Here is a 230,686-nt window from a genome sequence, read left to right as displayed (position 1 = left end):
CCTTTCGCAATCGGATCCGGCACGTTGAGGTCGGCGTAGGGCACGAGGCCGGTCAGCACACCCGCGACGAGGATGTACAGCACCGTGCAGATGACGAGCGAGCCGAGAATGCCGATAGGCATGTCCCGCTGCGGCTTCTTCGCTTCCTGCGCGGCGGTGGACACCGCATCAAAGCCGATGAACGCAAAGAACACCACGGCTGAGCCACGCAGAATGCCGCTCATGCCGAAGTTGCCGAACGCACCGGTGTTGGCCGGAATGAACGGGTGCCAGTTGGCCGGCTTGATGAAGAACACGCCGAGCGCGATGAAGGCCACCACCACGACCAGCTTGACCGCCACCATGATGTTGTTCAGGCGTGCTGATTCTTTGGTTCCCATCACGAGCATGGTGGTGAGTATGGCAATGATCACGATGGCCGGCAGGTTGACGATGCCGGTGACGGTACTGCCGTCGGCCATCTTGATGACGGTGCCGGGCGCCGCGGAAAACGCCGGTGGAATCGTGATGCCTACGTTGCGCAACAGACTCACGATATAGCCGGACCATCCCACGGCGACGGTCGCCGCGCCCATTGCGTATTCGAGAATCAGGTCCCAGCCGATGATCCACGCAAAGATTTCACCGAGCGTGGCGTACGTGTAGGTGTAGCTGCTGCCGCACACCGGCAGCATGGCGGCGAGTTCGGAGTAGCAAAGCCCCACGAACGCGCATGCAATGCCGCCGAGCACGAACGAGAGCGTGATGCTCGGGCCCGCGAATTGCGCGGCCGCGGTGCCGGTCAGCACGAAGATGCCGGCACCGATGATGGCGCCGATGCCCATTGCCGTGATACTGGTGGCGCCGAGCGATTTCGCGAGCGAGTGGCCCTCTTCCGCATCCGCGCTTCCGACGATATCGGCGACGGATTTCCGCGCCATGTAACTCGTATCAGCCATGATGAGTCGTCCCGTTCAAATGGTTTTGGGCACGAACCGATCCGGCTTGCTTCGGCTCGCAGAGCACGACAAAAGCGACGGTTACTGAAGACTGGCAGCAGTGTGAAGTGATGGAGAAGGCAAATTCAGTCTAGTCCGAATCAATTCGAAAGGGAATACGGTGTGCTGGTACGGCTTCCCACTCGCCGGACCGATTCAGCGCATACAGATCTTGCTGCAGTGAGGCACAATAAAAGCGGCGTGGCGTAGACGGCCACGCCGTTTTTTATTGTGCCCACAACGATAATCGGCCGCGACAGGCCCACTGCACGGAGACGCGTTTTGAACGAACCCATCCATTCCGCCACGTCTGCGGCGGCCCGTCCGGCGCGTTTCAACTATCGCTGGCATGTGCTCGTCTGGCTGCTGGTCGGCGGGATCATCAATTACATGGACCGCGCGAGCCTGTCGATTGCCGCGCCGGGCATGATCCACGAACTCGGTTTGACGCGCACGCAGATTGGGCTGCTTGGCAGCGTGTTCGCGTGGACCTATGCAGTGATGCAATTGCCGGCGGGCTGGGTGATCGACCGCTTCGGTGCGAAACGTGCCTACGCACTCGGCATGATCTGGTGGAGCGTCGCGACGTGGCTCACGGGTGTGGTGGGTTCCATCTCTGCGTTGCTCGTGATGCGGGCACTTCTTGCCGTCGGCGAAGCGCCGTGCTGGCCGACATCGGCCAAGATTACCGCTGCATGGTTTCCCGCCAAGGAACGCGGCTTTGCAACCGGCGTATGGGATTCGTCCTCGAAGTGGGGACCGGCGCTTGCGCCCGCCATGCTGGTGGCGTTGATGATCGCCTTCGGCTGGCGCTCGCTGTTCCATGTCACGGGCGCGTTCGGCGTCGCGTTTGCGCTGTTGTTTCTGATGTTTTATCGCAATCCCGTCGACAGCAAACGCCTCGCGAAAGAAGAGTTCGCGTATATCGAAGCAGGCGGCGGTGGACATGAACGCTCGCTCGTCAGTAGCGCCATCAAGTGGCGCTCGCTGTTCGCGCGTCGCAGTGTGTGGGGCATGATCCTCGGCTACTTCTGCACCATCTGGCTGTGGAATATCTTCCTCGTGTTCTTGCCGTTGTATCTGCTCGACCGCTTTCACATTTCGTTTAGCCAGCTTGGCGTGGTGGCCGGCATTCCTTGGGCGGGCGGCGCGGTGGGCGAAATCGCGATCGGTTATCTGGCGAAGAAAATGGTGGACCGCCAACTGGCCTCGCCCATCGGCGCCAAGCGTCTGCTGATTGCGTGCTGTGCGGCGGGCGCGGCAGTGTGCGCAATTGCCCTGCCATTCACAGGTTCGCTGAACGTGACGCTGGCGCTTTTCACCGTGGGCCTCGCGTTTATCGCCGCGGTGGTCGGCTCGGCGTGGGCGCTGGCAGCGGATATCGCGCCGTCGTCGATGGTGGCGTCGGTGAGTGCGATCCAGAACTTCGGCGGCTATTTTGGCGGGGCGTTTTCACCCGTGGTGGCGGGCTTCATCGTGGACCGCACCGGCTCTTACGCGCTGGCGTTTATCTCCGGTGGCGTGATCGCGGGTTGCGCGGCGCTGTTCTACTGGTTCATGGCCCGTCAGCCCATTCGCGAGGGGGCGGGTGTGGCAGGGAGTTGAGGCGGCTGCGCCTGGGATGGCTAACTGGATCCGCGGGATTCCGGGGACGGCTGGCAGGGTTGAGAGGCCAGCCAAAAAGAAGAGCGCAACGGGTCACCGTCTGCGCTCTTTTTTATCCGCACAAGCTTGTCACCCGCATGAGCCTGGTTCGCTTCGCTGCTCAGGGCGTCGCAAGCGACGTCTGAAAGGGCTATGTGGCGATCGCGGCTAGTGCTGCTATTGGACCCATTGACGATCAATCAGTGACGCCACTCACCCGTTGGCCATCGGGAATCAGGTCAGGATGTTCCTTGAATATCGGAATCAGTGCTTTCTCGAAGACCATATACATGACTTCCCCGACAGCAAGTTTGAATTGCTCGAGTTCCTCGGCCGAGCAATGGTCCTGGACAAAAGAGACAGCTTCGTCCAGTTCCCCGTTTATTTTCAGCATCCTATTGCTTACTTCCGTAGCTGAAGTTTTATCGTGAATCATCTTTTCATGCTCCTTAGCAAGTTAAATAAAGCGCTTCGCGTTCCACTTGTGGCGTGCTACCGAAACGAAGATATGTTACGGGCTAGATTCGCGGGCAACCTGCCCGTTCTGCACAGTCGTTCACGCAATTCCAGAATGTGAATCCCCAATCGCCAGTAGGTAATTTTGTTTTCGAGCATCTTGCGCGGCATGTCTCCCTCACAGCCGCGCAACCGGAGTCCTCGTTGCATTTTATGAAACCGGACGCTTGAACCGACTCCGTGCCAAACAGCTTGGTATAGAGTGCGCGCCGCTGTGACAGATTCGGCGTCAGCACGGGGAACGGCACCTGATTCTGTGCTGCCACCTGAATTTCAACAGGATCGTCAGCAACTGGTTGGCCGGACTGCGCATTTATATATAAGTCGTGCATCAACAATGACCACGCGGGCCGCGTCCGTATAAATCCGCATTCAGTGCAAACCGCGCTGATATTCACTGAATCATCTGCTGCAAGCGATCTCACCCATCCGAGAAGTCCGTTCGAAGGTCCGACTGGGTCGAGGCCAGCTTGGTAATTGTCAAGCCAGATGTCAGTGTCATCGCTGCTAATGGGAGCGGGTGGCTCGCCGGCGGTTGCGACGGTCGCGCTGCGTGATAGCACTTTTCCATCAAGGGAATAACCGTAGTTCACGGTCAGCAAACGGTCTTTCCGGGCTGTCTGCGCTATCGGTTGCTCATCATATGTAAATCTGGTGAGCCTCCCCCGGAGGTCATACGCGATGCGAGCCTCGCGATAATTGCCCGTTTGCCAGGTGACGCGGTGCGCCGCGTCTCGATCTTGATCACCAAAAATCCAGCCCGAGACAAGATCTTGCGCGGTGTTAAGGTTCCCAGTGTTGTCGTAGAAGTACACCCAGTCGGCAACCTTGACCTTGTTCACGTAAGTGATTGCCTCGGTCAGGCGGTTGAACTGGTCGTAGCGAGCCCCAACCGCTCGTTGTCGCTGGCCGTCCCAAGTGGCGTTGAACCCGGCTTCTCCCGTCGAATCGTTGGTCGCCAGTTCGCTATAGCCAGTGATATTGCCGCTAACGTCGTATACAAACGCCAACAGCTTCCCTGGCATGCTCACCATCGAAGGGTGAAGACTCGTCGCGTCAACAAACTGCACGGAAGTTACCGCAATGCCAGAGCTGGTGCTGACGGTTGCTTTCGCGGGGCGACCGGTGCTGTCGTATTCGTAGACCGCCTTGCGGGTGGGCGTAGTGGTGCTCGAAAGACGACCCGCGCCGTCCCAAGTCAAGTCTCTGGACACTGAACCGCTGCTACCGGTTGGAAAGATCTTGCCCGCTATAGCTGCAAAGGTCAGTGATCGAGCACCATTGCTGTCCGTGACTGTTGTCGCTCCTGAACCGTAGACAAATTGAATGTTTTTGGCTGTATCAGGATGACTGACAATGGTCGCCTTACCTTGAGTGTCATAAGTCCAGGATGCGATACGGGAACCTGTTTCGTCGATGATTGCCGTTAAAGCATGTTTCGAACTAACGTCCTCGTATAGATACTGGCGAATACTTCCATCGGGCCACGTGACAGCAGTTAGATTGCCCCAATAATCGTACCGGTATTGGGTGATGCCGCCTGATGGGTCGGTCATTCGTTGAATATGACCATTCTGGTTATATTCAAGCCGGATGGTCAGGTCATACGCGGCTTTTGTTCCGGGACCATGTTGGTTGATCATTGAGAGCCGCCCCGACCCGTCATAGCTCAGAGTGCGAACGAAGCCAGTTTTAGTTATCTCTGATAGCAAGACACCTTGGGCGGAATAGACTTCCACCGAATCGTTCATCAGGTCAGTTAAAGACCAACCTGCGGCAGTGCGGATAAGTGCCAAGCCACTGAATGTGTCAGATCGCCACGCGCCGTTTGTCAACGTGAAAGTTATCGGCTCGCCACCAGACCGATAAGCATTGACCCTTTGAGCACTCACTGGATCGCCAACAATTCCCAGTTTTCGCTGCCAGTTGTGGAACCAGTTTGAACCGATGTCCTTTGCATTCAACGGATACGCAACAGAGCGGTATGTGCGCGCGAAAACGAAGGGAATTTCATCGCCGCTGACAAATTCGTTTTCCGTTGTGGACACAACACCGCTTGCGGCGAATACGGGATCGGCCACGGGACAGGTGGCATCGGGAGGAGCACCGCCTGTCTCGCCGGCACAATAGTCTGCGATGTAGTGCCCGCAGTTGTAGTAGTTAATTTGGTTGTACGGATCTTCTGGACCGTTTGTCAGCGGCATCGTGCCGACTGTTACCGGAACACAAGTCGAGGTACCTGGAACTCCCTCGGATTTGCTGAATAGCTCCATACACTGGTCTTCTGTCGCCGCGTCGGTGTGGGCAACAGAAATCAAGAGGCTTGATGCAAGAATCAGGCGGCTAACGACGCCCGGCGTTCTCAAAGAAAATCTCCGCGGTTTCATTTCTTCTCCTTTGACTCTTCGTTTTGGGTAACACGCGTAGCGACTCTTATTGAGATTGAATAAGCCAGGTATCAGACCGCTCCTAAACTGGTGATTTGTTGAGTTCACACAAGACTCAGGCTAAGAAGCTCGGCAAGTTTTCCTTAGCGACACTTTTAACAATGGTCAGATCACAAATGGAGTTTGCTAGCAAGAATTGAGAGGGTGGACACAACATAAAAGTAGGAATCCTCTGCATTTGGCAAATTGTTTGAGGAAAACGCGTCAGCACGATGGGGATTTCGCATCTTTGAGCGATTGGAAGAAGAGTGATGCCATCCAGCGCGGATTGGTAGAGCTGGCAGTGAAAGGGCTAATGGGGAAATCAGGAAGAAATATCAACACGACCGACTACGGCGTTACCGCCGACCGCCTTGTGGCAGATGAGCGTGGTGGGACGGCGCATCGACATCGATTTTTCCGCGTTGCGGCATCTCACCGCGCGCCCACCCTGCGAGGGAAATCCCTAGATTGAAAGCGTTCGCCCACAAACATATAGTTCCTCCATGAACGAATCACTCGACCCGAAAGCCGGTAGTGATGACGCCTCCGCCAGGCCGGACGACGAGACCGTTTTTGCCTCTAGATCGGCCACAGAATCAGCCACGCAAGCCACCCCGCACGCCGAACCCTTGCCGCTCGAAGGCCTGCGCGTCCTCGACTTCAGCCAGTTCCTCGCCGGTCCTTCGTGCGCGCTGCGTCTCGCGGACCTCGGCGCGGATGTCGTCAAGATCGAGCGCCCTCAAGGGGGCGACCTGTGCCGCCAGTTGTATGTCGCCGACCAGGCGCTCGACGGCGACAGCGTCCTGTTTCACACCATCAACCGCAACAAGCGCAGCTTTGCTGCCGATCTGAAGCAGCCCGCCGATCTGGAGCGCGTGAAGGCGCTGGTCGCCCGCGCCGACGTGCTGATCCACAACTTCCGGCCTGGCGTGATGGAGCGGCTCGGTCTTGGCTACGAGGTGGTGCGCGATCTGAACGCGCGGCTCGTCTATGCCACGGTGACCGGATATGGCGAACTGGGCCCGTGGCGGGACAAGCCGGGTCAGGATCTGCTCGCGCAGTCGCTCTCCGGCCTCACCTGGTTGAGCGGCGATGCCACCCAGGGGCCGGTGCCGGTTGGCGTTTCGATTGCCGACATCGTGACCGGCGCGCATCTCGTGCAAGGCGTGCTGGCCGCGCTGTTACGCAGAGGCGTGACGGGCCGGGGCGGACGCGTCGAAGTAAGTCTGATGGAATCGATTCTGGACTTGCAGTTCGAGCAGATCACCACGTTTCTGTGCGGCGACGGCAGCGTGCCGCGCCGCGCCAGCGTCAACAACGCGAGCGTCTATGGTGCCGCGCCCTATGGTCTCTATGCGACCGCCGACGGTTATCTCGCGCTCGCCATGGCGCCTATCCCCAGGCTCGCGCAGTTGCTGGATTGCGCACCGCTCGCCGCGTTCGACGACGCTTCGCAATGGTTCGCGCGGCGCGACGAGATCAAGGCCATCCTGCGCGATCATCTCGCGACCCAGGCCACCGCACACTGGCTCGCGCGGCTGGAGCCCGCCGACATCTGGTGCGCGCCGGTGCAGGACTACGCCACGCTCACGGCGCACGGCGGCTTTGCGGCGCTGGACATGACGCAGGCCATTACCAACAGCGCGGGTCATTCGCTGACCACGCTGCGCTGTCCGATTCGCATTGACGGCGTGGTGCTGAAGTCGCCACGCGCGGCGCCGGCACTCGGCGAGCACACTGCGCAAGTCGCGGCCGGTTGGCAAATCGATGCGACACCAACGCATCCCACGGAGTGAGCAACGTGATCGCCGAGCAATTCTACGAAGACTACGAGACCGGCTTTTCGCGCACTACGTTCGGCCGCACCATCACGGAAGCCGACATCGTGCTGCACGCGGGTCAAACCGGCGATTTCTTTCCGCATCATATGGATGCCGAATGGTGTGCCACCCAGGACTTCGGCCAGCGCATGGCGCATGGCACGCTCGTGTTCAGCGTCGGCATCGGCATGACGGCCAGCACGATCAATCCGCGCGCCATGTCCACGGGGTATGACCGCGTGCGCTTCGTGAAGCCTGTGTTCATCAACGACACCATCAAGGTCACGGCGACGATCACCGAAAAGCGCGCGCACCCCAAGCGGGCCACGCACGGCATCGTCGTCGAACGGATTGACATCACCAACCAGCATGGCGCGACCGTGCTGGTGTGCGATCACCTTTATCTCGTCGAGCGGCGCGAGCCCGCCGCGCCGTAGTGGCAACCGGGCGGGACGCCAGGCCATGCACGCAGCGTTCCGATGGGCATACGTGAATCACAACAACACGAAGTCACAGGAGACAAGCATGCACCGAATTCTTCAGGCACTCGGCGTAGCCGGGTTAGCCAGCGTCCTCGCCATGTCGGCGCCCTTGGCCGAAGCCAAAGACGTCACCCTCGGCTATTCGAGCGTCGGCCTCAGCTATCCGTTTGCGGCGGCGATCGCCAAGGGCTTCCAGGACGCGGCCACGGCTGCGGGCGTGAAGGCCGTCGTGCTCGATGCGAAGGGCAACGTCGAAAAGCAGGCCAACGATATCGACGATCTGATCGCGCAGAAAGTGGATGGCATCGCCATCATGCCGCTCGATTCCACCGTCGCGCAGGGTTGGGTGGACCGCGCCGCTTCGCATGACATTCCCACGGTCGCGGTCGCATCCGAAATCGGCGATCCGCACAAGCGTCCCATCAAACAGGTCTACGAGAAACTCTCGGCGCTGGTCACGCAGGATGAAGTGACCGCTGGCGAGCAGGCCGGCGCGATGGCCGCGAAAATGCTGCCGCCGGGGAAGACCGCGAAGATCGCGATCATTGAAGGCTCGGCGGGCTACGCCGAAGTCACGCAACGCACGCAGGGCTTCAAGGCCGGCCTCGACAAAGCCGGCGTGAAGTATCAGATCGTCGCGTCGCAGCCGGGTGACTGGACTTCCGAGAAGGCCGAATCGACCTGCCAGAACATCCTGGCTTCGAACCCGGACATCGATCTGTTCTTCAATCAATCGGATGACATGGTGGTGGGCTGCGGACTCGCCGTGCGCGCAGCGGGCTCCAATGCCAAGCTGATCGGCATGGGCGGCTCGCGTCTGGCCATCAACGCCATCAAGACCGGCGACGTGGCCGGTACCGTCTGCTACAAGCCGGAAGAAATTGGTCACCTTGCGTTCAAGGCGTTGTATGGCGCGGTGACGAAGAAGAACACCACGAAGGCCGCATTCGTTGCCTACGACACGCCGCCGGTGACCAAGGCGAACCTGCAAAGCTGCGTGCCGCAATGGTGATATTGCGCCACGACCTGGGCCCGTCTCGCGCGGGCAGGGAATCACGATGAGCGTGACTGCGCAGAGACAGCCCGTGCCACCTGAAACACCGCACATGCCATTGATGCGGCTGGAGCAGGTGGCCAAGACGTTCCCAAACGGCACGGTGGCGTTGCGCGGTGTCGATCTGGATATCGAACGCGGTAAGGTGCACGGCTTGCTTGGCGCCAATGGCGCCGGCAAGTCGACGCTCATCAAGATCCTCTCCGGCGCGTTTCCAGCTTCGGGCGGGCGCATCGTGTGGCGCGGTCAACCGGTGCAATGGTCGAGCCCGCGTGAAGCGAACGAGATGGGTGTGGCGACCATCCATCAACACATTCCGCTGGTGCCGACGCTGTCGGTGCTGGAAAACGTGTTTCTTGGCGATACCGGACGCTGGCGGCGTCAGCAATCGTATCGTCAGCGCTTCGCTGAACTGGGCGAGCGGGTGGGTTATCAACTCGATCCCGACGCGCTCGTCAGCGATCTCTCCATCGGCCAGCGCCAGATGGTCGCGATCTTCCAGGCGCTTGGCACGGGCGCTGAACTGATCGTGATGGACGAGCCCACGGCGTCGCTTGCCACCGGCGAGCGTGAGATTGTCTACGAGACCGTACGGCGGCTCGCACGCATCGAACAGAAGGCGATTCTGTTCGTCTCGCACTTTCTCGACGAAGTGGTGGCGCTCACGGATAACGTGACCATTCTGCGTGACGGCGCTGCCGTGATGCGCGCCGACACCTGCGATCTGGACGAAGCGCGCATTGCGCAAGCCATTGCTGGTCGCGCCATCACCGTGCTGGAAAAGGTCGCGCCACCCGCCGATGACGCCGTCGCGCGGCCCGTCGTGCTGGAATTGCGCGAGCTGGCTTCGCGCGGCAAGCTCGAACCGGTCTCACTGCAGGTGCGTGCCGGCGAGGTGGTTGGCATTGCGGGGCTGCTCGGCTCTGGACGCAGCGAACTGCTGCATGCCATTTTCGGCGCGGACACGGATGCAACCGGTACGGTCAGGCTCAATGGTCAGACGCTCTCGCGTTCCACTATGGCCGCAGTCAAGGCGGGCCTCGCGCTGGTGCCGGAAGACCGCATGAAACAGGGGCTCGTGCCGATCTTCGAAATCTGGCGCAACACGACCTTGCCCGCGCTCGAAGGCGTGTCGCTACATCACTGGCTGCCGGTGCGCGAACGCGAAATCGCCCGTGCCGCAGACGGGATCAGGCGGCTGCAGATCAAGGCGCAATCGCCGGAAGAACTCGTCACCGAACTGAGCGGCGGCAACGCGCAGAAAGTGACTATCGCCAAGTGGCTCTTCAGTGACGCGAAAGTCTTTCTGCTGGACGAGCCCACTGCCGGCATCGACATTGGCGCGAAAACCGACATTCTGCTGCTGGTGCGCGAACTGGCTGCGGCAGGCAAGGCGGTGATCGTGGTGTCGTCGGAATTCGAGGAACTGCTGGCGGTGAGCGAGCGGATTCTCGTGATGCGCGACGGCCGCTGCATTGCGGAACGCGCGGCCCATGCCACCTCCGAACATGAACTCATTCTGCTGGCGGGCGGCCAGAGCGCGGCGCCAGATGCCGCGCACGCCGCTGCGGGCAACGCAGCATCGACCTCAAGCGAGCGAACATGACTTCGTCGACTCATACCGAGCATCCCGTGCCGTCGCGTGACGGTCAGCCCATCGCCAATGCGCGAGCCGCGCCGGAATGGCGGCGTCTGTTCGGACTGCGCGAAATGGGCGTGTATTACGCACTGATCCTGCTGGTGCTCGTGCTCTCTGCGGTGACGGCGTACACGGGGCGCGTGAACTATCTGAGCATCATCAACGTGACCAACGTGCTGTACCAGTCGTCGCTCATCGCCTTCATGGCGGTGGCAATGACGGTGATTCTGATTACGGGCAACTTCGATCTGTCGGTGGCCTCCGTTGCGGCACTCGCGGCAGCGGTGATGATCGGCCTCGCCGATTCGATCGGTTTCTGGCCGGCGGCATTGGTGGCCATGCTGGTGGCGATGGCAGCCGGCGTGCTGAACGGCGCGATCGTGCAACTGCTCGGCATCAACGCATTTATCGTCACACTAGGCACGTTGACCGCGATTCGCGGCATCGTGCTGATCGTGACGGATGGCCGTTCGCTCTCGGTCGAAACGCCGGAAGCCATTGCATCAATGCGCGCGTTCGAATCGGGCCGGGTGCCGGTTGGCGTGCCGCTGATCATCCTTGGCGCAGTGCTCGTGCTCGCCGGTGTGTATTTGTTCATGCGCCGCCAACGTACGGTCTCACCCGCGACGCTCGGCATGATGCTGGGCGGCGTGTGTCTGCTGGTGCTGGGCTGGGTCGGCGGGCCACGGCTCGTGCTGGCCAAGCCGGTCATCTATATGGGGATTTTCACACTCATCGTCTGGTTCGTGCTGACCTTCACGAACACAGGGCGACGGCTCTACGCGGTGGGCGGCAATGCCGAGGCCGCGCGGCTCTCGGGCATCAATGTGAAACGCTATAAAATGGTCGGGTTCATTCTGTGCAGCGCCGCGGCCGGCTTTGGCGGCATTCTGTTCGGCAGCCGGCTGGGTGCAATCAATCCTACGGCGTTGCAAGGCGCGGAATTGACGGTGATCGCTTCGGCCATTCTGGGCGGCACGTCGCTGTACGGCGGCGCGGGGAGTGTGATCAAGACGCTGGTAGGCGCGCTGCTGCTGTTCACGCTGACCAATGGCTTCAACATTCTGAACCTGGGCGCGAACTATCAAGGCGTGATCGAAGGCACCGTCGTGGTGACGGCGGCCGCGATCTACACGGTGGGTGGCTCGCGCCGCGCAAAGGAAAACTGATTCTGCTGAAGGAGACTCATGCCTCGCACGAAAGGCGTCAGCGTCGACGCATCCAGCCCGCTTGCCGTGGCCCTCGAATCCGATCTGGATAGCGGCGGGGAGAATCGCCCTAACTACTCCGTACCGGCGGTCGAAAAGGCGCTCGACATCATCGAATATCTCTCGGCCGAAGCGGTGCCGATGACGCGCGCGCAGCTCGCCCGCGCGCTCAACCGTCAACCGGCCGAACTGTTTCGCATGCTGACGTGCCTCGAATCGCGCGGCTATCTGTGGCGCGACTCCGGCAGCAACGCGTATTCGCTCACACTCAAACTGTTCGAACTCAGCCGCACGCACTCGCCTTATGAGGAACTGCTGAAGGTGGCGATTCCGCATATGCGTTCGCTGGTGGGCGAAGTGCGCGAGTCATGTCATCTGTCCATGCTGCATGAAGACAAAGTGATGGTGCTCGCGCAGGAGGAAAGTCCAAAGCCGTTCCGGCTCTCCGTGGAAGTGGGTTCGCTGCATACCGTATCGGGCACGACCTCGGGACGGGTGCTGCTAGCATATATGGACGACGCCGAAGCGAGCGCCTTGCTCAAGCGCGATCACGCGTATCACCAGCGCAGCGCGAAAGACAAGCAGGCATTGCAGACGCGGCTCGAGCAGATTCGCACGCGCGGCTATGAATGGACCGAAGGCGAATGGTTCGAAGGCGGTATCGACCTGGGCGTGCTGGTCGGCGCACCGGGCTCGCATGTCAAAGCCGCGCTCGTGATGGCGACCTTGCGGCGCAAGGGTCAGGGGCCGACGCTGGAGCAAGTGCTGCCTGCGTTGCAGCAGTGCGCGCGGGATATCGGTTTGTCGGCGGGGATACTCAAGAGTAGCTAAAGGTTCTCGCTGAAAGTGGTGGCGTAAAAAAATTGCAGGAATCCGAAGCAATACTGATGGGAGACTGAGATTGACCACTACGTTGCGCGTGGCCGTGCGCCGCTTCGGTCCATTCGAAACCGGCATCGTCAAACAGTTCGAAGATTTTGCCGCGACCACGGGTGTCGATGCACGCATCGAAATCGAAGCGTTCGACCTGAATCCGCTGCATGAGACGCTGATCGAGCAGCGCGGCCTGGCGGACGGTTCGTGGGACCTCGCCTTTCTCTCGACCGACTGGATTGCCGAGGTGCAGGCGCTCGGACTCGTGGTCGATCTGCTGCCGTTTCAGCAACGCGAGCCGATCGACGATTTTCCGCAGGCGTGGAGCGAGTCCTTGCTCGGCCTGCAACAGTTCGCGGGCGGCCTGTGGGGCATGCCGTATCACGACGGCCCCGAGTGCCTGATGTATCGCAAGGATCTGTTTGAGGCGAAGGGGCTTGCCGTCCCGACTACGTGGGACGAATACGTCGAAGCTGCACGCCAACTCAATGAGCCTGAGCAGGGCCGTTATGGCACGGCGCTCGCCCTCTTTCCGGATGGTCACAACGGCTTCTACGATTTCTGCATTCACGTCTGGACGCGCGGCGGCGAGCCGTTTGCGGCAGATGGCACGCCTACGCTCGTAAGCGATGCGGCCTGCGCCGCGCTCGATTTCATTCGCACACTGGCGCGCGATACATCAGCACTCGCGCCTGAACCACAGACGTATGACAGCGTGCGCGCGGGCCTTGCCTTCTGCGAGGGGAAAGTCGCATTGGCGGTGAACTGGTTCGGCTTCGCGGCGCTCGCGCAAGCGCCGGATAGCGCGGTGACGGGTCTCGTCGACGTGGCACCTATTCCTGCAGCGCTGGGTGCAAAGAGCGTCTCGCTGAACGTGTTCTGGCTGCTGTCGATGGCAGCCGGTTCGCGCCACAAAGACCTCGGATGGCGTTTCATGCGCCACTGTGCGAGCGCGCCGATGGACCGTTTGACGACGCTCGAAGGCGCAATCGGCACGCGCCTTTCGACCTGGCGCGATGCCGAGGTGAACGCGCGCATCCCGTTCTATCACAAGCTGGAAGCGCTGCACGAAAGCGCGCGCGAGATGCCGCGCCATGCGCGTCTCGCGGACATCTCGCATGCGGTCGATACGATGATCGAGCGTGCCGTGAACAGCAACGAAGCGAGCCGCGCACTGCTCGAAGCCACCCAGGTGCGGATCGAGGAGATCGTGCGATGAGCGCCGTTCCTACCCTGACGCAAGCGTGGCCGATGCCCACGCAACCGCGCCCGATCGTGCTGATCGGCACGGGCGGTATCGTCAACGATGCGCACATGCCGGCTTACCGTGCGGCAGGTTTCGACGTGGCCGGCGTGTTCGATATCGACCCAGCGAAGGCGGCGCAGTTCGCGCAGCGCTGGCAGATCGGCACGGTATTCGACACGCTCGACGCCGCGCTCGCCCAACGCGATTGCGTGTTCGATGTCGCCGCGCCCGCCGAGGTCCATGAGAGCATCGTCGCGCGTCTGCCGCACGGCGCGCCGGTGCTACTGCAAAAGCCATTCGGGCTCGATCTGGAACAGGCGAGCCGTTTACTGGCGCTATGTCATGCGCGCGAACTGAAGGCGGCGGTCAACTTCCAGTTGCGCTTCGCGCCGATGATGCTGGCGGTGCGCGATGCCATCGGACAAGGCCTGCTGGGCGAACTGGTGGACGTCGAAGTGCATCTGAATCTGGCCACGCCGTGGCACCTGTTCCCGCATCTGAAGGCGAACCGGCGCGTCGAAATTGTTTCGCATTCCATCCACTACCTGGATCTGATTCGCGGCCTGCTCGGTGAACCGCAGGGCGTGTTCGCACGCAGCTACACGTATCCCGGCAGTGGGCTCGCGGATACGCGCACGAGTGCGATTCTCGACTTCGGCGAGTCGTTGCGCTGCACGCTCTCGCTGAATCATCATCACGATTTTGGACGGCGCTTTCAGGACGCGAGTTTTCGCTTCGAAGGCGAGCGCGGCGTCGCGCTCGTGAAGTTAGGCGTGCTGCTCGACTATCCCGCCGGTGAAGCGGACGAACTGTGGTTCTGCCCGCGCGGCGGCGAGTGGATGCAGATTCCGCTTGCGGGTGCGTGGTTCCCGCACGCCTTCATCGGCACGATGGCGAACCTGCAACGTTTCGTGAGCGGGGAAGATGCACAACTGGTGTCGAGCGTCGACGATGCGTGGCGCACCATGGCATTGGTCGAAGCGTGTTATCGCAGCGCTGCGGGCGCTGCCACGCCGGTGCCGCTCAAGCCGGGCCAGTGAGTCCGAATTCGGCAAGAATCGCCGCCGTGTGCTCACCCACGCGCGGCGCGGCATGCGTGCTCTGCGCGCGCACACCGTTCACCCTTAGCGGACCACGTGTCGTATGAATGGCGGTGCCGTCCTGGCGCGCCACGGTCTGCAGCATGTCGAGTCGCTTGAGCGCTTCGCTTTCCAGCAACGCCGGCCAGTCGAGCACTTCGGCGCACCAGATGTCGGCGGGTTGCAGGCGGCTCAGCCAGTACGCGGTGGGCTCGCGAATCAACGTGGCGGCGATCAGCCGCTTGATGGCATCGCGCTGTTCGAACGCCGCATTGGCATCGTATTGCTGCAACTCGGGCAAGGGCAGCGTCGCGGCAAGTTGCGACAGCGGCATCATGGCGAGCGCGAGGTAGCCGTCCGCGGTCGGATACAAGCCGTACGGTGCGGCGAGATACGCATTGGCGTTGCGAAACTCGGCGCGAGCGGGTGGGCGTCGACCGTCGTTCAGATGGGTGGTCAGCAATTCGAATTGCAGGTCGATCAACGCTTCGAGCAGGCTGGTCTGCACCAAGGATCCCGTACCGACGATGCCACGCCGCACCAGTGCCGCAAGAATGCCTTCGGTCAGCACGTGACCCGCCAGCATATCGGCAATGGAAAGACCCAGCGGCACGGGGCCTTCGCCCTCGTGTCCGTTGAGCCAGGTGACGCCGGAAAGCGATTGCGCGAGCAGATCCTGACCGGGCATGCCGGCCCACGGACCGGACTCGCCATAGCCTGAAATGCTCGCATAGACGAGGCGCGGATTCAGCGCGTGCACGGCGTGATAACCCAACCCGAGCCGTTCGATCACGCCCGGCCGGAAGTTCTGGATCAACACGTCGGCGCGCGCCAGCAGACGCTTGAGAATGGCGAGATCGTCCGGCTGCTTCAGATCGAGCGCGATGCTTTCCTTGCTGCGGTTGATGGCGTGAAAGAGCGTCGAGTCGCCGGCCACATCCGTGTCGGTCAGATACAAGGTGCGGCAGATATCGCCGCTGCCGGGCCGCTCCACCTTGATCACGCGTGCGCCGAGATCGGCGAGCCGCAACGCGGCGGACGGTCCCGAGAGGAACTGGGCGAGGTCCAGCACCAGCAACCCGTGCAACGGTGCGGTCGTCGCATCGGCGCCGTTGCCGTTTTGCTGTTGGAAAAGAGAAGCGCTCATGCGGGCAGGCTTTGCCGGAACATGCGGTTGAGTTCGGCGATCAGCGCAGCGGGCGCCTCGTCGGTGCGCAAGCCCTGCACGAAGCGCTCGGAGGCCGCGTGTTGAAACGGCATGTAGCCATCGTGACGGGGCCGTACCCAGGCGCGATCCAGCGTCTCACGCGTGGCCCGATAAAAGTTATTCGAAGCCGCGTTGACGGTGGCGTCATCCCATGCGGTTGCATGACCCGGCTGACCACCGGCGGCGGCAAACGGTCCGCTTTGCGCGGCAGCACCCGCCACCCAGCGCGCGAAGGCGAACGCCTCATCCGGATGCTCGCTGCGCGCCGACACCGCAATGCCAGTGCCTCCCAATGCCGAGCCCCGCGGGCCGTTGCCCTGCCAGTGCGGAATATCCGCGAACGCCAGTTGAACGGGCCGAAAGCCTTCGTACGCGTAGTTGACGTAGCCGTAGATCAGCGGCACGCAGTCGATGCGCGCGTCGGGCTGCGCCATTGCTTCGTAGACTGCGATGGGGTCCATCTCGTAGCACGCGGGATCGATCCATTGCATGAGCGTGCGCAGATAATCGCAGACCTGCGTGGCGATCTCCGGCTCGAACAGGTCCGGTCCTGTGACGTTGCCCGGCGCGCCAAGCTGCGCGCACAACGTGTACAGACACATCAGCGAATGCGGCGCGCGCATCGGCAACGCGACGCGGCCCGCGCGCGCCAGTTCGAAGACCTGCTCCCAGTTGCGCGGCGCGTCGGGCAGACGGTCAGGGCGCCACGCCATCACTTGCGCGGCGGCGTCGATTGGCAGCGCCCACTGTTGCCCCTGCCAGTGATAGCTCGCGAACGACTCGCCAATCGACCCCTCGGCAATGTCGCGCACGCCGTTGAGATCGAACGGCCGCAGACACGCTTCACGGGTGATCTGGCCAACGTGAGGATGGTCGATGACGATGAGGTCGTAGCGGCGCGCGAGTTCATCCACGGGAAACGATTCGAAGTCCTGTAACGAGCGCCGGTCCCACGTAATCTCGACGCCTTCCCGTTCGCGCCACAGCGCCGCGCAGGCCGCGAGCGGCGCGTAGCCGCGCGGATGGTCCCAGGTCATGCCCCTCAGGGTGATAGTCATGGTCGAGTCACGATGGATGGTGGATTTCGCTCACAGATAAACGCGTCGTTTACCTGAGTAATGATCCGGTGCAAGACCGGATGAGTCGATCCGTACTTTCCATTAAGCGCGGCCGCGTTGACCGGCATGGCCGCGTGGCGCACTTTGACTCGCCGCCGGGGCGGGCGTAATGTCGTTTCGCTCGCCCTGAACCGGGCCTTCGAACCTGCATCACGCCACTACTACAGGAGACACCTCATGCCTCGCACCGTTGCCGAAAAACGCGCGATCTTTCGCGAGCTGCATACGTCGGGTTGTTTCGTGCTGCCCAACCCTTGGGATGTCGGCAGCGCGCGCTATCTCCAGAGCCTCGGTTTCCAGGCGCTCGCCACCACCAGTTCCGGTTTTGCGTGGTCGGTCGGCAAGCCGGACAACCATACGCCGCGCGAGGCGATCCTCGCGCACCTGCGCACGCTCGTCGAGGCGACCGATCTGCCGGTCAATGCGGACTTTGAAAACGGTTTCGGCGCGGACGCGCACGGCGTGGCGGAAAGCGTCGGGCTCGCGGTGGAGACCGGCGTCGCGGGCTTGTCGGTGGAAGATTCGACCGGCGATCCGGATGCGCCGCTGGTTCCTGTCGAGGTTGCCGTGGAGCGCCTCAAAGCCGCGCGCCATGCCATCGACGCGCACGGCGGCGACACATTGCTGGTGGGCCGAGCGGAGAATTTCATCGCCGGTGTGCCCGATCTCGACGACGCCATTGCGCGGCTGAAAGCCTATTCCGCAGCAGGCGCCGACTGCCTGTACGCGCCGGGCATCCAGACCCGCGAGCAGATCGAAGCCGTAGTGGCCGCCGTGACGCCGAAGCCCGTGAACCTGCTTATCGGCTGGACTTCGGATCTCACCGTGCAGGACGTCGCGCGGCTCGGCGTGCGGCGTATCAGCGTGGGCGGCGCGCTGGCGCGGGCCGCGTGGGGCGGCATGATGCACGCGGCGCAGCGGCTCGCCGAAGGGCGCTTCGACGGTTTTGGCAATGCCGCATCCGGCGCGACGCTCAATGGCCTGTTCGGCGACGACGCCTGAACACAGGGCTGGCACAATGGGGTGATCCGTCGCTTCGATCGTTTCCCTCGTCACCCCTCTGGGAATCCCATGTCCGCTGCCGTACCCGCTTCCACGTCCGCGTCACCCTCGTCCCGGTTCGGCCCGTTGTTCGCGCTGCGGCCGTTCATGCGCCCATATGCCGGACGCTGGGCGCTTGCGTTCGTCGCGCTGGTGACGTCGGCAGGGGCGACGCTGGCGCTGCCGGTGGCGTTCCGTTATCTGATCGACCGCGGCTTTGCGAGCGGCGAGCGGGCTCACATAGACCGCTATTTCCTCGCGCTGTTTTTCGTTTCGCTGCTGCTGGCGGGCGCCACGGCGCTGCGCTTTTATCTGGTCTCGTGGCTCGGCGAGCGCGTGACCGCCGACTTGCGACGCGCCGTCTACGACCACGTGCTGGAGATGAGCCCGCAGTTCTTCGAGACCACGCAGACCGGCGAGGTGCTGTCGCGGCTCACTACGGACACCACGCTGATCCAGGCCGTGGTCGGCACCAGCCTGTCATTGGGCTTGCGCAATTTCTTCCTGCTGACGGGCGGCGTGGTGATGCTGGCGATCACCAGTCCGGTGCTGTCGGCCTACATCATCGCGACGCTCGTGGTGGTGGTCTTGCCGATCGTGACGTTTGGGCGGCGCGTGCGGCGTCTGTCGCGCGCGAGTCAGGACAAGGTGGCCAATGCAAGCGCACTGGCCGGCGAAGTGCTGAATGCCATGCCGACCGTGCAGTCGTTCACCCAGGAGCCGTTCGAGTCGCGCCGCTTTGCGTCCGCCGTCGAAGTGGCGTTCGACACGGCGCTCACGCGCATTCGCGCGCGGGCCTGGTTGACGGCGGTGGTGATCGTGCTGGTGTTCGCCGCCATTGTGTTCGTGCTGTGGCTCGGCGCGCAGTCGGTGCTGGCGGGACGGATGACGGCCGGCCAACTGTCGCAGTTCATTCTGTATGCGGTATTCACGGCGGGCGCGGTAGGCGCGGTCGCGGAAGTATGGGGCGATCTGCAACGCGCAGCCGGCGCCACGGAGCGTCTGTTGCAACTGCTGGCGGCGCGCTCGCCGGTGGAGCAGGCCGCCGTCACCGTGCCCTTGCCCACGCGCGGCGTGGGCATCCGGTTCGATAACGTCGGCTTTTCGTATCCGTCGCGTGCTGGCATTGCTGCGTTGTCCGCGCTGTCGCTCGAGGTGCGTGCCGGTGAACACGTGGCGCTGGTCGGCCCGTCGGGGGCCGGCAAGACGACGCTGTTCCAGTTGCTGCTGCGCTTCTACGATCCGCAATCGGGCAGCATCCTGCTCAACGGCGTACCGACACGCCAGGTGCCGCTCGCCGAGTTGCGGCGCGAGATCGGCGTCGTGTTGCAGGAGTCGGTGATCTTTTCGGGCAGCGTGCTCGACAACATCCGCTACGGCGCGCCGGACGCGAGCCTCGCGCAAGTGCAGCAGGCCGCCGCGATGGCCGCGGCGGCGGGCTTCATCGAAGAACTGCCGCAAGGCTACGACACCTTCCTCGGTGAGCGCGGCGTGCGCCTGTCCGGCGGGCAGCGTCAGCGTATCGCCATTGCTCGTGCAATCCTCAAGAATCCGCCCATCCTGCTACTCGACGAGGCCACTAGCGCACTGGATGCCGCCAGCGAGCGGCTGGTGCAAAAGGCACTGGATAACGCCGCGCAAAACCGCACCACGCTCGTGATCGCGCACCGGCTGGCGACTGTCCAGCGCGCCGATCGCATCGTGGTGCTCGAACAGGGGCGCATCGTGGCGCAAGGCGCGCACGCCGACCTGCTGTTGAGTTCGCCGCTGTATGCCCAGCTCGCTGCGTTGCAGTTCGGCGAACCGCACGCGCAGCCGACGCAAGGCGAGCGCGATGGTGCGATGCACGATCCGGTCGGCTCCGCCTGAAAATCCCGCGGGCCCTTGAAAGGTCACGTAGGGGCGTGAAAACCCGCCGTGGCGCGAGCCGGAGCCGCCGCATGCAAGGGGTGCCGTCAGGCGGGGTAGAATTGGCTCAGACCATGCGCGGGCGACAAGACCTGCGCATCACTTTCCACCGTAACGACGAAATACGACAAGCGTGACATGCCAAGCACAGTGACCGACGAGCAGCGCTTCGAATTGCTGGTGACGAGCGTGAGGGACTACGCAATCTATATGCTGGATTGCGACGGCTACGTGGCGAGCTGGAACGCGGGCGCGCAGCGCTTCAAGGGCTATCTGGCCAACGAGATCGTGGGTCGGCATTTCTCCGAGTTCTACACGCCGGAGGACCGCGCCGCCGGTATCCCCGAAAAAGCCTTACGCATGGCCATCGAGCAAGGCAAGTTCGAGGGCGAAGGCTGGCGGGTTCGCAAGGACGGCACGCGCTTCTGGGCGAGCGTGGTGGTGGACCCGATCCGCGACGCCACGGGCGAACTGGTGGGCTTCGCGAAGATCACGCGTGACATCTCCGAGCAAAAACAGGTGCAGGAGGCATTGCGCCGCAGCGAACAGCAGTTTCGTCTGCTCGTGCAGGGCGTGACGGATTACGCCATTTACATGCTGTCGCCAGCGGGCGACGTGACCAGCTGGAACGCTGGCGCCGCGCGCATCAAAGGCTACGAGCATCACGAGATCATCGGCCAGCATTTCTCGCGTTTTTATACGGAAGAGGACCGCGCCAACGGTCTGCCGGCGCTGACGCTCGCCATCGCGGCGCGCGACGGCCGCGTGGAGCGTGAAGGCTGGCGCGTGCGCAAGGACGGCAGCCGGTTCTGGGCCAACGTGGTGGTGGACGCGATCCGCGACGACCGCGGCTCGCTGGTCGGTTTCGCCAAGGTGACGCGCGATATCACCGAGCGCAAAGAGGCGGCCGCCGCGCTGGATCGCGCCAACGCTGCGCTCTTTCAGTCGCAGAAAATGGAAGCGATCGGCCAGTTGACGGGCGGCGTCGCACACGATTTCAATAACCTGCTGGCGGTGTTGTCGAACGGGCTGCAAGTGCTCAATTCGCAGTCGCGCACGCACCTCGACACCAAAATGCTGGAGACGATGCAGCGCGCGGTGGAGCGTGGCGCGTCGCTCACGCAGCAGTTGCTCTCGTTTGCGCGGCAACAGCCGCTCAAGGCCGAACCGCATGACCTGAACAAGGTGATCCGCGCCTTCGAACCCATGCTGCAACGCGCGGGCGATGCGTCGATCCGTCTTCGCATGGCGCTCGACGAGGACCAGACACCGGTGATCGTCGACGCCGGGCGCTTCGAGACCGCCTTGCTGAATCTGGTGGTGAACGCGCGCGATGCGCTGCCCGACGGCGGCAGCATCGAGGTGGGCGCGGAGCGGGTGGACGTCAAGGACAACACGGTGGGCACGCTGCGCGCGGGGCGCTATGTCCGCGTGTGGGTGGCCGATACCGGCACGGGCATGCCGCCCGAAGTGGTAGCGCGCGCCTTCGAGCCGTTCTTCACCACCAAGGAGCCGGGCAAGGGTACGGGGCTCGGCTTGAGCCAGGTGTACGGCTTTATCGTGCAGTCGGGCGGTGATGTGGAGATCCACAGCAAGGAAGGTGAGGGCACCACGATCAGCATCTATCTGCAGGCAGCGGAGGACATGGTCGAAAGCAGCGGCGGCTATCCGGCGCCGGTGGTGGAGACGGTCCTGCTCGTGGAGGATGAACCCGATTTGCTGGCCGCCGCGGCCGAGTTGTTCAGAAGCATCGGCTACGAAGTGGTGACGGCCAGCAATGGCACGGATGCCGTCGACATTCTGAAGCAGCGCGCCGAAATCGACATCGTATTCAGCGACATCGTCATGGCGCACGGCATGAGTGGACTCGAACTCGCGCGGCAGATCCGCGAGCGGCATCCGCATATCAAGATCGTGCTGGCCTCAGGTTATCCACTTGGCGTGCTGCGCCGCGAGCACGGCGATCTGAGCGATTTCACCTTCATCCACAAGCCCTATCGGCTCGCGGATCTCGCCAAGGCGCTGCGCGCCGGGTGAGGTGCGGCGCTTTGGTATCTAGTGCTTCGTCATCCTGCCTTTGTCCCGTATGAAGGCGCGTGAGGCCACATGAGGTCGCATGAGGCCGCGTGAAGCCGCGCTATTTCAGCGGAAACGTGCGCAGATAACTCGTGCCGCTCGCCGAGGCCGCGCGGTCCACGGCAAACAGTTGATGATGCGCGGCGTCGACCACGACGCCGCGCGGTTCCTGGAAGTCGTCGGCGAGCACGCTGATCGAGCCGTCCGGCGCAACCTCACACAGACCATTCTTGTTGCACTTCGTGAACAGACGGCCAGCGGCATCCGCAGCCATCAGATCGGGACTGTCGATATGCACGAACACCGCGCCGGTGCTCGGCGCAGTGGCGCTTAGCAGCGCAGCCAGACTGGCCTTCACGATGACGCCGTTGGCCTGGTCGGAGATGTACACGTTGCCATCGGATACCGCCACGCCGACCGGCTTGCCTAGACCCGTCAGCAGATCGCGTTCGGTCGCGGCATGGGTCGTCGCGTCGTAGGTGACGAGACTCAGCGCGCCTTGCGGCGGATTGCTGCCGTTCTTGATGAACCATGTGGACAGCAACTGGCCCGGTGCAATGGCGAGCAAGCCGAGCCGTCGACGTGCTCCGTCGAGACCCGTGAGGGGCGTTGCCGTGCCCTTGCCATCCACTGCGAAAATTGCGCTGGCCGTGCCGAAGCCGAAGCGTTCGGCGAACAGTTCACCCGAACTGGAAACGCTCAGCTGACTCAGGCTCTTTCCTTGTCCGGCAGCGACGGGAATCGAGGCATACGAAGTGAAAGGTCCGCCGGTGGACGACAGCACGCTGCTGGTGCGATCGTCCGTGATAAAGATCATGCCGTCCGATGGCCTCACCGCAACGCCGTTCGGCTGCGCGCTCACTTCCGTTTTGGCGGGCCACGTGGTGCTTGCCCCCGGCGTGCTGCATGCGCTCAGCGCGGCCAGCACGGCCGCCGCGGAGACGAGGTTCGCGGCATGACGTAGCAGAGCAGGCGAGACAGCCATGTTTCCTCCAGAACGGGTTGAGTGATAGAGCGGATCGCCGACCGATGCCTGCCCGGTGCGGTTCATCAAGCAAGCGCGAGCAGTTTTTCGTCCTATCGCATCCTAATACACACCTCGACCTTACGTCTCGACAGGCCACAGGCCGTGATCATGCGTGGTTGTCCCAGCATGCCGCATGCCCTATGTCGATCCGAACATAGAGTCAATGCCCGGCCGGGGATGGGTGGGCGGCGCGTGTCCCGCTATCGTGGGGTCCATGCCGTGGTCCCGATGTCGTTCAGGACCACGGCGGCAAAACGAACCCCCACCAGGTTTTGGAGACACGTATGACTTCCTCCCACGTCGCCCCGTTGACGTTCCAGCGTTCGCCCGCGTTGCCGCGCAATTGCACGTTCGATAGCCACGACTGGAACATCCTCAGCCAGTATTGGCACCCTGTCGCGTTTGCCGCCGAACTCGGCGAGAAGCCCATCAGCGCGACGCTGCTCGACGAGCCGCTGGTCGTGTTCCGCGCGAACGGCCAGGTCGTGGCTGCGCGCGATATCTGTCCACATCGCGGCGCGCCGCTGAGCCAGGGCTGGGTCGAGAACGGCAACATCGTTTGCCCGTATCACGGTCTGGGTTACGGCGCGGACGGCAAGTGCAAATTCATCCCGTCGCAAGGCGATGGTCCGATTCCCGAGCGTCTGCATCTGACCACGTATGCCGCGCAGGAAGCCTACGGGCTGATCTGGGTATCGCTCGGTGGCGGCACGCAGCCATTGCCGGCATTTCCGGAATGGGACGACCCGACGTATCAACAGATCTTGCCGCCGTCGATCGACATCAAGGCGTCGGCGGGACGGCAGACCGAGGGCTTCATCGACGTCGCGCACTTCGCGTGGATTCATCACGACAGTTTCGCGGATCGCGCTAACCCGGTGGTGCCGCAATATTCCGTGGCGCGCCGCGAACGCGGCCTGCGCGCGGAATACGTGAGCTCCGTCAGCAATTTTCCGAAGTCGATGCAGCACCGTGCGCCCGAGGGATTTCTGTGGCGCCGTGTGTTCGAAGTCGATGCGCCGTTTTTCTCGCGGTTGACCGTGCAGTTTCCAGAGCAGGGACGGCTGTCGATCCTGAATGCCGCGAGTCCCGTATCGGCCCGTATGACGCGCCTGTTCGTGCCGATCGTGCGCAACTTCGACAAGGACCTGCCACTGGAGGACGTGTACGTGTTCAACCGCCAGGTCTTCGAAGAGGACCGGGCGATCGTGGAGCAACAACGTCCCGAGGATTTGCCGATTGATCGCGCCGCCGAGGCGCCGATTCTCGCCGACCGGTCCTCGGGTGCGTATCGGCGTGCGCTGGCGGAGATTGGTCTCGGCCAGGCGTACGTGCGCTGAACGCCCTGGTCGGTCATGTAGCGGTAATCAGGAGAAGCAACATGAAAATCTGGGAATGCGTGATCTGCGGATTTCGTTATGACGAAGCGTTGGGCCTGCCCGAGGCAGGGATTGCGGCGGGCACGCGCTGGGAAGATGTCCCCGACGACTGGTTGTGCCCCGACTGCGCGACCGGCAAACATGACTTCGAGATGCAGGTGGTGTCAGCATGACGGATACGCATGAAGGCCGGTCACAGGAACCCGTGGTCATCATCGGCACGGGCCTCGCGGGATACACCGTGGCGCGCGAACTGCGCAAACTGGACAGCACCGTGCCGATCGTGCTGTTGACGCAGGACGATGGCGCGTTCTACTCGAAGCCCATGCTGTCGAACGCGCTTGCGATGAAAAAGGAAGCGCATGCGCTGGCGAGTTTCGACGCCACGGCGATGGCCGCGCAGTTGCGCGCGGAGATTCGCGTGCATCGGCAGGTCGAGCGCATCTTGCCGGCTGAACATGGCGTGGTCGTCGACGGCGAGCCGTTGCGCTACAGCAAACTGGTGCTCGCAACAGGCGCCGATGTGCGGCGGCTCAACGTGGAAGGCGATGCGCAGATTCTGTCCATCAACGACCTCAACGACTATACGCGGTTCAGGGACGCCCTGACAGGGTGCCAGTCCGTAGCGATTCTCGGAGCGGGGCTGATTGGCTGTGAGTTTGCCAATGACCTGATTGCAGCGGGCTTTGCGGTTCTGCTGATCGACCCGGCGCCGACACCGCTGGCCCGACTGCTACCGCCGTCAGCGGGCGAGGTGTTTGCGAATGCGCTGAGCGGGAGCGGCGTCAGTCTGTATCTGGGACGCAGCGTGTCGCGTGCCGAGCGGCAGCCGAAGGGCTACCGGCTGACGCTCTCAGGCGGTGAACAGATCCATGCCGATCTGCTGGTCTCGGCGGTGGGTCTCGTGCCGCGCACCGCACTGGCTGCGCAGGCGGGTCTCAAGATCGAACACGGTATCTGGACGGACGCCGCGTGCCGTACGAGCGTCGAGGATATCTACGCACTTGGCGATTGCGCGGCGCTGCAGGGTAAGCTGCAACCTTACGTACTGCCGATCATGCACGCCGCCCGGGCACTGGCGCGCACGCTTAGCGGCGAGCCGACCAAGGTCGCATTCCCGGTAATGCCGGTGACCGTCAAGACGCCGGCTGCGCCAGCGGTGGTGGTGTCGCCGGATGCGGCGGGTGAATGGTCGCTCGAACCTGTCGCAGCGGCAGGAACATACGCGGCACGTGCAGTCTGTCATCACGCGGACGATGGCAGAGCCATTGGCTTTGCGCTGGTGGGCGCGGCTATTGAAGGCAAGGCCGCGTTGCTGAAGGAGATGGCCCCGGGAATGAGCCGCGTGGCTGCGGCAGACACTCCCGCACGATAACAACGGCTTCACGCTGACCGACCTCACTTCGCGGTCGGCCGGGCGTCCAGGAGGGCCTGTCACCTCGAAACGTCCGGCCGTTAGATGCGGCGCCGCAAGCTTTGGCTTGCGGCGATTTTTTCACTCCCCCAACTCCTTCGCCACCTTCCCGACCAACCTCCGCAGCCACGCCGCCGCCGCACTACGATGCGTCCTGTCATGCCAGAGCTGGTAATAAGTCAGCGCCTGAGGCTCGCCCGGAATCGGTTCGATCCGCAGCGGCAACAATTGCGTGTAATGCGTCGCCAACGTACGCGTCGTGGTGAACAGCAGATTCGAGCGCACCAGCACGTACGGCGCCATGCCAAAGTACGGCAGAGTCGTGGTCACCGTGCGGGATAGCCCGTTACGTGCGAGTTCCACGTCGATGGTGCCCCACGCGTTCGTGTTGTACGTGGTCACTGCAAGATGTTCGGCCTCCTGATAAACCGGCTTGGTCAACCTGCCCGGCTTGATGGGATGCCCCTCGCGCATCAGACAAACCAGTTCATCCTGACACAGCGGTTGCAGGTGCAAATGCTCCGCCGGTGTACGCCAGTTGCCGATCACCAGATCCAGAAAGCCGCTCTCCAGACCATGCTCATAGCCACCGTCCACCATCATCAGATGTTTGAATTCGATCTTCGCGTGCGGTGCTTCCGTGTGAAACACGTCCACCACCGCCGGCACGAAAAACACGTCGAGATAATCCGGCGAGCCAATCCGGAACGTTCGGTTCGTCGTGGCCGGATTGAACGTCGTCGTGGGATTGAGAATGGCTGAGATGCTGTTCAACGCCTGCGCCGCGGGGTCGATCAAGGTGAGCGCGTGAGCGGTCGGAATCATGCGGCTGCCGCTGCGCACCAGCAACGGGTCGCCTGTCATTTGACGCAGCTTGCGCAAGGCCACGCTGACAGTGGGTTGCGATTGTCCAAGCAGCGTCGCCGTGCGCGAGACGCTCGACTCGATGAGCAGCGTATGCAGCACCTTGAGCAGATGAGAATCGATGACTTCCTTGGACATCACGCGCACAGTCCTCTTCGTTCGGCACGACGCGAACGTCGTTGAAGCGGGTCGAGATAGCGCTCGAAATATATCGGCGGATATAACGAGCGTCAATTCGGAGGAACCATGCGCAATAACGCCGGGCCCTCGCTGGCGCGGGCTTATGGGGGCCGCGATATGTCATCAATAGGAAGGGCGTTATGGTCCTGCGCGCCTGAGCCTGGCTGCGCGCAACCTCAATCCGAGAGCCGCAGCTTTTTGGTCAGCACGGTGCCCGACTGCGGACTCACCAGCCAGATGGCGTGAACGTCCGCGTACAACGTCGAGGTGCGGGTCGTGATGTCGGTGGGATTTTCGTCGGTCGGATCGCTGTGAACGTGCTGATCCTTGAGGTAAGGCGGCAACAGCGTGCAGTGGAGTTCAACCGCGAAATCGCCGTGCGTTTTGGTAAACGCATCTTCGGGCACCGCGTAGCGGCCATGAATCAGTGTCCTGGCGTGCCCGTTGGCTTTGAGTTCGATGAGATCGACGTGCTGGATGTAGCCCTTTGCCTTGGCTTCGGGTGCGATGACCAGGTCGCGGCCACTCGGTCCCTTTACCGATTTCTTGAGCAGGATGGACCCGGGCACGTCGTCGCCGGACAGGTCGGCGTCGACCGTCAACTCGTGGGTCTTGGATTCGTACAGCACGCCGTACGGCACGGCGATCACGAATACCAGTTCGCGGTCGAGGCCGAGCCGGGCCAGGTTGGGATCGTGCGGCGGCGTGTGTCGTGGCAGGTCGACCAGCTTGCGGATACGGTCGGGCAGTGAAGGCGGCGCGGCGTGCAACGGTTGTTTTGCCAGCGTGTCGCGGATCGCCACGGGGTTATCGCCGGAGATGGTTCGCGCTGCCGGCGGCTCGCCGGCAGCGGCTGTCTGGCTGGCTGTCTGGCTGGCGGTAGCCAGCACGTTCGGGCTCGCGGAGGCGATCGCCGACGCGCCGCCCGTCGAGGTCGAAGGGGACGCGGCATGCGCGAGCATCGTCGTGCTCATCAGCAACGCCGCAGTCGCGGAAAAAATCAGGGGTGACATAGTTTTTATCAAGGCCTGGCCTCTGGAACCCCGGAGTCTATCGCAATAAAAACCTGAGTGAGTTGCCGGCGTCCATTCCCTGCTTTTGTCAGCAGGAAAGCGTGCGCTTCGGAAAATTTTCCGCCTGCGGTCAGCGTACGCTTTGCAAAGCGCAAGGCTAGCGTCCGTTCAAACGGGTGACGAAAAAGAGGCGGAGGGATACCTTGTCAGTGCGCGGTTCCGACCCTGACGAAGGCGGGGGCGGTGGCGGCAAGGGTGGAGGGGAGAGCCGCTTTTGCGCTTTTCAATGGCTAGTAGCGGCGAAACACATCACGCAGCCCAGCAGACGAAGTCCGGCCACCGCCGGCTTCGTCCTCCGGCTTACTTGACTGCGCCGAGCGCCAGGCCCTTGACCAGGTAGCGCTGCAGCCACGCGAACACCACCGAAACCGGCAGCGTGGCGCACAGCGTCGCGGCCATCACGAGGTGCCATTCCACGACGTATTTGCCCGCCACCATGTCCGTCACCTGCACGGTGAGGGTTTTGTTTTCCGGCGAGCGGATCAGCGTGTAGACCACGGCGAACTCATTCCACGCGTTGATGAACGTGAAAATCGCGGTGACGACGATCGCGGGCACGGCCAGCGGCAGAAACACCTTGAACACGGCCTTGGCACGTCCGCAGCCTTCGAGCCACGCGGATTCTTCCAAATCGCGCGGCACGGTCTGGAAATACGACGAGAGCATCCACACCGCGAAGGCGATGTTGAACGCCGCGTACGAGACGATCACCGCGAGCTTCGAATCCACGAGGTTGCCGTCGCCATACGGAATCATCGCGGCGAGCCGGAACAGACCGACCACCAGCAGAATCGGCGAGAGCATCTGCGTGACCAGCAGGAACTGGCGATACAGACCGCGGCCGCGAAACGGAAAGCGCGCCAGCGCGTAGGCCGCGGGCAGGCTGACCGCGAGCGCGAGCGCCATCGAAAGCAGGCTGATGATCACGCTGTTGCGCAGCGCGACGCCGAAATTGGCCGCTTCCCACATGTCCACGAAGTTATGCCATTGCCAGTGCACCGGCAGCCAGCGCGCCGGATACACGAACACTTCGTTGGCCGGCTTGAGCGCGGTGAAGAACATGATGGCAAACGGGAACAGCACCAGCACGATCAACGGAGAGAGCGCGAGCCAGCACCACAGCGTGCGTTTCATTTTGAGGCTCATGCGTTATCTCCTTCTTTCGACGGCTGCATGCGCAGATACAGCATCGAGAACACGAACAGCATCACCAGCATGATCAGCGACACGGCCGCCGCCTGCCCTGGCCGGCCGAGACGGAAGCCGATCTCATACAGGTACGTGACGAGAATATGCGTGCTCTCGTCGGGGCCGCCTTGCGTCATCACCCAGATGATCGGGAAGGAGTTGAACACGTAGATCACGTTCAAGAGGATCGCCATGTTCACGAAGGGTTTGAGCAGCGGCAGCGTCAGCTTGCGGAACTGCTGCCAGGCGCTCGCACCGTCGATGCGCGCGGCTTCGTAGATATCGCCCGGCACCGAAGAGAGACCGCCGAGCAGGATCGTCACCGTAAACGGCACCGACACCAGAATGCCCACGGCGATTTCCACGGGGAACGCGAGTTCCGGCGTAGCGAGCCAATGAATCGGACCATTGATGAGACCGAGCCGGTGCAAGGTCACGTTAACCATGCCGTAGTCGTCGTTGAAGGCCCAGCGCCACACCACGGCGGTCATCGTCAGCGAAACGGACCACGGCAGCATGACGATGGTGCGTGCCACGCCACGGCCATAGAAGTCCTGATTGAGGACCAGCGCGACCGGCACGGAAATCAGCACCGTGCCGCCCACCACGAAAAACGTCCAGTAGACCGTGCGGCGCAGCGCGCCAATGAATTCCGGATCGCTGAAGACGGTGTAGAAATTCTGCAGACCCGTGAAGTCGCGAATCGCACCGAAACGCGAGACGTCGTGTAGCGACTGATACACGATGTTGAAAATCGGATAGCTGATGATGAACAGCGCGAGGATCAGACTCGGCGCAATCAGCAACCAGGGCGCCGACAGGCGCGGAGAAGCAGGACGGCTCATGCGTGCTCGATCGTAAGTCGCTTGAGCCTGTGTGAACCCCGCTCGGTGAGCAGGACAGGTTCGCGCGACGGGATGGGCCGGGGAAAAAAACACAGCACGGCGCGCGCCCCACGAGGGATGGCGCGCGCCGTTCTACATCAACGCTTTGCAGCGACTCGCATTACTTGCCGAGCGACTGGTTTGCCTTGTCGGCAGCGGCGTTCAGCGCAGCGGCCGGTTGCGCCTTGCCGAGGTAGATCGACTGCATGGCGTCCGAAACGGCCTTCGCGGTGTCTTCCCAACCCGTGATGGTCGGCGCGAACTTCGCGCTCGGCAGCAGCGCGATGAAGGCCTTCGTATCAGGATTGTCGAATGCCGGGTCGGTGGCTTCGGCCTTGGTGGTCGGCAGGAAGCCTTCCGTGCTCGTGAACTTCACGCGCGGTTCCTTCGTGAACAGATAGTCCAGGAACTTCCAGGCTTCCTTCTTCACCTTCGAGTTCTTGAACATCACGATCGAGTCCGTCACGGCATACGTGGCGTTCTTCGTGCCCATCGGGATCGGATCGATGCCGTACTTCAGGTTCGGCGCTTCCTTCGCGATCTGCTTGGAGAGGAACGGTGCCGAAATGACCATGGCGACGCGGCCCTGCTTGAACAGGTTCTGAACGTCTTCACGGCTGTAGCCCGTCACGCCCGGCTCCGTCAGACCGTCGTCGATCAGCGTCTTGTACAGCGTGGCAGCCTTCACGCCAGCCGGCGAGTTGAACGCGGCCTTGCCGTCCTTGCCCACCACTTCGCCACCGTAGCTCCACAGGGCGTAGTAGAAGTACACGTCCGTTTCGATTTCCTTGCCTTGCAGACCGAAGCCGGCAATGCCTTGCGCCTTCAGCTTCTTCGACGCGTCGATCACGTCGTTCCAGGTCTTCGGACCGTTCGGATAACCGACCTTGGCCAGCAGATCCTTGTTGTAGTACAGCGCGCGGGCGGAAGCGGCGATCGGCAGGCCGTAGACCTTGCCATTGATTTCACCCGGTGCGAGGAACGGACCGATGAAGCGGTTCTTGAAGCTGGCGTCCATGTAGCCGTCGAGCGGCTCGGCCACGTCGTCCTTGACGAAGTCCAGCAACCAGCGCGTACCGACGATGGCCAGGTCGGCGTTGGCGTTACCGGTGATGTCCGTTTGCAGCTTCTGTTGCAGCGTGTCCCAGCTGACGTCCTCGATCTTGATGGTCGTGCCGGGATTGGCCTTTTCGAACTCCGAAGCGACTTGCTGGAAGTACGGGGCGGTGGCGTCGCTGTAGTGCGCGACGGTCACGCGGACCGTGTCGGCGTGCGCCGCGACGGTCAGACCTGCAAACGCGAGCGCAACGGCAATCTTGCCGAGCGTGAAAGAAGCACGGGCTTGCAACGACATTTCCTTCTCCTGGTGGTCCGCTGCCGTCGCCGGCCGCTGGGTTAATAAATTGTTTGAAAAAATCCTACAGGACGTCAAAATTGTTGTCACGTAGGGTCTACGATATTTTTTCTCAACGCCGTTTTTGCATAAGATGCTGTAAAGAAGGGGTATTTTGTGCGCCGCCGCGACCGCCGGGCAGGGTCCCGGAGTAGCCCTGAATCTACGCGAAGTGCTTGACGTGTTGGAAATTTACAAGCGAAACGGCTGCGGAGGGGGTGTCAGGAGCGTCGCAGCGGTGAGCAAGCTGAGACCGCGTTAAGCGCCGCTAAACGGCGTCGGCGTACGGGTTTATCCTGGTGCGATCGTCAAGGCGAATGAGGGCGCTGGGCCAGGTGAAAACCCTTGGAAAGCGTCTTGGCGCTGCATGACAAAGCGAAAAGCGCCGGGCGCGCGTCGCTGAAACATTGGCAGGCAACCTTGTGAGGACGGACATGAGTCGAGTGGTATTGATCACCGGAGCGTGCGGGGGCATTGGCCGCGCACTGTGCCGGCGTTTCGTCGAACAGGGCGACACCGTGCTGGCGCTCGACCTCGAAGCGGCTGCGCTCGACGCGCTCACAGCCGAACTGGGCGCCGCGCAAGTGACGCCCGTGGTCGCCGACCTCGCTGACGCCGCAGCCGTGCAAGAGGCGGTCGCGAAAGCGGTCGCCCTGCGCGGTCCGGTGGACGTGGTGGTTGCCAACGCGGGCGCCGCGAAGGGCCTCACGCTCGCCACCACCGACGCGGCAAGCTGGCAGCGTGACGTCCATCTGAATCTGAACGGCACGTATCACACGGTGGAGGCGGTGCGCGCGTCGATGATCGAGCGGCAGCGCGGCGTGCTGGTGTTGATCGGCTCGGTGAACGGCATGGCGTCGCTGGGTCATCCGGCCTATAGCGCGGCCAAGGCCGGGCTCATCAGCTACACCAAAGCCCTTGCGCTGGAACTGGGCCGCTACGGCATCCGCGCCAACATCGTGTGTCCGGGCACCGTCAAGACGCAGGCGTGGCAGGCGCGCGTGGACAAGAATCCGCAGGTCTTCGAAAACCTGAAGAAGTGGTACCCGTTGCGTGATTTTGCTACGCCGGATGACATCGCCGACGCGGTGCTGTTTCTCGCCTCGCCGATGGCGCGGGTGATTACCGGCGTCGCGTTGCCGGTCGACGGTGGATTGATGGCGGGCAACCGGCTGATGGCCGAAGAATTGACGCTCGAATCGCTTTGAACCAATGAACGTGGTGCAAGGGCCTGGCCGCTGCACCGGACGACGATGAGGACAGCATGGCAGCAGTGCAACTGAGCGGCATTTTCAAGCGGTACGGCGACACGCAAGTCGTGCATGGCATCGATCTGAACATCGACGACGGCGAATTCGTCGTGCTGGTCGGTCCGTCGGGTTGCGGCAAGAGCACGTTGATGCGCATGGTGGCCGGACTCGAAGAAATCAGCGGCGGCGATCTGATGATTGGCGGCACGCGCGCCAACAGCCTTGCGCCGCAGCAGCGCAACATCTCGATGGTGTTTCAGAGCTACGCGCTGTATCCGCATCTGAGCGTCTACGAGAACATCGCCTTTGGCCCGCGCATCCGCAAGGAATCGTCCAGCAGCTTCAAGCCGCGCATCGAAGCGGCGGCCAAAATGCTGAACCTCGGCAGCTACCTCGACCGCTTGCCGCGTGCGCTCTCGGGCGGGCAACGTCAGCGGGTGGCGATGGGCCGCGCGGTGGTGCGCGAACCGTCGCTGTTCCTGTTCGACGAACCGTTGTCGAATCTCGACGCGAAGCTGCGCGTGCAGATGCGCACCGAAATCAAGGCGCTGCATCAGCGTCTGAAGAATACGGTGATCTACGTCACGCACGATCAGATCGAAGCCATGACGATGGCCGACCGCATCGTCGTGATGAACGCGGGGCGTATCGAGCAGATCGGCCGTCCGCTGGATCTGTATGACCGCCCGGCCAATCTGTTCGTGGCGAGCTTTCTCGGCTCGCCGTCCATGAATTTCGCTGAAGGCGTACTGACGAATCACAGCGCCGGTGGCCTCGCGCTCAAACTCGCCGACGGCACCGAAGTGGCGCTGCCGATCGCACCCGCCTCCGCCAAGGTCGGCGCGAAGGCGACGCTCGGCGTGCGGCCCGAGCACGTCGAAACCTTGACGACGGCGGACGGTGTGTCGATGGAGGTCGAGGTCGTCGAGCCGACCGGCGCGGAAACGCATCTGTACGGCAAGATTGGCGGCGCCACGTGGTGCGTGACCACGCGGCAACGCTCGAACGTCCAGCCCGGTCAGCGCGTCTCGCTGCGCCTGCCGGATCACCACATCCACCTGTTCGATACGGAGAGCGGACGCAGGCTCGACTGAAACCGCGTAGCGCCGCCGCTCGCGGCCACGCCCTGGCACCTCTATCGCGCGCAGCGCAATGACGGCGTTAGAGCCGGGCCATGACGGTAAAGGGCGGCAAGACGCGGATTCCAGACCTTTGAACCCATAAGGAACACCCGGGTGTCCGCATCCAACCTGATTCCTCACATTCGCGGTGCGCTGACCGAGCTACGCCCGGCGGAGCGCAAGGTCGCCGACATGGTGCTGAGCGACGTCGACTTCGCGATGCGCGCGAGCATCACCGAACTGGCGCAGCGTGCGGATGTGTCCGAGCCTTCCGTGACGCGCTTCTGCCGCGCCGTGGGCGCGAATGGGCTGCGTGACTTCAAGATGCAGCTTGCGCAGAGCGTGGCGGGCGGCCTGCCGTACGCCTCGACGGCGGTTGCGCGCGACGACGATATCCAGACCTTGCTCGACAAGGTGGGTGAAGCGGCCGTGGACGGCATCGTCCATGCGCGTGGCGATCTCGACCCCGCGGTGGTGGAAACGGCGATTGCCGCGCTGGCGAAAGCGCATCGCGTGTATTTCTTCGGCGTGGGTTCAGGTTCGGGACTGGTCGCGCAGGACGCGGCGCTGCGTTTCCTGCGGCTGGATATCGCGGCGAGCGCCTTCACGGACGGACACCTGCAGCGCCTCTATGCCGGTTTGCTCGAACCCGGCGACGTGGCCTTCGCAATCTCGCACTCCGGGCGCAGTGTCGAAGTCAACGAGAGCATCCAGATTGCCAAGGAGCGTGGCGCCACCACGATCGCGCTGACCAACATGGGCTCGCGGCTCGCCTGGCTGGTCGATATTCCCCTGCTGTTGCGCGTGCCGAGCACGATTGATCCGCATACGCCGGGCGTCTCGCGGCTCGTGCATCTGTGCATCATGGACGCGCTGGTGATCGGCGTGGCGTTGCAGCTCGGCCCGAAGACGCTGGAAAAGATGCGGCATGCGAAGGCGCGCCTCTCGCATGAGCCGGAATCGGCGGGCGGGGACGCGGGTTAGTCCACGGCTGCGGCTGCCGTTCGGGTGCCCCCCTCCGCCATCTCCGGGCGCTCTAGAGGGAGATGGCCTAAAAGGTGGCATATATGGCATTGGAGACATGGCGCTGCGCGCTTAATCTCCTCTCCGTGCAGGCCCGTCACGGCGCCTGCTTCAACGGAGCCAATCAATCATGAGTGAAACGACACACAAGGGCACGGCCGTCATTACCGGCGCGTCGACGGGCATTGGCGCGGTTTACGCCGACCGGCTGGCGCGCCGCGGCTACGACCTGATTCTGGTGGCGCGCAATCGCGAACGTCTGGGCAAGCTGGCGGACCGTCTGAGCACGTCGAGCGGACGCTCCGTGCAGGTGGTCGCGGCGGATCTGGGCCGCAAGGAAGACGTGCGCCGCGTGGAAGACATCCTGCGCACCGACGCGTCCATCACGATGCTGGTCAACAACGCCGGCGTTGGCGGCGCGGCGCCCTTGCTGCAATCCGACGCGGACCAGATGGAAGCCATGATCGACCTGAACGTGACCTCGCTCACGCGTTTGACCTATGCCGTGGCGCCGCGCTTCGTCGAGCGTGCCAACGGCACCATTGTCAACATTGCTTCGATCGTGGCCGTGGCGCCCGAGTTGCTCAACGGCGTGTACGGCGGCACCAAGGCGTTCGTGCTGGCATTCAGCCAGTCGCTGCGACACGAACTGGCGGACAAGGGCGTGCGCGTGCACGCCGTGCTGCCGGGCGCGATCCGCACGGAGTTCTGGGACGTCGCAGGTATGCCGGTCGAAAATCTGCCGCAAGGCATGGTGATGAGCGTGGATCATCTGGTCGACGCGGCGCTTGCCGGGCTCGATCAAGGCGAATTCGCCACGGTTCCCTCGCTGCCTGAGGCGGCGGACTGGAACGCCTTCGAAGCCGCGCGCGTGGCGCTCGGGCCGAATCTGTCGCGCGAGGTGCCGGGCGCGCGTTATGGCGTGAGTGCCTGAAGCAGACCGTGTAACTGCCGAAGGTTTCACCGGGCGGCCGCTGATTCAAACGGCCGCCTTTCATGTTTACCCTGACACACCCTTGTCTGACAAGGCTTGCACGGCGATGTGCGAGCCAATTCAAACGCGCGCCCGTTCTGGGCGAACGCACCGCCCCCTCGCCTGACCACTTTTGTCCCGCGTCAGCCTCGTTATGAAAGAGATTCTTTCCCACATATTGATCTTTTCAGCTATCCCGAATTAAGATGGCTCCCTCGACACGCAAGTCGTATCGAGTCGGCGCAAGAGAGTCAGATTCGCGGTTTTTGCTCAATGAGTCAGGTTCGAGGCACGGGCGGCACGTCGGCGCCTCGTCAACGCAGCACCTAAAACTTAGGAGACAAAAGATGCTGAGCCCTCACGAATTCGCAACGCTGATGCTGGTGATGGACGCCACGGAGCAACTGGAGGTCGACCATGCCGATCTCAATGCGCTGCTGGAACGTCAACTTGTGAGGCTGGAGAGACTGGCTTCCGGTCAGGCGCTGCCGCGTTTGACCCACGAAGGAAGGTTCTTTCTGAAAGCGGCCGGGCGCCACCGCTAAAGCGGCCACTTGATAAACGGGGGTGTGTTGACCGAAAGTGCCTTTCTCTTCTCCTGACCTGTGACCACGCTTCGATAAATCGGACGAGCGTGCCTTTGTATGCGGTACAACCCAGAGCAAGAGCCCGCAATAAAAGTCGTTCAGGTAGTTTGGTGTACTTATTTAAAAATCACAATAACCGAGAGTCTGGCGTAGTGGTGGTCCCCTTGCGGAGCATCACATTCGTCAACCTATCTAGCCATTCCAAAACCCACGAACGTGCGCTCACCCTTGATCGGGGGAGCGCACGCTCTATTCCCTCTCTGGAGAGATGCACGATGAACGAGTGGTTTCCCGAGCAGTACAGCGCTGCGCACAAGGCCAATCTGGCAGCGTTCTATGGGTTGGCGCATCTGGCCTTTGAGAATCTGCACAAGTTGACCGCCTTGAATCTGCAAGCGACCAAAGCCGCGCTGGCGGATACGCAAAACATGCTGCTGAGCACCCACCAGCAGGATCTGTTCGCGCAACAGAGCACCCGTAGTGCCGTGCAGGTTGAACGCCTGCAGTCGTATCACCAGGCGCTGTACGAGATCGCGTTGACCACGCAAGCCGAACTGGCGACGCTCGCCGGCACGCGTTTCGAAGCGTACAACCAGCGCGTCCAGGCCCTCTTCGACGATGCAACGAGGCAGATGCCCGCCAGCTCGGCAGCCGCCGTGGTCGCACTCAAACGCGTGATGGGTTCGAGCCACGCGCTGTACGACAGCGTCAACAAGTCAGTGCGGCAAGCGGTGCATATGGCCGAAAGCAGCGTTGAGGCGGTGCTGCCGTCCAGCACGTCTCAGAGCGTGTAGCCGTTCTTGCGTACGACGCGTGATTATTTCCGCCCGCTCACTTTTTTATTGAAACGATCTATATTGTTGCAATAGCAAGCGGCGGATTCCCGCGCCACCTGCTCGCCGCCCGGCGCCGCCATGCGCCGGGATCCGTCGTCAGACACGGTTGAGAACTGCAGGGGGAGACATGTCGACTTCACCGCTTATCGAAGGTGGCGTTCCGCGCGGGCAGGTGGCACAAAACGACGCGCGCCTATACAACCATGACCTCGCGCCGGTGCCGCTCAACAAGCGCACCTGGACGGGCTACTGCATCTTCGCGATGTGGATGTCCGATGTGCACAGCGTGGGCGGCTACACGTTTGCCGCGAGTCTGTTTCTGCTCGGCATCTCCGGCTGGCAGGTGCTCATTGCGCTGACCGTAGGCATCCTGATCGTCTACCTGCTGATGAATCTGGTCGGCAAACCCAGCTACGTGCACGGCATCCCGTTTCCGGTCATGGCACGCGTCAGCATGGGCGTGATGGGCGCAAATCTCGCTGCAGTGATTCGCGGCGTGGTGGGCATTGTCTGGTACGGCGTGCAAACCTATTTCGCGTCGAAAGCGGTGGCCACGCTCGTGTTGGTGTTTTTCCCTGCGGCCATTTCGCTGCGTGACGTCGGCTTCATGCGGCTGGATGGCCTGGGATGGGCCAGCTTTCTCTTCATGTGGCTGTTTCAGTTGTTTATCTTTCAGCGCGGCATGGAGGCGATCCGCAAGTTCATCGACTTCTGCGGACCGGCCGTGTACGTGGTGATGTTCGCGCTCATGGCGTGGATTCTCTCGCAGGCGGGCCTTGGCAGTTTGAGCCTGACGCTGGGCGGCAAGGTGCTGTCGGGCAGCGAACAATTCGCGAGCATGGGCAACGCGACGCTGCTGGTGGTGAGCTATTTCGCAGCCCTGCTGCTGAATTTCGGCGATTTCTCGCGCTTCGCGAAGAGCGAGCGCCAGATGAAACTCGGCAACTTCCTGGGACTGCCAGTCAATTTCATTGTGTTCGCCATCATCACGGTGATCGTGACCTCGGGCAGTGCGACCGTGTTCGGTTCGATGATCATGGACCCGGTGGCGATTGTCGGCCATATCCAGAACAAGGTGGCCGTCGTGATCGGCAGCCTGACCTTCATCGTGGCGACAATGGGCATCAATATCGTCGCCAATTTTGTTTCGCCGGCCTACGACATCGCCAATCTCTTCCCGCGGCATATCGACTTCAAGAAAGGCGGCCTGGTCGCTTCCATCCTGGCCGTACTGGTGTGTCCGTGGATCTTCGTCGATAGCCCCAAGGCCATCACGATCTTCGTGAGCGTATTCGGCTCCGTGCTGGCGCCACTGTACGGCGTGATGATGGCCGACTTCTACCTCATCAAGAAGCAGCAGCTCGAAACCAGCGAGCTGTACAGCATGTCGCCGCAAGGCCGTTTCTATTACGACGGCGGCTGGAACAAGGTGGGCATTGCTGCGCTGATCATCTCCGGCATCGTTTCAGTGGGATGGGAACTGTGCACGCAACTGCTGCAGATTTTGCCGCCCAACAACTTTGGCTGGCTAATCGGCGCGGCGGTGGGCGCGATCCTGTATGTGGTGATGATGCGGGCGGCGCATCGCACCTGAACGTGTTGCTTTGCGCGACGCTGTGTGTGCCGCTGCGGACTTCTTACGCTGCCAGCGGCACGACCACCCACACCTCCAGACCGCCGCCTTCGCGCGCGTGAAATTGCAGCGCGCCGCTATGCAGCCGCGCAATCCGTTCGACGATGGCAAGCCCGAGGCCCGTACCGCCGGGTTGCGAGCGCGCATTGCGCCCGCGCTGGAAAGGCTGCTTCAGCGCTTCGAGTTCGTCGGGCGCGAGTCCTTTGCCGCGATCGCCCACTGCCACATAAACGCTGCGGTTCTGCACCCACGTGCGGACCGCGAACCCCGTCTGCCCATACACGACGGCGTTCTGCATCAGGTTCATCAGAAGCCGCATCATGGCGATGGGGCGAAAGGCGAACACCGGCACCGCGCCGAGCGAAAGCGCGAATTCGTGACCCAGTCCCGCGAAATCTCCAGCCAGCCGCTCGATGAGCGCATTGATGTCGCCGGTCTGTGGAAGCTCGCGCTCGCCGCTGCCCGCGTAATCCATGAACTGCTGGAGGATCGTTTCGATCTGGTCGAGATACGCTTCGGCGGCGATCACGAAGCTGTCGTCGCCATCATCCGTGATGGCCATTGCCATCGCGAGGCGCAGCTTGGTGAGCGGCGTGCGGATATCGTGCGAGATGCCGGCCAGCATCAGCGCGCGCGTAGCCTCGGCCTGTTGCAGCGTGTGCGTCATCTGGTTGAAGGCGCCGCTGACTTCGGCGATTTCCGTGGGGCCGTCGCCGGGCAACGGCTCGGGCATTTCGCCGGCGCTCACGCGCCGGGCCGCGCGCGCGAGGTTTTGCAGCGGCCGGTTCAGGTGCCGCTGGATCAGATAGCCGGTGAACGCGGCCAATGCGGCGAGGCCGAGCGAAAGCAGGATCGCCGCATCGAGGCCGGCGCCGCGCGCATCCTCGGGGACGGGTAGCGCGAGCCAGTAGTGCTCGCCGTGCGCGTGCATTTGAATCCACAGGTGTTGGCCGCCTTCGGACTGCCAGCGCACAGGCATGTCGGCGGGCAGATTGTGCCGCAGGGTGTCGAGGAAGATGGCGCGTTGATACGCGGTATAGAAATACAGGCCGCCAGGCGGTGGAGCAAAGGACGCGACGTCAGCGGGCGGTTGCAACTGGCCGTTCAAACGCGTGATCAGCGCGCTGCGCTCGCTATCCGGCGCGGCGTTGAACAGCGTGTCGAGAATTTTCACGTAGCTCGCGAACACCTGCGCTGTGCGTTCGACGCGCGGCCTTTGCACGTAGTGCAGCAACACCACGAGTGAACACAGTTGCGAAAGCAGCACCAGCACGATCAAGAGCGCAATATTGCGTGCGAGCAGTGTCTTGGGCAGCGCGACGAGCCTCATGATTCGACGTCGGCGATCAGCATATAGCCCACGCCCCACACCGTTTTGATGAAGCGCGGTTTGGACGGATCGTCTTCCACAATTTGACGCAGCCGCAGCACCTGGACGTCGATACTGCGATCGAGCGCATCGTGATCGCGGCCCCGCGCCCGCGCAATCAGATTGTCGCGACTCACCGGCCGGTTCGGCGATGACGCCAGCGCCACCAGTAACAGCATTTGCGCGGAGTGGATGTCGAGCGTTTCGCCGCCACGCATCAAGGTTTGCTTGCCGATATCCAGCGCGAAGTTGCCAAAGCGCACCGCCTGCGATGTGACGGTGGGATCGCCGGAGGCGATTTTCTGGCGGCGCAGCAATGCGCGAATGCGCGCCACCAGTTCGCGCGGCAGGAAGGGTTTGGCCAGATAATCGTCGGCGCCGGTTTCGAGACCCACCACCTTGTCGAGCGGGTCGCCCTTGGCGGTCAGCATCAAAATGGGCAGCGTCTGGCCTTCCGCACGCAGACGGCTGCATATTTCGAGGCCGTTTTCTTCGCCGATCATCAGATCGAGTACCAGCAGATCGTACGGCTCGCGCTGCAGATAGCGGTCGAGCCGCTTGCTGTCTTCCACTACACGCACTTCAAAGCCTTGCCCGCTGAGAAACCGCTGCAGCATGTTGCGCAGTTCGGCTTCGTCGTCGAGCACGATGATCTTCGCGGGTTTGTCCATGCGTTGCTCCTTAAACGCGCGTTCGCCCTGAGAGGGTGAACGCTGAGCGAAGGGTAACAACCAAGTGGGGCTGACAGGTTTGCCCGGCAAGTTTAACCGCTGTTTGCACGGCTTAGTTGCGAGTCTCAATTGCAACACTTAATGAGCCGACATGTGTTGCTGCATGAAGGCTTCGATTTGCGGCAACGTGACATAACCGGCGCCCGCGCTATCAATCTCATCGAAGTGCCGCGCGACCATCGGCATGCCGAGGGCTGCCTGCTGTTTTGTGAGCTTGCCGTCCTGCGTGGTGTTGGCACTCGCAAAGCGGCTTTGCAACTGCTGCGCCATTTGCGCCATACGTTGCGGATTGGCTTGCTGTGCAGTCTGTGCAGAAGCAGTTTGCATGAATGCACCGGTGGATGCCAGGCACAGCGCCATCATGATCAAGGTCTTTTTCATTGCGTTCTCCGTGGAGTGTGTCGTTGTGCGTCGCTAGCGTTGTGCTGCGATCCGTTCAACGACAGGCCGAATTTTTATCGAAGCCTGCACGCAAGGCAATTTCAGAATCATGTCGCCGTATGTCGTGGAATGTGTGGCGGTCGGATCGTGGTCATATCGTGGTCCGTGAAGCGGGATTTGTCGTGAGAATGGTCGTTAGATTTCGTGCGACGCGCGACATGGAATGAAATACGTTTTCGCTGCTGTTTTTCAGGCGTTTTTTGTATCGTTCGCTGGTCAGCGCCGCGTGCGCTTCACGTCCGCTGCTATAGGCGCACTTCAAGGGTGCACTTCAAGGGTGCGCTTCAGGCCATAGCGGCGATTGCATCGCATTGGGAGTTCCAGTGAAGATTCGTTTTCTTTTTGCGTCGGCAGCCGCCGCGATGGGCTTTGCGTGTTCGGGGAGTGGGTTCGCAAGAACAACGACACCGTGGATGCCGTCCTGCGCGCCGGTAACAGCGCTGTATTTTCCACCGGGTGTTCCGCCGCAATCCACTGGGCAGAATGATCACGCTGCTGACGTGTGTGCCGAGGGAATCAGGGTGTCAGAACGCGACAGACGCGCCGATCCGCTTGAAGCGGACGCTGGCGCGTCGAAAAGCGAAAACGAGGTCGAGGTATCAGTGAAAGATCAGATACAGGATGACCAGAACGAACAGCGGAACGCCGAGTAGCCAGCCAAGGATATAAGGCATGATGGATCTCCTCCGAATGTTGATTGGGTACGCGTATCTCTCAGCACACCCCGTGCCCGACCTCGGAGGATTGATCTGATCAGTTCGCGCTGCGCGTAGTGCGGCGGCGTGCTTTCGCGCCGCGAACCCGGCCCTGCACGCCTGTGTGCAACGTCAGTGCTTCGGGCTCCAGACGAATGCTGTTGCAGCCCACGGCAACTCGCCCAGTATCGCTTCTTCATAGGCTGCGCTCACGCGGGCCACGTCCTGCGCCCGATCGCTTGCCTGAATGTTGCGCAGTGCAGGCAGCGCGAGTGCAAGCGGCCGGCACAACGGGTAATCACGCACGCGCAGCTCGGGCGCGACCGTTGTGAAGAAGGCGGTGGTGGGCACATCGAAGCCGGCGGCGATGTGCACGGCGGCAGTGTCGGACGTCAGCACGTAGCGCGCATGTTTGACCCAGGCAAGGAACTCGGCAGTGTTGCCGGAGAGCGCCGTTACGTCTTCATAGTGAGGATGGTCCAGCGCACCGAAGCCCAGCACCGGCAAACCAAAGCGTTCGTACAGGCGCGTGACGAGGGCGCCCCGCACGGCCGGCGGAATGCTGCGAACCGGCGTGCTCGCGTCTGGACAAAACAGCACGTAGGGACGATCCCGCCAGGCCTCTGGTAATTGCGGCAACAGCAAGGATTGCAACCAGCGGTTGGCCTTGAGCGCATCGGCGATGGTGGCTGTGTCGACCCCCAGAGACGCGAGAAAAAAGTCGATCATCGGTGCCGTCATGAAATCCGGCCAGAACAGATGATTGCCGATATCGATGCGCGCTTCGTCGCGTGGAATGTCGTTCAGCGGCCAGGGCAAGCGGCGTATTTCGATGAAGCGCTCCGAGGCAAGCGCATATAGCGCTTCGACATAGGCCGGCGCGAGGGTGGGGCGATACACCACGAAATGCAGGTGAGGATGAGCGGCCTTGAGCGCGGCGATAGCGGTCAATCCAATGATGGAATCGCCAAGCGTCACGCCCATGCCATTGATCACATGAACCGTTCGCACCGACGCGTAGTCGAGCCGGAACGGACGCAACGCCGCGCTGAGGATGCCGGGTTGAGCGGCGAGTGCGAAGTGCTCGCCAATGGGCGCGTCACGTTGCTCCAGATCGTACGGTGCGATGATGCGACCGTGCGGATCGAGCAGAGACCCTGGATGGGTGAGTGCTGCGTCGGCACTTAGGCTGAGCAATTCGTTCGTTCCGGTGGTTGAGTCAGGCGCGATGGGTTGGCAAGTCGGCAAGCCGGCGCGTGAGCAAGAGGCCGCGCTGCGTGCGCGGCATCAGGATTATGCCCGCTTGCTTGTAGCCGTGCAGGCTACGTGACGGACGTGTTTTAACATGCCGCGTTAGATCATATAGAGAGCCCGCGCTTTCAACGCTTCGGCTGCGCTGCCGCGAGACCCGCACGTAGTTCCTTGCGCATTACTTTGCCGGTCGCGGTCATGGGCAGACTGTCGACAAAGCGAATCTCGCGCGGATATTCATGGGCGGCGAGGCGCGTTTTGACATGCTGCTGAATGTCGCGCACGAGTTTGTCATCGGGTTTGAAGCCCGCGTTGAGCACCACGAACGCCATGACGATTTCGGTGCGCTGCGGGTCGGGTGCACCGACCACCGCGGCCATGCAAACGGCGGGATGGTGCAGCAGGCAGTCTTCGATCGACGCAGGTCCGATGCGGTAGCCCGCACTGGTGATCACGTCGTCGTTGCGTCCCACGAAGCGGATAAAACCTTCTTCATCACATTGGCCGAGATCGCCGGTGAGCAGATAACATCCGCGAAATTTCTCGCGCGTCGCGGCTGCGTTGCGCCAGTAGCCAAGAAACATCACCGGGTCAGGACTCGCAATCGCGATGTTGCCCGGCGTGCCCGCAGGCAGCGGCTGCCCTTCGTCGTCCACGATCACCACATCATGGCCAGGCACGGCCTTGCCGATGGCGCCAATGCGCGGCTCGAACAGCGAGGCGCACGACGACACCACGACGTTGCATTCCGTTTGCCCGTAAAACTCGTTGATGGTCACGCCAAGCGCGGCGCGTCCCCATGCAATCAGTTCTTCGCCAAGCGATTCGCCGCCACTCGCCACCGCCTTGAGCGAAAGGCGCCATTGTTCGGGATGCGCGACGGTGCGCATCATCTTGAGCGCGGTGGGCGGCAGGAAGGTGTGCGTCACTGCGTGGCGCGCCATCAGATCGAAGGCCGCCTCGCCGTCGAATTTTTCAAAGCGGCGAGCCAGCACGGTCACGCCGTGATGCCACGCGGGCAGCAATACGTCGAACAGTCCACCAATCCATGCCCAGTCAGCGGGCGTCCAGATTAGCGTGGCGTGTTGGGGAAAGCGCGCCTGCGACAACTCCACGCCTGGCAAGTGACCCAGCAACACGCGCTGGGCGTGCAACGCGCCCTTCGGTTTGCCGGTGGTGCCCGAGGTATAGATGATGACGGCTGGGTCCTCCGACGAGGTATCGACCGGCGTGAACTGCTCCGATTCTGCGTTGAGCGCATCCCAGAAGCTCATCACCGGATGGCCAGCAGCCGGGTCGGCTTCGAGCGGGTCGATGCAGTACACGGCTTTCAGTTCGGGCAGCGTATGGCGGATTTCGCTGAGCTTCTGCAAGCCGGCTGCGTCGGTGATGAGTGCTGCGGCCGCACTGTCGGCGAGGCGGTACTGGATGGCGTCCACACCGAACAGTGCGAATAGCGGCACCGCAATGCAGCCGGCCTTGTAGGCGGCGATGTGAGCCAGCGCGGTTTCCGGCGATTGCGGCAGGAAGATCGCCACGCGGTCGCCGCGTGTCACGCCGCTGCGGCGCAACGCGTTGGCGAACTGACTGGAGCGGGCTTTCAGGTCGTCGAAGCTGTAACGCGTGGCCGTGCCGTCGCGATGCTCATAGATCAGTGCGGGTCGGCCCGAGCCGTCGGCCCATTTGTCGCATACATCGACGCCAATGTTGTAGCGCTCTGGAATCTGCCATTTGAAGCTGGCAGCGAGTGACTCGAAGGTCGTGGCTTCGGGAAGCATCGCGTTGTCCTTTGTGCGTGGTGCGCCAAACGAGGTGCGCAGCCTGGTGTGATGCGTCGATGGTATATCGAACCGGCGGAGCGGAGCGCAGCGGCGACACGTGGCCACTCCCGCTGCCGACCCCGGCGCGATTGTCCTCAGGACTCCGTGATGGCGAGCGATGCTTCGCACTGCATCATTCGCCGCATTGCAGCAAAAACAGCGTAAAAACAGAGGGAAAACCCGTAATGAATTAAGTGTGCCATCCTCATTGATTTGCGTCACGCGGGGCCCGCTTCATCGGGAAACCCCTAGCATCTTGCGAACAGGGTTCGCGCTAGTCTTCTCGACAGAGGAGGCAAACCATGAGACGCGTATTCAATGTTGCTGTACTAATGCTCCTTGCCTATTTCACGGTAGGTCGCGCGCTAACCCACGCCCAGGCTGGGGAAGCCGGTTCGATCACGTGCGAGAGAGGGGCCGAAATGGTCCGCACGAACGCGTTGACGAAGGGGTTTTCCGACGCGGCGTCTAGCGGGCAAGGGCAGAATTTCCTGTCCAGCTGTCTAGTGACGGGCGAAGCACGCGTCGATAATCTGGTGGCACGCGATTAAGCTTCCGCTTAAGCGGCACGTATTGTGCAGATACACGCTGTTGAAGCGACGCCGCGCTGAGTGAGTGCAATCTGCTGTGGTGCAGCAAAAAGAGACCGTCTAGAAGCGGGCTGCTGATTGACCACGAAGCAAGCCTTAAGGAGCGGCGTTTGATGCCGCTCCGGCATGACGCGCGCTACCCTCGCAACTTCCCTTGTCAAAAGTGGTTCGGCGTCCGTATCAATGATCCGGTTGCGTCATCACGCCGGATAACGTCCTGACAATTTCCCCAAACGCTGGCCTCTGATCAATCTGATCCATCAAGCAAGCGTTTCTCAGCTTCTCGAGCGTGCCCATGACGTCTGCTGCTGACTCCTGCTGTTCGGTGCGCTCGATCAATTCCTCCAGCAAACAACCAAACGCACGGACCTCCACGCGCTGAAGCAAGGACGCGAGTACCGTATCGTCCAGACCGTAAAACGACGCGGCGCCAAAGTCTCCCAGCAGTGCATGTCCTTCGCCGTCGTGCAGGATGTTGTGGGCGTAAAGGTCGCCGTGCATGATGCCGTGCGCGTGCAGGTGGCTCGCCGCCGATGCAATGTCGTGTGCGATGCCAAGCGCCGCCGCTGGTTCAAACCGAGCATCCGCGGCGTAGATGTCCCGGGTGCACGAATTCAGGCTCGGTGGCCCCGCAAGATTCGTGAAGCGCGGATCGATCAACGCCATTACGAGACCTTCCGTTTGCGCGGGATGATCCTGCACGCGGCCGAGCACGCCAATCAGACTCGCATGTCGCCCCGCACCGATGCACGCGGCCATCTCGCAGTGAGGCAGGCCGTCGCTCGTCACCGCGCCTTTGAACAGCTTCACCGCAACGGGTTGCGCAGCGTGTCCCTCCGCGCTTCGATACAGCGCGCGATAAATCACGCCCGAGGCGCCTTCGCCGAGCGTCTCCTGGAGTTGCAGCGCGTGCCAGGGGATAGCGTGGATTGATGTGTCATCCAGCGCGGCGGATTCGAGCGGTGTGTCGAACGGATTGCCCGCATACGCGAGCCACGCGAGCCGGGGCAATTGCATGAGCCACGCGGGCAATTCGGTCAGTCGATTGGCGGCGAGCCTGATCAATTCGAGGCGCGTGCAGTCGGCCAGTTCCGCAGGCAGTCGCTGCAAGCGGTTGCCCGCCAGCATCAACTTTTGCAGCTGCGTGCAGGCGCCGATTTCGGCTGGCAGTGTTTCGATCTCATTGTCGGTGAGGATGAGCCAGCGCAACGCGCGCGGCAACGACTGGCCCGAGACCGTGCGGATCCGGTTTGCCTTGAAGCCCACCATGCTGAGTTGCTCGCATTGTCCCAGCACGTCGGGCAATGCTGTGAAGGGATTGTCGGAGCAAAAGAGAATGCGCAGCTTGCGCAAACGCGGCAAGTCATCAGGCAGGGACGACAACTGGTTGCCCGAGAGATCGAGCACCTCCAGCGTATCGGCGAGATCGAAAATTTCGCGCGGGAATTCAGTCAGACCGCCGGCGATTTTCAGGCTGGTCGCGCCGGCAAGCTGGCCCGAGCGGAGTAAGTCGAGGGTGCGGGTCACGGTAATGAACGAGGCCTGACGGTAGAAGGTTTGCGTGATTCACTGCTAACCGCAAGGATTCTACCGGCAAGCCTCGACTATGGCTTTGCCCACGCACCGCGATTCATCAGAACCAGTCGGCTGCCATCGTGAGCGTCGTATCGTCGAGACTGCGCAGCATCGCCAGTTGATGAGCCGTGCGGGGCAGCTCCCAACGGAAAAACCACTGACAGGTGTGCAGTTTGCCGCGATAGAAGCCTACGTCGTCACCTTGCGCCGCGCTCAATGCCGCCGCTGCAACGCTCGCCTGACGCAGCCACGTCCATGCCATCACGACATGGCCGAAGGCTTCGAGAAATGCGTTGGCGTTCGCCAGTGCGCGTTCGGTGTCGCTGGCGAGCGCGGGAACCAGCGCTTCAACGGTGTTTAGCACATCGGCCCACGCGGTCGCCAGCGCGTCGGCGCAGCCGTGCAGTTCGGCGTGCGCGCGTGCGTCGTCGATACTGCGCTCGATTTCCCGCCCAAGCAGTTTGAGCGCCGCACCCTGTTTCATGGTCACCTTGCGCCCAAGCAGATCCAGCGCCTGAATGCCGTGCGTACCTTCGTGAATCAGGTTGAGGCGATTGTCGCGGTAGTACTGTTCCACCGGATACTCACGCGTATAGCCATAGCCGCCATGAATCTGGATGGCGAGGCTATTCGCTTCGAGGCACCATTGCGACGGCCAGGATTTGACAACGGGCGTCAGCATATCCAGCAACAACCCTGCTTCGGCGCGGGCGCTGTCGGTCTCGCCGGTGTTCTGTTCATCGACGAGACGCGCGGCGTACAGACAGAGCGCGTAGGCGCCTTCTACAGCGGCTTTTTGCGCGAGCAGCATGCGGCGTACGTCGGCATGTTCGATGAGCCGTAGTTGCGGGGCCAACGGATTCTTGTTGTCCGGGCGCCGTCCCTGCGGCCGCTCCCGCGCGTAATCGAGCGAGGCAAGGTAGCCGCGATAGCCGAGCATGACCGCGCCGAGCCCTACACCGATGCGCGCCTCGTTCATCATATGAAACATGCAGGCGAGCCCCTGATGCGGTTCGCCGACCAGTTCGCCGATGCACTGACCGTGCTCGCCAAACGACAGCATGGTGGAGGTGGTGCCGCGCCAGCCCATCTTGTGAATCAGGCCAGCGAGCGCGACATCGTTGCGTTCTCCAAGGCTGCCGTCGTCGCGCACATGAAACTTGGGTACCGTGAAGAGCGAAATGCCTTTGACGCCCGGCGGCCCGCCGGGAATCCGTGCGAGCACGAGGTGCACGATGTTCTCGCTGAGTTCGTGATCGCCGCCCGAAATGAAAATCTTGTTGCCGCGTAGCGAGTAGGTGCCGTCTTCGTTGGGCGTGGCACTGGTGACGAGATCGGACAGGCTGGAACCCGCCTGGGGTTCGGTGAGCGCCATCGTGCCGAACGCGCGGCCATCCAGCAGCGCCTGCAGATATTTGCGCTTCTGGCCCGCGCTGCCAAAACGTTCGATCACATTCGCGTTGGCCATCGTCAACATCGCGTAGGAGGTGGTGGCCATATTCGCGCTCTTGAACAGCGACTGACAGGCGAACGCCACGACGGCCGGCAGTTGCATGCCGCCCGCGTCGTAGTCCTTGGTGGCGGCGAGCAGTCCGGCTGCCCGAAACGCGTCGAGTGCGTCTTTCACTTCGGCGGGCATCGTCACACGCTGACCGTCGAATTGCGGTTCGTGCTCGTCCACCAGCCGGTTGTGGGTGGCAAATTTTTCCGCGGCGATCGAATGCGCGGTTTCCAGCGCGGCGTTGAAGGTCTCGCGCGTGTGATCCGCGTGACGTGCGCGTTGCGTCAGCGCTTCGGCGTCCAATACTTCGAAGAGCTGGAACGTCAGATCGCGCGGATGAATGAGCTGGGCATCTTGCATGTGAAGTGACTCGTTAAAGAAAGAGAGCGTGCCGCGAGCGTGTTGGCGCACACGACGGTGCGTCGCGAATCCAGGGGAAAACGCTTAGTCGAAGCACGCGAAGCAGGTTGCGCGTTTGGACTTCGACAGCCGGGTTAGTCCCGATGACAGGCCATGCGGGTCAGTTTATATCGAAAGCGAATGATCGTGCTTTTATTTACACGGCCGATACTCGCACGTATGATGAACCGAATCTGCCAGAGAAAATCTGCCGCGCAGAACACAACACAATGGAGACGCCGGATGCACGTAAAAGACCTGTTTCAACTCGAAGGCAAAGTAGCGCTGGTAACAGGCGGCTCGCGCGGGTTGGGCCTGCAAATGGCTGAGGCGCTGGGTGAAATGGGTTGCCGCGTCGCCATCACGGCGCGCAAGGCGGACGAACTCGCCGAGGCAAAGGCCCATCTGCACGCACAGGGCATCGAAGTGCATACCGTGGTGAACGATCTCGGCAAATTCGATAGGATTCCCGATCTTGTTGGCGAAGTGCTGGGCCTGCACAACCATATCGACATTCTCGTGAATAACGCGGGCGCCACCTGGGGCGCACCCGCCGAAGATTATCCCGACGAAGCGTGGCACAAGGTGATGAATCTGAACATCAACGCGCCGTTCTTTCTGGCGCGCGAGGTGGGCAAGCGCAGCATGATTCCACGGCGCGCCGGCAAGATCATCAACATCGCTTCCATTGCGGGGCTCAAGGGTGCACCGGCAGGCATGACCACGATTGCCTACAACACCTCGAAGGCCGCCGCCATCAACTTCACACGCGCGCTCGCCTCGGAGTGGGGACGCTACAACATCAACGTGAACGCGATTTGCCCCGGCTTTTTCCCGTCGAAGATGTCGGCCGGTTTGCTCGCCACGATGGCAGACGAGGTCATTGCGCACTCGCCGTTGCATCGCCTGGGTGGTGAAGAGGATCTGAAGGGCGCGGTGGTGTTTCTTGCCAGTGAAGCGTCCCGCCATATCACCGGCCAGCACCTCGCGGTGGATGGCGGCGCCAGCATCGTGTAAAGTCCCGGCGCCCACGCACCCGCTCGCAATTCACACGTGACGGCAGGAGAACACCTTGAACACGCTTCATCACGCCCATTGGCCGCCCGGCATTCCGCATCATTTGAGCTTGCCGCAAACCAACCTCTTCTATAACGCGGAAGTATCGGCGAAGCGCTTTCCGGACAAGCCGTTCATGATTTTCTACGACACGCCGGTGACGTTCGCCGAGTTCGTGGACGAAGCGGAACGTATCGCCGCATTCCTCCAGCAGAAGTGCGATGTCAAGGCTGGGGACCGTGTGCTGCTCTACATGCAGAACAGCCCGCAGTGGGTGCTGGCGTACTACGGCATCTTGCGTGCGAATGCAGTGGTGGTGCCGATCAATCCGATGAACCTGACGGATGAACTGCGCCACTACGTGCGCGATAGCGGCGCAACCACCGCTTTCGTGCCACAGGACCTGTATCCGCAACTGGAGCCATTGATTGGCGACGCAGCGGAGCAGGGCCTCAAACATGTGATCGTCGCGACGTATAGCGATTATCTGAAGCGGCCACCCTGCATCACGCCGCCCGATTCCGTCTGCGCACCACAAAGAGCCATACAGCACAGCGGCGTCACGGCGTGGCGCGACATGCTCGCGCTCGGCCTCGTGCCCGGCCCGCTCACCAGGGGTCCCGACGATCTGGCGGTGATGCCCTATACCTCGGGCACCACCGGCAAGCCGAAGGGCTGCATGCACACGCACCGCAGTGTGATGAGTACGGCGGTGGGCGGTTGCTCGTGGTTCGCGGGCTCGCAGGACAGCACGCATCTGTCGGTGCTGCCGCTCTTCCATGTCACGGGGATGCAGGGCGGCATGAACGGCCCGCTCTATTCGGGCGCCACGATCGTGATTCTGCCGCGCTGGGATCGCGATGCGGCCGCGCAGATCATGCAGCGTTACGGCGTGTCCGCGTGGCAATCCATCTCCACCATGATGGTGGACTTCCTGTCGAATCCGCGGCTCGGCGAATACGACCTGTCCCAACTCAAAGGCACGCGCGGTGGCGGTGCCGCCATGCCCGCAGCGATTGCGCGCAAGCTCAAGACGCTCACCGGCCTCGACTACGTGGAAGGCTACGGGATGACGGAGACCATTGCGGGTACCCACATCAACCCGCCGCATCGTCCGAAGCCGCAGTGCCTCGGCATTCCGGTATTCGATCTCGACTCGCGCATCATCGATCCGACCACGTTGCAGGAACTGCCGCGCGGTGAAACGGGCGAGATCGTCGTGCACGGACCACAGATCATGCAGGGTTACTGGAATGACCCACAGGCCACGGCGCAGGCCTTCATCGAACTGGACGGCAAGCGTTTTCTGCGGACGGGCGACCTCGGCCATATCGACGAAGAAGGTTATTTCTTCATGACCGATCGCCTCAAGCGCATGATCAACGCGTCGGGCTACAAGGTGTGGCCCGCAGAGGTCGAGACGATGATGTATCGCCATCCGGGTATTCACGAGGTGTGCGTGATCGGCGTGCGCGACGAGCGGCGCGGCGAGACCGTCAAGGCGCTGGTGGTGCCGGCGGCGGGCTATGCGGGCAAGCTGAGCGAAGACGACATCGTGAGCTGGGCGCATGAACAGATGGCTTCGTACAAGGCGCCGCGTATCGTCGAATTCGTGACCTAGCTGCCGAAGTCCGGCAGCGGCAAGATTCTCTGGCGCAAGCTACAGGAGGAGGACGCGGCGCGTTGCCATCCGGCAGGCAGCGAGAAAACCTGAGGACGTACCAGGACGTTGCGCGTAGCACTGTCGTGGCGGGTGGGTGTTATTTTGTTGTAACCTTGCTTCCGGGTGCTGCCTGGCATCCATCAAGCGCGTTTCGTCGTTTGAGGCTGGTTGCGTTCACACGCTGCGAGACGGCTCACAATATATAAAGGAGAGGTCCACCATGAAGCGTTTTCGCCTGACAGCAATCGCATTGGGATTCACGGTCGCCGCGTTCGTTGCGGGCACAGCCGTCCCGGCCATCGCACAAACGGACACTGGCGCGACGGATGCAGGTGGCGCTATGGCAGCCTCGGGTGCCACGACCAAAGCCGAACGCAAGGCAGCGCGCAAGCAGGCGCGGGCCAAGAAGAACGCTGAACTGAAGAAGCTCGAAGAGAATGGCTACCAGCCGGGCCGCGCGGATCCGAATTATCCGCAGGACCTGCAAAACGCCCAGAAGAAAGCGGGCATCGGGCAAGGTGCAAGCCAGTAACACGCGGCGCACCATTCGTCCGGTTCGTTCAACGGGATCAGAAGGCGCCGGTTTCTACAGCGGCCGGCGCCGTTTTCCACCCACCGCCTCACGCCCTGCATCTCTCATCTGACCTGATCGGTCGCAGCCTGGTGGCCTCGTCGAGCCTTCACGTGCTGGACGGATTCACACGAAGCACCGCCGCCCTGGTCTGCACTGCATCCCTCATCATCATCGGCTCGACCGCCGCGCCAGCAAAAAAACCGTAATCGGCGCGCCACAATCGTCTCATCCGCAAAACGGGTTGGTAACATGAGTCCGTGCGAAGCATGGTTTCATTTGCCTTTCATCGGTATGTTGCCGGACGGCGCAACGTATAGCAGACTCTACTTTCTGCCAGATCAGATTGATTCTTGAGGCCCTTATGTCGATGGACGTGGACACGATCACAGATGAACGGATCGCAGAGATTGCGGACCGGTTGAGCGAAGAGGGCCGGAAAGTGTCTCCGGTAACCGTGTGGACGGAAGTCCAGAGCGGTTCGATCATGGAAATTGCCGGTGCGTTGCAGCGTTGGCGCGAGGCCCGCGAACCCGAGACACCTCCCGACCAAGGGCACGCGGTTTTGCCGGACGACCTGGCCGAACCGATGATGAGCGCGGCGGCCCGGCTGTGGGCGGCGGCCCGTGACGAGGCAGAGCAGGCGTTCGGGCAGCGGCTCGGCACGGTGAACCGTCATCTGGAAGCTGCCGTGGCGGAGCGCGACGATGCGCTGATCGAATATCAGCGCGCCACTGAAGAAGCCAGCACGCAGCGCGAGCGAATCCTCGCGCTGACCAACGCGCTCAATGCGTCGGAGAGCGCGGCGGCGCGTTTGACTGAGGAAGTGGCACACGCGAAGGGCCGTGCGCAAAACGCGGAGACGCGCGCGGACGAACTCGCGCTGCACGCCTCGGAAGTGGACGCGAAGCTGGAGCAGACACAGACGGCGTTCGAGGAGGAGCGCAAGGCGCGCGACGAGTTGGCCACCATCGTCATGGTCAAGAACGAAGAGATCGCGCAAGCCAATCAGGAGCGCGACGAGGTGCGCCAGGAAGCGACCATCCTGCGCGACGCACTGCAGCAAAAGACCTATGCGCTGGGCGCGGCGGAACAGGAGGTGGCGCGCCTCAAGTCGGAATACACAGCAACGACACAACGTGCCGACGCCGCCGAGACCCGCATTGCGGCTCTCGAGCACGAACTGTCGGAAGGCGAAGCCAATCTGCAGACCATACAGGCCACGTTCGGCGAAGAACGGGCCGCGCGCGAACAACTGGCTGCGGTTGTCGCGAGCAAGGATGGCGAGATCACGCAGCTCGCTCAGGAACGCGAAGAACTGCGCAGCGCGCTTGCAAAGAAAGACGACGAGATCGCGTCGCTCAGCGAGGCGCGTCAAGAACTCCTCGACGTGGTGCAGAGCAAAAACGATGCGCTCGCAACGTCCGTCCAGCAGCAGGACGCATTGCGTAACGCCGCGGTGAGCCACCAGGGCGAAATCTCCCAGCTCGTTCACGAGCGCGAAGAACTGCGCAACGTGGTCGCGAAGAAGGATGACGAGATCGCGGCGCTGGCAGACGCACGTGACGAACTGCTCGAAGCCGTACAGAGCAAAAACGGCGAAATCGCGAAGTCCGCGCAGGAGCATGAAGAACTGCGGCGTGCCGTGGCGAGCAAGACGGATGAAATTGCCCGCGTTGCGCGCGATCGCGATGAACTGATCGATCTCGCCGCGACGAAGAGCGACGAGATTTCCCTGCTCACGCAGAACCACGCGCAGCTCACCGAGGAGCATGAAGCGCTGCATTCGGTCGTCGCCAGCAAGAGCGAACAGATTGACCGCCTCACTCAGCAGCACGCGCAGGCACAGCAGCAAGCGGCCAGTTCAGGCGCACTGCTGGAGGAAAAGGCCCAGGCGCTGAGCGTCGCTGAAAACGAGGCCGCGCGCCTTGCAATGGAGCTGGCGACGACGATTGGGCGCGCCGAAACCGCCGAGACCCGCGTCGAAGAACTCGTGCAGCGCGCCACCGAGGCGGACGCGCAAGTCGCCTTGACGAGCACGACGCTCGAAGAAGAGCGCAGGGCGCGTGATGAACTTGCCGGCGTGGTCGAAAGCAAGACCCAGCAGATCGGCAAGCTCGAGCAGGAGCGCGACACGCTGACTACCACGGTCGCCAGCAAGAACGACGACATCACGCGAGCCGCGCAGGAGCGCGACGAGGCCCGCCGCGAGGCCACGACGTTGGGCGAAACGCTGACGGAGAAAACCTCGGCGCTGAGCGCTTCGGAAGCAACCGTCAGTCGCCTCGAAGAAGAGCTGGCCGCGGCGGCGAGCCGCACGGAAGCGGCCGAGTCACGCGCGCAGGAGCTGGAGCGCCGTGCTTCGGACGAAACCGCTCGCCTCGAATACGCCACGGCCTCGCTGGATGAAGAACGTCGCTCGCGCGAAGAACTGGCGTCCCTGGTGACGAGCCAAAGCGACGAGATTGCGCGCATGGGTCAGGAACGCGATGAAGTGCAGCGTGAGGCCACCAATCTGCGCGATGCGTTCAAGGAGAAGATGAGCGCATTGAGCGCCGCGGAAGAAACGGCGACGGGTCTCACGGCCGAGCTTGCTGCCGCGAAGACACGCGCGGATGCCGCCGAGTCGCGCGCAGAGGAACTCGCGCAACGCGCGCAGGAAGAGGCCGCGCGGCTCGCGCAAACCACGGCGGCGCTGGACGAGGAACGCAAGGCACGTGAAGCATCCGAGGCGGCCGTGGCGAGCCACGGCGAGGAAATCGCGCGGATCACACAGGAGCACGATCAAACCCGTCAGGAGCTGGCCGCGTTGACGGACACGCAGCGGGCCAGCGCGGACGAAGCGAGCCGGCTTGCCGAGGAAGCCAACGCGGCGGTGTCCCGTGCCGAAGCCGCGACCACGAAGGCAAGCGAAAGCGCCACACGCGTTGCAGCGGTGGAAGCGGAACTGAACGAGGCGCGCAAGGCATTCGCCGCCGGGCGTCAGGCGCTCATCGCCAAGGACGACGAAGCCGCGATTCAACGTACTGAACTCGAACGCCTCACGCGGGAACTCGAGGAAACGCGCCGGCAGCTCGCGGCGCTCACCAAGGTCAGAACCACGTCCGACGGCGAACTGGCGCGACTCACCCAGGAAGTGTCCGCGGCCCGTGAGCGCGCCGATGCTGCCGAGAAGCGCGCGGCTGAGTTGGCGCAGCGGATCGCGAAGCTCAATGAGACGCGGGCGGAACACCCGCAGCGCGGCCCGCAACCGGACGCGCCGGTTGCGGATGCGGATCAGGGCGAGGAAGTCGCCGCGTTGCAACGTCAGATGTCCGCACAGGCCAAGGCGCATGCGAAAGCCTTCAGTGAACTGCGCGCCAATGCCGAGCAATGGGTGGCGCACGCCAAGGAACTCAAGCAGCGGCTGGGACATGCCAGCGAAAAAGTGTTGTTCATCGACGCCCGCAGCACGGGCGAGGTGGCGCTGGTGCGGCGGCTATCGTCTGAACTGGAGCGGCTCAAGCCCGACCACGAACTCGTCTCGCGCGAGGTGCAGCAGAAACTCATCAGCACCGCCATGACGCAGCAACTCGCGGCGAAGGGGTACAGGTACGACCCATCGACGGCAGTGATGTCGAAGGTGGAAGGATGAGGGGCGGGGACGCGGGATGACGAAGCCAAGCTTGCGCAAGGGAACGCTGCACGACTGGGACTTCCTGAGCGCGGTTCACGAAGCGTGCATGCGTGAGTATGGCGTGCCGAGCCATCAGCGCCTGGGCATTGGCACGGCGTTGCTCAAGCGGCTCATCGCGCAGGCGCATGCTGACAGAAAGCCAATCCGGTTGCGCGTGCTGCGCGTCAATCCGGCAAGACAGCTCTACGAGCGCAATGGTTTTACGATCGATCGCTCGACCGAGGAGCGGCATTTCATGTCGTATACGGCATCCGTTGCAGACGCTGCGGATCAGCACCAATGACCGCTTACGCCGCGTTGCTGCGGGCCGTGAACGTGGGCGGCACCGGCAAGCTGCCCATGTCCGAATTGCGGGCCATGTGCGAGACCTTGGGCTTTGCGAAGGTGCGGACGTATATCGCCAGCGGCAATGTGGTCTTCGAAAGCCAACTCGCTGAGAAAACGGTCAAAGCGAAGCTCGAAAAGGCGCTTGATGCGTATGTCGGCAAGCCCGTTGGCGTGCTGGTTCGCAGCGGCGCCGAACTCGCCGCGATTCTCGCCGCTAACCCATTCGCGTCGGCCGCTGGTAATCAAACGGTGGTCATCTTTCTCGACGCGCCGCCCCCTTCCAACGTGCTGGCGAAGGTAAGCGGTCAACAGTCCGAAGAAATCGTGGCGGGAACGCGTGAGCTATATGTGCACTACCCCAATGGCATCGGCCAGTCGAAACTGAAAATCCCGGCCGCCAGCACGGGCACCGCGCGCAACATGAATACAGTGGCCAAACTCGCGGAGTGGTCGAGCGAGTAGTGCGTGCTGCGTCATCAATATCGTGCTCGGAGAGGCGCGGTTCACACCGCTGGATACGCCTCCAGAAAGCGGATTTCCTTCTCTTCGCCCATCAACAGTCCCCGGTTCAAATCCGCTGCGGTGCGCAGATAGTCCCACAGAGACGTGATCCTGCGCAGCTTGCGCAATTCTTCGCGGCAGCATAGCCAGAAGTGTCGCGTCACCACCACTTCATCCGGCAGGATGGGCACGAGCAACGGATTCGTTTCCGCCATGAAGCACGGCAGAATCGTCAGCGCATTGCCCTGCAGCGCAGCGTGATATTGCGCAATCACGCTCGTGCTGCTCAGGTTGGCCGTGGCGCCGGGAATGGTGCGGTCCAGATAAAGCAGTTCGCGACTGAACGCCAGATCGGCGACGTAGCTGATGAACGCGTGGTCGCGCAGATCGGCCACTGTTTTCACGGGACCATGCCGCTCCAGATAACTTCGGGTTCCGTAGAGTTTGAGCCGGTAATCACACAGTTTCGTATAGACGTACTGCCCGCGTTCGGGCCGCTCCAGCATGATGGCGAGGTCCGCTTCGCGCTTGGAAAGGCTCACGAAATGCGGCACGGGCAGCAAGTCGATCGAGATGTCCGGATGCTGTCCCATGAAGCGCGCCAGTTGGGGCGCCAGAAAAAAGCAGCCAAATCCCTCCGTCGATCCCACTCGCACATGACCCGACAGCGAATGCGCGCCGCCTGTGAACTGCTCGGCGGCGGACTGCACCGTGGTTTCCACGGCATCTGCGTAGGCGAGGAGGCGCTGGCCGTCCGTGGTCAGCACGAAGCCGTCGGCGCGTGACTTGTCGAACAGCACCGTGCCAAGAGCCGTCTCCAGTTCTCTCACGCGCCGCGCGACGGTGGTGTGATCCACGCCGAGGCGCCTGGCGGCGCCGCTCGCGCGTTGAGTACGCGCCACTTCGAGGAAGTAGCGCAGGTCGTCCCAGTTGACGCTTTGCATCGAGTCTCCGGTCTCATGCCCCTCGGCGGGTGCTTGTGTTTTTTTGCATATCCGATGGGCTTTTTCATGTCTATGCCGTGGATATTCGAATAACTATACTCGGTTGCAAGCTGGCGGAACAACCGCGGCTGCGGACGCCCGCGCAATGCGCCGGGCCCCACGCCTACAAAAACACCGGAGACACAGGATGCAAAAGCAATCGACCCCCAGCGGGGCGGCTGTTGCCGCACCAGTTCCAAAACGCGCCAGGGACTACCTGATTGCGGGTTGGGCCAGCATGGCCGGCACCACGATCGAGTGGTACGACTTCTTCCTGTACGGCACGGCCGCCGCACTCGTCTTCAACAAGATTTTCTTCCCCACGCTCGACCCCATTCTCGGCACGCTCGCCGCCTTCGCCACATATGGTGTGGGCTTTATCGGCCGGCCGATGGGCGGCATCGTGTTCGGCCACTTCGGCGACCGCGTCGGGCGCAAGTCAATGCTGCTCTTTACGCTGCTGCTGATGGGCATTCCGAGCATGGTGATCGGCCTGATCCCGTCGTATCAGAGCATTGGTTACTGGGCTGCGGGCCTGCTGGTTGCCATGCGCTTTCTGCAGGGCATGGCAGTGGGCGGCGAGTGGGGCGGGGCCGTGTTGATGGCCGTGGAGCACGCGCCGCCTGGCCGCAAAGGCTTCTTTGGCAGCCTGCCGCAAACGGGGGTGGGTTTCGGCCTGATCCTGTCGTCGCTGGCCATGGCCGCGGTGACGGCACTGCCCGAAGCGGACCTGCTCGCCTGGGGCTGGCGCATTCCGTTTATCGCCAGCATCGTGCTGGTTGTGATTGGCTATGTGATCCGCGTACGTGTGCCCGAATCGCCGGACTTCGAGCGGGTGAAGGCACTCGGTGAGCCCGTCAAGGCGCCGATACTCGCCGTCATGCGTCGCCATCCGCGTGAGCTGTTGATCATTCTCGGCGCGCGCACGGCGGAGAATACCTGGTTCTATCTGGTCGTGGCGTTCGCGCTGGCCTACGCAGCGAATCAGCTGAAGGTGCCGAAGCCCGATATCCTGCACGCCATCACTGCCGGGGCCGTGCTGTCGCTCTTCACCATGCCGTTTTGCGGTTATCTGAGCGATCGCATCGGTCAACGCCGTCTGTTTCTGATCGGCCTCGTCATCATGTGCGCGTTCGCGGCGCCGTTCTTCGCGATGCTGGCAACGCGCCATCCCGTCACGGTATGGTGGGCAATGGTGCTCGGCGTGGGCGTGGTGTTTCCGATTCTGTATGCGCCGGAGTCGCAGTTGTTCGCTTCGCAGTTTCCCGCTGAGATTCGTTACAGCGGTATTTCGTTGTCCGTACAGATTGCTGGCGTGCTCGGCGGCGGCGTCGCGCCGATCATCGCCACGGCACTACTGGCCGCAGGCGGCGGCAATCCGCATTACGTGGTGGGCTATATGGTGGTGCTGGGCATCGTGGCGTTGTTCTGCACGCTGTTGATGCGCCCCGACGCCTACGCCGACGCGCAAGCCGCACAGCCGGGCCTGTCTCCTTCTTCGATCCAAACCAGGTGAGTGAATCATGAATGCCGTTACAAAAGCATCCCAAGCCTCCCAAGCCAGCGTGAGCACAGTCAAGCTGCTGATCAACGGCGAGTTCGTGGAATCGAATACGCGTGAATGGCGCGATATCGTCAATCCGGCTACCCAGGAAGTGCTGGCGCGTGTGCCGTTTGCGACGCTGGACGAAGTGGACGCCGCTATCCGCTCGGCGCACGCTGCTTTCGCCACCTGGAAAAACACGCCGGTTGGCGCCCGCATGCGCATCATGCTGAAGTTCCAGGCGCTGATTCGCGAGCACATGCCGCGCATTGCAAAGACGCTCACCGCCGAGCAAGGCAAGACCTTGCCGGATGCCGAGGGCGACATCTTCCGCGGTCTGGAAGTGGTCGAGCATGCGTGCTCGATCGGCACGCTGCAACAGGGCGAATTCGCGGAGAACGTGGCGGGCAGCGTGGATACCTACACGTTGCGCCAGCCCATCGGCGTCTGCGCCGGTATCACGCCGTTCAATTTTCCCGCGATGATTCCGCTGTGGATGTTCCCCATGGCCATCGTGTGCGGCAATACGTTCGTGCTGAAACCGTCCGAGCAGGACCCGCTCTCGACCATGCAACTGGTCGAACTGGCACTCGAAGCCGGCGTGCCGAAGGGCGTGCTGAACGTGGTGCACGGCGGCAAGGAAGTGGTGGACGCGCTGTGCACGCACGAACTGGTGAAGGCGATTTCGTTCGTCGGATCGACGGCGGTAGGCACGCACGTCTATCGCCTGGGCAGTGAGCACGGCAAGCGCGTGCAGTCGATGATGGGCGCGAAAAATCACGCCGTCGTGCTGCCGGACGCCAACCGCGAGCAGACGCTCAACGCGCTCGCCGGCGCGGGTTTTGGCGCCGCGGGGCAACGTTGCATGGCGACTTCGGTGGTGGTGCTGGTGGGTGCGTCGCAGCAATGGTTGCCCGATCTGGTCGCCAAGGCGAAGACGCTGAAGGTCAACGCGGGCCACGAAGCCGGCACGGATATCGGCCCGGTGGTTTCGCGTGCCGCGAAACAGCGTATCCTCGGTCTGATCGAAGCCGGTGTGAAAGAAGGTGCGACGCTCGCGCTGGATGGCCGCGACATCGAGGTGCCCAACTACGCAGACGGCAACTTCATTGGCCCGACGGTGTTCACCGACGTCACGACCGATATGGAGATTTACCGCACCGAAATCTTCGGACCGGTGCTGGTGGTGCTGAGCGTGCCTACGCTGGACGAGGCCATCGCCCTGGTGAACCGCAATCCGTTTGGCAACGGCGTGGGGCTGTTCACGCAAAGCGGGGCGGCGGCGCGCAAATTTCAGAGCGAGATCGACATCGGTCAGGTGGGAATCAACATTCCCATTCCCGTGCCGGTGCCGTTTTTCAGCTTTACGGGTTCGCGCGGTTCCAAACTCGGTGACCTCGGCCCATACGGCAAGCAGGTGGTGCAGTTTTATACGCAGACCAAAACAGTCACGGCTCGCTGGTTCGACGACGCCACCGTCAGCGACGGCGTCAACACCACGATCAGCCTGCGCTAGACAAACGGCCTTCAGCCAGGAAGGGGAGACGAATCATGAAGATCGGTTTTATCGGACTCGGCAACATGGGTGCGCCCATGGCGCACAACCTGCTCAAAGCTGGCCACACAGTCAACGTGTTCGATCTGAACGCAGAGGCCCTGAAGGCGCTGGCCGAAGCCGGCGCCAAAACCGCGGCCTCGCCGAAAGCCGCGGTGACGGATGTGGAATGCGTAATCACGATGCTGCCCGCAGCGGCCCATGTGCGTAGCGTGCTGACCGCCGACGATGGCGTGCTGGCCGGTATCGCGAAGGGCGTGACCATCATTGATTCGAGCACCATCGATCCCGCCAGCGTCAAAGCGTTCGCCGAACTCGCCGCGCGCAACGGCAACGCGTTTGTCGACGCGCCGGTTTCGGGCGGCACGGGTGGCGCGGCGGCCGGCACGCTGACCTTCATGGTGGGCGGCAGCGCGAGCGCGTATGAACAGGTCAAGCCGGTGCTCTCGGCAATGGGCAAGAACATCGTCCATTGCGGCGACACCGGCACGGGGCAGGTGGCGAAGATCTGCAACAACCTCGTGCTTGGGATCACGATGGCGGGCGTCGCCGAGGCCATGTCGCTCGGCGCGGCGCTGGGCATCGACCCGAAGGTATTGGGTGGCATCATCAATACCTCGACGGGCCGCTGCTGGAGTTCGGATACCTATAATCCGTTCCCGGGTGTGATCGAAACGGCACCGTCCACGCGGGGTTACACGGGTGGCTTTGGCACGGATCTGATGCTCAAGGACCTTGGACTCGCCACGGACGCGGCGAGGCTGGCGCGCCAACCGGTCTACCTCGGCGCGCTCGCGCAGCAGCTCTATCAGGCCATGAGCGTGAAAGGCGCGGGGCGGCTCGATTTTTCGGCGGTCATCAAGCTGTACCGTACTGAGGAAAGCTGAAGGTTATCGTGTGGAAATGGTTGAACGCAAACGGCCGGGTTGCCCCGGCCGTTTGCGTTTTTGCGTGCAGAAAACGCCGCACGCGTGACCTGCCGCGAAAACTGCCGCGTAACTTAGCGCAGACCACCGCTCGTCAAGAACTGTTCGCCGGTGAGCCAGCCCGCGTCATCCGATGCCAGGAACACGGCCACCTTGGCGATATCTTCCGGTTGACCCAGACGTCCGAGCGGCGTTTGAGCGACGACCTGGGTCGCCATTTCCGACTCGATGATGCCGGCCGTTTCCGTGCCTTCGGTGACGATCATGCCGGGGTTGATCGTGTTGACGCGAATCTTCTTCGCGCCGAGTTCACGGGCGAGCACACCCGTGATGGCATCGACGGCACCCTTGGTGCCCGAGTACACGGCGCTGCCCGGGGGCGTGATACGGCTCACCACCGAACCCACGTTGATGATGCTGGCGCCTTCGCCCAGATGCTTCGCCGCAGCCTGCGTGGTCAACAGCAGACCCAGCACGTTGACGTTGAACTGCTTGTGGAAATGCGCTTCCGTGATTTCCTCGATCGGCGCGAATTCGTAAACGCCTGAGTTATTCACGAGAATGTCGAGGCGGCCATAGGTTTCAATCGCGGCGTCGATGATGCCTTGCGCGTCCGCGGCTTTCGACACATCGCCTTGCACCGCGCTTGCCTTGCCGCCCGCTGCGGTGATCGACGCGACTACCGCGTCGGCGCCTGCCCGGCTGCTTGCGTAGTTCACGACCACCGACGCGCCTTCCGCGGCCAACGCCTTGGCGATAGCTGCGCCAATGCCTTTCGATGCACCCGTAACGACCGCAACCTTGCCTGCGAGCTTGCTCATGATGGTTTCCTTAGACGGTTCAGGTATCGGAGCAGGCGGGGACGATCCCGCGCGCTGCGTGTCCGATGCGACTGGAAGCACTGTAGTGAATCGACGGCGCAAAATAATCGCCTTCGCGACGAATACATTTGCCGTTTTATCTAAACAATCGAGGTCTGGTGTGCGCCGTTATGTGGACGCCCGCAGATCAAGTTCGAGAAACTGGGTACCCTGCACCGGATTGAATACGTAGGCAGGAATGGGCCTGAAGCCAAGTGATGCATACAACGCTTGAGCGGCCTGCATGCTGGGCAGTGTATCAAGCCGCATGCGGGCATAGCCGGCTGCGCGTGCAATCTGGACAATCTGCACGGCGAGGCGCCGGCCGAGTTGCTGCCCACGTCCCTCAGGTCGCACATACAGGCGCTTCATTTCGCAGATTGCGTCGTCATCCAGCGGACGCAGCGCAACGCAACCGAGTGTAACGCCGGCGTCCGAAGCAAGCAGCACGCAGCCGCGTGGCGCGGCGTATTTGCCGGGCAGCGCTGCCAGTTCTGCTTCGAAGTTCTGAAAGCTCAGGTCGATCTCGAGGCTCGCGGCGTACTCGCGGAAGATAGCCTGGACCTCGTCGAGTTGCTGGGGAAATCGTGCTGCGTCGATCTCTGTCATCTTGCGGATTTCCTGCCATGCTGGCAAATCACCTCAACCTCGTTCGCAGCGGCGAACTGCACGAGGTTGCGAGTTTCGTGTTAAAAAACCGGGGTTCGTCCTTCGATGCGGTGCGGGGCGAAGCAGCCGTGCCCTCATCAATCACTCGTATGAGAAGGATTCGATGTCCGATCGTTCACTGCTTTCCACGAACGCGCGCCCGTGGCGCACGTGGCATACGTCGAGAAGCTGGCTCGCCGCCGCGATGGTCGCCGCGCTCGCGGCTTGCGCCTCGGTCCAGCCTGGCGCGAACAACGCCAGTGCGCCCGCTGCCGTTCAATCCGCCGATGGCCCGCTCGCCGTCCCGCCTAACCTCGTTGCGTTGACGCAGCCTGAAGGGCAAACGCGCCTGTTGACGGCCGCCAACAAGCAGTCTTACTGGGCACTTGCACAGTACTTCGAAACGCAGAAAAACCAGGCATATTGTTCCGTGGCGAGTTCGGTGATGGCGCTCAACGCGCTCGGCATCCGCCGGCCTGAATCGACGCTCTATCCCGACTTTCCGTATTTTTCGCAGGAAGACTTCTTTCGCAACGTCGATCCGCAAGTGGCCACGGCAGCGCGCGTTTCGCGTGAAGGCATGACGCTCGATCAACTCAGTACAGTCTTGAGCGGCTTCCCGGTTGACGTCAAGAAATATCATGCCGGCGATCTGAGCATAAGCCAGTTTCGCGACCTGATTCGCTCCACGACGGCGCAAAGCTACCGCTTCGCTCTGCTTAACTTTCATCGCGTGGAAATTGGTGAAGAAGGCGGCGGCCACTGGTCGCCGGTGGCCGCATACGATGCCGCCAGCGACAGCGCCCTCGTGCTCGACGTGGCGCGCTACAAGTATCCCGCGGTATGGGTGCCGATCGCGCAGTTGTATGCCAGCTCGCAGGCGGTGGATAACGTCAGCGGCCTTTCACGCGGCGTGGTGGTGGTGAGCAAGCGGGGCAATTGAGTCACCGGGCCTCTACATTAAAGCCCGCTCACCACGGCCGATAATCCGCTCGTGCCCGCGTTGTTGCGCAAGGTCAGCGTTACGTGATGCCGCTGGGCGATGCGCGTGGCAATGGCGAGCCCGAGACCGCTGCCTTGTCCTTGCGCGCCCTCGCCGCGATAAAAGCGGTCTAGCACCCGCGCGAGTTCGTGTTCGGGAATGCCGGGGCCGCTGTCCACCACTTCGAACGACACGCCGCCCGCCGCGCGCCGCAGGATCACGTCCACTTTGCCTTGATCCGGTGTGTGGCGGATCGCGTTGTCGATCAGATTGCTGAGCAGCACGCTCAAGCTGTGCTGTTCCGCGAGGACGGTATACGTGTCGTCGGGCGAGGCGGGTTCGATGCAGACCAGACCGAGATCAATACACTTGGCCTCGGCGATCATCGAAAAATCGCCGACTGCCTGCTCGCCGAGACGGCGCAAACTGACCGGCTTCATCGAGGTAGCCGGCTGCGCATCTTCACGCGCCAGCGTCAGCAGTTGCTGCACCAGATGGATGATGCGGTTCAGGCGTCCTTCCACCCGCTCCAGCGTTTTGCCTTCGGCCTTCAACGTGCCGTCGCGCGCGGCCGATTGCAATTGCAGCTTCATGGCCGTGAGCGGCGAGCGCAATTCGTGCGCGGCGTCGGCCACGAATGTGCGCTGCGCCTGCGACGCCGCACTCAGGCGCTGCAGCAGATCGTTGAGTGAGTCCACCAGCGGGCGGATTTCCACCGGCACGTTGGCGTCCAGACGCAAGGGTTGGAGTGAATCCACCGAGCGCGTGGAAAGCGCGTGCGACAGGCTGCGAATCGGCGCGAGGCCGCGCCCGACCACCAGCAGGACGAGTGCGATCGTAGCCGGCACCATCAGCCAGAGCGGCCACAGCGTGTGCAGCGCGAGATGCCGCGCCAGATCTTCGCGCACGGAAAACGGCTGCGCGATCTGAATGAAGCGCTCCGCTTGCTGCAAACCGAACACGCGCCATTGATAGTCGCCGCGTTCGATCGTGCGGATACCCGCGGGATAGCGCCCCAACGCAGGCGCATTGAGCGAGTGATAGACGAGCTGGCCGCTGCGGTCCCAGATCTCGATGACGATGCGGTCGTCTGCAATATCGCCGAAGTCAGGATTGGACTGCGACGCGCTATGGGCACTCGCGAGCGTGGCGGGCAACGAGACCGCCACCGTGCGCAGTTCGTAGTCGAACAGCTCGCTGGCCTCGACACGGGCGGTCTGAAAGATGCCGTAGCCGGCAATGGCCGAAGCGGCCGCGAGACCAAAGATCAGCCAGCCAAGCAACCAGCGCCGGATGGACGTCATTCGCACCTCTTCAGCCGATAACCCACGCCACGGATGGTCACGATCTGCTCCGCGCCGATCTTGCGCCGCAAGCTGTGGACGTGGACTTCAATGGTATTGCTGCCCACTTCGTCGCCCCAGCCATACAGTTTCTCTTCGAGTTCAGCCTTCGTAAACACGCGCGTCGGTTCGTCGATCAACACTTGCAGCAGGGCGAATTCGCGTGGCACCAGCGCGAGCGGTTCACCGCCCTTCGTCACTTCATGCGCGACGGGGTTGAGCGTCAGATCGCCGTGGGTGTAGAGCGGTTGTTTCTGGCCGGTGCGGCGGCGCAGCAGCGCACGCACGCGGGCAGCCAGTTCGTCCAGGTCGAATGGTTTGATGAGGTAGTCGTCGGCGCCGGCGTCGAGTCCGCGAATGCGGGCGTCGACTGCATCGCGCGCGGTAAGAATGATGACAGGCGCGGTGCCGCCGCGCTTGCGATAGGTGTGCAGCACTTCGATTCCGTCCTGCCTCGGCAAGCCGAGGTCGAGCAGCACCAGATCATAGACATCGTTGTCCAGCGACAGCTCCGCCGCGCGGCCGTCCTCCGCCCAATCGACCGCGTAGCCGGCGCGCCGCATCGACTCGAGCACCGTCTCCGCGATCATCTCATCGTCTTCCACCAGCAGCAGGCGCATGGTCGCAATCTCCCCGTTTATACGGCGCTATTGTCGTTCGCAGCAGCTTAACGCGTGCTTAAGGTTCCCATCAGCTTGGACCGGTACGATTGTTGCGTCCAGCCCCTAGGCGCACATTCGCGCTGTCGCTGAACGAGCAAGGTAAATGAAAGCACCGTCGATGCAGACTCCCACATGCTTCCATCAGGTTGCGGCCATCAAATCGTCCACCGTGGACATGCTGCGCGCTTATTTGATCACAGCGGCGCTTGCTGCCATGTCAATTCAGGTGGCCGCGCTCGTCGCGATGGACGTGTTCGGAGTTTCCGAGCAGTTTTTCACTTCCTCCCTGTTTCGCATGTGCGCGGCCGTTGTCGTTGCCGCTGCCGTGCTGATCGTGAAGCACGTTGCGAATGTCGTGTATTGCTCGGCCGTGGCGCATCGCTACGCGACGCTCAAGGGGGCCAACGGCCAGCGCGTGGCGGTGTCACTGGCCTGTCCGGTGCGTGCGCTGGTGATTTTGCATTTGCGGTTCGAGCGCCGCCGCTTCGAACTGGCGGGCGCCCACGCGAACACGTAGGCAAAGGCCCGCGCCACGGCTCACGAGGCGCGCAGCGAACAAACGTTAAAAACACCAAAGCGCGTCATGCGCAGGCACATTGGCCTGAACATGACGCGCTTTCATTTTGCTGACGATCGGCTTTAAACCCGGCCTTAAACCGGCCTTAACCTGGCGTTGCCCCGCGCTCAAACCGTCTTGAGCATGCGCGGGCGGGGTTCGCTGACATGCGCAGAATCTGCCGCGCTGCTGGTGGCGGTGGTGCCGGCCGCCTCACGCATGGACAGATACCGCAGACAGCACACGCGCAAGAACGAAGCAAAATTGGTCGGCATTTCGCCGCGCAGCGCGATCAGTTCGTCGTAAAGCTTCACCGCGAACTGGCTGGTGGTCATGCTTTCGCGCCCGGCTATTTCATGTAGCACGTCCCAGAACAGATTTTCCAGCCGCACGGTGGTGATGACACCGTGAATGCGCAGCGAACGCGTACGCGATTCGTAAAGAATCGGATCGGCATTAATGTAAATCCCACACATGGGTTGGTATCCTTTTCACGGTTCAGACCGCGCGTTTGCTCATTTGCGCGGAAATGTAGTCGGCCTGCCGGATCGCCAGCGTCACGATAGTCAGGGTGGGATTTTCAGCCGCGCCGGTGGTGAACTGGCTGCCGTCGGAAATGAACAGGTTCGGCATGTCGTGCGTCTGTCCGAAACTGTTGCATACGCCGTCGTCGGCATCGGCGCTCATCCGGCACGTCCCCAGATTATGCGTGGACGGATAGGGCGGCACGCGGTACACCTTCTTCGCACCCGCCGCCGCATACACAGCGGAACCTTGCTGGAACGCGTGTTCACGCATCGCTTCATCGTTCGGGTGGTCGTCGAAATGCACGTTGGCCACCGGCTCGCCATACTGATCCTTCACGTCGCTATTGAGCGTGATGCGATTGGTGGCGCGCGGCATGTCCTCACCTACGATCCACATGCCGGCGGTGTACGCGTATTCGTCCATTGCCTGGGTGAATTGCGGACCCCATGCGCCGGGGTCGAGAAACGCGGCATAGAACGGCAAGCCGAGCGAAATCGTTTCCATATGGTAGCCACCCGCAAAACCGCGCTGCGGATTGAAAACCGCTTCGTCCTCGATGATCCCGGCCATCGTGGTGCCTTTGAACATCTCGACCTTGTCGTCGAACACTGCGTACACCGAGCCCGTGGTATGGCGCATGTAGTTGCGCCCCACCTGTCCCGACGAATTCGCAAGGCCGTTGCTGAATTTGCCTGAATGCGAGTTGAGCAGGAGGCGCGGCGTTTCGATCGAATTACCTGCCACGGCGACGAGGCGCGCCTTCTGGCGTTGCAGCTTGCCTTCGCTGTCGTAGTAGACCACTTCTTTGGCCCTGCCGCGCGCATCGTGCTCGATGCGTACTACCTGCGCCTGGGTGCGCAGTTCCATATGACCGGTAGCCTGAGCACGCGGCAATTCGGTGTAGAGCGTCGACCATTTTGCGCCGGTGCGGCAGCCCTGGAAGCAGAAGCCGCGCTGGAAGCAGTGGCTGCGATCGTCGCGCACGACGCTGTTGATCGCCATATGGCCGGTGTTGCATTCCTTGTAACCCACCTTCGTCGCGCCCGCGGACATCACCTTGAAGTTGTTGTTGCCAGGCAGACCCGGCAAACCATTGGTGCGCGTCACGCCCATTTTCTTTTCGGCGCGGTCGTAATACGGGTCGAGGTCCTCGCGCGTGAGCGGCCAGTCCATCAAGGAGGCGTCCTTGATGTCGCCGTAGGTGGTTTTGGCTTTGAATTCATGGGGCTGAATACGCAGACTCGCCCCGGCCCAATGCGTCGTCGTGCCGCCCACGGTCTTGCAGATCCATGCAGGAAGATTGGGAAAGTCCTGCGCGACGCGCCAGGTGCCAGAGGTAGTGCGCTTGTCCGTCCATGAAAGCAGCTGGAACGAGCCCCATTCGTCCGTGACGTAATCACCCTGGGTATGCAGGGCGCCTGCTTCCAGCACGACGACGTTGATGCCCTTTTGCGCCAGTTCGTTCGCCAGCGTGCCACCGCCTGCACCCGAACCGATAATTACGACCACGTGATCATCATTGTGGGAAAACCGCACTTTGTTGTTGTCCTGTTCCATCATTCGTCTCCTGTCCCATGCAACTTAGTGTCTGAGTGTGCTTAGCTATCCGAAGGAATGGGGCCGCTATCGACGGCAGGTGGATTGGGCAACCATGACAGGCTGTTGAATCCCTTGTACAGGTAGCCGCCGTCGCCTTCCGAAGCACCGTAGCCAAAGTGCGTATAGGCAAGCGTGTTGCTGTACAGCGAGACCACGGCGGTACTGCGCACGATATTGAAGAACGGCGTCTTTGCCATCGCAGCCACGTCACGCGCCTGGGCCGCGCTGTCGCGCTTCGCCCAGTTCGAGCCCGCGAGCGCATCCAGTTGCTGTACGCCGCTCGCCAACTGCTGCTGCACGGCGGGGTCTTTGCGCGCTTTGGCATCCAGGTCTTTGACGACGAGTGCGTACACCGCATCATCCAGATTCGGATGTGGATAGACCTGACGCGTGAAGGCGAGAATCACCTCGCCCTGATGGCTGTCGAGACCCTGCAGTTCGACCGCCCACACGCGGCTGGGGGCAAGCGCTGCGAAGATCGACGAGAACGCCAGCGTGCCGGTGAGGATGCCGGTGCCCTTCAGCAACTCGCGGCGGGTCAGCGGTATTTTCATGGCGGCTGAGACGCCGGGATGATCGTGCCCGTGCTCATGGTCATGCTCGTGGTGGTCGTGCATGATGGGGATGACTTTGGTCTGCATGGTTGTCTCCTTGCTGTTGCTCGGTGTGAGCCGAACCGGAAGCGTTGGCCGCTCGTTTGCTGTTTTCTAGTCAGGTGGGTGGCGCAGGCCGGGTGCGCGGTGTACCCGCGTCTTACTGATAATGGCCATAGCGCTCGAGCACCTCGATCTTGTATCCGTCAGGGTCCTGAATGAAGAAGTAGCGGGCTATCAGTTCGCCGTTGTCGTGATGAAATTCGCGCATGTCGTTCGGTGCGAGCCCGAGTTCGAGCAAGCGCTCGCGCTCCTCTTTGGCGTCGTCCACGCAGAAGGCCACGTGGCCGTAACCGTCGCCATGTGAATAGCCGTCGGTGCGTCCGCGATTCCATGTCAATTCGATTTCCGCATCGGCTTCGTCGTTGCGCAGATAGGCGAGTGTGAAGTCGGGGAAGTCGAGCCGGTGCGATACCTCGAAAGCAAACGCGTCGCGGTAGAACTTGAGCGAGCGTTCGAGATCGTTTACCCGGATCATGGTGTGGATGAGTTTCGCCATCTGTGTGCCTCCTCTTTTTGTATTTCAAGTTTAGGTGGCACCTCATGAGCCGAGGTAATGCTCGGCTAAACAGCGCTAGGGGCTTGCCCTATGTTGCGTGCGCGTCGGTCATGCCGTGCGGCGAGGTTCGGGCGTCATACGTGGAGTCCAACTGGTGCGCTTCGCACGGCAGCGTGCGGTGCAACATGCGTTATTGCGCGGCAAGCAGCTTCGGGTTTGCGAGCACATGATCTCGGCGCATGCATTGCGCATTGCAGCGTGAGGCATCTGCAATGGCATTCGTCAGATAAAACCAGCAGCCCCTACCACGCAAATAAACGGCAGCAATAAACTTTTCGGCCGCCGCGCCGTTATACCGGCAAGACACTCGCGCGACGCGACCCCTCTCCATGCAACGACGACTGCACGCTGCTAACCGCACGAAACCTTCGCACCGCGCGCTGATCCTTGTCCCGACGCTCACCGTGCTGGTGCTGGCCGTGTTGTGGGTGACGATCCTGCTGCGTTTGCACGTCGAACGTGCCGCGGTGATGCACGACACGCGCGTGGCCGCGCGTACACTTGCCGACGCGCTCGAAACGCACACGCTGAAGACAATCCACGACGTCGACGAAATCGCTTTGCTGGTGAAATACGGCTATGAAAGCTCGCCGCAAACTTTCGATCTCGCCACCTATCAGCACTACGGACTGATCAGCGCGGACACCGCACTCCAGGTCACGCTGGCGGGCGCGGATGGCCATGTGATCGCTTCGACGATTCCCTTCACCGGCGCGGTGGATCTCAGCGATCGCGAGCACTTTCGCGTGCATCGTCAACACGCCGACGTGGGTCTTTTCATCAGTCAACCGGTTATTGGTCGCATATCGAAGCAATGGTCGGTGCAGGCGACGCGGCGTATCCAGCGTCGTGACGGCAGCTTTGGCGGGGTGGTGATCGTCTCCGAGAACCCCGCTTATCTGACCGATGGCTTTTACAACAGCGCCGCGCTGGGCGATCACGGCATGATCGCGGTCGTGTCCGGGAGAGGCTTCATGCTGTCACGCCGGGCAGGCGAAGCGCCGAGCAAGACCGGCGAAGAGATGCCAGCCAGCTACGTGAGCTTTCACAAGACAGGGCTCGACGACTTCGCCGACCCGATCGACCACGTCGAACGCATCGTAGCGAGCCGTCAACTGGACCGATATGGTTTGACGGTGGTCGCAGGGCTCTCCGTGGAGGAGGCGCTGGACGATTACTTCAGGATGCGCCGTGTCTACGTGATCATGGCAGCGGTAATTTCGGTGGCGCTGGTGGGGCTGTCGGCGTGGATCACGGCGCTGATCAGCAAACTGGTGCAGGGCAAGGACGCGCTGCGGCGTCTATCGCAAACCGATCGCCTCACCGACCTGCCTAACCGTGGCCGGATCATGGACATGCTCGATGCCGCGATCGGTGCGCCGAATGCGGTTGGCAACGTGGCCGCGATTTTCATCGACCTCGATAACTTCAAGGAACTGAACGATACGTTCGGCCATCAATGCGGCGACGAAGTGCTAGTCACCGTGGCGCTGCGTCTGCGCGCGGCCATCACAGGCCGCGGGATGGCCGGCCGCCTGGGCGGCGATGAATTTTTGCTGGTCATTCAGGCGGCAGATGCACGGACGGTGGCCGAGCAAACCGTCGAAGAGGTGAAGGCGGCACTCGCCGCGCCGTTTGGTGCACGCGTTCCAGTGGGTCTGATCGGCGCGAGTTTCGGCGCCGCGGTGCTCGAATCAGGTGACACGTCACGCGACCTGATCCGGCGGGCGGATATGGCCATGTATCAGGCCAAGGCGCAAGCCCAGGCTTGCCGCTCGCAGAAGGCGGCCGGGGAGAAGCAGACGAGAAAACAGGCGGCGCCGCGCAATGATCCGCTGCAGCCCGCCTGATTCTGTTCGCTGAGGTGCGCGACGTGGAAGTCGCAACCTGATCTTGCACTTGCTTTAACCACACTTCCTACGCCAAACAACACCGTTGCGTTGCGCCGCTGCGTCTGCGCAGTGGCCGGCATTTAGCCGCCTGCGTAGATGTTGCAGAAGCTGACCGGACCTACGCACGTCGATTGCGCAGCGCTATGCACGCGTCCACCCGCAGCCGACGAACCATTCAGGGGCGTGCCGCCCACAGCGTCGCGATTCATATTGTCTTGCGCAGCGATCTTCGCTTCAGCGGCCTGGATGTCAGCCGGGTAAGCCGGATCGGCGCCGCTCGACGGGTTGTAGCCGGCTTGCTCGACGCGGATCAGATCGGCACGAACCTGCGCACGGGTAACTTCCTGAGCGGAGGCGCTGGTGACGGCTGCAGCCGAGGCGATGAGGATCGTCGAAAGGGCGAGAACGAATTTGGTGTTCATGATGGATTCCTAACTAATAAAAAATCTGGTTGGCCGAAATGGCACTGCAAAGATCCGTCGTTCAAGTCTGCCTGCTTCCAGGGGCTTGCCTTTGAACTTGCGTTCGCCAGCGCGGCAGGTCAGTTTGTTTCGCGTCTACATTGGGGCAAACACAGCGGTGCGCCGGTTATTCCAACTTTTTTTCGCGAATTTTTTCGACTCCGGGGAAACGGCTCGTTTGGGGCCTTCGTGGGACCCGCTTGAAGCCCGCCTGAAGCCCGCTTGAAGCCCGCTTGGCTGGAGTGACGCTATGTTCGCCGGACGCACGCACGCCTGCGAGCGGTTTGCGACGAAGCAGCGGGAGCAGGCGTGACGTGTCGCTGAGGCGGCGCGGCCGGACTGCCGCCTCTGCCTGCGGGTTGCCGTGTCAATGCAGGGCTGCGCGCTGCCGGATGACGTCGCGCACGCAGCAAGCCGATAGTTCGCAAAAAGCGGGTTTTGTGCGGCGCGGCGTATCTGGAAGCCGGTCTTGCCGTGCGTCTTCGCGTTTCCTTTAGGAACCGTTTTTGCTCATTCGAGCAATGGGGTCAAGGAGGGGCAATGAAAAAAGCCGGAGAGATGCAATCAAATGAAGAATCCAGCGCGGAATCGCAGTTCACGACCTATGCCCAGCCGCTCGCCGATGCGGCCATCGAGCACGCCGAGTCGTTGAGCGCTACATCTGACGCGGAGGTGTTGCACAAATTACGTGTCGCGTTGCGGCGCTTGAGATCACTGTTATGGGCGTATCGCCCTTTGCTGGGTAGCACGCTCGACGACGCGCAACGCGACAGCTTCAAGGCACTCGCGGATGCCGCGGGGAAAACGCGCGACTGGGACATCCTCACCGAACTGCTCACCGAAACCTTGGGCACGCAGCAGGCGCCCATTCACGAGCTGCATGCCGCGCGCAGCACGGCGCTGAAAGAAAGCCGCGAGACCCTCTCGCACGCGGGCATCAAGAGCGTGCTGCAACAGTCGCTAGCCGATGCGCGCGATGCATTGCAGCATGGTTCACACGTACGGACTTCGCTGAAGAAGTTTGCACGCAAGCGCGTGGCGGCAGCCGGCAAGTCGCTGCATAAGCGCATGCGACACGCGAGCCGGGCACGACATCCGGAATACACGTCTTATCACGACGTGCGCAAGGCCGGCAAAAAGGTGCGCTATCTGCTCGAATTCTTCGAACCGTTACTGTCGAAGAAACAGTTGCGGGCGCGCAAGAAGCTAAAGAAGCTGCAAAAGCGCTTTGGTACGCTGAACGACGTGGTCGCTTCAGAGGCACTGCTGCGCCAGCACCATGAGATCTTTGGCGACGAGCAAGCTGTGGCAACGGCGTTCGCTGCACTGGAAAAGCAGCGCAAGCACCGGGTCCGCGCAGCGTCGAAACTTCTATAGCGCGGCTATCGTGCCCACCGCGGGGCCCACCGCGGTCCAGTACCGCGATCCAGTAACGCAACCCACCGCCAGACTCCCCACTAGCCCAGCCATGCGCACGCAAACCGTGCCACGAGGGCTGCGCCCATGACCAGCGTCGCAAGCCAGCACAGTGCGCGCAGCGTCCAATGCGCGCTGAGATCGCCCACTGCCGAGCGGCGTGTGCTCAGCAGCACGAGCAACACCATGACCGGCGTTGCCGTCGAACCATTCAGCACCGCGGCCCAGTACAGCACCCGCATCGGCTCGAAGCGCAGTGCGCAGAGCAGGACGCCCGTCGCCACACCGATGGCCATGATGACCAGCAGCGCTCGCGCGATGAGTTGAACGCGTTCGTCATCGCGTCCCTTTTCCCACGCACTCGCTGCCGCATGAGCGGCTGAGCCCGCAAGCGGCGGCAACGCGAGCAGCGCAGTGCCGATGAACGCCAGCCCGAGCACGGGGCCCGCAAAGCCGTGTGCCAGCGGTGCGATGACGCGCGCCGTATCGTAAGCATCGTGCAGCGGGCGCTGCGTGGCGTAGAGCGTGGCCGCTGCGGCGCACATGATGAAAATCCCCACCGAATTCGACAACGCCGTCCTGAGCAAGGTATCCCTGCGCACCTTGCGCAAGTGCTGCACGCATAATTCGGTGCGATGCGTACCGTTCAGCTGGCCGTCCTCGCGCAATGTCTCGACCTGCTGTTGAGCCTGCGAGTACAGCAGATACGGACTAATCGTCGTGCCGAAGACGGCGAGCAGCATGGTGAAGTAATTCGCGCTCCACGTGATGTGCGGCACCAGGGCCGCGAATACGACCGGGCGCCAGGCGACGTGCAGCACGACGATCACTCCCACGTACGCGAACAGCGTGGCCGTGAGCCACTTCAGCGCCTGCGCGTAACGGGCGTAGGGCACGAACCACTGCAGCAGCAGTGAGCCGATGCCCGCGAGCGCGGTGAACACTGCAACGGATCCGTGCCACAGGAATTGCGCTGCCACGCCCATCGCAACCACGTCTGCGGCAATGTTGAAGGTATTGGCAACCAGAAACCGGCCCACTGCGAGATAGAACAGCAACGGCGAATAGTGCTCGCGCATGTTCGCGGTCAGCCCCTTGCCGGTCAGCACGGCAATTCGCGTCGCGACGAGCTGGAAGGCGACCATCGACGGATACATCAGCACGCAGGTCCACAGCATGCTGTAACCGAATTGCGCGCCGGCGAGCGAGTAGGTGACGATCCCGCTGGGGTCGTTGTCCGTGGCGGCGGAGACGAGGCCGGGGCCCAGGTCTGCGGCCCACGAACGTGCGGGAACGGCGTCGTCCTGGCCATCTTCCATCCTCGGGCCGCTCTGGCCTGGCCTCGCCAGCGACATGTTCCTCCCTGCGCTTCATGGACGGCCACCCGCCGGAAAGCGGCGCTCGACGCTGCTTGGCAGACGGCTCCATGTGCATGAGCGCAGTATCCATGCCCGCAGGTGGTGCTTTCATGCAAACGCAATGCCGACGCGCTGGTCTCGGCGTATTCTATGCACTTGCTGCTCGATGAGCCGCCCGTTTCCGCGTACACCAGACAGCGAGCTTTTGTTATGGCCAAAGACACCGGCTTGACGGTTGAGCAGGCTACCGGAAGCGAAGCAGATCCGGCACCTGCCAGATTTCTGCCCGCCTTCGTGTGGCGCGCTTCACGCGACGGTTCGATTATTTACGCGAATCCCTGGGCGTATCGCTATCTCGGCGCGCTTCCCGATGCCGTGATCGGGCTGAACTGGCGCACGTTCGTGCATGAAAAAGACGTCGCAGCCGTGCTCGATGCAGTACGTCAGACAAAAGACGGTCCGTTGCTGCGCAACGCCGATGTGCGGTTGTTGCGCGCGGACGGCGAATTCCGCTGGCACACGCTGCATCTGCAGGCCACTCGCGACCAGCACGGCAACATTGCGGACACGGTGGGCGTGGCGATCGACATTCACGAAAGCCGCTACGCGTGGGCACTTTACGAAGCCAATGAGCGGCGCCTGCGTGCCGCATTCCAGGCTGCCCGCATGGGCGGCTGGGAATGGAACATGAAGACCCACATGGTCCACATGACCGCGGAACTGGCAAAAATCTACGCGCTGCCCGAGGGCGTCGAGTCCGCGACCATCGAAGAATTGAGCGAGCATGTGGTACCCGAGGACCGCGAGGTCTATCACCGCAAGCTGGACGAGTTTCTGCGCCGCCGCGCGCCCTTCGAACTCGATTACCGTCTCAAGGAAGAACTGGGGCCGTGCCGCTGGCTGCGCATGCGCGGCCATCCCGAGTACGACGCCGAGGGACGCCTCGTGCGCGTCTACGGCGTGAGCTTCGATATCAGCGAGCAACGCATCCGCGAAGAGCAACTGAGCCAGGCGCAGAGCGCGATCGAAGCGCGCAGCCTCAGGTTGAGAGCGGCCATGCAGGCGGCCAAGCTGCGCATCGTCACGCTCGATCTGTCCGACTGGACCCTGTCGCGCGAAAGCGCCGGAGACCGCCACCGGATTGCGCGCATGCCTTACCAGGTTGCGCTGTGCCGCGTGCATGCGGACGATCGTGCGGCGCTCGACCGCTACGTGCGGCGTCTGGTGGACGGCGAAGCGCCGCGCGCCAACTTCGAATTTCGCATCCAGCACGCGCGGCGTGAGCAATGGGTGAGCGGCAGCGCGCTGCTGCAACGCGACGATACGGGCAAGCCGTTGCGGCTCATTGGCTCGATTCTGGATATCACCGCGCGCAAGCGGCTCGAACTGATGTTGCGCGAGTCGAGCCGTCGCAAGGATGAATTCCTCGCCATGCTGGCGCACGAACTGCGCAATCCGCTGGCGCCGATGCGCACGGCAATTGCCCTGCTGCAAAAGTCTGCCCAGCCGGATGCGCGCGAACCGGATCTGCTGGGGCTGATGCAGCGCCAGGCCGAACATATGACGCGCATCGTCGACGATCTGCTGGAAGTGTCGCGTATCACGCAGGGCCGCATTGCGCTGAAGCACGAGCCGATTCTGGTGGTCACGGCGGTGTATCACGCGGTGGAGTCCGTGGCTTCGCTGGTGGAAGGGCGGGCCCAGCAGATTCACGTCGAAGTGCCGGATGCCACGAGCTGGATTTGCGCGGACGCCACACGTATGTCGCAGATTCTGGTCAACATCCTGAACAACGCCAGCAAGTACACGCCGGAAGGCGGCAGCATTCGTATCACCGCGCAGGCGGACGCTGAATGGGTGTCCATCGTGGTAGCGGATACGGGTTCCGGTGTCTCGCCTGAGCTGCTGCCGCATATATTCGATCTGTTCTCGCAAGGCGAGCGCACGCTGGACCGCTCGGAAGGCGGCTTGGGCATTGGCCTCTCGCTCGTCAAGAAGCTCGTGGAAATGCATGACGGCAGAATCTCGGTGCGCAGCCCAGGGCCCGGCAAGGGCACCAGCGTGACGGTGGATCTGCCGCGTCTGCATCATCACGAGCGTCATTCCGCTGCCATCCTTTCGCCGCTAGATGCGCCGCGCGACGCCTCCGTGCGCCATATCCTGATCGTGGACGACAATCGCGACGCCGCCGATTCGTTAGCCATGCTATGCGAAACGGAGGATCACGTAACAAGGGTGGCGTATTCCTCCGCCGAAGCATTGGAGGCCGCGCAGGTGTTCAAGCCGGACGTTGCGTTGCTCGATATCGGCTTGCCCGGCATGGACGGCTATGAACTGGCGGGCGCCTTGCGCGCCGTATGCAAGGCGCCGTTATTGCTGATTGCCATTACCGGCTACGGCCAGGCCGAGGACCGGATTCGCGCGCAGGCAGCGGGTTTCGATCTGCATTTCGTCAAACCCGTCAACGTGGAAAGCCTGCTCAAGTCGTTGTCGGTGCGTGCGAGCTGATGGCCTTTGATGGCCTCGCACCTCACCGTCTCACTTGTCACGATGACCCGGCAGCACTGCGTCCAGCACCTGTTTCGCAGTTTCGACGATCACGTTGCCCTCGTCCGGGTCGCCCTTCAATAGCGTCGACGCGAAGGCTTTGGCCTGGGCCAGCGTGATGTGCGGCGGCAACGGTGCGATGTTCGGATCGGCCTTGACTTCGAGCACGACCGGCCGGTCCGACGACAAGGCTTCGTCCCACGCGGCACCCATGCGCTCGGCGTTGTCCACGTAAAGGCCCCGCAGTCCGATCAATTCCGCAAAGCGGTGATACGGCACGGACGGAATGTCCTGCGAGGCTTCGAACTTCGGATCGCCTTCCATTGCACGCTGTTCCCACGTGACCTGGTTCAGATCGCCGTTGTTCAGCACCATGCAGATCCAGCGCGGATCGGCCCACTGTTTCCAGTATTTCGCCACGGTGATCAACTCAGCCATGTTGTTCATCTGCATGGCGCCGTCGCCGACGAGGGCGATGACGGGCCGCTCCGGGTACGCGAATTTGGCGGCAATCGCGTAAGGCACGGCAGCGCCCATCGAAGCCAGCCCGCCGGACAATGAACACATCATGCCGCGCTGTACCTTCAGATCACGCGCATACCAGTTTGCGCACGAGCCGGAATCGCTCGTCACGATGGCATTGGCGGGAATGCGGGACGACAGTTCCCACACGGTACGTTGCGGGTTCACGGCGTTTTCCCCCGCTTCGTGGGCACGCTTGTCGAGCGTCTTCCACCAGTCGTCGGTCCAGCGCTCGATTCTTCTGCGCCATGCGTGGCCCGTTTTCTGTTCGAGCAGCGGCAGCAGGGCGCGCAACGTCTCCGCACTGTCGCCCACCAGATTCACTTCCATCGGATAACGCAGGCTCAGCATGTCCGCCTTGAGGTCGATCTGCACGCCGCGTGCGGCGCCTTCCTTGGGCAGAAACTCCGCATACGGGAAGCCCGAACCGATCATCAGCAGCGTGTCGCATTCCATCATGAGGTCATAGCTAGGCTTGGTGCCGAGCAGCCCGATCGAGCCCGTGACCCACGGCAGATCGTCGGGCAACACGGCTTTGCCGAGCAGCGCCTTCGCGACGCCCGCACCGAGTTTCTCAGCGACCGCGATCACTTCGTCGGTCGCGTTCAAAGCGCCAGCGCCCACCAGAATCGCAACTTTACGGCCGGCGTTGAGCACATCCGCGGCCTGTTGCAGATCCTCGGGAAACGGCACGAGGCGTGGCGCGCGATAGCCCACGCCCGAGTGCAGCGTGCCGTGCTTGCGGCCAGGCGCTTCGTAGGGCAGATCCTGCAGATCGTTCGGCAACACGATGGCTGTTACCTTGCGCTCGGCCAGTGCGGTGCGTATGGCACGATCCACGAGATGACGCACTTGCGAGGGCACACTGGCTTGCTCGACAAAGGCGCCGGCCACGTCCTTGAACATCGACACCAGATCGAGTTCCTGCTGATAATGACCGCCCAGCGCGGCGCGCGCCTGTTGTCCGGCAATCGCCAGCACGGGCATGTGATCGCAGCGCGCATCGTATAACCCGGTGATCAGATGCGACGCACCGGGCCCCGAGGTCGCGATGCAGACGCCCAGTTCGCCGGTGAATTTTGCATGAGCGGAAGCCATGAACGCGGCCATTTCTTCGTGACGTACCTGCACGAACTCGATCTTGCCGGTCGTGCTCTTGGCACGGCTGAGCGCGCCAAACACGCCATTGATGCCGTCGCCCGGATAGCCGTAGATACGGCGCACGCCCCATGCGGACAGTCGCTCAACGATAAAGTCGCCAACGGTTTGGCTCATTGCAATCTCCGGGAATAGTGGGCGCGTGGCAAGATGCTTCCACCGCGGGTGATCGGGTTTCGATGCTGAAAAGCCGGCTAAAACGGCTGCGAAAATAGGGATGCGAGAAGTGCCGCGCTATTGCTACTGCAGGCGGAGTTGCTTCGCGTGTCGGTGTCACAGCAGCATGGGGTGTGCCCGCTCATGCCCGCTCATGCCCGGTTTGCGTCTATCGTGGGAATGCGTGTTGCTGCGTTTTAAGTGTGTGTCTTGACCAGGTTGACGCGCGCAGTCAGCGCAGACGGTCATGAGAGGAGAGAGTGCAACCGTGGACGATCCGTATAACCTCCAACGCTTCGTGGATGCTCAAAATCCCCTCTACGCCGACGTTATCGACGAACTGGGTCGTGGCCGCAAGCGCAGCCACTGGATGTGGTTTGTCTTTCCGCAGATTCAGGGTCTTGGCAGCAGTTCAATGGCGCAGCGCTTTGCCATTACATCGTTGCAGGAGGCCGAGGCGTACATGCGGCATCCGCTGTTAGGTCCGCGATTGTGCGAAACCACGCGGCTCGTGAATAGCGTCCAGGACCGTTCCATCGAAGACATCTTCGGCTATCCCGATCACCTGAAATTCCATTCTTCGATCAGCCTGTTCGAGCGGGCCACAGCGGATAACGAGGACTTCGTCGAAGCGCTGCGTAAATATTTCAACGGCAAAGGGGACGCCGCCACCTTGCGGCTTCTTTAGGCAACCGCTTTAGGGACGAAGGAGGGGAGCATGAACGCAGATGCACCAGCGCCGTTTGCGGTGAGTAACACCGCACGCGCAATGGCACGCAGGGCAGTTATACGCGGAGCGACAGGAACCATTGCCGCTGTCTTCGTGCTGCTCACGGTGGCGTGCAGCGCGCAGACCATCCGTCCGGCCACGCAACCGCCAGCGGTCCCGCCAGCGCCCAACGTTACCCCCGTGCCGACAATTGGTGGTTTGCCGGCCGCATCGCAACCTGCGCCCCGGTCACCCAAGCTGACCAGTAACGATGACTCAGTGAAGTCTCAGTGACGTCGCACACGCTTGTGCAGACTCAGACGTCAGCGCCCGATTCGAGCGTCGCTTTCACAGGCGTATAGTCGGCGACGCCGGCATTTTTGCACTGCAAAGACGGAAAGCTTGCGAACGCGCGTACACTGAAAGCCGAGCCGATGAACGGGGAACTATCATGAGTATCGATGCAGTGCCACGCGTCGTTGCGACGCCCGCCGCCGCCGAACTGATCGAGAAGCTGAAGGCGGAGCACGGCGAGATTTTGTTCCACCAGTCGGGCGGTTGCTGCGATGGCAGCGCACCGATGTGTTTTCCGGTGCACGAATTCATGGTGGGCGGCGCCGATGTCAAACTCGGCGAGATCGCCGGCGTGCCGTTCTACATGAGCGAATCGCAATTCGAGTACTGGCAGCACACCCAATTGATCATCGACTGCGTGGCCGGCAACGGCGGGATGTTTTCGCTGGAACGGCCCACAGGTCTGCGTTTTCTGACGCGCTCGCGGTTGTTCGATGACGCCGAGTGGAGCTGGCTCGAAGCGCATCCGGTCGAACACGCCGAAACCTGAACACAACAATGCAAAACGGGCTGGACCTACGCGGTCCAGCCCGTTTGCGACATCGCCTCCCGCAACTTACGATGAAGCGGTCTTGAGCAAGACCGGATTGTTCAGATACACGTCCGGGAACATCCGCTTCAAATCAGTGATCTTGGGCATATCGTTGATTGCGATGTACGGATAGTCGGGATGCAGCGCGAGGAAATTCTGGTGATACGCCTCGGCCGGATAGAAGCCCTTGAACTCTTCCACCCGCGTCACCACCGGCGCGGAAAACACGTGAGCCTTGTCCAGTTGCGCGATATACGCCTGCGCGACGCTGCGTTGCTCCGCGTTGACGGGGAACACGGCTGACCGATACTGCGTGCCATGATCCGGGCCCTGGTAGTTCAGTTCAGTCGGGTTGTGCGCCACGGAGAAGAAAATCTGCAGCAAGTGGCCATAAGTAATCTGCGTCGGGTCGTACGTGATCTGTACGGATTCTGCGTGACCGGTATCGCCTTCGCTCACGGTTTCATATTGCGCGGTGCCGGCAGCGCCACCGCTGTAGCCCGAGGCAACCTGTTTGACGCCGTGCACGTGCTCGAACACGCCTTGCACGCCCCAGAAGCAGCCGCCCGCAAACACGGCGGTTTCCGTATGGTTGGCCACGACCTTCTCATCCTGCGCCGGCGGCGGAATCTTCGTGGCGGGTTCCGCGGAATTCGCGAACCGCTGTGTTGCGATGATGCCCACGCCAAGCGCCAGGATGCCGGCGAGTTTGGCGACGGTTGGGCGCTTCCACGAGGAAGCCTGGGAATTCACGATCTTGCTCACGATGGTCAGCCCCTTTTGAATATGGGTGGTGTGGAAGTACAGGCGTCGTGTCCGGTTTTGCATTGACGCATTAGCCGAACGTGAACGAATACGCCTGCACGCCCGGGTCCAGAAACTGGATCGAAAACGTGTGGTCCTTGATGTCGCCGGTCTGGCGCACCAGTTGATAGAGCCGCTGCTCCGTCACCGTGCCCGTGCCGTCCGCGCTGATGTCGCTGCCGTGCGCATCGCCCGGCGTGGCGCCGTCGATGCTCACGCGAAAGCGCACTGGCTTGCCGTCCTTGCCCGGGCCGAGCACGAGGTGCAGGTCGCGGGCATGGAAGCGGTACACGATCTGTCCGGCGGGCGCTGCGAGCGTTGCCTGCTCGGAATTGACGCGCCACTTGCCGGCCAGCCCCCAGTCGTTCAGCGCAAGCTGCCCGGGCGCCGCGTAGGTCTGCGCATGGTCTTCCACTTCGCCGCCGGGGGACATGAAGTTTTCCGCCCGTGCGTAGCCGATATACGTCTCCGGTGACTGCATGTCGCCGTTGTCCGCAGCCGCCAGCACGCCCTTCGCGGTGCCACCGGGCAAGCCGGTGGCGATCTTTGCGGCGTCTGCGTGACCGGCTTCGGTCAACAACTGCTGGATCACTTTTTCGGACTCCGTGTAATCGCCTTCACCAAAGTGGTGATAGCGGATACGGCCTTGTGCATCGACGAAGTAATGCGCGGGCCAGTACTGGTTGTTCAGCGAGCGCCAGATGGCGTAGTTGTTGTCGATCGCCACCGGGTAGTCGATACCGAGTTCGTGGGTCGCCTTCTTCACATTGTCGATATTGCGCTCAAACGCGAATTCCGGTGCGTGCACGCCAATCACGACGAGACCCTGGTCCTTGTACTTGTCGGCCCACGCCTTGACGTAGGGCAGCGAGCGCAGGCAGTTGATGCACGAGTAGGTCCAGAAGTCGATCAATACGACCTTACCGCGCAGACTTTGAGCGGACAGCGGCGGCGAATTGAGCCACTGCACCGCGCCGTTCAGCGGCGGCAGCGTGCCTTCCACCGGCAACGCCGGAGCCGCTTCGGGTACCGTCTGCGAGGCACGCATCATGGCGTTCGAAGCGGCCATCATGGCGCCACCTTTGGCGTCGCTGCTGATGACGTCGGGCGTTGTAGTTGCATCCGTAGAGGAGGAAGCCGCCACCGTATTCGCCGCCGCCATCATCGCGCCGCCTGCGTCGGACGCCACCGTGGGGTTGGCAGCAGCGCCGGCATGCATGGCACCGGGCGAGAGCCGGTCCACCAGCTTCTGTTCGATGCCGCTCGTCGCCACGGTCGAAACCTGCGCCAGCACACCGGTATCGAAGCCGAAGCCGATCGCCACCACGCCGCACAGCATGGCCGCACCGATGCCGCGGCGAATCCATTCGCCCGCGCCGAGCGAACGCTTCATCGCCGTGAACACCTTGCCGCCGATCAGCAGCGCCACCGCCAGCGAAGTCGCCGCGCCGGCCGCATAGGCGATCAGCAGCAGCGTTGTACCGACGCTCGCGCCCTTCAGCGCGGCACCGGTCAGTACCAGCCCGAGAATCGGACCAGCGCACGGCGCCCACAGCAGGCCGGTGGCGATGCCCAGCAGGAACGACGAGCCCACCCGCACCTGTTGACCGTCCGCCTGCGCGAAGTTCGACAGGCGGTTGCCGGCGCTCACCAGAGGCCGCATCAGATGATCCGCGAAGCGCGGGAACAGCAGCGTCAGGCCGAAGATGGCCAGCAGCGCGATGGCGAGCCAGCGGCCATACTGGTTGGCCTGCGTGACCCAGCCCCCGCCGATGGCGGCGAGCGTCGCCACGAGGGCGAAAGTCAGCGCCATGCCGGCGAGCAACGGCAGCCCGCTGCGCACGAACGGCTGATCGGCGCGCGCGAAAACGAACGGCAGCACGGGCAGAATGCACGGGCTGAGGATCGTCAGGGCGCCGCCAAGGTAGGCAAGAACGATGAGTAACATGACTGTTCCGGGCTTCGTTTTGGTAAGGTTTCAGGGGCGTTTCTCGAACTCTTCTCGGGGCTGTCGGGACTCAGGCCGCCGCCGGCGTAAAGTTCATGGCAAGACCGTTCATGCAATAGCGCAGGGCGGTGGGCTTCGGGCCGTCGTCGAAGACGTGCCCCAGATGGCCGCCGCAGCGCCGGCAATGCACTTCCGTGCGCGACATGCCGAACGAACTGTCTTCGTGACTCGCCACGGCATGCGGCAGCGGCGCCCAGAAGCTGGGCCAGCCCGTGTGGCTGTCGAATTTGGTGCTGGATGAAAACAGGTCGAGCCGGCAGCCAGCGCACGAGAACACGCCGGTGCGATGCTCGTTGTTCAGCGGGCTGGTGTAAGGCCGCTCGGTGCCTTCCTCGCGCAAAACGCTGTACTGTGCGGGAGTCAGCAACTGGTGCCACTGCGCGTCCGTGCGGACGAATTCGAAGCTTTCGGCAGCCTTGCCGGTGTCCGTCGGCGCGGCGGCGAGCGGCCGCCAGCGGCTCGCGGCTGCAAGCGCCGCCACGGCGGCGGCGCTGGAAAACAGGAAGCGTCTACGACTTTGCATGATGTGCTCCTTGGGGCCAATCTGCTGAACGTAGCGTCATCCTAGAGCGCGGGCGGTGTCAAAGTCCTCACGAAAAGTTAAATTAAATGTGATAACTCGCTGGCCCGAAATTTTGCACAATGGCGCAACGGGGCGGGGCCGTTCAGGCCCACGCCGGCTGGTTCGGGCCGTTCCTGTAACCGCTGTAGACACACACCTCCAATGGATCATCCGAAGCGGATTTTGATAGTCGAAGACGACAACGACATCGCCAATGTGTTGAGCCTGCATCTGCGGGACGAACGTTACGAGGTCGTGCACAGCGCGGACGGCAACGAAGGCTTGCGGCTGCTGGAGCAGGGCGGCTGGGACGCGCTGATTCTCGATTTGATGCTGCCGGGCGTGGACGGACTCGAAATCTGCCGCCGTGCCCGTGCGATGACGCGTTATACGCCGATCATCATCACCAGCGCCCGCTCGAGCGAAGTGCACCGCATTCTCGGCCTCGAACTCGGCGCGGACGACTACCTCGCCAAGCCGTTTTCGGTGCTCGAACTGGTGGCGCGGGTCAAGGCGCTGCTGCGGCGCGTCGAAGCGATGGCCAAGGATTCGCGCATCGATGCGGGCACCTTGCAGATTGCCGGCCTTGTCGTCGATCCGCTGACCCGTGAGGCCAGCGTCGAGGGGCGGCCCATCGAACTCACGCCGCGCGAATTCGATCTGCTGTATTACTTCGCGCAGCAGCCAGGCAAGGTGTTTTCGCGGATGGATCTGCTCAACGCGGTGTGGGGCTATCAGCATGAAGGCTACGAACATACGGTGAATACGCACATCAACCGCCTGCGGGCCAAGATCGAAACCGATCCGGCGCAGCCGACGCGCATCCTGACTGTCTGGGGGCGTGGCTACAAACTGGCCGCGGCGTCGGACAGCGCTTCGCCGCAAGACCCTTCCGCCACGGACGCGCAATGAATCTCACGCTCACCCAGCGCCTCTCGATCGTCTTCTCCGTGCTGCTGCTCGCGTGTTGCGGCGCTTCGGCCTGGCTGCAAATCCGCTCCAGCGATCTGCACGACAAGGAAGTCATTCAGGGGTTGTCGCGCGATCTGGCGGGGCACATTGCCCGCAGCGCGACGCTCATGGACGCGCAAGGCCTGCGGCCCGATGCCGTGCGGCAATTGTTCGGACAACTGATGGTGGTCAATCCGAGCGTCGAAGTGTATCTGCTCGACAATCAAGGCCGCATCAAGGGCGACGATGCGCCAGTGGGACACGTGAAGCGCACCCAGATCGACCTCGCGCCGATTCGCCGCTTCATTGCCGGTGACACCTTGCCGATTCTCGGCGACGATCCACGCAGCACCGGTGGTCGCAAGGTGTTTAGTGCCGCGCCCTTGCAAGTGGATGGACATGCGCCGTCCGGCTATATCTACGTGGTGCTGCTGGGCGAAGCACACGACGCGCTCGCCGAGCGCGTGAGCGCGAGTTCCGTGTTGCGCACCACGCTGTGGTACATGGCCCTGGTGGCCCTGCTCGGCCTGCTGGCGGGTTTGACCGCGTTCGGGCTGATTACGCGGCCGTTGCGACGGCTCTCGGCGGCGATGCTGCGCTTCGATGCCAACGGTGAGCCGGATACGCAGCCGAAGGTGCCGCGCTCGTCATCCGCGGGGCCGCGTGATGAAATCGCCATTCTGGAGACGACGTTCGCGCAGATGGCAGAGCGCATCGGCGAACAATGGCGTGCGTTGACGCGGCAGGATCAACAGCGGCGCGAGTTGCTGGCCAATATTTCGCACGACTTGCGCACGCCGTTGACCTCGCTGCACGGCTACCTCGAAACGCTTTCCCTGAAGGCGGATACGCTCAGCGAGACGGAGCGCAAACGCTATCTGGGGATCGCGATTGCGCAGAGTATGAAAGTGGGACGGCTCGCCCAGGCGCTGTTCGAACTCGCGCGGCTCGAACACGCCAATGTGCAGCCCGCATGGGAAGAGTTTTCGCTGGTCGATCTGGTGCAGGACGTGTTCCAGAAATTCGAACTGCCGGCCGAGGCGCGCCATATCCGCTTGCATGCCGACATTCCGCAACGCGTGCCGACGGTGTGTGCCGATCTGGGGATGATCGAGCGCGTGCTGACCAACCTGCTCGATAACGCGATTCGCCATACGCCCGCTGAGGGCACCGTGAGCGTCGAACTCGCGTATCGCGACAACAAGGTAGCGGTGACGGTCAGCGATACCGGTCCCGGTGTGCCGGCTACCCAGCGCGTTGGGCTATTCGAGCGGCCGTTCGGTTCAGGCGGGACGCATCGCGGTGGCGGCTTCGGGCTCTTGATCGTGCAGCGCATGTTGCAGTTGCATCACACGCAGATCCGGCTAGTCGAACACGAGGGCGCGGGTGCGGTGTTTTGCTTCGAACTCCCTACGAGTCAAAGCACGCGCGCCGTGGCTGCCTGAATGATCTTTCAGCCAGTGCAGCCGCACGGTCTTTACTGAGTGCTTCGAACCGGCTCGTGACTCAGGCCGAGCGGCGGCGTTGCACCGGTGCGCGAATCGAGTTCCGACTGCCACATGGCCTGCGTCATCAGACGCTTCGCTTCCGCGTTCGACGCGTCGGTCACGAGGGCGTTACCGGCGTTGCGCCATACACAGTGCCATTGATCCTGCTCCGCGCAACTGCGTGCAGCCAGCAGCAGCGAATTGCGCTTCAACTCCCGGTCTTCGAGATCGGCATTCAGTTTGATTGCGTCGATGTTGTTGGGTTGTTTGGCGAGCACCCTCGATAGAACAGCGCGTGCCGTGGTGAGATTGTTCTTGTCCATGCTGGCGCGAACTACTTGCAGATCGTATTGCGCGCGCGGGTTCGACGTTGCGGGTGGCACTGTGGCGTCAGCAGCTGCCGCAGTTTTCACGTCCTGCCTTGTTGCGGCACGCGCGGCGGCGGCACGTGCCTGGCGTGCGGCAGCCTGCTGCTCTGCGGGCGTCGGCGCGGCGGATTGCAGATCCGCATTTGGCGCAGCGGCCGTGGTGGTTGTAGCGGCGGGTGCGACTGTGGCAGGCGCAGACGTTGAAGGCGCAGCAGGCGTTTGCCGCACCGGCATGGCAGGCAAGGTCGATGCCAACGATGAAAGCGGCACCGCGCTGGTCACGGCGCCCTCCGAGCTTTGCAAGGCCAGCGCTACCGCATCGTCACGCTTGTTGAAAAGCCCCGAGCTCAAGGTCGCACAGGTCAGCGCCAGCAGCGCGAGCACGATGGTAAGGCCGTAAATCCACGTGGCGTGCGGCGTATTTCGCGCGTAGTCGAAGCGCGACGGCGATTCGTAAGATGGACCTGTTTCGGTGTCCACTGGCAGCACGAGTGCGCGCAACTTGCGCCAGAAGATATGCGGCGGTTTCTTCCAGGTGCGCGCCATGTCCGGCTGCTCACGATGATCTGCGCGGCCCGTTTCGGGTTGCGAGGGGTAACGCGGCAGATGGGCGGGATCGAGGCCGGGCTGGATGCCGCTGCGGTCGATCAAATGGGGTTCTTCGCGCATGTCACGAAATATGTCTACGATAGGTGAGCTTGGGGTCGGGTTAGACAGACACATTGCGCGCAATGGTTGCGGCAAGTCACTCGACAACCGGCGACGCATGGCAGTTTTGCCGTGCAGAGGGGTAGCAGAAAAGCAGGGTATCACAGACATACGTCGTAACGTGCCACGCAAAAATCATGCACGGATGCGATTTCCGCCGATCCCCGCCGGGTATTGCGTAGCGAGGCGAGGTGGCACGGGCGATCGGGTTCGCGCCCCACAATGATGAGAAAAATGCACGAAAATAGTTCTGGAAAAAATTGCGGAGGGCACGCAAGATTTACGTAGTTTCTACGCAGCACGCGAACCGAGCCGCGCTGCTGTGTGTGACGAGCAACACGAGCAACACGAGCACATCGAGCGCAGCCAGCCCGACCATGCGAGTCTTCGGCTGGTGACTTCTGTCTATCGAGTAGATTTCCCCCCAGCGGTATCACCGTAGAAATACAAAGGAGGTCGAAATGTCGAAAGTCCTGGTGCTTTACTATTCCTCGTATGGTCACGTAGAGACGATGGCGGAAGCCGTCGCCGAAGGGGCGCGCTCCACGGGTGCCACTGTCGATATCAAACGGGTACCGGAGACCGTGCCCGAAGAAGCGGCGAGGAACGCCCACTTCAAGCTCGACCAGAAGGCGCCAGTGGCCAAGGTTCCCGAACTCGCGGATTACGACGCGATTATCGTCGGCACGCCAACACGGTTCGGGCGCATTTCTTCGCAGATGGCGGCGTTCCTCGATCAGGCCGGCGGCCTGTGGGCGAGTGGTGCACTCAACGGCAAGGTGGGTGGTGCGTTCACGTCAACCGGCACCCAGCACGGCGGCCAGGAAGTGACGTTATTTTCGGTGATCACGAACCTGTTGCACTTCGGCATGACCATTGTCGGGCTGCCCTATAGCTACGATGCGCAGATGACGCTGGATGAAGTAACGGGCGGCTCGCCTTATGGCGCGACGACAATTGCCGGGACGCGCGGCCAGCGCCAGCCGAGTGAAATCGAACTCGGCGGCGCGCGCTTTCAGGGCGAATTGATCGCCAAAACGGCTAATAAGCTGTTTGGCTGAGCACGCTTTCGTTCAAGCATTGCGGTGCGGACAAGACGGTCGGTCAGGCGCAGTTCGCCTGGCCGCCATTGCCTGTTGGCTTGCTTTGCCGCTTGCGCGCTCAAAGAATTAACGTGTCGTCGGTTTGCGGTGCGCGATTCTTCGCAGCAAGTTTGGCGCTGCTGGGTGCACTGCTGGAGCGTTCTTCCGGTGCGACCGTCCAACCCAATCCCCGCACATTGCGAATCAGGTTGCGTCCAAAACGCTTCCGCATGGTGTGGATCAGCACATCGACGGCGTTGCTTTCGATCTCCTTGCCCCATCCGTAGAGACGTTCTTCGAGCTGGTCGCGCGACAGAATGCTGCCGCGCCGTTCGAGAAGCGCATGCATCAACGCGAATTCGCGAGCCGACAAGGCGGATTCCACGCCATGACGGCACAGCGTGCGCTTGTTCAGATCGAGACTGAGCCCTTCATCACCGATACGTGAGGTCGCATAACCGGCTGCGCGACGCAGCACGGCTCGAATGCGCGCCAATACTTCGCGCACATCGAATGGTTTGAGCAGACAGTCGTCGGCGCCCATTTCAAGGCCACGCACACGCGTGTCCGAATCGTGGCGCTCGGTCAGCAGGAGCACAGGCACCCGGTTGCCCGCAGCGCGTGATGCCTGCAGCAGATCCATGCCTGCAATGCCGGCGGCAGTGGGATTGAGCAACACCACGGCGTAATGCTCACAGGCAATCGCAGTGCTGCCAGACACACCATTGCGCACCCAGTCGACGGAGTAGCCGGCGCCCCTCAACGCGCCGAATAAGGATTGACCCACCTCGTGATCACTTTCAACCAGCAATACTCGCATTTTTCCCTCTTCGAATAGCCGCAAGCGCTCGGTGTTCGTCCGCTGGGAGCGCTGTCGGGATCAGTAACCTCCCCGAATGATTCGTATTGGTGCTTTTGTGGATTTATCAGACTTTTTTTCCCCGAGCGCGATTGCCGTTTGCTAATTGTTGTGGCCGGACGCCGTACTCGAGATGTCTTTGTTTGCAGTTGCAAGAACTGAAATGCCGCTCGTCCTGGATAGACGATTGTTCTAGTAGTTGTAGTAGCGCATTACCGAAAAACTGGAACGATTTTAGGATGCCTTCGTCGCCGAACAATACACGTTTACCCGTGATTTTTCTACATAAAATTGGTGCCTAAGTGGTATTTAATGGAAGCGCTTCCTCCGCATGAAATAAAGGTTTCACGGGAGATACCAGTTGAGACCAAGATTTCTCTTCAAACGAGTCTTTAGTGAGGCCGGATAGTGCGGCCAAAAGCGAAAAACTGGATTAAAAACCAGTTGAGTTAGAGTAGCGCGTTACTCAACGAATTGCGAAGAAAGGCGGTGCCGGCTTGGCGACTTTTATGCATTAACGCAGCAGCGCATTCAAAGAGAATGGCAGCAGCGCGTGACGCGTTACCTCGGGATTCTTTTAGTAAACTCGTCAGGAAGACGATCGACGCAGAGGACGAGATGGACGTATTGGCGGGTGCCGGTGCAGGGAATCTTCGCGAGCGCGTAGTCGAGCGCGTGCGCGCCGAAATCGTATCGGGACGGACTGCGCCCGGCGCGGTCTATTCGGTGCCGGGGCTCGCCACGGAAATGGGCGTCTCCACCACGCCCGTGCGCGAGGCGCTGCTGGAGTTGACGCGACGTGGACTGCTGGTCGCAATGCGAAACCGCGGGTTTCGCGTCGAACCGCTTTCTGTCGACGCGCTGGACGATCTCTTCACGATGCGCGAATTGCTCGAACGCTTCGCACTCGAGACGCTTGCCCGTCAGGGGCTAAAGGACCGCGCTCCACTGGATGCACGCGCAGACGACGTGGCGCAGGCGGTCGAGGCAGGCGATGTCCCGGCTTATCTGGCAGCCGACCGCGCCTTTCACGAAGCGCTGGTGGCGCAGGCCGGGAACCCCTTGCTCACGAAGATGGTGATGCAGTTGCGCGACGACATGCGCCTCTATGGCATCGAGTCCGCTGAGGGCCTTGAACGCCAGAAAGACTCGGTGCAAGAGCACTATCAACTGGTGGACTACGCCTGCAAGCAGGACGTGGACGCGATTGGCGAGCTGATCAGCCGGCACATTCTGGGCTGGAAGCTGCTGCTCAAGGCGGCGATAGATCGCAAGGGCTAGGTAGCGGCGGCCTGGCTCAGTACATCCACCAACCTGGGTGTCCGATACTCCAGTTCCACGCCGCGTTTTCATTCATCTGCGCATTCATGCTTTCCTGATCGAGGAATTTCTGCTGGATTTGCTCACGCTTGTAGTTGTCCCAGGCATTTTCATCCCCGACATACAGGCAACCGCATGAGTACGGATCCGCATAGAGAAACACGGGCTTGCCGTCCTTGATTTTCTGCACCACGCGATTCGGCGGCAGCGTCTCCAACTGGACGCGCTGCGCGTCTGTCGTGACGGGCACGATATGAAAGCCGGCAGCCGCGAGCAGATCGTTCTTCTCGTTGGCGCGTTCGACAGGTGTTGCACATCCGGCAACCAGCACGCACACGCTCGTTGCAGCCAGCACAGTGGCCAATCTGAGTTTCATCGGATCCTCTTGAGTCAGGCAAAGGGTGAAAAGGGGCAAGCTTGCTGCGCAGCTTAGCCATGAAGAATTAGCCGGGAATTACAGGGCCACGGGGCTTCTTCTTGCCGCGTCGGCTGCTAACACTGCGCTAATTCCCGGTCGCTACGATCCATGACCTACCCGCTGCATCGAGGTCGCCGCCGCTGTCCGAGTGGCCCACGCCGCCTCGCTTCATTGCCTTCAGGAGCCGATCATGGACACATTAAATTGCCAGCTGACTTCAGGTGGACCGCGCTACTTCACGCGGCGCGCCTATCGCGAAGCCACCCCGACGGAGCTGACCTATATCCGCACCGGCACGGTCGTCGTAAGCCGCAGCCATATCGAGGGCGCGGTGAGCCGGGACGAGTTCGACATCGCGGTGGCCTATCTGGAAGATCGCTACGGCATTCTTCGCGCGGTGGTCGAAGACGGCCAAATCGTGGAGCGTGAGGACGACTTTTCGGCAGTCGAAGCGTGGTTGCCCGCCCATACCTATTCCGCCGAGGACGTCTACGCGACGTTGCTGAACGCGCAACTCGATACGCGGGTCAAGGTTTTCAGCATCTATGTTCTCGCCGCGGACGACGGTCTCGACGTCTTCATGCTGAGCTCTCACGCGTTTACCGACGCCACCTCGCTGGTCGAGCTGCATGCGTGCCTTGCGTATCTGTGCGACTGCATCGCGCGCGGCATAACGCCGGCGCTAGAGGGGCAACCGTTTCCGCATCCCGTGGATCCGGCGGTCAATCGGGCACTCGCCGCACTGCCGGTGGACCAGCGCGGCGCTCGAGTCAGCTATTCCGGTGCATTTGCCAGAATCCCGCAGCGGACGGCGCTGGTTGGCCAGCCTTGCAGGTATCGCCTGGAACGGATGGTGATCGAACCTGCGGACGTGCAGCGGATCAGCGCTGCGGCCCACGCGCACGGCTCGTCAGTGCATTCGCTTCTGCTTGCCGCATTTGCGCTTGCCATTGGTGATATGGCGCAAGGAGAGCCGCGTCAAATCCTGATGCGCTCGAGCGTGGATATGCGCCGCCGGCTCGAGCCGCATGTTTCGACGGAACTCGTGTTCTCGGCCATCACCGGACATATCACGCCTGTGCCTGATCTCGACCGCCCGCTGTTCGAGATTGCGAGGCACATCTTCGACGAAATTCATGCGGGCGTCAGCAACGGCCTTGTCCTGCAAGATTACGTGAAGTATTCGAAGACGTTCGGGAGTCCACAACAACCACCGATTGCGCTCAACGTGTCGGATATGCAGGCGGTCACGTTTCGCTGGCTAACCCAGCAGTTGAAAGTGACAGCGTTCGACTATGCGTGCGGGCTGAGAAACTTTCCCAACGCGTCGATCTCCGTGTATGACGGCAGACTGGTTGCGAATATCGCCTATGCGGAAGAACTGATTGATCCTGACGTCATGCACACGCTTTCGGAAAGCGTGGTGGCAAAGCTGGTATCGGCCCGCGCGGCATGAATCGCCAGCGCGTTATCGTCGCAGCGTCATTGCGGTTCGCAGATCACAGCGAACTTCACGAGCGGCACTGCACCGAACGCATTGCTCAAGGCGACATCCGCCGCGTCGCGACCGCGCGCCATGAGCACGCGGCCGGTGCGGGGCGCGTTGTTGCGGGGATCGAAGGTCTGCCAGCGATCGCCGAGATACGCCTCGAACCATGCGCAGAAATCCATTGGCGCATAGGGCGGCGGCAGACCGACATCGCTGATATAACCGCTGCAATAGCGCGCGGGAATATTCATCGCACGGCACAGCGCGATGGCAAGATGAGCATAGTCCCGGCACACGCCCGCGCCTTCGCGATACGTTTCGAACGCCGTTCGCGTAGGGCGCGCCTGCTGGTAGTCGAACACGATATGGTGGTGGACGTAATCGCAGATTGCCTGCACACGTGCGCGTCCTTGCGGCGTGTTTCCGAACATCGCCCACGCGGTCTCTGATAACAGGTCGGTTTCGCAGTAACGACTGCCCAGAAGAAATTGCATGCATTCGTCGGGCAGATGCTCGACCGCGCTCTGGTAGTTGTCTGGGCCGGGCTGTTCGGGACGCTCAGACACGTTTAGCAGCGCCTCGGTGGAGATCGTCAGATAGCCGTTAGAGGGGGTGACGATGCGGCTGCATAGATTGCCAAACGAATCGTAGTACTGCGCGAGAGGAAGCGGCCGGTCGATCCGCAAGCGGTCAGGCACGATCACCTCGTTGGCGTGCGAGGCATGGGTGTTCAGCATCAGCAGCATGGGCGTGCGCTGCATGCATGAAAAGACCAGTTCAAAGCCGACGCGCAGGTTCATGGCGCTTCCTGTACAGACAATCCGGTCGTCCGATGCATCACGCCACAATGGTTAAAACGAGCGTTGCGTTTCGGTGCGAATGAGAACTCGAAAGTGGCCGACGACGTCAGCACAATTCGCGTGCACGATTTTCGTGCGCGTGCCTTGGGTTCGTTCCGTGTTTCGCGGTGTGGACGTCGCCACTGTCCAGTACTCCGCAACAGATGTTCCCGCCCTGGCGTGCCGGTTTGAGAAGTGCCTGATTCCGATGCGAGGCGAAGCGCCGGGCTTGCCTGTCTGGAGAATCCTGCTGGATCAGCGGCGCGCTCGTAGTGAAATTCTCTTTGCCCGGTGCGCCGTCAGGCGATTACACGCCCGCTAGTCTGCTGGACTTGACGCAGCCCGCACCGCACCCGTTGCAAGCGACGGCGTCCATCTTGCCACCCACCCGATGCCCGATTTGAGTGCAGAAATGAGCAGCCCTCTGTGTGATCTGGTCGAATCGACGCAGGCGCTCGCCATCCGTTACGCCACTGCTGCTGGCCGGCGAGTGCGCGCCCGCGCTGGCGCACGTTCAGGCATGGCACTCGAAGCTAGCAGCATGGTGCGAAAGTGCTCGACTAGCGGACGCAGATTGCTCCTGTGCCAAACGGCCCACAATGCACTGCGATAACTGAACCATGACAGCTCGTGCAGCACGACACCTTCGGGTGCCTGATGTCGAAGGCTTCGCTGCACCATCGTCAAACCGAGCCCCGCGGCGACGAGCCCCAATGCCGCGAGCGGCTCGGTCGCTTCCAGTGCGATGTTGGGCGTGAACCCCGCTTTGGCGCAGGCCGCGATGAAGTTGTCGTGACGCAGCGGGCCTTCCTTGTGCATGACGCCGATCCACTTCTGCTTCGAGAGATCGTCGGTGCTGAAACGCCTGGCGTTGGCGAGTGGGTGCCGCGCGGGGATGGCCAGCAACATCGGATCGTCGAGCACCTGGGCGCAGGCGAGTTCCGCATCGTCGACAGCAGGCGGTTCGCAGACCAGTGCGATGTCGAGACTGCGTTGACGCAGACCGATGAGTTGCTCTGCCGAGCGATAGCTGTAGAGCGCGATATGAACATCGGGCCGGTCTTCCTGCAATGTGCGCAACGCGCTGGGCAGCACACCCGAGTGCATGGCGTTCTCCAGATAACCGATGCACAGACCGCCTTCATCTCCGCGACCAAGACGACGGGCCATCGATTCAAGGCGGTTCGCGTGCGTGAGGAATGCCTTGGTTTCTTCGAGGAAGGTGCGGCCGTCCGTGGTCAGCCGAATGCGCTGCTGCGTACGCTCGAACAGCGTCAGGCCGAGCTTTTCTTCGAGCTGCGCGATCTGGCGGCTCAGCGGCGACTGCGAAATATGCAGTCGTTCAGCGGCGCGCCCGACGTGTTCGTCTTCCGCGACCGCTACGAAATAGTGCAATTGGCGTATGTCTAGCATTAAGACCTGCAAGGACTCAGTTGTTCCATATTATGTCTTGGACAGACTTAACTTGCCAACCTAGACTGGCGTCCACTTTTCAAGCAATGGAGCAAGCGAATGAGCATCAAGGATAAATTGCCTGCCGGTACGGCTCTGGGATTTGGTACGGCGCCGCTGGGCAATATGTTCCGCAATATCCCCGAAGACGAGGCGGTGGCGACGGTGGAAGCCGCATGGCAGTCGGGTGTGCGCTACTTCGACACAGCGCCCTTTTATGGCGCGGGTCTCGCCGAAATCCGTCTTGGCGAAGTCCTCGCGCAATACAGGCGCGACGAGTATGTGCTGAGCACGAAGGTGGGACGCGTGATTCTCGACGAGACCGAGGACGTGAGCGCGCGTGATCTGGGCGAGAAGGGTGGCGTGTTCGCGTTCGGCCGTCCGAACAAGATCGTCAACGACTACTCGGCCGACGCTACGCTGCGTTCCATCGAAGATTCGCTCAAGCGCATGAAGACCGATCACGTGGAGATCGTGTGGGTGCACGACGTGGCGCAGGATTTCTACGGCGACGACTGGCTCGCGGTCTTCGAAACCGCGCGTAAGGGCGCATTCCGTGCGTTGACCCGTTTGCGCGACGAAGGTGTGATCAAGGCATGGGGCCTCGGCGTGAACCGTGTCGAGCCGTGCGAATTGACGCTCGATCTGGCGGAATCGCAACCGGATGGTTTCCTGCTGGCAGGCCGTTACTCGCTTCTGGATCACGACCGTGCGCTACAGCGCTTGATGCCGGCAGCGGCGGCCAGCAAGGTGGAGATCGTGGCGGGCGGCCCGTACAGTTCGGGGGTGCTGGCAGGCGGTCCGAATTTCGAATATCAGAAGGCGTCGCCGGAAATTATCGCCAGGGTGGAACGCATCAAGACGCTCGCCGCACGTCATGGCGTGAGCGTGAAAGCGGCTGCCTTGCAGTTCGTGCTGGCGAATCCGGCGGTTGCCGCGGTGATTCCGGGGGCGAGCCGTCCCGAGCGCATCGCGGAAGATCAGGCCGCCGCGAAGGAAGCCATTCCCGCTGACTTCTGGCACGACATGCGCGAGCAACAGCTCGTCGCTGCTAACGCGCCATTGCCAATCGATCAGGCTTAAGCATTAGCCGGGTCCTGATCCCGGTTCTGGTCTAGATTCCTCCCGGCACGCACCACGCGCCACGTGTTCCGTAAAACGCAACATGTGGCGCGTGTGCATTGATTTCAGAGCGCCTGATCGAGGACCAACGAAGCTCCCGCGTTCATCATTTTTAGCTAACTCTGCGCACGCACAATGCCGTTGTTCATTAACTTGTGTGGAGCGGCGTCGATCATGAACTCAGTGCGGAGTCAGCAGCCTGGAATTTCTCACTCGCCAATGGGGCAGCGGGGCGCTTTCGCCAGCCACGTTCGCCTGGGCATTGCAATCGTCGTGACTGCGGGTTTCATCGTGGTCGCGGGATTCGCACTTGCCGCGACTATTTCGCCTGCTGTGGTGCGCCTGAACAACCCGCAGTGCTTGCAGGAAGTGGCGAGCAATGCTGGCCTGTCGGTCGCGCAAATGTTTCAGGACCCGACGAAGCATGCTCTCATGCGGCAAGCCGTCTTGATCTGCTCACAGACGCCGGGGGGCATTTGAGCGAATTGGGATGTCGCACTGTTCGAACCGTATTCGCTATTGCGCTAACGGGTTGTACGTCGGGGGTTGTACGTCGGCGTGCCACGATGTGTCACAGCATGCCCGCGGCAATCTATAGTAGTGACCTTTCCTACTTGCCGGGCGATTCCCTTGAACGAACCTTCAGCCGCCGAACGCTACTTGCAGGACTTCCATCAACGCACCGCAGGCTCCACGACCGCGGCCTTTGGCGGCCTTCCTGCTACGACAGACGGCACGACCTACGCATCGTCGTATCACCTGCTGGCCTCGCTGATTCCGGCGCATCGTGGTGCGCTGACGGTGGTGGATCTCGCCTGCGGTGACGGTCCGCTTCTCGCGTTGCTCTCTGCCAGGGCAGACGCCGATCTCAAGCTAGTCGGTGTCGATATGAGCCAGGGCGAACTCGACGCGGCCAGAGCGAAATTACCTGGCCACGTGTCGTTGCTTAAAGAGCGCGCGCAAGCGTTGTCGTTGGAAACAGGCAGCGTCGACTATGTGCTAAGCCATATGGCGCTGATGCTCATGGACGACATAGATCGGGTTTTCTCGGAGATTCACCGCGTTCTAAGGCCCGGCGGAACCCTGGCCTTCATCGTCGGACGGGCGTTTCTATCCGGTCCCGTCAAGCAGGTCTATCTCGACGTGCTTCGGCCTGTCGTCCATGAAGAAGGCGCGCATGTTCGTTTCGGAGACCTGAGGATGCAATCCGAAGCAGGGTGGCGATCGCTGCTTGCGCAAGCGTTTTGCGACGTTGGATGCCAGGATGTCGACGTGAGCTGGCATCCCACACCCGAAGAGTTCTGGGAATCGCTGTCCACGACGTACGATGTCGACCGCTTGTCACCCAAGGGCCGAGGCATGCTCCGCGAGAGGCTGCTGCCTGCGCTCGCTGCTGTGCAGGACGACGACGGGCGAATCCGCACAGGATGGAGCCAGCGTCTCATTACGGCGCGGGCGGCCTGACCGGGCGGGGGCACCCTCTTCATGAATGGGGCGCTAGAATAGCCGCTGGCGTCGGTCTGTTGGCTGGAGCCGACTTCCCCATCCTGATCCCTCAACGGGGGCAATCATGAACGCGCACTTCGCGTGTTGGGTTCGTCCTGTGCGCGCTGCCTGTTGTGCGGCGACCCTCGTCACGCTGGCAGCCTGTGGTGGCAACTCCTGCATCGGCCTCGACAGTTGCGGCGGCGGAGGCGTGCCGCCCAACGTCTCTCTGTCCGGCACGGCCGCCACCGGCAGTGCACTTGCCAACGCAACGGTTGGCGTCAGTTGCGTGCAGGGCTCGGGCACGGCCGTGTCCGACAGCGGCGGGCACTACACGATCGCGCTCAACGCAACACCGCCGTGCCTTCTCACCGTGACCTCCGGCAGCACGAGCCTGCATTCGCTGGCCTACGCCGGAGGTACTTTCAACACGACGCCCGAGACCGAGTTGATGATGGTCTACCTCGCCTCGCAACTCGGCACCAACGAGAATGGTTTGATCGCCAGCTTCCAGACCAACGCGCAGTTCCAGCAGGTGCTGTCGAATCAGTCGGACGTGCAGGCCGCGCAAGCAGCCGTCGTGACGAATCTGCAGCAGCATTACACGCTCACGCTGAGCACACCCGCGTTTCTGACGACATCGTTCGCGCTCGGGCAAGCGGGTGTCGCCAGCGATCTCAGCGCGCTGGCAGCAGCGGGGGCGATCGACGCCAACGGCATGCCTGATCAGGTTGCCGTTTCGCTGTTGTCCGCAGCGGGCGCCGCCCATCCGTTGCCGTAATCGGCGCTTACGTGCGGCGCTGTCCATGGGCATGGTTGCGCGATAATAATGAGCAGGGTGCTGGAAAGGGACACGCTGATAATGGTCGAGCAGGGGGAGAACAAGAATGCGTTTCGTACGATACAGCTTGCTGGCATTGCTTTGCGTGTGTGCCTATGTTTCCAGTTCGGCGACCGGTTTCGCGCGGACCCCTGATGATCTCGCGCGTCAAACGTTTCCCCTTTCGATCATCGACAACCGCCCCTTTGTTAGCGTGCAGGTCGATGCACAGGGCCCATTCTCTTTCATTCTGGATACCGGCTCGTCGAGTTCGACCATCAGCACGGCTCTCGCGGAGAAGTTGAAGCTGGTCCCCACCAGCGCCGGCACCGGAACGGGAACCGGCGAGCAGCAACTGTCCTTTGACAACGTACATCTGAACGATGTGGCTGTGGGTTCGTTCTCCATCGGCGCCGTGGATGTTCCCGCAATGGACACGGTCAAACTTGCCCGCGTGATTGGCTTTCAGCATTTCGACGGCGTGCTGGGCACGGAGCTTTTCCAGAAGTACGTGTTGACGTTAGACGCCGCCCGCAGGCAGATCACGATTCAGGATCGCAATCACTTCAAGCCCGCGGCAAATGCGATCGCAATGCCTTTCTCGCTGGACGAGAACGCCATGCCCGTCGTGGAAGCTTCGGTTGATGGCATAAGCGCGTCGTTCCAGATTGATACCGGCGACCGTTTCAGTCTGACGCTGTTCGGTGCTTTCTGGCGCGCGCACCATCTGGACACGCAAATGGGCAAGACCGTCGAGGCGATGACGGGATATGGCGGTGGCGGCCCGATTCGTGGCATCGTCGGTCGCCCTGCACGGTTTTCAATGGGCGACCTGCCAGTACCCGCGCCGGTGACGCGCCTGTCGCTTCAGAAGGCGGGCGCTTTCACCCGAGGCGACCGTGCAGGCAGTATTGGAATGGGCATCCTGAAGCGATTCACGGTGTCCTTCGATTATGGGCGCCACGTCATGTGGCTTTCGAAGAATGCCGGCTTCGATGCGCCGGATCGCTACGATCGAAGTGGCATGTGGCTAGGGCTATCCGAACAGCAAGGGCTGCGCGTGGTGGATGTAACGGCCAACGGACCCGCAGCAAAGGCCGGTATCCAGGTCGGTGACATTGTGACGAAAGTCGGCGCGCTTCCCGCCGACGCGCAAAGCCTGTTCACGATACGCGAGATGCTCGAAGCGCCGCGCGTGGCGAGTGTGCCTGTCGTCGTCAGCCGGGCGAGCGGCGTGCAATCAACCCAGATGGTGCTTCAGGATCTGATCTCGCAGTAGCCGCGCAAACCATAGAACATACAAAGAGGGGCGTATATGGACGACAGCGGGAAAGAGACGCGACCGGCACTGAACCGGATACTTCTCTATGCCAGAGATATGCAAAAGACCTGCGCGTTCTATGTGCGCCATTTTGGCTTCGCATGTCAATGGGATGCCGACGGGAGAATAGCCGAGCTGATATCGCCGCAGGGTGGCGCCATTATGATGGTTCACCAGGCCGCAAAAGGACAAAAGAGCGGACAGGTGCTGGTGAAACTGGTCTTCGATGTTGAGGACGTCGAGGGCTTCAAGGAGCAATGTGCGAAAGACGGACTCGAATTTGGCGCGTCCCATCAAGCCGATGGTTACAGCTTTGCCAACGCCAAAGACCCTGACGGCAATTCCATTTCAATCTCCAGCCGGAGCTTTCGTCGCCAGTCGAAATAGATAAAACCACCCAACCCAGGAAGCACACTACCTGTGCGATACATTGTCAGGATTGCTGATGGGTTTCGCGGTGATCTATCTCGTACGCAAGCTGTTTGCCGAATCTGCCCACACTGAGCGAGGCGGCGTCGAGCGCGAGCACATGACATTGGTTCCAAAGAAATAGCCGGTCGCCTGCCGGCATTGCACACCGCAGGCGACCGTCACTCCCTCTAAAACTTATGCTTAAGCCCAACCGCTACGACCACCTGCTGATTTCCGGTAGCCGGGTTCAAGGTATAGACACCCGCATCGAACGCTGAAATGTTATTGCCGCCCCCCACGCGCTGATAGACCCCTTCGAGGTAAACGTCCGTGCGCGCTGAAAGCAGGTAATCGGCCTGCGCCATCACCTGATTCCAGTGCGGGGACGCATTGCCGGTTGCCGAATCGAACGAGGCCATCGTGTAGGTGTAGGAAGCACCCAGACTCAGGTTGGTTTGCAGAAAGTAGCGGCCGTTGACTTCAAAGTTGTCGAACTTGATGTAGTTGCCTGCCCCGTTCGAAGGTCCGGGCAGCGCGCCGTTGGCGGTACTGCCGCCGAACCAGAGACTCGACGGACTCTCGGTGGAACTGTGGGTCCAGAGCAGGCCAACGGACGACTTGCCGAACATATACTGCGCGCCCACGCCGAACATCCGTTGCAGGCCGCCTACCGTCAGCGCGTCGCCGTCGCCGGTGCTCACCGCGCCGGTTGCGTTCTGTGCGTTTGCGTCGCGGTTGATCTGCAGGTAGGAAGCCGCGAGATTGATCGGGCCGTACGTATAGGCGAGGCCCGCGCTATAGGCATTGTTGTTGGACACCTGGCCGGCCTGATTCGAGAAGGCGTACAAGGCGCCCACCTTCAGGCCGTCGAACGCGACGCTGGCGAACTTCACGGAGTTGTTCATCCGCATGTCGTTGTTCAGGTTGTCGTTGTCGTACGGGTGATCCGCCAGGTTGCCGCCAAAGCCGGACCCTGTCGCGCTGAGCGGCGCGAGGTAGGTCACCATGAAATCATATTGCCGCCCCAAGGTCACTGTGCCGTATTGGCTTGCGCTCAAGCCAACCCACGCCTGCCGGCCGAACAGATCGCCGCCGTTCTTGAACGTGCCGTTCGTGGAGTTGAAACCGTTTTCCAACCAGAACACGGCGCTCAAGCCACCGCCGAGATCTTCGCTGCCACGCAGGCCCCAACGCGGCGTATAGACGCTGCCGGCAAACTCCTGCCATTGCGTGCCGCCGCCCGCTGACGGCTTGGCTGCATTGCTACGGGCATTGTTGGTATAGAGAAGACTGGTGTCGATCAAACCGAACAGCGTGACGCTGCTTTGGGCATGCGCGGCGCTGGCGACCAGTAGCGACGCGGCGAGAGCAATACGCGGACATTTCATGAGATCTCTCCGTGATGGGACAGATTCAATACCACGCGGCAATTGGTGTAATTTAAACGGGCGGGGTACGGGGAAGGGGAACGCCAGAATACGCCACGGTCCGAAGGATTGCCTTTGCGGAAAAAGCGTTGGCCACGTCATAAAAATTTCACGGGCCCGGTGGTGCGCGCAGGGCGGCTCGCAGCGTTTTAATTTTGTTTACGCCGTGGCGGGCGTTGCGCGAACGCCACGTTGCTTAGAACATCTGATGAAATATCCAGTACAGAACGGCCGCGAGCGTGATTGACGCCGGCAAGGTCAGCACCCATGCGAGCACGAGATTGCGTACGGTGTTCCATTGCAGTCCCGAACCGTTAGCCGCCATCGTGCCGGCTATGCCGGAGGCAAGCACGTGCGTCGTCGAAACGGGCAGACCCCAGACGTCCGCTGCACCAATCGTGAGCATGGCCACCGTTTCGGCCGCGGCACCCTGTCCGTAGGTGAGATGTTGCTTGCCGATCTTCTCGCCCACGGTCACCACGATGCGTTTCCATCCCACCATCGTTCCGAGTCCCAATGCCATCGCAACGGCGACTTTCACCCATGACGGGATGAAGCGGGTGGCGTGGTCCATCTGTTTTCTGTATGCGTCGATGGCGGTTGCGTCATCCGGTGCGAACTTGATGGCCTTCGTTTTCTCGATCAGTTGCAGCGCTTCAGAAGCCACATACATGTTGTTGCGCACGTTATCCACGAGATCTTGCGGCAGGTTCGCAATGGAACCCGACTGCGCCACCTGATCGGCAATCGTGTCGGTGATCTGCTTGAGGGCCGGCAGCGTGTCCGGTTTTAAATGACGCGTGCCAATATAGGCTTCGAGCGCCAAGCGGGCGTCGGCAGGCGGCGCTACGTCGCCGGTGTAGCGGGCGAGCGCGCTGGATGCGTTGCGTGCGATAGCGACAAATGCCTGCGTTTCCGCAGGCGTCACGGTCCGATTCAGTGCGTACACCGTGGGCACGGTGCCGATCAGGATCAGCATGATGAGCCCCATGCCTTTCTGGCCGTCGTTCGAGCCGTGTGCAAACGACACGCCGGTGCAGGTCAAGATCAGCAGGGCCCGAATCCACAATGGCGGCGGCGCTTCGCCATTTGGCTCTTTATAAAGCTGCGGAATGTGCACGACCGCTTTCAATATGAGGAGCAATAGCGCCGAAAGAACGAAGCCGACGATGGGGGAAAACAGTAACGCTTTGCCCACACCGAGCGCCTGATCCCAATCCACGCCGCTCGTGCCCGATGGCCCCTGCATCAATTCGTTGGCCAGCCCCACGCCGATGATCGAGCCGATCAGCGTGTGCGAACTCGACGACGGCAAGCCCAGATACCACGTGCCAAGATTCCATACGATGGCCGCGACGAGCAACGCGAACACCATCGCAAAGCCCGCGCTTTGCCCAACCTTCAGAATGAGTTCGACGGGCAGCAGTTGCAGGATGCCGAAAGCAACCGCCCCCGTCGAAACGAGCACGCCGAGGAAATTCCAGATCCCTGACCAGATCACGGCGAGATGGGGATCGAGCGAGTTTGTATAAATGACCGTGGCGACGGCGTTCGAGGTGTCGTGAAAGCCATTCACGAACTCGAATCCGAGGGCGATCAGCAGCGCCACGCCAAGCAGCAGGTAAGGCAGGATGGAAGCCTGCCGGACGGGCCGGAGGTCAGCGGCCAGATGCGCCGCAACATACACGGCTCCGCACGCGAGGATGGCAAAGAAAACCGCAAAGCCGAGCTGGCGGCTGCGCCGGTTCGTGAGGCCCACCTCAGAGGAAGCGATGTCCGGCATGGCGAGCTCCGTCGGCGCGGAAAACCAGTCCACAGTGGCGATGCCTCGGCAAATCAGAGTGGGCTACGGCAGCCTGGGTGCTGCGACGAAATCAATGCCCAGGGACGTCGTGCCGGAAAACACGTCGAAATCGCTAAGGCCGAAAATGTACGACGGCGTGCCGTTGACGCTGGGGTCATAGGCAATGGTGTTCACCAGCGCTACCCGCACGCCTTTTTGCGGCACGAGGTAGCTTTGGCCGTCGTTCGTGAACGTTATCACGATCTGCCGAAGATCGTTCACGAGCAGTGAGTTGCTGACGGTTGGCACGGCGGGCGTGCCTTCCACGAAGTAGGGCGTGAAGCTGCTATTGCCCTGCCAGAGCCCGACGCGCTCTATCCCTCCAGAGACGAACGAATAGCCGACCACGTCGCCCAGTTCGTTGATACCCAACGCCCACGAATTGGGTTCGGTAGGCAGCGGTGGAAGGGGGGTGGTCGTGCCCGTCGCGCTTACGTATTTGAATGCCAGATACTGGAAGCCAGGCAGTATTTCGTATCCGACTATCACGCCAGAATCGTTCATGCCGGTCAGCACGGTTTGCAAACCACTTACGCTGATCTTGATGACGCTGGCTTTACCATTGCGGTAAAGGTAGTGGGTCTCGTTGCCGCTGGCATCAATGGATGCCACGATCAACAGACCAAAGTCGTTGATGGCCTGCACAAAACTGCTGACCTCGCCCTGCACGCGCGGAATCAGTTGCACGTTATTGCCGACGAACACGGCTGCCTGCTGATAGTAATTGACCGGGTCCGTGATGACATAGCCGCCCACCAGGCCAAGATGCGAGACCACGTTCGCATAGCCCGCTGCCAGTGCCTTGATGGTGCCGCCCTGGTACACCGAGACATAGCCGTTGGCGTTGCTGTCATAGGCCGTGCCGAAGACGCGGCCATCCAGCGTTGGCCCGAGTGGCGAAAAGAACGGGAGAAATCCCGCTGGAACCAGGTTGTCCAGATTCGTGAAACTGAATTTGACCGCGAAAGAAGCCCCAAGCGCTGCGGTGGCGCTGCCAGAGACGAGTGCCGCGGCGGACAGGTTTGCTGTGGAAGGCGGCAACGGTTGATAGCTCTTCGGATACTGGCTTGCCAGTGCAGCATAGGCGCTCGCCGGCATGGCGGCGACCTGTCCGGAAAGGCAGGGGTCACTCAGACTTGCACCGGCGGAATAGGCCTCCTGAAGATCCGCCGTGAGTTGCGCGCGCGTTCGTTGCGTGCGGTCCAGAAACTGCAAGCCATTGGGGCCACGATAAACGCAGCCTGCTCGCGTGTCGGAAGAGGGAGACGTCTGTGCGTGGGTGAGGGGCGTTGCGAATGCCAGCCCAGCGCAAAGGGTGAGCCCGATAAGCGTGTGCGAGAAGTTCATGACAGGACTCTCCGGATTCGAATGTGTGCCATGCGGAGGTGAGGCACAGACGCACCACGCCATTGCGTCGACGGTCGACGCAAAGCGTAGGGAACATTGAATTAAAGAAAAATCGGGAGTGCAGTGTTTCGAAGTATTGCCGGTTTTCTGGAAACGTCAACCACGTATGGTGATTGAAGCAGCCCATTAAGTGCGGGCTATCGGCATGCAATGACTCGCTGCGCTGCGCGCCTTAAACAAACTGCTCGATATACGCGCGCCGCACTCTCTCGACCACGGCAGTCCACGGCTCGCCCGCGGCTTGTCGAAACAGCCGTACGGTATCCGGATACCACGGCGAGTCGTCTCTGCCGTGCAGCCATCGCCAGTCCACGGCTGTTGCCGGCAGCAATATCCAGCATGGCCGACGCAGCGAAGCAGCGAGATGCGCGACCGACGTGTCTACGCACACCACCAGATCGAGCTGGCTGATGATGGCGGCGCTGTCGGCGAGGTCTTGCACGTCCGAGCCGAGGTGCAGAAGCGGCAAACTCGCGGGCGCGTCGTGCGCCTCGCTTTCTGCGGGGCCTTTCTGGAGACTCACGAAGTTCACCTCCGGCAGCGTCCAGAGCGAAGCCAGCGTCGCGAGCGAAGGCAGTGACCGATGCGCGTCGTTGTGATGCTGCGGATTGCCTTTCCACACGAGGCCGATCTTGCGGCCAGCGGGCAGCGTATCCAGCCTTGCCCGCCAGCGTTCGACGCTGCCCGGATCGAGCACGAAACGCGTGGCGGCGGGAATGGTTGCGAGCGTGGTGCGTGCATGCCACGGCGCGCTCATCAGGCTCGTCCAGCAGTCGTATTGCGCAGCTTGCGAGAGCGCCGTGTGCGGGTCCACGATACGATCGACGCCATCCACGCCGGTCATCAGCTTGCGCAAGACCGGCGCGCAGGCGAGCGTGATGGTGGCGGCTCCCCGCGCCTTGAGCAGTGCGAGATAACGGCTGAATTGAATCATGTCGCCGAGTCCGTCTTCCTGCCAGACCAGTAACGAGCGTCCTGTCAGCGGCTCGCCTTGCCATTGCGGACAATGCAGCAGGGTTCGCGAATTGTGATGCGCGAAACCGGGATGCTCGTAGCGCGACTCGTAGCGTTGCCATCCTTCTGCAAACTGGCCGGTGGCAAGCAGCAATGTGGCCAGATAAAAATGGGCGTCGGCATAGTCGGGACGCAACGCGAGGGCGCTTCTAAAGGCGGCTTCGGCTTCCGGCAGACGGTCGAGGCGCTTGAGGATGTTGCCAAGGTTGTAGTGCGCTTCAGCGTAACCGGCGCGTAGGCGCAGCGCCTGCTGAACGCACGCGACAGCCTCGCGTAGCCGGTCGAGCGCGGCGAGCATGACGCCGAGGTTGTGATGCGCTTCCGCGAGATCGGGGCGCAGTGCGATGGCTTGCCGATACGCCGCTTCGGCTTCAGGCAGTCGGCCCTGGGCATGCAATACATTGCCGAGGCTGTAGTAAGCCTCGCCAAAGCCAGGCCGATGCGATATGGCCTGACGCAACGCGGTTTCCGCTTCGGGCAACCGTTTGAGCTTGACTAGCAACGCGCCCAGGTTGGCGTGCGCCTCCACGTAATCGGATTGCACGGTGACGGCGAGCCGAAACGCGAGTTCGGCTTCGGTGAGCCGGTTGCTCGCCTCAAGGAGCGTGCCCAGGTTGTTGAGGGCGGCAGGGTAATGCGGCTTGATCAGCAACGCTTGCCGGTAGGCGGCGTCCGCTTCCGCGAGACGTCCCTGTTCCTTCAATACGTTGCCCAGGTTGTTGTGGGCTTCCGCGTAGTCCGGGTGTGCCGCCAGCGCAGCACGGTATGCAGTTTCGGCGTCGTGCAAACGGCGCAGATCGTGCAGCACGAGACCGAGATTGAAGTAGGCCTGCGCGTAGTCGGGACGAAGCGCGAGTGCCTGCCGGTACGCCGCCTCCGCGTCGGGCAACCGGCGCAGATCGTGAAGCAGGGTGCCGAGGTTGTTATGAACTTCCGCCATGCCGGGGCGCAGCGTTTGCAACGTACGGTAGACCGTCACTGCCTCTGGCAGGCGCTTGAGCGACTTGTACAGCATGCCGAGACCGTCATAGGCCGGTGCAAAATCGGGCTGTGTTTCGATGCACTGTCGCCAGTAGTTTTCTGCGTCCGCTACCCGGTTCAGACGCAGCGAGCAGGTCGCCGCAATGTTCAATGCATCGGCCTTCAACGCGTGCGCCGCTTCCGTGCTTGACTGTAGCGTGGGCGCGATCATTGCCAACGCGTCAGCAAATTTACCTTCCGCATAGAGCGACACCGCTCGTTGATTGCGGCTTTCAACTGCAAGCGCATGCTTGGACGCGTGGGGCATGGTGCGAGGGTGGTCGTCGTAGGAGAGTGCTGCGGCGCTCTTCAGCGCAGGTAGGCATATTACCTGACCCGCTACTGATGCGAATTCCAGGGATTGGGGAATGCGGGATCTCTGCGCTAAAGAAATGGCCAGTTTCTTCCGATATACACGTGGGCCTCGCTGAAGCGTCGAGGAAACCCGGCGTTCTTGTGAATACAGCGATCAACTCGATCAATTCGACGATACAGGATGTTGATTCAATCCCAATGGCCAATACCATCAGCAGTCAACTGAGCGCGACGGTGCTCTCCGCGACGAACGCCGGTACGCAGTCGGGGACTGTGACCCGCGCGGGTGGCGATGTCGAACAGGCAGTCGTCGAACAGGCCTCGGTGTCGCTGGATGCCAAACTGGGCTCCGCGACGGCCAACACCGCCGCCGGGCAACTTGCGCTGACGCTCGCGCAAATGCTGCAATCCACGACCACGGTCGACCCCACCACGGGCTACCGTGAAATGACAGACGGCGCCAACCAGCAACTCACGTCAGCGCTGAGCGCCTTCCTGCAGGCCAACGGCTTTAGCGCGCAACAGGCGGCTGCGAGCGTCAGCGGCCTCGCCGGGCAGCTTGCCGCGGGTGGGGACATCAACCTCTCGGCGGCGTTCCAAGACACGACGACCGCGAGCGCATCGTCGGCCGAGGTCTATGCGGGACAGTCCAGCTTAACGAGCGCCGTGGCGGTGAGCGAGCGTTCGGGGTCAGTGTCGATCGGCCTCGATCTGGAGACGGGGCAGCTCAGCGTATCGCTCACGGAGCAAAGCGGCTCGACGTACGGGCTCCTGGCCGCGAACATGGGCGGGGACGGTCAGGGGGCACCTTCCGTTGATAGCGCGGCTTATGTTGCCGGCGCGCCGAATGGATTGAATGGTGCGGATACCTCGAGCGCTGATTCGCCTTTGTCCGAGACGATGGCGTATTCGTATGTGATGTCGCAACAGGCATCCTCCTTCGATGCGCAGGGCAGTGTAGAGGCGATGAGTACCGCGAGCGGCAACACAGCGGTGGAATACGATTCACAGCGTGGCAGTGAAAACGCAGCATCCAATAGCTCAGGGAATGCGAACTACAACCTGTTCGACTGGTTGAACGCGAATTCGAAGCATCCGAGGCTCTACGGTGACGCCGACACGCAGGATGCCCTCAAGCGTATGAGTCAAGCCGCGAGTCAGACGAATGAAGGTGCATCGACGGGCGGCGTAGCGCAGACAGCGGCTACGCTGCAATCGGTGAGCGTGGGATTTTCGCAAGTGTTGTCCGTGCAACAACTGGATGCAACGGGACATGGCACGACGATTTTCAGACGCCCTGACGGCACGATCGCGAGCATGATGTCGCAACCTCTGCATGTATCCGCGTGACGGGTACTCGAAAAAAAGCGCGTGAGAAAGAGGCTTCCTGAGTCAGCCAGCAAACCTCTTTTCCCACGGCTTCACTAGCGTCGCGCATTTGCTTGCACGACTTACAGACCGCAGCGCACCCCCAAGAAGCCGGTGAATTCACCTCAAAATGGACAAGGCACTCCGACTTCTACGAATTTCCTTCGTACCTGATTTCTAGCAAGGCTTGTCGCACTTCCTCGATCACTGGCTCCCAGTGGTCCAGTTCTCGCTGGCGGAACACACGCATCGAGGGATACCAGGGCGTGTCGGTCCGGTCGCCGAGCCATCGCCACTGGGCATAGGCAGGGACGAGAACCCATACGGGACGCCCAGCCGCACCCGCGAGGTGCGCAACAGACGTATCAACGGTAATCAAAAGGTCAAGCGTTTCGAGGATGGCGAGCGTATCCATGAAGTCGTCTATCAACGGACCCAGGGTATGGATATCGAACTCGTTCGCAAGCGCTTCAGATTCGGTCTCACGCGGACCTTTCTGCACTGAATACCACGACGTCTCAGGTGACGAGAACAGAGGCTTGAACAAGTCCAGTTGAATTGACCTGAATCGGTCCCAGATGTAACGCGCTCTTCCCGCCCACGCCACGCCGATGCGAAGGCCTTTCACATTGCCCGGAGGCGTTGACATCGAATCAAGGCGACTGCGCCAGTGGTGCACCTTCTCCGGTGTCGGGAAGAGGTACGGAATCGTGACAGCCGGCAACATCGACACCTCGAGTCCCATGTACTCCGGTATCTTCATCAGGTAGGTCCAGTAGTCGTATTGCCCCGCTGGCGCCGTGGACGAATAGACTGCCCTGATGCACTTCATGGATGCGAAGATTCCCGCAAGTCGGCCTGTCACGAGCAGATCTATCCTGGCACCCTGCGCGGATAGCCACTCCGCGAACCTGATGCATTGAATCTTGTCGCCATCACCCTGTTCACCGACCAGCAGAATTTCGCACCCTTCGAGAGGTTCGCCGTTCCATTCCTGTATGCCGAGCGGTATCACCAATTCAGGGTTTGGCAGTGCATAGATTGCCTTGTGCCGTTTCCATCCTTCCTTGAATTCACCGCGCGCAAGCTCCAACCCGGCAAGGTGATATTGCATTTCCAGATTTTCCGGCCAGAGCCGGACGGCTTCCATGCTGTGCGACAGGCTTTCCTCCGCTCTTCCACAGACGCCAAGCGTGAGTGCTGCGTAGTGATGTAACGGCGCCGACCTCGGCGCGACGATGAGCCCATGACGTATCACATCCAGCGCTTCGGTATGCAGATAATGTTTGTACAACACAAACGCTAGTCTCTCCAATGCAGGCACGTTATCCGCAAACCGCCGCTTCATTTCGTCAACGACTTCCTCAAGCCGTTTGCTACGACCGACTTTTGCGAGAGCCGTGATCAGAGAGATTCCGTCTAGCGGGTCCGCTGGATTGAGTTTCCATGCGTGATCCCAATAGTTTGCCGAACCGACGTTATCGCCAAACTGCTCACAAATTTGAGCCAGCGCGCGATTTGCATGATGCAGCTGCGGTTCGAGTGCAATCACTCTCAGGTATTGCTCCCTGGCTTCGAGCGACCGGCCAGACAGGAGAAGACAATCACCCAGATTCCTGTGCAGCGTGACTGTGCCACCAGCAATGCGAATGGCCCGTTGATAGCAGATCTCTGCACGCCCATATGCGCCTCTGCTTGCCGCAATCAATCCTGCGTGTTCCCACAGTTCTGCATTATCGGGTGCGACTCGCAGTGCCGACTCAATGTAAGTCTGTGCCTCATCGAACCTGTTTCCATGTACAGCCGCGAGTGCCAGGCGGTGTAAAGCGTGCGAATGATCAGGGCAGTTGCGCAGCACGATCTGATAAAGCTCTACGGCTTTTTCCAGACGACGAACCCCAAATTCCGCATCGGCACTTGCGACGATATCGCTTATGTCCAGGTCTCCAACGGGTCGAGTCGTGCAAGAGGGATGAAGGATTGTTTGTGCGCCGGGTGCAACGCGTTCGTCGTGTGAATCCTGAGCCATTTTTCTTTGCCTGTCAGTTGATGGTGCAACACGATTGGCGCTCCTGCGCGGTCCACAGGGATGACAGGAGCGAAGGCTGATTCAGGATGACTTACTGTGTATATGTCGCCACGATTGTGGCTTCAGCAATGTCTGTGGACGGGCTGACGGTTGCGTAAGGCTACTAAGTCTCTCATTGTTCATATTCTGGGTACCCCTGCTTATACGTTTGGTATTCGAAACGAACGCTTACACGCACTGGGACGCGAAGGCGTTCATCACAAAGCGTAGTTATTTTGAAAACGGGGATGTACCAGATGAGGCTGCTTTGTATGAGAGGCGAGTTACCCGCGTCGTAGGAAACAGCAACACGTTTCAATCGCAAACAACTAAGCGCGCCTAAATTAAATAACGAGCCTGTTCAAGCTTCAATCCGAGCATTAGTGTTTGGCGGCAAGTGGATCAGATTCTGCTTGCACAAGGCAGTGTAGAAGCGATGAGTACCGCAAGCGGAGTTAGCAAAAGGGCGATGAACCCAACGACGGAGCGCGCAGCGCGACGCGGAGCGGATGACTGCTGTGTCACGAAGAGGGAAGATGCGAGAGCGCGTCTCGTCTCGGACCACCTCGATATGAGGCGAGTGGTGGACACCTACAAGCTGGCGGTGTGAGCCCGCTTTCTTTTGCCTACTTTTCTTTGCGGCGGCAAAGAAAAGTAGGTGCCGCCCCGCACAGGGGCAACACAAATAGACCAATAAGAAATCAAGGAAAGGCCAAAAGTAAAGGCCAGAAAGAGAAAGACCAAACAGAGAAGGATAAAAAAAACGACGACAAACCAAATCCAGATAGCACTACAAAACACAGGTAGACTTACAAAAGGCTAAAACCTGACCACTCGACCATGCAACCACCGCCGGCCAGTCACGATCCGACCACTGAACCGGACCCACGCAACGCGAACGGGATAGCGTATCTGTTCGGCTCGTTTCGCCTGATCCCATCGCAGCAAACCTTGCTCGACGGAGACTCACGGGTAGTAATCGGCGGCCGCGCGCTCGATTTGCTGACAGCGCTGGTCGAGCGGCGCGGCGAACTCATCACCAAGAAAGAGCTGATGGCGCGCGCCTGGCCGCGCAGCGTGGTGGAGGAAAGCAATCTCAAGGTGCACATCGCCGCGCTGCGCAAAGCGCTCGGTGAAGGGCCGCAGACTCAGCGCTTCGTGGCAACAGTCGTAGGCCGTGGCTACCGGTTCGTTGCTCCCGTCGAGCACGAAACGATGCCGCTTGCCGGGGCACCACTGGATACGCACCTCCGTGTCGCACACAATGTTCCCGCTGCTCTCGTGCGGCCCATCGGACGAACCGAGGCCATTCGCGATCTGCTGAGCCGCCTCGCGCGCGTGCGGCTGCTGACGGTAACAGGCCCCGGTGGCATCGGCAAAACCACCGTCGCGCTGGCGGTCGCGCACGAAATGGTCGAGGCGGGCGAGCACGACGTCTGGTTCGTGAATCTGTCCCGGCTCTCCGCGCCGGGTTTCGTGCCTCACGCGGTGGCCAATGCAGTGGGCCTCGCCGTCCACTCCGACGACATACCACGGGCGCTGGCCAATTACTTCCGTCTGCGGAATCGGCCGCAGCTGGTGATACTCGATAGTTGCGAGCATGTGATCGAGGCCGTCGCGATTCTCGCCGAGCAGATCACGGCGGCGGCGCCGCAAATGCATGTGCTCGGCACGAGCCGCGAGCCGCTGCAGGTGGTAGGGGAGCACGTCTACCGTCTGGAACCGCTCGAAACGCCGCCCGATTCCGCGCGTCTCACCGTGGACGAAGCGCTCCAGTATTCCGCCGTCGAACTGTTCGTGGAACGTGCCACGGCCGCAAGCGGCGCGTTCACGCTCACTGACGAAGCCGCGCCCGCCGTTGCGCAGATTTGCCGGCGCCTCGATGGGATTGCGCTGGCCATCGAGCTGGCGGCCACGCGGCTGGACGCGTTCGGCGTGCAAGAGTTGCTCCACCTCCTCGACGACCGCTTTGCCACGCTCGCGCAAGGCAGCCGCACCGCACCCGAGCGCCAGAAGACCTTGCTCGCCACGCTCGACTGGAGCCATCAGTTGTTGCCCGAAGTCGAGCGCGTCGTGCTGCGCCGGCTCGGTATATTTCCGGGGGTCTTTTCGCTGGGTTCGGCGGCAGCGGTGGGGGGAGATGACACCCTGCCTTATGCCAGGGCGATCGACGCCGTCGCGAGCCTCGTGGCCAAGTCGATGCTGTCCGCCAACGCGGCGTCGGATTCGATGCGATATCGTCTGCTCGATACCACCCGCGATTACGCGAGGCGCAAGCTCGTCGAGGCAGGCGAATGGGACACCGTAGCGCGTTGCCATGCCGTGCATTTCCTCGACGTCTATGCGCGTACGGAAGAATGCTGGAGCCGGCCGCCCGACGCACGCTGGCTGGAAGACCATAAGCCCACCCTCGACGATGTGCGCGCCGCCCTGAACTGGGCGTTCTCCACGCAAGGCGACGCCGCGCTCGGCATTGCGCTCACTGTCTCCGCAATACCCGCTTGGGTCCGGCTCTCCTCGCTGGAAGAGTGCCGTAGCCGCGTCGAATACGCTCTCCAGCGCGCGGAGGGCGGCACGTGCACGCCGCTATCCGCGCTGCCGGTGTCTGCATTCGATACCCAGCGCATGAAACTCTACACGGCGCTGGCAGCCTCCGCGCTGTACACGCGTGGGATGGTCTCGCAAGTCGATTCTGCGTGGACCAATGCGTTTGCCATCGCCGAACGTCTGGATGATAAGGAATACCAACTACGTTCGATGTTTGCCGGGTGTTGTGGTCTGGTCTATGCGGGACGGCACGGTGAAGCGGACGAGTTGCTGCGGAAATTCCGTGCCATCGCGCAGGCCACGCACAACGAAGTGTCGATCTCGGAGGGCAGCCGGATCACGGCGTTTGCCTGGCATCACATGGGCCGGCAGGCCGAGGCCCGGCGCCTCGTGGAAGCGGTGCTCGAATGGTATGCCGCGCCCAGCCACCGGTCGCCCCTGTCGGATAACCATGTGAGGGGACTCGAGGGCACGCGCTCGTTGATGGCCAGCGTTTTATGGTTTCAGGGCTTTCCCGAGCGTGCGCGCGCAGAGGCACAAAGAGCGCGCGACGATGCGCAGGCGGGAGGGCATACGCTGACCGTTGGTTACGTGCTGGTGTTTGCCTTCATCCCGCTGGCGCTTTACGCAGGCGATCTCGATGCGGCGCAGGAGGCCATGATCACGTTGCAGGACAGCGTGGCCAGCAACGATCTGATTCTGTTCGACGCCATGACGCGTGGCTTGCATGGCGCGGTGCTGCTGAAGAAACAGGATCCGGCCGGCCTTGCCATCCTCTCCGATGCGCTGGAGCAACTCCGGCGCGAGCATATCGGCATGCGTTACTCCATGTTCGCCGGCCTCTACGCGCAGGGTTTGCTCGGCTTTGGACGAGAGAGGGAAGCGTTGACGACGATCGAGGAAGCCCTCGCCTGGTCGAAGGCGCACGACGAACTGTGGTGCATCGCAGAGCTATTGCGGATCAAGGGCGACATTCTTGCCGGGGCGAGCGGACTCGATCCGCTGGGCGAGTCCGAAGCGCTGTATTGGCAGGCGCTCGAAAGCGCGCAACAGCAAGGTGCGCTGTTCCTCGAGCTGCGCGCGGCAATGAGCATGGCCCGTCTGAAACACCGGCAGGGTGAAACCGCGCAGGCCGAGTCCGTGCTCGTAGCGGCCTACGATAAATTCACGGAGGGGTTTGCCACCGCCGATCTGCAACAGGCGCGAGCGTTGCTCGATAGTTTCCAGATCGGCCTGCGCACGACTGACTCGTAGCGTCGCGATCAACTGCAGCGGTCCGCTAAAGAAATCAAACACCGCTGCCGTTAACCTGTATTGGGCAGCTTTCGGGTATTTTCCTGCGACGCTGGCGCGCATTGCCCCGCGCCGCCGCGTCGCATCGTTTCGCGTTGAACTCAAGGCTCATGCAGATACAGTCCACCACTTCTGCTGCGACGGCAGCACTCGGGACGAGCAGCACGGTCGCGTCGAATTCTGCCAACAGCGGTGTCGATACAGGCACGTCGACGACGAACACCGCGTCCGGCGGCGCGTCATCCAGCACATCGTCTAACGGATCTTCCGGCACGTCGTCCAGCGGTTCCACGTCCTCATCGGGTTCGACCACGTCCTCCACATCCTCCACGACTTCAAGCAGCGCGAGCGGCAAGGGCGGCGGCGGCGGCGGTGGTGGTGGAGGAGGCGGCAGCAGTTCGTCCACCTCGAGTTCCACGACGACCTCGGAGATTGACGAGCTGAAAGCGCGAATTCAAGCCCTCAAGGCCGAGTTGGCCTCGGTGAGCGGGCAAGGCGGTTCGTCGGGCACTTCAGGTTCGGCTTCGAATCAGACAGGGGCCAACGCCGTTAGCGGCACGAGCGGTTCGAATGGCGCCGGCCATTCCGCCAGTGCGGGCTCTTCCGCTGCCCAGTCGTCCCAAGGCGGCAGCGCCGGCAATCAAAATGCCAGCGCGGCGGCCCGCATCGAAGGGGAGATCGAAACGACCCAAGCCGAACTCGTTCAACTGATGCTCGCAAGCGGGCAGACCACGGGCCTCGTCTCGACCTCGGCTTGAGCGAGCGCGTCCCACCCGCATTGCGGCATCAGGAAGCCGGGCATTCGAAGCTATAGATATAGCGCTTCACGTCCGGTTGATCGAGATTCTCGCGCGTCGCCACGACCGATGTGGTGAGGGTTTTCTTCGTGACCGCGCGCCCGTTCAGCGCATTGAGCGCCTGTTCGGCGGCGTCGCGTCCTTCGTCGTAGGGCTTGAGCACCACCTGCGCGGCGACGGTGCCTTTGCGCAACTGGTCGATACCCGGCGGATTCGCGTCGAATCCGACCACGATCACATCCTTCGTTTTACCGGTCGCCCGCAGCGCGGCCACCGTGCCTTCGGTATTGAACGCCGCCGTCGAAAACACCCCGACCAGGTTTGGCTTGGCCAGCGCCGTCGACGAGACGATCTGGTCCGCCTTCTGCACGCTGTTGTTGGAGAACTGCTGAGGCAGATACTCGATACCTTTGGTCGCTTTCATCACGTCCGCGAAGCCGACTTCACGCGCGTCGGTCGTGGTCACGCCCGGCGAGAGATTGACCGTGATTACCGAACCGCTGCGGCCATGCAGCAGATCGGCCAGCGCGCGGCCGGCCACCGCGCCCGCTTCCTTGTTGTCCGCGGAGACCTCGGCGGCGGCGAACGAGGTGTCGTCGAGCGTGGTGTCCGCGAGTACGATCTTGATGCCTGCCGCGGCGGCCGCACGCAACGGTGCGATCAGCGCTTTCGAATCGGTGGGTGCAATCACGATCGCATCGGGATGCTGCGCCACCACTGCGTTGAGAATCGGAATCTGTGCAACCGGGTCGAAGCTGCGTGGCGCCTGGGTGACCACTTTCGCGCCTTGCTGCGCGGCCACCGCCTGGATGCCGCAGCCGAGCGAGCCATAGTAGGCGTCACCCGCCACCCCTGGAATGAAGGCGATCGTATAGGATTTGGCCGCCTGCGCGGTTGGTGCCGGCAGCAGGCTGCCAGCCACGATGACGGTGCCAGCGAGAGCAGCGCACATCGCCTTGAGCGCGTTCTTTTTCATGACTGTCTCCAGTGTCTTGAGATATTTGTTTAGGTAAGCAAACTATCTACCTGCGCGCGCCCGCCGTCCTAGCTGGTCGAGATACACTGCCCCGATCAGCACGACGCCGACAATCACATCGCGCCAGAACGACTCCAGTCCGAGCATCACCAGACCGTTGTCGAGCACAGCGGGAATCAGTACGCCAATCGCGGTGCCGAATACGCCACCCGCCCCACCAAACAGGCTCGTGCCGCCAATCACCACGGCGGCGACGACGCTCAGATTGTCGGTGGTATGCCCGGAGATCGTGGTCGATCCGTACCGTGCCAGCGACAGCAAGCCGGCCACGCCGGCAAGCAGTCCCGCAAGCGCATACACGATGATCAGATGACGCGTGACGTCGATGCCCATTTCACGCGACGCATTCGGGTTCGAGCCAATCGCAAAGGTGTGGCGGCCGAACCGCGTCAACGTGAGCGCCGCGCCGCCCACCAATGCCACCACCAGCGCAATGATCACGAGCCACGGCACGCCGAGAAAATCGCCGATGCCCAGGGTATCGCCGAGCACGTCGGGCACGTCCTTCAGATCGACGCCTTCGCTGATGATCAGCGCGAGTCCTTGCGCCGCGCCGAGCGTGCCGAGCGTCGTGATGAGCGGCGGCACGCGCGCTTTGGCGATCAGCGTACCGTTGATGGTGCCCCACAGCGCGCCGCACACAGCGGCAGCGACAAAGCCGAGTAGCACCACGCCCCAGCCCTGGCCGCCCGCCGCGGCCATCACCTTGTCGGCGACCACGCCGGAGAACACCAGCACGGAGCCCACCGACAGATCCACACCGGCCGTGACGATGACGAAGGTCGCGCCAACCGCCATCACGAGCAGGATCGACGCAGCCGTGCAGATGTTCTTCAGGTTCGCGACGCTCGCGAAACTCTCGAAGCGGAACGTCGCAAACACGGCCACGATGGCGAGCAGGATCAGGAAGATGCTCATCGCCGCGCTCGGCAAAGCGACGCGTCGTCCGCCCTTGACGAGAATGGGAGGTTGCGCCGGCATCATGTGCGTTCCTTCATGAGTGGTCCTCGTTCGCCTTGTTGGTCTCGTTGGAATAGGCGCCGATGATCGCCGCGACGATGCGCTCCATCGACATCTCCTCGCGCGTGAGCCGCGCGGTGCGCTGGCCGAGGCGCAACACCTCGACGCGATCCGCGACTTCCATCACGTCCGGTACGCTGTGGCTGATCAGGATCACCGCACGGCCGGAATCCCTGACGCGGCGAATCAGGTCGAGCACCGCCTTGCCCTGAGTGACGCCCAGGGCGGCGGTGGGTTCATCCATCACGACCAGTTTGTGGGCCCACGTGACTGCACGCACCACGGCCACGCTCTGCCGCTGGCCGCCCGAGAGGGTTGCAATGGGCGCGGTCGTGCTCTTCAGATTGACCTGCATCGAGGCCAGCGCCTCGCGCGTGCGTTCGCGCATCAAGGCGCGGTCGACGATGCCCAGACGGCCGAGAAAACCCGCCCGCAACGGCTCACGGCCGAGGAACATGTTGTCGGCGGCGTCGAGGTCGGGCGCCATCGCGAGATCCTGATAGACCGTTTCCATGCCGAGCGCCTGAGCGTGGCGGGGCGACGTCAACGTGACGGGTTCGCCGTCGAAGAGGATCTGACCTTCGTCAGGCTGATACACCCCGCACAGGGTTTTGACGAGCGTGCTCTTGCCCGCGCCGTTGTCGCCCATCAAGGCGACGACTTCGCCCTTGCCGATGGCGAAATTGGCGCCGCGCAGCGCCTCGATCCCGCCAAACCGCTTGGTAATGCCGCGTGCTTCGAGCAGCATGGGAGTGGCCATCTTTTCTCCTGAGTTAACCTGGGAGCTGCGTCGTATGGTTCGCTTTCCTTACCAGTCTGCAATGCTGCCGTCTTCGCGGAATGCCTCTGGAATCCAGCGCCCGGTGGTGTTGGCGGCGAGAAACGCTTCGTCCAGTTCAACGCCGAGCCCTGGGCCCTTCGGCATGGCGAGAAAGCCCTCGGCATCCACGTGTGGCACGTAGCTGGAAAGCTGCGCTGTCCATTCGAGGTTGGTGTGCCGTGTTTCCAGCATGGTAAACGCCTGCGCATGCGCGGCCAGATTCAGGCTCGCCGCCGCCTGCACCGGACCATTGGGGTTGTGCGGTGCGAATACCACACCATACAGTTCCGCCAAGGAGGCGATTTTCGCCATTTCGGTGATGCCGCCCGCGTTCGCGCAATCCGGTTGAATGATGCCGGCCCACTGGTTTTCCAGCACCTCACGAAACGCCCAGCGCGTAAACAACCGTTCGCCGACCGCGAGCGGCGTTTGCGATTGCTGGGCGAGCCGCTCCAGCGCTGCATTCGATTCCGGCGGCACTGGCTCTTCGAGCCACAGTGGCGCGGTGTGGCGCACGGCGGCTTCGATGACAATGGCAAGACTCGCGCCCGGTTTGCCGTGCATGTCGATGGCGAAGTCGCAGTCGTCGCCAATCTCGTCGCGCACGGCTTCGCAGCATGCAACGACATCGTTGATCACGCGTTTGCCTTCGATCTGCGCCACGTTTGGCAGCGGATAGATCTTCACGTTGCGAAAGCCCATTTCCAGTGCTTCCCGCGCGCGGCGGCGAAACTCGGCGGGGTCGGTGGAAAGGCCGAGATTTGCATAGGCCTTTACGCGCTCGCGCACGGGGCCACCCAGCAGATCGCAGACACTGCGCCCGGCGAGTTTGCCCTTGATGTCCCACAGCGCCATGTCGACGCCGGATAGTGCGGCGGTCTGGATCGGGCCGCCGCGCCAGTACGCGTGGCGATACATGCGCTGCCAGCACCATTCGTTGTGTTCCGGATTGGCGCCGGTCAGCAGTTTTTCGAGGTCACGAATCGCGCCGGCCACGCCTTCGGGCTTGGTCGGCAGTGAGGCTTCGCCCCATCCGTAAAGACCGGGCTCATCTGTTTCCACCTTGACGAACACCAGATCGGAGATCGGGCTATAGCAAACGTACGGTACCAGGCGCGTGATCTGGATCGGCATCGGTCAGTGTTCCGCGGCGACTCGGCCTTGCAATGCGAGGAGCACTTCCACGCATGCGCCAATGTTGTGATAGTCCGGCTCGGGAGCGCTCTTTTCGCTCGAGGCAAGCGCGTTATCGCCGTCCAGCATGCGGAACCAGGCCCCGTGGCGATGATCGACGAGGTGTGACCAGATGAAGTCCCACAACGAGTTGTAGATGATCCAGTAGCGGGTCTCTTCCGTTTCGAGCGCGAGCAGCGCGGCAGCAGCCACGGTCTCTGCGTGCGTCCACTGATGTTTGGCCGTGTCGTAGATGGCGCGATCGGGGGCGCAGGAATAGAACATGCCGCCAAGGCGGTCGTCCCACGCCCAGTGCATGGTTTCGTCGAACAGGAACTGCGCGCGCGGCAATTGCCACGGCTCGGGACGATGCCGCCGCAGGATTAGCAGCAACTTGGCCCACTCGGTCTGATGCCCGGAGAGATAGCCCCACGGTCGATAGGAATCCGTATGAATATCGCGGTTGTACTCCATGTCAGGAACCCAGTTTTCGTCGTAGTGTTCCCACACCAGATTGCGAGGATTGGCCCGCGCGAGATCGACCGTCACACGCCGTGCGATGATGTCGGCACGATCCAGATAGCGCTTTTCTCCGGTGGCTTCGAAGGCGGCCAGCATGGCTTCGCACGCGTGCATATTGCAGTTTTGTCCGCGATACGGATCGACCCTCGACCAGTCGGCCGACGCCTTGTCCGCATAGAGACCGGCGTTGGGGCTCCACAAATGCTGCTCCAGCGTGTCGACGACTTCGTTCAGCCACTCGCGCGCTTCGTCGATGCCGGCCATGATGGCATGCGCGTAAGCCAGCACGACAAATACGATGCCGTAGGTGACGTTGTCGTCGGAATCCGCGGTGGTCGGCGCTCCCCGCACCTGAAATTGCCAGCGATAGCCGCCGGTTGCCGCGTTGCGATGTTTTTCGTGCAGAAAGCGGGCCCCGTGCAGCGCGGCAGCCTTGAATTGCTCCATGCCGGTGAGACGGTACAGATGCGCCTGATTGACGACGTAGCGTGACGAGCACACCAGATTGCGCGTGGAGCGATCGAGAATCTCGCCCTCGTTGCTAAAGAACTGGTAGAAGCCACCGGCCTCGTCGAAGCCGCGTGGATGGTAGAAGGCCCATGTCTCTGCAATGTGCTCACGCAGCCAGGTGCGCGAAGTGAAGTCGGGCGGTTTGGACATGGATTCTCCCGTGTCGTCTAGAAACCGAGATTCGCCAGCAATCCGCCGTCGGCAACGAAGTCGGCGCCCGTGCAATAACTGCTGCGTGGGCCGGCGAGGAAGGCGACGACTTCGGCCAGTTCCTCCGGTTGTCCAATGCGTTGTAGCGGGACTCGCTTGCCCCAATCCCGGTAGGTTTCGTCGAGCGTCTTGCCGTCGCCGAACAATTCGGCGGCGCGCTGCAGCATGGGCGTGGCGATCGGGCCCGGACTCACGGAATTGGCGCGTATGCCGCGTGCGCCGAAATCCATTGCAAGGGTGCGCGTGAAGGCGAGAATCGCGCCCTTGCTGGTTGCGTAGGCCGAGAGGTTCCGGCTGCATGCGGAACCCTGGTTGGACGCCACGTTGACAATGGCACCGCCGCCCCGTTCGATCATGAAGCCGATGCCGGTGTGGGCGGTGAGATACATGGACTTGAGATTCACCTGGAGGGTGCGGTCCCAGGTGGCTTCGTCGGTGGAAAGCGCGTCGCCGTACGGGTGGATTGCCGCCGAGTTGACGATGATGTCGAGGCCGCCCCAGGCGGCGGCAGTGGCATGGATGGCGCGTTCGACGTCGGCGGCCTGGGCGCCATCGCCGACAAAGCCCAGCGCCCGCGCGCCGGTTTCTTCCCCGATGCGCCGCGCGGCTTCGATGCTGTCTTCCCGGTCGCTGAAAATCGCCACCGCTGCGCCGCGCGCGGCCATCAACCTGGCCGCGGCGAGGCCGATTCCCGAGCCTCCACCCATGACGAACGCGAGCTTGTTTGCGAATTCCTGATCCACATGCATCTCCGCTTCTTTCGACTTGAGGCTAGCTTAGCGAAACCATGTACGCTTGTATACTAGTGTTTTTTTGCGCGCGTCGATAGAATGGAGCCGCAGTCTTGCTGCATGGCCACACGGAGAAGCATTCATGAATGTCAACGACGCGCAGATCGACGCCCGGCAAGCGGGCTTTCTGGCGAAACTCGCGCATAGCGATGTCGAAATCGACCGGGGGCGGCAGGCGGGCGGGCAGGTGTACCAGATCCTCAGAAGGGCGATTGCGGAACTGGACCTGATGCCCAATGAACCTGTTTCGGAGCAGGCCGTGGCGGCGGCGTTGCAGCTGAGCCGTACACCGATCCGCGAGGCGTTTTTGTTGCTGGCAGAGGAAGGCTTGCTGGATGCCTACCCGCAGTTGGGCACTTTCGTTGCGCCGTTGCGGCTGGATACGATCCACCGCTCGCAGTTCGTGCGTGAAGCGCTGGAATGCGCCATTGCGCGGCGGGCCGCCGAGCTGATCAACGAAGCGGCGGCGAAGTCTCTGCGCGCCACGCTCAAACGCCAGCGCTCGCTTGCCAAGGCCAAAGACTGGCAGGCGTTTTATGCGGCCGACGAGCAGATGCACGAAGACATTTGCAGGCTGAGTGGCGTCGTCGACGTGTGGAAGACGGTGCAGTCGGCGAAGATCCATCTGGACCGTGTAAGGCGCCTGACCTTACCTATCCATGACCGGATTGAAAATGTGCTCGAGCAGCATGCGGCGATCGTCGATGCGATCATCGACTCGCATCCCGACCGTGCCGAAGCCGCCGCGCGCGTGCATATGCGTGACGTACTGCATCTGATTCCCGCGCTGCGCGAAGGTGCGCCGCATCTGTTCGCAAGACCGACGGTTTATCGCCGGCAAAATCCGTCCAATCTCAAGGAAGCGATGTAAGCTCTGCTGAAAGGAGTAGGGTGGCAAGTTCACACTCAAGGCAGAGAGCGCAATGAAACAAGGCAAAGCCAAACTGACCCGTCACGATGCGGAGCGGCTGTTCGAGGGCCTGCCCACGGGCGCGGCCAAGGTATCGTCCAAAGCCGAAAACCCCTTCGACACCGGCATGTTCGACGAGGTCGAGCGCATCGACGACGAAACGAAGCTCTGGAAAGACAATCTCGTCACGCTCCCGGCAACGTTCGAAGTCCCGGCCGGCTATCAATCCGCGGCGCGCGTACGTGAGGCAATGGAGCAGGCGTGGCGCGTGAAGTGGGTCAGGGAAGGCAAGAACGAACTCGTCACCGAATTCCCCGAGGGATGGTCGGCCGTCCGGCCGCCGAGCGGGCCGATCGAACTGCGCGATGCGGCCGGCGTAGTGCGCGCTTTATATGGCTGGGCCGAGGATGCCGAACTCAGGCTGTTGCCGCGTTATCTGGTGGAGTCGCAGTCGAATGGCACGAGCGGCCTTGGCAGCCTGATCGTGCGCGACAGGGAAACCGGCCAGATTCTCGAGCGGTCCTCCACCTGGTCGGCGCAGACCGGCACGAATCATCCCGATCATGCCAGGCTATCCGCCTGGCTCGACGCGCGCTATCCGCAGCATCGCGATCCGTTGCGATACTGGGAAGACTGCGAAGCGAATCGGGGAAACAGCGCCTGAAGCGAATGGCCGGCGCGCGCGTCGTTTCCGCTTAGCCAGTGGCGCCCGCGTCCGTCACGTTGGAGTCGTCTTCGCTCTGGCGTCCCGGCAGCATGCCGCGTTTGCGCATGACGGAAATGACATCGTCGACGATCACGTCTTCGAGCAGTCTGCGGCCGTCGCGTTCGCGACGTTCATTCGTGCGGTCGATGGCACGTTGCAGATCCGAAGTCTCTGCGGCGATAAATACCGCGAGGCCGTAGCCATATCGTGCGGCGAGTGCTTTGTCGAAAAAGTGTTTCATGCTTTCGTATTCGATCAACCTAATAAATCCAGAAAATCCGCAATCGTCATATCGCGGGCGTTTTCCGCGAGCAGCGGAAACAACACCCGGTCATAGGCCGCGCCGCACTCTGGGTCGGTAATATCGAAGCGTCCCAGTTGCGCGGTCACGATTGCTTCTGCGGCCTCGCTTGCCGACTCCAGGATTGCCCGCGCTTTTTGTTTGTCCATGAAGCAGTTATCGACCATGTCGATCAAAGCTTTAGGGAGTTGCGCGGCACAGCGTTTGCTGAGATGTGGCCACATCGAGTAGCCACCTTAAGTTGCTACATCAAGCCGCCATATCAAGCGGCGAAACTGGGCCGCTTTCTCACTGTTATCCGCCTGGAGGCACACATGGACTTCCCCGTGACCGAAGAACAGATCCGGACCCTGGCTTTTTACCTGTGGGAGAAGGACGGCAGCCCGGACGGCCGCTCGGACGAGTACTGGCTGAAGGCACAGCAGCAGCTAACAGGTAATACCGGCGAAGGTAACAGCGGCGCGGGTAACGGCGGCGAGACCACGTCAGACCCGGCACAAACCCGAGAATAACGGAGATGCCGGACGCCCGCTCGCTGCGTGCCACGCGGCAAAAGTAGGGCCGATTCGGCGCCCGCTGGCGTGGTCCAGCATTTTGCCAGAAAACAATTTGACGTCACGAAACACGACCGTTGCCTCAGGTATGCTGAGCGCTTTTGGCTAGCTTTCCGTCCAAGGGGAGAACATGCGGCGCGTCGTATTCAACCAGAAGGGTGGCGTAGGTAAATCGACCATTGTCTGTAATCTCGCGGCAATCAGTGCCAGCGAGGGAAAGCGCACGCTGGTCATCGACCTGGATGCTCAGGCGAATTCGAGCCAGTATCTGCTCGGCGCGCAGGTCAGCGAGGCCAATCCCACGGTGGCGGGCTTCTTTGAAACTGCGCTCACGTTCAGTTTCAAGCCCATTGAAGTGACCTCGTTCATTCACGCGTCGCCATTTGAAAATCTCGACGTGATGCCCGCGCATGCCGATCTGGACACGCTGCATGGCAAGCTGGAATCGCGCTACAAGATCTACAAGTTGCGTGACGCGCTCAATGAGCTCGATATGTACGATGAAGTCTATATCGACACCCCGCCTGCGCTGAATTTCTACACGCGCTCCGCGCTCATCGCGGCTGAGCGCTGCCTGATCCCGTTCGATTGCGACGATTTCTCCCGTCGCGCGCTGTACACGTTGCTGGAAAACGTGAAGGAGATCCAGCAGGATCACAATGTTTCGCTGGAAGTGGAGGGGATCGTCATCAACCAGTTTCAGCCGCGTGCGAGTTTGCCGCAAAAGCTGGTGGATGAACTCATCGGCGAAGGTTTGCCGGTGCTGGCCGCGCGACTGTCTTCGTCAGTGAAGATTCGTGAATCGCATCAGCAGGCAAGACCCCTCATTCACCTCGATCCAGGGCACAAGCTTTCGCAGGAGTATCGAGCGCTGTATGGTGAGTTGTGCGAATGAGGTAGTAGCCGCGAACTTCGAGCCGCACCGCGTTGCCGCTGATGCAGGGTCACACCGCCATGACGCAAAGGGCCGAGTTGCGTTATCTTGTGAGAAATGAGAAGCGAGAAATGAAAAACGAGAAATGACAGGCGGCAGGCGCCGCCGCGCGCCTGTTACGCAGGTCTTAATCGAACGATACCCTTGTCGCCCGGAGGCGTGACCATGAGCACCGTTTTGGATGAGCAGGCAACCCGCGAGTTGATCGGTCGCTTTTACGAGGCGTTTTCGCGCAAGAGCGTCGAGCTGTTACGCGAGGTGGTGGCGGCAGACTGGGAGTACATCCCGGAGCCGCCGGGCGCCGTGCCGGGACCGGATCAGATGATCGCCGCCTTCAAACGGATCGAATCCGCGCTGCCCGATATGTCCATAAAGTTGCTTGATGTGCTCATTCATGGCGATCGGGTCGCCGTGCGCGCGGAAGTCAGCGGGACGCAGTCGGGCAGGCTGCTGGGCATCGATCCCACTGCCAAACCGCTGCACTTCGCGATCCATTCATTTCATCAGATACGCGATGGCGTGGTCGCCAAAACCTGGCACATCGAAGACTGGTTGTCGGTGTTCAAACAGATCGGTGCGTATCCGCAGAGCCTGCCGGGCGATTGATTCTTCGCCACCCGTTAAGTGTTAGCGTGCCTGCCGGGTGGCCAACGCATGTCATCAGGCAATGCGCTGGCCACCTGCGTGGAGAAACCTCTAGAACGCGAAGTACGGACCATTGCCGCCCGGCGTGGACTTGCCGTTGATAGCGGTATAGATGGTGCGACCGTAGAAGAACGGCAAACCCCAATCGAACAGACCGTTCGAGTACGCCGCGAGATCGTTCATTGCGTAGGCGCCGCTATTGATCATCGTGAGGGCATTGCCCACGTTGAAGTCGATCGACGTGTTGTTGCCGTTCGCACCCGTCACGAGTGCGGAGAGGCTCGTGCTGGCGCTCGGGCAGAAGAACGTCGACGCATTGCCGCCGCACTGATTGATGCTCAGGTCTTCAAAGAACAGACCGTTCGAGCCGCTATCGAGGAACGACCACGTGTAGTTCGTGCCCTTGTACTGCGTCGTCAGACTGCCCGTCGAAGGGCTGACCGTGTAGACCGTGGCGGATACCAGCGCGTTGTCGCTCTGCGTGCCGATCCCGAACGTGAGCGTGCCGTTGACCGTTTGCAAACCGCTGGCCGGCACAGTGGGCAACTGGATCATCACGCCGTTGTTGTCAGTGGCGAACATGCTCACCGGATTGGTGATCTGGTCAGCAAGCGCCACCGTGGTCGGCACGCAGGAAGTGGCGGACGTGCAGCCGTAATACGGCGTTTGCGCGGAATACGACTTCGCCACGCAGCCGGGGCCGCAGTCCGCAGCTTCCAGTCCGATGCCGAGAATGCCATTCGATCCCAGCAGCTTGGCCGTGTTGAGGTCCTGGACGCCCTGACTCGAACAGTCAGCGGGTGACGCGCCGACAGACGGGTCCGCGACAATCTGCACCGGCGCGCTCGCGGCCACTTCACCCCCGAGCTTGATGTCGGCTTTGGCGACGCTGCCATAGGTCGTGCCCGTGCCGAACACCGCGCAGGTGGCGAGCGTGCCGCCCACGGCGGCCGTTACCTTGGGCAGCGGCAGCGTCACGGCGGACGCAATCAGGCGCAGACCGAACGAGCCCGTATCCACCTGGACGTTGTTGATGGTCTGGCAGTTCGACGTGCCAGGCACACAGATCGTCACGGACGCGGTCAGCAGATTCGCGACACTGAACGTGTTGGGACCCACGGTGACATTCATCGTGTTCTGGACAGGCGTCGGCGTGGTGGGCGTGGATGTCGACGAGTTCTGCGAACCGCTCGAGGTGCCCGAGGACGCCGCCGTGCCCGAATCGCTGGAGCCGCCGCCCCCGCCGCCGCATGCGGCAAGTGCAACGCTCAGGCACCACACGGCCGCGATAGTGAATTTACGCATGAAGTTTCCTTACTGGATGTCTTGTGCGGTGACGCCGGCCGGCAGTGCGGCGGGGAGGTAGGCGTGGCCCACGTAGTGGCCCATGTGGCCACCCGCGCTCATCACGAAGTCCGTGGTCTGCACGCTGACGGGCCCAATGCCCCCATGCGCCTCGCGAAATGCCTTCACGCCGGCACTCGCCTCGCCGGTATAAGCGCCGAGCAGCCCTTGCAGATCGGGCATCGAGGGACCTTGCCAGGCCACGCCGAATACCACGCCGGAAGGTGCCACGTATTCACGCACCAGCGTCCCACGCGGCAACGTCATCTCATGGACGGTGTAGCCGGTGTCCGAGTGAGTCGCGCGGGTCGCGTTCATGCGAATCTGGTCATTTGCCACGGTGGCGCTCGATCCGCCCAGTGCCGCGTGTGCCGCGGAAGCAATGGACAGCGCAAGCACGGTGCCGAGCGCTGTGGTCTGCAGCGCCTGATATAAACGGCTTTGTACGGTCATGTTGGTATGGTTTGCAGCTTGTACGACTGCAGCAGGCGGCCGCAGGCGCGACGGGCGCGAAATGTGCCAGTCCTCTGTACATCGGAAATATTCAGGAAATATTTAGGGGCATGCGCGGATTTTTTATTTCTGATCGCGCGTTCAGTGCTTCAGCAGCGAGGTTGCCGGGCGTTCAAGCTTGCCCGGCAACCTGTCTGTGGTCTGGATCAGTGGCCCAAGCCGCTGGCAGCAATCTGCTGCTCCACGTACTGCGCAAACAACGCATGCAGATGCGTGGTGGGATGCAGGTCGTCGGCGAACATATAGGTCTGGTCCGCGTTCGAACTCACATACGTGGACGGCGAGCAGAGCAACGAGGTGTTGTCCGGCGTTTTCGACGGGTCGCACGCCTGGCCTGTATTCGATACGGTGAAGCCGTTCGCCTGATAGTTCGCAATGATCCCGTTCAACCACGTATAGGCGTCGACCTGGATGACCTTGCTTTGCACGCCATCGGTCTGCAATGCGGACGTCAAGGTGCTGTTGAACAGTTGCGACAACTGCGTGAAGGTCGCGCCGCCGTCCGGCTGCGAGAGGCCGTCAGGCGACAGGCCGATGTTCGGCAGATTGACGACCACCACATGCGCGGCGCCGTTCTGCACGATCTGCGTGACGAGTTGCGCGAGCGTGGTCGCAGCTGTTTCAACGGTGGTTGCGGCGGCAGGCAGCGCGCCGGCGCGCAGCACGTCGTTGGCGCCGGCCCAGACCAGCACCAGTTGACCCGAGTTGAAGCTGCCATGCGCGCTCAGGTAGCTGGATACCTGCTGATTCACAGGCATCTCCACATTGCCGATGACATCGGTGAGGAAGTCGCTCTGGTTAGCCGGCGTGGCGACGGTCGAGCCACCTTCTGCGTAGCCGAAACCGTTTTGCGCTTTCAGTTCGTGCGTGAGGTCGATGGTAAAGGCTGCGTTTAGCGTGTCACCGTAGTATTGCGCGACGTTCTGCGTCCAGACCTGCCCCGGGTTCGTCGTGAACCGGCCGCCACCCACTGCGCTCGCGATAGGTGCGTAGGTGCCAACGTCGGAGAGGCTGTCGCCAAACGAAACGATTTGCAGATTCACGCCGCCCGCCGGCGTGGCAGTCGAACTGCCGCTATTGCTGGAACCGCCTCCATGTCCGCCGCATGCTGAAAGCAGGGTGATAGTCACGGCAAAAATTGCAGTGCGGACCGTGTTGATTTTTCCTCGCATGACGTCTGCTCCTTGGCCAGCCGACTAATGTGCGGCCTTTTGTGTGTTTATGGAAAGTACATCTTCCCGATGTGCTATCCGTGTAAGCAAAAAACGTGCGCCGTAAGGCGTTGTGAGGATGGGTGAGAAACGAGGCGAAGATGCGAGAGCGTTCTTGCCACGCAATGCGTGAGCAAAGCCGCTTTAGGTCCAGGGGACGTGCACTTTGTCGAGGCTGCGGTCGAGCTGATACGCCGCGCTGATCAGCGCAAGATGCGTGAGCGCTTGCGGGAAATTGCCCAGTGCCTCGCCGGTCGTCGCCACTTCCTCGGAGAAAAGCCCTAGATGGTTGGCGTATTCGAGCATCTTGTCGAACACGAGCCGGCCTTCGTCGACGCGGCCTGCCCGCGCGAGCGCTTCGGCGTACCAGAACGAACACGCGCTAAAGCCGCCCTCGATACCAGGCAGACCATCCAGTTCCGAGCCGCGCGTATAGCGGAAGATCAGAGGATCGACGCGCAGCTCACGCCCAATGGCGTCCAGCGTGCCGAGAAAACGCGGATCGGTGGCGCCGATAAAGCGCACGAGCGGCATCATCAATACGGACGCATCGAGCGTGTCCGAGTCCGGCGTCTGCACGAACGATTGCAGCTCGTCGTTCCAGAAATTTTCGTGGATGTCGTGATAGATCTCATCGCGTACGCCAAACCACGCTGAAAACGGCGCAGGCAGCGAACGCTTTTCCGCGAGGCGCAGCGCCCTATCCAGCGTGACCCAACACATCAACCGCGAGTGCAGCAACGGCCGCGCGCCGTTGCGCAGTTCCCATATGCCCTGATCCGGATCGCGCCAATGTTCGACCACGTAGTTGACGGTTTGCGTGACGTGCCGCCATCCCTCGTACGGCACGGCGGAACCGTACTTGTTGTACAGATAGAGCGCATCGAGCAAGGCGCCGTACACGTCGAGCTGGGTCTGATCGCGTGCGCCGTTGCCGACGAGCGGCGTACCCTGCAAGGAGCCGGGCAGCGTTTCCAGTTCCATCTCTTCCGGCGGCGGTTCGCCGTCCACCGCATACATCACGTGCAGCGAGCCGTCTGAATGGCAGCGTTGATTGCGCGCGGCAATCCACTTGATGAAGTGCCGCGCTTCCGAGGTGTAGCCAAGCCGCAGCAGCGCGTACACAGAAAACGCGGCATCGCGAATCCACGCATAGCGATAGTCCCAGCGGCGCGATCCATCCAGTGCTTCGGCAAGCCCGAAGGTCGGCGCAGCGACGATGGCGCCGTGCTCGCTCGAACTCAGCAGCTTGAGCGTGAGCGCCGAGCGCATGACGACTTCGCGATACCGTCCGCGGTAAATCGAGCGGGACGCCCAGCTCTGCCAGAAGCGCACGGTTTCATCGTAGACCAGGTGACAGTCCATGCGATGGCCACGCATCTCCTCGGCGGCGCCGAACACGAAACTCGCGGACTCCTTGCATTGCAATTCGAATTGCGCCTCGGCGCAGCCGTCTTTAATCGAGAGCGTGACGGTGGATTGCAGTTGCAGCGGTACACCGTTTTTTTCAGCGGTGAATTCGACGGTGTGCTCGTCCGTCGACGCAGCGCTGTGCGTGGCGCGGGCGTAGTCGAAGCGAGGTGCGCAATGCATGCGCAGGGACATGGAGCCGTGCACCATGCGCACGAAGCGCACCAGACAGTTGGGCAGCGAGGCCTCGCCTTCAGCCACTTCGCCGCTTGCCTCGCCGCTGGTGTCGCCTCGCACCGGCATCAGGTCGAGCAATTCGCAGACGCCATCGGGGGTCATGAAGCGCGTGAGCAGAATGTTGGTCTCGGGAATGTACATCTGCTTGACGTTGAATTCGTCGGACGCGGGACGTATGGCGAAGGCGCCGCCGCGCTCGGCATCAAGCAGACCGGCGAACACCGTGGGCGAGTCGACGCGCGGAAAGCACATGAAGTCCACGGTCCCTTCCAGCGACACGAGGGCCGTCGTTTTCATATTGCCCACAATGCCGCGGGCATCGATGGGCAGTTCAGTCTTCGTTGCGCGCACGCGCTGGCGATCACCCATTGTCGGCAAACTCCGGATAGAGGGTCATGCCGCCATCCACGTAGAGCGTCGTACCGGTGACGTAATCGCTCTCGTCGGAGGCGAGCCACACAGCCGCTTTGCCGATGTCGTCGGGCTCGCCGATCCGTCCGTATGGAATCAGCTTCAGCAGCTTTTCGAGGGCCGCTGGCGTGTCCCAGGCGGCACGATTGATGGGCGTCTTGATTGCACCGGGCGCGATGGCATTGACGCGAATGCGCTGTGGCGCGACCTCTTGCGCGAGCGATTTCATCATCATCTGAATGCCGCCTTTGGACGCGGCATAGTTCACGTGTCCGGCCCACGGAATCAGATCGTGGACCGAACTCATCAGGATCAGCTTGCCCAAGGCTTTTGAAACCGGCCGTGGACCGCGCCTGATGAATTCGCGCACTGCGCGCTGCGCTGTGATGAATTGCCCGGTGAGATTGATGTCAAGCACGCGGCGCCAGTCGTCTAGCGGCATGTCTACAAACGGGTGATCTTTTTGCACGCCGGAATTGGCGACGACAATATCGACGCTGGTGAAACGTTTGCGACACGCTTCGAACAGTGCATCGACGTCGGCCTCGACGGAAACGTCGGCTTTGACCGCAAGCGCCTGGCCGCCGGCTTCGCTGATCTGTTTGACCAGCGCCTCTGCGGGCTCGGGCTGTGAGTGATAGTTGACGACGACCGATGCGCCAGCTTCCGCTAGCGCTTTAGCCACGCCAAGTCCGATGCCGGAACTGGCACCGGTGACAATCGCGACCTGGTCACGAAGAGAGAGGGGCATGGGGTCTCCGGCCGGATACTTAACGTATGCCCGCCATCGACGCGATCAGCACAATCAGCACGATCAGTATGAAGAGGGCAGGCTGTTGCCTGCCGCAATCCACGTGCCCGCCCCTTCGTTGTCATTCAACGGCGCTTTAGAAGCGTTGCTAGACGTTTCCTCGAGCCGCCTTTAAGTCAACTTGAACCGGCTTAAAACCGATACGTCACGCCGATCTGCGCAACCGGATAGACCCGGTAGCGATTGACCTTGTTGGTGATGTTCTGCTCTTCCTGGTCGATATTGGCCTGCGTCGTGAAGAGCGTGTAGATCTCCGGCACATTATAGGAAACGCGCGGACGGCCATACGCCACACCCAGGTCGAAGGTCAGGCCGAAGCCTTTCGACACCGGCTTGTGTCCGTAGCCAATGCCGAGGTACGGCATGGCGTGCGGCAGCGACGCTTCGGCGCTGGGCGCAGGGCCCACAGCCGGCACATAGGAGCTGCCGATCTTGTAGTTGCCGTCCGCATTCGGCACCGCGTCAGCGTCCAGATGATCGCCGTTGATCAACACGCCGGTCGTCACGCGAAAGCCGCTCGATTTGAATGGAAACAGATCGAGGTAGAGACCGCCTTGCAGCAGCGTCAGCCGGCCGTCGTATTGATTGCCGTCCACATTCACGTTGTGGGACAGACCGAAGCCTTCGAGTTCAGCGTGCACGCCGGCCCATGAGTTGAGCGGCATCGACGCGCCAATGCCGGCACCGAGCGAGCCGCCCTGAACATACACTTCCTGCGCGCCGGCGCTTGCCGCGAACAACGCGATTGCTGCGGCGAGCGCCGCATGTCTTGCCTGATTCACGCACCTTCTCCGTAAGGGTCATTCCGCGGAGCTGACTTTACGGTTTAAGTGACGGGTTCAATCAGCGGATTAGGAGGCAGTTACGCATGCAGTTCGCGCTCAAGAATCAGAAATTCGCGAAAACAGAAGAAAATACCCGCAATTTTTGCCAAACCGGCGTTTGGCGCTTTTTTCTCATTGCGATATGGCCGGTTTTTAGCAGCTTGTTCGAGTAATTGATTGTGGTCTCGCGCTTTGATAATGCATCGCACGACAGGCACCGTCCGGGTGATACAGAAACCGGCATGACGGACGGAACGGCCGATGCAGGAGGCGCAGCGCGCTTCGTTATCAATGGCGTGGCGATGTACACGTCCCAATCTTTTCTAGCGTGGAGCAGGCATGTCTTTGTATCGAACGTCACGTTCATTCGGCGCAGTGGCGCTGATTGCGGCAACGGCAGTGTTAGGAGCGTGTGGCGGTGGTGGCGGGTCGGCAAGCAGCAACGCGAGTTCGAATGTCTTGAAGCTTTCTACCGCCGTGCAAAGCGAACCGGTGGCGAAATATGCGGGCGCAGTCGGCATTCTGTCGGGCCCGGGTGTGGCGACGATTTACACCTCGGTGGTGCAATCGTTGCTGACCGGCGTGACCTCGGATGCAGCGAACAGCACGAAGGTGTGCCCGACCAGCGGCTCGATCAGCATCGCCGCGCAGAGCGCGGGCAGTGCAGGCTTGCAGAGCGGCGAAAGCGCGACGGTGGGTTTCAACCAGTGCGTGGGACAGGTGAGTGCGCCGGGCGTATCGGCGTCGGCCGCGATTACGGGCTCGGTAACGGTGCAGGTGCAGAGCGCACAGGGCAAGGTAGGCAGTACTACGGCGGACTGGTCATACACCGCAGTCGAGACCGCTAACGCCGTGACGCTGACGTCATCGAATGGCACAACGGTGTTGAACGGCACGGTGACGTTCACGATGAGTTACGACGCCACGACGGGCACGACGACAACGACAGCGAGCGCACCGACCGTGACGCTCGCGGTGACGAAGGCCGCCGCGTCGGGGAATGTTACCGGCACGATTACGGTTAGTTCGTTGGCGTATTCGCGCGTGCATGGCACGGACCCGACGAGCGATACGGTATCGACGAGCGCGTCGATCAATGTGCAGGCGAGCGATGCAGTGATCGCGTTTGATGTGACGACACCGACGCCTGTGGTGGTGAGCGATGGCAATCTGGAAGCAGGGGAGATCCAGTTGACCTCGGATAATGCCGTCGAGACGATTACGCCGGCGGGTGCTACCAGTGTTGCTATTTCTGTTAGTGCCAATGGGCAGGTTGGGAGTTATACCGAAGCGGTGGATAGTTTGAAGGCTGTTATTGGGACTTAAGGTTTGGTTTTTGGTTTTTGGGGTTTGGCCTGCGGCGCTGGGTGATTTGCCTTCGGTGTTGGCCTTTTCTTGTTTTTTTTGGTTTTGGCCTATCCTTGATTTCTTATTGGTCTATTTGTGTTGCCCCTGTGCGGGGCGGCACCTACTTTTCTTTGCCGGCCGCAAAGAAAAGTAGGCAAAAGAAAGCGGGCTCACACCGCCAGCCAGTAGGTGTCTCCCTCGTCGCTCACCCGGCATTGGTCCGAGACGAGACGATCCCTCGCACCACTCCCTCCCGTGACCAGGCAGTCATCCGCTCCGCGTCGCGCTGCGCGCTCCGTCGTTGGGGCAAACGGCGTTCCGTGAACTCTCCCGCCAACTCTGTTGGAATCCTAATCTATCTTGCGCGGCACTGACAAAGCCACGTCCTCGCCTTCACCTGTATACCGAACCGCGACGCACGGAGTGCGGAGTGGGGTGGATGAGCGCTGTGTCACGAACGTGGGAGATGCGAGAGATCATCTCGTTTCGGACCAATACCGCAAGAGCGGTGGGGGAGACACCTACGGGCTGGCGGTGTGAGCCCGCTTTCTTTGCTTACTTTCTTTGCGGCGGCAAAGAAAGTGAGTGCCGCCCCGCACAGGGGCAACACGAATAGACCACTAAGAAATCAAGGAGAGGCCAAGGAAGTAGGCGCCGCCCTGCGGAGGGGCCACGCCAATAGACCAAAGACAAAACAAGGAAAGGCCAACCCCGCAGGGCGAAACCAACAGCGCGAGCAAAAACAAAAACCCTACGCCGTACGGCAAAACCCCCCCCTCTATTTCCGCTCAAAAAACTCATCAATCACCACAACAGCCCGCTGCTCAAGCGAACTAATCGCCATAAGCGGATCAATCTTCACGCGAGGAATCGCGAGTTCCGGCCCAACGGGCACTTCCCCCGTCGTATCCCCATCAATACGCTCGATCACCGCTTTGCATATCCACTGCACGCCAAGTTCATCCGGCGCCACATTCACGTCCACCCGAAACCCACGATGCTGAATTGCCACAAACCCTCCAGACACACTACAAAATAAAAATTACCCAACCGTCAGGACACAATCCGAATCGCCCCAACGCGTCGGGAAAAATCCTAGCATGTCTCGCAAAAACACCTCAGCGAAACGGGCAATTCGCATTCAACAAACGGCGCAACCCGCTGCGTCAGCATTCAGGAAGCTTACGTTGCAACGCGCACTTTGGCTTTCGTCTGGTCCAGAAACCACCATGACAGCGGCATGATCGCCGGACGCAGTGACAACGCTGCTGCCAGGCAAAATAACAAAAACACCACGACATCCCCTGCTTTTTAAGCGAAGTTGCCGCGCAATTGCAGCGCTCGTAGATATTGGCCGGCCACTTCCGATGCGCCGTAGTGCACGACGGTCTGATCCACCAGGGCCCAGATCGTGCAGCCAGCCAAACGCGCTCGTCGGCAAAACGATAAGTCTTCTGAAAGGTAAGCACCGTTGTCGTCGAATGTGTCGAACAAGCCATAAAATCGGCCGCTCGAAATCAAGGTGAGATATTGCTCGGGCGGCAAGAAGCACTGGGCGAACGGGATCGTCTTTTCGAGGACGTCGCGCCGGATCAGCATGATCCCTGTTCCAACATGTTCGGCCTCGACGAGGCCATCCACGACCTGCGCGCGGCCGCGCGGATCGCCTTTAACCCGTACGGTATAGTCCGCATGCTTCTCCAGCCACTCGCGCAGTGACAGCCCCTTGTCATCGGACTCGATGCGGCGGTTCAAATTGATCTGCCGGTAGGGATACGCCACGCCTGCTACGTCGCGGTTCGCCGCCAGCAACTTCGTAATGGCATCCGCCAGGAAATACATGTCGGTGTCGAGAAACAGCAGGTGCGTAAACTCGGCATGTTCCAGCACGTAGTTCGCAAAGAGATTGCGTGCCCGCGCGATCAACGACGAACTCACATGCATCATCTGGAACTTCACCCCCGCGTCGCTGAGCGCACGCGTCGCGTTCACCAATGCCATCGCGAAGTTGACATGCACCTGATCGTTATAGGTCGGCAGGCCAATCAGAACCTTGAGTTCGCTCATGAGGTAGGTGTCGCTCGTGGTGATGCGTCATCGAAATTGGGCAGTCCAGTTGCTCGAATGTGCAGGTTTGGCGGCCTGGTTAAAACCACCTGAACTTCAAGGCCCATTGTCGACGCACAATTCAGGATCACTGATCAGGCAATCGGTCTGCGGCGCAATCGGTGCACCGCCACGTACACGTACGGCCGAGTCACGCGCCGCGATCTTCAGGCCATTCGGCAGCAGCACCCACATCTGCGCGGGTTGCCGAACCTTGCTGGCCTGCGCCTGTGCCTGCGCACCCGAGCCAAAGAAGAAATCCACGCGCACGGCACCGCGAATCGCGCCACCCGCATCCTGCGCCATCACGAGGCGCGACATCGGCACGGTCCCGGATGCGCTTTCACTGGTGCTGACGAACACGGGTGCGCCAAGCGGCGTGGTGCGTGGATCAATGGCCGCCGAACGTCCTGCCGAGAGCGGCACCCCGAGCGCACCGATCGGTCCGTTGGTCGAGTCGGGAATCGTCTTGAAGAACACGTAGCTCGGATCCGATGTGGCGAACAGATAATTGATGGGTTTGCCCGACAATGACGACGGCGCGTCGTTATCCGCTGTAGCTTGCGAGTTGTGGGGCTGCGTGCCCGAGGTCGCCGCGGGCGGAGTCGACTGCGCCGCCTGAGGCGTGTTCGCCCGAGCCGGGTGCACGGCAGGCGGTGCAAGCTTGATCAGATTGAACCCTCGCGTGGCCTGTGAGGCGGGTTCGTTGGCACTCTCCTGCGTCTGGGCAGTTTGCGTTTCAGCGGCGGCCGAATCCGCGCCGCGCAGCAACGGCGATAACGGCGGCGCTCCGTCTTCGCCCGTGCTCGCGTTCGCCGGGCCACCCACACCACCTACACCTCCCGCACCACCCATATCGCTGCCGGTATCGCTCATCGCCTCGCCTTCCTCGACATCCAGCTCGACGCCGCGCACCAGTATCTTGCGGCCTTTGGCATTCGCGCTCGCCAGCGGCGGATTGAACGCCATGCCGTTTTGCTCGGCGTACGCGAGACGCAGCGTGGCGCCGTCCGGCAGACGGATGCGGCCCGCGCCCTGCAACTGCATCGAATACAGCATGGCGGGATCGTCGACATACGCGAGAATCGGCGCGTTCAAATGGCCCCGTTCTATTTCGGCTCGCGAGTAGTAGGGGACGATCTTGTTGCCGGAAAGTCGCAGACGCAGCTTCTTGTCGCGGATATCGGGCACGCTGTCACCCAGCTCCAGTGCGTACACCTCGTTCAGACTTCCGGTGGAGACGGTAGTGAGTGGAATCACCGTGCGGCCTTCGATGCGCGCAGCGATCGGCCCGCTACGTGCGCCAGCCGGAAGACGTCGCTGATCGAGAAACAGCATATCGCGCGGCACGCCATATACCGGGTACACATACGGCCCGCTGCGCTTGCGACTGCCATTGAGCGTAGGCTCGTAGTAGCCAGTCATCAAACCGTTCGGGGTCCTGTCTACATTGCGGATCTGATAAGCCGTGAAATTGCGCTCGAAAAACTGCCTTACCGCAGTCGCGTTGCCTGCGTCGACCGAGCGTGCGGCGGAGCAGGGTCCCGACCATCCGGGTCTCGTAGCGAGTGCCGTGCAACTGTGCTGAAACGCATCCCACGATTGCTGGACGTCGTCGTGACTCCAGCCCGGCAGATCGGCAAAGCGCACAGGTTGATAGATGGCATTGCGGGTCGCAAAAGGCGCCGCGGTGCTCGCCACATCCGGCGAAGGGGCAGCGGGTAGCGGGTACTTCACGCCGGCGTCGGCGCCAACTGCGGGTGTGAGCGTCGGCACACTCATCTCGCCCTGGACTGCACTGGTGTCCGTGGCCGGCTGGTTTGCGGATTGCGGCGGCGTGCTGCCGCATCCCGCCAGCGCGAGGCACAGCATGCCGGAGACGGCTGTACAAGGCGTGCACAGGGCGGCGATCCGCAGCGAAGCGTGCGGCGCGGTCTGGGTAGTGGGCATGATGGTCCTCGTGCTGCGGCCGCGTGCGCCCCGTTCAACCATGCCTGCGCACCGGGCGGCCCCGCTACCTAGACGATCTCACGACCTCGATTTTGAAGGCCGCAGCACCGTATTGTTGCGGGCATGGCGTGCTTGCGTCACTGCATTTCGGCACGCCGACGAACGGTGACGAGGTCGCCGTGCGACGCGCGGCAGCGGCTTTTTGAGCAGCAGATGGAAGCAGCGCATAGTTCGAATTGGAGGTCATGCCGAGACGGGAAAAATCACGCGGCGCCAGCGAGACGATGGCGACGAAGTGGTTGTCCCCAAACGGTCTGCCCGCTTCCAGCGCGAAGCCCGTACGCGGAAGGGAAAGCGCCTGGCCAGCCGCAATCTGTATGTTTTTGTCGAACTCGTTTGGAAAGAGCATGGTGTACTGGTTGGCCGGATCGACCAGAAACACGTAGACGTACCCTGCATGATTGCTCGTCAAGGTGAAACTCAGACTTTCGCCTTCAGTGAGGGCGCGATTCACCGGCAGGGTGACGTTGACCGCGATGTCGGGATCGGCAAGCGCCGCGATGCGCTCCAGTTCTCCAGACGGCGTGTACGGCGGCAACGGCACGGCGGCGATCGTGGCGCCGGCTGGCGCGGAAGCGGAGGATGCCGCAACGGATGCACTGCCCGCGCTCATAGCGCCGATCGTCCCGCCCGTCGCATGCGTGTCCGCCACACTTTCAGCGGCGCTTGAAGCGGCACCGTCAACCGCCTTTCCGGTTCGGTCCGCAACCGCTTCGCTACTGCCGTTCGCCATGCCGGGCGTCGTCGTGGATACAGCACCGCGATGCGTCGACGAAAGCATCGCCCTGAAACTCGACGTACCGCCGTTTTCCCCAAACCACCAGATACCGACAGCAGCCGCTGCGGCCAACACGAGCGCGGCAATACCTACGCCGGTCCACACATTGCGCTTGCGTCCCGTGTGACTCGCACGCGCCGCACCTTGCGCGCGATCCGCCTCCACGCGCGCCTTCCCTGACTGCGCCTCTAACACTACGTCCCGCTGCGGCTCGCCCATTGCGATGCCGAGTTCATCCGCGAACTGCTGCATGGTTTGCGGCCGGTCGTTCGGCATCACCGCGAGCGCATGATCGACCGCACGCAAAAAGTGCGCGGGGTAGCGTCCATCAGCAAGGGTGGCGAGCGATTGATAACTGTCGCTGACCATGCGGCCCACGGAAGGCGGTGGCGTCTTGCCGAGAATCGCAAAGTAAATCACCGCCGCCAGCGCGTAGCCGTCGCTCCACGCGCCTTGTCTGAGCGAAGGGACCTCCGCATATTGTTCGAGCGGCGCGTAGCCTGGCTTGAGTATCACCGTTAGCGCCTGCGTCATGTCGCCAATCACGCGGCGGGCCGCGCCGAAGTCGAGCAGCACGGGGCGGCCGCTGCCTTCGAGCAGAATGATGTTGTCGGGCGCGACGTCGCGGTGATAACAGTTCGACGCATGCAATACGGCGAGCGCGTCGAGTAACGGCGCGAGCAGCGCGCGCAGCCATCGTTCATCGGGCGGTGCGCTGCGCGCCTTGAGGGCGTCCTTGAGCGTGATGCCCTTGTAGTAGGGCATCACCATGTAGGCCGTGCCGTTCGCCTCCCAGAAGCGATACACCTTGACGAGCGAATGATGATCGAACTGCGCGAGAATACGTGCTTCGTTGATAAAGCTCTTCAACCCCGCGCGAAACGTGCCCTCGTGACGTTCGGATTTGACCTGCACTTCGGTGGCGTTGACGCGCGCCGCGAGCGCGGAGGGCATGTATTCCTTGAGCGCCACGTGCCGCCCGAGCGAGGTATCGTAGGCCAGATACACAATGCCGAAGCCGCCTTCCCCGATCAGGCCCACGATCTCGAACTCGCCGAGCAGTGTGCCTTGCGACAAGGTGTTGTGGCCGCCGGTCAGCGAGGCCGCTTGCGTCACCGGACGGGAGGTGTCGTTCGCGTCGCGTGTGATGCTGACAATCACGGTGCGGTCCGCTTCTGCGGCACCCTCGGGTTGCCGCGGGACGTTGCTGGAATCGCTCATGGCGTCTGGTTCGCGAGCATGGCGGTGAATAGCGCGTCGTCTGGCAATCCCGAGGCGGCCCATACACGAAAGACGCGTGCCGATGAAGCCTTGTCTGCGTCGGCGCCCGTGTCGTGAGCCTCGGCGTCTCCTGGCAAATCACTGCTTTCGTTAAACGCAGCACTCCAGAGGCTCATTCCCTGGGCAGGCGTTTGCCACTCGGACGCCAGGGAGCGGGCAAGCTGCTCGGCAAAGCTGCCGTCGCAAGTCACTACCCACGGCTCCGATTTGACTGCCTGGCTATCCTGAACATCACGCATGACGAATTCAGATGACAAGATGAGCGGCAATGTAGCCAACGCTTGATCGAGCTGGCTCACGGTGTGTTCGAAATCGAGCGCGGCGAGCGCGACGCCTTCGATATCCGAGAGCCACTGCCAGACAATATCAATCTCCGCACTGGTCGCGGGCGCGGCCGGTAACGCGGTGGCGATCGTCAACGGAAAATGCCGCCCCACGCGATCCACCGACGCCATCAACACACCCGTCCAGCACTCCCGTTGTGCTTCACCAAGCGCGCCGGGCATGGCAAAGAAGCGCCACACCGGACACGAGAGATACATCGAAAGCCAGCGCTCGCCCAACGCCTGTTGCACGTCGAGGAGCCGCGCGCATAGCCATGCGTCCCACGGCTGCACGAACTCATCGGGCAAACGCCGCGTCACGAAGTCGCCGAGCGAGGGCAGCTTGCCGTACCAGCCCGCCACGCGCGGCGCGGCGGCTTCGGCCTGTTCGGGAGTGGGCACGACGGGTTCGCTCATAGCTGCGACGGACACGCGAAGCTGCGCAAATCGGCTAGCCGGAACGGATTCTGCACGCTGTTGGCAGTGACTTCGAAGCGGGCCTTGCGGCCTTCCACATTGAAAGTCACGAAGAAGCGTTCGGGCTGATCCGTGGCTTCGATATCGAGCTGATCGAACATGCGAAAGAGGGCCCACGGGCCTTCGAAAACGAGGTTGCCGGCGTCGCTGCCAGGCGGCGGCGTCAATTGCAGGCTCACACGGCCACTGCCGCGCGTACCGGGCCATTGAATCGTGGTGGCCATTTGCGGGCCATGCGCATACGTGAGAACCTGGCCGTCCACATCGAGCACGAACTGGAGGATGGACGGGTCCATCTCCACCGGCTTGAATTGCAACGTCAGCGCCGGACCCTTGCCACCCTGGAAAAACACATCGCGGATCGTCGCCGCGCGTTCGAACTGCGCGAGGCCGGCCGGACTGATTTGCGTCTGCGACTCGTCGACCCTTTTGAAGGCCCAAGGTTTCGTCGACATGTCGACGTTGGCCGCCAGGTTCTTCTGGAAGAAAGCGTCGAATTTGCCACCGGGTGCGAATAGCGCGCCGAAATCCTCCGGCGGCACGTCGTTCGGTGAACTCTGGTTGAACGGATAACGGCCCGTCACGGCACGATTGCAAAATGACGAGATGGATTCCTTGAGATCCGCTGACAGATTGGCGCGCTGCGCTTCCTGCGTTTGCACGGCGCCTTCGCTGCCGAGATCCACGAGCGCCGAGCGAATCGGCTCGGGCATACGGTCGGCTTGCGCGCGCAACTTGGCCGGCACGTCCGAGGGCGGCGGCGCGGTTTTCTGTTGCAGCGCCTGATCGGTGGCATTCAGATAGACGTACATGTCGCTGATGAGGCCAACGGTCTGCATGATCGGCGCAGGCTGACCTCCGGCGCTCGCGACCAGTGCACGCAGCGCGGTGAAGCGATCGTCGACGATGCTCTCCAGTTGCGCGCCGGGCGCGACAGGTGCGACCTTCGTCGGGTCCGGGCCACCGATGATTTTCAGCAGCTTGTCGCGCGCGGCGGTGAGCTTGTCGTTGGCCTTGTCGACCACGCTCGCTTCGCTCTCGGGTTTCGACGCGAGCGTCGTTTCGCGTGACGCCGCGCGGGCCAGCGCCACCAGCGGTGAATCGGGGGCGGAGAGAATCCGTGCAATCTGCGTCGCCTGGGTGAGTGTGGTCGCGTGCACGATGCGGATATCGTCGAGAAACGCGCTCCAGATCCGCGCGTAATCCTGCAGGTAAAGCAACCGCACGTCTTCGGTCAGACGCAGCATGGCCGCCGGATCGCCGCGCGGCAGACCGCTTTGATCCTGGATGCCGAGCACCCACGGTTCTTCTGCCGCGAGTTGCGCGGCCACCGAATCAATCGCCTTGAGAAACGCCTGATGGTAGCCGTCGAACGAGTAAAGGCCGGGCACACCTTGCGTGAGCGGCGCACCGCTCGTGCGCACGAATACGATGGAGGCATTGGGGCCGGCCGCGCGCGCCACGGTGAAGTCCGGAAAGTCCGCGCCCACGCCTTGCTGTTTGAGCCGTCCATAGATGCGTTGCGCGAGTGGATTGGTCGCGAGCATGTTGCGCAGTTGCGTGACGAGGCTCGCATCGAATGGTAGATTCGAATGCACCGCGCCGCGCGCGAGCAGCGCATCGAGATGGGCGCTCAATGCCGCGCGCTGGTCGTTGCCTACTTCGCGTGGCAGCGTGCGGTCCCAGTCGGTGAGAATCCATGCCTTCAGCGCGTCGGGGTCCTGATGCTCTGGTTGGTTGATCATCAGATACGCCTTGAGTGCTTCATAGGCGTAGCCGGCATTGGCGGCATTCGCGCTGCGCGCCTGTTCTTCGATGCGAGCCGCGAGCTTCGGCAAGAACAGATCGTTGAGCAGGCGCTGATAGGCTGCGTCGGCGCCGGCATCGAGTTTGCGCCCTTGCCACAGGCCGCTTTGCATGGCGAGCGGTGGATGCGCGGCGTCGATCTGCGGTGTCGAGGCCAGATTGCGCACCGAGGAAAGCAGCGGCAGCAGCGCCACCAGGCTCGCATTCGCGGCACTGGTTCCGGCTGCGCTTGCCTGCGCCGCGTGCGCGGCTTGCGCAACATTCTCCACATACGCGCGGTTGCGCAAATAGCTGCTGGTCCACAGCGCGAGCATGCAAGCGGCGATCACTGCAATCACCGCGTATGCAGCCAGCCGCGTTAGATGACGGCGTCGCGCCCATGCGAGATTCGAACCGGCCAGCCCCTGTTCGGCAAACACGACGTCGTTCAGTAACCGCTCGATGAAGTAACTACGCCCGCTCGCTACACGTGGTGCCTGAATGTTGCGTTCAATCCCAAAGGCGCGCGAAATCACACCCATCACGCGATCGACGGGCGTACCTTCCTGCGTGCCACTCGTCAAATAGACACCGCGTAGCAACGGTGTCTCGTCATGGCGTGAGGTCATGAACGTGGCACGCAGAAATTCCGTCAGTAGCGGCTTGAGCGTGGCGAACTGCTGCGGAAAGCCGAGCAATGCCGCGCGCTGCGCCAAGCCTGTTTCCGCATGCAAACGCTCCGGCAGACGGCCGACGAGACGCACCTGCAGCGCATCGAGTTCGTCGCTCACACGTGTGTCGAAGGCTTTGGTCAGATCAGCGGCATTGGGCGTACTGGACGCATCGGGCGGGTACGGCAGCGTGAAGCCGAACACCTGGGCGCGTTCCTCCTTGCTCAGATCGGCGAAATATTCGGTGAAGCCGGCGAGCAAATCGGCCTTGGTCACGAGCAGATAGAGCGGTACGCGCGTGCCGAACTGTTCAGTCAACTCACGGATGCGGGCGCGCATTGCAGCACCCATCTCGGCGATGGCCTCGGGCGTTGCGCCAAGCAGATCGGCCACGCTCACCGTCAGCAGGACACCATTGACAGGCTGACGTGGCCGCGTTTTCTTGAGCAAGCCGAGAAAGCCCTGCCACGCGGCGCGATCCGCATCGCGATCGCTTTCGTGGGTGGTGTAGCGGCCGGCCGTGTCGATCAGCACGGCCTCGTCGGTGAACCACCAGTCGCAATTGCGCGTGCCGCCCACGCCGCGGATGCGCTCCGTGCCGAGCCGGTCGGCGAGCGGAAAGCTCAGGCCGGAGTGGATGAGCGCCGTGGTCTTTCCTGAGCCGGGCGCGCCGATAAACATGTACCACGGCAGTTGATAGAGATATTGCCGCGACGACAACGAGAGCCAGTCGTGCCAGCCAGGTTTTTTGCCGGACGACGCCACGCGCGCCTCGCGCAATACCGTGAGCGCTTCGTCGAAGCGCTCGTTCAGCGTGGCGACTTCGGCATCGCCGGGGCCTGCCGGGCTTTCTCGTGATGGAGTTGGGCGCGCCGCCAGTGCGTCGACCAGTGCCGTCTGTTTATGACGTGCCTGCCACGCGGCGAACAGCCGCCGCAGGATCAACAGCAAGACGACGCAGCCGATCGCAATCAGCCGCGCGCTTTCCGACTCCAGCGGATAGCTGTGTGCAATGGAAACGAGCGGCCCGATGATCCAGATAATCGCTGCCACCATCAGTAAACCGATGATCAGCAACAGAATGGGATGAAACACCAGTGACAGAATTTTCTTCATGCTCACATGTCCAGTGGTCCTGTCTTTAGCGCGTATTTATCGAAACAGCACTCGATCAATAACGTCACGTACCCGGTTTGGCAAACAGCGTCACTTCCACGCGCCGGTTGAGCGCGCGGCCTGCGGGCGTGTCGTTGGGTGCGAGCGGATCGGCATCGCCTTGGCCTTCGGCTTTCAGACGTGCTGGCGGCACCGTGGCTGCCAGCAGATCGCGCACGTTCGCGGCGCGGTCTTGCGAGAGTTCCCAGTTGGAGGGATAACGCGCGGAACGGATCGGCTGATCGTCCGTGTGTCCTGTGACGAGCACATTGCCAGGCACCGCGTTGAGCGCCGCTGCGATGCGCTGGATGAGCGGCTTCACGCGCTCGGCGACTTCCGCGCTGCCTGCCCTGAAGACGCTGTCGCCGCGAATCGTGATGACTGAGCGGTCCACCTGATCATTGACTGTAACGCGCCCGTCGCGGATTTCCGGCGCGAGAAATTCCGCGAGGCGTGGCTTGGCCGCTTGCGCGATCACCAGCGGGCGGGTCGCGCCGACGCGAATCGAAGCGATGGTGTCGAAGGCGGGATCCGAGCGCTGTCCGAGGCTGAAACTCATCGCCAGATACACGAGCACGAGCATGAGCAGCGCGAGCGCACCCACCACCCATACCGGCAGCAGTTCCGTGACCTGCCTCGTTTGACTTGCAACGCCACGCCAATGCGGCGATAGCGCACGCTCTGCGCTGCCGCGTTCCTTGCGGATCATCTGATACAAACGTTCGCGCACGGCATCGAGCGTCTGCCGGCCTTCGCCCGCAACGCGATAGCGGCCCTCGAAACCAAGCGCGAGCACGAGGCTCATCAGTTCGAGCAACGGCAGATGTTGGGCCGGCTTCTGCGCGAGCCGTGAGAGCAGCTGGAACACTTTCTCGCCGCCCCACGTTTCGTTGTGGAAGGTCACGAGCAGGCTTTTCCGCGCCCACACCCCCGCGCCCCACGGCGTGCCGGAAGCGGCTTCGTCGAGCATGGTGCAGACGATGTAGCGCGCGGCCGTCACATGCTCGGCGGCGACACCGCTCGCGCGCGCCTGCGCTTCGAAACGGCGTACACCGAGCGCAAGCGAATCGCGCAGCGCGACCGGGTCGGCGCACGAGGTCATCGTGCGAATCTGCGGTGCGAGACGCAACAGCGGCGTGCAGGCAGCGATCAACGGATTCACCGAACTGCTCGTGCCGGACGCAGTGAAAACCGCGTCGAGGGTGGCTTCGTCACCACTGAACCTGCCGCTGCTGTACGCGCTATGCGTGCCATTGGCACCACCGCCGGCCCGCTCCGACCCGAACGGCGAGCCTGCCGTCTCCGGACGACGGCGCGCGCCCGGATTGGGCTTGATCATGGTCTGATCGGATTCGAAACCTTCAAACGGATCGTCGCTTGTCATGGCGGTCACTGGCGAATTGCCCAGAATTCCAGTTCGAGACCCGGGAAATCACCGGCGATGTACATCGCCAGATTGCCGGTCTGTTCCAGCTCCTTCCACAGCTCGCCGTTGCGGTCGAGTTCGAAGTAGTTGAAGCCCGCGTGAAAGGGAATTTGTCGGGGGGCTACCGGCATCGCGCGCAGCCCGATACCAGGCAGTGCCAGGTTGACGAGATCGCGCAGGCGGTCGGCGGGCGCGAGCTTGGCTTGCGTCGGAAAGCGCACCCGTAGCGTGTCGCTGGGCATTTGCGCATTCACCGCGAGCACGAAGCCGGCCTGCTTCACGAGATCCAGATCGTTGATGGCCGCTACACGTACGCCGGATTTGCGGTTCTGCAATTCGATGGCGACCGCATCCGGTTCGCGAACCTGTGAAAGAAGTTGACGCAATTCGCTCATTACCGGCTCGAACGATGCTTCGAGGTCGTCGTGACGATACACGGGATATGTCAGGGTGCGACGGCGATCGTCGAAGGTGGAGAGATCGCCGGCCAGTGCAACGGTGAGTTGATAAAGCCGCTCGGGATGCAGGAGCGGCACGTTCAACGCATGCATGAATTGCGGCTCGAAGCGGTTGAGTGTTTGCAGCAGCAGGAAATCGGCGATTTCCGCCACGCCGCCGCGTCCGGGCCTCGCAATACGCGCGGCGAGCCGGTCGGCATGCTGATGCAGCAAACCGGCGATTTCCTGCGCATAGCCAAGCAGAACGGGTTGCGCGAGCGCGTGCAGCATCGGCGGAATATAGCGGGCGTCGAGCAGTACCGTGTTGTCCGCGCGCCGTTCGACCACGCGCGCGAGGCCGATGGTCGCGTACGCATCCGTCGCTTCGTGTGCGAGCATCAGATGCAGATTCGGCATGCCGAGGCGCATTTCGGCGACCCGGTCGGTGCTGGTGGTCACGTCGGCGACCTGCGTATCGGTGGCCACGTAGCGCAGTCCATCGGCGGGGCTGCCTTCGAGGTCCACTTCCTTTGCGCCATTGCGCGAGAGCGGCAACGCCAGCAGGATCACTTCGTCGCGCGTACCGGCGGGAATGTCGAGCGGCGGCGGCGCCGGTCCTTCATCGGGAAACGAAAACGTCGTGCCGTCGGGCAACACGCCGAACGCCGCCGTGAGCGCGACCTTGCCGAGTCCAAGCGCAACCTCGTCGATCTGACAGGCAACCCAACCCCACGCCCACGCCTCGGTCGCCCGGCCATGCGAATGCACCAGGTGTTCGATAAAGCGGTCGTGCTGCTGAAAATGCTGGGGCTCCAGGAATAACCCTTCGGACCAGATCATTCGTTGATGCCAGGTCATGGTGGCTCGCATTGACGGGCAACGCCTCGCACGGCGCGGGAGATTAGCCAGGGCGTACACCAACCTGCGGCGGCGGCGCCCACCTTCAAGAACGATTGATGCAGACGCAATTTGCAAACGCGCGCGGTGCAACGACCAGGCCGCAACGACGCGTTTTCAGCCGTCGTCAAGGTGGCGCGATCGAAACGTCAGCGGCGCCGACGCTCACCGTCAACGGTGTGGTTTTGTTCGGCGGCACCGGCACCGTCGCGCGCCAACGCGAATGTTCGATGTCGCGGTAGGCCGCCACGACCGCAATGAATTTCGTGCCGGGCTGCACGTTCTGTTCGAAGCCTTTGCTTTCGCCGGGGCGCAGCATGAACTCGTTTTTCGCGTTCAGGTCGGCGCCGAGCGTGGCCTGATCCTTGCCATACAGCGTGAAGAAATCGGCGCTATCGAAAGCGGCCGTGGTTTTCAGTTCGTACACGCGCACGAGAATCGGCGAGGGCCGTCCATTGCTGTCGGGATTCGCTGCGGCAAGCACCGCGACGTTGACTTTCACGGCGGTGGGTGGGGGCGGCGGGGGCGGCGATTTGCATGCTGTCAGTAGCGCGCACGAAGCGAGCAGAACAAGGCCGAGCAGCACAGCGTGGCCACACTGCGTCGTAGCGGTAAGCGCTCGTGCGCAAACTCTCGTGACGTACCCAACGCCTCGCACATCACGCGTTTCCCCATACCTCGTAGTGGATTCGATACCTTGCATGACACTTCCCGGTCAGCCGTCTGTTATTGCTTCTCGCCCTTCGTGTATCGGCAGGCGTCGGTCACGCGCCGCACAACGCAGCAAAAAAGCGCGCACGACCTGTGTTGTCTGGCAGACGAGTCGTCAGAAGCGATTTTGAAAAACGTTTGCGTGGTTCGTCTATCGAGCAGCGGCAAGGGCGGTGCACGAAATGCAGCGCTTTAACCGAGTCGTGCAAATAGTGAATGGCGCTTGTCGTTCCACTTTCTCCGGCGGAATCTCTCGTGAATCCGATCCAGCATGTCGAAGCAACACGGCGATGGGCGTTGATGGCCACGAGCGCGCTTCTGTACCCGCTACTCGTGTTATCGCTTCCGGTCGCGGCACAGGACGCGCCACTGACACCCGCAGCAAGACAGGCCGAAGCGCGAGCACGCGACGCCGAAACGATCCAGTCGCTCTCGCAGGAAGGCCGTCTGCTGCTCGAACGCGATCAGGTGAAGCTCGACGGCTACGCGTATTGCAGCATGTCGGTGGCCGCAGCCGAGCGCGGCGAGTTTCGCGAAAGCATCGAAGCGGCATCGCGTGCGCTGCTGGTCGCGCAGCAAACGGACAACACCAATCTGCTCGCCCTCTCCAAACGCGATCTGGCGATTGCCTATGGCTATGCCGGCGATCTCGACGACGCGCAGCGCTACGCCAACGAATCGCTCGCCACAGGCACGAAAAACGCGGAGCAGGTGCTCGCGCCCGTGCACAAGGTGCTGGGCGATATCGCTGCCCGCAAGGGAGATCCAAAGACGGCGATCAGCGAATATCAAACCTCGCTGGTTAGCGCATCGGCGCGTTATCGTCCGCTGGTACTGCTGTCGCTCACCAATGCGCAGATTCAGGCGGGCGATCCGGCAGCGGCACGCGCGACCTTCGAGCAGGCCAGGGACGCGCAGAGTTCGTTGCTCGCGCCGTTTTACCGGCGCATCCAGGGCAATCTCCTGTTAGCGGAAGGCAAGCCGCAAGACGCGCTCGCGGCATTTTCAGCGAGCGTCACGAAGAGCGACGAAGGCGACGCCAGCTACGAAAACCTCTGGGCGCACGAAGGCATGGGCCGCGCGTATCTGGCGATGGGCCAACGTGCAGAAGCACGCGCGGTGTGGTTGCAGGCGCTTGACGATTCGGAAAACATCCGCGCGCGTTTTCGCAGCGACGAGTTCAAGACGGGTCTGTTCGCGGACACGCAGACCGTATTCGAGGAAACCATCGCACTCGTGGTGGAAGACGGCGATTACGAAACCGCGTGGACGCTCTCCGAGCGCAGCCGTGGCCGCGCGCTACTGGATGTGGTACGCAACCGTCTGGCGAGCGACGTCAACCAGCAGCAGTTGAATGGCCGCGTGCTCTCGCTAAGCGAAGTACGCGCCACGTTGCGACCCGACGAAGCCATCGTCGAATTTCACAGCCTGCCGCGCGAGATGATCGTGTGGGTGGTGCGCGCCGATGGGCTCAAAGGCTTCACGTTACCCATCGCGCGTCAGGATATGACGCTGGCCGTCAGGGACTTTCGCAACGCGATCATCAACGGGCGGCCACAGGCGCTCAGCTATGGCGCACGTCTCGACACGCTGCTAATTGAGCCGCTCGGTTTGCGGCCCAACGAGCGGCTGATCGTCGTGCCCAACGGGGAACTCCACTACATGCCGTTTCAGGCCCTGCGCAATGGCGAAGGCTTCCTGATCCAGCGTCACGCAATTGCGCTGGTGCCATCCGCGAGTGTGGCGGTGCAACTCGTGCGGCGGCGCCAACGGGTGTCGAGCGAACTGGTGGCGTTTGGCAATCCACGCATCGCGCCGGAACTCGATTTGCCGGGGGCCGAAGCTGAAGTGCGTGGCATCGCGCCGCTTTTCACCCAGCACGAAACCTTTCTGGAAACCCAGGTGACACGCACCGCCTTCAGCGAAAATGCGCCGACGGGCCGCGTCGTGCACGTGGCGACGCACGCGCAGGCGGACACGATTGATCCGTTGCATTCGCGCATTCTGCTGGCACCCTCCACGCAACCGGCAGACGGCCCCGACTTTCTGCTAGCCGAAGACATCTACAACCTGAAGTTCGATTCCGTGGCGCTCGTCACGCTCTCGGCGTGCGAAACGGCGCTGGGGCGCGTAGAGCGCGGCGACGAAATTCTCGGCTTCACGCGAGCCTTTTTCTATGCGGGTGCCTCCACGTTGATCGTGTCGATGTGGCCCGTCTCCGATGAATCCACCGCGCTCACGATGGATACGTTCTATACCGCGCTCACGCACGGCGACGAAGCGATCGACGCAATGCGCAAGGCGCAGCTTGCCGTGCTCGCCAACAGCAAGTTCTCGCATCCGTTCTACTGGGCACCCTTCGATCTGATGGGCGGCTGGCGCCTCACGGTGGCGCAATGAGGACGCTGCCATGACCCGCGATCTCGCCACGCACGCCACAGCGCGCAGCTTTTCTCTGCTCACGCCGCGCCATATTGCACGCTGTGTGTCCGCTACGTTCGCGTGTGCGATGTGGGCGGGCGCGTGGGCGCAGCAGATTCCCGGTGCAGGCACGCAGCAGGTGCCCAATGCAGGCACCATTCTGAACGAGCAACCCAATCCGACGCCCGTCGCACCTCCAACCGGCGGCGCGAACGTGTTGCCTCCGCCGCCCGCAGCAGCGCCCGTGGTGCCGGAAGGCACGACCTTCGAGTTGCACAGTATTCATCTGGTGGGTAACGAAACGCTCCCGGCGGATGTACTCATGCCGCTCGTCAACGGCAAGATTGGTCAACAGGTCTCGCTCAACGATCTCAATGCTCTGGCAGCACGCATTGCCGCAGCGTATCGCGAACGTGGCTATGCGCTCGCTCAGGTAGTGCTGCCGCCGCAGGACGTGACGAGCGGAGACGTAACGTTCACCGTGCTCGAAGGCAAGATTGGCCGCGTGAATCTGAATGTCGCGCCGGGCACGCCGGTGCGCGAGAGTCTGTTGCGTGCGCGGGTCGCCGCAATCAAGCCGGGTCAACCGCTGTTGCAGCGTCAACTCGAACGCACGATGCTGTTGCTGTCCGACGTGCCGGGCATTCGCGTTACCTCGGCGCTGGAGTCGGGTAGCGTGCCTGGCACCGTGGATCTGACGATCAACGTCGAGCCTGCGCGCCGCTGGGACTTCGGCGTTGCCGCGGATAACTACGGCGCGGCGCCGGCGGGACGTGCACGCATTGGTCTCGTTGGACGCGGCAAATCGTTGCTGGGTATCGGCGATAACACGGACATCAACATTCTCGGGGCCGAGCGTGCCGACACGCTGTATGGCCGCATTGGCGAGGATGTGCCCATCGACGCCGACGGCACACGTGCGGGGATCGCGTATTCGCATCTGTATTACTACCTAGGGCAAAACTTTTCGCCGCTCGATGCGCAAGGCGATGCGGACGTGGTCACGGCGTCGATCACGCATCCGTTGATCCGCTCGCGTAGCCAGAATCTGCTGCTGCGTGGTGCTTTCGAATATCGCGCGCTCAACGACCGGATCGGCACCGCCGGTTTCACCAACCCGCAAAAGCTCGAGGTGGCGAGCGTCGGGCTGTCGTATGAAGGGCGCGACAGTCTCCTGCAGGGTGGCTTCAATAGCGCGGAAGTGGAACTGTCGCTCGCGCATCTGACGATCGATTCCGATCTCGCCCGCATGCAGGATCAATCGGAGGGCGGTCGCGATACGCAAGGCAACAGCGTGCGCGTGACGATGCTCGCCAATCGCCTGAACGCCATCACGGACAAATCGAGTGTGTTTGTCGGCATATCCGGGCAATGGGCTAACCAGAACCTCGACAGCTCGTCGCGTATCGCACTCGGCGGACCGCATGCCGTGCGCGCCTATTCGCCTTCCGAAGCCATCGTCGATGACGGCCTGATTGCCACGGCCTCGTATCGCTACGCGGCGCTGCCGCCACTCACTCTGTCTGCATTCTTCGATATCGCGGTGGGTCGCTACAACGAACGCTCGGTGCACGGCCAGGGCGCTAACACGGTGACGCGCAGTGGCGCCGGCGTCGCGCTCTACTGGACCGGACCGGCCGGCATCACGATCGATTCGAGCCTCGCCTGGCGCACCACCCGCGCCGACTCGACCGGCGACGACAAGGTGCCACGCCTCTATGTGCAGTTGTCGAAGGCGTTTTGACGGAGCCAGCCATGAACGACACTTCCTGCGTGCTTCACCGGCAACGCCGCCGGGCAGCCGAGCGGGCCTGCCGCAAGCAGAGCGCTCGCGCACCGCGCGGCAAGTCTTGCGGTCAGCCCTTTGCCATGCGGCTCATGCCGCTGCTGGTGCTGCTGGCGGCATCCGAGGCGCTGGCGTTGCCCGTGGGCGGCCAGGTCGTGAGCGGCAGCGTCACCCTCGGCACGCCGTCCAACAATGCACTCTCGATACAGCAGAACTCCGGCAGCGCGATCGTCAACTGGAACGGCTTTTCGATCAACGGCAATGAAACGGTGAACATCAAGCAACCGAACGTCAACTCGGTGATGCTCAACCGCGTGCTCGGCAACAACGCAAGTGTGATTGCGGGCCACCTGACCGCAACGGGCAAGGTGTTTCTCGTCAATCCGGCCGGCGTACTGTTCGCGCCGGGTGCGTCGATCAACGTCGGTTCGCTGGTGGCTTCGACGCTTGGCATTTCCAACGCGGACTTCCTTGCTGGCAATTATCACTTCACCGCCGCCGGACAGCAGGGCGGCAGCGTAGTGAACCAGGGCGCGATTCAGGCGACCTCCGGCGGCACGGTGGCGCTGCTCGGCGCGCAGGTGGACAACAGCGGCACGGTGAGCGCGAAACTCGGTACGGTGGCGCTCGGCGCGGGCGGCGACATCACGCTCGACTTTGCCGGCGACGGTCTCACCATGCTCAAGATCAACGGTCCTGCAGCGCAGGCGCTGGTACAGAACTCGGGCACGCTGGCAGCGGACGGTGGCCAGGTGCTGATGTCGGTGCAAAGCGCCGACGCGCTCGCTGCCACGGTACTCAACCAGACTGGCATCGTGCAGGCGCAAAGCCTGGCTGAACGAAATGGACACATCGTCCTGGACGGTGGCCCGCAAGGGGTGACGCTGGTGTCGGGAAGCGTCGCGGCCAACGGCGGCACGGGACTCAGCGGTGGGCAGATCGACGTGACGGGGCAAGACGTGGCGTTGCTCTCCGGTGCGATGCTCAATGCGAGCGGTGCAACGGGCGGCGGGCGCGTGCGTTTCGGCGGCGGCCCGGGCGGTACAGCCACCGACATCCGCAATGCCGAGGGCATCTGGATGGCGCCGGGCGCGCAGATTCATGCGGACGCTCTGGCGAATGGACCCGGTGGCCAGATCGTCGCGTATGGGGAGCAGACGGCGCGCCTCTACGGCACGCTGTCGGCGCAGGGTGGCCCACAGGGTGGCAGCGGCGGGAGCGTCGAAACGTCGGGCGGCTACCTCGATGTCAACGGCGCGCAGGTGAACGTGTCGGGAGCGAACGGCGCGGCAGGCACGTGGCTGCTCGATCCGTACAACGCGACCATCACGGCCGACTCGTCGACCGACACGCTCTTTAACGGCGCATTCAATTCGGGTGCAACCACCTCGACGATTTCGACAGGCACGATCGACTACGCGCTCGATCACAACGTCAGCGTGACGATCTCGACCGTGCAGACCACGCCGAGCGGTGGCGAACCCGGCGACATCATCGTGAATGGGCCCATCCTCAAGGACAATGGCAGCAGGACCTCGCTCACGCTGGAGGCGAGCGGCTCGATCACGATGAACAATCGCGACACGCCGTCCATTACGGATGAGCCGCTGAACGGCAATACGCCTGGGCCGCTCGATATCACGCTGATCGCGAACGGCAAGCAGGTGACCGATGGCAGCGCGAAGATCACGATCTCCAGCATCGCCGAAACGCTGGCAGGCCCGACGCTGGCGACGAACGGCGGCAACGTGGTGATCGGCGTGCCGTATCCGGGGGGAACGATCAGCCCGCAAGTGCTGTTGACCAATGTCAAGATCGACACCCGCGCGATCTCCACGGAACTGCAGCCCATACCCAACGCCGCGAGCGGCAGTATCACGATTCACGGCGCGTCGCCGGTTAGTACTGGCGTGTATCTGGAAGGCGTGACCATGAACACGACGAACGCGCCCATCGACATTGAAGGCACGGCGCTCGTCAACGCAAATTCGACACCCGCGCTAGGCGTAGAAATGATTGGCAACGCGGCTTTCCCCACCAGCATCAACTCCACGTCCGGCAACATCCAGATCTTCGGCAGCGGCCACATTCTCGAGGGGATTGGCGCGAGTGGCCTGAGCGCGGCAGCGCCCGCGACGATCACCACCAACACCGGCACGATCGATTTGCGTGCGGTCAGCGACGGCGTAGCCGCAACCGGCTCCAGCGGCGATACGTACTTTTCCGCGCTGGAATTCGACAATGTCAATGTGACGGCAAACGGCATTGGACAAATTCTGGTCACCGCCTCGCAGCCCTCGGCGCAGAGTGCCATCAGCCTGACCGGTAGCAAGTTCTCCACCACGGGCCTGCCGGGTGGCGCCGCGCCCAACGGCATGATCGTGCTGCGCGCGGCGAACGATGGCAGCGCTTCGCCATTTAGCGTGGACGCGGCTTCGTCGATTGCGGCCATTAACGGAACGCTGGTGTTCGTGCCAGGCAGCGTAGACCCCACCACGTTTGCCGTGCTTCCCAACAATGGCACGTCCACTAACGTCTTTAGCGGCGGCGCGGGTTTCAGTCTGCCGCAGGCGTTGTTCAACATCGTTTCGACGCAGACGGCCAACCTCATTATCGGATCGCCTACGCAGGTTGGCAGGATCACACTCAACGCGGGTTGTGAAACGGGCGGCGCGACGTGCGCGCCGAATACCGCCAGCTTTGATGCGAATGTGACGCTCGACAATTCCGGTGCCGGAAGCCAGGGCATCTCGCTGCCGGTTGGTGCGAAGATGGTGGGTGAACTGGCCTCCACGTTCACGTTGGCCTCAACGGGAGCGTCCAGCGCGAACGCGCCGATCAGCACCGATTATCTGGTGCTCGACGGTCTTGGTACGTTTGCTTTGGGTGGTGTGCCGCATCAGGTCAATGTGCTGGGGATGGTGGGAGCCGGCACGGTGGTGTTCAGCAACGCTGGGGACCTTGAAATAAACGGTACGGAATCCTACCGATTCAATAATGCAACCAATACGCTCGTGCCGATCTTGAGCAACGAATCGACACCCACTGCGAACGTGACGATCACGACCACGGCCACGCCGACCTCCAGCGGTAACATCGACGTGTTGGGCCCGATCCTCAAGAACGCGGGCGGCGATGCGACGCTGTCGCTCAACGCAGCGGGCTCCATCTATTTCAGTCCGAGCAGTGCGAAGTCCAGTTCCGGTGCGCTGAATATCACGCTCAACGCGGCGAACCTGATCGACATAGGCAGCAACAACGACAGTTCAACCGACCGCGTGCAGATCTGGACCAATGGTGGCAACTTTACGGCCGGCACGTTGAACGGCACTGCGAGCGGCTTCGACGATGCAGCGGTGAACCTCGACCTCGTGGATATCGACACGCGCGTCGGTGTGACTGGCGGCACGCCTGGCGCGACGGGCGGCGCGGTCACGCTGCACGGTTTCAACAAGGGCGCTTCACTGCGCCAGGCGGCGCTCGATTTCAACAGCGCGTCGATCGTCGCCGCGTCGGGGAACGTCGATCTGCAAGGGCAGAGCGGCGTGCAGGGGACCATCGCGGGACGCGGCGTGGTGATCGAAAACGATCTATCGTTCGATGCGGATCCCGCTTCGAGTATTACCACCACGACCGGCAGGATCGGCATTTTCGGTTCGGCAACGGGCGCGGGAAACAGCGGTGTGGATCTGCTGAATGGCTCGACGATCAGGACGACCGCAGGCGGCACGGTGGATATACGCGGCGCCTATGCGGGAGCATCTACGGCACAGGCTCCGGCGCTTGATGTCACCGTCGCACCACAGGTCGCGCCGCAAGCCGTAGCGTCCCAGCAGAGCGACAGCTATGGCGTTTTGCTGGCGAACGGCTCGGTGAGCGCGAGTGGCACGGGTAGCGAAATCTCCATTACTGGCTCCACGGTGACGGGCGATGCGGGCATCGGGATTGGCGCGGTGCCGTTGTCTACTGAATGGAATCTGGCAAGCGGCCCCGTTTCGATCGGCGCGGGTCCGCAGGGCGTCATCCTGTTGCAGTCGTTCAACAACGGCACGGCTACCAGTCTGCTCAGCCGCAGTGCCGTGGGTTCTTTATCGAGCCTGGGTGGCACGGCAATCCTCACGGGTGCTTCGGTCGATCCCGCGAGTTTCGCCGTGACACCACAAAACAACGTGCCCATCACGCTATTTGGCAGCGCGGCCACGCCGGGTCTCAGCATCGACCCGACGACTTATCAAACGCTCTCGAACGATCTGAATACGCTCGTGCTCGGTTCGTCCACCCAAGTGGCCTCTATCACGGTGCAGGGTACCTGTGCGGGCGGCGCCGCGACTTGCGCGCAATTCACGCGGCCCACGGTGGCCACCAATCTGACGCTCGACAATCCGGCACTTGGCGGCCAGGCTGACGCGCTGCCTTACGGCGTGTCGCTGTCGGGCAAGACGCTGGCCTTCGTCACCTCAGCTCCACCCACCGACCCCAACGGAATTCAGGCCGCCGGTCTGCTGCTGGACGGTCCGGCTACCAGTTTTACCCTGACCGATCCGGGCAACGATATCGGCACGCTCGCCATTCCCGGCGCACAGAATGTCACGTTCTCGCAGCCGGGCAGCTTCACCATCGGTCCATTGAGCGCTCAGACGTTCGATCGCGCCACGGGCGGCGTCACCACGATCAACGCCACCAACTCCACCCTGAGCGGATCGTTGCAGGCGAGTTCGACGATTGGCGGGATTACGCTAGGTAAGGCGGGCACGTCAACCGGTATCGACGCCCAGGGCACGATCGACCTCGTCATGGAGGCGGGCGAGTTCGACAACGTCGGCGGCGGCACGCTCAGTGCAGGCAACGCGTGGCACATCTGGGAAGCCAGTTGGCAGGGTGAGACGCGCGGCGGTCTCAACCCCGGTGGCCCGGCACCCAACTACTACGGCTGCATTTTTCCGGGCACCTGTAGCTGGGGCGGCACGGTGCCGCTCGCGAGCAATCATTTCGTGTACGTCGCGCAGCCGACGCTCACGGTTACCGTCGGCAATGCGAGCCGTGCGGTGGGTGCGACCAACCCGAGCTTCTCGGATTCGGTGAGCGGTCTGGTGGCTGGCGACGCCAGCAGCAGTGCTGTCACAGGTGGTCCGTTGAGCACGACCGCAACCACGGCGTCACCCGTTGGCAACTATCCGATTACCGGCAGCTTCACTTCGTCGGTGGGATACAAGGTGGCCATGCAGCCGGGGACGTTGACGGTCGTACCCGTCACCAACGTCCCGCTACCGCCACCTGGCGGGGCAGCCGGAACCACGTCCGCGCCAGCGTCTGCGGCAGCACCCGCGCCGTTACCGCTCAACGGCCGGCCGTTCGATCGGTCCGGTCTGCAACCGTTGTTCACCGCGCAGGAACAGAGCTTCGTCTACGAGAGCAACCTGGGCGGTATCAATGTGTGCGTCGGTTCCGATCAACCCTTGCTTGCGCTGCAGCAGCCCGAAGGCGCGGCCGATACGCTCGCCGTGGAATGGAAGCGGGTCCGCTCGCGGCCGAATCTGAACAGTTGTCTCGTCGTCAATGGCCAGCACGGCTGCGACGAGTTCTAGCCACGGAGACTGCGATGCTCGATGTGGAACCGCTGCTGGCCGCTACCGGTTCGATGCCGCCGTGCGGCGTGGACCTCGAATACGACGCCGATTTTCTCGAACTGGAAGCGCTTGCCAGCGCGAAACCCGAACGTCAGTTCCAGGAGGAAGCGGACGAGCCGCCGTGGCACGACATAATGGCGCGCGTGAGCGCATTGCTTGGCAGATCGAAGGATTTGCGCCTCGCGATCACATATACGCGGGCAGCCGCGCATGACAGCGGATTGCGCGGCTTTCACGCAGGCTTGCGAATCTTGACTGGCATGCTCGATCGCTACTGGGACGATCTGTATCCTCCGCTCGACGCCGAGGACGACAACAGCACCGCGTTGCGCGTCAACGCGCTGGCAGCGCTTGCCGATCCGTACACACCGTTCGACGATCACGTGACGCTGCTGCACGATCTGCGCGCGGCGCAGGTGTGTCAGGTGCCCGGCGAGCGCCTGAGTGTGCGCGACATCCTGATCGGACTCGGCAAGCTCACCGCAACAGCTGGCGATCGCACGGTGACGCTGTCACTGGTGCAGGGCGTACTGGCTGAAGCGGTCAAGCAGGATCGTGAAGCGCTTGCGGATGCGCTCAGCCTGCCGCAAACCGTCGAGCAACTCGCGAACCTGATGAGCGCGCGCTTTGGCGCGACGGATGCGCCGAGCCTGACGGTCATGATGAGCGTGGCGCAAAGCGTGGCCGGCGCGTGTCGTGCGGTGGTGGCGGATCAACCGTCAACGCCAGCGTCAGGGGTGGCCATGAACGGAGTGGCGTCCGTGCAGCAAACGGGTTTTGTCGCAATGCCTTCGCCAGACAGATTAGACAGCCTGGTTAAGGCATCGTCGCAGAAGCATGGCAACAGCCAACTCGCCACACGGGATGACGCGATTGCCATGCTCGACGCCGTGTGCACGTTTCTGGAAAAGACCGAGCCCACCAACCCCGCGCCGTTGCTGATCCGTCGCGCCCGCGCGCTGATGGGCAAGGACTTCATCGCCATCATGCAGGACCTCGCACCGGACAGTCTCGCGCAGATTCATCAGATTGTTGGAAAAGAGCCGGAATAAAGGACGTTTTCGCATTGCCAGACGACAGGGCTTTCAATTGAGAGCAAACCGTTCGTCTTAGAGGAGTGGGTCCCGTACACGCAGGGAGGGGTCATGGCAACCAGCAGTCAGAAGTTTATCGCCCGCAATCGCGCGCCGCGCGTGCAGATCGAGTACGACGTCGAAACATATGGCAGTGAACGCAAGATCCAGTTGCCGTTCGTGATGGCCGTGCTTGCCGATCTGTCGGGCAAACCCGCCGAACCGCTGCCGCCGGTTGGCGAGCGCAAGTTTCAGGAAATCGACATCGACAACTTCGACAGTCGCATGAAAGCGATGAATCCACGCGTCGCCTTCCAGGTGCCGAATACCTTGACGGGGCAGGGCAATCTCAGCGTCGACATCACGTTCGAGAACATGGATGACTTTTCGCCGGCAGCCGTTGCGCGCAAGGTGGATGCGTTGAACCGCTTGCTGGAAGCGCGCACGCAACTGGCCAACCTCGTCACGTATATGGACGGCAAAACGGGCGCGGAAGAATTGATTGCGCGTGTGCTCGAAGATCCCGCGCTATTGCAGACGTTGGCAAGCGCTGCGCAAAAACCGGCGGCCGAGGCCGAATGAGGCGCGGCGCGTGCCGCAGCTTCCCTTTGAAGGGACACCAACATGTCTGATATTCCGAAGTCCGCCGACGTATCGGTCGAGCAACCGGCGAGCACGCTCGAAGGTGGCGATCTCGCCGCGCTCCTGAACAAGGAGTTTCGCCCGAAGAGCGACGAAGCGATGAACGCCGTGCAGACGGCCGTGCAAACGCTCGCGCAACAGGCACTCTCCAAGACGCAACTGATTTCCGGCGACGCGATCCGTACGATCCAGAGCATGATTGCCGAAATCGACGCCAAGCTCACCGAACAGGTGAACGAGGTCATGCACCACCCGGACTTTCAGAAACTCGAAGGATCGTGGCGCGGCTTGCATTACCTGATCAACAACACGGAAACGGACGAGATGCTCAAGATCCGTGTGATGAACATCTCGAAGAAGGATCTCGGCAAGACGCTCAAGCGCTATAAGGGCATTGCATGGGATCAGAGTCCGTTGTTCAAGCGTGTCTATGAAGAAGAGTATGGTCAGTTCGGCGGCGAGCCGTTCGGCGCACTGGTGGGCGACTATTACTTCAACCAGAATCCGCCGGATGTCGAACTGCTTGGCGAAATGTCCAAGATTGCGGCCTCGGCGCATGCGCCGTTTATCGCGGCGGCCGACCCTGGTTTGCTGCAGATGGACTCGTGGCAGGAACTCGCCAATCCACGCGATCTGACAAAAATATTCGGCACCCCGGAATATGCAAGCTGGCGTTCGCTGCGTGAATCCGAGGACGCCCGCTATATTGGCCTTGCCATGCCGCGCTTTCTCGCACGTGTGCCGTATGGCGCGCGCACGGCGCCCGTGGACGAATTCGATTTCGAGGAAGACACCGGTTCGGCCGATCACAACAAGTATGCGTGGGCCAACGCGGCGTATGCGATGGCCGTGAATATCAACCGCTCGTTCAAGCTGTATGGATGGTGCTCGCGGATTCGCGGCGTGGAATCGGGCGGCGCGGTGGAAGGTCTGCCCGTGCATACGTTCCCGACCGACGACGGCGGCGTGGACATGAAGTGCCCCACGGAGATCGCGATCTCCGATCGTCGCGAGGCGGAGTTGGCGAAGAATGGCTTCATGCCGCTCATCCACCGCAAGAACTCGGATTTCGCCGCCTTCATTGGCGCGCAATCGTTGCAAAAGCCCTTTGAATACGAAGACCCGGATGCGACTGCCAACGCAGCGCTGGCGGCACGGCTGCCGTATCTGTTTGCATGCAATCGCTTTGCGCACTACCTGAAATGTATCGTGCGTGACAAGATCGGCACCTTCAAGGAACGTTCGGACATGGAGATCTGGCTGAACCGCTGGATTACGCAATACGTCGACGGCGATCCGGCGAACTCATCCGAGATCACCAAGTCGCAAAAGCCGCTCGCGGCCGCCGAAGTGAAGGTGCAGGAGGTGGAAGGCGCGCCGGGTTACTACACGTCGACGTTTTATCTGCGGCCGCATTATCAGCTCGAAGGGCTGACGGTGTCGTTGCGGCTGGTGTCGCGTTTGCCGTCGGCGAAGGCGGCGGCCTGAAAAAGCGCTGCCGGGCTGAATTCACAGTAGTTATTAAGTAGCGCCGCTGATCGTGGTCGCCAGTCTGGTTTGATGGCCCAACGGTAGCGGCGCCTTAGCGCAGCTTCAATATCGTGCTTTGCTGCGGCTCGCCGATCCAGACGGCCGTTGCGGTGAAGTTGTCGTGTCCCTTAGGCGCATTCGCGCGTACGCGTGCCGCGAGAGCATCGAGCCATGCACCGGCGGTAATACTGCTGCCGATGGCTTCGATCATCTCCGTCTCTTCCACGTATTCCCAAAAGCCATCGGTGCACAGCAAAAACGCATCGCCTTCCGCGAGGGGGAAGGGCTCACCCGAGACTGCGATGGAGAGATCATCGGCGGTACCGAGCGCCGAAAACAGTACGTTGCGGCGTGGATGATGCCGCGCATCCTCTTTGGCTAGAAGATTTGCATCGAGCATGCTCTGCACGAGACTGTGGTCCTGCGTTTGAATTCTCGTCACGCCGTTGCGGAAACAATAGACGCGTGTGTCACCGCAGTGCGCCCACGTGGCGGATTGCGCCTGCTCATCAATGGCGAAGAGTGCGGCGGTCGAGCGCATATTCTCCCGCTCACTGCCGGCCTCCTGAGCGTCGATAATGGCGTCATTGGCGCGCAACAAAATACGCATCAGATTCGCGGCGTTCAGCGCCATTCCCGCTGTGGCGACCCGTCCGAGTTCGGCCTGCACTGTATCCACCACGATGCGCGACGCGATGTCGCCGGCGCCATGTCCCCCGGCGCCGTCCGCGACGACGCACGCAAAGAGCGCTTGAGCGCGCCACTCGCCGTGAGCGTCTTCATTGCGGCTGCGGCCACCGGCATCGCTTACGCTCGCGGTTTGCAATTGCACGATGTCCTCCGGCGCATACCGTCCGCAAACGTGCGGCTCATGGCTTGCGTTGTTTCAGGCGGTCTATTTGTGCTTCGTACGCTTCGACGAAGGCCTTGCCGAACAGCGCGTGAAAATCGTCCGCGGCTTCGCGTGAGAGTTGCGCATACAGGTCGGCAAACAGGTTCCAGCACTGCGCGCGGCGGTTCAGGTTCGGCAGCAACGCGTCGAGCAACGAATGCTGGGTCAGGCGTGCTTCGATGCGCGCGGGTTCGAAGCGCTCGAACACGCCGTCGAGCGCGGCGCGCATGCCGGCAACGAAACCCACCTGATGCGCCCGCAGATCGTCATAGGCATCAGCGAGTGCCACCGGCGCCGGCATGAAACCGCGCGTGGGCGCATTCAACAGATGACCGAGTGCGGTCTCCACGTCTGGCGAAAACTTCAGTGGATTGTTGCCTGTCGCGACGATCATGGTGGCATCGGTGCGCATTTCGCGGCGTGTCGCCGCGCGCGCCACCAGCAGATCGAGTGTGCCTTGGGTGGCTTCGCGCAACAGGGTGCCGATCAATTGCATCAGGGCTGGGCTCAACGCGTCGATCCGAAGATGGGGTGCCGCGAGGCCATGCAAAAACGCTTCAAGTAAGGCGCGCTGGTCTGCTGGCGGCGCTTCATCTGCGTTGCGCCAGGTGGGCTCATGTCGTTCGGCGTCACGCGGTTGCTTTGGCTGCGCTTGCGCTTGTGTCTGTGCTTGCGCTTGCCGCATGCGCGGTAAGGGAAACGCGCTGTGCAGTTCCGAGCCGCGATCCGGCTGCGTAGGCGGTGGTGCATCGGCGCGTTTCGAGGCAGTGAGGCTCGCAAACGGATCGGCATCGTTGGCGGTGTTGGGCGCACAGAGCGGGTCGTCGATTGGCGATCCACGCTGTTTCAAGTCGCGAGGGTCACGATGATCGAGGCTGTCGAGATCAGCGCCGGGACCGAGATCGAACAGTTCGTCGATGCTGCGATTCGCGACGGGGTCGTTCAAACCCAGGTCCAGATCATCCGGCAGCAGTGAGGATGGTCTTTGCGGTTGCAGTACTGCGTCGACGCGATCGGGGGCCGGGCGCAACAGTTCGTCAAGATCGTCGGGATCGTAGCCTTTGCGTTGGGTGGGCGAGGCAGGTGCGGCGTCACCGAAAATGTCGGCAAACGGATCGGCGTTTGAGTTGAGTGGTTCGCGGTCGCCATCGAGCGTCGCGCGTAACTGGTAGCCACCGATCTGCACTTCGTCACCTTCTGCGACGACGATTTCTTCACCGGGTTCGAGCGGCGTACCGTTCACCAGCGCCGGATTGCTGCCGCGATCAATCAATCGGTATCGTCCTTCGCGCCACACGATCTGTGCATGCACGCGGGAGACGGTGCGCTCCGCGTCTTCGAGCACCAACTGGTTCGTCTCCGCACGGCCAATCGTGCCACCTTCGTTGTCGAACGTGGCTGCGATCCGCTGGAGAGGCGGTTTGCCATTGAAGTGCGTGACCGTCAGCGTCAACATCGAATGAACTCCGCCCTTGGTCGCGCGTCAGTCGAACGCATAGTGGAATTCGCCTGCCGTGGCCGAGAGGCCGATGCGCCTGAGCGCAGCGCCTTCGCTTAAACGCGTCAGGTATTCGTTGGATATACGTGGCAACACGGTGTTGGTGAGCAACGCGTCGATAACGCGGCCACCGGATTCCGCCTCGGTGCAGCGCGATACGATCAGGCTGACGGCAGTATCGTCGTAGTCGAACGGTACGCCGTGGTTCTCCGCGATGCGCTTGCGGATGCGCTCCAGTTGCAGGCGCACGATGTTGGCCATCATCGCATCGGAGAGCAGATAGTACGGCACCGTAACGACGCGGCCGAGCAGCGCCGCGGGAAATACCTCGAGCAAGGGCTCGCGCAACGCGGTGGCGAGCGTATCGGGCGCGGGAATGTGCTCGGGATCGCGGCACAGACGCATGATGATCTCGGAGCCCACATTCGAGGTCAGCAGAATGATGGTGTTCTTGAAGTCGATGTAGCGCCCCTCGCCATCTTCCATCCAGCCCTTGTCGAAGACCTGAAAGAAGATTTCGTGCACGTCCGGGTGGGCCTTTTCGACTTCGTCGAGCAATACCACGCTGTAGGGACGCCGCCGCACCGCCTCGGTGAGCACACCGCCTTCGCCGTAGCCCACGTAACCGGGCGGCGCGCCCTTGAGCGTCGATACGGTGTGCGCTTCCTGAAACTCGCTCATGTTGATGGTGATGACGTTTTGCTCGCCACCATAGAGCGCTTCGGCGAGCGCGAGCGCGGTTTCGGTTTTGCCGACCCCCGAGGTGCCGCACAGCATGAATACGCCAATGGGTTTGTCGGGATTGTCGAGCCGTGCGCGGGAGGTCTGGATGCGCCTCGCGATCATGTCGAGCGCGTGGCGCTGACCGATCACGCGCCGGTCCAGTGTTTCCGCAAGATTCAGCACGGCCGCCATCTCGTTCCTGACCATGCGGCCCACGGGAATGCCGGTCCAGTCGGCGACCACGGATGCAACGACGGCGGCGTCGACGCTGGGCAAAATCAGCGGCGCTTCGCCTTGCAGCTCCGCGAGACGCGTCTGGATTTGCGCGAGGCGCTCAAGCAGGGTAGCGCGCTCGACGCGTGGATCAAGCGGTTCCGGGTCGGGGTTTTGTGACTGTGGTTCATCAACTGGCGCACCGCCTGCACGCAATTCGGCGCGTACTTTCAACAGCTGATCGACCACATCCTTCTCTTCGTTCCAGCGCGCTTCCAGCGTGTCGAGTGCGGCGCGCTCGCGCTCCAGTGCGGCCAGGACCTCCGTGCTGCGCGTACCGACCTCGACGCCCACACTTGCCTCGCGTGCGATGATGTCGCTTTCGATCGTCAGCGCCTCGATACGGCGACGGCAATCGTCGACTTGCGGTGGCGTGGCGTGCTGGCTGACCGCCACACGCGCACAGGCCGTGTCGAGGAGACTCACGGCCTTGTCCGGTAGCTGACGCGCCGGAATGTAGCGGTGCGAGAGGTGCACGGCGGTTTCGATCGCCTCGTCGAGCAACTGGACACGGTGGTGCGCTTCGAGCATCGACGCCACTCCACGTAACATGCGTACCGCTTTCATCTCGTCGGGTTCGTGGACTTGCACGACCTGAAAACGCCGCGTCAGTGCGGGGTCTTTTTCGACGTACTTCTTGTATTCGGCCCACGTGGTCGCGCCGATGGTGCGCAGATCGCCGCGTGCGAGTGCGGGCTTGAGCAGATTCGCCGCATCGCCCGTACCCGCTGCGCCACCTGCACCGACGAGCGTGTGAATCTCGTCGATAAACAGAATGATGGGCGACGCACTTGCCTCCACTTCTTCCACCACTTGACGCAGACGCTGTTCGAATTCGCCTTTCATGCTGGCGCCTGCCTGCAACAGGCCGAGGTCGAGCGCCATGAGTGTGACGCCTTGCAGCGGCGGCGGTACGTCACCGCGCACGAGCCGTTGCGCGAATCCTTCGACGACCGCCGTTTTGCCGACGCCCGCTTCCCCCGTGAGCAACGGATTGTTCTGGCGCCGCCGCATCAGGATGTCGACGATCTGGCGGATTTCCTCATCGCGGCCGCTGACCGGATCGAGCTTGCCGCTGCGGGCCTTTTCGGTGAGGTCGGTCGCGTATTTCCTGAGCGCTTCCTGTTTGCCCATGCTGGCGGGAGCGGGCTCTGCGCCGCCTTCATGTGGCTTGTCGCTATGCGCGTCCGATTCGTTGGGTTCCTCGGCGGAGCCTGCGAGGATGCGCACAAAATGATCCGACAGGTCCTCCAGTTTGATCCGTTCGAACTGGCGTGACACGCCGAGCAGTACGTTGCGCAGGCTCGGCGTCTTGAGCAGGCCAACCATCAGATGACCGGTGCGCACCTGGTTTGCACCGAATAACAGCGTGCCGTAGACCCACGCGCGTTCGATGGCATCCGTGACGTGCTCGGAGATATCGGAGATCGACGTGGCGCCGCGCGGCAGACGGTCGAGTGCCACGGTCATTTCACGTGCCAGCACGGCGGCATCGATCTGGTAGTGCGTAATCAGACGCTGCAGATCGGAGCCGGGCGTCTCGACGATCTGCATGAGCCAATGCGCGAGTTCGACATAGGGATTGCCACGCAGTTTGCACAATACGGTGGCGCTTTCGACGGACTTGTAGCAGAGCGCATTGAGCTTGCCGAACAAGGCGACACGACTGATTTCCGCCATCGTGAAGACTCCATGAACGTGGGACGGGCGGCGCGAAGGCGCACGTCGTCATTCAATAAGACGGGTGTGGGGCGCGCTTTTTTCAACGCGGCGAGTGGCGCCGCGGTTTCATAGGGGAACGCGTGCGTCCGCATCGAGTGCGAGATCAGCGGCATCCACCCGACGTCTATGATTTGCGAGCCATGCTGAGTAACCCAACGCACCATGACGGCCGAGTCGTACCGTGGGCACCTCGTTCGCGCGCAGCACCAGTTGCGCGTCCCATGTGAGTTCGCGATTCAGTTGCTGACGCACCAGCGCCACCAGCGTGGCTAGTGCAGCTCCGCCGGGCAAAAATGCCTCGTATTGCGCGAGAGAAAGCGGTCCGATCACGAGACGAAACTTATGCTGGCGGTCCCATACGCGTGAACCCAGCACGGCGCCACATCCTAACTGCGCGATGTGAGTACGGTTGCCGCGGCGGCGCGGGTGCACACTCTGCGTATGCAGCGCGGTGCGCTCGCCGGGTTCCAGGGTCATCCAGTGTCCGCAAAACGGTTCGATGCGCGCGGGCACGCGCAACACGGCGCGGATCAGCGTTTCGAGCACTTCGGGCGGCCGCGTCTGCATATTCAGGAGTCCGGCGAAATGCAGCTTGGCCCGATCCGATGCGGCGTCGCGTTGCCGGCAGCTTGGGTCCGCGAGGCCAATCAGCGAGCCCACATAGAATGCAAAGCGGTCCCCGTCCGGGCGATCCAGTTGGTTGACCGGCCGCCCTTGCGACGCCGCGCGGTAAAACAGCAGCAAAAAGCGATGCGACAGCATGTCGAGCAGACGCGAGAACGTCGGGTCTCCATGATGCAGGATGCGCTCACGCGCAAAATCCGTGAGATGCAGCGGCAAGGGTCCGTTCGGTCCCAGCAGGCCGAAGAAATGCTGCGCGAGGCGCGGGACGATGGGGGTGCCGTGCTCGTCCGCGCGTGTCAGGCTGGCTAGCGGTGCGGGCGCGAACGCGAGCGAGACGGCCTGAGCGAGCCGCAACGGTTCAGCAGAAGGGCGCGATGCATGGCCTAGCCGCGGAAGATCGGGCGTCAACGCTTCGACCCGGCGCATCAAGTGGAAGAAGTCATAGCGATGCGGCGCGGCGCCGACCTGTGCGAACAACGCGGCGAGTGCGTCTGCCTTGGCGGACGCATTGAGCGCAGACGGCGGCGGCATCGGCTCGCCGGCGCCGTTCAGAAGATCGACCGGATTCCGCATCTTGGGGAGAGCCGCACAATTTCGCCGCGCGTCGTGGTGCGCATGACGGTCTGCACGAAGGTGTTGATGGAGACGTAACGGGCAAAGAAACGGTCCAGCACGTGACCTAGCAGATAGGCGCTGCCGCCCTGAAACGCGTGGTCTTCCACTTCGACTTCGATTTGCAGGCCCCGTCCGAAAGCGATCGGACCCGGCATGGGCAAGCGTCGCACGACAGGCGTGGCGTGGACCGAGAGGATGCCAGCGATCTGCCGGCGCCCGGCATCGTCACCGGCGGGAACGTGCAGCGTCAGCAGCGCGCGCAGTGCGGCGGCGCCCTCATGTGCGTCGCCATCGTAGAGCGACAGATAGTGGAGCGAGAGCTGGTCGATCAGCCGCCAACCCTGGCCTGCGTCGAGACAGGGCGCCGTGGGCGGTGACGGCCTCGTCACGCAGCGCGCGGATAACACTGGCGCGGCGATGTCCAGCGTCAGCTCGCCTTGCGCCGCTCCGTGCGGCATCAACAAGGGCAGATCGCGATTGGTGCACAACGTCTCGAACGCCACTTGGCGTAAATCGCCGCGATACGGCGCCTCGTTCGGATCGACGATGGAGACGAACACTTCGCTGCCCACGTAATCGGTACGGTAGCCGCTGCGTTTGCGCTCGGCAGGCACGACACGCGGCTCGCGACGCACGGTGAAATAAGCCGCGCCGTCCGGTCGGTCCGCGAGAAAGTCCCCATAAAAAGGCTGGAAAATCTGCTCCGTGTCGCGCCCGGCGCCATACCCGCCCACCGCGGTGATCGTGTGAACTTCGTAATCGAGCGGACAGGTGCGGTCGGGCACCACATGCAATTCCGCCGCGCCATCGGAAACGAACGCGCGATCCGCGTGTTTGGGGAAGAGATTGATCGCAGGCACGCAATCGAGCAGCACGTGTTCACGCGAAACGATGCGTTCGAGTGCCGGGTCGCCGTTGCCAAGCAGAATGGTGAGTTCGATTTCTCGCGACGTGACGTGGGGCAACACGTCAGAGAGGCCTTCGATTTCGGCAAAGCGAAAGCGCGGCGCAAACGCGAAGTATTCGTGCAGCAGACGATAGCCCTGGAAAGCGTTGGGCGTGACGGGAAGCAGGGCTTCGTCGTCGTCGAAACCAACGCATTGAATGGCGTCGCCCGCGAGTGTCTGGATGTGCGATGCAGGGCGCTGCGGTGTCGAGATCACGATGGCGAGCGCACTGCCCGTCACGCGTTCGAATAGCGACCAGGCGGTGTCGTCGCCGCCCGAAAAGTGCAGGCGCAAACGGTCGAGCGTGAGCAAATCGAAACTCAAACCCTCAGCAGCGGTCAGTTGCAGACGCAACGCGCCTTTGACACGGCGTGCCAGCGCGCGCGTGCCCGGCAGCGTGGCGAGCGGCAGATCGGATATCTGGCTCAGATAGTGTACGTCGGTGAGTTCGATGGGCCAGAGCGTGACATCAGCGCCGGTGCGAAACTCGCAGGCATTCGCCTCGCCGCCCGGATGCGGGGCATACAGTGCCGCGTTGCGCGGTACGGTGAAACCCGTCGCGAGATTGGGATTGGCGAGATCGGGTGCCAGCCGTGCGATCAACATGGACGGCGTGGGGCACACTGCCTGCGGTAGCACCACCTGCGTCAACTGCTGGGTAAAGCGCGGAAATTCTTCTTCCAGTTTCAACTGCACGCGGGCGGCGAGAAAGGCGGTGCCTTCCAGCAAGCGCTCGACGTACGGGTCGGAAACTTCGAAGCCACTCAAACCGAGCCGCGCCGCGATTTTGGGGAATTGCTGCGCGAACTCCGCGCCCATCTCGCGCAGGTGAGCCAGTTCGGTGTTGTAGTGACGCAGCAGGCGCGGGTCCATGATGTCTCGAGTTGACGTAAGGTTTGAGTGGGCGTGTCAGCGAGGCAATTCAGTTACCGTGATACCGCCTTCTTCGAGGTCGATCTGCGTGCGCAGCGCGAATTCCAGTGGTGCGGGTTGCGCCCACAAAAGCCCACGTATCACGAGAGAAATCTGGTTATGCATGTCGAGCACGGGGCGATCGAGGAGCGCTTCGATCTCGATCGACTCAGGCGCAATGCGTGGTTCGAACAACACAATGGCTTCACGGATGGCCTGTTCGAGCACCACCGCATCGACGGTGGACGCAAAGCGTCCCGACAGACAAGGCAAGCCGAAATTCAGCACGGATGCCGACACGTCCGGGTAGCGGCTCACGGGAATTTCATCGCTGAGATTCGTGCTGTTGAAAAGCCATGACAGGTCGCGCAAAACAGCCGCACGCAGCGAGCGCCGGTTGAGGATCGAGGTGTCGGCGGATTCGCTGCGACTCGCCGGATCGTTGTCGATCAGACGATCGAGGAGCGACGGTTGCAGGCGTTCGGTAGCGGTGGGCTCGGTCATGGTGGTTTTGCACGGGCCGCGTGCGCATGGCGTGTCACGTGATCCGTCGCGTCATGACATCCAGCGGAAAAGTGACGTCAGCGCCGCGCGCGCCGGTCTCTTTTTGCGTCGCGGCTGTCATGGTCAACTTTTGCGCCGAGAACTCGAATACTTCACACAGACATCCGAGCCGCACGCTGGTGTAAATCTGATAGCTGCGGATATAGGCCTCTTCCAGTTTCAACGAGAGAAATTCGATTTGTCCGCCCTGGGCGGCGCCGCCTGCCTTGAAGCACTTGATATGAGCGAGTGCGAGCAGTTCCGCCTGCGCGCACAGTTTGGCGATGGCGGGCGAAGCCGAGTCGACGATCTTTACGACACCGAGATCGGCCACGCGCATGTCACTGGCGTTGAGCGCATGTCCGGCGTGATGCGTTTCGTAGCCCTCGGCCCAGCGCCAGCCGTGGATTTGCATGGGGGTGTCCCAGTCGGCGCGCGCGGGTGCTTCGCCTTTGACGGGCGAGTTGCTGCGCTTGGGCACGACTTGCAGCAGCATGTCGTCGGTAGTGGCCAAGGCGAGCGTGTCGAACTGGCGCGCGTAGTCGAGCGACAGGCGGCTCGTAACGAATGGCGGCGAAACGTCAGGGCTCGGCATGGCTGATTCTCGCCTCGTGACCGGATGGTGGCGTAACGAAGAAAAGACGATGGAGGGTGCGTGACTTTTCAATTTCGCGCCTTAAAAAATCGCGCGACGCGTTTCGTCTATGTAGCGGGATTCGGGTAACGGGTCACGTCACACGCACATCACAGGAACCAGATCATGGCCACAATCGACAGCTACATGAAGATCGACGGAGTCGACGGCGAATCGAAGCACAAAGGTGCCGAAGGGCAGATCGAAGTGAATTCGTTTCACTGGAGCATCGACAACGCGAGTAATGCGGTCACGGGCGGTGGCAGTGGTGTCGGCAAGGCCGTACCCGGCCTGTTCGAGTTCACGCACAACTATGACAAGGCGTCGCCCACACTCGCGAAGGCTTGCGCATCCGGCAAGCACTTCGCCAATGCCAAGCTCACCGTGAGCAAAGCGGGCGAGGGCCAGAAAGAGTTTCTGACCGTTACGATGAAGCAGGTCACCATCGTGCACGTGGGCGATGAAGGCATTCAAAACGGCAACCTCAACGAGGCAGTAGGCATGGCGTATGCCGACATCGAGTTCGACTATAAGGCGCAGGACGACAAGGGTGCGACCAGTGGGTCGGTAAAGTTCGGCCTCGATCTGAGGACAACCGAAACCCGCTAGCCGTAGCGCGCGAAACCGTCATACGTCCAGCGCATCCGAGATCATGGCGCCGCCGCCGCTTGCGAGAATCGACACGCCGCTTGGCGACGACCTGTTCTTTCTGAGCTTGCGCGCGACCGTCGAACTGGGTCGCATGTTTCGTTACGACGTGACGCTGGTTTCGAAGCGGCCGGATATCGACTTCAAACGTATTCTCGGCAAGCGCGTGACCGTTTCGCTACAGGTGCCGAAGGCGAAGCCGCGCATTTTCGCGGGGTACGTGGTCGGTTTCAGACAAATGGGCATGCGCGGCCGCCTGTACGTGTACGAAGCCATCGTAAGGCCGTGGTTATGGCTGCTCACGCGCCGCAGCAATTGCCGGATCTTTCAGAACAAGAATGTCGAAGACATCGTGAAGGCGATTTTCGCTGATCCTGTCTACAAGAGCGTGGAATTCGGCGAGATCAAGTGGCAGGCGAACGCACGCAAACATCCTGCGCGCGAGTACTGTGTGCAGTATCGCGAATCGGATTTCAACTTCGTGAGCCGTTTGCTGGAAGATGAAGGGATTTATTACTGGTTCCAGGATCGCGATGGTAAAGAGACGCTGATCTTGACCGACACGTTATCGACGCACGAAAGCGTGCCGGATTTCGACACGTTGCCGTATGGCGCGGTGATGAACGTGGCGCCGGGTGCGGAGTTCGTGAGTGAGTGGCAGATGCATCACGAGATCGAAACGCGCAATTGGCTGTTGACGGACTACGATTTCAAGAATCCGTCGCGGCCGTTGCAGAAGAAAGCGGTGAAGAGCATGCCGGGGTTCGATGCGTTTAGCGATCTGGAGCACTTCGATTTTCCGGGTGGGTACGTGGATCCGGATTACGGCGACAGTCGTGCGAAAGCACGGGCCGACGAGTTATGGACTGAGCCTGCGTTAGATGGCGATGCGGCGGGCGGTATCAACTGGCATCAGGTGGATGCGCGAACTAACAGCATGAGCGTGCGGATTGGCAGCTTGTTGAAGCTGGAGCGTCATCCACGCAGCGATCAGAACACGCAATATCTGGTGACGCGGGCGCGATACGAAGTCGACCTCGCCGACTACGAGGCGTTCGAAGGCAGTCAGGCGAGTCGCTGCGAGTGCTGGTTTTCAGCGATCGACGCGAAGCAGCCATTCGCACCTGCGCGAAGCACGCGCAAGCCTTTTGTGCAGGGACCGCAGACTGCGGCCGTGGTTGGCCCCGGTGGCGATGAAATTTATACGGACAACTACGGACGTGTGAAAGTGCAGTTCTTCTGGGATCGTCAGGGCAAGCGCGATGAAAACAGTTCGTGCTGGATGCGCGTGTCGCAGCCGTGGGCGGGCAAGGGCTGGGGCGCAGTGGCGATACCGCGAATCGGGCAGGAAGTGATCGTCGACTTTCTGGAGGGTGATCCGGACCGGCCGATTATCACCGGACGCGTTTATAACGCGGAGCAGATGCCGCCTTATGAGTTGCCGGCCAATATGACGCAAACGGGCATCAAAAGCCGTTCTAGCAAGGGCGGCAGCGCGGCGAATTGCAACGAGTTCAGGTTTGAGGACAAGAAGGGCGCGGAGCAGGTGCTGCTGCACGCGGAAAAGGATCAGAGCATCGAAGTCGAGCACGATGAGACGCATTGGGTTGGACATGACCGCAGGAAGAATGTCGACAATGATGAGACGACGGTCGTGAAGCATGACCGCACCGAAACGGTGGGGAACAACGAGAACATTTCGATTGGCGTGAACCGCACCGAGAAGGTCGGCGCGAACGAGAGCATTACGGTGGTGGCCAATCGAACGAAAAGCGTGGGGGCGAGCGAGACGGTGTCGGTCAAGCTGCAGCGCACGCATGTGGTTGGGGTGAATGAGACGATTACCGTGGGTGGGGCGCAGGAAGTGACGGTGGGGGCGTTTCAGGCGGTTAACGTGCGGGCATATCAGACGGTCGATATCGCTGCGTATCACAAGGAATCAGTGGGTGGCGACCAGACGGTCAAGGTGTGCGGCAATCAGTCTTTTGATACCACCGGGACGCAATCGACCAAGGTTGGCTCCGATCAGTCATTCGAAGTGGGTGGAGGCCGGACGGCCAGCGTGGCGAATGACGACGGCGAGACGATTACCGGCGCACAGACCTGCTCGGTTGGAAAAGAGCGCAAAACGTCAGTGGGTGAAGATGACTCGCTCACCGTTACCAAGAATCTGGTGATCGATGCGGGTGAGTCCGTGACTATTACGACCGGCAGTGCAAGCATCAGTATGAAGAAGGATGGAACGATTGTGATCAAAGGCAAGGACATCACGGTTGATGGTAGCGGCAAGATCAATGTCAAGGCGAGTAGCGACATCGTGATGAAAGGGTCGAAGATTTTGCAGAATTGAAGCGGTGCAGAAGAACGTGATCGTCGAAATGGTGGTTGAAGTAATGTGACCGGAGAATCCAGGATGAAACGTGACTTTGAGAAACCAGTCGCGGCCGTCGGTTCTGTGGAGGGGGTGCCAAGGATCGACGGTGTGCGTGTCGGAGAGGTTGTTGGCTTTGCGGAAAATGGGGCTAGCCCCCTGGTTGTCTATCCCGGGCAACCGGGTACTGCTGCTATGGTTGCGCGCATGATTCCCGATTTGCGTGGCGCACACATTGGACGGCAAGTAGTGCTCGCGTTTGATGGAGGCGATCCAGTTTGTCCAGTTGTTATGGGTTGCCTGCAGATAGACGAGGTGCTGCCGATCGGGGAACCATCTGCGCAGGTCGAGGTTGATGCTGATGGGCAACGACTCGTTGTGACTGCCAAGGAAGAGATTGTGTTGCGTTGCGGGCGCGCGAGTATAACCTTGACGAAAGCGGGAAGAGTATTAATACAGGGTACGTATCTTTCCAGCCAGGCGTCTGGGGTGAATCGAATCAAGGGGGGATCTGTCCAGCTAAACTAAGACTTGAAGTTTTGAGGTCTGATGAAGCAATAAGAGCACCGCATGGACCATGCACGGACTAACTCCATGTCAAGAAATTTTCCACCGACGATTCCAGCTATCGTCCAGCAACACGTCGATGAGGCAGCAGCCCTCCGGAACGTCAGGGCATATCTGGTGCGTGCCCCACACATCAAACTTAAAGATCTTGGTCGTCTCGATGAAAGGATAGCGGCTCATCTGGATGGGATTGCAGTGTCGGGACCGTTGGGCATGCATCTATGTAAGGTGGCGCTTGAGCGACCCGCACGAGGCGAGGTATTTGCGGCCGCTGTCCGATATATCGAGAGTGGATTTGACGAAGGACTTGTGAACTTGATGGCACTGGCTGAGGCATTGCCTGAAACCTGGCCGGGACTACATTCGGCTTTTGGCTGGGCGTCTGCCGCCAGTCTTCGGGAGATCGTAAGCGCACTACTCCATCGCAATTCAGTGATGGCACAGCTTACTGGACTCGCAGCGTGTGCGATGCATCGCGTCAATCCGGGCATCGCTCTCGAGAGCGCGTTGGTCTCGCGTTGTTCCGTGTTGAGCAATCGTGCCCTACGTTGTGCCGGTGAAGTGGGGCGATGCGACCTGTTGCGCCAGTGTCTGAAACGCTTGCAAAGCGATGATGACGAATGCCGATTCTTTGCAGCGAAGGCTAGCCTGTTGCTGGGTGACCGGCAAGTTGCATTGGACGCCATGGTCGATGTCGCGCAGACCCCCGGACCGATGCGCGCTCTGGCAACGACGCTTGCAATGATAGCCGCAGAACCTGATGCAACACGCTTGCTGCTTGACCGCGTGTCCTCACCGCCTGGTGATGAACGTCTAACATTGCGCGCCATTGCCCACGCGGGAGACACGCAAAATATCCCGAAACTCATCGAACTAATGAGCGATACCAAGTTGGCGCGCCTCGCGGGGGAAGCCTTTAGCTTTATAACGGGCGCCGATTTTATCGCGCTTCAACTGGATCGACCTCGGCATCTAGCGGTGCGTGCGGTCGCTGGCGACAGCCTGGGCGAGGATGCTGATTACGAAGACGAAGGATTGCCATGGCCAGATGCGGAAAAAGTAAGTGCGTGGTGGAACAGAAATGCACGGCGATTTAGTCCAGCACGACGGTATTTCGTTGGTGCACCGCCGAGTTGGGAGCATTGTCTGCGGGTACTACAGGATGGATACCAACGCCAACGCGTCGTGGCAGCACATTATCTTTGCCTCCTGAGACCTGGTACGATCGTTTTCAATTGTGCCGCGCCCGCCTGGCGTCAGTTGCGCGGGCTCAACAGATTGATTGGGGGGTGAATCGACAGTGCGAGCGGATCTTCCGGCAGAACGGCAAAGGTTGGAGTAGATTACGCTTGTTGATCCCACGCGGGGCATCTGGGATTCAGGCGCGCTTTCAGGAGGTAGGTATGCCATCACTACACGATGAAATTTCGGATGCACTTCAGCGCGGTGTTTCTGTGCGGAACACTTATTTTGAAGGTGAGCCAGTCTCGCAGTTGCATCACGCGGCAACGGAAGCAGATCTTCAGGCGTTGGAGAAAACGATCGGCACTAAACTCTCACCCACTTACAGGGAATTTTTTCTGATATCAAACGGATGGGATTATGTGTCCGCTACGATCTCGCTACTGTCATGCGCAGAGATTGCGGAGGGCAACAGAAAAGGCCAGTTTGATGGCTGGTTATCGTCGTTTTGGGACGACGATCTGGGGCCGAGGGAAAATGCACTCGTCTTCGGTCGTTCGTCGATGACAAACGGTGCTTATATCATAGTTCTGCATGACGCGATTCGCAGAACCTCAATACCTGATGAACCAGAAAGCGAATTTCCACTGGTCTATGTCGATGAATCCACCGACTTTACATACTTGAATTTTCTTGAATTTTTGAGGGCAACGGAAAACGATTATTCGGAGCTCGTTCAGGGGAAATAGTGAGTCGATGCGCCGGTGAATTTCGATTGGGTGGCGTTCCTGGCGGTTACTGTGTTTGGGTTGAACGGTTATTGGTTCGTTTGCGTAACCTAGCAACCACTCGTTCTAAATTTCGTCACTTTTACGTTTCCGTATTTCTTGCGAACAGCCTTGATCTGGGAGCCGCTGGACCCGTTGACGGAAGCATCAAGCCACCTAAATGGGCCATCTGCTCTACCACCCACCATCTGCTTTTCCATTACGTGATCGGCTTGCATGTTCGCCCCTAGGGGATCGCCATCAGCTTTTTCCTTTGCACAGGAATGATAGAACTGAGTTGGTTGATTGCAAGGCTCTTGATCGGGACTAGAGAATTTCCCGGTCACGTAGTCTTTGTTCCAGTTGTTCGCATAGCGAGCCTGGGCGCGCTCCGCAGCCGCGACATTCTTTGGACTAGGTTTCCTGAGAGTGGTGCTGCCACCTTGTGATGCGATACCGTTATTCATCTCTCGCGCTTTAGCACGCATTTGTGCCTTCTGACACTCATCCCACGTTGGGTCACATTCCAGAACAACTTCTCCAGTTCCCGGAACGGGTGACTGGATGAAACCGCCCAGACAAGCGGTATTCCCGTGATTCATCAGCATTTTGTCGCTGAGGCGACAGGCGTTTTGACCTTCAAATTTCACGTCAAACGAATAGAGGAGCCAGGATGCCTCCTTCATGAAGGTACTCGACTTGACCCCTCCACCTGCAGTACCTGCCTCGTCTCCGGTGCAACGAGATAATTCAGATCCTTTGATCGCGGCCATGTTGCCGCCATCTACCGTAACCGTAGTGGTTCCGTGCGCGAGATCGGAGGACGTCGATACAATGATTGGGTATGGCACCGGCACCGGGCCACCGGGAGTGGGCGTTTTGCAGACGTCGGGCAGGGTAGATTTCGCGAACCCCATGGACCCTTTGTGGACGAGAGAGTTCGAAGCACCGTTGACGTGGATTGTCACTGGCACGCTACGTTCCCCATGTGCGCGTGCGAAGTCTTACGCCCGATCGCAGCCCGGCCTCGGAGCCTGCCAGATGCAAGCTGGTTGGGCCGGCGCTATAACCTGACTCGGCGGCGTGGATGGCTAGAGCAATAAACAGGGGGATTGACGCGGCGCCCACGTCGCCCCAGCAATCAGCTGGAGCGTGAAAAGCCCCAGGCTCACGGAAGCGGGAAGAGCACCGGCTTAACATAAATCCAAGTTCGTCTGAGCGATAGGCTTCACCGTTCAGATCGCAGTACAGTGAATCGAAAACTGGGTTCACTACACCGCTTCCGGCCAGTGCATCAACGATGCCGGTTATCGCGCGGCCCAGACAAACACCTGCAGACTTGATTGGCACTGCTTCCGTCCCAAAAGCAACCTGTTCCACTATCGCGAGCGCAGGTCGTCTCGTCCTCGGCACGTGATTCGGGTGGCACACAAGGCACGCGCCAGCTGCCGCACCGGGAATGAAACCCCACGCGTTATAGGTTGCGTGCAACTGTCGATTTGTATCGAGCCATGCCAACGTGTCCCGATTGATGTAGGTGTCGACGCCCACCACTATTGCGTATCCGCTGGAGTTCGTCTGCAGATACACCGCAGCCTGCAAGAGTGCCGCCCCGCCAGATGCGTGTCCAAATGATTCGGGTCTCGCGACACGGGCTCCATTGACCCGCGCTCTGATCTCCGCTGCGACTGTTTCAGGGTACGCGCCTAAGAGGCCCGGCCTGGCTTCTGGCAATGAAAGAAAGACCGCAAGACCCTGAGAGCGATCATCGACCTCCTCTAGTCCGTCCATCGAAAGGACCGCCGCGACAGCCATATCGGCCATGGCTTTAGCAGGAGTGTCATTGCCGGCCTGCGCTGGCGGTGTCGCGACTACCACTGGCTCGCCGAGCCTGTCGCGAGCATGCTCGTATTCGGCAAAACCAGAAAGCCCACATCGGACTGCAGCAGCAGCGGCGGCCGATGTCAGGCCCACACTGCTCCAGATAGCTGTATCCAACACGCAGATCGGGATCATGTTGGTCGCCTCGCCGTTGTTTGAAGCCGACGCCGTTCCCAGACCCGTGTTTCTAACAACTGGTTCACTTGTCTATGGCACTCCAGCGAGGTATGCCAAACGAGAGTAACGGCTGGAAAATCAGGTTCGAACACGACCGTGTGGAGACGCGCCCGGTGTGATGCTTCAGTTAGATCATCGAACTCAGTCTCGAAAGCTAGCGATATCCGCGGGAGATAGAATTCGAGCGGTCCATCTGGATGGACACCCTCGAGGAGTACGGGCTCGCCACCGCGAAGGAATCCGGGAACTTGCTGATCCTCTGGGGCCTGCTGGTAGAACCTTGGGTCAAAATCCAAGGGTAGAAGAGGCATACGCTCCTTTTGCCACGTTGCGTCGAACGTTCCGCCATAGCGGCGGCGTTGAATCCAGTGCGGCATGATCGCTCCATACCCAGCCGGGTTGGGGTGATCGGAAAGGGATTTGATAAGGGTGGACGGATCCTCGAGGTTTGGAATCCTTTGACCCGTGAGCGCTGATTTCCGAGAGCTGTACCCGATACCGACGGGATTTGTTTCGTACCAATCGGCCGCTGCGTGCTCGTCACTTGCTAGGTTAGGGCCGCCATACGCCCTGGAATAGTCAATGGGCATGATGGCGAATGGTTCCGGTTCGGAAGGCCTGCCCGATAGCCACACACGATCGCCGAAGACGGCAATTCGCTTGTCTACCGGGCCAACCCGCATCCGTGTGGTCAGTCTCCCTACCATGTATCCACGCGGCGCCCGCGCGTGTCCTGATAGAAGAACATCTGTTGCCTGCTTCTCGAGCACCAAGTCACTGTCCGCCAGGAGAAAGCATTGCGCTCCCCCGCCAATTATTTCCGGAGCGACCTTCACCGGTGCTTGGGGTAGATCAGGATCCCAGAATGCTTCAACGTGCGGCGCAATTCGAAACCGCGCACGTATAGCCACGATCCAAACCTCGCGACCGGACATATCGCGAACCCAGGCTCGACCCGTTTCATATTTCGTCGAGTTGTTGACGGTCCACATATTTGCACCCGAGGGCCGTTCTGATTAGATGAAAAAGGGAAATCAAAGGGATGGTCCGCGTTTGCGCGGTCGTTCACCCCTTGATGAAAATCGGTTGGATTGAGTGGTGTCTTATTTGCAGGACGAAGAGATTCGCGAGATTTTGAAAGTCTCTTATAGAGCGTAACGCTTCAGGTTACTTTAAACGGAGCACAGGGAAACGAACTCGGTCCCCCTCACCCCAACACAATCTGCACCTTCACATCCCCCGGCTTCCCACTCGCAGCCTCTTCAAACGCCTTGATCCCCTCGGCAAACGGAAACGTCCGTGAAATGAACGGCTTCACATCCAGCCTCCCCGAAGCAATCAACTGAATCGCCCGTGGAAAAATATTTGCGTACCGAAACACCGATTCGATCCGCGCTTCCTTGATCTGCACCGCAACCACATCGAGCGGCACGGCCTTCTGCGGCATCCCCACCATCACGAGACATCCACCGGGGCACAGAAGATCGATGATCCCATCGAACGCTTTCTCATTGCCACTCGCCTCGAATACGACGTTCGCACCCCAGCCGTCCGTGAGTTCAGACACCACCTCTCGTGGCGACCGGTCGCGAATGTTCACCGGCGTGACGCCCTGCACGCTGCCAATCAGAGCGAGCTTTTCCTCCACCATGTCACACACAATCGCGCGACTGCATCCACCCGCGAGCGCTGCAAGCGCGCACATCATGCCAATCGTCCCCGCGCCCAGCACCACTGCCACGTCCCCGGGCTTGATCGCCGCCTTCTTCGCGGCCTGCAAGCCAATGGCCAGCGGCTCGACAATCGCGCCTTCCGCGAAACTCACGTTGTCCGGCAACTTGAACGTGAACGAAGCCGGGTGCACCACGAACGGCGTAAGGCACCCGTGCACCGGCGGCGTGGCCCAGAACCGCACTTTCGGATCGAGGTTGTACAGACCCTCACGGGCGGCGCGCGAATCCATGTCGGGCACGCCTGGCTCCATGCATACGCGGTCTCCCACCTTCAGATGCGTCACCTCTTCGCCGACTTCAACGATCGTCCCTGCCGCTTCATGCCCAAGCACCATCGGCTCGTTCACGACAAACGGACCAATACGCCCGTGCTTGTAGTAGTGAATGTCGCTGCCGCAAATCCCCACCGTGTGAATGCGGATGCGAACATCGCGCGCGCCCACCACTTGTGGCAGGGTGAACGGCCGCAAACTGATGCGTCGCGCTTCTTCGAGTACCAATGCTTCCATCGCAATGCCTCTATGGGTTGGAGTGTTTGTCGATCATTCGATCTGGAAATCAGCCGGCACTGCAGATTCATCGGCATACCGAAATACATTGAGATCGTCGCAACGAATCGCTGGCTGTCTGGCGGAAATGATGTCGGCCAGTAACTGACCGGATCCGCACGACATCGTCCAGCCGAGCGTGCCGTGCCCTGTGTTCAGGAAAAGATTGGGTACGGCCGTGCGGCCGACGATAGGCGTGCCATCCGGCGTCATGGGGCGCAGGCCGGTCCAGAACGTCGCGTTGGCGGTATCGCCGCCGCCGGGGAACAGATCGTTCACGCACATCTCCAGCGTGTCGCGGCGCGCTTCGCGCAACTTCGTATCGAAGCCGACAATCTCGGCCATGCCGCCCACGCGAATGCGTCGATCGAAGCGCGTAATGGCAATCTTGTAGGTCTCGTCCAGCACCGTCGAAACCGGCGCTGCGGCTTCATTGGCGATAGGCGCGGTGATCGAATAGCCCTTGAGCGGATACACGGGAATCTTGACGATGCTGGCAAGAAACTCGGTCGAATACGCGCCGAATGCGACCACGAAGGCGTCCGCATGCACGAGTTTGTTGCCGTGCCGCGCGCCGACGATCTTGCCGCCCTCGGTAACGAGCGCATCAATCGCTGTGTTGTAGCGGAACGTGACGCCGAGCGCCTCGGCGAGTGTGACGAGGCGCGTGGTGAACAATTGACAGTCGCCGGTTTCGTCACCGGGCAAGCGCAGGCCGCCTGTCAACTTGTGCGCGGTGGCCGCGAGTGCAGGCTCGGCCCGCGACAACTCGGCCGGCATCAGCAACTCGTAGGCCACGTTGGCTTCCTTGAGTACGGCGATGTCCTTCGCGGCGCCATCGAGTTGCTGCTGGGTGCGAAACACCTGCAACGTGCCGCCGGTACGTCCTTCGTACTGGATGCCGGTTTCGGCACGCAAGGCCTGCAAACAGTCGCGGCTGTATTCGGCGAGCCGCACCATGCGGCTCTTGTTGATGGCGTAGCGTTCAGCGGTGCAGTTCTGCAGCATCTGCCACATCCACTGCAATTGAAACTGCTTGTTGGCGTCATCCGGACGGATGGCCAGCGGCGCGTGCTTCTGGAACATCCACTTGACGGCCTTCAGCGGCACACCGGGCGCGGCCCAAGGGGAGGCGTAGCCCGGTGAGATCTGTCCTGCGTTGGCAAAGCTGGTTTCGAGCGCGGGGCCGGCTTCGCGGTCGATGACGGTGACTTCGTGCCCGGCGCGGGCCAGATACCAGGCGCTCGTCACGCCCACGACACCACTGCCTAGTACGACGACTCGCATGGCCACCCCCGCTGGTTGCCGGGCCGGGACAGGTCAGATGACTGGGTATTGCGCTCGGCCTGGGTACGAATGCTTATGATAATGGCACATTTTGCCTACTTCATCCCTCGCGCCTTTCACGACGCCACCCCCGCCACCACCACCCGCGAATGCCCAACCCCACCGCCCTTATCCACCCGGATCTGCGTGCTGATGCGCTCTTTGAGCGCCTCTACGTGACTGATCACGCCAATCATCTTGCCGCTCGCATTGAGCGAATCGAGCGCATCGAGCGCCACTTCGAGCGTGTCGCCATCGAGCGTGCCGAAGCCTTCATCGAGAAACAGCGAATCAATCGAGGTTTTATGGCTCACCAGATCGGACAACGCGAGTGCGAGCGCAAGGCTCACCAGAAAGCTCTCGCCGCCCGACAGCGTGCGCGTATCGCGGCTAACGTCGCCTTGCCAGCCATCCGTGATTTCCAGTTCCAACTCGCCACTTGATTTCCGCTTCAGCAGATAGCGCGCATGCAAACGGTCCAGATGCCGGTTCGCAAGGTAAAGCAGATGATCGAGCGTGAGGCCCTGCGCGAACTTACGGAACTTGTCGCCGCGCGCGGACCCGATCAAGCTGTCCAGGTGCTGCCAGATATCGGTCTCTTTAGCTTGCGCGGCGATTTCGGCAAACAAGGCCTGTTGACTCTGCCGGCTTTGTTCATCGCGAGACAACAGGGCGCGCTGTGCGCCAAGCTGTTCGGTCAGACCGCTTTGCTGCTGACCCAGTTCGGCAATGCGTGATTCGATTTCGGTCAGCGGCGCTTCCGTTAGCGCCTGCGTTTGCAGCAAACGCAATTTCTCGCGGGATGCCGCAAGCACGGCGTCGGCCTGTTGCTTCGCGCGCTCGCCGTTCTCTTTCAATTGACGCAACCGCTGTCGTCCCTCGATGGGCAAGAGCGCAGAGGCGAATGCCGCGTGATCGGCAAAGGGACTGGTGTGCAACGCTTCTTGCCAGGCCTGCTGAGCTTCGGCGAGCGCACGCTGCTGTTGCATCAGATTCTGCTCGAGTTGCAGTTGCCGCCCACTCAGCGCGGCGAGAGCCTTGTCATGCTGTTCGACTTGTTCAGTACAGGATTCAAGCGCGTGCGCTGGATCGTTCTCAGCGGCGGCAAGTGTAATTAGCGTGGCCGTGTCATCCACGAGAGCAGCGTCTTCAGAAGAATCCACCGCATGGGTGCGCGCTGCCCACGCATCCACGGTGGCGCGAGCGCTTTCGCAGACCGTCTGCTGTCGCGACAACATTTCCCCCAGCCGCTGCAAACGCAGTTGTGTTTCCTGCCACGTTTGCCACTGCGCCGCGCGGGCCTGCAACCACGAGTCGTGATTGTCCGGCAGCGCGGCCTCCGCAAAACCCGCTTCCTTTAGCGACGCCAGAATCAATATCTGCAATTCGGTGCGCTCGCCTTGCAGCTTTTCGACGGCTGCCTGCAGCTCGGCATGCTGCGTCCGGTTCTGCTGGATTTCCTGTTCCGTCAACACGACGCGGTTGCGCGCGGCCTGCAACGCTTCGGTCTGATCGTGGAATGTCTGACGCGCATGGCTCAGTTGCAGTTCGACCGCTTCCGCGTGTTCGAGCCGATGCCGGAGTTGTTCAAGCGTCTGCGCGGCGTGCTCGCATCCCGCTTCGAGCTGGGCATGGTCTTGCCAGGCTTGCGCATCGAGCGATGCACTGTCATCCGAACGAAGCGTCTGTGCGTCCCATTCCTCCTGACCCAGTGAGACGTTCACCACGACCTTGCCATGCTGCTGTTGCAACTGTTGATGCGTGGCACGCGCCGCGGCCAGCGTGCCTGCCAGATGCGTGATGCGCGCGCTGAGCGTTTCCAGCTCGTTTTTCGTATCGACGAGCGCGGTTTGCGTGACCGACACATCGAGCGCCTGATACGCCTCGATGGCGGGATGCTCCAGCGATCCACACAACGGACACGCCTCGCCTACCTGCAAGTGCTGCCGGTGCGCTTCGAGCGTACGTATCCGTTGCTCCTGTTCCAGCAATTTCTGCTTGTCGTCGAATCGCGCCTGCGCGCCTGTCTGTTGCTGTTTGAGCGTGTGCTGCGTCGTCTCCTGTTCGGCAATGCTGGCCTGAACCACCTGCATGCGACCGCTCAAATCGTCGCGCTCGATCACGAGGTCGCGCTGACGCTGCGCGAGCGTCGCCAGTTGACGCCATTGACCCAGCCGCATCTGCGCGTTTTGCCACGCCTCGCGTAACGCGGGCAGCGCCTGACCCGCGAGTAGGGCGCTCTGATTGGCCAGCGCCGTATCGAGCGCCCCTTTGGCGGTTGCCTGAGTCTGCGCGGCCTGATCGAGCCGCGCTTTCTCGGCGGTGTGCTGATCCTGCTTCGCGCTTAGCTGCCGCGTGAGCTGCTCGCGCGACGCACGCTGCTGCGCGATTTCTTGAGAAAGCCGCTCATGCCGCAAAAAATGCTCGCGCCATACGCCGATTCGCTCGCCCAACGCGGCGTGTTGAGGATTTTCCGCGCAGCGTCGATCGAGTTGCTGTTGTTCCTCGCGCAGTGTGTCCCATTTACGCTGTGCATCCGTTGCGATTCGGGTGGCCAGCGCATGCGCGCGCCGCTGCCCTCGATACAGCGCGTGGTGCGTCTCGACGCGCTCGCGTTGCAGCCCTGACAATTCCACGGACGTGCGTTCGCATGCCGCTCCAGCTTGCTGCCACGTTTGATGCAACGGCCGCAGCGCTTCTGCGGGTTCGCTTTGTGCAAGACGCTGCAGTTCCGCGGACATCGCCGCTAAGGCTTGATCGGCTGAGACGGCTTTTTGCTGCGCGTCCTCGACTTCTTTCTGTGTGAGCGCGAGGTTCACGTGCCATTGCCGGTGGCGCTGCACGGTTTCCAGTTGTTGGCGCACGGCTAAGAGTTGACCGTCCAGCACGCCGATACGCTCCAGCATCTCCTTGCGCGCCTCGTCGCTCAGCAGCTCGACACCATCGGCACGCGCCTTCAACTGGTTCAACTGTTCGCGGACCTCCCGCGCTCTTTCGAACACGCGCTGGGAAATCTCGCCGTAAATTTCAGTGCCGGTCAGCTCTTCGAGCAATTCCGCGCGGTCGTTCGCGTTGGCGTTGAGAAAAGCCGCGAAGCCGCCTTGCGCGAGCAGCATGGAACGGGTGAAGCGCGCAAAGTCGAGCCCTGTGATCTGCGCGACCTGCTTGAGTTTGTCGCTGCTTTGCGAGCTGAGAATCGTGCCGTCGCCGCGTGCGAGTTCCACTTTAGGCGGTTGCAATGCGCCATCAACCTTGTCGCGTGAGCGCCGTTGGCTCCAGAAGGCGCGATACACCTCGCCTTTAACTTCGAACTCGACTTCCGCAAGGCAGTCTGCGGTATGACGCGTCATGATGTCGTTTGCCGACGCAGTGATGCTCTTCAGACGCGGTGTCTCGTGATAAAGCGCGAGACATATCGCGTCGAGCAAGGTGGATTTGCCCGCGCCGGTCGGTCCGACAATGGCGAACAGACTGCTGTCGAGAAAGGGCGCACGCGTGAAGTCGATGTGCCATTCGCCTTTCAGTGAGTTGAGGTTTTTGAGTCGCAGCGTCCGGATTTTCACGCTTGGGGCTCCTGCAGGCTGCTGACCACTTCACGGTATCGCTCGCTCAAAGCCGCGCTTAGCTCTGCGGCGAGTTCCTCTTGTTCGAGACGGCGCGCAAAGACGTCGTACTCACTCAACTCGGCGAGCGTCTCGTCGCTGCGTGCGTTGAGCATCGCGGTCTGATTGCCGCGCTCGCGGCGAATGCGCAGAATTTCGACGGGCAGACCTTCGGCCATGTGCTGGATGCGGGCGGGCAGATCGGCAAGGTAGTCGTCGGCGGAAACGGTCACTTCCAGCCAGACCGGCTGTGCTTGAGAGCCATTGGCGGCGGCCGATGCGATTGCCGCAGCGAGTTCGCTCAAATTCCCGCTCAACGAAGCCAGCGGTTGAAAGCGCGGCACCGGGAGCGGCGTGACAGCGGTCAAACCGCTCGCATCCAGATCGACCAGCAAGACTTCCTTTTGCTGGCGCACTTCGTCGAAGCTCAACGCAATGGGCGAGCCGCAATAGCGAATGTGCTCCTGGCCGCCCACTTTTTGGGGACGATGGATATGCCCGAGCGCAACATAGGCAACCGGCGGAAACGCGGCGGCGGGAAACGTTTCGAGCGAGCCGACGTAAATCTCACGCACGGACTCGGTGATATGCGCGCCTAGTGTGGTGAGGTGCCCAGTCGCGATGATGGGCACCGTCTCGCCGCTATCTGCGGCGATCTCTGCCTGCCTTGCAAGCGCGGCAACGTAGGCGGTTTGATAATGCGCCTGAATCGCGGCTTGCAGCGATTGCAGTTTGTGATCGGCGCTCTCGCCGGCACTGCTTTGCAGCACGTCGCGCGGACGAATGAACGGCACGGCGCACACTATACAGCCCGGCTTCGCCATGTCGCCGCTTGCGCTGCGCAAGGGCAACACCTGCACCTGGGCCTCGGGGTCCGAGGCGGCGGCCACCACGGTGGTGCTCAGGCACGCAAGCAAGGCGCTGCTTTCGCGCAGCGTCGCGACCGAGTCGTGATTGCCGCCAAGCAGCAACAGCGCAACGCCCGCTGCGTGCAAGCGCACCACCAGTTGGCTGTAAAGCTCGCGCGCGTAGCTGGGTGGCGAGCCGGTATCGAAGATGTCGCCCGCAATCACCACGGCATCCACAGCTCGTTCGTTCACCTGGACCAACATCCAGTCGATCAGCGCCTGATGTTCGGGCTGACGGCTCTTGCCCATGAAATGCTGGCCGAGGTGCCAGTCGGAGGTGTGGAGAATCCGCATTGAGAAGTAAACTATAGGGCTGTGAGGTTGCGAGCAGGCTGGTGATGAAAGGCGCGTGAATGGACGCACGACTGATCGTGCTTCGGCGCATCAGCAATTATCACAGCCTTTCGCGGAAAATCGGCTGCGTGCGCATCAAAAAAGGCCGCGCCAATATGCTGACGCGGTCAATCAATGTCTTCGCACGAACCCAGGCACGAGCGCCCGCGTGGCCTCACGATGCCGTAACATGGTGCGATCAACCGTTTCGTCGCGATGGAGCCACGTTTGACAGTAGATTCGATTCCCGCCGGACTCATGCTGGTGCACGGCAATCAGCCGGAACGTCTGCGCGACCTGATGGTTCACTGGATTCGCCAGCACCCGCTGGCGCCGCTCGAAAAAGAAATCATTCTGGTCCAGAGCAACGGCATTGCGCAGTGGCTGAAACTGGCGCTTGCCGCTGATCCCGAAGACGGTGGTTGCGGCATCTCGGCCGCGCTCGACATGCTGTTGCCTGCCAGTTTTCTCTGGCAGGTCTACCGTGCCGTGCTCGGCGAAGACGCGGTGCCGGCCGTATCCCCGTTCGACAAATCGCGCCTCGTGTGGCGGCTTACGCGGCTCTTGCCCGATCTGCTCGATTTGCCGGGCTATGCGCCGCTCAAACGCTTCATGGCGCGCGACGACGACCAGCGCAAACGCTTCCAGCTTGCCCAGCGGGTTGCCGATCTGTTCGACCAGTACCAGGTGTATCGCGCCGACTGGCTCGCCGCTTGGGCCGCTGGTGAGGACGTGCAGATCGACGCGCGCAACAACCGCACGCCCCTGCCGGATGAATACCGCTGGCAGGCAGCGCTGTGGCGCGCACTGCTAGACGACGTGGAGGCGCATGGCGCGCCGGGCGTGGATATGTCGAAGGCGGGGCGTGCCGCCGTGCACGAGGCCTTCATGCGCGCAGCGTCGTCACGTCCGGAAGGCGACCGGCCAAAGGGCCTGCCGCGCCGCGTCATCATCTTCGGCATTTCCAGCTTGCCGCGCCAGGCGGTGGAAGTGCTGGCCGCCCTGGCGCGCTGGACCCAGGTGCTGATGTGCGTGCACAACCCCTGCGCGCACTACTGGGCCGATATCGTGGCCGATCAGGATTTATTGCGCGCGCAGCGCTCGCGTCAGCAGCGCCGTCATGGCGCGCCTGCGGTGATGGAAGAGGCCCAGTTGCATCTGCATGCGCAACCGTTGCTGGCGGCGTGGGGCAAACAGGGACGCGATTTTATCGGTCTGCTCGACGAATACGACAGCGCCGAAGCGCGCGAAAGCTACACGCGGCATTTCACGGGCATTGGCCAGCGTATTGATCTGTTCGACAGCGACGAAGCCACCACGATGCTGCAGCAGTTGCAGGATGATATTCGTGATCTACGGCCGCTGCGCGAGAGTCGCACGTTGTGGCCCGCGGTTGATCCGAAGCGTGACGCGTCGATCCGTTTTCACATCGCGCACAGCGCGCAACGCGAGGTCGAGATTCTGCACGATCAGTTGCTGGCCGCTTTTGCTGCGGATCCGACGCTGCGACCGCGCGATATCATCGTGATGGTGCCGGACATCGAGGTCTATACACCGCACATTCAGGCGGTGTTCGGCTTGCTGGAGAACGACGACCCGCGTCATATTCCGTTTAGCGTCGCCGACCGTGGCCAGCGCGATTTCGATCCCCTGATCGGCGCGCTCGAAACACTGCTGGCGTTGCCGCAATCGCGCCTCACCGTGAGCGACGTGCTCGATCTGCTCGAAGTGCCGGCGTTGCGCGCGCGTTTCGGCATCAGCACGGACGATCTGCCGAAACTGCGTGCGTGGATCAGTGGCGCGAATATCCGCTGGGGCCTGCACGCCGAGCAACGCGCCAGTCTGGGCCTGCCGCAAGCGGACGACGACAACGCGCCCAATAGCTGGGCCTTCGGTCTGCGCCGCATGTTGCTGGGTTACGCGGCAGGCGACAGGGCCGGCGCGTGGCGCGATATCGAACCCTACGCGGAAATCGGCGGTCTGGATGCGGCCTTGCTCGGACCGCTGACGCAATTGATCGACGCGCTCGACATCACGTGGCAAACGCTGCGTCAACCCGCGACGGTTGCCGCCTGGTGCGCCCGTTTGCGCGCATTGAAAGCGCAGTTTTTTGCCGCCGACGATAGCGAAGACGCCTACACGCTGGAACGGCTGGACGCTGCGCTCGAAGCGTGGCTCGACGCCTGCGACGAGGCGGCGCTAACGGGTGAACTGCCGCTTTCCATCGTGGGCGATTACTGGCTGTCGGAATTCGAAAGCGGGGGACTGTCGCAGCGTTTCTTCGCGGGCGCCGTCACGTTTGCAACGCTGATGCCGATGCGCGCCATTCCGTTTCGCCAGGTGTGCTTGCTCGGCATGAACGACGGCGACTATCCGCGCAACCGCATGCCGCTCGATTTCGACCTGATGCGCCGCAATTACCGGCCCGGTGATCGTTCGCGCCGCGAGGACGACCGCTATCTGTTTCTGGAGGCGTTGCTGTCGGCGCGCGAACGTCTGCATGTCTCGTGGGTGGGCCGCAGCGTCAATGACAATACGCCGCGCCCGCCCTCCGTGCTGGTCGGTCAGTTGCGCGATCATTTGAAGGCGGGCTGGCATCTCAAGGGCGCGGCGGATGACAGGCAGGACGCGCTGCTCGATGCACTGACCGTGGATCATCGCCTCCAGCCGTTTAGCGCCGCGTACTTTCCGGCGCTACCCGGCGAGTCGAAGCTATTCACGTATGCGCGCGAATGGAGCCAGCCGGCGCCGCGTGCGCTCACGCACGACAGCGTGCAAGGCGTGCCCGTTGCGCCCCTCGCTGCCGCTGACACCGCGCTGCCGCCGCTCGAGCGTGACGAACCGCTCTCGGTGCGTGAACTCGCTGATTTCTTGCGCGACCCGGTGAAGAGTTTTTTCCGTCAGCGGTTGCGCGTGGCATTCGAAACCGAAGACGCGGCCAGCGACAATCACGAGCCGTTTGCCGTGGACCAGCTCGAAACATGGCAACTGCAAAGCGAATTGATTCGTGCACAGACCCTCGCGCTGGAGCAGGGTGAAGAGGATTTGCTACCGGCTGCGCAGAGCCGCCTGGAAAGCATGCATCGCAGCGGTGAACTGGCGGCAGGCGGGTTCGGCGAAATCATCGCAAGCGACTTGATGGAGCCAATGGCCGATCTGTTCGAACGCTACCGGGCGGAATTGCAGCGCTGGCCGACCTTGCTCGATGAGCAGTTCGAGTTACGTCTCGAAGGCGGACCGCGTGGTTTGACCGTGGAAGACTGGGTGGGCGGTTTGCGCAGCGGTCCCGATGGCACCTATGGCCGCGTATTTCTCGATCCGGGCACGCTGATCAAGGACCGCAAGTATCGCGGCGAGCGGGTCATTGCTTACTGGGTGGCGCATCTGGCCGCGCAACTGGCTGTGGGCGCCGTGACGACGGTGATCGTCAGCAAGGTGGGTAGCGTCGAGCTTGCGCCGGTTGCGGCGGACCTTGCGCATGGCTGGATGCTGCGTTTGCTGCGGGCCTGGGACGAAGGGATGCGCAGGCCGTTGCCGCTGGCTGTCAAAACTGCCTTTGCGTGGCTTAGAAAGCGGCCCGATAACTTCGATCTATCGGCAAATCGCGATGCGGAAGGCTCGAGCATGCACGCTCACGGCCAGCTCGTCGAAGCCGAGGACGCCGCGCGCGTCACCTACGAGGGGGGCGCAAACCAGCAGGGCGAACGTGACACCAACCCTTACCTGCGGCGCGCCTACCTCAGCTTTAGCGCGCTCGCGCAGAGCGGCGAGTTCGACGAGCTTGCAGTCGCGTTGCTGGCGCCGCTGCAACGTGCGATGCCCGCGGGTTCATCGAAAGCGAAACATGCCGCTGCACATGCAGCGGGCGCGACCGGCAGCGCCGCTGCGGCAGGTGCGGGAGACACACAATGACGGCGACGTCTAAAGCGGCAGTTGCCGCGCCAGCCGAAGTACTGCAACCGCTGCAATTTCCGTTGCAAGGCAGCAGCCTGATCGAAGCCAGTGCAGGCACGGGCAAGACGTTTACGATCGCGATGCTCTACGTGCGCCTCGTACTCGGACATCGTGGCTTGAATGCGGACACGGAAGCGCGCGCACTCACGCCGCCCGAAATTCTCGTGGTGACGTTCACTGACGCTGCGACCAAGGAATTGCGCGAGCGTATCCGTGCGCGCCTGATGGAGGCCGCGGCGTATTTCCGCGCGGAGCCGGGCGAGATCGAAGCGCGTCCTCAAGGCGAAGACCTGCTGCACGATCTGCGTGACGCCTATGCCGAGGATCAATGGGCCGCTTGTGCGCGCCGTTTGCAGCTGGCCGCGGAATGGATGGACGAAGCGGCGGTCTCGACCATCCACGGATGGTGCAACCGGATGTTGAGCGAGCACGCGTTCGACAGCGACAGTCTGTTCTCGCAGACGCTGGAAACCGATCAGAGTGAGTTGCGTGCGGAAGTGGTGCGGGATTACTGGCGCACCTTCCTTGCGCCGCTCGACGCGGCGTCGGCCAGCGAAGTGCGCGGCTGGTTTGCGAGCCCATCCGATCTGCAGGGCAAACTTCGCGGCTTGACCGGCCACGCCGAATTGCTGCCGGATGCGCCCGCTCCGCTCGACGCGTTGCAGGCGTTTCGCATCAAGCAGCGTGAACATCTCGACGCGCTCAAGGCAAACTGGCCGCAATGGTGCGACGAGATGCAGATTCTCTTCGACGATGCACGCGCTAAAAAGCAGTTCAAGGCGACCAGTCTGAACGCGCCCAATTGCAAGAAGTGGATCGACAAGCTGCGCGACTGGGCTACCACCCCCGACATGCTCGAACCCGAGTTCGATGCCACGGCCGCGGTGTGGACGCGTTTCACGCCGGCGGGCCTCGCGGAAATCTGGCTGACAGGTGAACCGCCGTCACATCCGGCGTTCGTTGCAATGGAGTCTCTGCGGGCATCGCTGAAAGCGCGCCCCACCGCCTACCACGATGTGCTGTGCCACGCCGCGCGTTGGGTGGCCGAGCGTTTCGCGGCTGAAGAAGCGCGTCGTTCGCAAATGGGCTTTGACGATCTGCTGACCCGTTTGAATGCGGCGCTGCATTCGCCGAATGGCGAGCGTCTCGCGGAAATCATTCGGCAGCAGTATCCGGTCGCCCTGATCGACGAGTTCCAGGACACCGACCCGGTGCAGTACGAAATCTTCGATGCGGTCTATCGTATTGCCGACAACGATCCGCAGACTGCCATCATTTTGATTGGGGATCCGAAGCAAGCCATCTACGCTTTTCGCGGCGCGGATATCTATACGTACCTGAAAGCGCGGCGTGCCTGCGCGGGCAGGCTGTACACGCTGAAGAAAAACTTCCGCTCCACGCTGGACATGGTGATCGCCGTGAACCGCTGCTTCGAGGTAGCGGAAGAGCGGCACGACGGCGAGGGCGCGTTTCTGTTTCGTGGCGCGGACAGTGGCGAAAACCCGTTGCCATTCGTAGCCGCCGAAGCGCATGGGCGCAAGGATCGTTTGCAGGATGCGGGCGCGGATCTGCCTGCGCTCACGGTATGGTGGCTAGCTGCGGGCGAGGAGGGCAAGCCGCTTAGCAAGAGCGCGTATCTGAGCGGTATGGCGGCTAGTTGCGCAACGGAAATGGTGCGTCTGCTGAACGCCGGGCAACGAGGCGAAGCGGGCTTTCAGGCGTCAGGCGGTTTAACGCCGCTACGGCCTGCGGATATGGCGGTACTGGTCAACAACGGCACCGAGGCGAAGGCGATTCGTCACGCGCTCGCCGAACGCGGCGTGCGCAGCGTGTATCTCTCCGATCGCGATTCCGTGTTCGAAACCGAACAGGCGGTCGAACTGCGTCACTGGCTGGCGGCGTGCGCTGATCCGGACGATGGACGCCTGATACGTACGGCGCTCGCCACCGTCACGCTGGGTCTGGATTGGGCCGCGCTCGACAGATTCAATCGCGACGAACTGGCGTGGGAAGAATGCGTGCTGCAGTTTCGCGGCTACCGTGAGAGCTGGCGCAAAAAGGGCGTGCTGCCGATGCTGCGCCGCCTGCTCAACGACTTCCACGTTCCGCAGCGGCTGCTTGGGCAGACAGCGGGCGCGGCCGTGAACGGCGAACGCGTGCTGACCAATCTGCTGCATCTGGCGGAGCTGTTGCAACAGGCGAGCGCGCAGCTCGACGGCGAGCACGCGCTGATCCGTTACCTGGACGAGCAGCGCCAGGACGAGGGCGCCAGTGCAGGTGGCGATGCGCGACAGCTCCGCCTCGAAAGCGACGCGGGTCTCGTGCAGGTGGTGACGGTGCACAAATCGAAGGGACTCGAATATCCGCTGGTTTTTCTGCCATTTGCCTGCACCTATCGTCCTGCGAGTGCAAGCGACATGCCGCTCAAATGGCACGATGAAACGGGCCAACTGCACATCACGCTCGGCGATGCGGACGTGTTGCCGCGTGTCGACCGCGAGCGGCTTGGCGAAGATTTGCGCAAGCTCTACGTGGCGCTCACGCGCGCACGCTACGCGACGTGGGTGGGCATGGCGCCCATTGCGAATCTGGAGTCGAGCGCGTTGGGTTATCTGCTCAATGGCGGCAAGGCGATTGCGTCCACTGAATTAGGCGCCCTGCTCGAACAGATGCGGGGCACGCTTGCGCAAATGAGCGTTGGCGAAGCGCCTGCCGCCCGCATCGAACCATTCGTGCAACTTGATTCGCAGCAGATGCGTGGCAGCGCGCGCCAGTTGCTCAAGCGCGTGCGCGAAAACTGGTGGATCGCAAGCTATTCGAGCCTCAAGAAGGACAACGGCGTGATAGGTGGCGGCGTCGCTGCTACGCTCGCTGCACAGCGCGCGGACACGCAACTGGATGAAGCGCGCGAAGCCCCCGAAACGCGTAGCGAAGACGTGTTCCATGAATTGCTGGAGGCCGAAGCGCCCGAGGACGCGGAAACGGAAGAAGCGCCTTCCACGCCCGCATCGTTAGTGAGCGCGCCCGTGTCGGTGCCGGCAAGCGAAGACACTTTGCACGGTTTCTTGCGCGGGGCGGATGCGGGCAGCTTTCTGCACGACCTGATGGAGTGGGCCGCAGATGAAGGCTTCGACAAGGTCGCTGCTAACGAGCAACTGGTACGCGATACGGTAGCGCGGCGTTGCAATCTGCGCGGCTGGGCGCGCTGGATTGAACCGCTCACCAACTGGTTGCTATACCTGTTGCGTACGCCACTCGAACTGCCTGCCGTAGACGGCGAACCGGTGCCGCCGGTGGTGTTGTCGGAGCTGACGGCGTATATGGCCGAAATGGAATTCTGGCTCGCCGCGCATACGGTGGACACGTTGTTGCTGGATCAACTCGTCTCCGGTTTGACGCTGGATGGCGCCGAGCGCCCGGCGCTCGAAGCCGCGCAACTGAATGGCATGCTCAAGGGCTTTATCGATCTGGTATTCGAGCATGACGGCCGCTATTACGTGGCGGACTACAAGTCCAACTGGCTCGGTCCTGAGGATTCTGCCTATACGCCTGCGAGGATGCGTGCGCAGATTCTGCATTCGCGCTACGAATTGCAGTACGTGTTGTATCTGTTCGCGCTGCATCGTCTGCTGAAGGTGCGCTTGCCAGACTATGACTATGATCGCGATGTGGGCGGCGCGGTGTATCTGTTTTTGCGCGGTGGCCGCGCGCCGGGCCAGGGGTTGCATGTCGAGCGTCCGCCGCGCGAATTGATCGAAGCGCTGGATGCATTGTTCGCTCATCGAGCCAGCGAACCGGATGCCGCCGATTACGTATCCGAGGAAACTGAATGACGATGCACGCCGTTGACAATCTAGTCGTCATGGACAGCGAAAGCCCCCTCTCACGCATGCTGGCCGTGCTCGATCAGTGGGTGGAGCGCGGCTGGCTGCGCGCGCTCGACGCGGGCTTTGCGCGTTTTCTGCGGACTGAAGCACCGCAGACGCCGCCCTTGTTGCTGCTGGCCGCGGCGCTCGCGAGTCATCAGTTAGGCCGTGGCCACGTTTGCCTCGATTTGCAGGCCACGCTCGACGATCCGGCATTCGCCTTGTCGTTGCCGCCCGATGGGCCGCCGCTGCAAACCGCGGTGGAGCCGCCACCGGCACCGACGGAAGTGCTGGCGGGTGTCGATCTCGCGCGCTGGCGGGCTGCGCTCGAACAACCGGCGTTGGTTGGCACGGGCGCGGGCAATACGCCGCTCGTTCTGGTGGGGACGCGCCTGTATTTGCGGCGCTATTGGCAATACGAGCAGGACGTACGCGCTGGAATCGAACGGCGGCTCGCCGCGTCTCTTCATCTCGAAGCGTCGTTGCAGGCCGGCGCCGCACGATCCGCGCTCGACGTATTGTTTCCGCGTCGGGACGTCAAAGCCACAGGCGCGGATTGGCAAAAGCTCGCCTGTGCGCTGGCCGCACGCAGCGCGTTTAGCATCATCACGGGTGGGCCCGGTACGGGTAAAACCACGACAGTGGTGCGCTTGCTGGCCTTGCTGCAAACGCTCGCGCTGGATGAAAACGCTGCGTCACAGCGCGCCGGGCGGGCAGTGCGGCCATTGCGGATTCGGCTGGCCGCGCCTACCGGAAAAGCGGCGGCGCGCCTGAACGAATCCATTGCCAGTGCGGTGGCGCAATTGCCGGTGGAGCAACTGCCGAATGGCGCGGCGGTGCGCGAAGCGATCCCGACTGTGGTGACCACCTTGCATCGCGTGCTGGGTACGCGTCCAGATAGCCGGCGTTTTCGTCACGATGTCAGCAACCCATTGCCCGTAGATGTGCTGGTCATCGACGAAGCCTCCATGATCGATCTTGAGATGATGGCGGCCGTGCTCGATGCATTGCCTGCGTCCGCGCGTTTGATTCTGCTGGGCGACAAGGATCAACTGGCGTCGGTCGAAGCGGGCGCGGTGCTCGGTGAACTCTGCCAGCGCGCCGGTGACGGCCACTACACGCCCGCCACCCGTGACTGGCTGCAGGCCGCCACGGGTGAGCAGATCGAAGCGGCCATGCTCGATGCGCAGGGCACGGCGCTGGATCAGTCGGTGGCGATGTTGCGGCAAAGCCATCGCTTCTCTGCGGAAAGCGGCATCGGCCAGCTTGCTGCGCTGGTCAACGCTGGGGACGCGGCGGCCGTCGCACGCATCTGGACGCACGGTCATGCGGATCTCGCCTTGCTGGTGTGTTCGGCGACGGACGATGCTGCGTTCAAGGCGCTGGTGATCGACGGCGAAGGTGGCGCGGCGGCGTCTGCGCAACTGTTCGGCGCGAATGGTGAGCCGGCGCATGCACGGCATGGTTATCGTCACTATTTGCAGACCATGCGCGAGCGGCAACCGTCACGGCACGCGGGACAGGAAGCCTTCGACGCGTGGGCGCGTGAGGTCCTGAAAGCGCAGGGCGAGTTCCAGTTGCTTTGTGCATTGCGGCGTGGTCCGTGGGGCGTGGAGGGACTCAACAAACGGGTTGCGCGTCTCTTACAGGAAGAAGGGCTCATCAGCGCGCGTGGCGAGTGGTATCCGGGCCGACCCGTGCTGGTCACGCGCAACGACTATGAGCTTGGGCTGATGAATGGCGATATCGGCATCACGCTCGAACTGCCGGGTGCCACGCCCGAGAGTGCGGTGCTGCGGGTGGCGTTTCCCGCTGGCGATGGCGCAGGTGGTATCAAGTGGGTGTTGCCGAGCCGTCTGCAAGCGGTGGAAACCGTGCTGGCGCTGACCGTGCACAAGTCGCAAGGCTCCGAATTCATGCACGCGGCGCTGGTGTTGCCCGATACCTTCAGTCCGATTCTCACGCGCGAACTGGTGTACACGGGCATCACGCGGGCCCGTGCGTTTCTCACGCTGGCCGTTCCTGAAGGCAAGCCCGTGCTGGAGCGGGCGGTGTGTGCGAAGGTGCATCGGGCGAGCGGACTGCTGGCCGGATTTGGAGGTGAAGGCGACGCGCAAGGCGACTGAAGCATGGGTTTGGCGTCCGCGTTTGGAGTCTTGCGGTTGGCGCGGTTGGCGCGCGGGGGTTCGCTGCTACGGCGCACTTATCAACTCGACACCGCGCCGCTCAAGGCCGCATATGGCGATTTCGAATTCGACCTGAATGCGAAGCACGTACACGTGAAGCGGCAACTCGTTGCGCTTACGCAGAAGGAGTTCGAGCTTGCGCTGCTGTTGTTCCAGCATCTGAATCGTCCATTGTCGCGCGCATATCGTGGACAGGGTGTGGAAACAGACCGTGGATATTCCGACGCGGACGATGGATACTCACGTATCCATGTTGCGCTCGAAACTCGGCTTGCGGCCGGAACATGGCTACCGTCTGACGCCCATTTACGGCTATGGATACCGGCTCGAACAGATCGGCGACGAAGGCGGCGGCGCGCACGAGTAGCCCGGTGTGCGCGGCAAGGCGTGCACACCGTTTGCACGCGTGGCCAACCAGGAGACGAAGCAATGCATATGTTCGACGAAGGATTGGACCGCCGTGAGGCCAACTACGTCCCGCTTACGCCGATCGACTTTATTGCGCGTGCGGCCGAGGTCTACGGCGCGCGTCTCGCGATCGTGCACGGCGAGGTGCGTCGCACCTGGCGCGAAACCTATGAGCGTACGCGGCGTCTCGCCAGTGCGCTGCAACAGGCGGGCATTGGCCGGGGCGACACCGTAGCCGCATTGCTGCCCAACATTCCCGCGATGATCGAAGTGCATTTCGGCGTGCCAATGGCGGGTGCCGTGCTCAATACGCTCAATACGCGGCTCGATATCGCCACCATTCTGTTCATGCTGCGGCACGGCGAAGCCAGGGTGTTGATCGTCGATACGGAGTTCGGTGATGTGGCCGCGCGCGCCGCGCAAGAGTTTCCCGACTTGCGCATCATCAGCGTGAACGACGTGATGCCGGCCGACCCCGCAAAATTTTCGCGTGCCACCGATTACGAAGTGTTCCTGCAAGGAGGCGATCCGCAATTTGCCTGGCAGCCGCCCGCCGACGAATGGGATGCGATCGCGTTGAATTACACCTCCGGCACGACAGGCGATCCCAAGGGCGTGGTGTATCACCATCGTGGCGCGTATCTGAATGCGCTGAGCAATATCCTCGAATGGGATATGCCCAAACATGCGGTATATCTGTGGACGCTGCCGCTGTTTCACTGCAACGGCTGGTGTTTTCCGTGGACGGTGGCGGCGCGGGCGGGCGTCAATGTGTGCCTGCGCAAGTTCGACGCAAAGACCGTGTTCGAGCTGATTCGCAACGAGCGCGTGACGCATTACTGCGGAGCGCCGATTGTGCAGAGCGCACTCGCCAATGCACCGCAGCAGTGGCGTGAGGGTATCGAGCACCGCGTCGCGACGATGGTGGCAGGTGCCGCGCCCGCGCCTGCGGTGATTGCGAAGATGAAGGAAATCGGTTTCGATCTCACGCATGTCTACGGTTTGACGGAGGTCTACGGACCGGCGTCAGTTTGCGCGACGCAGGAAAGCTGGGCCACCGTCAGCGACGACGAGCGCGCGCAACTCAATGCGCGCCAGGGTGTGCGCTATCACCTGCAGGCCGCTGTCGCGGTGCTGGATCCCGACACGCTGCAACCCGTGCCCGACGACGGCGAGACGCTCGGCGAGATCATGTTTCGCGGCAATATCTGCATGAAGGGCTATCTGAAGAACCCACGCGCCACGGAGACAGCGTTCCAGGGCGGCTGGTTTCATACCGGCGACCTGGGCGTGTTGATGTCCGACGGCTACATGCGCATTCGCGACCGCAGCAAGGACATCATCATTTCGGGTGGAGAGAACATTTCGAGCATCGAGGTCGAAGATGCGCTGTATCGGCACCCTGCAGTGGCGGTGGCCGCCGTGGTAGCGATGCCGGACGCGAAATGGGGCGAAGTGCCGTGCGCTTTCGTCGAACTCAGGGAAGGCGCTAGCGTCACAGCAGAGGAAATCATCGAGCACTGCCGTTCGTTGCTCGCCGGCTACAAACTGCCCAAGGCAGTTTGCTTCGGAGAGCTACCGAAAACGTCGACCGGGAAAATCCAGAAGTTCGAATTGCGTGCGCGGGTGAAGGCCGGTTTGTGATGACGGCGCGCTGGTGCGCGCCGCTGCGTTTAGCTGCGCTTGTCTGCGCTTATCTGCCGATTAGCCGCGGCTGTCGACCCAGTTGCGTGCCCAGCGGCACGAGTGCTGCAACGCCTGCTCTTCATTGCTGAAGTAGTCGAGCGAATAGAACTGATAGCGCGACTCGACCGGTGCATTGCCGGTGCGTTCCAGCAGCAGATTGGATGAAAAAGTGCCATCGGGCAAGCGATGCGCCGAGGGTTGGACGGCATAGCCGTTGTAATGTTGAATGTGTTCGTTCTGCATTTTAATTTTAATAAGTTGACCACGCGCGAAGGCGATCGGGTGGGTCCCGTTCTAGCCAGATGCTACGCGCCGAATGTGTAAACGATGTTAACGCGGTGTTGAAGCAGCGTTAAGGCGCTATGGCGGTGTAATCGCGAATGGAGATTAAGAAAGGCGCGAAGGCGAGTCAAGCCAGGGAGTATGCGGGGAGGCCAAGCGAGGCGTTGGGCGCAACGAAAACAGCTCGAGCGATTACGCCAACTGTGGGAGACAAAGCTCCGCGAGGATGTCGCTGCAGCCCGGTACCCGTTTGCGGATACCGGACCCGTCAAACTTTACAGCGGCTTGATGTTAGCCGCTTGCAGACCCTTGGGGCCCTGCTTCGTTTCGAAGCTCACCTTCTGGTTTTCAGCCAGCGTCTTGAAGCCGTCGCCGCTGATTTCGGAGAAGTGAGCGAACAGGTCGTCGCCGCCCTTGTCCGGAGTAATGAAGCCAAAGCCCTTGCTGTCGTTGAACCACTTAACGGTACCGGTATCCATGAAGAATCCTTGAGGAAAAAATAAATGAAAAATCGCTCTGAAATGAGCACGCGAAGCGTCAAGGAGGGAGAGGACAACGAATACCGCTGAGGGAGCGAGCAATTGATGAACAGCAATCGAACTTCTTGAACTTCGGGAGCCACAATAACGGGATGACACCTGGGCCGTCAAGGACTTTCTTGTAAAGTTTCCGTTAAGATGGCGTGAGCGGTTCGGGAAACGATCAGGCCCCCTGATGAAAAACGTCGTGCCTCGAAACGCTGCCCTTCATGCCTGGTATGGCGCGCAGCGTTTCTTGCGAGTGGCGACGGGCTTCGCGACGAGCCGTTTGTTCAGTGGAGCAGGGTGCGCGATTTGGTGGGCAATGAAGGGCGAGTCAAAGCCCAACGCGGTGGGCTGCGAAGATCAAACGCAGACCGAGGGCGGTAATTGCGCCCGCCGCCACGCGATCCACCCACGTCTTGCCGCGCAGATACCACTCGCGCGACCGCTTGCTCGAGAAGCCCAAAGCGACCACCGTGTACCACCCGGCTTCAATGGTGAAAATGGCCGGCGGCAACACGAAATAACACCACACCGGCGGATGTTGCGGCAGCAGCGCAGCGAAAATACTGCCGTAATAGATCGCGGTTTTCGGATTGCTGAGTTGGGTGCTCAAACCAATCCAGAATGACTTGCGCGGATTGCTGTTGGCAAGCGCGCCGTTTTGGGCCGCATCGAAAGCGAGCGGTGCGGGTGCGCCACGCCAGATTTTCGACGCCAGGTAGATCAGATACAGACCGCCGGCCACCTTGAGGCTCACGTACAGCCACGTCACGGCGGCGAGCAGTGTGTAGAGCCCGAGCAGCGCGATGCCGCTGAAAAACACGCCGCCGACGCCCATGCCAAGTGCCGTGGCGAGACCATCGCGGCGCGACAGTCCGACCGAATTGCGCGCGACGATGACGAAACTGGGTCCGGGGCTCATTGCGCCGATAAGCAGCGCGGAGAGGATGGTGACGATTGCGGCTGAGGGTGACATGACAGCTTCCTGTGAAAGCGCGCGAAGCAGGCTGGAACGACAAAATAACACGTCGGCGCGCGTGTATCGAGTGGGTTGAAACGCTCGCCGTGCAGGGCGGAAAATGAGTGCTAGAATCCGCGCATAGACGCTGAAGCAGCCCTTGCTGGCCGAGTGCCTGACGGGCGACGATCGAGCCGCGTACCACACGGATTTCCTGAAATTTTCCTGAATGTTAGACGAGTCGGGCATCGTTTCCGGGGCGAAAGTGCGCGCACATACGTGCTGCGAGATCGAATGCCGTTCGGCACACTCGAATCGTTTATTGAATTCGCGTCGTTAAGCGAGTGGTTTTCATTTTTCCAGAACGCGCGTTATTCAAACGCGACATCGATACGTTATGAAAGAGCGAGAAGAACAACGGCTGTTCGACCTCGACGGGAATGCGCGGGAGCGTCTTGTCCTGTGGGTGCGTCGCCGCATGGAAGAGTACGGAATCACGCTGGAGGCGCTGGCTAAATCCATCGAGGCCGATGCCGCCAAAAGCCATGCGGTCATGTATCGTGACGCTTATGGGAATACATGGGACGGCCAGGGCGACAAACCCGACTGGTTAGCACGGGCGATTTACGCCGGCCAGAATATCGACCATTTCCGCTGTTAAATCGGCGCTGAATTTTATTGTCGGACCAGTAGCAAAGCCGCGTGTGGTTTTCCGCGGGGCAGTCAAGCGTACGTGGTGATGACTTGCCAAAACGAGTGGGGCGCTTCAATCCGTCGATACCTGTCGCGAGGAGTTGGCCATGTCGGTACTGGTGCTGGGGCTGGTGATTTTCCTGGGCTTACATTCGGTGCGGATTTTTGCAGAGTCCTGGCGCACACGGCAGATCGAGCGCATCGGGCCGAATGGCTGGAAGGGTGCATATTCGATAGCGTCGGCAGTCGGGCTGGTGTTGATTATCTGCGGGTATGGGATAGCTCGCAAAGCGCCCGTCGTCCTGTGGATACCGCCGGTCTGGACCGTGCATCTGGCCGCGTTGCTGACGTTGATTGCCTTTATTCTGTTCGTTGCCGCGTATGTGCCGGCGAATCACTTCAAGGTGTGGGTTGGGCATCCGATGGCGCTGAGCGCCGCGATATGGGCATTCGCGCATTTGGTGGCGAATGGGACGCTGAATGCGGTGGTGTTGTTTGGAGCGTTTCTCGTTTGGGGTGTGCTTGCGTTTGCCGCTGCGCGGCGGCGTGATTTTGCTGGTGGCGTTGTTTATCCTGCTGGGCGCGGGTCTGGGGATTTGGTTGCGGTTTTGATTGGGGTTGTTGTTTGGGGGGTGTTTGGGTTTTGGGTTCATGGGTGGTTGATAGGGGTTCGGGTTTTTGGTTGATGTTTTTTGTTTTGCCTGCGGCGCTTTGGTTTTTTTGGGCCTTTCCTTGCAATTTGTTCAGTCGTTTCTTGGCCTTTGCTTGCGTTATTTTTTGGCCTTTCCTTGTTTTGTTATTGGTTTGCTTGCGTTGCCCCTGTGCGGGGCGGCACCTACTTTTCTTTGCCTGCCGCAAAGAAAAGTAGGCAAAAGAAAGCGGCTCACACCGCCAGCTCGTAGGTGTCTCCCTCGCCACTCACGCGGCATTGGTCCGAGACGAGATGCGACCTCGCACCTTCAACCTTCGTGACCAGGCAGTCATCCGCTCCACTTCGCGCTACGCGCTCCGTCGTTTGGCATACCCCCCAAGCGAACGCCCGTGCATGTGAAGACTCAGCAATCTCGAGCCATCCATTCCTGGTTTTTGGTGATTAGGTATCCGTATCACTTAGTGCTGAACGCGCACAGGCACCACGAGGCAGTGGGGGTTCCGATGCAATCCTGTCCGTGACGCACGGAGTGCGGAGCGGGGTGGATGAGTGCCTTGTCATGAACGAGGAAGGTGCGAGGACACATCTCGTCTCGGACCAATGTCGAGAGAGCGGCGAGGGGGACACCTACAAGCTGGCGGTGTGAGCCCGCTTTCTTTGCTTACTTTCTTTGCGGCGGCAAAGAAAGTGAGTGCCGCCCCGCACAGGGGCAACGCAGATAGACCAAAAGCAAAACAAGGAAAGGCCAACGCCGAGAGGGGACCAAACGTCGGCAAAGAAAGTGAGTGCCGCCCCGCACAGGGGCAACGCAGATAGACCAAAAGCAAAACAAGGAAAGACCAACGCCGAGAGGCGACCGAAGCCGGCAAAGAAAGTGAATGCCGCCCCGCACAGGGGCAACGCAGATAGACCAAAGCAAAACCAGGAAAGGCCAACGCCGAGAGGCGACCAAACGCCGGCAAAGAAAGTGAGTGCCGCCCCGCACAGGGGCAACGCAAGCAAACCAACAAGAAAACAAGGAAAGGCCAAAAAACGTAAGACCACCGGCCCGAAACAACACCTCGACTGCCTGTAAGGCAAAAAAACCAAAAAAAACAGCCCGCACTTGGCGGGCCGCAAAAATACTCGGAGTTCAGGAGATGAAAAAACCCCAAATCCTGAACCTTCACAATACCCATCAAATATGAAGCGAAAATGAAAAGCGAAAAATATTACACATCAAAAAACACGGTCTCCTGCTCACCCTGCATATAAATGTCAAACCGATAAACCGTCTTGCTCGTCCCTGCTTCGCGCCGCGCGATCAACGTCCCCCGCCGCGCCGCAGGCACCAACCCCAAAACGGAATCGCGTTCATTCGCCGCCGCTTCGTCATCGAAGTAAATCCGCGTAAACGTATGCAGCAACATCCCCCGCATCGTCACGATCACGTTCAGGTGCGGCGCCTCGTCAGCGCTCGCACAGCCGGGCTTCACCGTTTCGACAATGAAGCGCTTCTGTGGATCAGTCCCCGTGCCGACGCGCGCAAAGCCGCGGAAGCCACTCGCTTCGATTTCCGCGCGTGAGGCGGGATAGCGCCCGTTGCTGTCCAGTTGCGAAACTTCCAGCATGGCGTCGCCTACTACGTTGCCGTCGCCGTCGAACACCTGACCCACAATCGTGATGTGCTCGCCCGCTGCTTCATGGTCGGCAACCGCCGGCGTAAAAAGGCTCTTCAGATCGAAGTTGTATTGCTCGGGACACAGGCCATACGCGAAGTACGGTCCAACCGTTTGCGAAGGGGTTTGCTTGAGTGTGCTCATGGCTTAGCGCTCCATCGGCGTTTCATTCGGGCCGCGCAGCACGATGTCGAATTCGTAACCCAGCGCGTAAGCTTCTTTGGTCGTATCCAGCGAGAAACGCGAGATCAAACGTTCGCGCGCTTGCTCAGGCGTGCCCTGGAAAATCGGATCGAAAGCGAGCAAGGGGTCGCCCGGGAAATACATCTGCGTAACAAGGCGTGATCCAAAGTAATCGCCGAACAGTGAAAAGTGAATGTGATTCGGGCGCCATGCATTCGGATGATTGCCCCACGGGTACGCTCCCGGTTTGATCGTCAGAAAGCGATAGCGGCCGTCGTTGTCCGTGATGCAGCGGCCCGCGCCGAGAAAGTTCGGATCGAGCGGCGCATCGTGCTGATCCGCCTTGTGCACGTAGCGCCCGGCGGCGTTCGCCTGCCATACCTCGACCAGCGTGTTGCGCACCGGCCGGCCGCCCTCGTCGAGCACGCGCCCCGTCACGATGATGCGTTCGCCCAGCGGCTCGCCATTGCGCGCGGCATTGCGGGTCAGGTCGTTGTCCAGCGCGCCGAGGTCCTCCGTGCCATACACCGGCACGCGTTGATCACGCAGCTTTTCCTTCAGCGGAATCAGCGGGCGGGTCGGGCCGCGCTTCACGGACGACCCATAGCTGGGAGAAACGTATAGGGGATGGGACTCGAAGTCGCGCGGACTCAGGATGGACTCGTCCATGAGGTGTCTCCGTGAGGGGATTGTTGGATTCGCGATGCCACAGCGGGTATGTGCGAACTTTAGCCAATCCGGGAAGTTATGCAAAATGACGTTTTCTCGCCTTTCGTATAACCTGTCGTTATGCAACGCAGCCTCGCGGACAGCCGCGTCAAATTCCGTCACCTTCAGTGCTTTCTGGCCGTCGCGCAGTTCGGCGGGGTCCAGAAGGCGGCTGAGAGCCTGTCCATCACGCAACCGGCGGTCTCCAAGACGGTGGCGGAGCTGGAGACCATTCTGGGCGTCAAGCTGTTCGAACGCGGCCGTCATGGGGCCGTGCCGACGCACGCCGGGCAGCTTTTCATGCCGCACGCCAGCGCCTGTGTGAGCGCGTTGCGGCAAGGGGTGGACCTGCTCGCGCGGGCCGAGGGCGCAGTGGCCGCCACGCTGGAGATCGGCATTCTGCCGACCATTGCGGCCGCGCTGGCCCCGCCGGTGCTCAAGCTGTTCGCCGTAGAGTGGCCGCGGGTCATCGTGCGGCTCGCCACGGGGTCCAACGCGGAGTTGCTGGAGCGCCTGAAAGCGGGCAGCATCGAATTTGCGGTGGGACGGCTGGCGGATCCTGAGCGCATGGTAGGTCTGAACTTCGAGCAACTGTTTAGCGAACCGCTCGTAGCGGTGGTGCGCGCCGGCCACCCGCTGGCCACGGGCAGCGGCTTGCCTGCCATGTTGCTTGACGGCTATACCGTGGTCGTACCGCCCTTCGGCACGCTGATCAGGCAGTCGGCGGAGAGTTTGCTGGCTGCGTGGGGCGTGCCGCCGCTCGCGGCGTTCGTGGAAGTGTTGTCGGTTTCCACGGGGCGCGCGCTTGCGCTCGAGAACGACGCGGTCTGGTTCGTGCCGCAAAGTGCCGTGGAATACGAGCTGAAACACGGCATGCTGGTGCGTTTGCCGCTGCCATTCGCAGGCACGGAGGAGCCGGTTGGCCTGATCCGCCGCTCCGACACGCAGCCCTCGCCGGTGGGGCATGCGCTGATCGACGCGCTGCGTACGGTCGCCCGGCAGCGCATGGCCGCAGCGGCCGAGCCGGCAAAAGCGCCTAAGCGTAGGCGCGCCGCTCGCTGATGTGCGGTGCCGTGCACGCTAAGCGGCGCCGTGAAAGTACCCGCGGTAAAGCGTGCAGGTGAATCGTATGTTTTGAACCGTTCGGTACATTTCGTGCTTGCGACGATACCGTGGGCGGTGTACAAACACGGTGCGAAAGTGATCAACGGTGTACGCGCGCACTCCCGGTGGTCTGAGGCGTATACAAAGCACCCTTTGGGTCGCAGTGCCGCAGCGTTGCGCAATGCCGCCAGCCTGCCTACAACATCAGAACGAGCATTAAACGTATGTTCAAGGAGAACGCCATGTCCAGCGACCTGCCTGGCCCGGACGACACGCTGCGGGCGGTATCGGACGCGGAGCACAATCCGCTTGGCACTGCGGGGCTGGAGTTCGTGGAATTCGCCGCGCGCGACCCGCAGCAACTCGGGCTCACCTTCGAGCAGCTTGGTTTCAAGCCCATTGCGCGTCACATCAGCAAGGACGTCACGCTGTACCGCCAGGGCGGCATGAATTTTCTGCTCAACGCGGAGCCGGATTCATTTGCCGCGCGCTACGCAGAGGAATACGGCGCCGGCGTTTGCGCGGTGGGGATTCGCGTCGCCGACGCCCAACAGGCGTTCGATCGTGCGCTTGATCTCGGCGCGTGGGAATTCGAAGGCGAAAAGGTCGGCAAGGGCGAGTTGCTGATTCCCGCCATTCAAGGCATCGGCGATTCGCACATTTATTTCGTGGACCGCTGGCGCGGGCGCGGTGGCCAGCAAGGTGGACTCGGCGACATCTCGATCTTCGACATTGATTTTCGCCCCATCGAAATCGGCACCGCGCACGCCGATCTCAGTCATGCGGGCACGGGTCTCATCGCCATTGATCATCTGACGCAAACCGTCGGCGCGGGCCGCATGCAGGAGTGGCTCGACTTCTATCGCGACCTGCTGAATTTCCGCGAGATTCACGAGCTGCATGCCAACTGGCACGTATCGGCGGAATCGCGGGTCATGGTTTCGCCGTGCGGTGCGATCCGCATTCCGCTCTACGAGGAAGGCACGCGCCGCACGAACCTGATGCACGAGTATCTGCCCGATCATCCGGGTGAGGGCGTCCAGCACATTGCGCTGGCAACGGACGACATCTTCGGCTGCGTCGAGCAACTGATCGCCAACGGTATCGAACTCGTCGAGCCGCCGCCGCGTTACTACGAACAGATCGACGCGCGTTTGCCGGGCCACGGTCTCGATCTCGAACGCCTCAAGCGTGACCGGATTCTCGTGGATGGCGAGATTGGCAGCGATGGCGTGCCGTTGCTGTTTTTCCAGACCTTCGTGCGCCGCCGCGCGGGCGAGATCTTCTTTGAAATCGTGCAGCGCAAAGGCCATCACGGCTTTGGTGAGGGCAACCTGAGTGCGTTGGCGCAGGCGCGCTGACCGGTCCAAAGCTGGTTGATCGCAGGGCAGATCGAAGGGGTTGGGACCGGCTACGGAAGAAGCGCTAACGTCTGCACCGCGCGAATAACACGCCACAGTCGCCGCTCGATACGCGTCACTTCTTCGCGGTTTCCGTCGACGGCGCGTGCGGAATATCGGCGTTGGTCGCCATCCACAGCACCTCTGCATCTTCCTCGCTGGTGGAAACCGCGGCGTGACCGGTGCGGCTATCGAAGTAGAGGCTGTCGCCCGCGTTCAAATGGGTGGGCGCGTAGAGTTCGGAATACAGGCACACGCTGCCGCTAATCACGTACAGGAATTCTTCGCCTTCGTGGCGGCCCCAATCGTCGAACGCGTCGAGCGTATGCGCGGAGATGCGGATACGAAACGGCAGCATCGCCTTGTGGGCGAGGTCCGTGGCCAGCAACTCCATCTGATAGCCGCGATAGGCGTGACGCTGGCCCGCGTCCTTGCGGGTCAACGCGCGGCGGCCGCCGGCGCTCACCTTCGGCGTCGAGCCGAACAGTTCGCCGATTTCGATTTTGAGGCCGAGCACGATCTTTTGCAGCACGTCGAAAGTGGGTGACATCAGGCCGTTTTCGACTTTCGACAGGGTCGAGCGCGACACGCCGCACAGGCGGCTGGCGGTTTCCAGCGTCAGGTCCTGCGCCTGACGCGCGGCGCGCACACGGCGGCCCAGATCCGAGGTAGAAGGCTCGGCGGATTTGGTGAGATGGGTATCCATGAGGTGTCGGAGCAATGGCAGGCCCGTTGGCGTGCGCTGTTTCCGATCATAACATTCGGTGCTGCGGGCTTAGCGGCGCGGAAAGAAAGCTCGGAGGCCGCGAGACTGTCCACCCGCTCGACGATATAAGGCAATACAGTATTTCTACGCGCGGCCACGGCCTTCGTTGCAGCACCATCAGGGAGACGTCAAACCATGCCAAAGGCTGCACAACCGACTCCGTTTCAGCTATTCGAACGCGTTGTCATCGGCCTGTATGACGGTGGCGTGCTGTCGCCTGCGGTGCTGGAACGCGTCGCCGGCGGATTCGCGCACACGGGGATGGAGTGGGACGGCGCGCTGGATGTCACTGCCGTAGACGGCCGATCCCTGCACGAGGTCGTGGTGCTGACCATGCTGCCGGGAGATGCGCTGCAGTCGGTTTTTGATTCGTTCGCTTCGGTGATCGAGCATATTGCTGGCGCGTCGCGAGCGCCGGCCACGAAGAAGGCGCGCGGCGCGCGCGAAACGCGTCCCCGTGCGCGAGCGAGCAACAAGACGGGTGCCAACGAGGCCGCCGGCGCGGACGATCTGTTGACCCAACTATCCGATAGCGCGCCGCCGGACAAGCGACGCCGCGCGAAAGCCCCCTCTGCACCGACCCGCTCGGGCGGCTTCAATCCGCTCCTCAATGCGGCGCCGCCGCGCTCCAAAAAAGCTTGATGGCAGCGGTGTCATCTTCACGCCAGTAAGCGCCGCGAGCTTTTGCATATCGCGTGCCCGGTGCGAAGGGCGTTCGCATGCGCGCGTTACCACGTGGCACGTCACATGCTGATCGTTGATGTCGATCAGCGGGGCAACGTCATCATGAACGCGGATTCCAGGCGAGTTGGGCAAACGGAACTGACGCAGCAACCAAAGCAAGAACCAGGGCTGATAGAGCAAACCGGCGGATGCGCGTGTCACGCCGTGAGGTTTCGCGTGACCGCGAAACCCCGGCGCGTTTCGCTGTGCCATTGCATGACCTGTCGTCGCATGCATGGCAGCGCCTTTGCCGCGTTTGCCATGTTCGCCCGCGACGCAGTCGAATTTTCGGGCCCGCTACAGGCTTGGCAAAGCTCGCCTGAGAAGCGGCGATATTTTTGCCCGACGTGCGGCTCGGTCGCATACATGGAAGAAGTGGGCAACGACGAAGTGGACATACCGTTGGGCGCATTTGATCAACCGGGTCTTTACGAGCCAACGTACGAACTGTGGTGTTGCCATAAAGAGCCGTGGTTGCCCCAGCATGTCCGCACGGAATACGAAGGCGATCGCATCGGGTAAGGACGCGAAAGCAGGACGCGAAAGGCAGGACGCGAAGGGCGTCGATACCCGATCCAAAGTGTGTCGTAAGGAGGACAAAATGAAACGATTCGTATGGGTTGCGATGGCCGTAGTTCCGCTGGTGTGTGGTGTGGGCGCGTGTAAAAAGGCCCACGAAGCGGGCAACGACAGCATGAAGCCGCCGGCCAGCCACATCGTGGCATCGGCCAGAAGTTGATCGAGGACGACCCATGACCCTCACCGCCACCACCTATCAATCCCGCTTCGCCAAGGCAGTCTTCGATCTGCTCAATCCAGTTCCGTATGGCCTGTTCGTTGGCGCACTCATTTTCGACATCACCTACGCCACCACGGGCAACGTGTTCTGGGGGAAAGGCGCAGCATGGATGATCACCACGGGGCTGTTCTTCGCCATCATTCCGCGTCTGATCAATCTGTTCCATGTATGGCTGCCTTCGCGCAATCGGGTGCTGCCTGTCGAGCGAGTGGACTTCCTGCTGAACCTGCTGGGCATCCTGGCTGCCATCGCCAATGCCTTTATCCATAGCCGGGATGCTTACGGAATGGTGCCGGACAACGTGATCCTGTCGGTGTTGACGGTGGCGCTGCTGAGCGTCGGACAGCTCGCACTGGCCATTGCTTCGTTCACTTTCAAAGGGGCGCTCCGTGAATAGGCCAATCTCGAGCGGCGTCCTCGTTGCTGCAATAACGGTTAGCGTGGTTTTCGTCTCCGGTTGCTCGGATCACGCGCAATACGACCCGGAGAATCAGGCCGGCGCCAATCCCCCGTTGCCTGGCGCGCGTGCCTTCCTCGCGCCTCCCATTCAGGTGCCCAAATACGTTGGCTGGCAAAACGGTGAAAAGCCGAAGGTGGCGAACGGTCTGAAGATCGAAGAGATCGCCGCGGGATTGCATCATCCGCGGCAAGTCTACGTTTTGCCGAATGGCGACATCCTTGTTGCGGAATCGAACAGCCCCAATGAAGAAGCCGTGACCACGCCGAAGCAGCTGATTGCCGGCCTGATTACGGAGCGCTCCGGCAAGAAAGCCAAAGGGGCCAACCAGATTACGCTGCTGCGCAAGCGTGCTGACGGCAGCGGCCAATGGGACAAATACACCTTCATCGACCATCTGCATTCGCCGTTCGGCATGCAACTGGTTGGAGACACGCTTTACGTGGCGGATACGGATGCGATCCTGAAGTACCCGTACCAAACCGGCGAAACCAGCATTGCGACGCGCGGCGTCGAACTGACTGATCTTCCAGACACGGTCAACCATCACTGGACCAAGGCGTTGCTCGCGAGCCCCGACGGCAAGAAGCTGTTCGTCGGTGTGGGTTCGAACAGCAATGTCAGCGAGAACGGACTCGAAGTCGAATATCGTCGGGCGGATGTGCTCGAAGTGGATATCGCCACAGGCGGCAGCCGCATTTACGCGGCAGGCATTCGCAACCCGACCGGGCTGCAATGGGAGCCAAAAACCGGACAACTGTGGGCGGTGGCCAATGAACGGGACGAGATCGGCCCGGACCTCGCGCCCGATTATCTGACCTCGGTGAAAGAAAACGGCTTCTATGGCTGGCCGTACAGCTACTGGGGGCAGCACGTCGACAGCCGGGTGCGCCCGCAACGCCCCGATCTGGTCGCAAAAGCGATTAGTCCGGACTACTCAATTGGTTCACACGTCGCGCCGCTCGGTTTGCTTTTCTATAGCGGCAACAATTTGCCGGCTCCGTATCAGGGCGGTGCGTTCATCGGCGAGCATGGCAGCTGGAATCGCTCGCCGCTTAGCGGCTACGCGGTGGTGTACGTCGCATTCGAGAACGGCAAGCCTGTGGGCGCGCCGAAGCCGGTGGTGACGGGCTTCGCTTCGGGCGACGAGAAAGAACTGTATGGCGCGCCCGTGGGACTCGCGCAGGACCGCGACGGCGCGCTCATCATCGCCGACGACGTGGGCAACGCCGTCTGGCGGGTGACGAAAGCGGGCGGTTAGGCCTGTCAAGCCGACTCTCGCGTGACAATTCGGGCAAAGCGCGAGTCATCGTCAGGCAAAAAAAAGCCGCAGGCGAAGCCGCGGCTGAATCACACACGCCGCGCCGGGAAGCGCGTACGCCAGTGCATCGTACATGCCAGTTGTAAGCTTTCAAATCGGGTGTTTTGTATGAGAATTATGGTGATATTGGAGAGGCCCGCTGCATCAGGCCGCCGCTTCATCAGACGATAACGGTGTGTTGCTAATAGGCGACGCCTGGCGCTTTTTCAGCGGTTTCAAACTCCTGAAACATGCGCTTTTTGCTGGTCTTCCGGTTGCATGCGCGGTAACCGCAAACGTGCTCATCGACTACGCAGTGCGCGGCAGCATGGCTTCGATACACGCCACAAGCCGCCGGTTACTTTCCTCGATTCCGTAATACGAAGCACGTCTCACCGCATTCGCCGCTGATACGGTGCGCCATCTGTCGTCGGTCAAGAGACGCGCCAGGGCAGAGGCGAGGGCACGTGTGTCGCCAATTGGAACGAGTGTGCCGGCTTTGCCATCGTCCAGAATCTCGCGTGGACCGGTGGGGCAGTCTGTCGCGACGATGGCCTTGCCGAGCGCGAGCGCTTCCAGCAAAACCATTGGCATTCCTTCGTATTTGGAACTCAGCACGAGAACCGACGCATTGGCGATGGTCGGATATGGGTTGTCCTGATGACCGATGAAGTGAACGCACTCTGCGACGCCAAGCTCTTGCGTCAAGCTCTGCAATTCATCGCGATACGCACCGTCTCCGACGATCACGAGGTGTTCCGCGATGGCGTGCTGGTTTCGAAGCTCCGCGTAGGCTCTCAACAAGGTCCGGTGATCTTTCTGGATCTCGTCGAGCCGCGCCACTGAGACGATGTATGAAGCACCGTCCGGCGCCGTCGATGCGACGGGCAGCGCCGCCCGTTCGCGAATGGATTCGATATCAATTGCGTTGGGCAGCACGACGAGGCGTGTCAATTGACCGTCGAACATCTGCGTGGCTTCGTCGGCCATATGCTCGGTCAGCGCAACGATGCTCTCATAACGCTGGTACTGCTGCAGCATCCGGCGGATTCTGCGCGGGCGGCCGCCCAGACGCGCGTCGAAGCTGAAGTGATTCACGCCCAGCCATGCAACATTGAAGCGGCCCGCCAGGCGCCGCAACGACATATCGAAGTCGACGATGACGTCGGCCTTGCGCGCAAGATGTTCGATACGCGCGGCCATGTGGGGACGCACGAGCAACGCGTTGTGGATGTCGCGCGCAATCCGTCCGAGCTTGCCGAGCTGGCGCGCGTAACGCTTCTTCTGAAAGTAACCCAGTGATGGGCGGTCAACGAGGACTTCGACGGACACATCCTTTGGGATCAGCGCGCGATAGCGGCTTTCAAAGGCAGGCGAGCGGTACGTCACCGAAAGCGCGAGATGGAAGCGTTCACGGTCGAGAATGCGCAACCATTGAATCAGCGAGGATTCGATTCCGCCGTCGTTGAAGTCCGTGATGTGGAAGAGAAGCCGGATGCGCGTGTCGTCAGGCGTGGAGCAAGTCGGGTCGAGCATGATGGATCGTGCTGCGAGGCGATGCGTGCAATGCTGAAAGCACGCTGTCAGAATCGTTGACTGTCGTTCTGCATTATCGCAAAGAATGCCCATTATCGTTTTTAAGGCGGCAACGTACGCAACGGACGCAGCGGGCCCCCTCAGGAGCGCGATGCGCGACATCGCCAAGGCACAAACGCGCCTCGCAGAACGCGAACATGACTTACAGGTTGCCCGCAGCGAAGGCAACGGCGCGACGAAACTCGCGCAACGGCAACGCAAGGTGGACGACGCGCACGCCGAGCTGGACCGCTTGCTCACGGAGCGGGTCAACTGAAGAAGATCCGCGTGACAGGGCGCGCTTTAATGCATACTCTTTTCCCTGTAAGCCGATCTTCATCGAATCCCCGTTGCCAAGGTGCGGTCATGAAAAAAATACTGATGGGCGTGGCTTGTAGCATGGTTTTCGGTGCATGCAGCACGGGCAGTCCACCGCGGCTGTCGGCCCAGTCGGCGAGCAATCTGCTGGTCTCGTCCGCCGGTGTTTATCACGGGGCGTTTTCTACCGGTGTACCCGTCACGCTGCTGACAGTCTTCGACGGCTCCGCCTGGCTCTTCTATCAGAAGCCCACGGTGGGCGTGATCGTCGCGACCAATGGCCAACAGTCCGGTACTGGCCAGTTCAACGGCAAATCGGCGACGCGCTACAGTCTCGCGCCTGACGCGGCAGCCGCACCCGTTCAGGTGCAAATCGATTTCTCGCGCTCGCCGAACGTGAGCGGAACCATCGTCGCGGATAGTGGCGGAACGCCGATGACGTTCTCCGCGAGTCCCGCGCCTTCGCTCGGGCAGGGTCCGGGTCTCGGCGCCGTCGCGGGCGAATACAGCGGGCAGATGAGTTCCTTGCAGAGCGTGGGCTCGGCACAGATGCTGGTCGCGCGCGACGGCTTGCTGGCGGGCACCACGTCGAACGGTTGCGAGTTTCGTGGCAGCGTGTCACCGGATAACGGTGTCAACGCCTATAGCGCCTCCATCACCTTCAACGCAGCACCTTGCGCGGTGCCGAACACCACGGTGACCGGACGCGCGCTGCTCGATGAAGGGCGCCTGCTGATTGCGTTACCCAGGCAGGATCGCTCCGACATCGTCGTGTTCGACGGCACGAGGTAGTGGGCCGCTGATGCGCGGAAGCCCAGGCTTGGCTCACTTTCCGCTAAGTGTCTCCCGGTACGATCGAGGCGTACCTGTTAAAGGAGGCTGCCATGAAATTCCGTCTGCCGGAAAGCGCGAACGTTGTGCCCGCCCGCAAGACACGCGTGTTGCGCCATCTGCTCGCCAGGGTGCTGGTGTGTGTCGGACTGGTGGCGGCCCAGAGCACGGTGATCGTGCACGCCGCGCCGGTCGCGTATCAGCCGGATATGCTGTGCGGCGCCGACATGCCGCGCCCGGATCGCGGCGCTGTCGGCAATGAGCAGGTATTGCGGACGCCGCATGGTTCGATTGGCTACTACCGCTTCGGCCAGGGTAGTCCGATCGTGATGATCACCGGTTATCGCGCCACCATCGCGAACTGGAACGCGTATTTCCTCGGCGCGCTGGCAAAGCATCACGAAGTGATCGTCTTCGATAACCGGGGTATCGGCAAATCGAGTGCCGTGAATGCGGACTACCGCATCAAGGATCTGGCGGGCGATTCCGCCACGCTCATCTCGGCCCTCAAGCTCAAAGACCCGACGGTGGTGGGATGGTCGATGGGCGGCATGATTGCACAGCAACTGGCGCTCGATCATCCTTCGCTGGTGGGGCGGCTCGTGTTGATGTCGACCATGCCGCCGGGGCCACGCGCGGTGGCCGTGCCGCATGACGTTGAAAACATCTTGTCCGGCGGCTCAGGCGCCACCTTTGCACGCGTGATGGATGTGCTGTTTCCCGCCAACGTTGAGCAGGAGGCCAACGCGTGCTTCAGACAGGACATGTTCATTCCCGCGGGCTATTCGGTACCCTCGATTCCGGCGGACGTGACTACCGCCCAGCAAAAATTGATGCAGCGCTGGAAGCTGGACGATCACGCGTATGCGCGTCTGAGCAAGTTGACGGTGCCGACTCTCGCGCTCGTTGGGACCGACGACGAGGTGTTGCAGCCCGACAATACCGTGGTGCTCAGTCACGTCGTGCCGCAAGCCACGCTGGTAGAGGTCAAGGATGCGGGGCACGCGATGATGTACCAGTATCCGCGCCAACTGGCCGCTCGCATCGACACGTTTATCGAAGGCACGCCTCCGGTCGAAGCCTCGATTAAAGCGGTTCCGCGGCACCACGCCACTGCTCGCGTAGCTCCCGTTTCAGCACTTTGCCGATCGGACTGCGCGGCAACACATCAATGAACTTCAAGGCGGAGATGCGTTGCATCTTGCCGAGACGCGTATTGATGTACGTGAGCAACGCGTTCTCGTCGAGCGTGGCATTCGGATTTCGCACCACGAATGCCACAGGCGTCTCACCCCATTGCTCCGAGGGCGTGCCGATTACGGCTGCATCTGCAACGTCTGGATGGGCGCGCAATTCCGCCTCCAGATCGCTTGGGTAGACGTTGAAGCCACCCGAAATGATCATGTCTTTCTTGCGATCGAGCAGCGTGAGAAAACCGTCAGCGTCGAAGCGGCCCATATCACCCGTGCGAATGAAGCGCTTGCCGCTCGGGTCGTACCATTCCGCTTCGGCGGTCTTTTCCGGTTGCCGGTAATAGCCCGTCATCATGGCCGGTGAATGACCGACGATTTCGCCCACGTCCCCTCGCGGCACTTCATTGCCTGACTCGTCGATCAGGCGAATATCGTGGCCCTCCACCGGCCTGCCCACGGTGTGCAGCTTGTGCGGAAAGTCGTGCGCGTCCAGTTGACATGAGCCGCCACCTTCGGTCATGCCGTAATATTCGGTGAGTTTGCCAGGCCAGCGCCGCACGACGTCGGCCTTCACGCTTGCCGCAAATGGCGCGCTGGTGCAAAACTTGGCCTGGAAACAGGAGAGATCGTAACGGTCGAAGTCAGCGTGCGCCATGAGCCGCTGATACTGCACCGGCACCAGCATCGTGTGTGTCACGCGGTGCTGCTGGGCGAGCGTCAGATATTGCGTGGCATCGAATTTCGGCAGCAGTACGACTGTGCCGCCAAACGTGAGCGTCGGCATGAAGCTGACCAGCGTGGTGTTCGAATACAGCGGCGTGGAAATCAGCGTGATGGCATGCGGCCCGTAGCCACGTTCGATGCTGCGTTGCGCGTAAGCCCAGCGCATGCCGTGCGATTGCACGATGCCTTTGGGTGTGCCCGTCGTGCCGGACGAATAGATGATGTTGAACGGCCACGCGGGGTCGATCGCGACAGAACGCGGCGCCACGCCTTCAGGTGCGAGCCATGTGCGCAGCGCGAGGTGGCCTGGATGATCGTCGAGTGCGATCGCCGTTGCGCGGATTTCGCTGGCCAACGGTTCAAGCAGCCCGAAGACTTCGGCGTCGAGAAACAGCCAGCGTGCGCGTGAATTGTCGATCATGCCGACCAGGCTCGCCGCGCTCGACGACGGTGCAAGCGGCGCCACCACTGCACCCGCGCGCAAACCGCCCAGAAACGCCACGACGTAGTCGACCGAGGCACTCGCGCACAGTGCGATGGCATCGCAAGGCATGAGTCCCTCGCGCTGCAAGGCCGCGGCAAAACGATCGACCTGCACATCCAGTTCCGCGTAGGTGACGATGCGGCCGTCGCAGATCAGGGCGGCATGCCCGGCACGTTCGCTTGCGAAGCGTTTCAGCATGTCGGTGATACAGACGAACGGCTGGTCCTGCAACGCGTCGAGCCAGCTCATGCGCATGCACCTCCGCGGTCTGCGATATCGCGATTCAGCGCGAATCGTGACGTGACCTTACTGCGCGATTGAAACGCAACTTTCACGGCCATTACAACGCTCCTCGATGTTGTTCTGTAGTGCAGACGTCCACGCCGGATGCCGGACGATCATACGTGCGGGCCATCGTCGTGTAAATAAAAGCACGCCCATGCGCTTCTGTTGATGCGTCGATTTGCGCTAGGTGTTTTCCCGGTTACGCCCCGCCAGAAAGGCCGATTGCGCCGTTTGCCCGTTGACATGCTCCGAACGGTCGTGCGAAATTGTGTGTCGAATTCCCGCTATAGTCATCCCTGATAGACGCGCATTACTTCGTCAATTGAAGCAATTTCATTTGGCATGGAGATACGAAGCATGTCGGCCAGCCGTTCTTGCTATCGTTGTTGCAGTCTCGTCCGTTTTCTTGCCGCGGCCATGCCGCACACAGCCACGGCGCGTCCCGCGCGAACGTTCGTTTGATCTGTCCAGGCAATGTCTGGACAGATAGTTAGTTATACAAAATAGCTGCATCCATTCCAGGATCGTAGGAGACAACACAATGAAAATGGTGCGTTCCCTGGCGGCTGGCGCTGCGGTTGTCTTTGCGCTCGCCTCCGCTGTCGCCTCGGCGGAGACAGTCCGCATTGCGTATATCGACACGCTGTCGGGCCTGATGGGCTCCCTCGGCAACAACGAACTGAAAAGCTGGCAATACGTGACCGAGGTGGCCAATCAGCAGGACTGGGCCGGCGGACCCAAATTCGAAATGGTGCCGTTCGACAACAAGCTGTCGCCGCAGCAGAGCCTGACCTTGCTCAACGAGGCGGCTGACCAGGGCATCCGCTATATCACGCAAGGCAATGGTTCTTCGGTTGGGCTGGCGCTCGAAGATGCGGTGTCCAAGTACAATGCGCGCAATCCCGGCAAGGAGATCATCTACCTGAATTTCGCGGCGGTGGACCCGGCCATGACGAATGCCAAGTGCGATTACTGGCACTTCCGTCTGGATGCGAACTCCGACATGAAGATGGAAGCGTTGACCACCTTCCTTGCCAAGGATCCGAACGTCAAGAAGGTCTATCTGATCGATCAGGATTATTCGTTCGGCCACGATGTGTCGCGTACCGCGCAGGAGTACCTCAAGCGCAAGCGGCCGGATATCCAGATCGTAGGCGATGATTTTCACCCGCTGGCCCAGGTCAAGGACTTCTCGCCCTACGCGAGCAAGATCAAGGCATCCGGTGCCGATACGGTCATCACGGGTAACTGGGGCAGCGATCTCGCGCTGCTGATCAAGGCGGGCAAGGACGCGGGCGTGACCGCCAATTACTATACTTACTACGCCTCCACGACGGGCGTGCCGACCGCGATGGGCGCGGCAGGCGCAGGGCATGTGCGCTACGTGGGCTACATGGGCCCGAATACGAAGGGCAATCCGCCGCAGGCCGATCAGATCATGGACGGCTTCAAGAAAAAATACGATGACGATTTCTTCGAAATGGCCGCTTATACTGGGGTCGCGTTGCTAAGCAAGGCGTTCAAGGAAACGAAATCCACCGATCCGGTCAAGGTGGCCAAAGCCCTTGAAGGCATGAAGGTGGAAAGCCTGAACGGCACGGTGGAAATGCGCGCCTCCGACCATCAGGCAGAGCAGCCTCTCGTCATCGCAACGTGGGTGAAGGTGGACGGCAAGGACGTCAAATACGACCAGGAAAAAACGGGCTACGGCTGGCGTACCGAAACCGTGCTCGACGCTGCGTCCGCTACCCAACCCACCACGTGCCAGATGAAGCGCCCTAACTAGAGCGCACTGCGATGAGCTGGACGAGGCGCATGGCCCGCGCTGCTGCATGAAGTAAGGAACATTGTCCGTGGAATTCTTCGTCATCTCCTGCTTGAACGGCATCAGCTATGGGCTGCTGCTGTTCCTGCTCTCGTCGGGGCTCACGCTCATCTTCAGCATGATGGGCGTGCTCAATTTCGCGCACGCGAGCTTCTACATGTTCGGTGCCTACTTTGCGTATGCCATTGCCAGCAAGCTCGGTTTCTGGCCCGCGCTGGTGCTTGCTCCGCTGCTCGTGGTGGTGGTGGGCGCGCTCGTCGAGCGCTTCGGCTTGCGCACCGTCCACAGGTACGGACACGTAGCCGAATTGCTGTTCACCTTCGGCCTCGCGTATCTGATCGAGGAAGCCGTCAAGCTGGTGTGGGGGCAGTCCGCGGTGCCGTACCGCATTCCTGCAGAGCTGGATGGTCCGCTGTTCCAGGTCTTCACCTCGGTGTTTCCCAAGTACCGTGCGTTCATGATGCTGGTCTCGGTGTTGATGCTGGTGTCCATGTACGTCGTGCTAACGCGCACACGCATCGGTCTCGTGATTCAGGCCGCGTTGACGCATCCGCAGATGGTCGAAGCGCTCGGCCACAACGTGCAGCGCGTGTTCATGATGGTGTTCGCTGGCGGCGCGGCGCTCGCGGGCCTCGCGGGCGTGATTGGCGGCAATGCGTTCGTGACGTCGCCTTCGATGGCTGCGTCGGTCGGCACGATCGTGTTCGTGGTCGCCGTGGTGGGCGGCATGGGCTCGCTCGCGGGCGCCTTCATCGCGTCGTTGCTGATCGGCTTGCTGCAAACGTTCGCGGTGACGATCGACGCGTCGCTCGCCGATCTGTTCGGCGCCATCGGTCTGCATGTGACGAGCGCGACGCCGCTGTCCTCGGTGTGGAAACTCACCATCTCGCAGATGGCCCCCGTGTTGCCCTACCTGCTGATGGTGGTGATGATGATCGTGCGCCCACGTGGTCTCATGGGAACCCGGGAAGGCTAACGCATGAAACCCACTTTGAAACCCAGCTTGCGTCACGGTTACGACCAGGTCATGGCCCCTGGCCGTACCGCCGCGTCGCCTCGTCACCTCGCGCGCTATCTGATCTGGGGGCTCACAGTCCTCGTGATGCTGATCGCGCCGTTGATCTTTTCCAGCGGCTTCGCGATTACGCTGCTATCGCAGATGGGCATCATGATCATCTTCGCGCTGTCGTACAACATGCTGCTCGGACAGTCCGGCATGCTGTCGTTTGGTCACGCGGTGTATTCGGGCATGGGTGCATTTATCGCCGTGCATCTGCTCAACCAGATCGGCGCGGGCGCGGTGTGGTTTCCGGTGTCGCTGCTGCCGCTGGTGGGGGGCCTGGGTGGTGCGTTCTTCGGCGTGCTGTTCGGCTACGTGACCACGCGCAAGGCGGGCACCACGTTCGCCATGATTACCTTGGGGATCGGCGAAATGGTGTTCGCCAGTTCGTTGATGTTTCCGGATTTCTTTGGCGGCGAGGGCGGCGTTTCCACCAACCGCGTGGTGGGCAATGCGGTGCTCGGCATCACCTATGGACCAGGACGTCAGGTGTATTACCTGATCGCGGTGTGGTGCCTCGTGTCGATGATCGCCATGTACGCGTGGACCCAGACGCCATTGGGCCGCATCGCGAATGCGGTGCGTGACAACGCCGAGCGGGCCGAATTCGTCGGCTACAACACGCAGCGCGTGCGTTATCTCGTGGTGATCCTGTCGGCCTTCTTTGCGGGCATTTCCGGTGGCCTGTCCGTCATCAACTTCGAAATCGTCTCGGCGGAAAACGTGGGCGCCGCGCATTCGGGCAGTGTATTGCTGGCCACGTTTATCGGCGGTGGCGGATTTTTCTTTGGGCCTGTGATCGGCGCGGTGATCTTCGTGTTGTTTGCCGTTGCACTGTCCAGCCTGACGCAGGCGTGGCTACTTTATCTGGGGCTGTTCTTCGTGCTGATGGTGATGTTCGTCCCTGGCGGCGTGTCCAGTCTGCTGATGAAGCAGGTGCCGCTGTTCGCCGCGCGTAAGTTCAATCGCATGCTGCCTTCTTACGCGGTCGCGCTGGGCGCGGGCGTCGTCCTTCTGGCCGCGTTGATCCTGACGGTTGAACTCACCTACAAACTGCAGATTGATAGCGACAACGGCACCGGCATGACGATGGCTGGCATCGGTTTCGACGCGGCGTCCTTCAAGCCGTGGGTCGTCGCGGCCGTATTGTGGGTCGCAGGGGCATTGGGCTGGCGGGCGGCCGTGGCGCGCGTGCATCGCGCGTGGGACGCCGTGCAGGTCGAAATAGCGGACGTGGCGCAGGTTGTGAGAGGTGCACGATGACAGCGGCACTGGAACTTAGCGACGTCTGCAAGAAATTCGGCCAGACGGAAATCATTCGCGGCGTCAATCTCAGCATCCCAAAGGGCGAGCGTCACGCGCTGATCGGTCCGAATGGCGCGGGCAAATCCACTACGTTCAATCTGATCTCGGGACGCAGCGCGCCGAGTTCCGGCTCAGTGAAGCTCAACGGTACGGAGATTGGCGGCCTGAAGCCGTTCGTCATCAATCGCATGGGACTGTCGCGCAGTTTTCAGATTACGAACATCTTCCACCGGCTCTCGGTGTTCGAGAATCTGCGTTGCGCGGTGCTGTGGTCGCTCGGCTACAAGTACTCTTTCTGGCACCGGTTGTCCCAACTGCACGACGCGCGGCAGCGCGCCGAAGAGGTGCTCGAACTGATCGGACTGCAGCGTCGGCGCGATACGCAGGCGAGTCTGCTTACGTACGCGGAACAGCGCGCGCTGGAAATCGGCATCACCATTGCCGGCGGCGCCGAGGTGATTTTGCTCGACGAACCCACGGCGGGCATGAGCCGGTCGGAATCGGATCAGGCGGTGGAATTGATCCGCAAGGTCACGGAAGGCAAAACGCTCGTGATGGTCGAGCACGACATGGGCGTGGTGTTCGGTCTCGCGGATCGCATCTCGGTGCTGGTGTACGGCGAAGTGATCGCGACGGATACGCCTGAGGCAATCCGCAACAACAGCAAGGTCAAGGAGGCGTATCTCGGCGCGTCCCTCGACGAAAGCTCCATAGAAGGAGCGCACTGATGGTTCAGCGCATGCTCGACGTGCAAGGGCTGCACGCGTACTACGGCAAGAGCCATATTTTGCAGGGCGTCGATGTGCACGTCGACGAAGGCGAGATCGTCACCTTGCTTGGGCGCAATGGCGTTGGGCGCTCCACGATGGCGAAGACGATCCTCGGTATGGTCAAGGCCGCGGGTTCGGTGCGCTTTCGTGACGAGGAAATTCTCGGGCGTCGTACCTTCGAAATCGCGCAGCTTGGCATTGGCTACGTGCCGGAAAATCGCGACATCTTTCCTACGCTGACCGTGCGTCAGAATCTGCTGTTGGGCGAGAAGCGCAATCGCCGGCAAAGCAAACCGCGCTGGACGCTCAGTGAAATGTACGGCATGTTCCCGCGCCTGAAAGAGCGCGAAAACACCGCGGCGGGCGTGTTATCCGGCGGCGAGCAGCAAATGTTGACGCTGTGCCGCACGCTGATGGGTGACCCCGACCTGATTCTCATCGACGAACCCACCGAAGGACTCGCGCCCAAACTGGTGGCGCTGGTGGGCGAATATTTGCAGGCGTTGAAAGAGCGCGGTGTATCCGTGCTGCTGATCGAACAGAAGCTCGCCATCGCGCTCGACATCTCGCAGCGCGTCTACGTGATGGGGCACGGAAACATCGTCTTCGAAGGGACACCCGCGGAGCTCAAGGCGAATGCACAGGTGCGCAAGGAGTGGCTGGAAGTGTAGTGCACGGGCGCCGCTTGATCGCATGTCGTTGCTTTCATAAAGTCCCAGGGATGGCTAACGAAAAATATGAGCACTAACGATTCTCTCGCCGGCAACCAGGCTTCGCGTGCCGCCCATGTTCCGCAAATCCGTCTGTATCAGGACTGGCTAAAGCGAAGCCGAGGGCTTGCGTTCGATTCATACGATGCGCTGTGGCGCTGGTCAGTCACGGATCTCGACGCGTTCTGGGCGAGCATCTGGGAATACGGCGGGATGCAGTCGCCGACGCCCTACAATGAGGTGCTCGCCGAGGAACGTATGCCGGGCGCACGCTGGTTCAGCGGCGCACAGGTGAACTACGCACAGCAGGTGTTGCGGCATGGAGAGGCGGCCCATGCGGCGGGTATGCCGGCCATCGTCAGCGAGGACGAACAGGGGCGTGTCAGGGAACTGAGCTGGCGCGAATTGAAGCGGCAGGCGGCCGCGCTCGCACTAACGTTGCGCGAGCAAGGTGTGCAGCGCGGCGACCGGGTGGTGGCGTACTTGCCGAACGTGCCTGAAACCGTGGTGGCGTTTCTCGCCTGCAGCAGCATTGGTGCCGTGTGGAGCGTGTGCGCGCCGGACATGGGTTTGCAGGCCGTAAGCGACCGCTTTCGTCAAATCGAACCGCGTGTCCTGATCGCCGTGGATGGTGTGCATTACGCGGGGCGTCCACTGGATCGCAGCCAGGTGGTAGCGTCGCTGCGTGACGCGCTGCCCACGGTGCAAACGCTGATCGTGCTGGAAACACCGAATGCGTCGTCCCGTGTTGCAGACGCGCTGAGTTTTGCCGCGGTGACGGCACGCGACGACGCGGCCACCGCTGGGTTCGTCCCCGAATGGCTGCCATTCGATCACCCGCTGTGGGTGGTCTATTCGAGCGGCACGACCGGCTTGCCCAAACCGATCGTGCAGGGCCACGGCGGTGTGCTGGTCACGGCACTGAGCGTGATTCTGCACACCGACTACGGCGCGAGTTACAGCAGCAACAACTGGGGCGAGCGCTTCCACTGGTACACGTCCACGGGCTGGATCATGTGGAACGTGCAGCTAACGGGTTTGCTGGTCGGGGCCACGATCTGCCTCTACGACGGTTGCCCCAGCGGCAGCAAGGAACGGCCCGACTGGGGCGTGTTATGGCGCTTTGCCGCCCGCCACCACGTGACGGTGTTTGGCGCGGGCGCCGCGTTCCACGGCAACTGCATGAAGGCGGGGCTGTCGCTCGCGGAGTGCGGTGACCTTTCACGTGTGCGTGCAATCGGCACAACCGGCTCGCCGCTGCCTGAAGACGTGCAGCGCTGGGGTAGCGCGCAATTCGCCGCGCTCGGCAATCCGGACATCTGGTGGCTTAATATTTCCGGCGGCACGGATTTGAGCGGCAATTTCCTCACCGGCAACCGCGAACTACCGCAAGTGCCAGGACGGATGCAATGTCGCCAGCTTGGCGCCGCCGTCGAAGCGTGGAATGAGGCCGGGCAAGCGGTGCTGGAGGAGGTGGGCGAACTCGTGTGCACGCGTCCCATTCCTGCCATGCCGTTGTATTTCTGGGGCGACGCCGGCAATGCGCGCTACCTGTCGAGCTATTTCGATGTCTACCCCGGTGTATGGCGTCACGGCGACTGGCTCAAGATCGACGCAGACGGGGCATGCACGATCTATGGACGCAGCGACGCTACGATCAACCGCGCGGGCTTGCGCATGGGCACGAGCGAGATCTACGCCGCTGTAGAGGCGTTGCCTGAGGTGCTCGACTCGATGGTGATCGATCTGGAGTTTCTCGGACGCGAAAGCTTTCTGGCGCTGTTCGTGGTGCTGCGTGACGGCATCGCGCTCGATGCGGCACTCGAAGCACGCCTGACGGCAGCCATCAAGACCTCGCTGTCACCGCGCTTCGTGCCGGACCAGATTTTGCAGGCGCCGGAAATTCCACGTACGTTGTCGGGCAAAAAGCAGGAAGTGCCGATCAAGAAGCTGTTTCTCGGGCATGTGCTTGAAAAGGTGGTCAATCGCGAGGCGATGGCGAACCCGCAATGTCTGGACTGGTACGTGCGGCAAGCGGCGGCGCATGCAGCGCAGCGCGGCGGTTAGCGCGCATCGGTCCCAGATAGTGCCGTGCCGATCCGCAATGTCATGAATCCGGTGGACACTGAGCGATCCCGTGGATAGCATCAGTTTCTGGTCAACGTTGCGGACATGCCGATATGCGAACCGATCCTGCCTCCTGCCTTCCTGATGATCTCGACCACGCGCTGCTGATAGGCCGTGTGTGGCGTCCCGCGCCGGTCGATGGACCGGCCGTCGTGGTGGTGCGCGGCGGCCAGGTCTTCGATATCACGCGCACGGTGCCGACCACCGCCGATCTGTTCGACCGCGCGGATGCCGTGCAGATTGCCCGTGACGCGCAGGGTGAAGCGTTGGGTCCGGTCGCTGCGCTGATCGAAGCGAGCTTTGCGTCATCCTCTGACCAGGCGGCACACGCGGGGCCACGCTTGCTCGCGCCGTGCGATGTGCAGGCTATCAAGGCATGCGGCGTGACCTTCGCCGTGAGTCTGCTCGAACGCGTGATCGAGGAGCAAGCGGGCGGCGATGCCGCGAAGGCGCTCGAAGTGCGTCGCACGATCACGGAACTGATCGGCACCGATCTCGCGAAGATCAAGCCGGGTTCGGATGCCGCGATGAAACTCAAAGCCGAACTCGAACGTCGCGGGGCGTGGTCGCAATACATGGAAGTGGGCATTGGACCCGACGCCGAAGTGTTCTCCAAATCGCAACCCATGTCTGCCGTGGGGCTGGGCGCGGACGTCGGTCTGTATCCCACTTCGGTGTGGAACAACCCGGAACCGGAGATCGTGCTGGCGGTGAATAGCGCCGGTGCGATTGTGGGCGCCACGCTCGGTAACGATGTAAATCTGCGCGATATCGAAGGCCGCTCGGCCTTGCTGCTCGGCAAGGCAAAAGACAACAACGGCTCGTGTGCAATCGGCCCGTTCGTGCGGCTGTTCGATGAGCGCTTCACGCTGGACACCGTGCGCGCCGCGAGCCTGTCGTTGCGCATTGAAGGCACGGATGAATTCGTGCTGGAAGGCGTGAGCCACATGCGGGAGATCAGCCGCGATCCTGCTGATCTCGTTGCGCAGACGTGCGGCGCGCATCATCAGTACCCCGATGGATTCATGTTGTTCCTCGGCACGATGTTCTCGCCGATCAAAGACCGCGATGCAACCGGCGCTGGCTTCACGCATCATCTGGGCGATGTGGTGACGATTGCAACGCCATTGCTCGGCGCGCTCGTCAACACGGTGCAGCTTTCCACCGAAATTACGCCCTGGACTTTCGGCGTGAGGGCGTTGTATCAGAGTCTCGCCAAACGCGGACTGCTTTGATCGCGCCACGTCATTCGTTGACGCAAAGGAGGCAGCGGTGCAGCACGACGATGTGATCAATGCCTTGCTTCAAGCGCTGGGTACGGAAGTGGTGACGTTGCCGGCGCGATTCGGCTCGCGCCAGGTGGTGGACTGGAGCGGCTTGCCGGGCGCGACGCCACGCGCCATCATCCGGCCGCGCAATACGCAGGAAGTCGCTGCGGCATTGCGTGTCTGCGACGAGTACCGTCAGCCCGTTGTGACGCAAGGCGGCCTCACGGGCCTCGTAGGCGGTGCGAATCTGCGCGACGGCGAGGTGGCGCTGAGCCTGGAACGGATGAATCGCATTGTCGAGATCGACCGTACCTCGGGCACGATGACGGTGGAGGCCGGTACGCCGTTGCAGGTCGTGCAGGAAGCTGCACTCGACGCCGGCCTGTATTTCCCGCTCGATCTCGGCGCGCGCGGCAGTTGCACGATTGGCGGCAATCTCGCAACGAATGCGGGTGGCAACCGCGTCATCAAGTACGGGATGATGCGCGATCAGGTGCTCGGACTGGAAGCGGTGCTGGCGAGCGGCGAAGTGGTCGGCGCGTTGCACAAGATGATCAAGAACAATAGCGGCTACGATCTGCGCAACCTGATGATTGGCAGCGAAGGCACGCTCGGCGTGATCACGCGGGCTGTCTTGCGGTTGAGGCAGCGGCCGCGAGCGGTGGCGACAGCGTGGTGTGCGCTGCCTTCGTACAGCGCAGTGACGCAGTTACTCGAAGAGGCCCAGGCTGGGCTCGCGGCGGGTGTCTCCGCGTTCGAAGTGATGTGGGCCGGATACTACGACGCGGTGCTCGCCAACTTGCCGAGTCTGCGAGCGCCGGTGAATGAGCGCTATCCGTATTACGTCTTGCTGGAAAGCGTGGGCGGCGATCCGGTTCGGCATGCGCAGGCATTCGAGGAGTTTCTCGGCCGCATGCTGGAGGCGAATGTGGTCGCGGATGCCGCTGTGGCGAGTTCGGAGTCGGATGCGCTGGCCTTCTGGGCGATACGCGATGCACCGGGTGAGTATCCGAAGTTCATCCCGAACCATGCGGCCTACGACGTCAGCTTTTCAATCAGCGATGTGGGCGACGTCGCCGCGCGTTGCGATGCGCGTTTGAGCGAGCGCTGGCCGCAGGCGCTGGTGATGATCTACGGCCATCTCGGGGACGGCAATATTCATATCGTGGTCGACGTGCCTGGTGCGGGAAAGACGCTGCATGGCGAGATTGACGACGTGATCTACGAGGTGACGCGCGAATTCCACGGCTCGGTTTCCGCGGAGCACGGCATTGGTACGAAGAAGAAGGGGTATCTCGGGTTCACGCGCAGTGACGCGGACGTGGTGGCGATGCGCGCGGTAAAAGCCGCGCTCGATCCGCGAGGTATTCTGAATCCGGGGAAGATTTTTTGACGCTCTGACGCTGCGCGCGTTCAGATTTTCAAGCCGTTATTCCGACTTGGATTGCAGCAGATAGTCCTGCAGATTCTTGACGCGAGCGGCCGTCATGTTGGCGAGACACTGCGAGGTGTTCACCTTCGCCCATTGGGGCGCGCCGCTACCGAGGCTATTGCGGAACTGACATTCCGCGTTGCGATACGCCACCCATGCCTGCTGGCCGGCGATGAAGTCCGTGTGGGGTTTGATGCCGCGCCTGTTGTCGTCGCGCAGCGTCGCGAGCAGCTTCTGAACCATGTCGTCCAGTTGCTGCTCGTTGGCAACGCGGGTTTTCTCGGCGCAGTCGAAACTGGTTTGCGCGCTCGCAAAGCCGACGCCTCCTGTCAGATGATCGCAGTCCGCCGCCGAAGCGGCCGACGACAACAAACCAAACGACACAGACAGGAGAGCGGCAGCGTAGTGCGAGCGTTTCACTTCAGGTCCTTCGTGACTTTCTACTGGGCAAAGCGTGTTACGGCTTAACGGTCAAGGAACGACTTGAGGCGATCGGCGCGGCTCGGGTGCATCAGCTTGCGCATGGCCTTGCTTTCGATCTGACGAATCCGTTCGCGCGTCACGTCGAATTGCTTGCCGACTTCTTCGAGCGTGTGATCCGACTTGGTGTCGATGCCGTAACGCATACGCAAGACCTTGGCTTCACGCGGCGAGAGCGAATCCAGCGCGTCGTCGATGGCGATGCGCAAGTCGGCCTGCACGGCGGCATCCGCCGGCGACGTGGCCGCGGAGTCTTCGATCATGTCACCAAGCGTGGCGTCGCCGTCTTCACCCATCGGCGTTTCCATCGACACCGGCTGGCGCGCGATCTTCAGAATGCTGCGGACCTTCTCTTCCGACAGATCCATGCGTGCCGCGAGCACCGACGGATGCGCTTCCTGACCCGTCTGTTGCAGGATCTCGCGCGAAATACGGTTCAGCTTGTTGATGGTTTCGATCATGTGCACCGGCACGCGAATCGTGCGCGCCTGATCGGCCAGCGAACGCGTCACCGCCTGGCGCACCCACCACGTCGCGTAGGTCGAGAACTTCCAGCCACGACGATATTCGAACTTGTCCACGGCCTTCATCAGACCGATGTTGCCTTCCTGGATCAGGTCGAGGAACTGCATGCCGCGATTGACGTACTTCTTGGCAATCGAGATCACGAGACGCAGGTTGGCTTCGATCATTTCGCCCTTGGCCTTGCGCATCTTGGCCTCGGCCGCCACCATCTTGCGGTTGATGTCCTTCAACTGCTTGAGCGGCAGCGAGACATTGGCTTCGATTGCGACCAGCTTCTGCTGCTCGGCCTGGATGGCCGGCAGATTGCGTTCGAGCGCCGCGCCGAATTCCTTGGACTTGCCAGCCATGCGCATGGTCCAGTCGAGATCCGTTTCGTGACCCGGGAAGGTCTCGATGAACAGATCACGCGGCATGCCGCTCTTTTCCAGCACGATTTGCTGAATGCGACGCTCGATGGCGCGCACTTGCGTGACCTGATGGTGCACGTCGCCGCACAGGCGGTCGATGGTACGCGCCGTGAAGCGCAGCGCCGCCAGTTCCTGCTGGATGTCTTCGCGTGCGCGCAGATGGGCCTTCGAAGACGTGGCGTCGCGCGCATGCAGCGAGTTCACTTCGTCGAAGCGGGTGCGCACGCGAGCGAAAATCTCGAGGCAATCGGCCGTGAGCTTTTTCAGGCGCGCTTCGTCCACCGCGTTCGAATCTGCGGGGATGTCGTCGTCGCTGTCGCTATCGTCGCTGTCGTCGCTTTCGGCGTCGAGATCGGCCGCGGCTTCGACGCCGGCGTCCGATTCTTCTTCTGCTGCCGTGTTCTCGTTCAGGCCGTCGACCAGTTCGTCGATGCGCAGTTCACCCGCTGCAACCTGGTCAGCGCTTGCCAGAATGGCGGCAACCGCCGACGGGCACGCCGCGATGGCCTGCACCATCTCGTGCAGACCGTCTTCGATACGCTTGGCGATGGCGATTTCACCGGCACGCGTCAGCAGTTCCGTCGCGCCCATTTCGCGCATATACATACGCACGGGGTCGGTGGTACGGCCGAATTCCGAGTCGACGGTGGACAGTGCCACTTCCGCTTCTTCGTCCGCCTGGTCGTCGGTCACTACCGGCGAGTTGGCGTTCAGCAGCAGCGCTTCCGCATCGGGGGCAGTCTCGTAGACTGCCACGCCCATGTCGTTGAAGGTGGCAACAATGGTTTCCATTGCCGCGGTTTGCGCGAAGTTGTCGGGCAGGTGATCGTTGATCTGCGCGTGCGTGAGGTAGCCGCGCTCCTTGCCCAACTGGATCAGCGCGCGCATCTGGCGTTGCTGCTCTTCGACTTGCTGCAGGGTTTCCGCAGCAACCGGGATCGCTTTACCCGCACCCTTGCCTTTGGCGGTTCGCCCGGCAGGGGCTTTGATTGAGTATCCGACGGAGTTGTCGGCGGAATCGTCCCGATCGAAAGGGTTCAATGTCTTCTCCTCGAAGGCTCGCTATGAGGCGCAAGACGCGACGCTCAGGCGTTTCGGCTAGGCCGCAACATCACCTGAGTGATACGTGCGGCTGGTTTGTCTATGCTCGCAAAGAGCGAAAAGATTGGCCCGCGCGAAGCGGGCCCATAGAGACGCGCAAATTTCGCGCGGCCAGCGATTATATACGAACTCTGGGTCGCATTCCTTTCTCTCGTGCGATATGTGTAGAAAAAGGTCAAGTGGTGCGCGCCCTGGGGGCAGATCAATCCTCGCAACGACGCAACTCAGTTGTTGCTCGGTTGAAGCTCAGTTGTTGCTCACTTATCGCAATACATCTTTGCGGTATCTGAAAAGATGGATGCCGCGCGATGCGCCGCGACGTGTTGCGAGCGGTTGCATCGCACTCAACGTGTCGCGTTTCGTCCCTGGTTGCCTATATGGAGACACAAGTGATTTTGGCAAGGGGGTGCGCGCTTTGTGCCGGGGCGCTGTGTCGAACGGCGCGACGAGTGCGATGAATACGACCGCATCACGAGCACAAAAATTTTTCGCGAATAGCCTTGACGGCATGCGAACCGCATTCCATAATTCGCCTCCCGTTTGATGACGGACGCGAAGAAAGCAGAGCTTCTGAGCGAATGATCTTTAAAAATTAACAGCCGATAAGTGTGGGCGCTTGATGCGCGACGCGGTCGGGTTCTTCGGAACCTGACGTAAAGCGAAAGTATCAAGTCTCACACAGTAATGAAAGGAAGGTTTTCCTGTCTCTTTTTCGGAAGAGTCGCAGGTTAATCATTCGTCAG

185 protein-coding genes and 2 pseudogenes (1 of these 187 cut by a window edge) are annotated in these 230,686 nt (G+C 61.7%); 95 read left to right on the top strand and 92 right to left on the bottom strand.

All coding sequences use genetic code 11. The features are described from left to right. On the bottom strand, positions 1-938 hold the 5' portion of the coding sequence (locus tag D0B32_RS00930) for an amino acid permease (RefSeq protein ID WP_117331811.1). The gene continues 523 nt to the left of window position 1, outside the view; the window shows 938 of its 1,461 coding nt (coding positions 1-938); the start codon lies at positions 936-938; its stop codon lies off the left edge, out of view. Positions 939-1,259: 321 nt separating this feature from the next. Between D0B32_RS00930 and D0B32_RS00925 the strand changes: the two genes are divergently transcribed. Then, positions 1,260-2,582, top strand: coding sequence for an MFS transporter (locus D0B32_RS00925; RefSeq protein ID WP_117331810.1), 1,323 nt, complete (start codon positions 1,260-1,262; stop codon positions 2,580-2,582). A 235-nt stretch (positions 2,583-2,817) separates the two neighbouring features. On the opposite strand, the gene D0B32_RS00920 is transcribed toward D0B32_RS00925, so the two are convergent. Both D0B32_RS00920 and D0B32_RS00915 read right to left on the bottom strand, forming a co-directional pair. Continuing rightward, entirely contained in the window at positions 2,818-3,057 is a 240-nt protein-coding gene (locus D0B32_RS00920; protein WP_117331809.1) for a hypothetical protein, read from the bottom strand. A gap of 82 nt (positions 3,058-3,139) precedes the next feature. After that, complete coding sequence (locus D0B32_RS00915) at positions 3,140-5,524, bottom strand: DUF6531 domain-containing protein (RefSeq protein ID WP_117331808.1); 2,385 nt, start codon at positions 5,522-5,524, stop codon at positions 3,140-3,142. Positions 5,525-6,069: 545 nt separating this feature from the next. On the opposite strand from D0B32_RS00915, the gene D0B32_RS00910 reads away from it, so the two are divergent. The 8 genes from D0B32_RS00910 (at position 6,070) to D0B32_RS00875 (ending at position 14,928) form a co-directional block, all read left to right on the top strand. Beyond that, on the top strand, positions 6,070-7,362 hold the full coding sequence (locus D0B32_RS00910; protein WP_117331807.1) for a CaiB/BaiF CoA-transferase family protein: 1,293 nt from the start codon (positions 6,070-6,072) through the stop codon (positions 7,360-7,362). Positions 7,363-7,367: 5 nt separating this feature from the next. Then, the gene (locus D0B32_RS00905) at positions 7,368-7,823 is read left to right on the top strand and encodes a MaoC/PaaZ C-terminal domain-containing protein (protein WP_117333396.1); all 456 of its coding nucleotides are present in this window, start codon (positions 7,368-7,370) and stop codon (positions 7,821-7,823) included. Between the two features lie 88 nt (positions 7,824-7,911). Further along, positions 7,912-8,880 carry a sugar ABC transporter substrate-binding protein gene (locus D0B32_RS00900; protein ID WP_117331806.1) on the top strand — a complete coding sequence of 323 codons (969 nt, stop codon included), beginning with the start codon at positions 7,912-7,914 and terminating at the stop codon, positions 8,878-8,880. Positions 8,881-8,974: 94 nt separating this feature from the next. Continuing rightward, entirely contained in the window at positions 8,975-10,528 is a 1,554-nt protein-coding gene (locus tag D0B32_RS00895; RefSeq protein ID WP_220444891.1) for a sugar ABC transporter ATP-binding protein, read from the top strand. Then, on the top strand, positions 10,525-11,730 hold the full coding sequence (locus tag D0B32_RS00890; protein WP_220444890.1) for an ABC transporter permease: 1,206 nt from the start codon (positions 10,525-10,527) through the stop codon (positions 11,728-11,730). The genes D0B32_RS00895 and D0B32_RS00890 overlap by 4 nt, the downstream gene beginning before the upstream one ends. Positions 11,731-11,748: 18 nt before the next feature. Further along, complete coding sequence (locus tag D0B32_RS00885; protein WP_117331805.1) at positions 11,749-12,600, top strand: IclR family transcriptional regulator; 852 nt, start codon at positions 11,749-11,751, stop codon at positions 12,598-12,600. Between the two features lie 70 nt (positions 12,601-12,670). Continuing rightward, entirely contained in the window at positions 12,671-13,861 is a 1,191-nt protein-coding gene (locus D0B32_RS00880; protein ID WP_117331804.1) for an extracellular solute-binding protein, read from the top strand. Continuing rightward, positions 13,858-14,928 carry a Gfo/Idh/MocA family protein gene (locus D0B32_RS00875; RefSeq protein WP_117331803.1) on the top strand — a complete coding sequence of 357 codons (1,071 nt, stop codon included), beginning with the start codon at positions 13,858-13,860 and terminating at the stop codon, positions 14,926-14,928. The genes D0B32_RS00880 and D0B32_RS00875 overlap by 4 nt, the downstream gene beginning before the upstream one ends. Here D0B32_RS00875 and D0B32_RS00870 read toward each other — a convergent pair. Continuing rightward, a complete protein-coding gene (locus tag D0B32_RS00870) occupies positions 14,912-16,114 on the bottom strand; it encodes a CaiB/BaiF CoA-transferase family protein (RefSeq protein WP_117331802.1) in 1,203 nt (400 codons plus the stop codon). The genes D0B32_RS00875 and D0B32_RS00870 overlap by 17 nt on opposite strands. Further along, positions 16,111-17,232, bottom strand: a complete 1,122-nt coding sequence (locus tag D0B32_RS00865) for an extracellular solute-binding protein (RefSeq protein ID WP_117331801.1) — start codon at positions 17,230-17,232, stop codon at positions 16,111-16,113. Before D0B32_RS00865 ends, D0B32_RS00870 begins: the two co-directional genes overlap by 4 nt. Positions 17,233-17,469: 237 nt before the next feature. On the opposite strand from D0B32_RS00865, the gene D0B32_RS00860 reads away from it, so the two are divergent. From D0B32_RS00860 to D0B32_RS00850, 3 genes are all read left to right on the top strand, one after another. Further along, the gene (locus D0B32_RS00860; protein ID WP_117331800.1) at positions 17,470-18,294 is read left to right on the top strand and encodes an oxaloacetate decarboxylase; all 825 of its coding nucleotides are present in this window, start codon (positions 17,470-17,472) and stop codon (positions 18,292-18,294) included. Positions 18,295-18,363: 69 nt separating this feature from the next. After that, entirely contained in the window at positions 18,364-20,202 is a 1,839-nt protein-coding gene (locus tag D0B32_RS00855; RefSeq protein ID WP_117331799.1) for an ABC transporter transmembrane domain-containing protein, read from the top strand. A gap of 177 nt (positions 20,203-20,379) precedes the next feature. Then, positions 20,380-22,278, top strand: a complete 1,899-nt coding sequence (locus tag D0B32_RS00850; RefSeq protein ID WP_117331798.1) for a PAS domain-containing sensor histidine kinase — start codon at positions 20,380-20,382, stop codon at positions 22,276-22,278. A 100-nt stretch (positions 22,279-22,378) separates the two neighbouring features. Here the strand turns inward: D0B32_RS00850 and D0B32_RS00845 are convergent, their stop codons facing one another. After that, the gene (locus D0B32_RS00845) at positions 22,379-23,302 is read right to left on the bottom strand and encodes a hypothetical protein (protein ID WP_117331797.1); all 924 of its coding nucleotides are present in this window, start codon (positions 23,300-23,302) and stop codon (positions 22,379-22,381) included. 326 nt (positions 23,303-23,628) lie between these two features. Between D0B32_RS00845 and D0B32_RS00840 the strand changes: the two genes are divergently transcribed. Genes D0B32_RS00840 through D0B32_RS00830 form a run of 3 tightly spaced genes read left to right on the top strand, consistent with a single transcriptional unit; the run spans position 23,629 to position 26,098 of the window. After that, positions 23,629-24,684: an aromatic ring-hydroxylating dioxygenase subunit alpha gene (locus D0B32_RS00840; RefSeq protein WP_117331796.1), complete on the top strand. Its 1,056-nt coding sequence runs from the start codon at positions 23,629-23,631 to the stop codon at positions 24,682-24,684. A gap of 41 nt (positions 24,685-24,725) precedes the next feature. Next, positions 24,726-24,896, top strand: coding sequence for a rubredoxin (locus D0B32_RS00835; RefSeq protein WP_117331795.1), 171 nt, complete (start codon positions 24,726-24,728; stop codon positions 24,894-24,896). Further along, on the top strand, positions 24,893-26,098 hold the full coding sequence (locus tag D0B32_RS00830) for an NAD(P)/FAD-dependent oxidoreductase (RefSeq protein WP_117331794.1): 1,206 nt from the start codon (positions 24,893-24,895) through the stop codon (positions 26,096-26,098). The genes D0B32_RS00835 and D0B32_RS00830 overlap by 4 nt, the downstream gene beginning before the upstream one ends. 120 nt (positions 26,099-26,218) lie before the next feature. Here D0B32_RS00830 and D0B32_RS00825 read toward each other — a convergent pair whose 3' ends face one another. The 5 genes from D0B32_RS00825 to D0B32_RS00805 all read right to left on the bottom strand — a co-directional run bounded on the left by D0B32_RS00825 (position 26,219) and on the right by D0B32_RS00805 (position 31,680). Beyond that, complete coding sequence (locus D0B32_RS00825) at positions 26,219-27,139, bottom strand: LysR family transcriptional regulator (RefSeq protein WP_117333393.1); 921 nt, start codon at positions 27,137-27,139, stop codon at positions 26,219-26,221. A gap of 218 nt (positions 27,140-27,357) precedes the next feature. After that, positions 27,358-28,194, bottom strand: coding sequence for a hypothetical protein (locus D0B32_RS00820; protein WP_117331793.1), 837 nt, complete (start codon positions 28,192-28,194; stop codon positions 27,358-27,360). Between the two features lie 360 nt (positions 28,195-28,554). After that, on the bottom strand, positions 28,555-29,400 hold the full coding sequence (locus tag D0B32_RS00815) for a carbohydrate ABC transporter permease (RefSeq protein ID WP_117331792.1): 846 nt from the start codon (positions 29,398-29,400) through the stop codon (positions 28,555-28,557). Next, positions 29,397-30,287 (bottom strand): carbohydrate ABC transporter permease, encoded by an 891-nt coding sequence (locus D0B32_RS00810; RefSeq protein WP_117331791.1) that lies wholly within the window; start codon positions 30,285-30,287, stop codon positions 29,397-29,399. Before D0B32_RS00810 ends, D0B32_RS00815 begins: the two co-directional genes overlap by 4 nt. 160 nt (positions 30,288-30,447) lie before the next feature. Further along, the gene (locus D0B32_RS00805; protein WP_117331790.1) at positions 30,448-31,680 is read right to left on the bottom strand and encodes an ABC transporter substrate-binding protein; all 1,233 of its coding nucleotides are present in this window, start codon (positions 31,678-31,680) and stop codon (positions 30,448-30,450) included. A gap of 473 nt (positions 31,681-32,153) precedes the next feature. Between D0B32_RS00805 and D0B32_RS00800 the strand changes: the two genes are divergently transcribed. The 7 genes from D0B32_RS00800 (at position 32,154) to D0B32_RS00770 (ending at position 39,103) form a co-directional block, all read left to right on the top strand. Next, entirely contained in the window at positions 32,154-32,927 is a 774-nt protein-coding gene (locus tag D0B32_RS00800) for an SDR family oxidoreductase (protein ID WP_117331789.1), read from the top strand. A 56-nt stretch (positions 32,928-32,983) separates the two neighbouring features. Further along, complete coding sequence (locus D0B32_RS00795) at positions 32,984-34,063, top strand: ABC transporter ATP-binding protein (protein WP_117331788.1); 1,080 nt, start codon at positions 32,984-32,986, stop codon at positions 34,061-34,063. Positions 34,064-34,204: 141 nt separating this feature from the next. Beyond that, positions 34,205-35,074 (top strand): MurR/RpiR family transcriptional regulator, encoded by an 870-nt coding sequence (locus D0B32_RS00790; protein ID WP_117331787.1) that lies wholly within the window; start codon positions 34,205-34,207, stop codon positions 35,072-35,074. Between the two features lie 169 nt (positions 35,075-35,243). Next, on the top strand, positions 35,244-36,047 hold the full coding sequence (locus tag D0B32_RS00785) for an SDR family oxidoreductase (protein WP_117331786.1): 804 nt from the start codon (positions 35,244-35,246) through the stop codon (positions 36,045-36,047). A 386-nt stretch (positions 36,048-36,433) separates the two neighbouring features. Next, positions 36,434-36,631 carry a hypothetical protein gene (locus D0B32_RS00780; RefSeq protein WP_117331785.1) on the top strand — a complete coding sequence of 66 codons (198 nt, stop codon included), beginning with the start codon at positions 36,434-36,436 and terminating at the stop codon, positions 36,629-36,631. A 317-nt stretch (positions 36,632-36,948) separates the two neighbouring features. After that, positions 36,949-37,467 carry a TIGR01841 family phasin gene (gene phaP / locus D0B32_RS00775; protein WP_117331784.1) on the top strand — a complete coding sequence of 173 codons (519 nt, stop codon included), beginning with the start codon at positions 36,949-36,951 and terminating at the stop codon, positions 37,465-37,467. Positions 37,468-37,636: 169 nt separating this feature from the next. After that, positions 37,637-39,103, top strand: coding sequence for an NCS1 family nucleobase:cation symporter-1 (locus tag D0B32_RS00770; protein ID WP_117331783.1), 1,467 nt, complete (start codon positions 37,637-37,639; stop codon positions 39,101-39,103). A 43-nt stretch (positions 39,104-39,146) separates the two neighbouring features. Here the strand turns inward: D0B32_RS00770 and D0B32_RS00765 are convergent, their stop codons facing one another. The 3 genes from D0B32_RS00765 to D0B32_RS00755 form a co-directional block, all read right to left on the bottom strand. Beyond that, positions 39,147-40,472: an ATP-binding protein gene (locus D0B32_RS00765; protein ID WP_117331782.1), complete on the bottom strand. Its 1,326-nt coding sequence runs from the start codon at positions 40,470-40,472 to the stop codon at positions 39,147-39,149. After that, positions 40,469-41,182, bottom strand: coding sequence for a response regulator (locus D0B32_RS00760; RefSeq protein ID WP_117331781.1), 714 nt, complete (start codon positions 41,180-41,182; stop codon positions 40,469-40,471). The genes D0B32_RS00765 and D0B32_RS00760 overlap by 4 nt, the downstream gene beginning before the upstream one ends. Before the next feature lie 138 nt (positions 41,183-41,320). Next, complete coding sequence (locus D0B32_RS00755) at positions 41,321-41,623, bottom strand: EF-hand domain-containing protein (RefSeq protein ID WP_117331780.1); 303 nt, start codon at positions 41,621-41,623, stop codon at positions 41,321-41,323. 383 nt (positions 41,624-42,006) lie between these two features. Between D0B32_RS00755 and D0B32_RS32160 the strand changes: the two genes are divergently transcribed. Continuing rightward, entirely contained in the window at positions 42,007-42,336 is a 330-nt protein-coding gene (locus tag D0B32_RS32160; RefSeq protein WP_147329461.1) for a hypothetical protein, read from the top strand. Between the two features lie 174 nt (positions 42,337-42,510). Here the strand turns inward: D0B32_RS32160 and D0B32_RS00750 are convergent, their stop codons facing one another. From D0B32_RS00750 to D0B32_RS00730, 4 genes are all read right to left on the bottom strand, one after another. Beyond that, positions 42,511-43,575: a glycosyltransferase family 9 protein gene (locus D0B32_RS00750; RefSeq protein WP_259294840.1), complete on the bottom strand. Its 1,065-nt coding sequence runs from the start codon at positions 43,573-43,575 to the stop codon at positions 42,511-42,513. A gap of 182 nt (positions 43,576-43,757) precedes the next feature. After that, positions 43,758-45,407, bottom strand: a complete 1,650-nt coding sequence (locus D0B32_RS00745) for an acyl-CoA synthetase (protein WP_117331779.1) — start codon at positions 45,405-45,407, stop codon at positions 43,758-43,760. An 812-nt stretch (positions 45,408-46,219) separates the two neighbouring features. Continuing rightward, a complete protein-coding gene (locus tag D0B32_RS00735) occupies positions 46,220-47,566 on the bottom strand; it encodes a leucine-rich repeat-containing protein kinase family protein (RefSeq protein WP_117331777.1) in 1,347 nt (448 codons plus the stop codon). Positions 47,567-47,672: 106 nt separating this feature from the next. Next, positions 47,673-49,475 (bottom strand): acyl-CoA dehydrogenase, encoded by a 1,803-nt coding sequence (locus D0B32_RS00730; protein WP_117331776.1) that lies wholly within the window; start codon positions 49,473-49,475, stop codon positions 47,673-47,675. A 282-nt stretch (positions 49,476-49,757) separates the two neighbouring features. On the opposite strand from D0B32_RS00730, the gene D0B32_RS00725 reads away from it, so the two are divergent. From D0B32_RS00725 to D0B32_RS00700, 6 genes and pseudogenes are all read left to right on the top strand, one after another. Beyond that, complete coding sequence (locus tag D0B32_RS00725; protein WP_117331775.1) at positions 49,758-50,531, top strand: SDR family oxidoreductase; 774 nt, start codon at positions 49,758-49,760, stop codon at positions 50,529-50,531. A gap of 55 nt (positions 50,532-50,586) precedes the next feature. After that, positions 50,587-52,284, top strand: a pseudogene (locus D0B32_RS00720) (long-chain fatty acid--CoA ligase). A gap of 169 nt (positions 52,285-52,453) precedes the next feature. Beyond that, on the top strand, positions 52,454-52,765 hold the full coding sequence (locus D0B32_RS00715; RefSeq protein WP_117331774.1) for a DUF4148 domain-containing protein: 312 nt from the start codon (positions 52,454-52,456) through the stop codon (positions 52,763-52,765). A gap of 403 nt (positions 52,766-53,168) precedes the next feature. Then, a complete protein-coding gene (locus D0B32_RS00710; protein ID WP_117331773.1) occupies positions 53,169-56,438 on the top strand; it encodes a DNA-binding protein in 3,270 nt (1,089 codons plus the stop codon). Positions 56,439-56,454: 16 nt separating this feature from the next. Continuing rightward, the gene (locus tag D0B32_RS00705) at positions 56,455-56,763 is read left to right on the top strand and encodes an N-acetyltransferase (RefSeq protein ID WP_117331772.1); all 309 of its coding nucleotides are present in this window, start codon (positions 56,455-56,457) and stop codon (positions 56,761-56,763) included. After that, complete coding sequence (locus D0B32_RS00700) at positions 56,760-57,269, top strand: DUF1697 domain-containing protein (protein ID WP_117331771.1); 510 nt, start codon at positions 56,760-56,762, stop codon at positions 57,267-57,269. The genes D0B32_RS00705 and D0B32_RS00700 overlap by 4 nt, the downstream gene beginning before the upstream one ends. Positions 57,270-57,310: 41 nt before the next feature. Here the strand turns inward: D0B32_RS00700 and D0B32_RS00695 are convergent, their stop codons facing one another. Next, positions 57,311-58,252: a LysR family transcriptional regulator gene (locus D0B32_RS00695; protein ID WP_117331770.1), complete on the bottom strand. Its 942-nt coding sequence runs from the start codon at positions 58,250-58,252 to the stop codon at positions 57,311-57,313. 187 nt (positions 58,253-58,439) lie between these two features. On the opposite strand from D0B32_RS00695, the gene D0B32_RS00690 reads away from it, so the two are divergent. From D0B32_RS00690 to mmsB, 3 genes are read left to right on the top strand one after another with little or no spacing between them, the layout of a single operon-like run. Next, on the top strand, positions 58,440-59,807 hold the full coding sequence (locus D0B32_RS00690; protein ID WP_117331769.1) for an MFS transporter: 1,368 nt from the start codon (positions 58,440-58,442) through the stop codon (positions 59,805-59,807). A 7-nt stretch (positions 59,808-59,814) separates the two neighbouring features. Continuing rightward, a complete protein-coding gene (locus D0B32_RS00685) occupies positions 59,815-61,350 on the top strand; it encodes a CoA-acylating methylmalonate-semialdehyde dehydrogenase (protein ID WP_117331768.1) in 1,536 nt (511 codons plus the stop codon). A 35-nt stretch (positions 61,351-61,385) separates the two neighbouring features. Further along, the gene (gene mmsB, locus D0B32_RS00680; RefSeq protein WP_117331767.1) at positions 61,386-62,276 is read left to right on the top strand and encodes a 3-hydroxyisobutyrate dehydrogenase; all 891 of its coding nucleotides are present in this window, start codon (positions 61,386-61,388) and stop codon (positions 62,274-62,276) included. A gap of 113 nt (positions 62,277-62,389) precedes the next feature. Here the strand turns inward: mmsB and D0B32_RS00675 are convergent, their stop codons facing one another. Beyond that, positions 62,390-63,136 carry a glucose 1-dehydrogenase gene (locus tag D0B32_RS00675; RefSeq protein WP_117331766.1) on the bottom strand — a complete coding sequence of 249 codons (747 nt, stop codon included), beginning with the start codon at positions 63,134-63,136 and terminating at the stop codon, positions 62,390-62,392. Between the two features lie 168 nt (positions 63,137-63,304). After that, entirely contained in the window at positions 63,305-63,784 is a 480-nt protein-coding gene (locus D0B32_RS00670) for a GNAT family N-acetyltransferase (RefSeq protein ID WP_117331765.1), read from the bottom strand. A 163-nt stretch (positions 63,785-63,947) separates the two neighbouring features. Here D0B32_RS00670 and D0B32_RS00665 point away from each other — a divergent pair, with 163 nt between their 5' ends. Continuing rightward, positions 63,948-64,766: a phytochelatin synthase family protein gene (locus tag D0B32_RS00665; RefSeq protein ID WP_117331764.1), complete on the top strand. Its 819-nt coding sequence runs from the start codon at positions 63,948-63,950 to the stop codon at positions 64,764-64,766. A 17-nt stretch (positions 64,767-64,783) separates the two neighbouring features. Here the strand turns inward: D0B32_RS00665 and D0B32_RS00660 are convergent, their stop codons facing one another. Both D0B32_RS00660 and D0B32_RS00655 read right to left on the bottom strand, forming a co-directional pair. Continuing rightward, positions 64,784-66,109 (bottom strand): ATP-binding protein, encoded by a 1,326-nt coding sequence (locus D0B32_RS00660; protein ID WP_117331763.1) that lies wholly within the window; start codon positions 66,107-66,109, stop codon positions 64,784-64,786. Continuing rightward, the gene (locus D0B32_RS00655; protein WP_117331762.1) at positions 66,106-66,768 is read right to left on the bottom strand and encodes a response regulator; all 663 of its coding nucleotides are present in this window, start codon (positions 66,766-66,768) and stop codon (positions 66,106-66,108) included. Before D0B32_RS00655 ends, D0B32_RS00660 begins: the two co-directional genes overlap by 4 nt. 145 nt (positions 66,769-66,913) lie before the next feature. Between D0B32_RS00655 and D0B32_RS00650 the strand changes: the two genes are divergently transcribed. Next, a complete protein-coding gene (locus D0B32_RS00650; protein ID WP_117331761.1) occupies positions 66,914-67,327 on the top strand; it encodes a hypothetical protein in 414 nt (137 codons plus the stop codon). Positions 67,328-67,494: 167 nt separating this feature from the next. On the opposite strand, the gene D0B32_RS00645 is transcribed toward D0B32_RS00650, so the two are convergent. The 4 genes from D0B32_RS00645 to D0B32_RS00630 all read right to left on the bottom strand — a co-directional run bounded on the left by D0B32_RS00645 (position 67,495) and on the right by D0B32_RS00630 (position 70,645). Continuing rightward, positions 67,495-67,842 carry a ribbon-helix-helix domain-containing protein gene (locus D0B32_RS00645; protein ID WP_117331760.1) on the bottom strand — a complete coding sequence of 116 codons (348 nt, stop codon included), beginning with the start codon at positions 67,840-67,842 and terminating at the stop codon, positions 67,495-67,497. Between the two features lie 22 nt (positions 67,843-67,864). Then, positions 67,865-69,451 (bottom strand): GMC family oxidoreductase, encoded by a 1,587-nt coding sequence (locus tag D0B32_RS00640; protein ID WP_117331759.1) that lies wholly within the window; start codon positions 69,449-69,451, stop codon positions 67,865-67,867. 41 nt (positions 69,452-69,492) lie between these two features. After that, the gene (locus tag D0B32_RS00635) at positions 69,493-70,134 is read right to left on the bottom strand and encodes a twin-arginine translocation signal domain-containing protein (RefSeq protein ID WP_117331758.1); all 642 of its coding nucleotides are present in this window, start codon (positions 70,132-70,134) and stop codon (positions 69,493-69,495) included. Between the two features lie 112 nt (positions 70,135-70,246). Continuing rightward, positions 70,247-70,645, bottom strand: a complete 399-nt coding sequence (locus tag D0B32_RS00630; RefSeq protein ID WP_117331757.1) for a VOC family protein — start codon at positions 70,643-70,645, stop codon at positions 70,247-70,249. Positions 70,646-71,034: 389 nt separating this feature from the next. Between D0B32_RS00630 and D0B32_RS00625 the strand changes: the two genes are divergently transcribed. Then, entirely contained in the window at positions 71,035-72,555 is a 1,521-nt protein-coding gene (locus D0B32_RS00625; RefSeq protein WP_117331756.1) for a diguanylate cyclase domain-containing protein, read from the top strand. Positions 72,556-72,677: 122 nt separating this feature from the next. On the opposite strand, the gene D0B32_RS00620 is transcribed toward D0B32_RS00625, so the two are convergent. Continuing rightward, positions 72,678-73,019: a DUF4148 domain-containing protein gene (locus D0B32_RS00620; RefSeq protein ID WP_117331755.1), complete on the bottom strand. Its 342-nt coding sequence runs from the start codon at positions 73,017-73,019 to the stop codon at positions 72,678-72,680. 579 nt (positions 73,020-73,598) lie between these two features. On the opposite strand from D0B32_RS00620, the gene D0B32_RS00615 reads away from it, so the two are divergent. Beyond that, on the top strand, positions 73,599-74,435 hold the full coding sequence (locus D0B32_RS00615; protein WP_117331754.1) for a CHAD domain-containing protein: 837 nt from the start codon (positions 73,599-73,601) through the stop codon (positions 74,433-74,435). 80 nt (positions 74,436-74,515) lie between these two features. On the opposite strand, the gene D0B32_RS00610 is transcribed toward D0B32_RS00615, so the two are convergent. Then, positions 74,516-75,829 carry an NRAMP family divalent metal transporter gene (locus D0B32_RS00610; protein WP_259294839.1) on the bottom strand — a complete coding sequence of 438 codons (1,314 nt, stop codon included), beginning with the start codon at positions 75,827-75,829 and terminating at the stop codon, positions 74,516-74,518. A 213-nt stretch (positions 75,830-76,042) separates the two neighbouring features. Between D0B32_RS00610 and D0B32_RS00605 the strand changes: the two genes are divergently transcribed. Further along, a complete protein-coding gene (locus D0B32_RS00605) occupies positions 76,043-78,340 on the top strand; it encodes a PAS domain-containing protein (RefSeq protein ID WP_117331753.1) in 2,298 nt (765 codons plus the stop codon). Between the two features lie 30 nt (positions 78,341-78,370). Here the strand turns inward: D0B32_RS00605 and D0B32_RS00600 are convergent, their stop codons facing one another. Beyond that, positions 78,371-80,176 carry a thiamine pyrophosphate-requiring protein gene (locus D0B32_RS00600; protein WP_117331752.1) on the bottom strand — a complete coding sequence of 602 codons (1,806 nt, stop codon included), beginning with the start codon at positions 80,174-80,176 and terminating at the stop codon, positions 78,371-78,373. 307 nt (positions 80,177-80,483) lie between these two features. Here D0B32_RS00600 and D0B32_RS00595 point away from each other — a divergent pair, with 307 nt between their 5' ends. Together D0B32_RS00595 and D0B32_RS00590 are read left to right on the top strand one after the other, a co-directional pair. Next, a complete protein-coding gene (locus D0B32_RS00595) occupies positions 80,484-80,903 on the top strand; it encodes a DUF1810 domain-containing protein (RefSeq protein ID WP_117331751.1) in 420 nt (139 codons plus the stop codon). 472 nt (positions 80,904-81,375) lie between these two features. Then, the gene (locus D0B32_RS00590; RefSeq protein ID WP_117331750.1) at positions 81,376-81,768 is read left to right on the top strand and encodes a DUF779 domain-containing protein; all 393 of its coding nucleotides are present in this window, start codon (positions 81,376-81,378) and stop codon (positions 81,766-81,768) included. Between the two features lie 66 nt (positions 81,769-81,834). Here the strand turns inward: D0B32_RS00590 and msrA are convergent, their stop codons facing one another. The 3 genes from msrA to msrB all read right to left on the bottom strand — a co-directional run bounded on the left by msrA (position 81,835) and on the right by msrB (position 85,145). Continuing rightward, on the bottom strand, positions 81,835-82,638 hold the full coding sequence (gene msrA / locus D0B32_RS00585; protein WP_117331749.1) for a peptide-methionine (S)-S-oxide reductase MsrA: 804 nt from the start codon (positions 82,636-82,638) through the stop codon (positions 81,835-81,837). A 7-nt stretch (positions 82,639-82,645) separates the two neighbouring features. Continuing rightward, positions 82,646-84,562: a cytochrome c biogenesis protein DipZ gene (locus tag D0B32_RS00580; RefSeq protein WP_117331748.1), complete on the bottom strand. Its 1,917-nt coding sequence runs from the start codon at positions 84,560-84,562 to the stop codon at positions 82,646-82,648. A gap of 70 nt (positions 84,563-84,632) precedes the next feature. Next, entirely contained in the window at positions 84,633-85,145 is a 513-nt protein-coding gene (gene msrB, locus D0B32_RS00575) for a peptide-methionine (R)-S-oxide reductase MsrB (RefSeq protein WP_117331747.1), read from the bottom strand. Between the two features lie 201 nt (positions 85,146-85,346). Here msrB and D0B32_RS00570 point away from each other — a divergent pair, with 201 nt between their 5' ends. Then, a complete protein-coding gene (locus D0B32_RS00570; RefSeq protein ID WP_117331746.1) occupies positions 85,347-86,096 on the top strand; it encodes a response regulator transcription factor in 750 nt (249 codons plus the stop codon). Beyond that, the gene (locus tag D0B32_RS00565; protein WP_117331745.1) at positions 86,093-87,580 is read left to right on the top strand and encodes a HAMP domain-containing sensor histidine kinase; all 1,488 of its coding nucleotides are present in this window, start codon (positions 86,093-86,095) and stop codon (positions 87,578-87,580) included. The genes D0B32_RS00570 and D0B32_RS00565 overlap by 4 nt, the downstream gene beginning before the upstream one ends. 32 nt (positions 87,581-87,612) lie before the next feature. On the opposite strand, the gene D0B32_RS00560 is transcribed toward D0B32_RS00565, so the two are convergent. Continuing rightward, entirely contained in the window at positions 87,613-88,659 is a 1,047-nt protein-coding gene (locus tag D0B32_RS00560) for a hypothetical protein (protein WP_117331744.1), read from the bottom strand. Positions 88,660-89,159: 500 nt separating this feature from the next. On the opposite strand from D0B32_RS00560, the gene wrbA reads away from it, so the two are divergent. Next, positions 89,160-89,759, top strand: a complete 600-nt coding sequence (gene wrbA / locus D0B32_RS00555) for an NAD(P)H:quinone oxidoreductase (protein ID WP_117331743.1) — start codon at positions 89,160-89,162, stop codon at positions 89,757-89,759. 100 nt (positions 89,760-89,859) lie between these two features. On the opposite strand, the gene D0B32_RS00550 is transcribed toward wrbA, so the two are convergent. Further along, complete coding sequence (locus D0B32_RS00550; protein WP_117331742.1) at positions 89,860-90,600, bottom strand: response regulator transcription factor; 741 nt, start codon at positions 90,598-90,600, stop codon at positions 89,860-89,862. Between the two features lie 657 nt (positions 90,601-91,257). Between D0B32_RS00550 and D0B32_RS00545 the strand changes: the two genes are divergently transcribed. Then, positions 91,258-91,920: a GntR family transcriptional regulator gene (locus D0B32_RS00545; RefSeq protein ID WP_117331741.1), complete on the top strand. Its 663-nt coding sequence runs from the start codon at positions 91,258-91,260 to the stop codon at positions 91,918-91,920. A 16-nt stretch (positions 91,921-91,936) separates the two neighbouring features. Here D0B32_RS00545 and D0B32_RS00540 read toward each other — a convergent pair whose 3' ends face one another. Next, complete coding sequence (locus D0B32_RS00540) at positions 91,937-92,335, bottom strand: hypothetical protein (protein WP_117331740.1); 399 nt, start codon at positions 92,333-92,335, stop codon at positions 91,937-91,939. Between the two features lie 232 nt (positions 92,336-92,567). Here D0B32_RS00540 and D0B32_RS00535 point away from each other — a divergent pair, with 232 nt between their 5' ends. Next, the gene (locus D0B32_RS00535; protein ID WP_117331739.1) at positions 92,568-93,833 is read left to right on the top strand and encodes a phthiocerol/phthiodiolone dimycocerosyl transferase family protein; all 1,266 of its coding nucleotides are present in this window, start codon (positions 92,568-92,570) and stop codon (positions 93,831-93,833) included. 26 nt (positions 93,834-93,859) lie between these two features. Here D0B32_RS00535 and D0B32_RS00530 read toward each other — a convergent pair whose 3' ends face one another. Together D0B32_RS00530 and D0B32_RS00525 are read right to left on the bottom strand one after the other, a co-directional pair. Further along, positions 93,860-94,666, bottom strand: coding sequence for a transglutaminase family protein (locus D0B32_RS00530; RefSeq protein WP_117331738.1), 807 nt, complete (start codon positions 94,664-94,666; stop codon positions 93,860-93,862). Between the two features lie 504 nt (positions 94,667-95,170). Beyond that, entirely contained in the window at positions 95,171-96,118 is a 948-nt protein-coding gene (locus D0B32_RS00525; protein WP_117331737.1) for a LysR family transcriptional regulator, read from the bottom strand. Positions 96,119-96,217: 99 nt separating this feature from the next. Here D0B32_RS00525 and D0B32_RS00520 point away from each other — a divergent pair, with 99 nt between their 5' ends. From D0B32_RS00520 to D0B32_RS00495, 6 genes are all read left to right on the top strand, one after another. Further along, positions 96,218-97,240 carry an aldo/keto reductase gene (locus tag D0B32_RS00520; protein WP_117331736.1) on the top strand — a complete coding sequence of 341 codons (1,023 nt, stop codon included), beginning with the start codon at positions 96,218-96,220 and terminating at the stop codon, positions 97,238-97,240. Between the two features lie 174 nt (positions 97,241-97,414). Beyond that, entirely contained in the window at positions 97,415-97,759 is a 345-nt protein-coding gene (locus D0B32_RS00515; protein WP_147329460.1) for a hypothetical protein, read from the top strand. Between the two features lie 120 nt (positions 97,760-97,879). Continuing rightward, positions 97,880-98,743 carry a class I SAM-dependent methyltransferase gene (locus tag D0B32_RS00510; RefSeq protein WP_259294838.1) on the top strand — a complete coding sequence of 288 codons (864 nt, stop codon included), beginning with the start codon at positions 97,880-97,882 and terminating at the stop codon, positions 98,741-98,743. A 106-nt stretch (positions 98,744-98,849) separates the two neighbouring features. Continuing rightward, the gene (locus tag D0B32_RS00505) at positions 98,850-99,545 is read left to right on the top strand and encodes a hypothetical protein (protein WP_117331734.1); all 696 of its coding nucleotides are present in this window, start codon (positions 98,850-98,852) and stop codon (positions 99,543-99,545) included. Positions 99,546-99,651: 106 nt separating this feature from the next. Beyond that, a complete protein-coding gene (locus tag D0B32_RS00500; protein ID WP_117331733.1) occupies positions 99,652-100,863 on the top strand; it encodes a PDZ domain-containing protein in 1,212 nt (403 codons plus the stop codon). Between the two features lie 36 nt (positions 100,864-100,899). Then, on the top strand, positions 100,900-101,292 hold the full coding sequence (locus D0B32_RS00495; RefSeq protein ID WP_117331732.1) for a VOC family protein: 393 nt from the start codon (positions 100,900-100,902) through the stop codon (positions 101,290-101,292). A gap of 212 nt (positions 101,293-101,504) precedes the next feature. On the opposite strand, the gene D0B32_RS00490 is transcribed toward D0B32_RS00495, so the two are convergent. The 4 genes from D0B32_RS00490 to D0B32_RS00475 form a co-directional block, all read right to left on the bottom strand. Continuing rightward, positions 101,505-102,704, bottom strand: coding sequence for a porin (locus tag D0B32_RS00490; protein WP_117331731.1), 1,200 nt, complete (start codon positions 102,702-102,704; stop codon positions 101,505-101,507). Positions 102,705-102,939: 235 nt separating this feature from the next. Beyond that, positions 102,940-104,526, bottom strand: a complete 1,587-nt coding sequence (locus tag D0B32_RS00485) for an inorganic phosphate transporter (RefSeq protein ID WP_117331730.1) — start codon at positions 104,524-104,526, stop codon at positions 102,940-102,942. 63 nt (positions 104,527-104,589) lie between these two features. Further along, entirely contained in the window at positions 104,590-105,933 is a 1,344-nt protein-coding gene (locus D0B32_RS00480) for a hypothetical protein (protein WP_147329459.1), read from the bottom strand. A 232-nt stretch (positions 105,934-106,165) separates the two neighbouring features. Next, positions 106,166-108,295 (bottom strand): tetratricopeptide repeat protein, encoded by a 2,130-nt coding sequence (locus tag D0B32_RS00475; protein WP_117331728.1) that lies wholly within the window; start codon positions 108,293-108,295, stop codon positions 106,166-106,168. Positions 108,296-108,540: 245 nt separating this feature from the next. On the opposite strand from D0B32_RS00475, the gene D0B32_RS00470 reads away from it, so the two are divergent. Beyond that, the gene (locus D0B32_RS00470; protein ID WP_117331727.1) at positions 108,541-109,692 is read left to right on the top strand and encodes a hypothetical protein; all 1,152 of its coding nucleotides are present in this window, start codon (positions 108,541-108,543) and stop codon (positions 109,690-109,692) included. A gap of 169 nt (positions 109,693-109,861) precedes the next feature. Here D0B32_RS00470 and D0B32_RS00465 read toward each other — a convergent pair whose 3' ends face one another. Next, positions 109,862-111,739 (bottom strand): tetratricopeptide repeat protein, encoded by a 1,878-nt coding sequence (locus tag D0B32_RS00465; RefSeq protein WP_117331726.1) that lies wholly within the window; start codon positions 111,737-111,739, stop codon positions 109,862-109,864. An 879-nt stretch (positions 111,740-112,618) separates the two neighbouring features. Between D0B32_RS00465 and D0B32_RS00460 the strand changes: the two genes are divergently transcribed. After that, positions 112,619-115,579 (top strand): winged helix-turn-helix domain-containing protein, encoded by a 2,961-nt coding sequence (locus D0B32_RS00460; protein ID WP_117331725.1) that lies wholly within the window; start codon positions 112,619-112,621, stop codon positions 115,577-115,579. Between the two features lie 34 nt (positions 115,580-115,613). Here D0B32_RS00460 and D0B32_RS00455 read toward each other — a convergent pair whose 3' ends face one another. Then, complete coding sequence (locus D0B32_RS00455; protein ID WP_117331724.1) at positions 115,614-116,036, bottom strand: hypothetical protein; 423 nt, start codon at positions 116,034-116,036, stop codon at positions 115,614-115,616. Between the two features lie 64 nt (positions 116,037-116,100). On the opposite strand from D0B32_RS00455, the gene D0B32_RS00450 reads away from it, so the two are divergent. Then, on the top strand, positions 116,101-116,376 hold the full coding sequence (locus D0B32_RS00450; protein WP_147329458.1) for a hypothetical protein: 276 nt from the start codon (positions 116,101-116,103) through the stop codon (positions 116,374-116,376). A 28-nt stretch (positions 116,377-116,404) separates the two neighbouring features. On the opposite strand, the gene D0B32_RS00445 is transcribed toward D0B32_RS00450, so the two are convergent. From D0B32_RS00445 to D0B32_RS00420, 6 genes are read right to left on the bottom strand one after another with little or no spacing between them, the layout of a single operon-like run. Then, positions 116,405-117,391, bottom strand: a complete 987-nt coding sequence (locus tag D0B32_RS00445) for an ABC transporter substrate-binding protein (protein WP_117331722.1) — start codon at positions 117,389-117,391, stop codon at positions 116,405-116,407. 42 nt (positions 117,392-117,433) lie between these two features. Next, positions 117,434-118,435, bottom strand: a complete 1,002-nt coding sequence (locus D0B32_RS00440; protein WP_117331721.1) for an ABC transporter permease — start codon at positions 118,433-118,435, stop codon at positions 117,434-117,436. 10 nt (positions 118,436-118,445) lie between these two features. After that, complete coding sequence (locus D0B32_RS00435; protein WP_117331720.1) at positions 118,446-119,231, bottom strand: ATP-binding cassette domain-containing protein; 786 nt, start codon at positions 119,229-119,231, stop codon at positions 118,446-118,448. Between the two features lie 48 nt (positions 119,232-119,279). Continuing rightward, entirely contained in the window at positions 119,280-120,425 is a 1,146-nt protein-coding gene (dgoD, locus tag D0B32_RS00430) for a galactonate dehydratase (protein WP_117331719.1), read from the bottom strand. Between the two features lie 3 nt (positions 120,426-120,428). Continuing rightward, the gene (locus D0B32_RS00425) at positions 120,429-121,646 is read right to left on the bottom strand and encodes an AGE family epimerase/isomerase (RefSeq protein ID WP_117331718.1); all 1,218 of its coding nucleotides are present in this window, start codon (positions 121,644-121,646) and stop codon (positions 120,429-120,431) included. Between the two features lie 17 nt (positions 121,647-121,663). Further along, entirely contained in the window at positions 121,664-122,449 is a 786-nt protein-coding gene (locus D0B32_RS00420; protein ID WP_220444889.1) for an SDR family NAD(P)-dependent oxidoreductase, read from the bottom strand. 130 nt (positions 122,450-122,579) lie between these two features. Here D0B32_RS00420 and D0B32_RS00415 point away from each other — a divergent pair, with 130 nt between their 5' ends. After that, positions 122,580-123,368 carry a GntR family transcriptional regulator gene (locus D0B32_RS00415; RefSeq protein WP_117331716.1) on the top strand — a complete coding sequence of 263 codons (789 nt, stop codon included), beginning with the start codon at positions 122,580-122,582 and terminating at the stop codon, positions 123,366-123,368. A gap of 52 nt (positions 123,369-123,420) precedes the next feature. Further along, a complete protein-coding gene (locus tag D0B32_RS00410; protein WP_117331715.1) occupies positions 123,421-124,071 on the top strand; it encodes a hypothetical protein in 651 nt (216 codons plus the stop codon). Between the two features lie 31 nt (positions 124,072-124,102). Here the strand turns inward: D0B32_RS00410 and D0B32_RS00405 are convergent, their stop codons facing one another. Next, a complete protein-coding gene (locus D0B32_RS00405) occupies positions 124,103-124,354 on the bottom strand; it encodes a hypothetical protein (protein ID WP_117333390.1) in 252 nt (83 codons plus the stop codon). 14 nt (positions 124,355-124,368) lie between these two features. Then, on the bottom strand, positions 124,369-124,638 hold the full coding sequence (locus D0B32_RS00400; RefSeq protein WP_259294836.1) for a hypothetical protein: 270 nt from the start codon (positions 124,636-124,638) through the stop codon (positions 124,369-124,371). Positions 124,639-124,728: 90 nt separating this feature from the next. Here D0B32_RS00400 and D0B32_RS00395 point away from each other — a divergent pair, with 90 nt between their 5' ends. The 3 genes from D0B32_RS00395 (at position 124,729) to D0B32_RS00385 (ending at position 126,508) form a co-directional block, all read left to right on the top strand. Continuing rightward, positions 124,729-124,926, top strand: a complete 198-nt coding sequence (locus D0B32_RS00395; protein ID WP_117331714.1) for a DUF2934 domain-containing protein — start codon at positions 124,729-124,731, stop codon at positions 124,924-124,926. 172 nt (positions 124,927-125,098) lie between these two features. After that, positions 125,099-125,863, top strand: coding sequence for a ParA family protein (locus D0B32_RS00390; RefSeq protein WP_117331713.1), 765 nt, complete (start codon positions 125,099-125,101; stop codon positions 125,861-125,863). 204 nt (positions 125,864-126,067) lie between these two features. Then, positions 126,068-126,508, top strand: coding sequence for an ester cyclase (locus D0B32_RS00385; protein ID WP_117331712.1), 441 nt, complete (start codon positions 126,068-126,070; stop codon positions 126,506-126,508). 90 nt (positions 126,509-126,598) lie between these two features. Here the strand turns inward: D0B32_RS00385 and D0B32_RS00380 are convergent, their stop codons facing one another. The 7 genes from D0B32_RS00380 to D0B32_RS32155 form a co-directional block, all read right to left on the bottom strand. Further along, a complete protein-coding gene (locus D0B32_RS00380; RefSeq protein WP_117331711.1) occupies positions 126,599-127,852 on the bottom strand; it encodes a DUF3443 domain-containing protein in 1,254 nt (417 codons plus the stop codon). 9 nt (positions 127,853-127,861) lie between these two features. After that, a complete protein-coding gene (locus tag D0B32_RS00375; protein ID WP_117331710.1) occupies positions 127,862-128,344 on the bottom strand; it encodes a DUF2844 domain-containing protein in 483 nt (160 codons plus the stop codon). 206 nt (positions 128,345-128,550) lie between these two features. Then, on the bottom strand, positions 128,551-129,576 hold the full coding sequence (locus D0B32_RS00370) for an SGNH/GDSL hydrolase family protein (RefSeq protein ID WP_117331709.1): 1,026 nt from the start codon (positions 129,574-129,576) through the stop codon (positions 128,551-128,553). A gap of 183 nt (positions 129,577-129,759) precedes the next feature. Beyond that, positions 129,760-131,631 carry a glycoside hydrolase family 15 protein gene (locus D0B32_RS00365; protein ID WP_220444888.1) on the bottom strand — a complete coding sequence of 624 codons (1,872 nt, stop codon included), beginning with the start codon at positions 131,629-131,631 and terminating at the stop codon, positions 129,760-129,762. Then, positions 131,624-132,424, bottom strand: a complete 801-nt coding sequence (locus D0B32_RS00360) for an SDR family oxidoreductase (protein WP_117331708.1) — start codon at positions 132,422-132,424, stop codon at positions 131,624-131,626. Before D0B32_RS00360 ends, D0B32_RS00365 begins: the two co-directional genes overlap by 8 nt. Before the next feature lie 191 nt (positions 132,425-132,615). Next, positions 132,616-133,266 carry a hypothetical protein gene (locus D0B32_RS00355; RefSeq protein WP_117331707.1) on the bottom strand — a complete coding sequence of 217 codons (651 nt, stop codon included), beginning with the start codon at positions 133,264-133,266 and terminating at the stop codon, positions 132,616-132,618. 80 nt (positions 133,267-133,346) lie between these two features. Beyond that, positions 133,347-133,625 (bottom strand): hypothetical protein, encoded by a 279-nt coding sequence (locus tag D0B32_RS32155; RefSeq protein WP_147329457.1) that lies wholly within the window; start codon positions 133,623-133,625, stop codon positions 133,347-133,349. A gap of 22 nt (positions 133,626-133,647) precedes the next feature. Between D0B32_RS32155 and D0B32_RS00350 the strand changes: the two genes are divergently transcribed. After that, positions 133,648-134,634 carry a hypothetical protein gene (locus D0B32_RS00350; RefSeq protein WP_117331706.1) on the top strand — a complete coding sequence of 329 codons (987 nt, stop codon included), beginning with the start codon at positions 133,648-133,650 and terminating at the stop codon, positions 134,632-134,634. Positions 134,635-135,433: 799 nt separating this feature from the next. On the opposite strand, the gene D0B32_RS00345 is transcribed toward D0B32_RS00350, so the two are convergent. The 9 genes from D0B32_RS00345 to tssJ all read right to left on the bottom strand — a co-directional run bounded on the left by D0B32_RS00345 (position 135,434) and on the right by tssJ (position 148,704). After that, positions 135,434-135,667 (bottom strand): hypothetical protein, encoded by a 234-nt coding sequence (locus tag D0B32_RS00345; RefSeq protein ID WP_117331705.1) that lies wholly within the window; start codon positions 135,665-135,667, stop codon positions 135,434-135,436. Positions 135,668-135,966: 299 nt separating this feature from the next. Then, positions 135,967-136,722, bottom strand: coding sequence for a glycosyltransferase family 2 protein (locus D0B32_RS00340; RefSeq protein WP_117331704.1), 756 nt, complete (start codon positions 136,720-136,722; stop codon positions 135,967-135,969). Positions 136,723-136,818: 96 nt separating this feature from the next. After that, on the bottom strand, positions 136,819-138,711 hold the full coding sequence (locus tag D0B32_RS00335; protein WP_259294835.1) for a murein transglycosylase A: 1,893 nt from the start codon (positions 138,709-138,711) through the stop codon (positions 136,819-136,821). 64 nt (positions 138,712-138,775) lie between these two features. Beyond that, entirely contained in the window at positions 138,776-140,770 is a 1,995-nt protein-coding gene (locus D0B32_RS00330) for a serine/threonine-protein kinase (protein ID WP_117331703.1), read from the bottom strand. After that, a complete protein-coding gene (gene tagF / locus D0B32_RS00325; RefSeq protein WP_259294834.1) occupies positions 140,767-141,585 on the bottom strand; it encodes a type VI secretion system-associated protein TagF in 819 nt (272 codons plus the stop codon). Before tagF ends, D0B32_RS00330 begins: the two co-directional genes overlap by 4 nt. Continuing rightward, positions 141,567-145,202, bottom strand: a complete 3,636-nt coding sequence (gene tssM, locus D0B32_RS00320) for a type VI secretion system membrane subunit TssM (protein ID WP_117331701.1) — start codon at positions 145,200-145,202, stop codon at positions 141,567-141,569. The genes tagF and tssM overlap by 19 nt, the downstream gene beginning before the upstream one ends. 64 nt (positions 145,203-145,266) lie before the next feature. Further along, entirely contained in the window at positions 145,267-146,625 is a 1,359-nt protein-coding gene (locus D0B32_RS00315) for a DotU family type VI secretion system protein (protein WP_117331700.1), read from the bottom strand. Between the two features lie 5 nt (positions 146,626-146,630). Continuing rightward, positions 146,631-147,962, bottom strand: a complete 1,332-nt coding sequence (tssK, locus tag D0B32_RS00310) for a type VI secretion system baseplate subunit TssK (RefSeq protein ID WP_117331699.1) — start codon at positions 147,960-147,962, stop codon at positions 146,631-146,633. Between the two features lie 166 nt (positions 147,963-148,128). After that, positions 148,129-148,704, bottom strand: coding sequence for a type VI secretion system lipoprotein TssJ (gene tssJ, locus D0B32_RS00305; RefSeq protein WP_117331698.1), 576 nt, complete (start codon positions 148,702-148,704; stop codon positions 148,129-148,131). Positions 148,705-148,967: 263 nt separating this feature from the next. Between tssJ and D0B32_RS00300 the strand changes: the two genes are divergently transcribed. The 6 genes from D0B32_RS00300 to tssC all read left to right on the top strand — a co-directional run bounded on the left by D0B32_RS00300 (position 148,968) and on the right by tssC (position 161,749). After that, complete coding sequence (locus tag D0B32_RS00300; protein WP_259294833.1) at positions 148,968-151,112, top strand: CHAT domain-containing protein; 2,145 nt, start codon at positions 148,968-148,970, stop codon at positions 151,110-151,112. Positions 151,113-151,122: 10 nt separating this feature from the next. Next, positions 151,123-152,877, top strand: a complete 1,755-nt coding sequence (locus D0B32_RS00295) for a ShlB/FhaC/HecB family hemolysin secretion/activation protein (RefSeq protein WP_117331696.1) — start codon at positions 151,123-151,125, stop codon at positions 152,875-152,877. Between the two features lie 11 nt (positions 152,878-152,888). Beyond that, a complete protein-coding gene (locus tag D0B32_RS00290; protein ID WP_117331695.1) occupies positions 152,889-158,504 on the top strand; it encodes a filamentous hemagglutinin N-terminal domain-containing protein in 5,616 nt (1,871 codons plus the stop codon). 14 nt (positions 158,505-158,518) lie between these two features. Then, positions 158,519-159,598 carry a type VI secretion system protein TssA gene (gene tssA / locus D0B32_RS00285; RefSeq protein WP_117331694.1) on the top strand — a complete coding sequence of 360 codons (1,080 nt, stop codon included), beginning with the start codon at positions 158,519-158,521 and terminating at the stop codon, positions 159,596-159,598. A 93-nt stretch (positions 159,599-159,691) separates the two neighbouring features. Then, on the top strand, positions 159,692-160,201 hold the full coding sequence (gene tssB, locus D0B32_RS00280; protein ID WP_117331693.1) for a type VI secretion system contractile sheath small subunit: 510 nt from the start codon (positions 159,692-159,694) through the stop codon (positions 160,199-160,201). A gap of 42 nt (positions 160,202-160,243) precedes the next feature. After that, positions 160,244-161,749: a type VI secretion system contractile sheath large subunit gene (gene tssC / locus D0B32_RS00275; RefSeq protein ID WP_117331692.1), complete on the top strand. Its 1,506-nt coding sequence runs from the start codon at positions 160,244-160,246 to the stop codon at positions 161,747-161,749. Between the two features lie 94 nt (positions 161,750-161,843). Here tssC and D0B32_RS00270 read toward each other — a convergent pair whose 3' ends face one another. From D0B32_RS00270 to D0B32_RS00240, 7 genes are all read right to left on the bottom strand, one after another. Next, positions 161,844-162,623, bottom strand: coding sequence for a PP2C family serine/threonine-protein phosphatase (locus D0B32_RS00270; RefSeq protein ID WP_117331691.1), 780 nt, complete (start codon positions 162,621-162,623; stop codon positions 161,844-161,846). A 37-nt stretch (positions 162,624-162,660) separates the two neighbouring features. After that, on the bottom strand, positions 162,661-164,139 hold the full coding sequence (tagH, locus tag D0B32_RS00265; protein ID WP_117331690.1) for a type VI secretion system-associated FHA domain protein TagH: 1,479 nt from the start codon (positions 164,137-164,139) through the stop codon (positions 162,661-162,663). Between the two features lie 27 nt (positions 164,140-164,166). Further along, positions 164,167-166,857 carry a type VI secretion system ATPase TssH gene (gene tssH / locus D0B32_RS00260; RefSeq protein ID WP_117331689.1) on the bottom strand — a complete coding sequence of 897 codons (2,691 nt, stop codon included), beginning with the start codon at positions 166,855-166,857 and terminating at the stop codon, positions 164,167-164,169. A 108-nt stretch (positions 166,858-166,965) separates the two neighbouring features. Continuing rightward, positions 166,966-168,054, bottom strand: a complete 1,089-nt coding sequence (gene tssG, locus D0B32_RS00255; RefSeq protein WP_259294832.1) for a type VI secretion system baseplate subunit TssG — start codon at positions 168,052-168,054, stop codon at positions 166,966-166,968. 17 nt (positions 168,055-168,071) lie between these two features. Beyond that, positions 168,072-169,958, bottom strand: coding sequence for a type VI secretion system baseplate subunit TssF (gene tssF / locus D0B32_RS00250; protein ID WP_117331687.1), 1,887 nt, complete (start codon positions 169,956-169,958; stop codon positions 168,072-168,074). A gap of 36 nt (positions 169,959-169,994) precedes the next feature. Beyond that, on the bottom strand, positions 169,995-170,501 hold the full coding sequence (gene tssE, locus D0B32_RS00245; RefSeq protein WP_117331686.1) for a type VI secretion system baseplate subunit TssE: 507 nt from the start codon (positions 170,499-170,501) through the stop codon (positions 169,995-169,997). 34 nt (positions 170,502-170,535) lie between these two features. Further along, complete coding sequence (locus D0B32_RS00240) at positions 170,536-171,135, bottom strand: type VI secretion system tube protein Hcp (RefSeq protein WP_117331685.1); 600 nt, start codon at positions 171,133-171,135, stop codon at positions 170,536-170,538. Between the two features lie 165 nt (positions 171,136-171,300). Between D0B32_RS00240 and D0B32_RS00235 the strand changes: the two genes are divergently transcribed. From D0B32_RS00235 to D0B32_RS00215, 5 genes are all read left to right on the top strand, one after another. Next, complete coding sequence (locus D0B32_RS00235; protein ID WP_117331684.1) at positions 171,301-171,783, top strand: type VI secretion system tube protein Hcp; 483 nt, start codon at positions 171,301-171,303, stop codon at positions 171,781-171,783. A 43-nt stretch (positions 171,784-171,826) separates the two neighbouring features. Next, positions 171,827-174,172 (top strand): type VI secretion system Vgr family protein, encoded by a 2,346-nt coding sequence (locus D0B32_RS00230; RefSeq protein ID WP_117331683.1) that lies wholly within the window; start codon positions 171,827-171,829, stop codon positions 174,170-174,172. A 63-nt stretch (positions 174,173-174,235) separates the two neighbouring features. Continuing rightward, a complete protein-coding gene (locus D0B32_RS32760) occupies positions 174,236-174,721 on the top strand; it encodes a DUF6484 domain-containing protein (RefSeq protein ID WP_117331682.1) in 486 nt (161 codons plus the stop codon). A gap of 66 nt (positions 174,722-174,787) precedes the next feature. Continuing rightward, the gene (locus D0B32_RS00220) at positions 174,788-176,053 is read left to right on the top strand and encodes a TIGR02270 family protein (RefSeq protein ID WP_117331681.1); all 1,266 of its coding nucleotides are present in this window, start codon (positions 174,788-174,790) and stop codon (positions 176,051-176,053) included. A 110-nt stretch (positions 176,054-176,163) separates the two neighbouring features. Next, positions 176,164-176,691, top strand: coding sequence for an SMI1/KNR4 family protein (locus tag D0B32_RS00215; RefSeq protein WP_117331680.1), 528 nt, complete (start codon positions 176,164-176,166; stop codon positions 176,689-176,691). Between the two features lie 89 nt (positions 176,692-176,780). On the opposite strand, the gene D0B32_RS00210 is transcribed toward D0B32_RS00215, so the two are convergent. From D0B32_RS00210 to sbcD, 7 genes are all read right to left on the bottom strand, one after another. Then, positions 176,781-177,626 (bottom strand): DUF4150 domain-containing protein, encoded by an 846-nt coding sequence (locus D0B32_RS00210; protein WP_117333386.1) that lies wholly within the window; start codon positions 177,624-177,626, stop codon positions 176,781-176,783. A gap of 58 nt (positions 177,627-177,684) precedes the next feature. Continuing rightward, positions 177,685-178,725 carry a hypothetical protein gene (locus D0B32_RS00205; RefSeq protein ID WP_117331679.1) on the bottom strand — a complete coding sequence of 347 codons (1,041 nt, stop codon included), beginning with the start codon at positions 178,723-178,725 and terminating at the stop codon, positions 177,685-177,687. Next, positions 178,722-179,702, bottom strand: coding sequence for a DUF2169 domain-containing protein (locus D0B32_RS33155; protein WP_404935528.1), 981 nt, complete (start codon positions 179,700-179,702; stop codon positions 178,722-178,724). The genes D0B32_RS00205 and D0B32_RS33155 overlap by 4 nt, the downstream gene beginning before the upstream one ends. A gap of 272 nt (positions 179,703-179,974) precedes the next feature. Further along, positions 179,975-181,009 (bottom strand): NAD(P)-dependent alcohol dehydrogenase, encoded by a 1,035-nt coding sequence (locus D0B32_RS00195; RefSeq protein ID WP_117331677.1) that lies wholly within the window; start codon positions 181,007-181,009, stop codon positions 179,975-179,977. Positions 181,010-181,042: 33 nt separating this feature from the next. Further along, positions 181,043-182,335, bottom strand: a complete 1,293-nt coding sequence (locus tag D0B32_RS00190) for a D-amino acid dehydrogenase (protein WP_117331676.1) — start codon at positions 182,333-182,335, stop codon at positions 181,043-181,045. Between the two features lie 116 nt (positions 182,336-182,451). Next, positions 182,452-185,937: an AAA family ATPase gene (locus D0B32_RS00185; RefSeq protein WP_117331675.1), complete on the bottom strand. Its 3,486-nt coding sequence runs from the start codon at positions 185,935-185,937 to the stop codon at positions 182,452-182,454. Further along, positions 185,934-187,178, bottom strand: a complete 1,245-nt coding sequence (sbcD, locus tag D0B32_RS00180; RefSeq protein WP_117331674.1) for an exonuclease subunit SbcD — start codon at positions 187,176-187,178, stop codon at positions 185,934-185,936. The genes D0B32_RS00185 and sbcD overlap by 4 nt, the downstream gene beginning before the upstream one ends. 267 nt (positions 187,179-187,445) lie before the next feature. Between sbcD and recC the strand changes: the two genes are divergently transcribed. The 5 genes and pseudogenes from recC to D0B32_RS00155 all read left to right on the top strand — a co-directional run bounded on the left by recC (position 187,446) and on the right by D0B32_RS00155 (position 199,275). Then, complete coding sequence (recC, locus tag D0B32_RS00175; protein ID WP_259294831.1) at positions 187,446-191,129, top strand: exodeoxyribonuclease V subunit gamma; 3,684 nt, start codon at positions 187,446-187,448, stop codon at positions 191,127-191,129. Beyond that, positions 191,126-195,004 carry an exodeoxyribonuclease V subunit beta gene (gene recB, locus D0B32_RS00170; RefSeq protein ID WP_117331672.1) on the top strand — a complete coding sequence of 1,293 codons (3,879 nt, stop codon included), beginning with the start codon at positions 191,126-191,128 and terminating at the stop codon, positions 195,002-195,004. The genes recC and recB overlap by 4 nt, the downstream gene beginning before the upstream one ends. Beyond that, positions 195,001-197,163: an exodeoxyribonuclease V subunit alpha gene (recD, locus tag D0B32_RS00165; protein WP_117331671.1), complete on the top strand. Its 2,163-nt coding sequence runs from the start codon at positions 195,001-195,003 to the stop codon at positions 197,161-197,163. The genes recB and recD overlap by 4 nt, the downstream gene beginning before the upstream one ends. 48 nt (positions 197,164-197,211) lie before the next feature. Continuing rightward, a pseudogene (locus tag D0B32_RS00160) lies at positions 197,212-197,590 on the top strand (winged helix-turn-helix domain-containing protein); the annotation flags it as partial. A gap of 68 nt (positions 197,591-197,658) precedes the next feature. Continuing rightward, positions 197,659-199,275 (top strand): acyl-CoA synthetase, encoded by a 1,617-nt coding sequence (locus D0B32_RS00155; RefSeq protein ID WP_117333385.1) that lies wholly within the window; start codon positions 197,659-197,661, stop codon positions 199,273-199,275. A 60-nt stretch (positions 199,276-199,335) separates the two neighbouring features. Here the strand turns inward: D0B32_RS00155 and D0B32_RS00150 are convergent, their stop codons facing one another. The 3 genes from D0B32_RS00150 to D0B32_RS00140 all read right to left on the bottom strand — a co-directional run bounded on the left by D0B32_RS00150 (position 199,336) and on the right by D0B32_RS00140 (position 201,099). Then, entirely contained in the window at positions 199,336-199,560 is a 225-nt protein-coding gene (locus D0B32_RS00150) for a hypothetical protein (protein WP_117331670.1), read from the bottom strand. A gap of 314 nt (positions 199,561-199,874) precedes the next feature. After that, positions 199,875-200,078 carry a cold-shock protein gene (locus tag D0B32_RS00145; RefSeq protein WP_012428559.1) on the bottom strand — a complete coding sequence of 68 codons (204 nt, stop codon included), beginning with the start codon at positions 200,076-200,078 and terminating at the stop codon, positions 199,875-199,877. A 376-nt stretch (positions 200,079-200,454) separates the two neighbouring features. Next, positions 200,455-201,099, bottom strand: a complete 645-nt coding sequence (locus D0B32_RS00140) for a LysE family translocator (protein ID WP_117331669.1) — start codon at positions 201,097-201,099, stop codon at positions 200,455-200,457. Between the two features lie 379 nt (positions 201,100-201,478). On the opposite strand from D0B32_RS00140, the gene D0B32_RS00135 reads away from it, so the two are divergent. Next, on the top strand, positions 201,479-201,742 hold the full coding sequence (locus tag D0B32_RS00135; protein ID WP_117331668.1) for an H-NS family nucleoid-associated regulatory protein: 264 nt from the start codon (positions 201,479-201,481) through the stop codon (positions 201,740-201,742). A gap of 139 nt (positions 201,743-201,881) precedes the next feature. After that, the gene (locus tag D0B32_RS00130; RefSeq protein WP_117331667.1) at positions 201,882-202,460 is read left to right on the top strand and encodes an NnrU family protein; all 579 of its coding nucleotides are present in this window, start codon (positions 201,882-201,884) and stop codon (positions 202,458-202,460) included. A 1,177-nt stretch (positions 202,461-203,637) separates the two neighbouring features. Here the strand turns inward: D0B32_RS00130 and pcaG are convergent. Together pcaG and pcaH are read right to left on the bottom strand one after the other, a co-directional pair. Next, entirely contained in the window at positions 203,638-204,228 is a 591-nt protein-coding gene (gene pcaG / locus D0B32_RS00120; RefSeq protein ID WP_117331665.1) for a protocatechuate 3,4-dioxygenase subunit alpha, read from the bottom strand. Between the two features lie 3 nt (positions 204,229-204,231). Next, positions 204,232-204,936 carry a protocatechuate 3,4-dioxygenase subunit beta gene (gene pcaH / locus D0B32_RS00115; protein ID WP_117331664.1) on the bottom strand — a complete coding sequence of 235 codons (705 nt, stop codon included), beginning with the start codon at positions 204,934-204,936 and terminating at the stop codon, positions 204,232-204,234. 120 nt (positions 204,937-205,056) lie between these two features. On the opposite strand from pcaH, the gene pcaQ reads away from it, so the two are divergent. Together pcaQ and D0B32_RS00105 are read left to right on the top strand one after the other, a co-directional pair. Next, positions 205,057-206,037 (top strand): pca operon transcription factor PcaQ, encoded by a 981-nt coding sequence (gene pcaQ / locus D0B32_RS00110; protein ID WP_117331663.1) that lies wholly within the window; start codon positions 205,057-205,059, stop codon positions 206,035-206,037. 284 nt (positions 206,038-206,321) lie between these two features. Next, positions 206,322-207,440: a 4-hydroxyphenylpyruvate dioxygenase family protein gene (locus D0B32_RS00105; RefSeq protein WP_117333384.1), complete on the top strand. Its 1,119-nt coding sequence runs from the start codon at positions 206,322-206,324 to the stop codon at positions 207,438-207,440. A 115-nt stretch (positions 207,441-207,555) separates the two neighbouring features. On the opposite strand, the gene D0B32_RS00100 is transcribed toward D0B32_RS00105, so the two are convergent. Beyond that, complete coding sequence (locus D0B32_RS00100) at positions 207,556-208,185, bottom strand: helix-turn-helix domain-containing protein (protein ID WP_117331662.1); 630 nt, start codon at positions 208,183-208,185, stop codon at positions 207,556-207,558. 195 nt (positions 208,186-208,380) lie between these two features. Between D0B32_RS00100 and D0B32_RS00095 the strand changes: the two genes are divergently transcribed. The 5 genes from D0B32_RS00095 to D0B32_RS00080 all read left to right on the top strand — a co-directional run bounded on the left by D0B32_RS00095 (position 208,381) and on the right by D0B32_RS00080 (position 211,485). Further along, positions 208,381-208,887 (top strand): hypothetical protein, encoded by a 507-nt coding sequence (locus D0B32_RS00095; RefSeq protein ID WP_117331661.1) that lies wholly within the window; start codon positions 208,381-208,383, stop codon positions 208,885-208,887. A gap of 105 nt (positions 208,888-208,992) precedes the next feature. Beyond that, on the top strand, positions 208,993-209,490 hold the full coding sequence (locus tag D0B32_RS00090) for a GFA family protein (protein ID WP_259294830.1): 498 nt from the start codon (positions 208,993-208,995) through the stop codon (positions 209,488-209,490). 79 nt (positions 209,491-209,569) lie between these two features. Continuing rightward, positions 209,570-209,707 carry a hypothetical protein gene (locus tag D0B32_RS32415; protein WP_181969680.1) on the top strand — a complete coding sequence of 46 codons (138 nt, stop codon included), beginning with the start codon at positions 209,570-209,572 and terminating at the stop codon, positions 209,705-209,707. A gap of 13 nt (positions 209,708-209,720) precedes the next feature. After that, the gene (locus D0B32_RS00085; RefSeq protein WP_117331660.1) at positions 209,721-210,164 is read left to right on the top strand and encodes a DUF2231 domain-containing protein; all 444 of its coding nucleotides are present in this window, start codon (positions 209,721-209,723) and stop codon (positions 210,162-210,164) included. A gap of 4 nt (positions 210,165-210,168) precedes the next feature. Beyond that, positions 210,169-211,485, top strand: coding sequence for a PQQ-dependent sugar dehydrogenase (locus D0B32_RS00080; protein ID WP_404935527.1), 1,317 nt, complete (start codon positions 210,169-210,171; stop codon positions 211,483-211,485). A 348-nt stretch (positions 211,486-211,833) separates the two neighbouring features. Here D0B32_RS00080 and D0B32_RS00075 read toward each other — a convergent pair whose 3' ends face one another. Beyond that, the gene (locus tag D0B32_RS00075; protein WP_117331658.1) at positions 211,834-213,060 is read right to left on the bottom strand and encodes a glycosyltransferase; all 1,227 of its coding nucleotides are present in this window, start codon (positions 213,058-213,060) and stop codon (positions 211,834-211,836) included. Positions 213,061-213,211: 151 nt separating this feature from the next. Between D0B32_RS00075 and D0B32_RS00070 the strand changes: the two genes are divergently transcribed. The 3 genes from D0B32_RS00070 (at position 213,212) to D0B32_RS00060 (ending at position 215,423) form a co-directional block, all read left to right on the top strand. Further along, positions 213,212-213,376, top strand: a complete 165-nt coding sequence (locus D0B32_RS00070) for a DUF1090 family protein (RefSeq protein WP_181969679.1) — start codon at positions 213,212-213,214, stop codon at positions 213,374-213,376. Positions 213,377-213,465: 89 nt separating this feature from the next. Continuing rightward, positions 213,466-214,209: a hypothetical protein gene (locus tag D0B32_RS00065; protein ID WP_147329456.1), complete on the top strand. Its 744-nt coding sequence runs from the start codon at positions 213,466-213,468 to the stop codon at positions 214,207-214,209. 92 nt (positions 214,210-214,301) lie between these two features. Continuing rightward, positions 214,302-215,423, top strand: a complete 1,122-nt coding sequence (locus D0B32_RS00060; RefSeq protein ID WP_117331655.1) for an alpha/beta fold hydrolase — start codon at positions 214,302-214,304, stop codon at positions 215,421-215,423. Here D0B32_RS00060 and D0B32_RS00055 read toward each other — a convergent pair. After that, positions 215,335-216,897: a class I adenylate-forming enzyme family protein gene (locus D0B32_RS00055; protein WP_259294829.1), complete on the bottom strand. Its 1,563-nt coding sequence runs from the start codon at positions 216,895-216,897 to the stop codon at positions 215,335-215,337. The genes D0B32_RS00060 and D0B32_RS00055 overlap by 89 nt on opposite strands. 577 nt (positions 216,898-217,474) lie before the next feature. On the opposite strand from D0B32_RS00055, the gene D0B32_RS00050 reads away from it, so the two are divergent. The 8 genes from D0B32_RS00050 to D0B32_RS00015 all read left to right on the top strand — a co-directional run bounded on the left by D0B32_RS00050 (position 217,475) and on the right by D0B32_RS00015 (position 227,391). Next, positions 217,475-218,719 carry a branched-chain amino acid ABC transporter substrate-binding protein gene (locus D0B32_RS00050; protein ID WP_117331653.1) on the top strand — a complete coding sequence of 415 codons (1,245 nt, stop codon included), beginning with the start codon at positions 217,475-217,477 and terminating at the stop codon, positions 218,717-218,719. 67 nt (positions 218,720-218,786) lie between these two features. Then, entirely contained in the window at positions 218,787-219,734 is a 948-nt protein-coding gene (locus tag D0B32_RS00045) for a branched-chain amino acid ABC transporter permease (RefSeq protein WP_117331652.1), read from the top strand. A 51-nt stretch (positions 219,735-219,785) separates the two neighbouring features. After that, positions 219,786-221,081, top strand: coding sequence for a branched-chain amino acid ABC transporter permease (locus D0B32_RS00040; RefSeq protein WP_259294917.1), 1,296 nt, complete (start codon positions 219,786-219,788; stop codon positions 221,079-221,081). After that, on the top strand, positions 221,078-221,851 hold the full coding sequence (locus D0B32_RS00035) for an ABC transporter ATP-binding protein (RefSeq protein WP_117331650.1): 774 nt from the start codon (positions 221,078-221,080) through the stop codon (positions 221,849-221,851). Before D0B32_RS00040 ends, D0B32_RS00035 begins: the two co-directional genes overlap by 4 nt. Further along, positions 221,851-222,564, top strand: coding sequence for an ABC transporter ATP-binding protein (locus D0B32_RS00030; protein WP_117331649.1), 714 nt, complete (start codon positions 221,851-221,853; stop codon positions 222,562-222,564). Before D0B32_RS00035 ends, D0B32_RS00030 begins: the two co-directional genes overlap by 1 nt. 66 nt (positions 222,565-222,630) lie before the next feature. Further along, positions 222,631-224,670 carry an acetoacetate--CoA ligase gene (locus D0B32_RS00025; RefSeq protein ID WP_117331648.1) on the top strand — a complete coding sequence of 680 codons (2,040 nt, stop codon included), beginning with the start codon at positions 222,631-222,633 and terminating at the stop codon, positions 224,668-224,670. Between the two features lie 113 nt (positions 224,671-224,783). Beyond that, positions 224,784-225,965, top strand: coding sequence for a fumarylacetoacetate hydrolase family protein (locus tag D0B32_RS00020; RefSeq protein ID WP_117331647.1), 1,182 nt, complete (start codon positions 224,784-224,786; stop codon positions 225,963-225,965). 37 nt (positions 225,966-226,002) lie between these two features. Further along, the gene (locus D0B32_RS00015; RefSeq protein ID WP_117331646.1) at positions 226,003-227,391 is read left to right on the top strand and encodes an FAD-binding oxidoreductase; all 1,389 of its coding nucleotides are present in this window, start codon (positions 226,003-226,005) and stop codon (positions 227,389-227,391) included. Positions 227,392-227,427: 36 nt separating this feature from the next. Here D0B32_RS00015 and D0B32_RS00010 read toward each other — a convergent pair whose 3' ends face one another. After that, positions 227,428-227,850 (bottom strand): lysozyme inhibitor LprI family protein, encoded by a 423-nt coding sequence (locus D0B32_RS00010; RefSeq protein WP_117331645.1) that lies wholly within the window; start codon positions 227,848-227,850, stop codon positions 227,428-227,430. A gap of 44 nt (positions 227,851-227,894) precedes the next feature. After that, positions 227,895-229,883, bottom strand: a complete 1,989-nt coding sequence (gene rpoD, locus D0B32_RS00005; protein WP_117331644.1) for an RNA polymerase sigma factor RpoD — start codon at positions 229,881-229,883, stop codon at positions 227,895-227,897. Positions 229,884-230,686 lie beyond the last annotated feature (803 nt).

The sequence above is a fragment of the Paraburkholderia sp. DHOC27 genome, assembly GCF_003429005.1.
Classification (GTDB): Bacteria; Pseudomonadota; Gammaproteobacteria; order Burkholderiales; family Burkholderiaceae; genus Paraburkholderia.
This window is presented reverse-complemented; position numbering and strand designations above follow the sequence as displayed.

Bases quoted from the DNA above. Each gene is read 5' to 3' on its own strand.
- D0B32_RS00215 (WP_117331680.1), top strand. From the start codon at position 176,164: ATGCCATCACTACACGATGAAATTTCGGATGCACTTCAGCGCGGTGTT.
- D0B32_RS00435 (WP_117331720.1), bottom strand. From the start codon at position 119,231: ATGGCCACTCCCATGCTGCTCGAAGCACGCGGCATTACCAAGCGGTTT.
- D0B32_RS00035 (WP_117331650.1), top strand. From the start codon at position 221,078: ATGACAGCGGCACTGGAACTTAGCGACGTCTGCAAGAAATTCGGCCAG.
- D0B32_RS00150 (WP_117331670.1), bottom strand. From the start codon at position 199,560: ATGCAGAACGAACACATTCAACATTACAACGGCTATGCCGTCCAACCC.
- pcaH (WP_117331664.1), bottom strand. From the start codon at position 204,936: ATGGACGAGTCCATCCTGAGTCCGCGCGACTTCGAGTCCCATCCCCTA.
- D0B32_RS00485 (WP_117331730.1), bottom strand. From the start codon at position 104,526: ATGCCGGACATCGCTTCCTCTGAGGTGGGCCTCACGAACCGGCGCAGC.
- D0B32_RS00655 (WP_117331762.1), bottom strand. From the start codon at position 66,768: ATGCGCCTGCTGCTGGTGGAAGACGATGAGATGATCGCGGAGACGGTG.
- D0B32_RS00645 (WP_117331760.1), bottom strand. From the start codon at position 67,842: ATGTGTGGGATTTACATTAATGCCGATCCGATTCTTTACGAATCGCGT.
- D0B32_RS00840 (WP_117331796.1), top strand. From the start codon at position 23,629: ATGACTTCCTCCCACGTCGCCCCGTTGACGTTCCAGCGTTCGCCCGCG.
- D0B32_RS00195 (WP_117331677.1), bottom strand. From the start codon at position 181,009: ATGGAAGCATTGGTACTCGAAGAAGCGCGACGCATCAGTTTGCGGCCG.
- D0B32_RS00240 (WP_117331685.1), bottom strand. From the start codon at position 171,135: ATGCCGAGCCCTGACGTTTCGCCGCCATTCGTTACGAGCCGCCTGTCG.
- D0B32_RS00470 (WP_117331727.1), top strand. From the start codon at position 108,541: ATGGCCAATACCATCAGCAGTCAACTGAGCGCGACGGTGCTCTCCGCG.
- D0B32_RS00780 (WP_117331785.1), top strand. From the start codon at position 36,434: ATGCTGAGCCCTCACGAATTCGCAACGCTGATGCTGGTGATGGACGCC.
- D0B32_RS00690 (WP_117331769.1), top strand. From the start codon at position 58,440: ATGCAAAAGCAATCGACCCCCAGCGGGGCGGCTGTTGCCGCACCAGTT.
- D0B32_RS00490 (WP_117331731.1), bottom strand. From the start codon at position 102,704: ATGAAATGTCCGCGTATTGCTCTCGCCGCGTCGCTACTGGTCGCCAGC.
- D0B32_RS00525 (WP_117331737.1), bottom strand. From the start codon at position 96,118: ATGCTAGACATACGCCAATTGCACTATTTCGTAGCGGTCGCGGAAGAC.
- msrA (WP_117331749.1), bottom strand. From the start codon at position 82,638: ATGCAAAACCGGACACGACGCCTGTACTTCCACACCACCCATATTCAA.
- D0B32_RS00675 (WP_117331766.1), bottom strand. From the start codon at position 63,136: ATGAGCAAGCTCGCAGGCAAGGTTGCGGTCGTTACGGGTGCATCGAAA.
- D0B32_RS00060 (WP_117331655.1), top strand. From the start codon at position 214,302: ATGAAATTCCGTCTGCCGGAAAGCGCGAACGTTGTGCCCGCCCGCAAG.
- sbcD (WP_117331674.1), bottom strand. From the start codon at position 187,178: ATGCGGATTCTCCACACCTCCGACTGGCACCTCGGCCAGCATTTCATG.
- D0B32_RS00550 (WP_117331742.1), bottom strand. From the start codon at position 90,600: ATGCGAGTATTGCTGGTTGAAAGTGATCACGAGGTGGGTCAATCCTTA.
- D0B32_RS00075 (WP_117331658.1), bottom strand. From the start codon at position 213,060: ATGCTCGACCCGACTTGCTCCACGCCTGACGACACGCGCATCCGGCTT.
- D0B32_RS00620 (WP_117331755.1), bottom strand. From the start codon at position 73,019: ATGAACACCAAATTCGTTCTCGCCCTTTCGACGATCCTCATCGCCTCG.
- D0B32_RS00145 (WP_012428559.1), bottom strand. From the start codon at position 200,078: ATGGATACCGGTACCGTTAAGTGGTTCAACGACAGCAAGGGCTTTGGC.
- D0B32_RS00395 (WP_117331714.1), top strand. From the start codon at position 124,729: ATGGACTTCCCCGTGACCGAAGAACAGATCCGGACCCTGGCTTTTTAC.
- D0B32_RS00890 (WP_220444890.1), top strand. From the start codon at position 10,525: ATGACTTCGTCGACTCATACCGAGCATCCCGTGCCGTCGCGTGACGGT.
- D0B32_RS00405 (WP_117333390.1), bottom strand. From the start codon at position 124,354: ATGAAACACTTTTTCGACAAAGCACTCGCCGCACGATATGGCTACGGC.
- D0B32_RS00560 (WP_117331744.1), bottom strand. From the start codon at position 88,659: ATGCGCGAAGAACCCCATTTGATCGACCGCAGCGGCATCCAGCCCGGC.
- D0B32_RS00340 (WP_117331704.1), bottom strand. From the start codon at position 136,722: ATGAGCGAACTCAAGGTTCTGATTGGCCTGCCGACCTATAACGATCAG.
- msrB (WP_117331747.1), bottom strand. From the start codon at position 85,145: ATGCAAAGTCGTAGACGCTTCCTGTTTTCCAGCGCCGCCGCCGTGGCG.
- D0B32_RS00025 (WP_117331648.1), top strand. From the start codon at position 222,631: ATGAGCACTAACGATTCTCTCGCCGGCAACCAGGCTTCGCGTGCCGCC.
- D0B32_RS00635 (WP_117331758.1), bottom strand. From the start codon at position 70,134: ATGCAGACCAAAGTCATCCCCATCATGCACGACCACCACGAGCATGAC.
- tssJ (WP_117331698.1), bottom strand. From the start codon at position 148,704: ATGCAAGGTATCGAATCCACTACGAGGTATGGGGAAACGCGTGATGTG.
- D0B32_RS00715 (WP_117331774.1), top strand. From the start codon at position 52,454: ATGAAGCGTTTTCGCCTGACAGCAATCGCATTGGGATTCACGGTCGCC.
- D0B32_RS00505 (WP_117331734.1), top strand. From the start codon at position 98,850: ATGAACGCGCACTTCGCGTGTTGGGTTCGTCCTGTGCGCGCTGCCTGT.
- D0B32_RS00020 (WP_117331647.1), top strand. From the start codon at position 224,784: ATGCGAACCGATCCTGCCTCCTGCCTTCCTGATGATCTCGACCACGCG.
- D0B32_RS00640 (WP_117331759.1), bottom strand. From the start codon at position 69,451: ATGGAACAGGACAACAACAAAGTGCGGTTTTCCCACAATGATGATCAC.
- D0B32_RS00650 (WP_117331761.1), top strand. From the start codon at position 66,914: ATGAAAGCACCGTCGATGCAGACTCCCACATGCTTCCATCAGGTTGCG.
- D0B32_RS00210 (WP_117333386.1), bottom strand. From the start codon at position 177,626: ATGGGGTTCGCGAAATCTACCCTGCCCGACGTCTGCAAAACGCCCACT.
- D0B32_RS00425 (WP_117331718.1), bottom strand. From the start codon at position 121,646: ATGTCCAAACCGCCCGACTTCACTTCGCGCACCTGGCTGCGTGAGCAC.
- D0B32_RS00915 (WP_117331808.1), bottom strand. From the start codon at position 5,524: ATGAAACCGCGGAGATTTTCTTTGAGAACGCCGGGCGTCGTTAGCCGC.
- D0B32_RS00385 (WP_117331712.1), top strand. From the start codon at position 126,068: ATGAGCACCGTTTTGGATGAGCAGGCAACCCGCGAGTTGATCGGTCGC.
- D0B32_RS00495 (WP_117331732.1), top strand. From the start codon at position 100,900: ATGGACGACAGCGGGAAAGAGACGCGACCGGCACTGAACCGGATACTT.
- recB (WP_117331672.1), top strand. From the start codon at position 191,126: ATGACGGCGACGTCTAAAGCGGCAGTTGCCGCGCCAGCCGAAGTACTG.
- D0B32_RS00330 (WP_117331703.1), bottom strand. From the start codon at position 140,770: ATGAGCGATTCCAGCAACGTCCCGCGGCAACCCGAGGGTGCCGCAGAA.
- D0B32_RS00380 (WP_117331711.1), bottom strand. From the start codon at position 127,852: ATGCGTAAATTCACTATCGCGGCCGTGTGGTGCCTGAGCGTTGCACTT.
- pcaQ (WP_117331663.1), top strand. From the start codon at position 205,057: ATGCAACGCAGCCTCGCGGACAGCCGCGTCAAATTCCGTCACCTTCAG.
- D0B32_RS00445 (WP_117331722.1), bottom strand. From the start codon at position 117,391: ATGAAAAAGAACGCGCTCAAGGCGATGTGCGCTGCTCTCGCTGGCACC.
- D0B32_RS00910 (WP_117331807.1), top strand. From the start codon at position 6,070: ATGAACGAATCACTCGACCCGAAAGCCGGTAGTGATGACGCCTCCGCC.
- tssA (WP_117331694.1), top strand. From the start codon at position 158,519: ATGCTCGATGTGGAACCGCTGCTGGCCGCTACCGGTTCGATGCCGCCG.
- D0B32_RS00090 (WP_259294830.1), top strand. From the start codon at position 208,993: ATGCTGATCGTTGATGTCGATCAGCGGGGCAACGTCATCATGAACGCG.
- D0B32_RS00835 (WP_117331795.1), top strand. From the start codon at position 24,726: ATGAAAATCTGGGAATGCGTGATCTGCGGATTTCGTTATGACGAAGCG.
- phaP (WP_117331784.1), top strand. From the start codon at position 36,949: ATGAACGAGTGGTTTCCCGAGCAGTACAGCGCTGCGCACAAGGCCAAT.
- D0B32_RS00770 (WP_117331783.1), top strand. From the start codon at position 37,637: ATGTCGACTTCACCGCTTATCGAAGGTGGCGTTCCGCGCGGGCAGGTG.
- D0B32_RS00375 (WP_117331710.1), bottom strand. From the start codon at position 128,344: ATGACCGTACAAAGCCGTTTATATCAGGCGCTGCAGACCACAGCGCTC.
- D0B32_RS00390 (WP_117331713.1), top strand. From the start codon at position 125,099: ATGCGGCGCGTCGTATTCAACCAGAAGGGTGGCGTAGGTAAATCGACC.
- D0B32_RS00235 (WP_117331684.1), top strand. From the start codon at position 171,301: ATGGCCACAATCGACAGCTACATGAAGATCGACGGAGTCGACGGCGAA.
- D0B32_RS00895 (WP_220444891.1), top strand. From the start codon at position 8,975: ATGCCATTGATGCGGCTGGAGCAGGTGGCCAAGACGTTCCCAAACGGC.
- mmsB (WP_117331767.1), top strand. From the start codon at position 61,386: ATGAAGATCGGTTTTATCGGACTCGGCAACATGGGTGCGCCCATGGCG.
- D0B32_RS00700 (WP_117331771.1), top strand. From the start codon at position 56,760: ATGACCGCTTACGCCGCGTTGCTGCGGGCCGTGAACGTGGGCGGCACC.
- tssE (WP_117331686.1), bottom strand. From the start codon at position 170,501: ATGACCGAGCCCACCGCTACCGAACGCCTGCAACCGTCGCTCCTCGAT.
- D0B32_RS00440 (WP_117331721.1), bottom strand. From the start codon at position 118,435: ATGATGCCGGCGCAACCTCCCATTCTCGTCAAGGGCGGACGACGCGTC.
- D0B32_RS00615 (WP_117331754.1), top strand. From the start codon at position 73,599: ATGAAAAAAGCCGGAGAGATGCAATCAAATGAAGAATCCAGCGCGGAA.
- D0B32_RS00140 (WP_117331669.1), bottom strand. From the start codon at position 201,099: ATGTCACCCTCAGCCGCAATCGTCACCATCCTCTCCGCGCTGCTTATC.
- D0B32_RS00845 (WP_117331797.1), bottom strand. From the start codon at position 23,302: ATGGCTGTCTCGCCTGCTCTGCTACGTCATGCCGCGAACCTCGTCTCC.
- D0B32_RS00410 (WP_117331715.1), top strand. From the start codon at position 123,421: ATGAAACAAGGCAAAGCCAAACTGACCCGTCACGATGCGGAGCGGCTG.
- D0B32_RS00565 (WP_117331745.1), top strand. From the start codon at position 86,093: ATGAATCTCACGCTCACCCAGCGCCTCTCGATCGTCTTCTCCGTGCTG.
- D0B32_RS00105 (WP_117333384.1), top strand. From the start codon at position 206,322: ATGTCCAGCGACCTGCCTGGCCCGGACGACACGCTGCGGGCGGTATCG.
- tssC (WP_117331692.1), top strand. From the start codon at position 160,244: ATGTCTGATATTCCGAAGTCCGCCGACGTATCGGTCGAGCAACCGGCG.
- wrbA (WP_117331743.1), top strand. From the start codon at position 89,160: ATGTCGAAAGTCCTGGTGCTTTACTATTCCTCGTATGGTCACGTAGAG.
- D0B32_RS00705 (WP_117331772.1), top strand. From the start codon at position 56,455: ATGACGAAGCCAAGCTTGCGCAAGGGAACGCTGCACGACTGGGACTTC.
- D0B32_RS00730 (WP_117331776.1), bottom strand. From the start codon at position 49,475: ATGCAAGATGCCCAGCTCATTCATCCGCGCGATCTGACGTTCCAGCTC.
- recD (WP_117331671.1), top strand. From the start codon at position 195,001: ATGACGATGCACGCCGTTGACAATCTAGTCGTCATGGACAGCGAAAGC.
- D0B32_RS00100 (WP_117331662.1), bottom strand. From the start codon at position 208,185: ATGGATACCCATCTCACCAAATCCGCCGAGCCTTCTACCTCGGATCTG.
- tssH (WP_117331689.1), bottom strand. From the start codon at position 166,857: ATGGCGGAAATCAGTCGTGTCGCCTTGTTCGGCAAGCTCAATGCGCTC.
- tssF (WP_117331687.1), bottom strand. From the start codon at position 169,958: ATGGACCCGCGCCTGCTGCGTCACTACAACACCGAACTGGCTCACCTG.
- D0B32_RS00475 (WP_117331728.1), bottom strand. From the start codon at position 108,295: ATGCCCCACGCGTCCAAGCATGCGCTTGCAGTTGAAAGCCGCAATCAA.
- D0B32_RS00900 (WP_117331806.1), top strand. From the start codon at position 7,912: ATGCACCGAATTCTTCAGGCACTCGGCGTAGCCGGGTTAGCCAGCGTC.
- D0B32_RS00515 (WP_147329460.1), top strand. From the start codon at position 97,415: ATGCCGTTGTTCATTAACTTGTGTGGAGCGGCGTCGATCATGAACTCA.
- D0B32_RS00570 (WP_117331746.1), top strand. From the start codon at position 85,347: ATGGATCATCCGAAGCGGATTTTGATAGTCGAAGACGACAACGACATC.
- pcaG (WP_117331665.1), bottom strand. From the start codon at position 204,228: ATGAGCACACTCAAGCAAACCCCTTCGCAAACGGTTGGACCGTACTTC.
- D0B32_RS00295 (WP_117331696.1), top strand. From the start codon at position 151,123: ATGACCCGCGATCTCGCCACGCACGCCACAGCGCGCAGCTTTTCTCTG.
- D0B32_RS00095 (WP_117331661.1), top strand. From the start codon at position 208,381: ATGCCAAAGGCTGCACAACCGACTCCGTTTCAGCTATTCGAACGCGTT.
- D0B32_RS00220 (WP_117331681.1), top strand. From the start codon at position 174,788: ATGTCAAGAAATTTTCCACCGACGATTCCAGCTATCGTCCAGCAACAC.
- D0B32_RS00855 (WP_117331799.1), top strand. From the start codon at position 18,364: ATGTCCGCTGCCGTACCCGCTTCCACGTCCGCGTCACCCTCGTCCCGG.
- tagH (WP_117331690.1), bottom strand. From the start codon at position 164,139: ATGTTGACGCTGACGGTCACGCACTTCAATGGCAAACCGCCTCTCCAG.
- D0B32_RS00745 (WP_117331779.1), bottom strand. From the start codon at position 45,407: ATGCTTCCCGAAGCCACGACCTTCGAGTCACTCGCTGCCAGCTTCAAA.
- D0B32_RS00850 (WP_117331798.1), top strand. From the start codon at position 20,380: ATGCCAAGCACAGTGACCGACGAGCAGCGCTTCGAATTGCTGGTGACG.
- D0B32_RS00860 (WP_117331800.1), top strand. From the start codon at position 17,470: ATGCCTCGCACCGTTGCCGAAAAACGCGCGATCTTTCGCGAGCTGCAT.
- tssB (WP_117331693.1), top strand. From the start codon at position 159,692: ATGGCAACCAGCAGTCAGAAGTTTATCGCCCGCAATCGCGCGCCGCGC.
- D0B32_RS00070 (WP_181969679.1), top strand. From the start codon at position 213,212: ATGCGCGACATCGCCAAGGCACAAACGCGCCTCGCAGAACGCGAACAT.
- D0B32_RS00415 (WP_117331716.1), top strand. From the start codon at position 122,580: ATGAATGTCAACGACGCGCAGATCGACGCCCGGCAAGCGGGCTTTCTG.
- D0B32_RS00050 (WP_117331653.1), top strand. From the start codon at position 217,475: ATGAAAATGGTGCGTTCCCTGGCGGCTGGCGCTGCGGTTGTCTTTGCG.
- D0B32_RS00530 (WP_117331738.1), bottom strand. From the start codon at position 94,666: ATGAACCTGCGCGTCGGCTTTGAACTGGTCTTTTCATGCATGCAGCGC.
- D0B32_RS00795 (WP_117331788.1), top strand. From the start codon at position 32,984: ATGGCAGCAGTGCAACTGAGCGGCATTTTCAAGCGGTACGGCGACACG.
- D0B32_RS00665 (WP_117331764.1), top strand. From the start codon at position 63,948: ATGTCCGATCGTTCACTGCTTTCCACGAACGCGCGCCCGTGGCGCACG.
- D0B32_RS00540 (WP_117331740.1), bottom strand. From the start codon at position 92,335: ATGAAACTCAGATTGGCCACTGTGCTGGCTGCAACGAGCGTGTGCGTG.
- tssG (WP_259294832.1), bottom strand. From the start codon at position 168,054: ATGCCGCCGCCGTCTGCGCTCAATGCGTCCGCCAAGGCAGACGCACTC.
- D0B32_RS00825 (WP_117333393.1), bottom strand. From the start codon at position 27,139: ATGTCCAAGGAAGTCATCGATTCTCATCTGCTCAAGGTGCTGCATACG.
- D0B32_RS00670 (WP_117331765.1), bottom strand. From the start codon at position 63,784: ATGACAGAGATCGACGCAGCACGATTTCCCCAGCAACTCGACGAGGTC.
- D0B32_RS00230 (WP_117331683.1), top strand. From the start codon at position 171,827: ATGGCGCCGCCGCCGCTTGCGAGAATCGACACGCCGCTTGGCGACGAC.
- D0B32_RS00605 (WP_117331753.1), top strand. From the start codon at position 76,043: ATGGCCAAAGACACCGGCTTGACGGTTGAGCAGGCTACCGGAAGCGAA.
- D0B32_RS33155 (WP_404935528.1), bottom strand. From the start codon at position 179,702: ATGTCCGGTCGCGAGGTTTGGATCGTGGCTATACGTGCGCGGTTTCGA.
- D0B32_RS00085 (WP_117331660.1), top strand. From the start codon at position 209,721: ATGACCCTCACCGCCACCACCTATCAATCCCGCTTCGCCAAGGCAGTC.
- D0B32_RS00535 (WP_117331739.1), top strand. From the start codon at position 92,568: ATGGACACATTAAATTGCCAGCTGACTTCAGGTGGACCGCGCTACTTC.
- D0B32_RS00205 (WP_117331679.1), bottom strand. From the start codon at position 178,725: ATGATCCCGATCTGCGTGTTGGATACAGCTATCTGGAGCAGTGTGGGC.
- D0B32_RS00695 (WP_117331770.1), bottom strand. From the start codon at position 58,252: ATGCAAAGCGTCAACTGGGACGACCTGCGCTACTTCCTCGAAGTGGCG.
- D0B32_RS00815 (WP_117331792.1), bottom strand. From the start codon at position 29,400: ATGAGCCTCAAAATGAAACGCACGCTGTGGTGCTGGCTCGCGCTCTCT.
- D0B32_RS32415 (WP_181969680.1), top strand. From the start codon at position 209,570: ATGAAACGATTCGTATGGGTTGCGATGGCCGTAGTTCCGCTGGTGTGT.
- D0B32_RS00155 (WP_117333385.1), top strand. From the start codon at position 197,659: ATGTTCGACGAAGGATTGGACCGCCGTGAGGCCAACTACGTCCCGCTT.
- D0B32_RS00365 (WP_220444888.1), bottom strand. From the start codon at position 131,631: ATGGGTGATCGCCAGCGCGTGCGCGCAACGAAGACTGAACTGCCCATC.
- D0B32_RS32760 (WP_117331682.1), top strand. From the start codon at position 174,236: ATGAAACGTGACTTTGAGAAACCAGTCGCGGCCGTCGGTTCTGTGGAG.
- D0B32_RS00870 (WP_117331802.1), bottom strand. From the start codon at position 16,114: ATGAGCGCTTCTCTTTTCCAACAGCAAAACGGCAACGGCGCCGATGCG.
- D0B32_RS00055 (WP_259294829.1), bottom strand. From the start codon at position 216,897: ATGAGCTGGCTCGACGCGTTGCAGGACCAGCCGTTCGTCTGTATCACC.
- D0B32_RS00130 (WP_117331667.1), top strand. From the start codon at position 201,882: ATGTCGGTACTGGTGCTGGGGCTGGTGATTTTCCTGGGCTTACATTCG.
- D0B32_RS00885 (WP_117331805.1), top strand. From the start codon at position 11,749: ATGCCTCGCACGAAAGGCGTCAGCGTCGACGCATCCAGCCCGCTTGCC.
- D0B32_RS00580 (WP_117331748.1), bottom strand. From the start codon at position 84,562: ATGTTACTCATCGTTCTTGCCTACCTTGGCGGCGCCCTGACGATCCTC.
- D0B32_RS00830 (WP_117331794.1), top strand. From the start codon at position 24,893: ATGACGGATACGCATGAAGGCCGGTCACAGGAACCCGTGGTCATCATC.
- D0B32_RS00760 (WP_117331781.1), bottom strand. From the start codon at position 41,182: ATGGACAAACCCGCGAAGATCATCGTGCTCGACGACGAAGCCGAACTG.
- D0B32_RS00920 (WP_117331809.1), bottom strand. From the start codon at position 3,057: ATGATTCACGATAAAACTTCAGCTACGGAAGTAAGCAATAGGATGCTG.
- D0B32_RS00135 (WP_117331668.1), top strand. From the start codon at position 201,479: ATGAAAGAGCGAGAAGAACAACGGCTGTTCGACCTCGACGGGAATGCG.
- D0B32_RS00755 (WP_117331780.1), bottom strand. From the start codon at position 41,623: ATGAAAAAGACCTTGATCATGATGGCGCTGTGCCTGGCATCCACCGGT.
- D0B32_RS00065 (WP_147329456.1), top strand. From the start codon at position 213,466: ATGAAAAAAATACTGATGGGCGTGGCTTGTAGCATGGTTTTCGGTGCA.
- D0B32_RS00400 (WP_259294836.1), bottom strand. From the start codon at position 124,638: ATGTGGCCACATCTCAGCAAACGCTGTGCCGCGCAACTCCCTAAAGCT.
- D0B32_RS00810 (WP_117331791.1), bottom strand. From the start codon at position 30,287: ATGAGCCGTCCTGCTTCTCCGCGCCTGTCGGCGCCCTGGTTGCTGATT.
- dgoD (WP_117331719.1), bottom strand. From the start codon at position 120,425: ATGCCGATCCAGATCACGCGCCTGGTACCGTACGTTTGCTATAGCCCG.
- D0B32_RS00460 (WP_117331725.1), top strand. From the start codon at position 112,619: ATGCAACCACCGCCGGCCAGTCACGATCCGACCACTGAACCGGACCCA.
- D0B32_RS00630 (WP_117331757.1), bottom strand. From the start codon at position 70,645: ATGGCGAAACTCATCCACACCATGATCCGGGTAAACGATCTCGAACGC.
- D0B32_RS00765 (WP_117331782.1), bottom strand. From the start codon at position 40,472: ATGAGGCTCGTCGCGCTGCCCAAGACACTGCTCGCACGCAATATTGCG.
- D0B32_RS00800 (WP_117331789.1), top strand. From the start codon at position 32,154: ATGAGTCGAGTGGTATTGATCACCGGAGCGTGCGGGGGCATTGGCCGC.
- D0B32_RS00600 (WP_117331752.1), bottom strand. From the start codon at position 80,176: ATGAGCCAAACCGTTGGCGACTTTATCGTTGAGCGACTGTCCGCATGG.
- D0B32_RS00725 (WP_117331775.1), top strand. From the start codon at position 49,758: ATGCACGTAAAAGACCTGTTTCAACTCGAAGGCAAAGTAGCGCTGGTA.
- D0B32_RS00865 (WP_117331801.1), bottom strand. From the start codon at position 17,232: ATGACTATCACCCTGAGGGGCATGACCTGGGACCATCCGCGCGGCTAC.
- D0B32_RS00590 (WP_117331750.1), top strand. From the start codon at position 81,376: ATGAGTATCGATGCAGTGCCACGCGTCGTTGCGACGCCCGCCGCCGCC.
- D0B32_RS00805 (WP_117331790.1), bottom strand. From the start codon at position 31,680: ATGTCGTTGCAAGCCCGTGCTTCTTTCACGCTCGGCAAGATTGCCGTT.
- D0B32_RS00480 (WP_147329459.1), bottom strand. From the start codon at position 105,933: ATGAACTTCTCGCACACGCTTATCGGGCTCACCCTTTGCGCTGGGCTG.
- D0B32_RS00370 (WP_117331709.1), bottom strand. From the start codon at position 129,576: ATGCGAGGAAAAATCAACACGGTCCGCACTGCAATTTTTGCCGTGACT.
- D0B32_RS00785 (WP_117331786.1), top strand. From the start codon at position 35,244: ATGAGTGAAACGACACACAAGGGCACGGCCGTCATTACCGGCGCGTCG.
- D0B32_RS00315 (WP_117331700.1), bottom strand. From the start codon at position 146,625: ATGACAAGCGACGATCCGTTTGAAGGTTTCGAATCCGATCAGACCATG.
- D0B32_RS00360 (WP_117331708.1), bottom strand. From the start codon at position 132,424: ATGCCCCTCTCTCTTCGTGACCAGGTCGCGATTGTCACCGGTGCCAGT.
- D0B32_RS00625 (WP_117331756.1), top strand. From the start codon at position 71,035: ATGCAACGACGACTGCACGCTGCTAACCGCACGAAACCTTCGCACCGC.
- D0B32_RS00710 (WP_117331773.1), top strand. From the start codon at position 53,169: ATGTCGATGGACGTGGACACGATCACAGATGAACGGATCGCAGAGATT.
- D0B32_RS00660 (WP_117331763.1), bottom strand. From the start codon at position 66,109: ATGACGTCCATCCGGCGCTGGTTGCTTGGCTGGCTGATCTTTGGTCTC.
- D0B32_RS00820 (WP_117331793.1), bottom strand. From the start codon at position 28,194: ATGTCACCCCTGATTTTTTCCGCGACTGCGGCGTTGCTGATGAGCACG.
- D0B32_RS00465 (WP_117331726.1), bottom strand. From the start codon at position 111,739: ATGGCTCAGGATTCACACGACGAACGCGTTGCACCCGGCGCACAAACA.
- tssK (WP_117331699.1), bottom strand. From the start codon at position 147,962: ATGACCTGGCATCAACGAATGATCTGGTCCGAAGGGTTATTCCTGGAG.
- D0B32_RS00190 (WP_117331676.1), bottom strand. From the start codon at position 182,335: ATGCGAGTCGTCGTACTAGGCAGTGGTGTCGTGGGCGTGACGAGCGCC.
- D0B32_RS00610 (WP_259294839.1), bottom strand. From the start codon at position 75,829: ATGTCGCTGGCGAGGCCAGGCCAGAGCGGCCCGAGGATGGAAGATGGC.
- D0B32_RS00685 (WP_117331768.1), top strand. From the start codon at position 59,815: ATGAATGCCGTTACAAAAGCATCCCAAGCCTCCCAAGCCAGCGTGAGC.
- D0B32_RS00040 (WP_259294917.1), top strand. From the start codon at position 219,786: ATGGCCCCTGGCCGTACCGCCGCGTCGCCTCGTCACCTCGCGCGCTAT.
- D0B32_RS00520 (WP_117331736.1), top strand. From the start codon at position 96,218: ATGAGCATCAAGGATAAATTGCCTGCCGGTACGGCTCTGGGATTTGGT.
- D0B32_RS00335 (WP_259294835.1), bottom strand. From the start codon at position 138,711: ATGCCCACTACCCAGACCGCGCCGCACGCTTCGCTGCGGATCGCCGCC.
- D0B32_RS00875 (WP_117331803.1), top strand. From the start codon at position 13,858: ATGAGCGCCGTTCCTACCCTGACGCAAGCGTGGCCGATGCCCACGCAA.
- D0B32_RS00545 (WP_117331741.1), top strand. From the start codon at position 91,258: ATGGACGTATTGGCGGGTGCCGGTGCAGGGAATCTTCGCGAGCGCGTA.
- tssM (WP_117331701.1), bottom strand. From the start codon at position 145,202: ATGAAGAAAATTCTGTCACTGGTGTTTCATCCCATTCTGTTGCTGATC.
- D0B32_RS00030 (WP_117331649.1), top strand. From the start codon at position 221,851: ATGGTTCAGCGCATGCTCGACGTGCAAGGGCTGCACGCGTACTACGGC.
- D0B32_RS00500 (WP_117331733.1), top strand. From the start codon at position 99,652: ATGCGTTTCGTACGATACAGCTTGCTGGCATTGCTTTGCGTGTGTGCC.
- D0B32_RS00290 (WP_117331695.1), top strand. From the start codon at position 152,889: ATGAACGACACTTCCTGCGTGCTTCACCGGCAACGCCGCCGGGCAGCC.
- D0B32_RS00350 (WP_117331706.1), top strand. From the start codon at position 133,648: ATGTCTTTGTATCGAACGTCACGTTCATTCGGCGCAGTGGCGCTGATT.